Consider the following 230686-nt stretch of genomic DNA (forward strand, 5'->3'; position numbering starts at 1 on the left):
CCCGACACTCACCCACCGCCACGGTTCAGCAGGCGCGAGTCCCACCCGCGACCGCGCAGGTCCGTCCGGACCGAAGACCCCGCACCGCGCTCACTCCGGCCAGGGCGACATTTCGGCCGGCGACGAGACTTCGCCGGATCGAGGACGACCGGTCCCGAGCCTGCGGTTCACACCGTCTCGGGGACGTGCAGGTGCGCGATGGCGAGCTCGAATTCGCAGGTGTCGAGTATCTCCGCGCCCGCCTCGCGAGTCACTGCGGCCCGGATACCGTCGAGGCGTTCCCTGTGGGGTTCGATCGCCTCGGCGCTGTCGAACGTCACCGACGACACCCCGCGGCCGGATGCGCGGTCGATCATCAGGCTGGCGCTGCAGAACCCGTCGAGTTCCTCCAGCTCGGGCAGTGCGCCCATCTTCCACAGGTCGACGCCGCGGTCCATGTGCGCCGGATCGGTCTCGACCCACGTGACCCGGCACCAGGCCCCGCGATCCGAACGGTGGTCGCGATGCACGACGGCGATCTCCCACCGCGACACCTCCGTGGTGCCGTGGAAGATCCTGGCCGCGTCGTCACGGAGCATGCGCACCGGGTCCTCGCTGGCGCGCATCGAGTCCTCGTCCCGCCACGAACTGGTCGCGATGCACCGGCCCGTGCCGCGATCGATGAGCAGGGACATGCCGAGGCAGCCCTCGATGTCTGCCAGCGTGGGCATCACGGTGTCGCGTACGTGCCGGATCCCGGCGTCGATGTACGACGGATGCGCGTGAATTGTGGTCGAGCGTGCGAACACGATCGGCACCCTTCTCCTCAGGGCGGTGCCGACGCGGCGCCGCCGGTCGTTGTCGTCCCCCCGGGTTTCACCTTGCTCCCCCGATCCGCTGGAGGCAATAGGCGGGCGGCGGGCGCCGGCATTGCGCGGCGACCGGTTTCGCACGACCTTCGTCCGCCGCCGCTGCCGCCCTGCGAGCGCGGGCAGTGCCCCCCGTGCACGACCGTTCTCCGCCCTCGACGAGGCCGGGGGTGCCGCGACGCGTGCGGCACCCCCGGGTCCGTCGAGAAACCGACCGTCACCGCCTCACATCCGGTCGCCTCAGGGTTCGAGCGGCGACGAGGCCTGCGCCCAGAACCGCTTCGGGATGCGGCCCGCGTGCCGGGCCCGGAAGCCCGCCTCGACGGCGTGGTGCATCGCCGACGCCATGAGCGCCGGGTCCTTCGCCCGGGTCACCGCGGTCGCCAGCAGCACCGCGTCGCACCCGAGTTCCATCGCGAGCGCGGCGTCGGACGCGGTACCGATGCCCGCGTCGAGGATCACCGGCACCCCGGCGGCCTCGACGATCATCTCGATGTGGTGCGGGTTGGAGATGCCCAGCCCCGTGCCGATGGGCGAGCCGAGCGGCATCACGGCGGCACAGCCGACGTCCTCGAGCCGTCGCGCCAGCACCGGATCGTCGTTGGTGTAGGGCAGCACGACGAACCCGTCGTCGACGAGTTGTTCGGCGGCCGAGACGAGTTCGATCGCGTCGGGCAGCAGCGTGCGTTCGTCGGCGACGACCTCGAGCTTGACCCAGTCCGTCCCGAGCGCCTCGCGACCGAGTTGCGCGGTGAGCACCGCCTCGGCGGCGCCGCGGCAGCCGGCGGTGTTGGGCAGCGGCGCGATGTCGAGGCGGCGCAGCAGATCGAGCACGCCGGTCCCGGACGCCGCGTCCACCCGGCGCATCGCCACGGTGGTCAGTTCGGTGCCGGAGGCGACGAGGGCCTCCTCGAGCACGGCGAGATTCGCGGCCCCACCGGTGCCGGTGATCAGCCGCGAGGCGAAGCTGCGTCCGGCGATCGTCAGGGGCGGCAGGTCGTGGCCGGGGTCGGGGCCGAAGTCGCGCTCAGCCACCCTGCACCGCCGTCAGCACCTCGATCTGCCAGCCCTTCTCGACGCGCTCGGACCAGCGTCCCCGGGGGAAGACGGCACCGTCCACGGCGACGGCGACCCCCCTGTCGGGCAGCCCGAGCCCGCTCAGCAACTCGGCCATCGTCGGCGCCTCGGCGAACCAGCGCTCCTCCCCATTGACCGTGACTCCCACCGTCGGCGCACCGTTCATCACACTCACTCCTCGGTAAATCGTTGCGGATCAGCATATTTCGCCACAGCGAGCGGTTCGTCCGCGAGCTCCGCGACCACCGCGTCCGCCGTGACCGGGGTCAGCAGCACACCGTTGCGACCGTGCCCGGTCGCGGCGATCACCCGCTCGGACAGCCGGCCGATCAGCGGCAGGTTGTCCGGGCTCACGGGTCGCAGGCCCGCACTCGCCTCGTACAGCTCGTACTCGCCGATCGCCGGGAACAGCGTCTCGGCGTCGGCGATGAGATCCCGCACCCCCGCGACGGTGACCTGCGTGTCGTCGGCCTCGTACTGGGTTGCGCCGACGACGAACCCGTCCGCGCGCGGCACCAGGTACGCGGGCCGGCCGTGCACGCTGCCGCGGACCGTCCGGTGTGGGGCGGGAGCCGCGCCCGGACGGGTCCGCAACCGCAGGATCTCCCCCTTGACCGGCCGCACCGGCAAGGCCGGCCACAGCCGCGCCGAGGCGGCGCCGGCCGCGAGCACCACCCGGTCGGCGTCCAGGTCCGTGACGTCACGGACCGGCTCGTCGACGAAGGTGACCCCGGCCGCGGCGGCCGCCCGTCGCAGCGCGTCGACGAGAACCCGGTTGTCCACGGCCAGCTCGTCCGGGGCCAGCAGCCCGAGACGGATGCGCGGGCCGAGCGACGGCTCGAGTTCGCGCACCTCGGCGCGGCCGAGCACGCGCATCTCGTATCCCTGGGCCGACACCCACTCGGCGATCGTGCGCAGGTCGGCGGCGTCGGCCGCGTCCAGCGCGACGGTCAGCGATGCAGTGGAGGTGAACAGGTCGAGGCCGGTCTCCCCCAGCAGCTCGGCGCCGAACGCCGGCCAGCGGGCCAGCGACGCGGCGCCCAGCTCGAGGACGTGTTCCTCACCCGGCCATCCCTCCGACAAGGGCGCCAGCATCCCCCCGGCCACCCAGGACGCCCCGGCTCCCGGGGACGGGTCGTACACGGTCACGGTCCAGCCGGCCCGGGCCGCGCGCCAGGCGATCGACAGCCCGATCACGCCTCCGCCGACAACGGATACGGTTCCCAACAGTTCGTCCACCTCACTCCCTGCGCCGGCATGATCCGGTTCAGGTGCTGACGGTCGGGGCCGGCAGGCCCCCTCTCAGCCCCGCGATCCCCGGGACTCCCGTGTCGATTCGTTCAGAGCAGAGACTACCGTCTCCGCCGTGACTACCTACCGCGGCAACCATCCCGCCCCCCGGGAACGCCTCGCGCAGGCTCGGCTCTACCTGTGCACCGACGCCCGTCGCGACACCGGCGACCTGGCCCGATTCGTCGAGGAGGCCCTTGCGGGCGGTGTCGACATCGTCCAGCTCCGCGACAAGGGCTCGGCAGGCGAGAAGAAGTTCGGCCCGCTCGAGGCGCGCGAGGAACTCGAAGCACTCGAGGTGCTCGCCGCCGCCTGCCACCGGCACGGCGCCCTGCTGGCCGTCAACGACCGCGCCGACATCGCCCTGGCCGCCGGCGCCGACATCCTGCACCTCGGGCAGGGCGACCTGCCGGTGCGGTACGCCCGGCAGGTCCTCGGCGACGACGTGGTGATCGGCCGCTCGACCGCCAGCCGGGCCCAGGCCAGCCTCGCCGACATCGAGGACGGTGTCGACTATTTCGCCAACGGACCGGTGTGGGAGACCCCCACCAAGCCGGGTCGCACCGCAGCGGGACTCGAGGTGCTGCGGGAGGTGGTCCGGTCGCAGCCGCGGCGGCCGTGGTTCGCCATCGGCGGCATCGATGCCGAGCGGCTGCCCGAGGTGCTCGACGCCGGCGCCACCCGCATCGCGGTGGTCCGCGCCATCACCGCGGCACCGAATCCGCGGACCGCGGCGGCCGCGCTGAAGGCCGCGCTGCCCCGCTGACGGTCCGTCACAGCCGGTCGCGCACCCGCGGCGGCCGCACTGGCGGCGCCGCCCGCTGACGGTCCGTCACAGCCAGTCGAGCACCGTCGACGGCGCCAGGGTCGGCACATCCCCGGGCAGCCGGGCGCGCAGTCCCCGGTCGGCCGTCACCACCACGGTGAGCACCTGGTCCAGGACCGCCGACGTGCCCTTCGCCAGGACGGCCAGTTCGTCGTCTCCGCTGCCGGCGGCGGTGTGCACCAGGGTGCGGTCGTCGTCGATCACCGCCGCGCGGGCCTGCCCCTCGAGGACCGCCTCGATGCGGCTCACCCAGCCGAACGAGCCGCCGGGCAGCTCGACGGTGCGGGGCACCGACTCCGCCAGCTCCGCGAGCAGTCGTGCGGTGGCGCCCGGCCGGTCGCGCCACCAGCCGTTCGGCCGCGCGCCGAGGACGTTGGCCGTGTCGAGCAGCATCCGCACCGCCCGGGTCCGCAGGTCCGGCCAGGCGGCCGCGAACCCGGAGTGCAGGGGCATGGTCTCGACGTCCGCCTCCGGCACCCAGCGCAGTTCGGTGCTCTCCCCGTTGAGGGTCGTCTCCATCGGGCTCGGGGTGTCCGCGACGACCGTGGTGTACGTCCATCCTCCGTCGACGCCGGAGGTGACCCGCTCGGTGCGCACGCTCACGGCAGCCGGGTCGATCCCGGTCTCCTCCTCGGCTTCCCGTACAGCCGCGACGACGGGACTCTCGTCGCTGTCGCGGGCGCCGCCGGGCAGCGCCCACGTGCCGCCCTGGTGGCTCCACGCCGCGCGGTGCTGCAGCAACACGGCCGGGGTGCCGTCGGGCAGCGGTGCACGCAGCAGCAGCCCGGCCGCGCCGAATCTGCCCCACCGGCGACCACCGTCGGGTCCGACGGCCCAGCCGTCCCCGTCACCTCGCATCGCGTCCGCCTCCCTGCCGCCCGGTCGCAGGCCGCGAGCCGGGCGTCCACCGTCCTCGGACGGCAACAACATCCCAGTACTGCTTATATGCTCGCCACACACAGTGCCACATCGGAAGGGGTGCTCTCGTGGACGTGCGCGTGACCCCCACGCTCGGCGCGGTCGGGGGTCGCCTCCAGCGCGGCGACGTGTCCGGTCCCGTCGTCGACCACGACCGCCGCGCCGACGACTGGCGCGCCCTGCTCCGATCCACCCCCGTCGCACTCTTCACGCTCGGCGCCCTGCTGCTGATCCTCCTCATCGTCTCCGGCATCGTCGCAGGTCAGACCGTGACGAGCCGGCAGGCCACGCACAGTCGGCTGCTCACCTCCGTCGAACCCCTCGCCGACGCCGCCCAGAGTCTCTACAGTGCCCTGTCCGTCGCGGACGCGGCCGCCGCCACCGGCTTCATCGCGGGCGGTATCGAACCCGAGGAGGTGCGGGAACGCTACACCCAGGCCGTCGGCGAGGCGTCCACCCAGCTCGTCGCCGCGGCCGGCGGAATCGCCGCGGACGACAGGGTGGGCGCCCGGTTGGTGGCGGACATCGCCGGTCGGCTCACCGTCTACACCGGCCTGGTGGAGACGGCTCGTGCGAACAACCGCGTCGGAAACCCCGTGGGCGCCGCCTACCTGGGCGAGGCCTCGCACCTGATGCAGTCCGAACTGCTGCCGATGGCGCAGGAACTGTACGAACGCAGCTCGTCCGCCGTCACGTCCACCCAGCGTGCGGCCGTGCAGCCGCCGTGGACGTCGATCGGGATGCTGCTGGTGACGGTCGTCGCGCTGACCGGCGTGCACGTGATCGTCTCGCGGATCAGCCGCCGCACCCTGAACCTCGGTCTGCTCGCGGCCATCGCCTCGACGGGGATCCTGCTGTGCTGGCTCCTCGTTGCGGGACTGATCTCGTCGAGCGCCACCCGGAACGCCGTCGAGCGCGGCGGCGAACCGCTCGGGGTCTTCACCGACAGCCGGATCCTCGCCCAGCAGGCCCGGACCGCCGAGACGCTGCAGCTGGTCCGGCGGGACGTCACCGGCGAATACGACGCGATGTTCGACGGCAGCATGGACCGTCTCGACGAGTTGCTCACCGGCTCCGCGGCCGCCGACGTGGAGACCCAGGCCGAACCCGCCGGCCGCGCCGCCGAAGCGCGCACGGCCTGGCTGGCATCGCACGACCGCGTGCAGGCGGCGCTCGACCGGGGCGACTACCCGGCTGCCGCGATCCTCGCCACCGGCCCCGGGCCCGACGAGGCGGCGGCCCAGTTCCACGCCGTCGACCGCGCCCTCGAACGGGGCATCGACCTCGCGCGCGCCGAACTCCGCGGCAACGAAGTCCGCGCCGCGGACACGCTGTCCGCGCTCGCACCGGCCGCGTGGGTGCTGACCGTGCTCGCGGGGATCGGCGTCGTGGGAGGACTGGCGCCACGGATCCGGGAGTACCTGTGAACATCCGCAACGCCCTCCTCGCCGCCGTCGTCGCCGCGGCCGTCCTCACCGGTGGGTGCGCGACGTCGCAGCCGGAGATCGTCGTCGGCCCCGACGTGTCCTACACCGAGCCGCCGCTGCCGGAGCGCGCCGCACTCGCGCCTACCGACGTGCCGATCCCCCCGGAGCCGGACTGCGGCGACCCGACCGCCGGGCTGCGTCCCGACGGGGCGACGACCGGGCCCGCCCTCGATGCGATCCGGGCGCGCGGGCGCCTCGTCGTCGGGCTCGACACCGGCAGCAACCTGATGAGTTTCCGCGACCCCTCGACCGGCCGGATCGCCGGGTTCGACGTGGACATCGCCCGCGAGATCGCCCGGGATCTGCTCGGCAGCCCGGACCTGCTCGACTTCCGGATCCTGAACTCCGCGGACCGGGAGCAGGCCCTGCAGGATTCCACCGTCGACATCGTCGCGAAGACGATGACGATCACGTGCGCCCGACGTGAACGCGTCGACTTCTCCACGGTGTACTTCGTCGCCCAGCAGCGTGTCCTGGTGGTCCAGGGCTCCGACGTCCGGGACGTCGCCGATCTCGCCGGCCGGCGGGTGTGTGTCGTGCGCGGCACGACGTCGCTGATGCGTCTGCGGCAACTGCAGCCGTCCGCGGCGATCCTGACGGTCCCGTCGTGGGCGGACTGTCTCGTCGTGCTGCAGCAGCGCCAGGTCGACGCGGTCAGTACCGACGACACGATCCTCGCCGGGCTCGCCTCCCAGGACCCGTACCTGGAACTGGTGGGGGCGCCGATCGGAACCGAGCCCTACGGCATCGGGATCGCGCAGGGCCGTGAGGATCTGGTGCGGTTCGTCAACGGCACCCTGGAGCGGATCCGTCGGGACGGCACGTGGACGCAGATCTACAACCGCTGGCTCACCGTCCTGGGGCCCGCCCCGGCGCCGCCGCCCCCGACGTACGTGGACTAGAGAGAACCCATGTCCGACACCGACGACGACACCGGACCGGCGACAGCGTCCGCGGCACCCCCGGATTCCGGTCCGGCCACTGCACCGGCGGCCCCGCCGGAGTCCGGTCCGGCGACCGCACCGAGCGCCGGCCCGGGAACAGCACCGAGCATCGGTCCGGAAACACAGCGCAGCCGCCAGGCGAGCGTGCCGTCGCAGCGGTCGTCCTCGCGCCGCTCCCGGTCGCGGCTGCCGTCGCGGCGACGTCTCGCAGGTATGGTCGACATCCCCGTCCCGACCCCCGTCGATCCCGAGTCCGTCGTCCTGCGCGACCCGCATGTCGCCGAGGGCAAACGGTTCTGCTGGAAGTGCGGCAAGCCGGTCGGCCGCAGCACCCCCAACGGACCGGGCGCGACGTCGGGCCGATGCCCTTCGTGCGGAACCCCGTTCGAGTTCACTCCGATGCTCGCGGTCGGCGACGTCGTCGGCGGACAGTACGTCGTGCAGGGCTGTCTCGCCCATGGTGGTCTCGGCTGGATCTACCTGGCGATCGACCGGAACGTCAGCGATCGCTGGGTGGTCCTGAAGGGTCTGCTGCACTCGGGAGACGCCGAGGCGCAGGCCGTCGCGCTGGCCGAGAAGCAGTTCCTCGCCGAGGTGACGCATCCGAGCATCGTCAAGATCTTCAACTTCGTCGAACACCCTCGCCCCGACGGCAGCCCGATGGGCTACATCGTCATGGAATACGTCGGCGGGCACTCGCTGCGCGAGGTGCTCGACACCTGCCCCAAGCCCGCGCGGATGCCCGTCGAGCAGGCCGTCGCGTACGTCCTCGAGATCATGCCGGCGCTGAGCTATCTGCATTCGGTCGGGCTCGTCTACAACGACCTCAAGCCCGAGAACATCATGGTCACCGAGGAGCAACTCAAGCTCATCGATCTCGGTGCCGTCACCGGAATCGAGGACTACGGCTACCTGTACGGCACGCCGGGCTACCAGGCCCCGGAGATCGTGCGCACCGGCCCGACCGTGGCGTCCGACATCTACACCGTCGGCCGGACCCTCGCCGTGCTGACCCTCGACATGCCGTGGAAGCAGGGGCGTCCGGCCGACGGCCTCCCCACGCCGGCCGAGGCGCCGCTGCTGGCGGAGTACGAGTCCTACCACCGGCTGCTGCTGCGGGCCACCGATTCCGATCCGCAGCGGCGGTTCGAGTCGGCCGACGAGATGGCGAGCCAGCTGACCGGTGTCCTGCGCGAGATCCTGTCGCAGCAGACCGGCGAGGAGCATCCGGGGCTGTCGTCGGTGTTCAGCCGGCAGCGGACGACGTTCGGCACGGACGAGGCCGTCGGGCGCACGGATTCGATCGTCGACGGTGTCGAACGGGACGAGAACCTCGCGGCGCGTGATGTGGCGGCGGCGTTGCCCGTTCCGCTGCTCGACCCGCTCGATCCGAGCGCGGCACTGTTGGCGGCGGCGGTGCACAGCGAACCTCAGCAGACCCTCGACGCGCTGCGCCACGCGCGCGACAACGGCATCGAGCGCGTCGTCGGCACGGCCGACGTCTCGTTCTCCCGGGAGATCACCCTCGCCGAGGTCCGCGCCCATCTCGACCTCGGGCACGGCGTGCGCGCCACCGAGATCCTGGGTAAGCTCGAACGTGACCTGGGAGCGGACTGGCGCATCGACTGGTACGCCGGTCTCGCCGAGTTGATCAACGGCGAATACGAGTCCGCCTTCGGCAGATTCGAGAAGGTGCTCGCCGCGACGCCCGGCGAGGCCGCACCCAAGCTCGCCCTGGCGGCCACGGCCGAACTCATCCTGCAGCATTGGGAGAGCGACGATCCCGGTGCCTGGCGCGCGTTCTGCGAGAACTACTACCGCACCGTGTGGCGCACCGACCACAACGTGGTGAGTGCCGCGTTCGGTCTGGCGCGGCAACTCACCCTCCGCGGCGAGCGGGCAGCCGCGATCGCCGCTCTCGACCAGGTGCCGCCGAGTTCCCGGCACCACGCCGTCGCCCGGATGACGACCGTGCTGATCCTGCTGCACGACCGTCCGGTCGAGGAGATCGAGGAGGCCGACCTGCGCGAGGCCGCGCGGCGGGTGGCGACGTTGTCGCCCGAGGAGGGACGGCTTCTGCAGATGCGCACCCTGGTGCTCTCGATCGCTCTCGACTGGGTCCGCGCCGGGCACTCGGCACGGCGCGAATCGGACCCGATTCTCGACGTCCCGTTCGACGAGAGGGGTCTTCGCAGCGGTACCGAGACCGGTCTGCGGGACCTGGCCCGCAACGCGCCGACGCGCGCCCACCGCTTCACGCTCGTCGACCTGGCCAACGCCATCCGCCCCCGCAGCCTGCTGTGAGCGAGCGGGCGGATCTCGCGGCATCGGCCGAGTAGGCTCGACGACAACCTCCCGCTCGGCGCGGGGGTCGCCCGATCACCGTCCCTGTGGACAACTCCGAAGTTGTCCACAGTCCGGCGAGGTGGGTTCCGCAACGGCCGGACGCCCTGCATCGTGTGCGTCCGTGCATTCCTTCGACGCTCCCTTCCGGGGCACCGAGGCTATCGCGTCCGGTGCGCTGACCGCCTACGAGTTGCGGCACGGATTCGTCCGCCTGCACCGCGATGTTTACGTGCGGCGAGGTGTCGCGCCTACGGCACGCAACAGGGCCCGGGCGGCGTGGTTGTGGTCGGCGGGCAGGGGAACGCTCGCCGGACTGTCGGCCGCGGCGCTGCACGGGACGAAGTGGATCGACGGCTCCGCCCCGGCGGAGCTGCTTCGGGCCGGTCACGTGCGTGCGCCCTCCGGCATCGTCGTCCGGCAAGGCATCCCGGACGACGACGAATTGTGCCGCGTGGACGGAATGACGGTGACAAGTCCGGCGCGGACGGGGTTCGACCTCGGCCGCACTGCGAAAGGGGACCGTGCTGTCGAACTCCTCGACGCCTTGTGTCACGCCACCGGTGTGAAGCCTGCGGAGATCCGCGAGCTCGCCTGCCGGCACGCGGGAGCGCGTGGGGTGTCCGCATTGCGTCAGGTGCTCGAGTTCGTCGACGGCGGCGCCGAGTCCCCGCCCGAGACACGGACGCGCCTGCTGCTCGTGCGCGGCGGGCTTCCTGTTCCCGAGACCCAGATCCACGTCCGTGCCGCGGACGGACGACTGCTCGCCCGCGCCGACCTGGGGTGGCGATCCTGGCGGGTTCTCGTCGAGTACGACGGCGGACACCACTGGACGGACCCCGCCCAGCGCACCCGGGACATCGACCGGTACGCGCTGCTCGAGTCCGCGGGATGGCGGGTCGTCCGAGTCGACGCTCGACTGCTCGCCGAGCGCCCGGACGTCGTGCTCGAGCGAGTACGGGCGGCGTTGCGGGCGGCCGGCGCCCGGTGGTGAGGAAGCGAGCGGGAGGATCTCGCGGCATCGGCCGAGTGGCCTCGACGACAACCTCCCGCTCGGCGCAGAAACGTCCCTCTCGCCTACACCAGCGCCGCGGCCGCCCGCGCGATCGCGAGCTCCTCGTCGGTGGGGATCACGAGGACCTCCACCTGCGACGTGTCCGCCGAGATGCGTCGCTCGCCGCGCTCCGGCGCGACGTTGCGTGCGTCGTCGACGACGATGCCGAGGCGTTCGAGGCCGGCGAGGGCGTCGCGGCGGACGTCGACGTTGTTCTCGCCCACCCCGCCGGTGAACACGACGACGTCGACGCCGCCGAGTTCGACGAGATATGCGCCGAGGTACTTGCGCAGCCGGTGCACGTAGACGTCGTAGGCCAGCTTCGCGTCCTCGGAACCCTCGGCGACGAGCCGCAGCAGCGCCCGGAAGTCGTTGACACCCGACAGGCCCTTGAGCCCGGAGCGCCGGTTGAGCAGGCCGTCGATGGTGTCGACGTCCATCCCCGCGCTGCGATTCAGATGCAGCAGCACGCCGGGATCGATGTCACCGCACCGGGTTCCCATCACCAGACCTTCGAGAGGGGTCAGTCCCATGGACGTGTCGACGGGCCGGCCGCCGGCGATCGCGGAGGCCGACGCACCGTTGCCGAGATGCAGCACGATCTGGTTCAGCTCCGACAGCTCGCGTCCGAGGAACCGCGCCGCACGTTCGGACACGTACTGGTGCGACGTGCCGTGGAACCCGTACCGCCGGATTCCGTGTGCCCGGGCGACGTCCCGGTCGATCGCGTAGGTCGCGGCTGCGGCGGGCAGGGCGTGGAAGAACGCCGTGTCGAACACCCCGACGTGCGGAATGTCGGGCAGTTCCTCGCGCGCGACCTCCATGCCGATGACGTTCGCGGGATTGTGCAGCGGCGCAAGAACGGACAGTTCCTCGACGGTGCGCACCACGTCGTCGTCGACGAGGGTGGGCTCGTGGAACACCTCACCGCCGTGGACGAGCCGGTGGCCGACGGCGATGATGCCGGCCTCGCGCAGGGGCCGGCCCAGTCCCTCCACCCAGTCGAGGACGATCCGCAGTCCGGCCCGGTGGTCCTCGATCGGACCGACGTGTTCCTCGGTTCCGGTGGTGTGGTGGAACACGACCCGGCCCTCCGGCTCGCCGATCCGCTCGATGAGACCGTGCGCCACCGACTCCCCGGTCCCGGGGTGGACGAGCTGGAACTTGATCGACGACGAGCCCGAGTTGAGCACCAGCACGGTGCCTTCCGTCCGGGCGCTCATTCGTCGGCCTCCTGCGCCTGGATGGCGGTGATCGCCACCGTGTTCACGATGTCCTGGATCAGCGCCCCCCGCGACAGGTCGTTGACGGGCTTGCGCAGGCCCTGCAGTACCGGCCCGACGGCGACGGCTCCGGCGCTGCGCTGCACGGCCTTGTAGGTGTTGTTGCCGGTGTTGAGGTCCGGGAAGATGAACACGGTCGCCCGGCCGGCGACCTCCGAGCCGGGCAGTTTGGCGCTGGCGACGGACGGTTCGATCGCGGCGTCGTACTGGATCGGTCCTTCCACCGGCAGATCCGGCCGGCGTTCGCGCACCAGGGCGGTGGCGGCGCGGACCTTGTCGACGTCGGCGCCCGACCCGGATTCGCCGGTCGAGTAGGACAGCATCGCGATGCGCGGTTCGATGCCGAAACGGGCGGCGGTGGCGGCGGAGGAGATCGCGATGTCGGCGAGCTGTTCGGTGGTGGGGTCGGGGACCACCGCGCAGTCGCCGTAGGCGAGCACCCGGTCCGACAGGCACATGAGGAAGATGCTCGACACCGTGGACACGCCGGGTTCGGTCTTGACGATCTCGAAGGACGGCCGGATGGTGTGGGCGGTGGTGTGCGCGGCACCGGAGACCATGCCGTCGGCGATGCCGAGATGGACCATCATCGTGCCGAAATACGAGATGTCGCTCATGATTTCGCGGGCGCGTTCGATCGTCATTCCCTTGTGGGCACGCAGCCGGGCGTATTCCTCGGCGAACTGCTCGGCGAGGTCGGACGATCTGGGATCGAGCACCTCCGCGGCGCTCAGGTCGACGCCGAGTTCGGTGGCCCGGCGCCGCACCTGGGTCTCGTCGCCGAGGATCGTCAGGTCGGCGATCCGGCGTTGCAGGACACGGCCCGCCGCGCGCAGGATCCGATCGTCGTCGCCCTCGGGCAGCACGATGTGCCGGCGCCGGCGGCGTGCCCAGTCGATGAGCTGGTACTCGAACATCTGCGGGGTCGTGACGGACGGCCGGGGCACGTCGAGGCGGCTCAACAGCTGATCGGTGTCCACGTGCTGTTCCATCAGCGCGACGGCGGTGTCGATCTTGCGGTGCGCGCCGAGAGCCATGCGGCCACGCGTCCGGTCGGCCGCCGACGCGGTGTCGAAGGTTCCGAGGCTCGTCGTCAGGATCGGCAGGCTGGGCTTGAGCCCGGCGACGAGCTGCGCCACCGCCGGGTGCGGCAGGAGCCCGCCGTTCATGATGATCCCGGCCAGCGACGGAAACCCCTCGGCCGCATTGGCATTGACGAGGGCGAGGAGCACGTCGGAGCGGTCCGCGGGCGCGATGACCACGACGCTCTCGGTGAGGCGTTCGAGGATGTGCTCGGCGGTCATGCCGCCGACCATGACGCGCAGCGCTTCGCGGTGCAGCAGTTCCGGGTCACCGCTGTAGAGTTCGCCGTCGACCGCGGTGAGCAGTTCCCCCATGGTCGGCGCGACGAGGATCGGCACCTCCGGCAGCGTCCACAGCGGCACCCCCCGGTCGCCGACGGCCGCGGCGATCTCGTCGAGCCGGTCGGCGGGACAGCGGTTGACGACGATGCCGGTCAGGTGGGCGTGCTGGGCGGCGAGTTCGGCGGTGCACACGCCGGTCAGTTGCGCCACCTCGTCGGGGGTGCGCCGCGAGCCACGCAGGACGAGCAGGACGGGCGCGTCGAGATTCGCGGCGATGCGGGCGTTGTAGCCGAGTTCGCTGGGGTTGGCGATCTCCGTGTAGTCGCTGCCGACGATGACGACGGCGTCGCAGCGGTCCGCGACGGCGTGGTACTTGACGACGATCTCGCTGAGGGCGGCCTCGGGGTCGGCGTGCACGTCGTCGTAGGTGGCGCCGACACACTCGTCGTAGTCGAGGTCGACGGTGATGCGTTCGAGGAGCAGTTCGAGGATGTAGTCGCGGTCGCCGTCGGAGCGGGCGATGGGGCGGAAGACACCGACCCGCGCGGCGGAGGCGCACAGCGCCTGGAGCAGGCCGAGCGCGACGGTGGACTTGCCGGTGTCGCCCTCCGGGGCGGCGATGTAGATGCTCGACACGGACTCGGCGGCGGCGCTCATGGCTCACACGATAGGCGGCTCGCCGCCGGTGCGTCCTTTGGGCTGCGGGAGCAACCCGAAAGACACACCGGCGGCGGGGCGGTGTCAGTCGGCGAGCGGGTCGAGCGCGAAGTCGTACGTGGCGACCCTGCGCCCGGCGTCGTCGGCCTGGGGGTCGAGGACGAGTTCCGGCTTCGTCGCCGTCGCGACGTCGTCGTCGAGCCACTCACCGCCGGCGAAGTACAGCTGGGTGACGATCGGGTGCCGGCCGGGCGCGGTCACCCGCAGGTGCAGGTGGGCGGGGCGCCACGGGTGCCAGCCGGCCGCCTCGATGAACCGGCCGGTGGGCCCGTCCGTCGGGATCTGGTACGGGGCCGGTTCGATGGTGGTGATCGCGTAACGGCCCTCGGTGTCGGCGACGACGGTGCCACGCAGATTCCACTGCGGCAGGTGCGGGGCGAACTGCGAGTAGTAGCCCTCGTCGTCGGCGTGCCAGATCTCGATGCGTGCGCCGTCGAGGCCCCGGCCGTCGAGGTCGGTGACCTGCCCGCGCAGGACCAGCGGGGCATGGACGCGATCCTCGTCGCGCATCGGGAGGGTGCACTGTGCGGCTAGTTCGGGGGCGCCCGGAACGTAGTACGGCCCCTCGATGCTGCCTTTGGTGCCGCGGAATCGCCGGGAGTTGACGTCCTCGATCTCGTGCTCGACGAACACGTCGAGCAGCAGGGGCCACTCGCCGCCCTCGCCGACGTCGATGAGCCACTGCTTGAGCACGCGGTACTCGTCGTAGGTGACGGCATGCTTCTGGATCAGCGCGCTGAATCCCGCGAGGGCTTCGGTCGCGATGGCGGACAACCGCTCCGGTGAGGTGTCGGCGGTGAAGCGTTCGCCCTTGAACTTGTCGGTGGCGGCGTTGCCGGAGGCGACGGCGGTGGGGCTTTCGGTGATGGTCATGGTGTCTCCCGGGAAGTGGTCAGGCGCGGCGGAAGTGGGACACGTCGTCGTTGCCGACGAGGTCGGGCACGGTCCAGCCGTCGAGGTCGTACTCGCTCATGAACTGCTCGGCCAGGCCCTTCATCGAGGACACGTCCCCGCGGCCTTCCGCCGCGAAGAGCAGCTCGGCCTTGACGTTCTCGTGGTTGCCGGCGTAGTTGCGCTCGTAGAGCTCGTGTCGGCCGCCGAATTCGGAGCCGATCGAGTCCCACAGCGCCTTCATCACCTTGACCCGGTCCACCGCGGTGATGCCGTCCGAGCCGCGGACGTACTTGTCCAGGTAGGGCCGCACGTCCGGATTCTTGAAATCGGCCGCGGAGGAGGGCAGGTAGATCAGGCCCGACGCGACGTCCTGTTCGATGATCTCCTTGATGCGCGGGTAGCCCTGCATCGCGAACATCCGGTAGGTCAGGCCGTATTCGAGCTTCGGGATGACGGTGTCCCCGATCCACGGCTCCGGGTTGTTGACCATCGCGTCGGTGAGCGACCAGAACAGGTTGCGCCAGCCGATGACCTCGCCGACGCGGGTCTGCACGCCGCGGAACCCGCCGGCGCCGGTCGCGTCGAGGGCCTTCATCAGCAGGCCGGCGATGAAGTCGAGCTTGACCGCCAGACGGGTGCAGCCCTGGAAGGTGAACCGGGGCAGGAAGCCGGACTGCGGGAAGAACGCGTTGATCTTCTCCACGTCGCCGTACATGAAGACGTTCTCCCACGGCACCAGCACCTTGTCGAAGATGAAGATGGCGTCGTTCTCGTCCATGCGCGAGGAGAGCGGGTAGTCGAACGGCGAGCCGACGACGGCGGCGTTCTGGCTGTAGGAGGCCCGGGAGATGAGCTTGATGCCCGGCGCGTCCATCGGCACCGTGCAGATCAGGGCGAATTCCTTCTTCTTGATCGGCAGGCCGTAGTGGGCGATGAAGTTGTAGTTGGTGATCGCCGAGCCGGTGGCGACGACCTTGGCGCCGGAGACGATCAGGCCCGCGTCGGTCTCCTTCTCGACCTTCATGAACACGTCCCCGACCTGGTCGGGCGGGAGCTGACGGTCCACCGGGGGGTTGATGATGGCGTGGTTCCAGTACAGGACCTTCTCCTGCGATTCGCGGTACCAGCGCTCGGCGTTGTCCTGGAACGGGGCGTAGAGCTCGCTGTTGGCGTTGAGCGTGCCGAGGAAGGAGGCCTTGTAGTCGGGGGACCGGCCCATCCAGCCGTAGGTCATCCGCGCCCAGGTGGCGATGGCGTCGCGCTCTTTCAGCAGGTCGTCGGAGGTCTTCGGGGTGCGGAAGAACGGCATGGTCACCCCGCCGTTGCCGGTGTCGGTGGGGCAGGTGAGGGTGCCGACGTGCTCACCGGTGTGCAGCGCGTCGTACAGCCGGGCGGTCATGCGGATGGAGTTGCGGAACGCCGGGTGGTTGGTGAAGTCCTTGACGCGCTCGCCGTGCAGCCAGATCTCGCGGCCGTCCTTGATCGACTCAATGTACTCGTCGCCGGTCATGGGCCGGGCGGCGAAGTTCTGCTGCTGATTGGCCGGGTGGTCCGCGGCGACGTTCACCTTCGACCGGTCGACGGTGCCGGTGGCGGGGGCTGCTTCGGTGGTGGTCATGCTCTTCCCTTCGAGAGAGGCGGGCGTGGGATCAGGAGGCAGCGCGGGCGAGCTGCGCGGGCAGTGGGGTGAATGTGGCTGTGGCGTCGAACCATCCGCTGTGCGGATCGTCGAGGCACCCGTTCCATGCGGTCGAGCCGGATCGGTCCCCGAGGTCGTGGAAGGTGCTGCGGAAGAACAGGAGCGGGTCCTTCTCGGCGTCGACGGAGGCGTCGACGATCTCGCCGACGAAGATGACGTGGTCGCCGCCGTCGTACTCGGCCCACGGCCGGCAGATCAGGGTGGCGGCGTTACCGGGGAAGGCGGGTGCGATCCCGGTGTCGTCCCAGTCCGGTGCGACGGCCTGCGGCCTGCCGGCGAAATGCAGTGCGGTGGAGAGTTGGTCGGCCGCGAGGATGTTCACGGCGAACGGCGCGTCGGTGAGGTAGCCGCACGCCTTCGACGTCCGCGTCAGCGTCACCTGGCACAGCCTCGGCTCCAGCGAGACGGCCGTGAAGGCGGTGACCGTGGCCCCGTGCGGGGTGCCCTCGGCGCCGGCGCACGTGACCACCGTGACCCCACTGGCGAACTGGCCGAAGATGTTGCGAAGTGCTCGCTGGTCCATGGGGAGACCGCCTTCCTGCACGATGTGCGATTGCGGGTCGATCCGGAACGAGAACCAACGTATGACCCGGATCACACTCCGTCGATCCGCGTTGCGAAGGGGCGATCCGCATTGCGAAGCGGGCTCGGACCAGGCCGGATCGACCGGGCGACACGTGACCGTCGTCACAGTACGGTGCTAGCGTGGGGAGTTGCCCACACACCGGCACAGCACCAGTTGGGAGGGTTGGAAGGGCGAATGCGAGCACCGGAGAGCCGCGGCTTCACGGACTGGGACGAAGTGCACGACGTGGTGTCCCAGGCGTACTTCCCGCACCAGCTGACGCTTCTCGGCCGTGGGCCCGCAGCCCGCACGTCGCTGGAATCGACCCAGCTCGGCGCCTCGCGGCTGGCGCGGATCGGATTCGGGGTGGACGTGTTGATCCGTTCCGAGCACCCCGGCGCGTACGGCATCAACATTCCCCTGACCGGGCACCTCGTCACCGCCGTCGGCCGCGACGAGGTCGTGTCGGCTCCCGGGCTGGCGACGGTCTGCCCGCCCGACACCCCGACCGTCATCACCCGGTGGAGCAGTTCGTGCGAGATCATCGGGTTCAAGGTCGACCGCGACTACGTGCAGCGCGAGATGGACCGCCTGCTCCCCCGCCCCGGCAGGCGGCTGCCCGCGCAGTTGGATCTGCGGTCCGGCGCGGGGGCCGACTGGTTGCGTCTCGTGCGTGCGATCGCGGACGAGTCGCTGCGGGACAACGTCCTGCTCCGCAGCGACCAGGTGGCCGAGCAGCTGTGCCGCGCCGTCACGACAGCCCTCGTGCTCGCCGCCGCACCGGACGACGGCGACTGCCCGGCCGGAGCACGTCCGCGGACCGTCAAGAGGGTGATGGACGCGATCCAGCAGGATCCGGCGCGTCAGTGGACCGCCGCAGACATGGCCGAACTCGTCGGCGTCAGTGTCCGTCGCATTCAGCAGGGGTTCCGCGAGTGCGTCGGCATGACCCCGATGGAATACCTCGCCGACGTCCGGCTCGAGCGTGTCCATGCAGATCTGTCCGTGAGCGATTGCACCGCAACTGTTTCCGATGTCGCGCTCCGCTGGGGCATCATGCACACCGGACGGTTCGCGGCCGCGTACCGGCGCAAGTACGGCGTGAGCCCGTCCGAGACGCTGCGCGGCGTGACCGCCTGATCCCAGGCGGCTCCGCCGCCGGTGTGCCTTTTGGGCGGTCAGGGCAGCCCAAAAGGCACACCGGCGGCGTCAGCCGCGTCAGGCCAACGCACGCAGGCGCGGCGCCAGATCACGCTCGAACAACTCCAGAAACCGCCGCTGATCGTGCCCCGGCGCATGGAACACCAGATGATTGAGCCCGGCCTTCACATACGCCCCGACCTGCTCGACCGCCTCGTCCGGATCCGACGCCACGATCCACCGCTTGGCCACCTGCTCGATCGGCAACGCATCCGCCGCCGCCTCCATCTCGATCGGATCGTCGATCGAATGCTTCTGCTCCGGCGTGAGCGAGAGCGGCGCCCAGAACCGGCAGTTCTCCAACGCCCGCTCCGGATCGGTGTCGTAGGAAATCTTGATCTCGATCATCTTGTCGATCCCCGCCACGTCCCGGTCGGCCTTCGCGGCGCCCTCCGCCACCGCCGGCAACAGCTTCTCGGTGTAGAGCTCCATGCCCTTGCCCGAGGTGCAGATGAACCCGTCCCCCGCCCGGCCCGCATACCGCGCCACCACCGGACCGCCCGCCGCGATGTACACCGGAACCCCGCCCTCGGGCACGTCGTAGATCGACGCCCCCTTCGCGGCGTAGAACTCGCCCTCGAAATCGACCCGCTCCCCCGTCCACAACGCCCGCATCAGCCGCACCGACTCGCGCAACCGCGCGAAGCGTTCCTTGAACTCCGGCCACTGGCCTTCGTACCCGGTGGCGATCTCGTTGAGCGCCTCCCCCGTGCCCACCCCCAGCATGACCCGCCCCGGATACAGACACCCCATCGTCGCGAACGCCTGCGCGATCACCGCCGGGTTGTACCGGAACGTCGGCGTCAACACACTCGTGCCCAGCTGCAACCGCGACGTGCGCTCGCCCACCGCGGTCATCCACGCCAACGAGAACGGCGCATGCCCCCCGCTGTGCCGCCACGGCTGGAAATGATCCGACACCGTCGCCGAATCCATCCCCCGCTCCTCCGCCAGCACCGCCAGCTCCACCAGCTCCCGCGGCCCGAACTGCTCCGCCGACGCCTTGTACCCCAACTTCAGACCCTGCGACACCACGAACTCCTACCCGTCTACGTTTCTCAGCCGGTTCGAGTATGGCCCAGCCGACTGTGACAGGCGCGACGTCACGTCTCGAGTTCGGCCGGATGCAGATGCGGCTGCCAGTCGTAGACGACGCTGGTGCGCAGGAGGATGTCCTGCAGAGACCGACGGCGCCGGTCCACCGCCACCCACAACAACCCGAAGCCGAACATCACGCACAGCCAGGCTCGCACCGCGCAACGAATCCACCCGACGAGGTCGCCGTTGCGACTGACCACCCGTAGCCCCATCACCACCGCGCCGAGCGTTCGTCCCGTCGTCGCCCAGCACGCCGTCAGGTACACCACCGCGAGACCGACGAACACGGCGACGGACAGCAGGATCTGTGCGTCCGGGAGGGTGAATTCCTGCGGAGAGAACAGCAGCCGCGCGAACACCACGGCCAGGTAGACCCCTCCCATCATGGTGAGCACCACTCCGAGGTCGACGGCGGCTGCGATACCCCGCGTGACGATCCCGGCCGGCCGGTGCTGCTCCCCGCCGGTCACGCGGGTGCTTCCGGGGATTCCGGCACGCGTCCGAACAACCGCCCGACGAACCCGGACACCGCGTCGTCGGCGTGCATCCCTTGGTTCCGGACGCCGCGGACCGCCTCGGTGGACATGGACCCGGTCGACTCCCGGATGATGCTCGGCAGGTCGACCCCCTCGATCACCGAGTTCGCCAGGCCGACGAGGTCGACCCGCCCGATGATCGCGTCCACGTCGATCTTCGCCGCAAGTGCGTCCAGGTCCACGCGGTCGATGATCGCGTCCACGTCGATCTTCGCCGCGAGCGCGTCGAGATCCACCCGGTCGACGATCGCCGCCACGTCCACTCGTTCGGCGACCGCGTCGATGTCGACGCGGGCCAGGATCGGTGCGATCGCGACTCGTGCCGCGACGGCGTCGATGTCGACCCGATCGAGGATCCGTTCGATGTCGATCCCCTCGGCGAGCGTGTCGAGGTCCACGTGGTCCCGCACGACGGCGGTGATATCCACGACGTCCAGGGCCGCGTCCACGACCCTGCGCACCACGGTGTGCAGCACCCGGTCCGCGATCTCGTCCCCGGCGCGCAGGGTCTCGGCGCCGCGCGACTCGAGGGCGACGAGCGCCGGGTCCACACCCGGTAGCCGGCGTGCCGCGTCGACGCCGAACAGGAGCATGCGACGAATCCCGTCGCCCACGGTTGCCGCGGCACCCACCGCCACGCGCACCGGGTCGAGGGTGGACCTGCCGTTCATACCGATATCAAAGCCCTCCGGCGCCCGAAATGCACGTAGTTCACGATCGGCTGAGGGCCGCCGGCGTTCACGCGGATCGGTCCAGGCTCCGAGCGGTCCGGAGCGACGCCGGGGCGAATTCGACGGTGACGGACCGGGCGCCGGAGTACGCGAGGAGTGCCTGCACCGCCTCGGTGTACCGGCTCCGAGGGTCCGGGATCCGCCGGACGACATCCGGTACCGGAACAACGGGCGCCTCCGACACGGGCAACAGGATCTCCGCGTCGAGCCGGCTGCGGCTCCCCTCGATCAGCAACCCTTCGGCGACCACGCGGCGCACCGGCACATCGTGCCTCCGCCGGACGTCGCCCACCACCAGCGCCACGTACTCGTCGTCGTCCACGACGACGGTGATCAGACGCCCGCGCCGGGTCCCGACCGTCAGCGGCACGTCCGAGACGAACTCGGCGCCGCCCGCCGGCGTCCCGGGAACCGGGCATCTGTTGGTGTGCAGGATCATTCGTCTGCGGTTCCAGCTGAAGAACGGCTCGTCCACGACTCTCGTTCCTCCTTCGCGCTGTCGACGAGATGTGCTGTCTCCATCTTCGGCAGGAAGAGCGGTCGCGAACTGTCCCACATCCGGACAGGGGGTCGCACCGTGCGGCGGCAGGTTCGGTGACCCGCGGGGGCCTACTCGCCGGTGAAACCGAACAGGGTCAGTTTCCGGTACAGCGACGACCGGGAGATTCCCAGGGCGCGGGCGGCGTGCACCCGGTTGCCACCGGTTTCCCGCAGGACCTTGGCGATGAGATCCCGTTCGGCGGACTCGACCGCGTTGAGCTGGCGACGCGGACCGTGCCGGCACCATTCGGGTAGGTCCTCGACGGTGATGGCACCGGCAGGCCGGTGCGCGACGGCGCAGCGCAACGCCGCTTCGAGCTCGTGGATGTTACGCGGCCACGGATAGCGTGTCAGCACCCGCATGGCGTCGGGAGCGACGGTGCGGCTCTGCGATCCGGTGATCTTGCGGAGGACCTGGGCCGCGACTCCTGCGATGTCGTCGGTGCGGTGTCGCAGGGCGGGCACGTGCACCGTCCGGTCGAGGGCCGCGAGCAGCGGGGCGAGGGCCTCGGACGGCGGCTCCTCGGACTCCTCCATGGTGGCCACGACGAAGACGTGCTCGGCGACGGGTTCCGCCAGGGTCTCGGCCAGGGTGGCCGTGAGCGGGCCGGGCATCGCCTGGATGTTGCGCAGCACGTACAGGGTGGGGTTGGCGGAGGGCACCGTGAGTCCGGACAGATCGGTCTCGCTACCGTCCACGAGGATGCTCCGTCCCCCGGCGTACAGGGAATGGAAGATCTCGGACGCGAGAGAGGCCTTCCCCGTGCCCGGCTCGCCGGTGAGGAGTAGCTTCGCCCCGGCGGACAGGGCCTCCTCGATCTCGTCGCAGGCGCGCATCCACAGCGCGGAGGAACCGCTCGAGCGGAGACGATCCGTGCCGGCCGCGGCCAGACCGACCCGTCCGGAGTGCATGCGGTGCTCGCGAACGCGGTTCGGAACGGGCGGAAGCGGTGCCGCGGCCGCGGCCGCTTCGGAGACCTCGACGAGGTATCCGGCGGTGTCCTCGCCCGCCAGGATCCGGGTGGCCCGGACCCGGACGGACAGGCCGGTGCTCAGCTCGAGCAGTTCGTCGATTCGCGCGCGGTGCCCGATGACGTAGTCGACGTGCTCACCGACCCGGCGCTGGTCCTCCGGCGCGAGGAGGGTGTGGGCGAGCGGATTCGCGAGCGACATCGCGCTCCCGATCGCCATGAGGGCCGCGCCGCCGCGGGCGTCGGCGCGCACGAACGCGTCGAACAGCGCGTGCTGGCGGGCGCTGCGGTCGCGGAACAGATTCTGTTCGATCTCCGCTGCCGCGGTCCGCACGACGGTCGTCAGCAGCGGCGACGAATGCTCGGTGAGGCAGCTGATGTCGATGACGCCGGCGACCCGTCCGCTGAACGGGTCCCGGATCGGCGCGCCGGAGCAGGCGAACGGCTGGAACCGTTCGTGGAAGTGCTCGGCGCCCTCGATCTGCACGGCACGCCCGGATTCGAGCACCGTGCCGACACCGTTCGTGCCGATCTGGCCCTCGTTGTAGTCGAAGCCCGGTGCGAGCGAGACGTGGTCGAGCAGCCGTCCGATGGCCCGGGCACCGTCGAGTCGCATCAGCACCTGCGCCTTGGCGTCGGTCAGGGCGATGCTCACCGGGACGTCGACGGTCTCCTCCGCGAGCCGGTCCAGAACCGGCAGCGAGCACTGGACCAGGCGGGAGGTCCGGTCGACCTCACCCGCAAACCGGACCTCCCCACCGGACGGTCGCACGCCCGCCGCGGCGGAGCGTCGCCACGACGCCGACACGACGGAGGAGACCAGCGAATCGTCCGGTTCGCCGGAGTCGAGGAATCCGGCCCGGGCCACCGCCACCCGCAGCCGTCGGTCCGCGCTCTTCACCGGCCGCCCCGCCCCGGTGTGGTCGTGATGCATGTCACGCCTCCAGGGTAGCGTCCGCCCTCCGGCCGGTGCCGCTCCCTGCGGCACCGGCGTGCAGGTCGTCCACGATCAGGCACCGGGAACGTCGAGTGCGGCCAGCCGGGCGAGCACCGTCTCCGGGACCGCGTCCGCCGGCAGGTGCGCGAGCCGGAAAACGCCGTGCGCGTCCGGGACTGCGGCGTCCTCGGCGAGCCAGTAGTCGGAGCCGAGGACGTCACCCTCGTGCTCGCCGATCGAGACGGTGTCCTCGCCGCGCAGTCCGATCTCCCACCGGTAGTGCGCGGCCACGTTCGTCACGGGCACGTACGACTGCGGATCGACCGGCGGCAACGCGGCGGCGTCCGCCGCGATCCGCTCGTCGAGCAGGACCGCTGCGACCGGCACCTCGGCGAATCCGCGCAGCCAGTCCGCGACGTACATGGCCGCGGCCTCGACACGGTCCGCGTCCAGGTCCGCGACGTCTCCGGGGTGGGTCGCCGCCAGCCAGGCCCGCGGTGAGGGGATCTGCAGCACCAGCGGCAACCGGGTGGTGCCGGCCACCGTGGCGGCGAGCGTCGTCACGGCGCGGGTGGTCGCGGCGTCCGCGAGCAGCGCCCGCAACGCGTACCCGGTCCGGGACCGGGCGGCCATCGCCTCGCCCAGCCGCGGGTCGTCCGCCGCGAGGCGGTAGAACTCGCCGAGATCGAGCAGTGTGACGTCCGGCCGCAGCAGCCCGTGCGCCTGGTTGAGGAAGTTCGACAGCGCGGTGGGATCGGTCCACGGCACGGGGTTGCCGCGGAGCAGGACCCGGCGGCTGTAGTCGAGATGGTCGACGACGAGGGGGACCCGGCGCCCGGAGACCGGCGCGTCGAGAATGGCGGGAAACGAGATGGTCATGATCGTGACTCCAGGGAATGGGTGCCCGCACGGTGAGGGGAGCACACGTGCGGGCACCCGGTTCGGGGTGGATCCGGTGGCCGGAGCGGGCCGGACCGGCTTCAGGACTTGCGGTGGACGATCTCGCCGTGCTTCAACTCGAGTTCCTTCACCCGGGCCGCGAGTTCGGCGATCTTCAGCTCCCGGCGGTCGGGCATCATGATGATCGGCATCCGGTCGATCGTCGTGGTGACCCGCTCGGCCCCGTGGACGGTGAAGTGCGTGGCGGTCAGTTCCTCGGTGTCGCCCCAGGATCCGTAGTACAGCAGATCCGCCGGCGGTTCGGGCGTCACGAACTTCTCGACGAACTCGCCGTAGGGCACGCCGCGGGAGAGCCGGTCGCGCCGCATCGAGGCACGCAGCGCCTCCGTGGCGTCGACGTCCACGACGAAGGTGTCCGGCGCGTACACGACGCCGTAGATGTCGTGCGCCACCTTCGCGGAGATCCGGTCGATCTCGAGATCGGCGACCACGTCCTCCGGGGCGCGTTCGAGCGGATCTCCGTAGCCTCCGCCCGTGCCCTGCGAAATCATGTACAGCTCACCGTCCTTGGCGACGTCGAACTGCAGACCCATGTGGCTGGTGCTGTACTCGGCGCCCTCGAAGGGCTGTTCGTTCATCACCTTCTCGATGGACAGGTCGAACCGTTCCGGGTTGCGGCGCAGTTCGTCGTAGACGTTGACGCCCTTGACCGTCGCGAGCGGGTAGGTGTTGCAGCCGTACCCGCCGAACTGCCCGCTGACGGAGGAGAACTTCGCGCCGGAGGTCACCGTCATGAAGCCCCACAGCGGGGTGCCCTCGGCCGCGACGATCATCTCGTAGCCCATGCCGCCGCGGTACTTGCCGAATCCCTGGTTGTCGCGGACGATCCGCTTGCTCACCAGCTGCATGAAGGGCACCTCCTCCTCCATGACCTCCTGCTCGGCCGTGTCGGCCATCGCGCAGAAGAGCGGGGAGACCGCGTCCTCGCCGTCGCGGAACGCCTTGGCGCCGCCGCCCATTCCGTTCAGGTCGGCGCACAGGTTGCCGACCTGGTCGCCGTGCTGGGTGACCCCACCCCACAGGAAGGTGTTGATCTGGTTGAACCAGGGCGCGATGACGTTGGAGAACTTCTCCGGGTTGGAGAACTGCAACTTGGCCCAGGGGTTCTGGAGCGCCGAGAAGCCGCGGAAGGAGGCCTGCAGCGACTGCCCCATGGGGGCGTCGTAGCCGGCGTCGGACCACGTGTGCTCGTCGGAGATGATCTCGATGGGGCTCATCGCGGAGGTGCAGCGCGGCAGGTCCGGCCACCAGAACGCGAGGATGGCCTGCATCATCATCGACTTGACCGAGCACAGCGGCGAATTGATGGCCCGGTTCAGGATCTCCGGTCCGCTGCCGCGCAGGTCGATGGTCATCTTGTCGCCCTTCACCGTGATGGAGCAGGCGAGCTTGATGAGGATGTTCTCCTTGAGGGTGGAGTCCATGAACTGGTTGAACCGGACCGTGCCGTCGGGCAGTTCCCGGATGCGCCGGCGCACCTCGGCTTCGACGTCCTCGACGGTGATCCGCAGCGCCGCGACGAACGTCTCCACGCCGACCTCGTCGATGATCTTGTCGACGCGTTCCTGGATGCGCTGGACCGCACCGATCTTCACCTTCAGGTCCGCCAGCTGGAGCTTCGGGTCGCGGACCGAGTGCTGCAGGAAGGTGAGCAGGTCGCGGCGCAACTCGCCGCGCTCGACGATCTTGAACGGGCTCATCCGCAGCCCGTCGTCGAACGGGGTCTCCGAACCGGAGGGCATGCCGCCCGGTTCGCAGGCGCCGTTCTCGCCCTCGTGGATCGTGGCGGCCACCCAGGCGATGATGCGGTCGTCCCGGATGATCGGCATGATCATCGACTGGTCGGTGTTGTGGACGTTGCCGAAGCGGGCGTCGTTGTGGATGAACCCGTCGCCGGGGTGGATTCCGACGGTCGGCTCGTCCTTCCAGTACTTCATGATGTACCGGATCGGGTGGTGCAGGATCGCGGAGAACGCGATCACGCCGTGGCAGGACAGGTAGGTGACGTCCCCGGCCGCGGTGTAGATGGCCGTGGTGAGGTCGCCCCACTTGGCGCCCGGTGCCGCGCCCATCGCCTCGCACATCTCGAAGCCCTCGTCGAGGGCGCCGGCGAGGCGCTTGCGGATGCGGTCCACCTGCAGGGGGTCGACACCGTCGGCGAGGCATTGCTGTTCGAACTCGCTGCGGGAGGTGATGTGGTGCGAACGCATGATGTCGCGATCCGGGCCGAGGAACAGCGTCGTCTCGTCCATGAAGTCGTCGACCCACTGCTGTTCCTGCTCGTTCAGCGATGCCGTCAGGCGCTGCTCCGCAGCGGTTGCGAGGTCGTCGTGAAGTGCGGTCATGGCTGTGTCTCCTGTGCTTTCTGCGCTAGTCCTTGAGGAACCAGACGGCGCCCTGCGGTGAGGGTTCGAGGCGCCAGCCCGGCTCGACGAGGTAGGTCGTGTTCTCGGTGGTGACGATCGCCGGACCGGGAATCACGTGGTGGTGACTCAGCGCGTCGGCGTCGTAGATCGCGGTGGTGATCGCCCGGGGATGCGCGACGAAGTGGACGTCGCGGTGCCCGACCGGGGCCGGCAGTGTCCGTTTCCCGTCGTGGTGCAGGGAATCGAACTCGACGGTCTCACCGTTGACGTAGGACGCGACGCGAATGGTCTGGACGCGGATGCCGGCCTCGGGTGCGGCCGACCCCTCGCCGTAGCGCTTGGAGTAGATGTCGGAGAACGTGCGGATCAGGTGGAGCACGTCGCCGACCCCGTGGATCCGGTTGATGTCGAACGCCACCGCGGTCGTCACGAGCTGGTTGCCGTAGCGCAGGTCCATCTCGAGGCGGTGCTCGATCGCGCCGTCGCCGACGCCCTGACGGCGCAGGTCCTCCGCGCCCCGGGCCTCGAGCGCGGCGACGATCTCGTTGAACTCGTCGTAGCTGTCGTAGAGCCCGCGGGTGGTGGCGTTGTAGAGCACCACGTGGACGCCGCGTTCGTGGATGTGCAGTTGCTTCATGTTGCCGGCACCGCACGCGGAGAACACGGAGGAGAACGGCGGGGCGAGGATCTTGCGGATGCCGGCCTGGTCGGCGATCCCGCACGCGTGCAGCGGGCCGTTGCCGCCGTAGGCGAGCATCGTGAAGTCCTCCGGCAGGTAGCCGCGCACCCGCAGCTCCTTGGCGATGCCGATCGCCATCTGCTCGTCGACCGATCGCTTGATGACCTTGGCGACGTCGATGACGTCGAGGTCGAGCTCGTCGCACAGCTGTTCCTCGACGGCGAACACCGCGCGCTTGCGGTTGAGCTTGATGAAACCGTTGGCGTAGTTGTCCGGGTCCAGGTAGCCGAGCAGCAGGTCGGCGTCGGTCACCGTGGGGCGCAGCCCGCCGCGGTCGTAGCAGGCCGGACCGGGGTCCGAGCCGGCGGACTCGGGCCCGAGCCGGACCGAGTGGTGGATCCGGTCGTAGCTCGCGATGGATCCGCCTCCGGCACCGAGGGTTTCGAGGTGGATCATCGGGACCGAGACCAGCCAGCGGTCGATCGTGGGCTGGAAGTCGTAGTGCTTGACGCCGCCCGCCGGCACCAGGCCGATGTCGAAGGACGTGCCACCCATGTCGGTGGTGATGATGTTGCCGATCCCCGAGGACTCCGACAGATGCTCGGCGGCGCTGACACCCGCGACGGGACCCGAGTGGATGGTCTGCAGGGCATCGGTCGAGTTCATCTGGGCCATGCCACCGGAGTTGTGGATGATGAGCATCGGCTTGTCGTAGCCCGAGTCCCGCAGGTTGTTCGCGAGCTGGCTCATGGCGTGGAACATGATGCCGTGCAGGAAGCCGTCGACGATGGTGGACGTCGCGCGGACGTACTCGCCCTTGCGTCCGGAAACCTGGTGGCCGAGCAGGACCGGGATCGCGCCGAGCTGATGCTCCGGGTACTCCTCCTGGATGATCTCCATGATCCGCAGCTCGTGGGTGGGATTCTCGGTGGCGTTCACCAGCGACACCACGAGCGCCTGCGCGCCGGCGTCGACGAGCTCGCGCACCATCTCGCGCACGTTCCGCTCGACGAGCGGGACGACGATCTCGCCGGCCGAGTTGACCCGCTCCTGGACCGACCGGATCAGGCTGCGGTGGACCAGCGGGTCGGGGCGCTCCGCGGCCGGAAGGTTCTGCTGCATCGACGGATCGAGGCCCTCACCGTAGCCCCGTCCGCGGGAGAGCGGGATGGTGTCCTCGAAGCCGTGGGTGACGATGGCACCGACGCGCGGACCCTTGCGTTCGATGAGGGCGTTGGTGCCGAGTGTGGTGGCGTAGCGGACCGAATCCACCTGGGACAGCACGTCGTCCCGGTCCAGCTCGGCGCGACGGCAGGCGAGGTCGAGGGCCTCGTTGAAACCCTGGGCCAGGTTGTGGTGAGTGGTGAGGGCCTTGGCCTCGACGTACTTGTCGTCCCAGGCGAAGAAGCAGTCGGTGAAGGTGCCGCCGATGTCGACGGAGATTCGTTTCATGGTGACGGGGTTCCTTGCGGGTCGCGGTGACTAGTGGTGGTTGTGGCGCCGGCCTTCGAACTCGCCCTCGGCGTCCTGGCCGGGGCCGTACGTGACGACCTGTCCGGGATCGGTGCCGCGTTCGAGCCACTGGGCGCGCAAGGCGTCGACGTCCCATTCCATGTCGACGGTCGGGGGGTGTCCGGGCGGGATGTACTCGGTCTCGATCTGGGTGCCGCAGCCGGGGCAGTAGTACTCGAGGATGCGGCAGTAGTTCGGATCCGGCGAGAACGTGAACTCGTAGCGGTCGGGATCGATGATGGGCTGGTGGATCTCGCGCGGGTCGCGGTCGTAGACCAGGGTGCCTTCCTTGTAGTTCCCGCGGGCGCTGCCGAGTTCGTGCCGGCACACCCGGCACACCCACAGTTCGCTGTCGAGGTCGATGACCAGGTATTCGGTCATGGGGATCTGCATGTCGTGCGTCCTTCGAACGAGCCTGCGGTCGAACAGGCTTCGGGATCTGTCGGTCAGTGGGTGTCGGTGAGCAGCAGGTCGCCGCCGGCGGTGACCTCGAACTTCCAGCCCTCCTGCACCCGGGCGGTGAAGAAGGGGCCTTCGACGATGGCCGGGCCCTCGGCGGTGGCGCCGGGCTCCTGGTCGGCCAGCGTGAACACCGGCACCGGCTGCCGGCCGGCGGCTCCGAGCACGGTGCGCTCGCCGGCCGCGCGGGGGGCGCGGGCCTCGGCGAAGGAGCCGTGCGGGAGCTCGATCCGGTTCATCCGGCGGGTGGCGACCAGGGTCAGTGCGGTGGACGCGCCGGGCAGCAGCTCGACGCACTCCCCGGGCTCGTACGGCGTCTCGTCGACCGTGGCGCCGTGCGCATCCTCGGTGGTCAGCGTCCAGGACAGCTCGCAGTCGGTGAGGGCGTGCCCTTCCTGGAACATGTCCCGCTCGGCCTTGGCCAGGAGGTCGGTCACGGCCGCGGCGAGGGTCGTCTCGGTCGTGTCCGCGACGTCGGCCTCGTAGCTCTGCCCGATGTCGGAGAACCCGATGCCGAAGGCGGAGAACACCGCGGCGAGCTTGGGGACGAGCACGCTGCGCACGCCCGCGACCCGTGCCGCGCCGCAGGCACTCATCGGGCCGGCGCCGCCGAACGCGGCGATGGTGGTCTCGTCGGCGTCGGACACCGCGGGGGCGACGGCGTTGCCCATCGCGGTGAAGTACGCCTGTTCCATCGCCAGCAGGGCCTCGTCGAGGGTGAGTCCGAGCGGTTCGGCGACGGTGGCGGTGACGACGGCGCGGGCCCGGTCCGCGTCGAGCGTGAAGTCGCCGTCGAGGTAGGTGGCCGGATCGAGCACGCCGAGGAGGAGATTGACGTCGGTGATGGTCGCGGACGTGCCGCCGAAGCCGAAGCAGGCCGGTCCGGGTGCCGCACCGACGCTTTCCGGTCCGACGGTGATCGCCCCGTCGGTGACGGTGATGACGGAGCTGCCGCCGATGCCGGCCGACTCGACGTTCGACATCGGGAAGGAGGTCGGGATGCCGGCGATGGTGCCGCGGCGGTCGGTGAGGATCTCGCGTCCGGCGACCGTGCCGATGTCGGTCGTGGTGCCGCCGACGTCGATCATGAGAACGTGCTTGAGCCCGTAGATCTCGGCGAGCGCCCGGGTGCCCTCGAGTCCGCCGCGCGGGCCGGACGAGTACGTCTTGAGGGCCACGGACTTCGCGACGCGCGAGGAGGCGCCGTCGTTGCGGTAGATCAGCAGCGGGTTCTTCACGCGGTGGTCGCGCAGCCGGTGCTCGGCGTTGTAGAGGAACCGTTCCATGGTCGGGTGCAGGAACGTGTTGATCACGGCCGACCAGACCCGCCGGGCCGGCGTGCGGTCGGTGGTGAAGTCCCACGAGTACAGGAACGGAACCGACCCGAGCAGGTGGCGCGGGAACTTGCGGAGCAGGATGCCGCGCAGCGTCCGTTCACGTCCGTCGTCGGTGTTCCCGACGGCGACGACGATGCGGGCGGCGCCGTCGGTGGTCAGACGGTTGACCCGGGCGACCAGTTCGCCTTCGAGGTCCGCCGCGTCGGTGTCGACGACGGCGACGCGGGTGCCGACGAGGTCGTCGAACAGCGCCCGCTGCTCGGGGGTGCGGCGCAGTTCGTCGACGAGGGTGGCCGAGTCCGTGACGATGCCGATGCGGGGACCTTTGCGCTCGACGAGCGCGTTCGTCCCCTGCGTGGTCGAGTAGCGGATGTGCGCCGTGGAGTGCAGCAGGGTGGGCAGGTCCTCGGCGCCGTAGATCTCCTTCGACACCTTCGTCAGTCCGTCGAACAGGCACTGCGACAGATCGAACGGTGTGGTGAGGGTCTTGGTGAAGCTGAATTCGTGGCCGTCCCAGGCGCAGATGTCGGTGAGCGTGCCACCGTTGTCGATGTTGATGAGTCTGTCCATCGGGTGTCCCCCGTTCGGGTTGCGTGTTGCGGTTCGAATGGGGAAAGCCTGGGCCCGGCCGGCGGGTGTGAAGTGTGCCACTTCCGGACACCGGCTATGACGTGGCTCATCTTCCGGCTCGAGGCGGCCTCTACCTGCGGGTTCGGCGCGGCACGGCACCGGGACGTCCGGCCGCCCGGTTGCGGGACGGCTCCCGCCGACGAGCGGTGTCCCGAAATGGGACGGTGCGCAGCCGGGTAGAGGTTTCCGGCGCGGCGGTCGGCCGCTCCGCGTCGGCGGCTACGAAAGCTCCCTCCGGACACCGGATTCGGACAGGCGTGCCGAGCAGGGGTGGCGGCGACCGTTCACCTCGGCGGCTGACGTAAGGTCGGCTCGGTGACACCGCTGGAACTGTTCGTCGTCGCCCTGGCCGGGTTGGGCGCCGGCGCGATCAACGCGCTGGTCGGCTCCGGGACCCTCATCACCTTCCCGACCCTCGTCGCTTTCGGGCTGCCGCCGGTGACCGCCACGATGTCCAACGCCGTCGGGCTCGTCGCGGGTGGGGTGTCGGGCACGTGGGGGTACCGGCGCGAGCTGCGCGGGCAGTGGCCGCGGCTGCGATGGCAGATCCCCGCCTCCGTCTCCGGCGCGGTCCTCGGGTCGTGGCTGCTGCTGAACCTGCCCGAATCGGCCTTCGAGACGATCGTGCCCGTTCTGCTCGTGCTGGCGCTGCTCCTGGTCGTGTTCCAGCCGAAACTGCAGCAGTGGGTGCTGCGACGCTCCAGCGGCCCGGCCGAGCAGATCGGGCCGGCGCGCATGACGGCGCTGGTCGTCGGCACCTTCGCCGTGGGCGTGTACGGCGGCTACTTCACGGCGGCGCAGGGCATCCTGCTGATGGGTCTGTTCGGGGCGCTGCTGCACGACCACATCCAGCGGCAGAACGCCGCGAAGAACCTGCTCTCGCTGTTGGTCAACGTGGTGGCTGCCGTCGCCTACACTCTCGTTGCGTTCGACCGGATCGACTGGACGGCGGCGGCGCTGATCGCCGTGGGCTCGCTGATCGGCGGCGCCCTCGGCTCCCGGTACGGCCGCCGGCTCTCGCCCACGGCACTGCGGGCCGTCATCGTCGTGGTCGGCTCGATCGGGTTGTACCGGCTGCTGGCGTGAGCGGTCGGTGACACACTCGAACGGTGAACGACGAACCCGTACCCGCGCCGGTCTGGAACTACCTCATGGACATGGACGGCGTCCTGGTGCACGAGGAACACCTGATACCCGGCGCCGACGCGTTCCTGACCGAACTGCGGGAGAACGGCACACCGTTCATGGTGCTCACCAACAACTCGATCCGCACTCCGCGGGATCTGCGCGCCCGGCTGCTACGCACCGGCCTCGACATCCCGGAGAAGGCGATCTGGACGTCGGCGCTGGCGACCGCGACGTTCCTGGCGAATCAGCGACCCGGCGGCAGCGCGTACGTGGTGGGCGAATCGGGACTGACCACGGCTCTGCACGACATCGGCTACGTCCTGACCGACAACGACCCGGACTACGTCGTCCTCGGGGAGACCCGCACCTACTCGTTCGAGGCGATCACCACCGCGATCCGGCTCGTCGAGCGCGGCGCCCGGTTCATCGCCACCAATCCGGATCCGACCGGACCGTCGCGTGAGGGTTCGCTCCCCGCCACCGGGGCCGTCGCGGCGCTGATCACCCGCGCGACGGGCCGCGAACCGTACTTCGTGGGCAAACCGAATGCCCTGATGATGCGGTCCGCGCTGCGCGCGATCGGTGCGCACTCGGAGCACACGCTCATGATCGGCGACCGGATGGACACCGACATCGTCTGCGGCCTCGAGGCGGGTCTGCAGACGCTGCTGGTGCTGACCGGCATCTCGACCCGCGAGTCCGTGGAGATGTTCCCCTACCGGCCCACCCGCGTCATCGAATCCGTCGCGGAACTGGTGGGGCGCACGGCGAATCCGTTCTGACCGGAGCGAGCGGTTCCGGCGGCGAGAGGGAGGTTCCCGCGCATGCCACTCGGGCGATGCCGCGACAACCTCCCTCTCGCTGTTCACCCCACAGCGCCACTGCCCGGCCCCCACCGGACCGGGCAGCGACGACGCCCCGCCGACGAGAGGATGAGGTTCTCGTCGGCGGGGCTGCTCACCTCTGGAAGGCGCCTCGATCAGCCGATGCTGAAGGGCTGGCCCCAGAGGGTGACCTGCTGGACGCTGGTCGCGGTCTCGACGGTGGCCTTGACGTAGCTGCGGGCCTGGGCGTAGCCGGCGCAACCACCGATGGCGATCGTCGAATCCTGCCAGGTCACACTGCCCTGCGGGCCGGAGATCTGGTTGAACCCGTAGTGGGCTTCCTCGTCGAAGGCGTTGGCGAGAGTGCGGTCGATGATCTTGAAGTCCATCGCCTGGCCGGGGCCGAGGGTGACGGTCCCGTTGCCGTTCGCGGACGGGGTGATCGAACCGTTCTCACCGGCGTAGCTCGCCTTGACGCCGGCACCGACGCCGGCGGTGCCGCCGAGGTTGAGCTGGCAGGCGACGATGTAGCCGGGCTGCAGCTTGGTCTTGGCCGCGGCCGCCCCCGGCCCGTCGAGCTGCACGCTCGCCTGACCCGAGACCCACACGTTGCGGTGCAGCGCGGTGGCGCCCATCGACGGGGAGATGTTGGCGGTCTCCCGGTCGAGCCGGACGGTCACCGAGGTTCCGTCGGGGAGCGTCTGCGTCATGTTCCCGGCGGGCAGTTCGACGAAGGTGTCGGCGTTGGCCGCACCGGCGGAGGCGAATCCGATGGCGACGGCGACGGTGGCGCCGATGCCGGCCGCCTTGAGACCACGGCGCAGGCCGTTGGCGATGCTGGTCTTCATGTTCTCTCTCTCGAGGTTTCGATGCTCGCGTGAGCGAAGAGTCGGGTGGAGGGCGGCGACAGAATCAGCCGATGCTGAACGGCTGGCCGTACAGGGTGGTCTTCGAGTAGTTCGCACCCGTGATCTCCAGGACCGTGTACGAGCGTGCCTGCGCGAAGCCGCCGCAGCCCTGGACCTCGATCTGCGCGTCCTGGTACTGGATGGTGTACGTGCCGTTCGCCGGGATGGCCTTGCTGTCCAGCCGCGCGAACTTCACCTGACCGGCCGCGATCGGAACGCTGATGGATGCCGAGAGGCTGCCGCCGCCGGCCGAGGGACCGACGTCGATACCGCCGCCGAAGCTGCCCTTCAGGCCGGCGATGTCCATCTGGCAACCCACGATGTAACCGGTGGTCAGACGGGGTACACCGTCGGTGGAGGTGCCGCCCGTACCCTGCGTGCCGGTCAGATCGTTCATGTTGATGCCACCGTTGGTGGGCCCCTGCTTCGCGTCGGCCGGAACATTCTTCGCCTCGGCCGTCACCGTGCCGGACACCCAGGCCACGCGACCCGCCCCGTTCGCCGCGAGCGAGGGCGAGATCAGAGCGCTCTCGGCAACTCTCGTGATGCGGTTTCCGTCGGGAGCGACGATCTCGCCGTCGGGCAGCGGCACGAAGGTGTCGGCGTTCGCCGCACCCGCGGACAGGAAGCCCAGGGCGACGGCGGCCGCTGCTGCGACACCACCGATGCGTGCGCCGCGGCGGAGGCCGGACGTGTGCTTGTTGCTCAATTCATTCCCCTACTCAGGTGTGCGGTTACCCGGGCGCCCCCGGGCACGGCTGATCACGGCCGCGGGCAGCCGCCGCGGTCGATTCGGATGTGCATTCTGGCCAGGTCGGGGCGAGATACCGGTCGGTTTCTCGCACAAGCGGATTCAGGTGTCGTTGGTGTACTGCCCCGAGGGGCACTGTGGACCGACACCCCCGCTCGGACCCCAGTTCGTTTCGGAACGATAACACGCCCGGTGCAAAGGGTCACTAAACAGTTACGCCTGTGTTCCAGATCACATCTGAGCACAGCCGTGCGCGACAGAGGGGTTATCTGTGACTGGGAATCCTACTTGCGCAGAACGCAGTTCGATGATCTAGCGCAACCGCGTCGGGATGCCCGCGACGACCAACGTCACCGCCTGCGACTCGGCCGCGACCCGCGCGTTGAGCCGACCGAGCAGGTCCCGGAACAGCCGGCCGGACGCCGTCGGCGGGACCACGCCGCTGCCGACCTCGTTGCTGACCGCCACCGCCGGCACGGCACACGAACGCCACGCATCGAGCAGTTCCTCGACATCCGTCTCGACCGCGGCGAGGTCCCCACCCGACCACACGTCGTGACGGTCCAGGCGCGCGGTGAGCCAGGTCCCCAGGCAGTCGATCAGCAACGGCTCGTCCGCCTCGCGGAGCACGGCCGCCACGTCGTCGGTCTCGACCGTCGTCCACGACCGCGGCCGGCGGGCACGGTGCAGCGCGACGCGCTCGGCCCACTCCGCGTCGCCGTCGCGCGTGCCGCCCGTCGCCACGTACGTCACCGCCGGGAACGATTCGAGCAACTCCTCGGCGTGCCGCGACTTGCCGGAACGCACACCGCCGAGTACCAGAGTGCGCTGCGTCGCAGCGGCTTTGCCGGTCGTGCGTCCCACCGTCGTCACCTCACCGTCGTCGCCCGGTCGCGCCCCGCTGGCCGCCAGCCGGATCCGCAACTGCCCGACGGGCGGGTTGTGGTGGCCGAGATGCACGGCCACCACCTCCGTCCGCTCGGTCACCGCCCCGCACGCGCGCAGGGTGCGCACCGTCTCGCCGAACGCCGGCAGCGTGTGGTGCGCGGAGCCCAGATCCAGTCGGTCCCCGAACGTCTCCTCCAGGAACACCGCGTCGTAGTCCGCACCGGCGACCCGGTCGAACCACTCCATCGGCAGCGGCCCGGTGTCGCACGCCCACAACAACCGGTCACCGCCGGGGCCCTGCACGTCGTAGAGCACGGAGTCTCCCTCGCTCAGGACGCGGTGCGCGGCGGGCAGCACCCGCACCCGGTACTCCCCGACTGTCAGCACGTCCCCGGCCGCGACCGGCACGAACCGCACGGGGTCGGTGGGAGCGATCCAGTCCCGGCACTGGTCCAGCGCGTCGATTGGGCCGATCATCTCGATCTCGGAATCCGTTGCCGCCCAGGATCGGAACAGCAGCGCCTGCGGACCGAGGTGGTCGGGGTGGGAGTGGGTGAGCAGGACGTGCCGCACCCCGGCGAGCGTGCGGCCGTGGCGCAGGGCCGCGCGCGGCGCCTCGGGACCGCAGTCGAGCATGAGCACGTCGTCCACGAGTGCGGCCGTCTGCCCGCGTATCTCGCCGCGGGCGGCGGCATCCGAGCAGGACCGGCACAGGCAGAACGGATTCGGCCAGCCGTCGGCCGCACCCGTGCCCAGCAGCAGTACCTCCATCACGGATCCTCCGATTCGACTCGGCCCGAAGAACTTCCGCGCACCGGCACGACGGCCGGACCGGAACCGGGACGGTCCAGCACCTCGACGCGCGCGCCGTACACCTCGGCGATGCGCCGGGCCGTGAGCACCTGCCGGGGCGCACCGTCGGCGACCACGCGACCGTCGGTGAGCAGTACCAGCCGTCCGCCGTACAGCGCCGCCGAGGTCAGGTCGTGCATCGCCGCGAGGACCGTGATCCCGTTCTCCGCGCGCATCGACTCCACCAAGTCCAGCACATGCTGCTGGTGGCCGATGTCGAGGGCGCTGGTGGGTTCGTCCAGCAGCAGCACCTGCGGCTCCTGCGCGAGTGCGCGCCCGAGGACCACCCGTTGCAGCTCGCCGCCGGACAGTTCCGTCGCCGGACGGGCCGCCAGTCCGCGCAGGTCGAGCCGGTCGAGGACCGACTCGACCACGTCACGGTCGTGCGCCGACTCGGTCGCGAACCGCGGCAGGTGCGGGGTGCGGCCGAGCCGGATCAGGTCGGTGACCGTCATTCCCTCGGGCACGACGGGCCGCTGCGGCATGAGCGCCACCGTCCGCGCCATCGCCCGGCGCCCGGCGTGAGCGGGGTCCAGTCCGCCGACGCGGACCCGGCCGCTGGCGGGCACCAGTCCCGCCAGCGCGTGCAGGAGCGTGGTCTTCCCCCCACCGTTGGGCCCGACGAGGGCGATCCACTCCCCCTGCCCGACGGTCAGGTCCACCCCGTGCAGGACGGTCTTGCCGCCGCGGTCGACGCGCAGGCCCCGGCACTCGACGGCGTTCACGACACCCCTCGATGCCGGCGCAGCACCACCAGGAAGAACGGCGCGCCGACAGCCGCGGTCACCACGCCGATGGGCAGTTCGGCCGGGGACATCACGGTCCGGGCCAGCACGTCCGCCAGGACGAGGAAGGCGGCTCCCATCATCAGCGACAGCGGCAGCAGCAGCCGGTGCCCCGGTCCGACGATCAGCCGGATCGCGTGCGGCACCACGATTCCGACGAAGCCGATGAGCCCGCTGGCGCCGACCACGGCGGCGGTGCCGAGGGTCGCCACGCACACCAGGATCAGCCGGACCCGCGCCGGGTTCACCCCGAGGCTCGCGGCCTCCACGTCGCCCACCGCCATCACGTCGAGCATCCGGCGGTGCAGCAGGATGACCGCCGCGGACACCACGACGTACGGCAGGACCACGACCACGTCGGACCAGCCGTCGGTGCTGAGGCGGCCGAGCAGCCACGTGTACACCTGCCGCAGGGTGTCGTCGTAGAGCTGCTGGACGAACGTCTGCGCCGCGTTGGCGAAGGCCGCCACCGCGACGCCGGCCAGGATGATCACCACCTCCGAGCGCATCCCGCCGACACTGCGCCCGAGCGCGTACGTGGCGGCGACGGCGACGAGGCCGCCGGCGAACGCGGCGACCGGCACCCCGACGGACGCGAGCACTCCGCCGAGGGCGATCGCGAGCGTCGCGCCCAGGCCGGCGCCGCTCGACACCCCGAGCAGGTAGGGGTCGGCCAGCGGGTTGCGGAACACCCCCTGGTAGGTGGCGCCGGCGATGGCGAGCATCGCGCCGACCAGCGCACCGAGCGCCACCCGCGGCATGCGGATGTTCCACAGGATGGCCTGCTGCCGGGTCGTCAGCCCGGAGTCGACGTCGACGAAGGGCAGGGCGTCGATCAGTTCCAGGAACACGCCGCGCACGGTCAGTCCGGCGGGGCCGACGAGCACCCCGACGTGCAGCACGATCACCAGGACGAGGGCTGCCGCGCCGAGCACCAGGGCCGGATGGCGCGCGGCGCGGGTCACCGGGTGGGCTGGGCGGCGGGTTCGGCGGCAGCCACGATCGCCCCGAGGTTCCGCACGAGGTCCACGACCCGCGGTCCCCAGCGGCTGGCGACGTCCTCGTCGAGCACGTGGATCTGTCCGGACCGGACGGCCGTCAGCTCGCCCCAGCCGGCGCGGGCGGCCACGGTTTCCGGGGTGACGCCGCAGCACTGCCCGTCGGCGAGGAAGATCAGGTCGGGGTCGGCGTCGAGGACGTACTCGGCGGACAGCTGCGGGTAGGCGTCGGCACCGGCGGCGTCGCCGATGGAACGCAGGCCGAGCATTTCGTAGATGCCCCCGACGAAGGTGTCGCCGGTGACGCTGTAGTAGGTGTCGTCGAGCTCGTGGTAGTAGGTCAGCGGAGCCGGGCGCGGGGGCAACCCGGCGACGACCTCGTCGATGTCGCTGCGCATCGAGGCGACGAGTTCGCCCGCGTCACCGACGTGCCCGGTGGCGGCGCCGAGCTGCTCGATCTGCGTGTACGCCTCGTCGAGAGTGGTGGCGGCCGGCAACAGGAGCGTGGGGACGCCGGCGGCCTCGAGGCCGGAGACGAGGTCGCCCACGTCGTCCATGGCCACCACGAGATCCGGTTCGTAGCCGAGCACGGCCTCGACGTTCGGTGAGTATCCGGACAGGGCGGTGACGGGCACCCCGGCGGGAAAGTCGGACTGGTCGTCGACCGCGACGACCTGGTCGCCGGCGCCGACGGCGTAGAGCATCTCGGTGGCGGTGGGACTGAGGGAGACGATCGAATCCGGGGCCGCATCGAGGGTGATCGCTCCGTCGCCGGAGCTCACGGTGACGGGGAAGCTCCCGTCCCCGGAGGGCGCGGAGGCCGGTTCGGAGCCGCCGCTCGAGGCGCACGATGCGACGAACAGGGCGAACGCGGCGAGTCCGGCGGCGAACAGCCGGCGGGTCGGCACAGTGAGGACAGGCACAGTGGGGGCAGGCACAACCATCCTCCGTGAGGCGGAGGACGAAAACAGCACGGCTGCAACGATCACCGTTGCGGCACGACACCGTCCTTCGTCCGAGGACCAGTACGTGGCCGCCGCGCCGGCCGACCTGACTCGTCCGGCAGCGCGCGGCCGGCCTCACAGTTGCGGGACAGTGCCGGATTACACCGGACTTCACCGATACGCTGCGGCACCCCACCCGGAAGCGGGGTCACCGCAGCGTATCGCAGGGCTCCGGGCCCGGGGACGGCAGCCCGGGGTCCGTCAGTGCGCCGCCTCGCGCTTCTTCCGTTTCGGAATCAGGTGCGCGATCAGCACGATGATCGCGCCCACGACGAGCCCGACGAGCGCGGACACCACGGTCCCCGCGGTCCAGGACAGCACACCGCCGAAGCCGCCCTGCACGAGATCGCCGAACCAGTGTTCGAGATCGTGCAGGCGATCGGCCGGCCAGTGGAATCCGGCCTCGCCGACGTTGACGAGCAGGATGTGGCCACCGACCCACAGCATCGCGGCGATCCCGACCACGGTGAGCACCGTCATCACCTTCGGCATCGCGGCCACGAGTCCCCGGCCGACCCGTCGGCTGAACGACGACCGGCGGCCGGCGAGCGACAGGCCCACGTCGTCCATCTTCACGATCAGCGCGACCGCGCCGTACACCAGCGCGGTGATGAGGATCGCGACGACGACGAGCACCGCCAGCCGGGTGAGGAACGGTTCGTCCTCGACCGACGACAGGGAGATCACCATGATCTCGGCCGAGAGGATGAGGTCGGTGCGGATCGCGCCACCGACCATCGCCTTCTCGAACTCGGGGCCGCTCTGCGCCGCCGTCGTGTCGTCGTCGTGGTGACCGCCGGTGAGCGCTTCGTAGACCTTCTCGGCTCCCTCGAAGCACAGGAACAGGCCACCGGCGATCAACAGGTAGGGCAGCGCCTGCGGTAGGAACTGGCTCAGCAGCATCGCCACCGGCAGGATGATCAGGAGCTTGTTGCGGATCGACCCGATCGCGATCTTGCGGATGATCGGCAGTTCCCGGTCCGGGGTGAACCCGTGCACGTAGCGCGGGGTGACTGCGGTGTCGTCGACGACGACACCTGCCGCCTTGACCCCGGCCTTGCCGGCCGCGGCGCCGATGTCGTCGATGGACGCCGCTGCCGCTTTCGTCAGTGCCGCGACGTCGTCCAGCAGGGCGACGAGACCACCAGCCACGGGAACCTCCCACAGTTCGGCTGTGCAGAGCCGATCGAACGACACGCAGTTGCGGGTCGACTCTGTAACTTACCGAAGCGCGCACGAACTTACCGAAGCGCGCGCGACCGCGGGGTCGGGTCTCCGGCGCTGCCCGACCCGGCCGGTGTCATCGCCCCGGCAGTTCCGGGCGGTGGATCGGGGCCCCGCCACGTCGACGGGGCCTCGATGCGGCTGCGGCCCTCGACCTCGCCGCCGGCTACCGCAGCGCCTGCTCGAAGTCCTCGAGCAGATCCTCCGGATCCTCGAGCCCCACCGACAGCCGCACCACGCCGTCGGACAGGCCGATCGCCGCCCGGCCGTCCGGCCCCATCGCCCGGTGCGTCGTCGTCGCCGGATGGGTGATCAGCGACTTGGCGTCGCCGAGGTTGTTGGAGATGTCGACGATGCGCAGCCCGTCGAGCAGCTCGAACGCGCGCTTCTTGCCGGCGCCTTCCGGGGCGTCCAGTTCGAAGGTGACGACCGTTCCGCCGCCGCTCATCTGGGACCGGGCCAGGTCGTACTGGGGGTGCGACTCGAGGAACGGGTACTTGACCCACCGGATCGCGGCGTGGTCCTGGAGGAACCGGGCGATCCGCTCGGCCGACTCCACCGAGTGCCGGATCCGCACCGCCATCGTCTCGAGGCCCTTGAGCAGGGTGTGGGCGTTGAACGGGCTCAGCGCCGGGCCGGTGTGGCGGATGAGGTGCTGGACCGGGCCGTCGATGTAGTCCTGCGGGCCGAGGATCGCCCCGCCGAGCACGCGACCCTGACCGTCGATGTGCTTGGTGCCCGAATACACGACGATGTCGGCGCCGAGATCGAGGCTGCGCTGCAGCAGGGGCGTGGCGAAGACGTTGTCGAGCACCACCTTGGCGCCGGCGGCGTGGGCCATTTCGGAGACCCGGCGCACGTCGACGAGGGTCTGCATCGGGTTGGACGGAGTCTCGAAGAAGACCGCCGTCGTGGGCACGGACAGGGCCTGCTCCCACTGGTCGAGGTCTTCACCGTCGACGAACACGGTCTCGACGCCCCAGCGCGGCAGGATCTCGTTGCACACCACGAAGCAGGAGCCGAACAGGCTGCGGGCCGCGACCAGCCGGTCGCCCTTGCCGAGCAGCGCCGCGAGGGCGGTGAAGACCGCCGACATGCCCGAGGCGGTGGCGTAGCAGCCCTCGGCGCCTTCGAGCAGCCGCAACCGCTCCTCGAACATCTTCACCGTCGGGTTGCCGTACCGGGAGTAGACGAAGTGGTCCACCTCGCCGGTGAACGCCTGCTCCGCGGCCTCGGCCGATTCGTAGACGAAGCCGGAATTGAGGTAGATCGCCTCGGAGGTCTCCTCGAATCCGGACCGCATGGTGCCGCCGCGCACGCCGAGCGTGGCGGGACGCACCGATGCCGGCAGCGGCCGCTCGAACGCGCCGCCCCTGGGAATTGTGCTCACGACTGCCTCCACGGCAGGCCCGCGGCCCGCCAGCCCTCGGCGCCGCGATGCTTCTCGGCATCGAGGCCGCCTTCGAATCCTTCGAGGATGTTGTACGACGGGGCCAGGCCCGCGGCGGTGGCCGCCTCCGCGGCGGCGATGGAACGCTGTCCCGAGCGACACAGGAACACGATCGGCCCGCCGGTCACGCCGGCGTCCTTCAGCTGGTCGACGAAGTGCTCGTTGCGGGCGCCGTTCGGGTAGCGCACCCACTCGACGAAGAGGGCGCGACGCCCGATGGAGGACGTCTCGGGAACCCCCACGTATTTCCATTCGGCGTCGGTACGCACATCGACGAGCACGGCGTCCGGGTTCTCGCGCAGCAGCTCCCAGGCTTGCTGCGGCGTCATATCACCTGCGTAGCTCACCGCACCAGCTTTTCACAGCTCACGGCGAGCCGACCAGGCGGGCGGGTGGTGCCGGCCGCCGGTCAGAACGTGCAGATCCGCCAGACGTCGTCGATCCGGACGAACTGCCACGTGCTGGTCTGCTCGCCGCCGGCGGACCGGGCACGCACGTCAGCGGTGGCCCGGTCGTCGTCCGTCTCGACGTTCTCGACGGCCTCGAGCTGCACCTCGCCGTCGACGCCGGCCCAGGGGGCCCGGTCGGCCGCGAGCCGGTCGCAGCGCAGCCGGTCCTGCGCGGCGCGGTCGCCGGCGTTGTGGGCGCGGACGTAGTCGTCGACCGTCCGCACGACGAGTTCGGTGCCGGTGGCGCTGCGGTCCGACGGCGACACCAGCTGGGCGACGAACACCCCGACGACGAGCACCACGATGATCGCGAGTGCCGCGAGGAACGGCGTCGCGCTGCTGCGGTCCGTTTCGTCCGGGTCGGGCTCGGGTGCGCGTTCGGCTGCCATGGGGTGATCCTAGGCGGCACCGGCACGGCCCCACGCGGGCGCATTTGCCCCGATAAACCCTCTCGAGGTAGGAATTGGCCATGGCCTCTACGCACCTCGTTCGACGTCTCGCCGTCGACCTGTGTCGAGTGAGCGCCCACATGTGTTGTCGCTGAAGCGAATTCTCGTCACGCCCGGTTCGTCGCGCAGTTCTTGCCGCTCCCGCGTGCCCCCTGGCAGCCACCCCTGCCGACTCCCTTCCTCATTTAAGCTGAATCACGTCCGTCCGCACACCGAAGAGGTAGTTGACCCCTGATGACCGATCAGACTCGTCCCCTTCGCGTCGCGATCGTCGGTGCCGGCCCCGCCGGTATCTACGCCGCCGATGCGCTCATGAAGTCCGACACCGAGGTCAGCATCGACCTGTTCGAGCGGATGCCCGCCCCGTTCGGTCTCATCCGCTACGGCGTGGCGCCGGACCATCCCCGCATCAAGGGCATCATCACCGCCCTGCACAAGGTGCTCGACAAGCCCCAGGTCCGGCTGCTCGGCAACCTCGACTACGGCACCGACATCACCCTCGACGACCTGCGTCGCTTCTACGACGCGGTGATCTTCTCCACCGGCGCCAACGCCGACCGGGCCCTGAACATCCCGGGCATCGACCTCGACGGCAGCTACGGCGCCGCCGACTTCGTCTCCTGGTACGACGGCCACCCCGACGTGCCGCGCAGCTGGCCGCTCGAGGCCGAGAAGGTCGCCGTGCTCGGCGTCGGCAACGTCGCCCTCGACATCGCGCGCGTCCTCGCCAAGACCGGCGACGAGCTGCTGCCGACGGAGATCCCCGCCAACGTCTACGAGGGCCTGAAGAACAACAAGGCCGTCGAGGTGCACGTGTTCGGCCGCCGCGGTCCCGCTCAGGCCAAGTTCACGCCGCTCGAGCTGCGTGAACTCGATCACTCGCCCACCATCGAGGTCATCGTCGATCCCGAGGACATCGACTACGACGAGGGCTCGGAGGCCGCGCGCCGCAATTCCAAGCAGGTCGACATGGTCGCCAACACCCTGCAGGACTGGGCCATCCGCGACGTGGGAGACCGCCCGCACAAGCTGTTCCTGCACTTCTTCGAGTCCCCGGCCGAGATCCTCGGCGAGGACGGCAAGGTCGTGGGCCTGCGCACCGAGCGCACCGAGCTCGACGGCACCGGCAACGTCCGCGGCACCGGCCGCTTCCGCGACTGGGACGTCCAGGCCGTGTACCGGGCGGTGGGCTATCTGTCGCAGAACATCGCCAAGCTGCCGTTCGACGAGCAGGCCGGCACCGTGCCCAACGAGGCCGGACGCGTCGTCGCCGACGAGTCCGCCGAGGGTCCCGCGCGTTTCCTGCCCGCCACGTACGTCACCGGCTGGATCAAGCGCGGCCCCGTCGGACTGATCGGCCACACCAAGGGCGACGCGAACGAAACCGTCGCGAACCTGCTCGCCGACCGGGCCCACGGCCTGCTGAACACCCCCGAGGATCCGTCCGAGGACGCGATCGTCGCCTTCCTCGAGGACAAGCAGCTGCCCTACACCACCTGGCAGGGCTGGTACCGGCTCGACGCGCACGAGCGCAGCCTCGGCGAGGCCGAGGGCCGCGAGCGCGTCAAGGTCGTCGAGCGTGAGGACATGTTCCGCGCGTCCGAGCCGCACAAGGCCTGACACCCCGACCCCTGGTGGCCGAATGTCACATCGCGTCGATTCGATCGACCGGATGTGACATTCGGCCACAGTCGTACCGGGGCACGTCCGGTCAGGTGAACAGCACCGCGCCGAGCCACACGCCGGCGGCGACGAGGCCACCGAGCAGTTCGACGAGGATCGACAGCGCCACCGCCTTGGTCGCGTGCACGGTCGACACCCAGGCGTCACGGTGGGTGCGGTGCCGCTGCACCTCGGACAGGTAGGTGCCGAGCAGGAACCCGAGCAGCAGCCCGATCACGGGAACGACGAAGAACCCGACGATGCCGAGCAGGCCGCCGGCGACGATCGACCGCGTCGGCACCCCGGCCCGTCGCATCCGGCCGCCCGGCCAGGTGTACTTCACGATGCCGGTCACCAGCAAGGCCGTCGTCGCGACGGCGAACACCGTCCACGCGACGGTGCCGCCGGTGAGCCACGCCCACACCGCGATCGCCCCGAAGATCAACAGGGTGCCCGGCAGGATCGGCACGACGATGCCGACGAGGCCGACGAGGACGGCCAGACCGACGAGCACCTCCGCCCCGGCGGTCACGGTGCGACCGCCCGCACGCGAGCGGCCGCCTCGACCGCGCGGGCCCGCGCGGTCTCGACGTCGGGACCGGTGGACACCGCCACCCCCATGCGACGCCGGACGAACGACTCGGGCTTGCCGAACAGCCACAGGTCGGTGTCGGGCACCGACAGCGCGTCGGCGACGCCCTCGAAGACGACGCCGGCGGCCTCGAGGCCGCCGTAGATCACCGCGGACGCCCCGGGCGCGAGGAGTGCGGTGTCGACGGGCAGGCCCAGGATCGCGCGGGCGTGCAGCTCGAACTCGGAGTACCGCTGCGAGCGCAGCGTCACCAGGCCGGTGTCGTGCGGGCGGGGGCTCACCTCGGAGAAGTACACGTCGTCGCCCGCGACGAACAGTTCCACCCCGAAGACGCCGCGGCCGCCGAGCGCGCCGGTCACCGTCGCCGCGATCTCCCGGGACCGGGCCAGGGCCCGCTCGCTCATCGGCTGGGGCTGCCAGGACTCGACGTAGTCGCCGGCGCGCTGCAGGTGCCCGATCGGTTCGCAGAAGTACGTCTCGACCTGCCCCGACGGTCCGACGGCGCGGACGGTGAGCTGGGTGATCTCGTACTCGAAGTCGACGAATCCCTCGACGATGACCCGGCCGAGGTCGACGCGCCCGCCGGCGAGCGCGTAGTCCCAGGCGGCGGGGATCTCGTCGGGTGCGCGGACCGTGGACTGGCCCTTGCCGGACGAGGACATCACGGGCTTGATCACGCACGGGAACCCGACCTCGGCCGCGGCGGCGCGGACCTCGTCGAGGGATTCGGCGAAGCGGTACGGGGAGGTGGGCAACCCGAGTTCCTCCGCGGCGAGGCGCCGGATGCCCTCCCGGTTCATGGTCAGCCGGGTGGCCCGCGCGGTCGGGATGACCTCGGCGAGACCGCGTTCCTCGACGACGGCGAGCGCGTCGGTGGCGATCGCCTCGATCTCGGGCACGACCAGGTGGGGTTGCTCGGCCTCGACGAGTGCGAGCAGGGCCTGCGGGTCGCTCATGTCGACGGTGTGCGCGCGGTGCGCCACCTGGTGCCCGGGCGCGTTCGGGTACCGGTCCACCGCGATGACCTCGACACCGAGCCGCTGCAGCGCGATGACCACCTCCTTGCCCAGCTCACCCGCACCGAGGAGCATGACGCGCAGGGCGCCGGGAGTCAGCGGGGTACCGATTCGTGGTGAGACCATGGGGGGACTATATGTGCCCCTCAGGTCGCACCCGGAGGTCGCGATGGACGTCGCCGAACCGAATCTCGAGTCGGACACCGGACGGTTCTTCACCACGGCCGGGATCGATCCCGCCGACGAGATGGACTGGCAGCGGCGCGACGCCCGCATCGTCCACCACGGCACCGGCGCGGTGGTGTTCGAACAGCGCGACGTCGAGTTCCCCGCCGCCTGGTCGCAGAACGCGACCGACATCGTCGCGCAGAAGTACTTCCGCGGCGCTCCGGGCACCGCCGCCCGGGAACGGTCGCTGCGCGACGTCGTCGCGCGCATCGTGGACACGATCACCGCGTGGGGCGCGGCCGACGGCCACCTCGACGACCCGGAGGCGTTCGCCGCCGAGCTGACCTACCTGGTCCTGACGCAGCGGGCGTCGTTCAACAGCCCCGTGTGGTTCAACATCGGGGTGCCCGACACTCCGCAGCAGGCCAGCGCGTGCTTCATCCTGTCGGTCGAGGACAGCATCGATTCGATCCTCGAGTGGTACCGGCAGGAGGCGGTGATCTTCAAGGGCGGGTCGGGCGCGGGGGCGAATCTGTCGCGCATCCGGTCGTCGGCCGAGCCGCTGGCCGGTGGGGGCACCGCGTCGGGCCCGGTGAGTTTCATGCGCGGCGCCGACGCCTCGGCGGGCACCATCAAGTCCGGCGGCAAGACGCGCCGGGCCGCGAAGATGGTGATCCTCGACGTCGGCCATCCCGACGTCGAGGAGTTCGTCGACTGCAAGGCGATCGAGGAACGCAAGGCGCGGGTGCTCGCGAAGGCCGGGTTCGACATGGGGCTCGACGGTCGCGACATCCATTCGGTGCAGTACCAGAACGCCAACAACTCGGTGCGGGTGAGCGACGAGTTCATGCAGGCCGTCGCGGACGGCGCCGAGTGGCCGCTGCGCGCGGTCACCACCGGTGCGACGGTGCGCACGGTGCCCGCCCGCGACCTGTTCCACCGGATCGCCGCCGCCGCCTGGGAGTGTGCCGATCCGGGGTTGCAGTTCGACACCACCGTCAACCGCTGGCACACCGCGGCCGCGACGGGCCGGATCAACGGATCGAATCCGTGTTCGGAGTACATGCACCTGGACGACTCGGCGTGCAACCTGGCGAGCCTGAACCTGCTGGCGTTCCTGCGCGACGACGGCACGTTCGACGTCGCCGGGTTCCGGCACGCCGTCGCGGTGGTGCTGACCGGCCAGGAGATCCTCGTGAGCCGCGCCGACTACCCCACCGACCGCATCGCGGAGACGTCGCGGCGGTTCCGGCAGCTCGGCCTCGGCTACGCCAATCTCGGTGCGCTGCTGATGGCGCTGGGGCTGCCCTACGACAGTGACGCCGGCCGGGCCTACGCCGCGGCCCTGACGGCCCTGATGACCGGGCACGCGTACGCGGTCTCGGCGCGGATGGCTCGTCGGCTCGGGCCGTTCGAGGGATTCGCCGAGAACCGGGAGCACACCCTCGCGGTGCTGGCTCGTCATCGCGGCGCCGTCGACGACATCGACGAACAACTCGCGCCCGCCGGCATTCTCGCCGCGGCGCGGGAGGACTGGGACGCGGCGTGCGCGCTCGCCCAGGCACACGGGGTCCGCAACAGCCAGGTGACGGTCCTCGCGCCGACCGGCACGATCGGCCTCGCCATGGACTGCGACACCACCGGTATCGAACCCGATCTGGCGCTGGTGAAGACGAAGAAGCTGGTCGGCGGCGGGACGCTGTCCATCGTCAATCGCACGGTGCCGCGGGCCCTGTCCCGGCTCGGCTATCCCCCGGATCGGGTGGCCGAGCTGCTCACGCACATCGACACGCACCGCACGGTCGTCGGCGCGCCGCAGTTGCGGGCCGAGCATCTGCCGGTGTTCGCAACCTCCATGGGCGACAACGTGATCGAACCGCGCGGACACGTACTGATGATGGCCGCGGTGCAACCCTTCCTCTCGGGCGCGATCTCGAAGACCGTGAACCTGCCGGAGGCGGCGACCGTGGCCGACATCGAGGAGTTGTTCCTCGACGCGTGGCGGCTCGGACTCAAGGCGATCGCGGTGTATCGCGACAACTGCAAACTGGGACAACCACTGTCGGCCACGGCCGCGCCGCGCGCGACGACGGTGCCCCGGCCGCGGCGGGAACGGCTGCCCCGGTTGCGCCGGTCGCGCACCTTCGAGTTCCGCGTCGCGGACTGCAAGGGCTTCGTCACCGTGGGCCAGTACGACGACGGCCGTCCGGGCGAGATGTTCCTGCGGGTGGCAAAGCAGGGCTCGACCCTGGCCGGGATCATGGACGCGTTCTCGATGGCGGTGAGTTACGGCCTGCAGTACGGGGTTCCGTTGCGCACGTTCGTCAACGCGTTCACGAGCACCCGATTCGAGCCGGCGGGCATCACCGACGATCCGGACCTGCGGATCGCGACGTCGATCCTGGACTACATCTTCCGGCGCCTGGCGGTGGAGTACCTCGACGCGGACGAGCGGGCCGAACTCGGCATCCGCACCGGCGCCGAACGCAGCGAGCCCGCCGCCGAGGTCGTCGTGGACACGCGCCAGGGACGCGCCCGCGGCAGCGACGCGCCGTACTGCATGCAGTGCGGGGTGCAGATGCAGCGTTCCGGCTCCTGCCACGCGTGTCCGTCGTGCGGAAACACCAGCGGGTGCAGCTGACGAGGCGGCGACCCCGCCCGGGTGTGCCTAGCCGGCGACCTCCATCAGCGACAGGACGTTGCCGTGCGGGTCGCGGAACCATGCGACCCGCATGCCCTCGGGCGAGGTCCACGCGTCGTGGTCGTCCTGGTCCATTCCGTTGTAGCGGACGAACTCGACACCCTTGGCCCGCAGGGCGTCGACGGTCGCGTCCAGGTTCGGCACCCGCCACCCCAGCGCGGTGTAGCCGGTGTCGGAGCGGGACTGCACCAACGTCACCCGGACCGGTGCGCCACCGCCACCGTCGAGAATCAGCGTGAAATGGTCCCGGGACAGCTTCTCGAAACCGAGCGTGTCGACGTAGAACATCTCCGAGATGTCGAGGTCGGTACTGGGCAGGAAGCTCACGAGCTGACCGCTGATCGTCATGGGCTCCACTGTGCGCCTCGCCTCGCGGCCAGGCAAGGACGCGACAATCCGAGCGTGGCGGGCCCGGAGTACTAGCATCTGCGACATGAGCACCTCCGAGATCGCGACCGTCCTGGCCTGGCACGACGCCGTCAACTCCAACGACATCGAGACCCTGCTGGCGCTGTCGAGCGACGACATCGTGCTGCCCACCGGCGACGACGACGAGGACCAGGGCCTCGACGAGTTGCGCGAGTGGGCGACGACGGCGGGCGTGACGTTCCGGCCGGGCCGGATGTTCGTGCACGAGGGCATCGTCGTCGTCGAGGAGACCGCGACGTGGGCGGCCGATCCGGAGCACCCGCGTAGTGAAGCGATCGCGTTCCGCGTGGTGGGCGACCACGTGGTCTCGGTGTACCGGCACGACACGCTCGAGGAGGCGTTCGAGGCCACTCGCCTCAACGAGGGTGATCTGTACGAGGGATAGGGCACGCCGTGACCCTCGGCACACCCTAACGATCGCTAAGGTAGCCTCCTCGGGGAATGGTCCCAACGCACCCGAGTGAGGTTCGACGAGTGTCCGCTGAAGCTGTTGAGAAGAAGGGTCCGCTCGCGGGTATCCGCGTCGTCGAGTTCGCGGGTCTCGGTCCCGGCCCGCACGCCGCGACACTGCTCGCCGACCTCGGCGCCGACGTCGTCTGCGTGCAGCGTCCGGGTCTGATTCCGCCCGCCGGGCACCGCGACCAGATCCAGCGCGGCCGCCGCGTCGTCGAGGCCGACCTCAAGGATCCCGAGCAGGTCGAGAAGGTGCTCGGGCTGATCGAACGCGCCGACGTGCTCATCGAGGGCTTCCGCCCGGGGGTCACCGAGCGCATGGGCCTCGGCCCGGACGTCGCGCTGGCCCGCAATCCGCGCCTGGTGTACGGCCGGATGACCGGATGGGGGCAGGAGGGGCCGCTCGCCCACGCCGCCGGGCACGACATCAACTACATCTCGCTGACCGGTGTGCTGCACGCCGTCGGACGCAAGGGTGAGCGGCCGGTGCCCCCGCTGAACATGGTCGGTGACTTCGGCGGCGGCTCGATGTTCCTGATCTTCGGCATCCTCTCCGCCCTCGTCGAACGCCAGAGTTCCGGCAAGGGACAGGTCGTCGACGCCGCGATGGTCGACGGCGCGCTCGCGCTCTCGCACATGATGTGGGCGTTCCGCGGCCGCGGCGTGTGGTCGGACGAGCGCGGCGTGAACCTTCTCGACACCGGCGCCCCGTTCTACGACGTGTACGAGACCGCCGACGGCAGGTACATGGCGGTGGGCTCGATCGAGCCGCAGTTCTACGCGCTGCTGCTGCAGGGTCTCGAGCTCGACCCGGCCGAGCTGCCGCAGCAGCTCGACACGTCGGCGTGGCCGCAGATGAAGAAGCTGTTCACGGAGAAGTTCCTGTCCAAGACTCGCGACGAGTGGGCCGCGATCTTCGACGGCACCGACGCGTGCGTCTCCCCCGTGCTCACGTTCGGCGAGGCCCCGGCCAACCCGCACATCGCGGCCCGCGGCTCGCTGATCGAGCTCGACGGCGTCACCCAGCACGCCCCGGCGCCCCGCTTCTCCCGCACCCCGGCCGGCGCCCCCACCCCCCCGGCCGGCGAGGCCACCGACATCGACTCCGTCTGGCGCTAGGCAGCGAAGCTGCCGGTGTGTCCTTTGGGCGGCCAGGGCCGCCCAAAGGACACACCGGCGCCGCAGGCGCCTACAGAAGATGCACGGCGCCCGTGTCCACGGCCTCGTGCAGGAACGCCGGGGACACGTCCGGGCGGCCGGCGCGGCCCCTGCCTGCGGTGAGCTCGTCCGCGAGGCGGCGCGCGACGTCGAGTACGAGCGGGCCGCCGTCGGGCAGGAACCGGTGCAGGCCCGCTCGTTCGCATCGCGCGGCGACGGAGGCCAGCAGGGTCACCGCCTCCTCGTGCCGTCCGGCCGCGGCCAGGCACGCCACCTCGAGTCGCTCCGCGCGCAACAGCCTCCGCTCCCGGCGGCTGCCGCGCAGCAGCTGCACCCACTCGCCGGCCCACCGGCACGCCAGTTCGGTGTTCTCCGGTGTGGGGTCGGCCAGCAGCAACCGGATGGCCGTGGTCTCCTCGAACTGCGCTGTCCAGGCCGCCGTGCCGTGGTCCGGTCGCGGACGCGTGCCGTAGGACACCGGTGGCGGCGGCGCCACCCCCGGCAACGGCCCGAGCCCGAGCCGGACCCGTTCGTTCTCCACGACAGCCGCCAGCCGCTCCAGGTCCATGACGGCGGCCGCGCGGCCGCCGTCCGCCAGTCGCGACACCACCGCGTCGCGGTCGCCGCGCACGGCCTTGAGCCGCGCACCGACGACGTACCGCGAGATCTTGAAGTCCACGACCCCGCCCTCGGACCCGAGGGCGTAGCCGTCGTCGAGCAGCCGTTCGGCCTCGTCGAGTTCGCCTCGTTCGTAGAGCAGCTCGCCGAGGATCGACCCGGCCAGCATCGCCGCCGACGAGTGCCGGCCGGCGCCCCGGCGCGCCGCCCGCAGACCCGCCCGGAAGTGCTCCTCGGCGCCGGCGACGTCGAGCTGTTCGATCGCCGCGAGGCCCAGCAGGGCGCGGCCGTGCATGAGGTTGTAGGGCCCCTCGTTGAGGTCGTGATACGGCTGGGCCAGCTGTTGCAGCCGAACCACCTCGTCGTAGTCCGCGCGGTAGACCGCAGCGAACGTGGCGACGTTGAGCCCGGACGCGATCACCAGCGGCGGCAGCGTGTCGGCCCGGGCCAGGCAGTGCTCGACGAGATCGTCGGCGCGTTCCATGCGGTCGCACCGCAGGTCGACGACGCCGCGCACGACCTCCACCTCGACGGCGATGTCGGCCGCCTCCTCGGCGTCCGTGCCGGAGTCCGCGACCGCCGCCTCGACCACCTCCAGCGCGCGCAGCGCCGGTGCCGAGCGGTGCAGCAGGATGTTGGCCCACGCGATGGACAGTTGCAGGTGGATCCGGCCCGAGGCGGCCCGGCGCGGCAGCTTGGCGACGAGGCCGAGCAGGGTGGTCGCATGGCCGTGTTCGAGCAGCCGGCGCCCGTTCTCCTCGACGAGATCCGTCGCGCGGTCCTCGTCCCCCGCGGCGAGGGCATGGTCGACGGCCTCACCTACCATGGCATGGCTCTCGAACCATTCGGACGCGGTCCGGTGCAGGGCCGGGATGCGTTCGGGGTGTTCGCGTTCGAGCCGTTGCCGGAGGAATTCGGCGAACAGCGGCTGATACCGGAACCAGCGGCCGTCCTCGTCGATCCGGTGCAGGAACAGATCCCGCTCCTCGATGCTCTCGAGGAGCGCCTGGCCACGTTCGTGCCCGGTGAGGGCGGTGGCGAGGCTGCCGCAGATGCGTTCGGTGATCGAGGAGGCGAGCAGGAACTCGACGTCGGCCGGGGGCAGGGAGGCGAGCACGTTCTCGGCGAGGAACTCGCCGATCGCCCGGTGCCGGCCGGACAGATGTGAGATCAGCTCCTCCGGGTCGTCGCGCCCGCGCAGCGACATCGCCGCGAGCTGCAGGGCCGCCGCCCACCCGTCGGTCGCGGCGGTCAGGTCGGCGACCTCGTCGTCGTCGAGGTCGAGGCCGGCGAGGTCGACGAGGAACACGCGGGCCTCGTCCACGTCGAAACGCAGTTGCTCGTAGTCGATCTCGACGAGTTCGTCGCGCACCCGCATCCGGCTGGTGGGCAGGCCCGAGCGGGTGCGCCCGACGACGACGAGTTGCAGATGGTGGCAGGCGTTGTCCAGCAGGAACGCCATCGCGGCGACCGTCGCGGGATCCGTCACCCGATGCCAGTCGTCGATGATGACGACGAGTCGTTCACCGGCCTCGTGGATTTCGTCGACGAGCGAGGTGAGCACGTAGCGTTCCGCCTCGTCCCCGTGTTCGTCGAGCACCTGGCCGAGTTCGCGTGCGAGCGACGGCCGGACCTGCCGGATGGATTCGACGAGATGCGTCAGGAACCACACCACGTTGTTGTCGTCGTGGTCGACGTTGAGCCAGGCGACGGGCACGTCCTTCTCGGTGAGCACGTAGCGCCACTGCAGGGCCAGCATGGTCTTGCCGAATCCCGGTGGCGAGTGGATGGCGGTCAGTTTCCGTCGCTGGTCCGCGTCGAGGATCGACAGCAGGCGCCGGCGCGGCACCAGCCGGCGCGGCGTCGACGGCGGCCGGAACCGCGTGGCCGGAGCCGGCGGGGTGGTCGCGCGCACACCGGACCGGTAGGTGCCCCGTCGCTCCGCCACGGACGGCGACGGATGGTGACCGGACTCCGAACCCGGCTCGAGTTCCCCGGCTACGGGCAGTTCGTCGACCGGCAGCCCCTCGTCCGCCTGCACCTCGCGCAGCATCTCCCCGAACTCGGCGGCGCTCGCGGGCCGGGTCTGCGGGTCCACCGACATGGCGCGTTCGATCGCCGACGAGAGCGCATCCGGGATCCCCCGCTCCCGCAGGTCCGGAACGGGCTGGGTGGTCACCCGGACGAACTGCGCCACGACCCGCTCGCCGCTGCGCCGTTCGAACGCCGCGTGTCCGGTGAGCACGCAGAACAGCGTGGCGCCGAGACTGTAGACGTCCGAGGCCGGTGTGGGCGCACGTCCGCTGAGCACCTCGGGGGCGGTGAAGGCCGGCGACCCGGTCACCTCGCCCGTCGCCGTCTCGAAGCCGCCGCTCACGCGTGCGATGCCGAAATCCGTGAGCTGCGGCTCGCCGAACTCGGTGAGCAGGATGTTGCCCGGCTTGATGTCGCGGTGCAGGATGCCGGCGCGGTGGCCCGTTTCGAGGGCGCCGGCCAGCTTGATGCCGATGCGCAGCACCTCCGGCCACGGCACGGGGCCGGTACTGCGCAGTTGCGCGTCGAGCGAATCGCGCGAGTGGTACTGCATCACGAGGTACGGGCGTCCCGTTCGGGTGGTGCCGACCTGCATGACGTTGACGATGTTCGGGTGCCCGGACAGCCGGCCCATCGCGCGCTGCTCCCGCAGGAAGCGTTCGAGATTGTCGGGGTCCATGTGGGAGGTGAGGACCTTCACCGCGACCGGACGGTCGAGTGCGGTCTCGTAGCAGCGGTAGACGACCCCGAAACCGCCGCGCCCGATCTCACGCGCGTCGTCGAATCCGGCGTCGGCCAGCTCGGCGGCGAGGTCGACCCCGACGTCGCGTTGCGTCGCGTACGGATCGTGTTCGGCCACAGTAACTCTCGCATCCGTCCGATATGGCGACTCCCAGGCGGCCACCCGTTCGTACCCCTCGAGCATAACGCCGCGGACCCGTTCCCGGTCGGGGTCCGGCCACCCCCGAATCAGACCACGAGGTGTGGTTCGACGAGGTCCCGGCCGCGGGCCAGCGCGTCGTACGCCGAGGCCACGGACGCGACCGCCCGGCGCACCTCGTCGGCCTCGCGCGCATAGGGCAGCCGCAGGAACCGTTCGAAGGCGCCTTCCACCCCGAAGCGGGGTCCCGCGGCGAGGACCACACCGTGAGTGGGGGCGGTCGCCGCGAGCGCGGTCGACACCGGCGTGGGCATCCGCACCCACAGCGACATCCCGCCCGGTCCGACCGTGTACGTCCAGTCGGGCAGGAACTCGTCGAGCGCGCCGAGCATCGCCGCCCGCCGGCGGCGCAGCTGTCCGCGTCGCCGCTCGAGCAGGTCCTCGACGTCGCCGAGCAGGTGCGCCGCGGCGAGCTGCTCCATGACCGGCGTGCCGAGGTCGACGGCGGAGCGCGCCCCCACGAGCCGGGTGATCAGGGATCGGTCGGCGCGGATCCAGCCCACCCGGAGACCGCCCCAGAGGGACTTGCCGGTCGAGCCCACCGTCACGACGGAGCGGTCCGCGCCGTACGAGGCGACGGCGGGCGGCGGCGGGGTGTCCAGCCACAGGTCCACCATCGTCTCGTCCACGACGAGCGTCATGCGGGTCTCCTCCGCGATGCGGACGAGTTCGGCCCGGCCCGCCGCGCCCATGCACAGCCCGGTGGGACTGTGGAAGTCCGGGATCAGGAACGCCATTCGCGCCGCGGTCTGCCGGGCGGCGCTGCGCAGGCCCTCCAGGTCCCAGCCGTCGTCGGCGCCGCCCTCGGGCCGCACCGGCACGACGACCGGTCGCGCCCCGTGCCGTCGGATCGCCTCGAGCGCATTGGGATAGGTGGGATGGTCGACGATCACCCGGTCGCCGGCGTCGGTGAGCACGCCGAGCAGCAGGCGCAGCGCGTGCTGCGCGCCGGAGGTGACCATGATCTGGTCCGCCCCGGTCGGCAGCCCGCGGTCCCGGTAGCGCCGCGCGATCACCTCCCGCAGCAGGGCCAGGCCGATCGGTTCCATGCCGTGGGAGTCGAGGTAGGCGGGCACCGACCGCAGCGCGGCGGCGTAGGCCGACTCGATCTCGGCGGCGGGCGCCGGCATGGACGCGGAGCTGAGATCCACGGGCTCCGGCGCTTCCGCGGCGGCCGGGGCGGCGGAACGCGCCGGCGTGCCCCGTCGCCGCGGCGGCAGCGCGACGGTGCTGCGCGCACCCTGCCGGCTGCGCAGGTAGCCGGCCTCGCGCAGAGCCGTGTACGCGGACGTGATGGTGGTGCGGCTCAGCGCCAGGGCAGCGGCGAGCTCACGCTCGCTGGGCAGCGCCACGCCCAGGGGAACGCGACCGTCGTGCACCAGCAGCCGGATCCCGTCGGCGAGAGCCCGGTACGCGGGCCGCCGATCGGCGGTGTCCTGCCAGTTGCCGAGGTCGCGGGCCAGGGAACCGGCTCCGATCGCACGCGTGATCACCAGTCCAGTATCGCAGTCCAGTCGGCGAGGTGGTCACCTGTCCCCGGGCCAGTTCATACTGACGGCGTGACCACCCTCGGCTACACCCTGTTCGACACCGCCGTCGGCACGTGCGGGCTCGTGTGGTCCGCGGCCGGCGTCGTCGGCGTGCAACTGCCCGAGACCGCGCCCGAACCCACGCGCGACGCACTGCTCGGCCGGTTCCCGGCCGCGGTCGAGCGGCCCGTCCCGGCGGGGGTGCAGCCCGTGATCGACGCCGTCGCCGCGCATCTCGCGGGGGCGCCCGACGACCTGCGCCGGGTTCCGGTCGACTACCGGAACGTCTCCGAATTCGACACGGCGGTCTACGAGTTCGCCCGGACCGTCGACCCCGGCGCGGTCGCAACCTACGGCGAGGTGGCGCGCCGGGTCGGCCGGCCGGCCGGCGCCCAGGCCGTCGGACAGGCGTTGGGACGCAACCCCGTTCCGCTGATCGTGCCGTGCCACCGGATCCTCGCCGCGGGCGGCGGGATCGGCGGGTTCTCCGCGCCCGGAAGCACGGTCACGAAGCGGGAGCTGCTCGCCCTCGAGCACGCCCCCGGCTTCGGCGATCCGACCCTGTTCTGACGCGGGGCCGCAGCGGGTTTCAGCTCAGGATGTCGCGGCGCACGATCGTCTGGTCGCGGCCCGGGCCGACACCGATGCACGACATCCGCGCACCCGAGAGTTCCTCGAGCCGCAGCACGTAGTTCCGGGCGTTCTCCGGCAGGTCCTCGAAGGTGCGGGCCTCGGAGATGTCCTCCCACCAGCCGGGCATCTCCTCGTAGATCGGCGTGGCGTGGTGGATGTCGGTCTGCGTCATCGGCATTTCGTCGACGCGGACCCCGTCCACCTCGTAGCCGACGCAGATCGGCACGGTCTCGAGGCTCGACAGGACGTCGAGCTTGGTGAGGAAGTAGTCGGTGATGCCGTTGACGCGGGTCGCGTAGCGGGCGATCACGGCGTCGAACCAGCCGCAGCGCCGGGCCCGGCCGGTGGTGACACCCACCTCGCCGCCGGTCTTGGCCAGGTAGGCGCCGTGCTCGTCGAACAGTTCCGTCGGGAAGGGACCCGACCCCACCCGGGTGGTGTAGGCCTTGAGAATGCCGAGCACCGTGCCGATCCGGTTGGGACCGATGCCCGATCCGACGGCCGCGCCGCCGGCGGTGGGGTTCGACGACGTCACGTACGGGTAGGTGCCGTGGTCGACGTCGAGCAGCGTGCCCTGCGATCCCTCGAGCAGTACCGTCTCGCCGGCCTCGAGGGCCTTGTTCAGGCGCAGCCGGGTGTCGGCGATGCGGTGCCTGAACCCTTCCGCCTGGCCGAGCACCTCGTCGACGACCTGCTGCGGGTCGAGGGCCTTGCGGTTGTAGATCTTCGACAGCACCTGGTTCTTGAACTCCAGGGCGGCCTCCACCTTGTGGGTGAGGATCTTCTCGTCGAGGACGTCGGCGACGCGGACGCCGACGCGGGCGATCTTGTCCTGGTAGCACGGGCCGATGCCCCGGCCGGTGGTGCCGATCTTCTTGGCGCCGAGGAAGCGTTCGGTGACCTTGTCGATGGCCACGTGGTACGGCATGATCAGGTGCGCGTCGGCGCTGAGCAGCAGGTTCGTGGTGTCGACCCCGCGGTTCTCGAGACCGGCGAGCTCGTCGAGCAGCACGCCCGGGTCCACGACCACGCCGTTACCGATGACGTTGGTGACGCCGGGAGTGAGGATGCCGGAAGGGATCAGGTGCAGCGCGAAGTTCTCCCCGTTCGGGAGGACGACGGTGTGGCCGGCGTTGTTGCCCCCCTGGTAGCGCACCACCCACTGCACCCGGCCACCGAGCAGATCGGTGGCCTTGCCCTTGCCCTCGTCGCCCCACTGGGCGCCGATCAGGACGATTGCCGGCATTTCGCTGTCTCCTAGGGTGTCGACGTGCGGGCGCCCTCCGCCTGCAGGGTTCTGCCGTCACAGAACAGAAGCCGGGGGGACAGTCTAGCGGACCACACGTGCGGCACCGCCCCCGGCGTCCGCGGGCCGCCGTCCCGACTGTGACGGGTGCCGACGATCCACCCGACTCACCGTGCCGCGTTCGAGCGTCCGGCGGTGAGGCGAGTCGTGACTAGAGTGAGTGGAGCATCGTCGCCCGCGAGAGGAGTGCTCTTGACCCCCGTTGTGCTCAAGTGCGGTGATGCCCCACTGCCGTTGACACTGACATCCCTGACCACGTTGACCGCCCCGGCTCTGCCCGGCAAGGACGACTTCGAGGACGTGTTCGCGCATCTCGAGTCGGTCGAGGACCCCCGGCTCGTGGTGGTGGGCGGGGACGCCGCCTTCGCCGCGACGCTGACCCGGATGATGCGCACCGAGCGGCTCGGCATCGAACTGGCCTACGTGCCGGAGCGACGCACCCCGGCCGCCGAGGCGTACGGACTGCGGTTCGGATCGAAGGCCGCGACCGTCGCACTGCAGGGCACGGCACGGCCGGTGCCGCTCATCCGCGACGACGCCGGCATCGCCCTCGTCGGGCGTGCCCTCGTCGAGGGCGAGGTCGGTGAGCTGGTGGGCGAGGCGTACGTCGACGACACCCGGCTGTTCAGCGGGATGACCCCGGGTGTGCGGATCGAGCCGACCGTCGACATGCCGGGACTGCGGGCGGCGATCGATCGGCCGCGCTGGTTCGGCGGCTACCGCTGGGTGACCGGCCGTGCCGTGCAGCTCGGCTCACCCGGCGCCGTGCTCACCCGCGACGGGGTTGCCAATCCGCGGGCGGTCAAGCGCTCCACCTTCTACCGGCACGAGCACAAGTGGAAGCTGGTGCGCTGAGCGGGCTGCCGTCGCGGTACGAAAGCCGTTCCGGCTGAGCGCTTGTCGTGATTTCCTCCGCCCCCGCCGGACACCCGCACACCGGATTCCGCCGCGGGCGGGGTCCGCGGGCGCAGCCCTCACCGGCGTCACGCATTGCACCGGGCGAGGGCCTCGCCGGCGGCGCGCAGTGCGGCCCGCAACGACTCCGGGGCCACGACCTCGACCCCGCCGCCGAGGGCGAGAAGCTGGTCGAGCGCCACCTCCTCGGACTCGAGCAACAGGTCCACCCGCACCCACCCGTCCGCGTCCGGCGGTCCCGGTTCCACGTCGGCGGCGTCGGTGCCCACCACGCGGGGCAGGCGCCGCCACGCGGCCGGGCCGAGACGGAGTGTGCAGGCGAACCTGCGCAGCGCACGATCGAACTCCGCCGCGGACGCCGCCCAGTAGGCGGGCAGGTCGAATCCGTCGGGCCGTCGGGCCGGGGCGTCGAGGACGGCGGCGGACGCGATGCGCCCGACCCGGTAGGTCCGGACGTGACCGCGGTGCGCGGCGACGAGGTACCAGACCCCGGCCTTGGCGACGAGCCCGAGCGGGTCGAGGGTGCGCGCCACGGTCCGGTCGCCGCGCCGGTAGCGGATGTTCAGGCGGCGCTCGTCGAACACGGCGGACGCGACGGCCGGCAGGTGCGTGTTGTCCCCCGGTGCGGCGAACCAGCCGGGGACGTCGACGTGGACCCGGTCGCGCCAGGCCTGGGCGGCGCTGCGCAGGGCGACCGGCATGGACCCGAGCAGCTTGCCGCGGGCCGCATCGAGTTCCACCCCGAGGTCGGCGGCGAGGGTGGGCACCCCCAGCAGCATCAGCGCGGCACTCTCGTCGCTGGTGAGCCCGCTGAGCCGGGACTGCCACCCGTCGAGCAGGCGGATGCCGCCGCCCGGTCCGCTCTCCGTCCACACCGGGACCCCCGCGGCGGACAGGGCACCGACGTCGCGGTACACGGTGCGCACCGAGACGCCGAGATCGTCCGCGAGCCGCTGCGCGGTCAGGCCCGCGGTGCCCTGCAGACGCAGCATCATCGCGAGCAGGCGTGCCGATCGCATGACCGCAGCCTACGCAAAAATCACTGACACTCGATGTCAGTGATATCGGCGCATCCTGACCTCATGAGTCCATGGAAAGAGTTCTCCGAGCAGGCACCGGATCTGGCACAGGCGATCGCCGCACGACTACAGGCGCACAAGCATCACGTCCTGGCGACGCTGCGGCGGGACGGTTCACCGCGCGTCAGCGGGACGGAGGTGGAGATCGTCGACGGCCGACTGGTGCTCGGGTCGATGCCCGGCGCGAGGAAAGCCCGCGACCTGCAGCGCGATCCGCGCTACGCCCTGCATTCCAATCCCGGGCACCACTCGATGACGGGCGGCGACGCGAAGGTCCGCGGCCGGGCCCGGGAACTGCACGACGACGTGAAGGCGGCCGTGCTCGCCGCCTACCCGGAGGAGGTGCCGCCGGGGCCGATGCACCTGTTCGAACTCGACCTGGCCGAGGCCGTGCTCACCACGGTCGACGAGGAACACCTGTACGTGGATCTGTGGCGGCCCGGGGCCGCCGTCGAGCGTTTCGTCCGCTGACCGGGCCCGCCGCGCGGCCCGGCACGGAGAGGTTCGGCACGGAGAGTTCGGCGCCCCGGGCTGTCGAGTTCAACCCGGGGCGCCTTGGCCGGCCCGCATCCGGACTACGGAACAGCCCCGACCGTTGTGCCCCCTGCGGCGCGGTCGAAACCTCCGGACCCGAAATCGCTCCCCGCGACGCCCGAGCGGGCGAGGTGTGGACTCCCCGCCGAACGGGTAGCCGCCCCTCGGAGCCGGCCGCTCCGCGTGCGTGGCCGGTCGTTTGTCACGGGGAGGGTGAGACATGATCCGAGTGGCCTCGGTGCCCGCGTCGCACGTCTACGTCCGGCATCTGGCCGGACCGCACGGGGACGACGAGGTGGTGCGGCTTGCCGATCCGGTGCCCGCCGACGGACGCAAGGTACCGGGCGGATGGTGGCCGCCGCTGATGCTCGAGCCGGGATGGATCGCCGCCAACCACACCGAGTTCGACGTGTTCCACATCCACTTCGGCTTCGACGCGATCGAACCGGAGGCCCTGCAGGACGTGGTCGCGGAACTCGCCGACCACGACATCCCGCTCGTCTACACCGTGCACGACCTGCGCAACCCGCACCACCCCACGTCGGGCACCCACCACAAGCAGCTCGACGTCCTGATCCCCGCCGCCACCGAACTGATCACCCTCACCGAGGGCGCCGCCGGACGGATCGAGACGATGTGGGGCCGCACCCCCACCGTCCTGCCCCACCCACACGTCGTCGAACAGCCCTGGTTCGCGCGCGCGAACCGGTCCCCGGACGAGCCGTTCGTCGTCGGGGTGCACGCGAAGAGCCTGCGCGCCAACATGGACGTCTTCCCCGTCCTCGACGTCCTCTCCCACACCGTCCGTGACCTGCCGGGCGCGCAGTTGCGGATCAACGTCCACGACGAGATCTTCGATCCGGACAACCACTGGTACGCCCCCGAGGCCGGGGCGAAGATCCTCGCCTTCGGGGACCGGCCGGGCGTCGACGTGCGTGTGCACAAGTACTTCTCCGACGACGAGCTGTGGGAGTACCTGTCCTCGCTGTCTGTGTCCGTCCTGCCCTACCGGTTCGGCACCCATTCCGGCTGGCTCGAGGCCTGCCACGACCTCGGTACGGCGGTGATCGCCCCGAGTTGCGGGTTCTACCACCAGCAACGGCCCTGCCAGGTGTTCACATACGACGAGCAGACCTTCGACCCGGATTCCCTGGCCGATTCGGTGCGCGCGCTGTACCACAGCGGTCGGCGGCCCCACAGCGACTGGGCGCAGCGCATGTTCGAACGCCGCTTCCTGTCCCATGCGCACCACGCGATCTACGAACGGGCACTGTCGTGACGGGTCGCCCACTGCGTATCGCCCTCATCGCGTCCCACCGATTTCCCGTCGCGCAGCCCTTCGCCGGGGGACTCGAGGCACACGTGTGGCACCTGACCCGCGCGCTCGGCGCCGACGGACACCGGGTGACGCTGTTCGCCGCCGCGGGTTCCGACGTCACGCTGCCCGCCTCGTTCCTCGAGGTGCGCACCTTCACGCCCAGCCCCGCCGCCCGCAGCGACGTGTCGATGCCGCCGGAAGCGTTCCTCGACGCCCACCACGCCTACCTGTCGCTGCTGCTGGAACTGGCCGGCCCGCTCGCCGACTCGTTCGACGTGATCCACAACCACAGCGTCCACTACCTGCCGCCGGCGATGGCCGCGACGCTGCGGACCCCGATGCTGACCACCCTGCACACCCCGCCGACGCCGTGGCTCGAGTCGGCGCTCGCCGTCCCCGGCGGCGGCTCGGCGCACTACGCGGCCGTCAGCAGATACACCGCGGCGACCTGGGCGCATGCGGTCGCCTCGCAGATCACCGTCGTCCCGAACGGCGTCGACCTCGGGGCGTGGCCGCTCGGCCCGGGCGGGCCGTCGCTGATCTGGTTCGGACGACTGGTCCCCGAGAAGGGTGCCCACCTGGCGATCGAGGCGGCCCGGCGGGCGGGAACGTCCCTGCGGCTGGCCGGTCCGGTCAGCGACGAGGACTACTTCACCCGGCACATCGCCCCGCGTCTGGGCGACGGCGTCACGTATCTCGGTCATCTGCCGCAGCGGGAACTCGCGGCCGCGGTCGGCCGGTCGGCCGCGACCCTGGTGACGCCGCAGTGGAACGAGCCGTACGGCCTCGTCGTGGCCGAGTCCCTGGCATGCGGCACGCCCGTGGTCGCGTTCGCGCGCGGCGGCATCCCCGAGGTACTCGACCGGGGCAGCGGCTGCCTCGTCGCCCCCGACGACGTGGAGGCGCTGGCGGCCACCGTGCCTCGGGCCGTCCGATTGTCCCGGCTCGACGCCCGCCGCCGCGCCGAGACGTTCTGTTCCGAACGCACCATGGTGGACTCCTACCTCGCCCTGTACCGCCGCCTGTGTGCGGCCGGCTCCGTCGTCCGGCAGCGCCCGGCATGATCGGCTACTACATCCATCACCACGGACACGGGCACCGCACCCGGGCGGCCTCGATCTGCGCCCGCACGAGCGAACCCGTGACGGCCCTGTGCTCGGCGCCGTTGGGGCGCTTCGCCGACGTCTTCGCCGATGTCGTCGAACTGCCCCGCGACGACGAGTCCGTCGACACCGCGGAGGATCCCACCGCCGGCGGGTTGCTGCACTGGGTCCCCCGGCACGACCGCGGCCTACGCGAGCGGATGGCGGCGCTGGCGTCCTGGGTCGCCACGGCCCGGCCCCGGCTGCTGGTGGTCGACGTGTCGGTCGAGGTCGCGGTGTTCGCCCGGTTGCTGGGCGTCCCCGTCGTGGTCGTGGCCATGCCGGGCGAGCGCACCGACACCCCGCACGGGCTGGGTTACCGCGCGGCCGAGCACATCGTCGCGCCGTGGCCGCGGGAGGTGTACGAGCCGGCGTATCTACGTCCGTACGCGGACAAGACCACCTATGTCGGCGGCATCAGCCGGTTCGACGGCCGGCCCGTCGCCGGCCCCGCCCCCGGCGGCCGGCCCCGGGTCCTGGTCCTGAGCGGCAGCGGCGGCTCGTCCCTGTCGGCCGAGCGCCTGCACGAGCTGGCCGAGCGTCATCCCGGCTACGCGTGGGACGGTGTCGGCGTGCCGGGCGGTCCGTGGGTGGATGATCCGTGGTCCGACCTGAGCCGGGCCGACGTCGTCGTCGGTCACGCCGGGCAGAACTCCATCGCCGACATCGCCGCGGCACGGCGGCCGGCGATCGTCGTCGCCGAACCCCGGCCGTACGACGAGCAGTGCGCCACCGCCGACGCGCTGGGCCGAGCCGGCCTGGCGGTGACCCTGCCGGCCTGGCCGCATCCGGACGACTGGCCGAAACTGCTGCGCCGGGCCCTGCGGCTCGATCCCGCACAGTGGTCCCGGTGGCGCACCGAGGGGGCTGCCGGGCGCGCCGCCGCGGTGCTCGACGAGGTCGCCGCGAAGGTGGCACCACGATGAGAACGACCGTGATCACTCTCGTCGCCGGCCGGCACGCGCACCTGCGGCTGCAGCTGCGCGGCCTGACGCGCAGCGCACGGACTCCGGACGATCACGTGGTGGTGTCGATGGGCGACCCGGCCGTCGCACCGCTGATCGAAGCGGAGGGCTACCCGGCTCATACGGTGACCCTGCCGGCGGGCGGACCGTTGCCACCGTCCGCGGGCGGACCGTCGCCACCGTCCGCGGGCGGACCGTTGTCACTGTCCACCGCGCGCAATGTGGGCGCCGAGTGTGCCTTGGCGCGCGGCGCCGAGCTGCTGGTGTTCCTCGATGTCGACTGCATTCCCTCCGCGGGCCTCCTCGGGTTGTACGAGCGGGCCGCGAGCGATCCGCGGCACGGCAGCGCCCTGCTGTGCGGTCCGGTGACGTATCTGCCGCCGCCGGGGCCGCGCGGATACGACCTGGGCCGCCTCGAGCGGAGCGTGAACCCGCATCCGGCACGGCCGAACCCCCCGGCCGGCACGATCCGCACCGGCGACGAGTACGACCTGTTCTGGTCGCTGTCGTTCGCGGCGACCCGCGAGACGTGGACGGCCGTCGGGGGCTTCTGCACGGACTACGTCGGGTACGGCGGCGAGGACACCGACTTCGCCCAGCGCGCCGCGCACGCCGGGGTGGGGTTGCGCTGGGTCGGCGGCGCGCATGCCTTCCATCAGCACCACCCGGTCTCCGACCCGCCGGTCGAGCATCTGCACGAGATCCTCCACAACGCCGCTGTCTTCCACCGGCGCTGGGGGCGCTGGCCGATGACCGGGTGGCTGACCCGATTCGCCGAGGCGGGTCTGGCCCGGTACGACGCGGCCGCGGACCGGTGGGTCGCCACCGCGGCGCATGCGGGGCGCGGACGTGGCCGATGTTTGGACCGGGACGCGCGGGGCAACTCGGTCGGGACGTGAACGTCCCCTGTCTCGACCGAACGGAGCATCGCAGTGTTCGACAAGAATCCGCCGGTTCCCGGCTCGCCCGCCGGTTTCGAGGTTCCGGTCGAGGAACCCACGGCCCCGACGGACCCGCCTCCGGCCAAACCCGACCAGCGTGAGCCCGTCCCGGTCACTGCCACCGGCACACCCGAGGACCTGCCCGACGGTGCGCGCGGTCCCCAGGGCCGCTTCCTCACCACCGCCCAGGGTGCACGGCTGACCGACACCGACCATTCCCTCAAGGCGGGTCGCCGCGGTCCGACGCTCTTGCAGGACCACCACTTCCGCGAGAAGATCACCCATTTCGATCACGAGCGCATTCCCGAGCGGGCGGTGCACGCCCGGGGCGCCGCGGCGCACGGCGTCTTCCGGGCCAACGGCGCCGCCTCGAAGATCACCCGCGCCGGATTCCTGCAGAAGGGCAGCGAGACGCGCGTCTTCGTCCGCTTCTCGACGGTGCTCGGTTCGCGTGGTTCCGCCGACACCGTCCGCGACACCCGTGGTTTCGCGACGAAGTTCTACACCGACGAGGGAACGTTCGACTTGGTGGGGAACAACATTCCGGTGTTCTTCATCCAGGACGCGATCAAGTTCCCGGACATCGTCCATGCCGCCAAGCCGCACCCGGACCGCGAGATCCCGCAGGCCCAGAGCGCACACGACACGTTCTGGGACTTCGTCTCGCTGCACACCGAGGCCACCGCGCACACCCTGTGGAACATGTCGGACCGGGGCATTCCGCGCTCCTACCGGATGATGGAGGGCTTCGGCGTCCACACCTTCCGTCTCGTCAACGCCGATGGCGAGACGTCGCTGGTGAAGTTCCACTGGAAGCCGCGCCTGGGTGTGCACTCGCTGGTGTGGGAGGAGGCGCAGCTGCTCGGCGGCATCGACCCGGACTTCCACCGCCGCGACCTCGCCGACGCCATCGAATCCGGCGCCTACCCCGAATGGGATCTGGGCGTGCAGGTCTTCCCCGACACCCCGGAGCAGACCTTCGAGGGCATCGACCTTCTCGACCCCACCAAGATCGTCCCCGAGGAGCTCGCCCCGGTGCAGGTGATCGGGACGATGCAGCTCAACGCCAACCCGACGAACTTCTTCGCCGAGACCGAGCAGGTCGCCTTCCATCCCGGCCACCTCGTCCCCGGCATCGACGTCACCGACGATCCGCTGCTCCAGGGTCGGCTGTTCTCCTACCTCGACACCCAGCTCAGCCGGCTCGGCGGACCGAACTTCGGCCAGTTGCCGATCAACCGGCCGCACGCCCCCGTCAACGACATGCTGCGCGACGGCATGCACCAGACCGGCATCCATCCGGGCGCGGCTCCCTACCGGCCCAACTCGCTCGGAGCGGGATGCCCGTTCCTCGCGGGCGTCGAGGACGCCGCGTTCATCGACGTGCCGGCGCCGATCGCCGCGGGTGTCAAGGAACGCGAGGCGCCGAGCACGTTCGACGATCACTTCTCGCAGGCCCGGCTGTTCTACCGGAGCCTGTCGGAGATCGAGAAGAAGCACGTGGCGAACGCGTACACGTTCGAGCTCGGGAAGTGCTTCGAGCAGGCGATCAAGGAACGGCAGCTGCAGGTGCTCGCGAACATCGACGCGGAGCTGTGCGCCACCGTCGCGGCGGGTCTCGGCCTGCCGGCACCGGAGCCGACGGTGTCGACGGACGGTGAGCCGCTGCGCAGCGAGGCCCTGTCCCAGGTCGGTGCGACGTGGCCGGTCGAGGGGCGGATGATCGGCATCGTCGCGGACGACAGCGCCGACGTCGCCGAGGTCGCCAAGGCCGTGGCGGCGGTGGCCGCGGCGAAGGCCGTGCCGCTGGTGATCGGTCCGCACGGCGGCAAGCTCGACGGCGGCCGCAAGGAGGTGCCGATCTCGCGCACCTTCGACACGGCGCGGTCCGTCGAGTACGACGCCCTGCTGCTCGCGAGCGCCCCGGCCGATCCGCGGGTACGCATTCTGGTCGACGAGACGTTCCGGCACTGCAAGGCGATCGGCACGTGGGGCACGGGCACCGAAGCGCTCGAGCACGCAGCCGTCCATACCGAGGCCCCCGGAGTGGTCACCGCCGACGATCCGGAAGCGGTGGTGACCGGAATCGTCGAACTGCTCGGCGCCCACCGTGTGTGGGAGCGGTCCCAGGCCTGACCCGCCCCCTGCTGCTGCTGCTACGGCGGTGCGGCGGTGGTGCGGCGGTGGTGGTGGCCGAATGTCACATCGCGTCGATCGAATCGACCGAATGTGACATTCGGCCACCGGCACCACCCCCCGCGGGTCTGTCAGGAGAAGGGCTTGCCGCCGGTGACGGCGATGACCTCGCCGGTGATGTAGCTCGACTCCTGCGAGGCGAGGAAGACGTAAGCCGGGGCCAGTTCGGCCGGCTGCCCGGGCCGGCCGAGCGGGACGTCGTCACCGAAGGATTCGAACTTCTCCCGGGGCATCGTGGCCGGGATGAGCGGCGTCCAGATCGGTCCCGGGGCGACGGCATTGACCCGGATCCCCCGCTTCGCGACGTCCGACGCCAGACCCTTGGTGAAGTCGACGATGCCGGCCTTGGTCGTGGCGTAGTCGAGCAGTTCCGGCGACGGGCTCGTCCCCTGGATCGACGACGTGTTGATGATCGTCGAGCCCGGTTCCATCACGTCGATCGCGAACTTGCACAGCCAGAACAACGCGTACAGGTTCGTCTTCAGCACGCGGTCGAACTGCTCGGTGGTGATGTCGGCGATCCCGTTCATCTGCACCATCTGGAACGCCGCGTTGTTCACCAGGATGTCCAGGCCGCCGAGGTCACGCACGGCCGTGTCGATCAGGTGCCGGCAGTGTTCCTCGGAGCGGATGTCGCCCGGCACCGCGACGGCGCGCCGACCCGCCTCCTCGATCCACCGCACGGTTTCGCGGGCGTCGTCCTCCTCGGACTCGAGATAGCTGAGGACGACGTCGGCGCCCTCACGGGCGAACGCGATCGCCACGGCCCGTCCGATCCCCGAGTCGGCACCGGTGATCAGCGCCCGTCGGCCCTCGAGCCTGCCGCTGCCGCGATAGGTCTGCTCGCCGTGGTCGGGTGCCGACACCATGTCGGACGTCAGGCCCGGGTACTCGAGTTCGGGTTGCTGCTCACGATCCGGGGCCGGGTACTGCTCGACCGGATTCCGGGGCCGGTGCTGGTCGGTCATGGGTCCTCCCTCAGCGGTGTGCGGGCGGTTACGGAGCCGCCGTGTCCGCACGGTGCATACCCGGCGCCGGGAGCGGGTACACGAACGGCACCGGTCGGTGAATCCGAGCGCTGCAGCGCTCTCCCGACCCGACCTCTGGAAAGGATGGGGCTGTGACGGAACACGAGAGTGAGTTTCGGGGAAGCAGTGAATTTCGGAGAAGCGGTGAGTTTCGGCGAAGCAGTGAGTTTCGGCGAAGCGAGGAGACCCACGCGGGTGCCGATCCGGTGCACAGCAGGCAGGCCCACGACCGGGACCTGACGAACGACAGCGACTTCCCGGCCGACGACGCCCGCACGATGCGCAGCCACGCCGGTGAGGCCCTGACCGATTCCCGGGGCTGGCCGGGCTACTTCTTCCTGGGCCTCGGGCTGCTGCTGCTCGGTCTGACTCTGGTGGCTGCCGGCTACGGCTTCGAGGGCTGGGCCTGGATCGCCGGTCCCGCCTGCATCGTGTCCTTCGGGATCGGTGCCCTGCTGGTCCTGCTCGAGCGCAAGCGGGTCCGCAACGTCGAAGGAACGAGCCTGCGCGAACCGCGCGGTCACTGAGCGGTGCGCCCTTTGGGCGGTCAGGGCAGCCCAAAGGGCACACCGCTGTAGGCTCCTTCGCGTGAATCCACGCCCGCCGACGTCCACGCAGCTGCGTGGCGCGTTCGTGGGCTCGACCTCCGCCGCGGTCTCCGTCGCAGCCCACGGCCTCGCGGGCGGCGAGATTCCGTCTCAGGCGTCGGTGGTGCTGATGGTCGCCGCCTGCGCCGCGTTCGGTGCCGCGGTGTCCGCGCTCCGGTCGCACCGGCCGCTGACCGCACTGGTGCTCGTCCTGGCCGCGGGCCAGACGATCGGTCACACCGTCCTGACCCTCACCGCCGAGCACGCCCACGGCCTCGGGCTCTCGCCCGCGATGCTCGGCGCCCACGCCGCGGCCCTCGTCGTCTCCGCCGCCCTGATCCGGGCGGCCGAGCAGGGTTGCGTCGCGGCACTCGGCGTGTTGCGGCACATCGTCGCCGCGATACTGACCCTGCCCCCGGCGCATGCGCCGCTGTGGGTGGCCACACCCTCGCACCGGGCACGTCTCGTGCTGCGAGTGCTCGTTTCCGCACAGGCCGGCACCCGGGGTCCGCCCCGCACCGCCTGACCCGATCCTGTTCCGCCGCGTCCGTACCCCGCGGCGGCTTTCCCACGTGTGACGACGCTGCCGTCGTCACCGACGATCGAAACGAGCATTCGCATGTCCACGACCGACCTCGGGACGGATCGTTCCGTCCCGCCCCCGACCCGCCGATCCGGCACCTCCTCCCTGCGACCACTCGTGCTGCGGCTGCACTTCTACGCCGGCCTCCTCGTCGCCCCGTTCATCCTGATCGCCGCGGTCAGCGGCGGCCTCTACGCGCTCGCGCCGACGATCGAGCAACTCGTCTACCGCGATCAGCTGCACACCGATGCCACCGGTCCCGCCGTGCCGGTGGCCGAGCAGATCCGGGTGGCCACCGGCCAGCGGCCCGATCTCACCGTCACCGCGGTGCGGCCGGCCGCGGCGCCCGGCGAGACCACCCGGGTCCTGTTCGCCGACCCGAGCCTCGGCGAGTCGCAGCGGCTCGCGGTCTTCGTCGACCCGGTCACCGCGCGGCCGCTCGGTGAGCTGGCCGTCTACGGCAGCAGCAGCGCCCTGCCGGTGCGGACCTGGATCTCGCAGCTGCACCGCCACCTGCATCTCGGCGAACCGGGCCGCCTCTACAGCGAGCTGGCCGCGTCCTGGATGTGGGTGATCGCGCTCGGCGGCGTGTACCTGTGGGTGCGCCGGTACCGGACGTCCCGGACCCGCGACGCCGAGGCGCGCCTGCTCACCGTCGACCGCACCGCCACCGGCCGGGCCCGCACCCTCGGCTGGCACGGTGTGGTGGGTGTATGGATCGCGGTCGGCCTGGTGTTCCTGTCCGCGACCGGTCTGACCTGGTCCCGGTTCGCCGGCGACAACATCGCCGAGCTGCGGGCGGCACTGGACTGGAAGACGCCCGCCGTCGACGCGACCCTGACGGGGAGCAGCGCCGCACCCGCGACGGGCCACGAGGGGCACGGCGGCCACGGCGGGCACGCCGCCGACCCGGCGCTGCTCGACACGAACATCGCCCGCATCGACTCGGTGCTGGACGCGGCGGCCGCGGCGGGACTGACCGGGGTCGTCGAGGCCTCGATCCCCGCGAAGACCGGCACCGCCTTCACCGTCGCCGAGACCCGCCAGCCGTGGGTGTACGGCATCGACTCGGTCGCCGTCGACGGCGCGACCGGCGAGGTCGTCGACGTGCTGCGGTTCGCGGATTGGCCGCTCGCCGCGCAGCTGACGTGGTGGTCGATCACCCTGCACATGGGCATCATGTTCGGGCTGATCACGCAGGTCGCCCTGGCGCTGCTGGCGGTGGCGTTGATCACGGTCGTGGTGCGCGGGTACGTGCTGTGGTGGCGGCGACGGCCCACCCGTGGGTCGGCGTGGGCCGTCGGCCACGCTCCGTCCCGGGGCGCGCTCCGTCGCGTCGGCGCAGGTCCGGCGGTCGCGATCGGCGTCGCGGCCGCGGTGGTGGGGTGGTTCGCCCCGGTGCTCGGGCTCAGCCTGCTGGCGTTCCTCGTCGTCGACACCGCCGTCGGGTGGCGTAGCCGGGGACGCGCATAATGAACCCTCGTGTGCCTATCGACGAGGAGTGCCGGTGAGCGACGACCTGTCCGCATACCGTAAGGAGTTCGCCCGCATCGAGCGGAAGATCGCCGGGGAGTTCGACGCCGGCCGGCGACACCGCGTCCTCGTCGCCTGTGTCGCCGCGGTGGTGCTGGGTCTGCTTCTGCCGCAATCGGATACCGAATGGTCGTGGACGGTGCTCGGCACGTGGTTCGGGCACGAGGCCACGACGACCGTGCCGATGCGGGTCTTCGTGAGCCTCGCTGTGGTGTTCGGTGTGGTGTCGTCGACCGCGGCGCTGTGCACGCACCGCTGGCGGCTCGCGTCGGCGTCGATGCTCGGTTCCGGCCTGGCGTCCCTGTTCGGGCTGCTCGGCTACTGGTCGCAGAACGGCATGCCGGTGCAGACTCCGCACGCCCCCGGCGCGGGAATGGTGCTCGCCTGGCTCGGCATGGTGGCGCTGACCTCGCAGTGGCTGCCCGTCGTGCTCAGCCGCTCCCCCACCGACCGGCGGCCGCAGCCGGTGACCACGCCGGTGCTCTGACGCCGATGCCCGACCCGGGACATCCGCGCACCGCGCGGATGTCCCGGCGTTCCACTGCGCGACGGGCCGGGCGCGGCGTACATTTCGCCGGTGAAGCGGCCGGATGCGGCTGCCCCGCGAAGGGAGTTGCCGTGCCGACCGCCGTACTCGCCGTCGTCGCCCTCGTCGGCGCCTTCCTGCAGTCCCGCCACCGCCACGGCGCCGCCCGTATCGACACCTACCTCGTGTGGTGGCTCGTGGCGGTGGTCGGCGTCGCCTCGGTGATCGGGGCGGCGTTCCACGTCTTCGACGGTCCCGCGACCGCCGAGATGATCGGATTCACCCGCGGCGACGGAGGTTTCCAATTCGAGAACGCCATGGGCGATCTCGCGATCGGCGTGGCGGGAATCCTGTGCTACCGCTTCCGCGGCGGGTTCTGGCTCGCGACGATCGTCGTGACCACCGTCCAGTACTTCGGCGACGCCGCCGGTCACCTGTACTTCTGGCTCGCGAAGGACAACACCGAGCCGGGCAACGTCGGATTCCCGCTGTGGTTCGACATCGTCCTGCCGATCGTGGCGTGGGTCCTGTACGCGGCGTCGTACCGGCGGGGCGGCGACGCCGTTCCCCTCACCCGGTCAGGAGCCGGCGCCGACGCCGTCCGCGCGACGTAGCAGGTAGGTGTCCATCACCCAGCCGCGCGCCGCCTTCGCGCGGGCGCGGGCCCGCTCGATCTCCGGCAGCACCCGGTGCAGCGGGCCGGCGACGAGTTCCTCGTCGGACGTGCCGAGGTCGGCGCCCCACCAGATGTGCCAGTCGCCGTCGAGCCGGGCGCATTCGAGCGCGCCGTCGAGCATCACCACGAGGTTGTCGCCCCCGGCGGCGACCTCGTGCGCGAGGCACCGGCCCGTCGTGATCGTGATCGGGCCGCCGATCCGGTTGAGCACCAACCGGTGCCGCGCCGCGAGCAGCGACACGGCGCTCACCCCCGGGACCACGTCGTAGTCGACGTCGAGCACGCCCCGGTCGCGGATGCGTTCGACGACGCGAATGGTGCTGTCGTACAGGCTCGGATCGCCCCACACCAGGAATCCGGCGGTCTCGTCCGGCGCGACCTGCTCGCGCAGCACCGACTCGTAGACGGCGGCGCGGGCCGCGTGCCAGTCCCGCACCTCGGCGCCGTAGGCGGACGGGGCGCGGTCGCGCGGCGGGTCCGGCACCGTGATCACCCGGTAGTCGCCGGTGACGTGCCGGCGGCAGATCTCCTCCCGCACGGCGACGAGATCGTCGACGCCGCGCTGCTTGTCGGCGACGAGGAACACGTCCACCTCGTTCAGCGCCCGGACCGCGGCCACGGTGAGGTCGTCGGGACCACCCGGCCCGATCCCGATCAGCCGCAGCCGCCTTCTCATCCGCGGTCCTCGAGGTCGCCCTCCACGTCGAGGTAGGCCTGCTGCAGTTCCGCGAGCGTCGCCGGATCCGGCTCGGCCCACAGCCCGCGGTCGGCGGCCTCGGAGAGCCGTTCGACGATGCCGCGCAGCGCCCACGGGTTGGCCTCGCGCAGGAACTGCTGGTTCTCCGGGTCGAGCGCGTAGGTGCGGGCGAGGGTTTCGTACATCCAGTCGGCGACGACGCCGGCGGTGGCGTCGTAGCCGAACAGGTAGTCGACGGTCGCGGCGAGCTCGAACGCCCCCTTGTAGCCGTGCCGGCGCATCGCGGCGAGCCAGCGCGGATTGACCACCCGGGCCCGGAACACGCGGGCGGTCTCCTCCGCCAGCGAGCGGGTGCGGACCTGGTCGGGGGTGGTCGAGTCGCCGATGTACGCCTTCGGGTCCGCGCCGGTGAGCGCGCGGACGGTGGCGACCATGCCGCCGTGGTACTGGAAGTAGTCGTCCGAGTCGGCGATGTCGTGCTCGCGGGTGTCGGTGTTCTTCGCCGCCACCGCGATCCGCCGGTAGTTGGCGCGCATGTCGTCCGCGGCCGCGACACCGTGCAGGTGCCGCCCGTACGCGAAGCCGCCCCACGCGGTGTACACCTCGGCGAGATCGGCGTCGCTGCGCCAGTTCCCGGAGTCGATGAGCGGCAGGATGCCGGCGCCGTAGGAGCCGGGCCGGGAACCGAAGATGCGCCGGACCGCGCGCTCGGGGTCGCCGTGCTCGGCCTCGTCGCGGCGGGCGTGCGCGCGCACGAAGTTCAGGTCGTCGGGCTCGTCGAGGGCGGCGACGGTGCGGATCGCGTCGTCGAGCATCGCGACGACGTGCGGGAAGGCGTCGCGGAAGAACCCGGAGATGCGGACGGTGACGTCGATGCGGGGCCGGCCGAGTTCGTCGAGGGGGATCACGGTCAGTTCGCGCACCCGCCGGGACTCGGCGTCCCATTCGGGGCGCACGCCGATCAGGGCGAGCACCTCGGCGATGTCGTCGCCGGAGGTGCGCATCGCGGAGGTGCCCCACACCGACAGGCCCACCGACGGCGGGTAGTCGCCGGTGTCCGCGCGGTACCGGTCGAGCAGGTTGTTCGCCAGGGCCACGCCGGTGTCGTAGGCGAGCCGGCTCGGCACCGCCTTCGGGTCGACGGTGTAGAAGTTGCGGCCGGTGGGCAGCACGTTGACCAGGCCGCGCAGCGGCGACCCGGACGGACCGGCGGGGACGTAGCCGCCGTCGAGGGCGTGCAGCACCGCGTCGAGTTCGTCGGTGGTGCGGGCCAGACGCGGCACGACCTGCTCGGCGGCGAAGGCGAGCACCCGCTCGACCTCCGGATCCGGCTGTCCCAGCACCTGTTCGACGACGGTGCCGGCGCGCTCGACCCGCCAGCCGGCGTCCTCCATGCCCTGCACCAGGGCCCGGGCCTGGGACTCGACCGCGTCGGTCTCGGCGAGCGGCGCATCCGGCTTCAGCCCGAGCGCGGTGCGCAGCCCGGGCACCGCGTGCGCCCTGCCGCCCCACACCTGCGCAGCCCGCAGCACCGACAGCACCAGGTTCACGCGGGCCTCCCCGACGGGCGCGGTGCCGAGCACATGCAGACCGTCGCGGATCTGCGCGTCCTTGACCTCGCACAGCCAGCCGTCGACGTGCAGCAGGAAGTCGTCGAATTCGGCGTCGTGCGGGCGGTCGTGGAGACCGAGGTCGTGGTCGAGCTTCGCGGCCTGGATCAGCGTCCAGATCTGGGCGCGGATCGCGGGCAGCTTGGCCGGGTCCATCGAGGCGATGTTGGAGTACTCGTCGAGCAGCTGCTCGAGCCGGGCGATGTCGCCGTACGACTCGGCCCGCGCCATCGGCGGGATCAGGTGGTCGACGATGGTCGCGTGGGCGCGGCGTTTCGCCTGGGCGCCCTCCCCCGGATCGTTGACCAGGAACGGGTAGATCAGCGGGAGGTTGCCGACGGCGGCGTCGGTCGCGCAGGCCGCCGACAGCCCGGCGTTCTTGCCGGGCAGCCATTCCATCGAGCCGTGCTTGCCCAGGTGGACGACGGCGTCGGCGCCGAAGCCGTTCTCCACCCACCGGTACGCCGCGAGGTAGTGGTGCGACGGCGCCATGTCCGGATCGTGGTAGATCGCCACCGGGTTCTCGCCGAACCCGCGGGGCGGCTGGATCATCAGCACCACGTTGCCGGCCTGCAGGGTGGCGAGCACGATCTCGCCGTCCGGGTCGGCGCTGCGGTCGACGAACAGTTCGCCCGGGGCCTCGCCCCACGCCTCGGTCATCGCGCCGGTCAGCTCGGACGGCAGGTCCGCCGTCCACTCGCGGTAGCGCGCCGCGCTCACCCGCACCGGGTTGCCCGCCATCTGCTCGGCGCTGAGCCACTCCTCGTCCTGGCCACCCGCGGCGATCAGGGCGTGGATCAGCGCGTTGCCTGCCTCGGCGTCGTCGTCGGTGTCGAGGCCGGGAAAGCCGTCGCCGAGGTCGTAGCCGTGCTCGCGCAGCGCGCGCAGCAGCCGGATCGCGGAGACGGGCGTGTCCAGGCCGACGGCGTTGCCGACGCGGGAGTGTTTCGTCGGATACGCCGAGAGCATGATCGCCAGGCGCCGCCGTGCGGGTGGGATGCGCCGCAGACGGGCGTGCGCGACGGCGATACCGGCGACGCGACGGCACCGTTCGGGGTCGGTGACGTAGCGCGGCAGGCCGTCGGCGCCGAATTCCTTGAACGAGAACGGCACCGTGATGATGCGGCCGTCGAATTCGGGGACGGCGATCTGCGTCGCGGAATCGAGCGGGGAAACTCCCTCGTCGGATTCGGCCCACGCGTCGCGTCCCCAGGTCAGGCACAACGCCTGCAGGATCGGAACGTCGAGCGCGGCAAGCGCTGCGACGTCCCAGGCATCGTCGTCGCCGCCGGCGGAGACGGTGGCCGGGCGGGTACCACCGGCGGCCAGGACCGTGACGATCAGGGCGTCGAGGGTGCCGAGTTCGGCGAGCAGGTCCGCGGGGGCCCCGCGCAGGGTGGAGCAGAAGATCGGCACGGCCACGGCGCGGCCGGTGGCGTCGACCGCCCGCGCGAGATCACGGACGAAGCGGGTGTTTCCGCTGGTCTCGTGGGCGCGGTAGTACAGGATGCCCACCCTCGGCAGGTCGGGATCGGCCGCGGCGGGCGCGTGGCTGCCCCACTCGGGCAGCGCGGCCGGCGGATCGAAGCCCTCGCCGGTGAGCAGGACGGTGTCGGACAGGAAGGCGTGCAGCTGGGCGAGGTTCGCGGGCCCGCCCTGCGCGAGGTAGGCGTGCGCCTCGGTGGCGATGCCGACGGGGACGGTGGAGTGGCTCATCAGCTCGGCGTCGGGCAGCTGCTCGCCGCCGAGCACGACGACGGGTGCGCCGTGCGCCAGGACCGCGTCGATGCCGTTCTGCCAGGACCGCACCGACCCGAGGATGCGGACGATCACCAGGTCGGCGCCGTCGAGCAGGCGCGGCAGCTCGGTGCCGACGTCGAGGCGCGACGGATTGCCCAGCGCGTATTCGGCGTCGGAGCTCAGCGCCGACAGCAGGTCGGTGTCGGACGTGGACAGCAGCGCGAGCCGCGTCACGGCCGGGTCCTGCGCAGTTCGATTCCGCGCAGCACGAATTCGGTCATGTTCAGTCTCCAAACCCTCGTGGACTTCCCGTGCCGTGGCCGGTCTCCTGGCTGACGGATCGTCGCTGCTGCGCCGACCTTCCCGGACGTGCGTCCAGTGGTCTCCGGACCGGCGGACCGGTTCGGACGAGGGCGAGCAACTACCCGCTCACAGTGGCGAGGGCCGCGCCGGTCTCACACCGGCTTCCCGAGCACCACGGCAGGTGGAGCTTAGCGCACGTGTGCAACCATGTGCCCCCATGGTCGACCTTCCCCCGGCGCCGGCCCAGGCGGCATCCCCCGTCGCTGCGCTCACCCAGGATCGGTGCCCCGGTCTGCTGCGCCCCCACCTCGCCGCCGACGGCGCGCTGGTGCGGCTGCGCGCGCCCGGCGGCCGGCTCCCGGACGGCGGCCTGCAGGCGCTGTCGGAGGCGTCGGTCGCCTTCGCGGACGGCGACGTGCACCTCACCTCACGCGGAAACCTGCAGATCAGGGGCGTCGCGTTGGACGAGTGCGGCGGGGTGCCCGCCGGCCTGGTCGAGGCGGTGACGGCGGCCGGGTTCCTGCCGGCGCCGGCGCACGAACGGGTCCGCAACGTCGTCGCCTCGCCGCTGTCCGGGATCACCGGCGGCCGCGCCGACATCCGCCCGCTGATCGGCGCGCTCGACGCCGCCCTGTGCGCCGAGCCCGCCCTGGCGCAGCTGCCGGGGCGTTTCCTCTTCGGGCTCGACGACGGCCGCGGCGACGTCACCACCCTGCGCTGCGACCTCGCCGCGGTGGCCGTCGAACCCGGACTGTTCCGCGTCACGATCGGCCGGCGCTCCGGCCCGGTGGTGCCGGCCGAGCGGGCCGTCGGGACCCTGGTCGACCTGGCGCAACGGTTCGCGGCGATCCGCGGCACCAGCTGGCACGTGCACCGACTGCCCGAGGCCGGCGCCGAACTCGGCGGTGGTGCGCCGCTGCCGCCGCCCACCCGGTACACCGCGCCGTACGGCCCCCTGCCCGGAGCCGTCTCGGTCCTGGTCCCGCTGGGCATCCTCTCGCCCGCGATGGTGGCGGCGCTGCCCGTGCCGGACGTGATCGTCACCCCGTGGCGCGGCCTGGTCCTGCCCGGCGAGCACGATCCGCAGCCGCTGCGCGACGCCGGGTTCGTCCTCGACGGCGCGTCGCCGTGGACCCGCACCACCGCATGCACCGGCGCGCCGCGGTGTAGCCTCGCCGGGGGCGACACCCGTGCCACGGCCCGGCGCGTCGTCGCCGATGCGCCGCCACCCGGCCACCTGCACGTCGTGGGATGCGAACGATCCTGCGGCGCACCGAATTTCCCCCACACGCTCCTGCTCGCGAGGAACCCGGCATGACCCTGTCCCCCCCACCCCGGCGCTACGACTACGTCACCGACGGCGCCGACATCTACGTCCGGTCGTTCGCGACGATCCGCGCCGAAACCGACCTGTCCGCGATTCCGGCCGACGCCGAGAAGGTCGCGGTGCGCATGGTGCACGCCTGCGGGCAGACCGACCTGACCCGCGACCTCGCGATCCACCCGGGCCTGGTGTCCGCGGCGCGCACGGCGCTGCGTTCCGGCGCGCCGATCCTCACCGACGCGCACATGGTCGCGTCCGGGGTGACCCGCACCCGGCTGCCGGCGGACAACGAGGTGCTGTGCTTCCTGCGGGACCCGCGGGTACCCGAGCTCGCGTCGGCGTGGGGCACCACCCGCTCGGCCGCGGCGGTGTCGCTGTGGGAGGACCGCCTCGACGGCGCCGTCGTCGCGATCGGCAACGCACCCACCGCGCTGTTCCACCTGCTCGAGCTCATCGACGCCGGCGGCCCCCGGCCGGCCGCGATCGTGGGGGTGCCGGTCGGGTTCATCGGCGCCGCCGAATCCAAGGAGGCGCTCGCCGCGCATCCGCTGCAGCTGCCCTACCTGGTGGTACGGGGACGTCGCGGCGGCTCGGCGATGGCGTCGTCCGCGATCAATGCCCTGGCCCAGGAGGCGGAGTGAACGACACCGGACGGTTCTACGGCGTGGGCCTCGGCCCCGGTGATCCCGAGCTGATCACCCGCAAGGCGGCCCGGCTGATCGAGCAGGCCGACGTGATCGCCTACCACTCGGGCACCCACGGCCGGTCCATCGCGAGGGGCATCGCGGCCGGGCTGATCCGGGAGGGGGTGCTCGAGGAGGCGCTGGTCTACCCGGTCACCACCGGCACCACCGACCATCCCGGCGGCTACGACGGGGCCATCGCCGACTTCTACGACGAGTGCGCGGCGCGCCTGGCCGCGCACCTCGACGCCGGCCGCACCGTCGTCGTGCTGTGCGAGGGCGACCCGCTGTTCTACGGCTCCTACATGTACCTGCACGACCGGCTCGCGAACCGCTATGCGACCGAGGTGGTTCCGGGCGTGACGTCGGTGTCCGCGGCCGCGGCCGCCGCGGCGGAACCGCTGGTGCGGCGCACCGACGTGCTCACCGTGCTGCCCGGCACGCTGCCCGAGCCGGAACTGGCGCGCCGTCTCGCCGACACCGACGGCGCCGCGATCATGAAGCTGGGCCGCACCTTCCCCGCGGTCCGCGCCGCGCTCGCCCAGGCGGGCCGGCTCGACGACGCGGTGTACGTCGAGCGCGCGTCGATGGGCGGGCAGCGCATCGTCCCCGTCGCCGACGTCGACGCCGATGCGGTGCCGTACTTCTCGGTGATCCTCACCCCCGGCGACCGCGCGCCGCGCAACCGGGACATCACCGACCGGTCCCGGCCCGTCGTCGCCGAGGTTCCCGACGCGGTCGCTGCCCGTGAGCTGCTCGTCGTCGGTCTCGGCCCCGCCGACGAGAAGTGGCTCACCCCCGAGGCCGCCGCCGCGCTGGCGGCCGCCGACCACGTCGTCGGGTACGGGCCCTACGTCGACCGGGTGCCGGTCCGGCCGGGGCAGCGACGGCACGCGTCCGGCAACACCGTCGAGGTGGACCGCGCCCGCGTCGCGCTCGAGCTGGCCCTGTCCGGCGAACGGGTGGCGGTCGTCTCGGGTGGCGACGCCGGAGTGTTCGGGATGGCCTCGGCGGTGTTCGAGGCCGCGCAGGATCCGCGGTTCGCGGAGATCCCGGTGCGGGTGCTGCCCGGCGTGTCGGCGGTCCAGGCCGTCGCCGCGCGGGCGGGCGCCCCGATCGGCGGCGACTTCGCGGTGATGAGCCTGTCGGACCGGCTCAAGCCGTGGGAGGTGATCGAGCAGCGGCTCACCGCCGTCGCACAGGCCGACCTGGTGCTGGGCATCTACAACCCGGCGTCGCGGTCGCGGACCACGCAGGTCGCGCAGGCGCGGGCCGTGCTGCTGCGGCACCGCCCCGCCGACACCGTCGTGGTGGTCGGTCGCGACGTCGGCCGCCCCGGCGAGTCGCTCGAGGTGACCACCCTCGAGAAGCTCGACCCGGACGCGATCGACATGAAGTGCCTGATCCTCGTGGGCTCGTCCGGCACCGCGGTCACCGCGACCGGCGCGGTGTGGACGTCGCGCTCGGTGCGTCCCTGAACATTCGCCCGGAACACCGGGATCCGCGCCCGTCACGGCGCGCGCGGATTCCGGTTCACCGTGTGAAGCCGCTGCGGTCCCGCGCCGGGTCGTAGAGGTGCGAGCACGCGACGTCCGCCGACCGCACGCCCAGGGCACGGCCGACGACGATCACCGCGGTGTGCTTCAGTCCCGCCGCCTCGACCTTGTCGGCGAGGTCGGCGAGCGTGCCGCGCAGCACCAGCTCGTTCGGGCGGGACGCGAACGCCACCACCGCGGCCGGACAGTCGGCGCCGTACTCGACGCTCAGCTCCTCGGCGAGGACGCGGATGCGGGTGATCGCCAGGTGCAGCACGAGGCTCGCGCGCAGGCCCGCGACGCGGGCGAGGGCCTCGGTGTCGGGCATGGTCGTCGAGCGGGCCTGCGTGCGGGTCAGCACGACGGTCTGCACCAGCTCGGGCACGGTCAGCTCCGCCCCGAGGGTCGCCGCGGCGGCCGCGTAGGCCGGCACACCGGGCGTGACGTCCCACGGCACTGCCGCGGCATCGAGCCGGCGCGTCTGCTCGGTCAGGGCCGAATACAGCGACGGGTCACCGGAACACAAGCGGACGACGTCGAGGCCGCGGCGGTGGGCGTCGACGAGGTGCGCGGTGATCTCGTCCAGGTCCAGGCGCTGGGTGTCGACGAGCTCCGCGTCGTCCCGGCAGTGCGCGAGCACCTCGTCGTCGAGATAGGTGCCGGCGTAGAGCACCACCGGCGCCTCGCTCAGCAGGCGCGCGGCCCGCAGCGTCAGCAGGTCGGCCGCACCGGGCCCGGATCCCACGAAGTGAACTGTCATCTCACGCCTTTCGTCACCTGCCACTGCACCACCGGGCGCAGCGCCTGCCAGCCGCTGAACCCGCCGAGTGGTGCGGCCTGTTCCACGGTCGTCCGGGTCAGCTCCCCGCCGTGGGTCTTCCACCACTGCACCAACGTCGACTCGGTTTCGAGGGTCACCGCGTGCGCGACCAGACGGCCACCCGGACGCAGTGCCGCCCAGCAGGCTTCGAGCACTCCGGGAATCGACCCGCCGCCGCCGACGAAGACGGCATCGGGGGTGTCGAGACCGGCGAGCGCGTCGGGGGCGGCGCCGCGCACCACCACGACCGACGGGACGCCGAGCCGCGCGGCGTTGCGGCCGATCCGGTCGGCGCGCGTCTCGTCGCGTTCGATCGCCACCGTGCGGCAGCGCGGATCGGTGCGGGCCCACTCGATGCCCACCGACCCGGCGCCGGCCCCGACGTCCCACAGCAGTTGCCCCGGCCGCGGCGCGAGCGCGCACACCGCGGCGAGCCGGATCGGGCGTTTGGAAATCTGACCGTCGTGCTCGAACGCGTCGTCGGCCAGGCCGGGCGTCGCGGGATACCCCTCGGCTCCGGAGCATTCGATGCAGACGACGTTGAGCGCGGGCGCGTCGCCGGACCAGTCGTCGGCGGCGGCGGTGCGCCGCGCCTCCTCGGGCGCGCCGAGGTCCGACAGCACGGTCAGGGTGCTCGCGCCGAACCCGTCTCGGCGCAGCAGGTCGGCGACCCGCGCCGGGGTGGAGCCGTCGGAGGAGAGCACGATCAGCCGCCGCCCCCACCCGAATGCGCGGCGGACGGCGTGCACGTCCCGGCCCACCAGCGTCACCACGTCCACCGACTCGGCGCTCCACCCCATGCGGGCGCGGGCCAGCGCCACCGACGACACGGCGGGCAGCACCGTCACCGCGTCGGCGCCGAGCCGGTCGATCAGGGTGGTCCCGATGCCGGAGACGAGCGGATCGCCCGACGCGACCGCCACGATCGTGCGGCCGCGGTGCCGCGCGAGCAGCGCGTCGAGTCCGTCGCGCAGCGGGGACGGCCACGGCTCGCGGACGGCGCCGGTCTCGGGCAGCAGCGCCAGATGGCGCCGCCCACCGAGCAGGACCTGCGCGCCGAGCACCGCGTCGCGGGCGGGGGGCGGCAGGCCGTCCCAGCCGTCGGCACCCATGCCGACGACGGTGATGTGTGAGCCCATGGCGTCGAACCCTAGCCGGTGCGGTTAGACTCGGCGCCGGCAAGACAATCGAGGTGCCCCTCACGGGGATAATCGGGAAGCCGGTGTGAATCCGGCACAGGCCCGCTGCGGTGACCCGGGAGTCGTCGATCATGCGCATCACGCGCAGCCACTGGACCGCCCGGTCCGGGAAGGCGATCGCACGGCGTCCGACCGGGAAGTCCGAATACCGGCCTCGATTCCGTTTGCCGAGAAGACATCCCAGCGGGAGCCTGTGGAGGTTGAAAGTGCACGTGTATCCGTTCAGTGCCGTCGTCGGCTCCGACGACCTCGCGCTGGCCCTGTCCCTGTGCGCGGTGTCGCCGTCGATCGGCGGGGTGCTCGTGCGCGGGGAGAAGGGCACCGCCAAGTCGACCACGGTGCGCGCCCAGGCCGCGCTGTTGCCGCAGGTCACGGAGGTCGCCGGCTGCCGGTTCGCGTGCGACCCCGCCGCCCCCGACCCGTCCTGTCCCGACGGCCCGCATCCGCACGGTGCGGCGGCGCAGACCCGGCCGGCGCGGCTGGTGGAACTGCCCGTCGGCGCCACCGAGGACCGGGTCACCGGCTCCCTGCACCTGCAGAAGGCACTGTCGGGGGGCACCGCCGAGTACGAGCCGGGCCTGCTCGCCCGGGCGCACCGCGGGGTGCTCTACGTCGACGAGGTCAACCTGCTGCACGACCATCTCGTGGACCTGCTGCTCGACGCCGCGGCGATGGGCCGGTGCTCCGTCGAGCGCGACGGGGTGTCGGTCTCGCATGCCGCCCGGTTCGTACTGGTCGGAACGATGAACCCGGAGGAGGGGGAGCTGCGTCCGCAGCTGCTCGACCGCTTCGGGCTGACCGTGGAGGTGGCCGCGCCGCGCGATCCGCAGGTGCGGGCGGAGATCGTGCGGCGGCGCCTGGCGTTCGACGCCGACCCGGTGTCGTTCGTCGCGGGCTGGGCCGACGCCGAGGCCGAGCTGGCGCGGCGGCTCGCCGCGGCCCGCGAGCGGCTGCCGCACGTGCGGCTCGGCGACGACGCGCTCGTCGCGATCGCGGAGGTGTGCGCGGCGTTCGATGTCGACGGGATGCGCGCCGACCTGGTCACCGCGAAGACCGCCGTCGCGCACGCGGCCTGGGCGGGTCGCGACGAGGTCACGCGGGAGGACATCGCGGTCGCGGCGCGGCTCGCGTTGCCGCACCGTCGTCGCCGCAACCCCTTCGACGAGCCCGGCATGGACGAGACGCTGCTCGACGAACTCCTGGGCGACCGGGCCCCCGAGCCGGACCCGGACGATCCCGGCCCCGGCCCCGGCGGTGCCGGTCCCGACGGTCCCGGAGGCGGCGAAGCGACGCCGGACCGGGACGACCGTGCGGCGGGCGCCGGCGCGGCGACGTCCGTCGCGACCCCGGCCGAGCCCTACCGGACACGCCTGTTCACCGCCGACCGCACGGGCCGCGGCACCGCGGGCCGGCGCTCCCGGGCGCGCACGACGGTCGGCCGCACGGTCGGCGAGCGTCGCGCCGACACCGGCCCCATCCACCTGCCCGCCACCATCCGCGCCACCGCCGCCCACCCGTGCGCGTTTCCGGTAGCGGGAACTACCGGAAACGCGCACGGGTGGCAGGTGCGGCGGAAGGTCGTCGAGGGGCGTGAGGCCAACCTGGTGCTGCTGTGCGTCGACGCCTCCGGCTCCATGGCGGCGCGGCAGCGGATGACCCAGGTCAAGACGGCGATCCTGTCGCTGCTGCTCGACGCCTACCGGCGCCGCGACACCGTCGGCCTGGTGACCTTCCGCGGCGATCGCGCCGTGCTCGCCCTGCCGCCGACCAATTCGGTGGACGTGGCCGCGGCCCGGCTGCGGGAGCTGCCGGCGGGCGGGCGCACCCCGCTCGCCGAGGGACTGCTCGAGGCGGCCGAGACGATCCGGCGGCACCGGCTGCGCGAACCCGACCGGCGGGCGTTGCTCGTCGTGGTCACCGACGGTCGCGCCACCGCAGGTGCGGACGCGGTGGCCCGATCCCTCGCGGCCGCCGACCGCATCGCCACCGCCGGGATCGACGCGGTCGTCGTGGATTCCGAGACCGGCCGGTTCCGCATGGGTCTCGCGGCCCGGCTCGCCGAACGGCTCGGCGCCGAACACGTTCCCGTCGGCGAGGTCCACGCCGACGCGCTCACCACCGTCGTCCGAGGAAGGGCCGCGTAGATGCCGAAGGGACAACCGGCCACCGTGCCGGACGACGGTCTCACCACCCGTCAGCGCCGCAACCGGCCGCTGCTGATGGTCCACACCGGCGACGGCAAGGGCAAGTCGACCGCCGCGTTCGGGCTGGCACTGCGCGGCTGGAACCAGGGCTGGTCGGTCGCGGTGTTCCAATTCGTCAAGTCCGCCAAGTGGCGTCTCGGTGAGCAGACCGCCTTCGAGACCCTCGGCGACCTGCACACCGAGCGCGGCACGGGCGGCCCGATCGAGTGGCACAAGATGGGCTCCGGGTGGTCGTGGTCCCGCAAGGACGGCACCGAGGAGGACCACGCCGCCGCGGCACTCGCCGGGTGGCGGGAGATCCAGCGCCGGCTCGCCGCCGAGCAGCACGGGCTGTACGTGCTCGACGAATTCACCTACCCGATCGGCTGGGGCTGGATCGACGCCGACGAGGTGGTGCGGACGCTCGCCGCGCGTCCCGGCCACCAGCACGTCGTGATCACCGGCCGCCGGGCGCATCCGGCGTTGATCGAGGCCGCGGATCTCGTGACCGAGATGACGAAGATCAAGCACCCGATGGACGCGGGCCAGAAGGGCCAGAAGGGCATCGAGTGGTGACACTCGGGTGTGGCCGCGTGGTGACACTCGGCAGCGTGGTGACACTCGGGGTGGCAGCGTGGTGACGCTGCCGCGGCTGGTGATCGCCGCGCCGGCGTCCGGGCACGGGAAGACCACGGTCGCAACGGGTCTCATGGCCGCACTGCGGTCGGCCGGGCACACCGTGTCGGGGCACAAGGTCGGCCCGGACTACATCGACCCCGGCTACCACGCCCTCGCGACGGGCCGGCCGGGACGTAACCTCGACGCGCACCTCGTCGGCACCGACCTGCTCGCACCGCTGCTCACGCACGGCGCCCGCGGCGCGGACGTCGCGATCGTCGAGGGCGTGATGGGCCTGTACGACGGGATGCTCGGCGCCGACGGTTTCGCGTCCACCGCCCACACCGCCACGGTGCTCGGCGCCCCGGTGGTCCTCGTCGTCGACGTCTCGCACGCCTCCCGTTCCATCGCGGCGGTGGTGCACGGCATGGCCACGTTCGACCGCGGTGTCCGCATCGCCGGGGTGATCCTGAACAAGGCCGGTTCGGTGCGGCATTCCGACGAGGTGGTCGAGGCCCTGGCCGCGACGGGCGTTCCGGTGCTCGGGGTGCTGCAGCGCGACGACGGGATCTCGGCGCCGTCGCGGCACCTGGGGCTGGTGCCGGCGCAGGAGCGGGCCGGGGCGGCCGCCCAGCTCGACCGGCTGGCCGCGCAGATCGCCGCGCGCGTCGATCTCGCCGAGGTGATGCGGATCGCCCGCAGCGCACCGGCTCTCGTCACCGAACCGTGGGAGCCGGGCGAGTCGGCCGAGGACGGACCGGTCGTCGCGATCGCCGGGGGTCGCGCCTTCACGTTCCGCTACGCCGAGACCGAGGAGATGCTGCGCGCCGCCGGGTGCCGCACCGTCGTCTTCGACCCGCTGCGCGACGAACGCCTGCCGGACGGCACCGCCGGAATCTACCTCGGCGGCGGGTTCCCGGAGGTACACGCCGCCGACCTGGCTGCGAACACGCCGCTGCGCGAGCATCTGCGGGCCGCGATCGCGGCCGGCACGCCCACCGTCGCCGAGTGCGCGGGCCTGCTGTACCTGTGCCGCGACGTGGACGGCGCTCCGATGGTCGGCGCGGTCGACGCGTCCGCGCGGATGACCCCGCGGCTCACCCTCGGCTACCGCACCGCCGTCGCGCCCCGCGACACGCTGCTCGCCCCGGCGGGCGCTCGGGTGACCGGGCACGAATTCCACCGCACCACCGTCGATTCCACCGGCGAGCCGGCGTGGCTGCTGGGCGGTAGGCCCGACGGGTTCGCCTCCGCCACCGTGCACGCGTCCTATCTGCACACCCACTGGGCCGGGCATCCGGTCCTTGCCCGGCGGTTCGCCGAGGCGGTGCGGGCCGCGACGCCGGTCCCCCCGCCGCCACGCACGACCCGTACCGCCGCACCGGACCTGCAGCACCACGGTGACCGGGAGGCGACCCCCGGCCTGGTGGATCTGGCCGTCAACGTCGCGCGCCGGCCGCGTCCGGACTGGCTGGAGGCGGCACTGACGGGCTCGCTGGCCGAACTGGACCGGTATCCGGATCCGCGGCCGTGCCGCGCGGCCCTGGCCGCGCGGCACGGCCGCGATCCGCACGAGGTGCTTCCCACCGCCGGCGGCGCGGAGGCGTTCACCCTCGTCGCCCGCGCCCGCCGCTGGGCGCGACCGGTGGTGATCCACCCGCAGTTCACCGAGCCGGAGGCGGCGCTGCGCGTCGCCGGGCACGAGGTGACCCGGGTGCTGTTGCGGGCCGAGGACGGGTTCGTCCTCGACGCGGCGCCGGTGCCCGACGACGCCGACCTCGTGGTCGTCGGCAACCCGACGAACCCGACCGGGGTGCTGCACCCGGCTGCCGCGCTGCGGGCCCTGGCGCGCCCCGGGCGGGTGCTCGTGGTGGACGAGGCGTTCATGGATGCGGTACCGGGAGAGACCGAATCGCTTGCCGGGGAGTCGATTCCGGGTGTCGTGGTGATCCGCTCGCTCACCAAGACGTGGGCGATTCCCGGGATCCGCGCCGGATACGTGCTCGGTGACGAGTCGATCGTCGCCGAACTGGCCGCGCACCAGCCACCGTGGTCTGTGTCCACACCGGCGGCGGCGGCGATGATCGCGTGCGCGTCGGCGGCGGCCACGGTCGAGGCCGAGCGGGCCGCCGTGCAGATCGCGGCCGACCGCGCCGTCCTCGTGGACGGCCTGACCGCCCTCGGCGTCGCGGTGGCCGGACCGTCCGCGGCGCCGTTCGTGCTGGCACACGTCCCGGCCGGCACGCGGGAGCGCCTGCGGGGCCGGGGGTTCGCGGTGCGCCGCGGCGACACGTTCCCCGGCCTCGGCGCGGACTGGGTGCGCATCGCGGTGCGCGACCCGCAGACGACCGCGGCGCTGCTCGAGGCGTGGCCGACGTGAATGCCCGCGCCGCCGGCCTCGTCCTGGGCTATGCCGCCGACCGGGCGTTCGGCGATCCCCGCCGGTTCCATCCGGTGAGCGGCTTCGGCCGGATCGCGCGCGCGACCGAACGGGCGCTGTACGCGGATCACCGGGCGGCCGGGGCACTGTTCACCGTGGTGCTGGTCGGCGGCGCCACGGGGCTCGGCTACGGCGCGGACCGCCTCACCCGGCGGCGCCCGCTGCTGCGGACGGCGGTGACGGCGGCCGCGACGTGGACCGTGCTCGGCGGCCGCTCGCTGGCGCGGGAGGCCACGACGATCGACGGCCAGCTGCGCCGTGGGGATCTGCCCGCCGCGCGACGGCAGGTCACCCACCTCGTCGGCCGCGACCCGTCGCAGCTCGACGCCGCCGGCGTCGCCCGCGCCACGCTCGAGTCGCTCGCGGAGAACACGTCCGATGCGGTGGTCGCGCCGCTGCTCTGGGGTGCGGTGGCCGGGCCGGCGGGTCTGCTCGGCTACCGGGCCGCGAACACCCTCGACGCCCGCGTGGGCCACCGCACGCCCCGTCACGAGCGGTTCGGCTGGGCGTCGGCCCGGTTCGACGACGTGCTCAATCTGGCTCCGGCGCGGCTGTCGGCGCTGCTCGCGGTCGGCCTGGGCGGCCGGCCGGGTGCGGCGCTGCGGGCCTGGCGCCGGGACGCCCACCGGCACCCGAGCCCGAATGCGGGTCCGGTGGAGGCCGCGTTCGCCGGGGCGCTGGGGGTCACGCTGGGCGGGGTGAACGTCTATCACGGTGTCGTCGAGGACCGCGGCACTCTCGGTGACGGTCCGCCGCCGCAGCCGGCGGACCTGGGGCGTGCGGTGCGGCTCGCCGCGCGGGTCGGCGTGGGAGCGCTGGCGGTGTGCACTGTCCTCACGGTCGCGACCAGGGATGTGGCGCGCATCACGTAAGAGGTGTAACACTGTAATCAGTGAAACACCCTTCGTCCCGAGGAGGACGACATGCGACACACCCCCCACATGCACGGACCCCGCTTCGGACGCCCCGGCGGCTGGCAGCAGGCCGACGTCCCCGATGCGAGCGACGCCACCGAGTGGTTCTCCGGACGACTGCCCGACGACTGGTTCACCGGCCCCGCCACCATCGAGGTCGACCGCGAGGAGATCGTCGTCGTCGGGGAACTCCCCCCGCCCGAGGACGCCGGCGCCGCGGCCGTCGACGGGCGCATCGCCCGCTTCCGGGAGAGCACCCGCCCGGACCGCATGCGCATCGCCGACGAGGCCGAGGCCCGCTACGGCCGGAAGGTCGCCTGGGGCGTCACCCTCGGCGATCGCCGGGTGTTGTTCACCCACTTGGCCGTTCCGGTGATGACCCGGCTGCGCCAGCCCGAGCGCAAGGTCCTCGACACCCTCGTCGACGCCGGCGTCGCCCGGTCGCGCTCCGACGCGCTCGCCTGGTGCATCAAGCTCGTCGGCACGCACAGCGAGCAGTGGCTCGCCGAGCTCCGGGAGGCGATGCGCAAGGTCGACGACCTGCGCGCCGAGGGCCCGCAGGTCTGACGCCGCAGATCCCCGTGGCCGCGCGCGCGAAATCCGGCGCGCCGGTGTCTATTTCGTCATCGGCTCGGAGGCCCAGGCGACGGCCTCGGCGACCGTCGTCACCGTCGGCACCCCCGGCGGCGACGGCGGTCGGCGCACGACGACGACCCGCACGCCGAGTTCGGCCGCGGCGTCGAGCTTGGCGCGGGTCAGGTCCCCGCCGGAGTCCTTCGTGACGAGCACGTCGACGCCGTGGCCGGCGAGCAGCGCCCGCTCGCCGTCGAGCGTGTAGGGGCCCCGGGCGAGCAGCACCGTCCACGAGTCCGGCACGTCGAGGTCCAACGGTTCGACCACCCGCACGAGGACACGGTGCCGCGCGAGGGGGCCGAGGAAGCGGTCGAGGGTCTGACGTCCCGTGCTCAGGAACACGCTCGTGCCCCCGGCCGCTGCCACGGCCGCGGCGTCGTGGTCGTCGACCCACGTCCAGTCGGCGGTGCCGGTCCAGCCCGGCCGCGCGAGGCGCAGCAGCGGCACCCCGGCCGCCGCGCACGCGGTCGCGGCGTTGCCGCTGATCCGCGCGGCGAACGGGTGCGTCGCATCGACGACCCGGTCGATCCCGTTGCCGCGCAGGTACTGTTGCAGTCCCTCGACGCCCCCGAAACCGCCGATCCGTACCTCGCCCACCGGCAGCCGCGGGTTGCGTACCCGTCCCGCGAGCGACGACAGGTACGCCACCCCCGCGGTCTCCAGACGAGCGGCGAGCGCCCGGGCCTCTCCGGTGCCACCGAGAACGAGCACCGTCATGCCAGGCCGCCGGTCAGGGTGGGCAGCGCGGGCCGGTCCCCCAGCATCCCGAGCAGGGTGTCGACGTCGAGGTGCTCCTCGATCATGTCGGCGAGCACCTCGAGGCGGGCCTCGCGTGCGTCGTGGAAGCCGACGGTGCCGGTGGCGACGTCGCGGCCGGTGAGTGCGGCGACCTCGCGGAGCCAGGCGGTGCGCAGGGCGTCGGCCTCGAGGCTGCCGTGCCACATGGTGCCGAACACCGTTCCCGCCCGGGCGCCGCCGAGGAACTCCTCGTCGCCGCCGCGGGAGATGCGGCCGTGGTGGATCTCGTAACCCGAGGCGGGGACGCCGAGCGCCGTCCCGGTCGGCAGCCGCAGCACCTTCTCGGGTTCGAAACGGGTGTGCACGTCCAGCAATCCGAGCCCGTCCACGCACGCATCGCGCGTGCCTTCGACGCCGTGCGGATCGGCGATCCGCCGGCCGAGCATCTGGAATCCGCCGCAGATGCCGAGCACCACGCCCCCGCGACGGGCGTGGTCGGCGACGGCGGTGTCGAGGCCGCGACCGCGCAGCCACGCGAGGTCGGCGAGGGTGGCGCGGGTACCGGGCAGGATCACCACGTCGGCACCGGCGACGGCGCGGGGGTCGTCGACGAACCGCACCCGCACGTCCGGCTCGAGGCACAGGGCGTCGACGTCGGTGAAGTTGCTGATCCGGGGCAGCGTCACCACCGCGACGGTGAGCGCGCCGGCGCCGTCGTGGGCGGGTCGCGACGACAGGGCCAGCGAGTCCTCCGAGTCCAGCCAGAGGTCGCGCTGCCACGGCAGGACACCGAGAACCGGCCTGCCGGTGAGCTTTTCGAGCGTGTCGAGGCCGGGTCGCAACAGCCCGACGTCGCCGCGGAACTTGTTGATCACGAATCCGCGGACGAGGGCCTGGTCGGGCGCGTCGAGCAGGGCGAGGGTGCCGTACATGGCGGCGAACACCCCGCCGCGGTCGATGTCGCCGACGAGCACCGTCGGCAGGTCGCCGTGCCGGGCCAGACCCATGTTGACGTAGTCATGGGCCCGCAGGTTGATCTCGGCGGCGCTGCCGGCGCCCTCGCAGACCACGACGTCGAAGCGGGCGCGCAGGTCGTCGAATGCGGCGAACGCGGCGTCGGCGAGATGCCGTCGCCCGCCCGCGAACTCGCCGGCCTCGAGGTGCCCCGCGGGGCGGCCGAGCACGACGACGTGGCTGCGACGGTCGCTGCCGGGTTTGAGCAGCACCGGATTCATCGCGGCCTCGGGCGTCGCGCGGGCCGCCACCGCCTGGATCCACTGCGCGCGGCCGATTTCCACGCCCGCACCGGTGTCCGGGTCGAGGGCCACCATCGAGTTGTTGGACATGTTCTGCGCCTTGAACGGCGCGACCGACAATCCGCGTCGGGCCAGGGCCCGGCAGATCCCGGTGGTCACCACGGTTTTCCCGGCGTCGGAGGTGGTTCCGGCGACGAGCAGGCCCTGTCCCACGCCGGCTACGCCACGCGGACGGGTGCGCGCCGATCGGCGCGTTCGGTGAGGAACGCGAACGCCACCCCCAGGGCGAACCACAATGTGGTCTGGATGACCACGGACGCAACGCGGAAGTCCCACAGCAGCGTCGCCGGGAATCCGGCACCGACCTCGTCGATCGTCGGCAGCACCGCATATCCGAGGCCCACCACGACGAGGAAGGCCAGGACCGGGCCTGCGAGCCGGACGGTGCGCATCTCCTGGCGGGCGAGGGCCTTCGCGACGGCGACCGCCACCGCGAGCGCGACGAGGCCGAGCACGACCGTCGCGACCCACAGGAGCGTGCGCTGGTCGATGGTGTCCGGGTCGCCCACCGCGGGCGGATTGGCCGGGTACTTCAGGAACGGCACCGCCGCGACCGCGAGCCAGCCGGCTCCGGCGCCGAGCAGTCCGAGCACCGGACCCGACAGCGTGGTGTGGCGGCGCGCGAAGTGCAGCACCGAGGCGTACAGCGCACCGAGCGCCAGCCCGCCGAGGGTGGTGGCGAGGATCAGGCCCGCCTTCTGCCCGGTGCGGCCGACGAGGGCGTCCTCGCCGTGGCTGTGACCGGCGGATCCGGCCTCGTGCGTGTGGGTGTGTGCGCCGGTGGCGGCGTGTTCGGCGGCGGATTCCTCGAGCGCGATCGCGGCCTCGATGTGCGGCTCGCCGATCACGAACGCGACGGCGCCGGCGAGCAGGCCCGCGAGGAGACCGGCGAGCAGGCCGCGCAGCAGGATCCGGGTGTAGGGACCGGCCAGTGGGACGCTGTCCGAGACGGCGGCATCCGGGTGCGGTGACACGGCCCCCGCGCTCAGTGACACGGCAGGCCGAGCAGGTGCCGGCCGTCGTGCATCAGTTCGTGCATGAACATGCCGGTGCGCGACACGGCACCCTGGTCGAACCCGACCAGGTAGAGGGTGACGAAGGCGAGCAGCACGACGGCGGTGATCGCGGCAGCCAGCGCTGCCGAACCCATCGTGGACTCGGGGGTGTGGACAGTAGCCAAAGTATCCTCCTGGGATAACGCGTCCCGTCGAAAGTTCTTGCACCGAGGGAGTTTTCTGACTCCCGGACGTCACGTCCGGTCACAGTGGCGCGACCGCTCCGGACTTGCACCGGATTGCCTGCACCTCGGCACGGGTAACGAAGGAACATTCGCACCCCCGCCTTCCCCTGTCAAGGCGAACGCGCGGGGTGTGGTTCGATGACGCCGTGGTTCGTCTCACCCTCCTGGCCCACGCCTCGACGGAGGCGCAACGCGCCGTCCGGTTCCCCGCCGACGAGCCGCTGTCGCAGCGCGGCAGACGCGAACTCGGGCGCGCGGTGGCGCCGGTGGCCGACCGCGTCGTCGTGGCACCGGAGCGCCGCACCACCGAGACCGCGGCCGCGCTGGGTGCGACGGCCGCCGTCGATCCCGCGCTGCGGGACCTGGACTACGGCGACTGGGCGGGGCTGGCCATGGACGAGGTGCCGGCCGCGGGACTGCACGAGTGGCTGACCGATCCGCATGCGGCACCGCACGGCGGTGAGTCCGTCGCGGCGCTGGGCGACCGGGTGGCCGGATGGCTCGACGGCCTGGCGCCGGGACGGGTCGTCGCGGTGACCCACCCGGCGGTGATCCGCGCCGCGACCGGGTACGCACTGGGCGCGGAACCGCGGGCGTTCTGGCGGATCGACGTGCGCCCGCTCGCCCGGGTCCGGCTGCACGGACGCGCGGGCCGGTGGTCGCTGCGGCTGGACTGAGCCGCGCTACCAGGTGACGTTCTCCTCGCAGCGCCGCCCGTTGACCGTCGTCTCGACCTGCACGGTGGCGTGTTCGAGGCCGTGCGAGGTGAGGACGGCGCGGGCCGATTCGAGCACCCACTGCGAGTCGTGGTCGCTGATCAGGTGCACGGTGGCGACGTCCATGCCGGTCGTCAGGGTCCACACGTGCAGGTCGTGGACGCCGGTGACGCCGGGCAGGGCGGACAGGTCGGCGCGGACCCCGTCGACGTCGAGGTGTGCGGGCGACGCCTGGGTGAGGATGCGCAGCGACGCCGCGGCCAGCCGCACCGCCCGCGGCACCACCCACAGCGAGATGAGGACGCCGACGACGATGTCGGCGAGGGTCCAGTCGAACAGCAGGACCAGGGCGCCGGCGACGAGGACGCCGACGCTTCCGACCGCGTCGGCGAGGACCTCGAGGTAGGCACCGCGGACCGCGAGACTGTCCTTGGCATCGGCGCGCAGGAGCAGCATCACGACGAGGTTGGCGGCCAGACCGGCCGTCGCGGTGAGCACGAGGGCCGTGCCGGGGATGTCGGGGGCGTCGCCGATGCGGTGGATCGCTTCGTAGAACACCCAGACCGCCACGGCGAGCAGGAGTGCGGCGTTCGCCATCGCGGCGAGCACCTCGGCACGGTGCCAGCCGAAGGTGCGGGCGGCGGCGGTGCTCCCGCGCCGCGCGAGGATCAGGGCGGCCATCCCCATGGACATGCCCACCACGTCGGTGAGCATGTGGCCGGCGTCGGCGAGCAGGGCGAGCGAGTCGATCCACAGGGCGACGCCGGCTTCGAGGAGCAGGAACGCCACCAGGATCGCGAGGGCGATCGCCATCCGCCGCAGCCGCCCCCGCGACGGCCCCGCCTCGCCGGGCGCACCGGCTCCGGCGTGACCGTGCGAATGACCGTGTCCGACCCCCATGATCCTCCCTCCGAAGTTTCGGCCATCATATGCAGACATACGCATATGTTCAACGGAGGGGTGGGGGTCAGGACTCGGGCGGATACGCCGGATGCTCCACGGTCGGGGGCAGGGTCGCGATCGCCGAGATCCGTTTCAGCCCCGCCACCTGGAGCAGGTCCACGATCAGCGAGCGGATCTGCGCGAACACCACCGTGGCCGACAGACCCGCACCCTGCACCTGGTCCGGCTTCATCTCCCGGGCCACACTCCGCAGCACCCGGGCCGCCTCCGCCTGGTCCGGCTTCTCCCCCGGCTCGGCGAGGACCATCGCCCTCAGCACGTCCACCGCGTCGGCCAGTTCGTCGATGCGCCGCACCAGCCGCGGATCGAGGATCTCGTCGTCGCGCACGAGCGAGAGCGACCGGCGCGCCAGCACGCGCGTGTTGCGCATGGCGTTGTCGATCGGGTCCGCCGCGGCCGTGAGCCGTTCGAGCCGCGGCCGGCTGTTCCAGTACAGCGGCGAGATGCGGCTGATCTCCTTGCCGCCGGAGATGTTGGTGCGCATCGCGTCGATCGCCGACTGCGTGGCCCGGGCCTCGCGCAGGGCCGCCTCGATCGGCTTCGGGTTGTTCTCGACCAGGCCGGTCTCGACCTTGCGCAGCACGTCCGCCGCCGTGGCCAGCACGTTCGCCGCCTCCCGGCGCGCCCGGCGAACCGGATGCGTGGGAATCACGGCGACGACGGCGATGCCGACCAGGCCGCCGACGAGGGTGTCGACCATGCGGTCGACGCCCCCGGACCCGCCGGGCGGGATCAGGGTCGCCACGAGCACCGCCGAGTTCCCGGCCTGCATGGAGAAGATCGGACCGCTGTTCAGGGCCACCGCCGTGCCCATCGCCATCGCGACGACGAGTGCGATCTGCCACGGACCGCTGCCGATGAACGAGATGATCAGGTCGCCGATGCCGATGCCCACGGTGACCCCGCAGACGAGTTCGACCGACCGGCGCATCCGCGCCCCCAGCGACAGCCCCAGCGACACGACCGCCGCGATGGGCGCGAAGAACGGCTGCTCGTGTCCGACCGGTCCCGTCGCCACCCACCAGGCGATGCCCGCCGCGAGCGCGCACTGCAGGATGGGCAGCGCCGAGGACCGCAGCCGGCGCCCCGACGCACGCAGCCGCCGGCGGACGCCGTCCCTGGTGGGCAGCCGGGGACTAATCGACGCCAAGCGCTTCGGCGGCGCGGGGATCGCAGTCCTCGAGCAGGTCGAGGCAGCGGGCGTGCTCGTCGGCCTCGCCGATCTCCTTCGCGGCGCGGGCCAGCGTGGCGACGCACCGCAGGAAACCCCGGTTGGGTTCGTGCTCGTACGGCACGGGACCGAAGCCCTTCCAGCCGTTGCGGCGCAGCTGGTCGAGACCGCGGTGGTAGCCGGTGCGGGCGTAGGCGTAGGCCGCGATCGTCTCGCCGCGCTCGAGGGCGGCTTCGGCCAGGTAGGCCCACGCGATCGACGCGGTGGGGTGGTCGGCTGCCACCTTCGCCGGATCCTCGCGGTTCAGCAGCGCCGATTCCGCCTCGTCGTCGCCGGGCAGCAGGGTGGGTTGGGGTCCGAGAAGATCACCGAAAGACGTCATGGCCACCATTGTGCCCACCGCGGGACGACGGTCGTTAGGCTGCCCGGGAGAACAGCCGTCCGCTCAGCAAGGGGGATCGCGTGCCGGATCCGAAGAACGAAGACACCACCACGTCCCCCGATCCGGCGACGGGCGCACCCGATTCCTCCGCAGCGCCCGGCGACGCCGAGGGCCCGGCACCGCACGCAGGCCCGCAAGGCGGCACACCGGCCACGGACAACCCCCGTTCCTCCACAGCGCCCGGCGACGCCGAGGGCCCGGCACCGCACGCAGGCCCGCAAGGCGGCACACCGGCCACGGGTCCCGCCGACCGCGCCGCGGACGAGCCGGCCTCGGCGAGCGAGGCGGAGACCGTGGCCATCCCGGCCGCGCGGCGCGCCGAACCGGCCCCCTCCCCCGCCGACGCGCCCACCGCCCGCATCGCCGTCACCACGCACACCCCCAAGCAGGCGCCGCAGCGGATCGTTCCCCAACGCGCCGAACCGCAGCGGGTCCCGCCGGCGGGGCCGGAACCGCACCGTGCCGAGGCCCGGCGGGTGGAGCCCCAGCGCATCGAACCCCGGCGCACCGAACCACAGCGCGTCCAACCCCAGCGCGCCCAGCCGGTCCCGGGGCCGCAGCGCATCGACCCCGTCGCACCCGGCAGGCGGGGCCGGCGAGGCTGGGTGATCGCCGCGCTCGTCGCGGGACTGCTCGTCGTCGCCGCAGTGGCGGCCGCGGCCGTGAAGGTCTACCTGGACGACCGGGCGGCGAACTCGCCGGAGGCCCGGATCCGCGCCACCGTCGAGACCTTCGTCGGTGCGCTCGCCGCCGGCGACCTGACGACGCTGCGCACCACGACGTGCGGCGGACTGCAGGAGTTCTACGCCTCGGTACCGCCCGAGCAGTTCGCGGACATCCACCGCACCGCCGTCGACCAGGGCACCGTGCCCGTCGTCACCGGCGTCGACAAGGTGCAGATCACCGACGGCCAGGCCATCGCACAGGTCACGGCGCACCCCGCCGGGACGCCGACCGACGTCACCCAGCGCACCTTCGACCTGGCCCGCGAGGGGGAGGACTGGAAGGTCTGCGGCGAATGATCCGCGACGAACGGTAGAGGGCGAACGGTAGAGGCAGAACGAAACGACGCGAGCGGTGCCGCGGGCCGGGCCCGCGTCACCGCTCGCGTCGGACGACTGCGCGGGATCGATCAGCCGGCGGACACCGAGCGGCCCGCGGACTTGAGGTCGTTGCAGGCCTCGACGACCCGAGCGGTCATCGACGCCTCGGCCTTCTTCAGGTAGCTGCGCGGATCGTAGGTCTTCTTGTTGCCGACCTCGCCGTCGATCTTCAGGACACCGTCGTAGTTGGCGAACATGTGCCCGGCGATCGGACGGGTGAACGCGTACTGGGTGTCGGTGTCGACGTTCATCTTCACCACGCCGTAGCTGAGCGCCTCGTCGATCTCGGACTTCAGCGAGCCGGAACCGCCGTGGAAGACCAGGTCGAACGGCTTCGAGCCGGCCGCCAGGCCCAGCTTCTTCGACGCGGCGGCCTGGCCGTCGGCCAGCACGGACGGCTTGAGCTTGACGTTGCCCGGCTTGTAGACGCCGTGGACGTTGCCGAACGTCGCGGCGAGCAGGTACTTGCCCTTCTCGCCGGCGCCGAGCGCGTCGACCGTCTTCTCGAAGTCCTCGATCGAGGTGTACAGCTTCTCGTTGATGGCGTTCTCCACGCCGTCCTCTTCACCGCCGACGACGCCGATCTCGACCTCGAGGATGATGTTCGCGTCCTTGGACAGCGCGAGCAGTTCCTGGGCGATCTGCAGGTTCTCGTCGATCGGGATGGCCGACCCGTCCCACATGTGCGACTGGAACAGCGGGTTCTCGCCGTTCTTCACCCGCTCCTGCGAGATGGCGAGCAGCGGGCGCACGAACCCGTCCAGCTTGTCCTTCGGGCAGTGGTCGGTGTGCAGCGCGATGGTGACGTCGTACTTCGCGGCGATGACGTGTGCGAATTCGGCGAGCGCGACGGCGCCGGTCACCATGTCCTTGACACCGAGGCCGGAGCCGAACTCGGCGCCACCCGTCGAGAACTGGATGATGCCGTCGCTGCCGGCGTCCGCGAAGCCCTTGATCGCGGCGTTGATGGTTTCGGACGAGGTGCAGTTGATGGCCGGGAACGCGAAGGAGTGGTCCTTGGCGCGGGCGATCATCTCGGCATAGACCTCGGGAGTCGCGATTGGCACGGCGGCTGTCCTCCAGATGAGAGTCGATGGGTGCCTTCCCGGGGGTGCGGGAGGGCTCCAGGGTTGTCCCTGCAGTATGTCAACTGTCGGCGCGGGGACACAGTCGGGTGCCCGCCATGATTCGGGTCACCGGCCTCCCACCGGTACTCTGGTGGCCGTGAGTGTGCTCGGAGGACTGGAGTCCGTGACCGTCGTCCCGGAGACCGTGACGAATCTGGCGTTACTGCCGGGATTCCTGGACCCGGTGAATCTGCTCAACTCCTTCGGCACCTGGGTGCTCATCGGCCTGCTGCTCGTGGTGTTCATCGAGTCGGGTCTGCTGTTCCCGTTGCTGCCGGGCGACTCGCTGCTCTTCACCGCCGGTCTGATCGCCGCCTCGAAGTCCGAGGAGATCCCGCCGTTCGCACCGCTGTGGGTGCTGATGGTGACGATCCCGATCGCGGCGATCCTGGGCGACCAGGTGGGCTACTGGATCGGTGCCAAGGGCGGTACGCGCCTGTTCAAGAGCTACGACTCGAAGATCTTCAACAAGGGCTACATCGACCAGTCCGAGGACTTCTTCCAGCGGCACGGTCCGATCACGATCGTCCTCGCCCGGTTCGTGCCCATCGTGCGCACCTTCGCGCCGGTGGTCGCGGGCGCGTCCCGCATGAAGTACCCGGTGTTCCTCACCTACAACATCGTGGGCGGCATCCTGTGGGGCGCCGGCGTGACGCTGCTGGGCTACCTGCTCGGTCAGATCACCTTCATCCGCGACAACATCGACATCATCTTCCTGCTGATCGTGTTCGCCTCCGTCGTCCCGATCATCCTCGAGGTCGGCAAGCACCTGATCGCCAAGCGCAGGGCCGCCGCCGTCGTCGAGGCCGACGCCACTGCCGACGAGGCCGACGCCACTGCCGACGAGGCCGACGCCACTGCCGACACGGTGCCGGTGCCGACGACGCGTCGCGACACCACGCCCTGAGCACGCGCGCGAACGCGTCCTCCATGATTCTCGCCGCGGAGACCTTCGGTCCGCTCGAAACCGCCGGGCCCGCCCTGGTGTGGCTCGTCGTCGTGACGTTCGTGTTCGTGGAATGCGCCATCATCCTCGGCCTGTTCCTGCCCGGGGACTCCATGCTGCTGACCGCCGGCGTCGTGCTGGCCGCCCACCATTCCGGTGCGGCGCAGGTGTGGGCCCTGTCGGTCGGGGCGATGGTGGCCGCGATCGCCGGGAACCAGGTGGGATACGTGATCGGCCACCGGCGTGGTCACCACCTCATCGCCCGCCGCAACGGCCGATACCTCAACGCGGCCAACCTGCGGAAGGTCAATGTCCTCCTCGACCGTTACGGGTTCTGGGCGGTGCTGATCGCCCGCTGGATTCCGTGGGTGCGGACGCTGTCTCCGCTGGTGGCCGGGGCCGCGCGGATGAACCACACCCGCTACACGATCGCGTCCACGATCGGCGCGATCCTGTGGGCACCGGTGCTGCTGCTCGTCGGGTTCTACTTCGGCGAGTACCTCGAGCGGGTCTCGTGGCTGCTGCCGACGGTCCTCGCCGTGATGGCCGCCGTCCTCGTCGTGGGCACGGTGCTCGGCGTCCGGCAGTACCGGATCGAGATGGCGCGGCCGGCGGTGGACGTGGAGATCGCGGACGTCGACCCCGACTGAGCGGCCGGCTGCCCCGGTCGACACGGCCTGCACGCCCGCGGCCATCGCCTGAGGCCATCGACTGAGGCCATCGACTGAGGCCATCGACTGAGGCCATCGACTGAGCCCGCTGTCGATGTCCGGGAGGGGTGGGGATGCGCGTTCAGACAAGGGCGGGGTCCAGGATGCGGCGCGGAGTGTCCGGATCCAGGCGCACGCCGATGAAGACGATTTCCTGCCCCGGCGTCTCGCCGGTCCGGGACCACGGCTGGGCCGGTTCGAGCACCAGGTCGGGGCCGGCCTGCGACCAGATCGCCGCGGTGTCCGGGTCGTCGGCGAACCAGCAGAAGCCCTTGCTGCGCAGCACCCCGTGCAGATTCTCCACGGCCGCCTCGAGCCGGGCGCGGTCGAAGGGGCGATCGGCGCGGTAGACGACGCTGCGGATGCCGTACTCCTCGGTCTCCGGGGTGTGGCCGCCGGCGAGTTCCTCGGCCCAGCCCGGGGCGAGTGCCGCCGCCTCCGGGTCGTAGCGTCCGGTGCCGACGACCTCGCCGATCGGGACGGCGCCGTGGACGGTGCGCAGGAGCCGCGCCGTCGGGTTGAGCCGGCGCAGGGTGGCCTCGACGGCCCCGGCGACGGCGTCGCTCACCAGGTCCGTCTTGTTGAGCAGCAGCACGTCGGCGAATTCGACCTGGTCGACGAGCAGGTCGGAGATGCTGCGCTCGTCGCCCTCGCCGGCCTCGAGATCGCGCTCGTCGAGTCGGTCGCCGCGCGCGAGCTCGGCGAGGAACGTGGTGGCGTCGACGACGGTGACCATCGTGTCGAGGCGCGCGAGCTGCCCGAGGCGGAAGCCGTCGTCGAACTCCCAGTCGAACGTCGCGGCGACGGGCATCGGCTCGGAGATGCCGGTCGACTCGATCACGAGGTGGTCGAACCGGTTCTCCCGGGCGAGCCGCGCGACCGTCTCGATCAGGTCCTCGCGGAGCGTGCAGCAGATGCAGCCGTTGGTGAGCTCGACGAGCTTCTCGGTGGTGCGGTCGAGGCTGCCGTCGACGAGCGCGGCGTCGATGTTGATCTCGCTCATGTCGTTGACGACGACCGCGACGCGGGCACCGTCGCGGTTGGCGAGGATGTGGTTGAGCAGCGTGGTCTTGCCCGCGCCGAGGAAGCCGGAGAGCACGGTGACGGGCAGTGGGGTCGCGGCGGTCATGCCGTCGACGATAACCGTTATCGATAACCGTTTTCAAAATGGGTGCCGTCGGGTCGCGCAGAACTCGGTCCCGGCGCCCGCTCGGTGGCGACGGCGTACGCCGATTCCATCAGCATCCACCCGCTCAGCTGCACCGACAGGTCCCGCTCCGCCACGCCCGAGCTGCGCACCGTGCCGCCGGAGAAACGCGCGATCCCGGGTGCTGTGCCGGGCAGCCGGGCCTGCACGGACCAGTCCCGCCCGAACAACGGCAGCCCCTCGATCTGCAGGCGGTTCGCCCACGCGGCCTGCGCGGACGCGAGCACGATCCGCGCGGCGAGCCGGCGCGCGCGTTCGTCCTCCACGTCGACCACCGGCAGCGTCGTCGCGACCATCGCCAGATACCGGACGAGGATGCCGTTGAACAGTCCCCCGTCCCCACCGCCCCCGCCGGTGATCACCCCACGGTCCGCCAACTGGGTGTCCACGGCCTCGACGAGGGCGTGCACCCGCTCCCGGTGCCGCGGCTCGCCCATCCGCACCGCCAGCTCGGTCTCCAGCCCGAGCACGACGCCCTGGCAGTACGTGTAGACCGCGCGCTCGACCCGGCCACCGCGGATCCCGTCGAAGATCAGGCCGGTCTCCGGATCACGCAGCGTCTCGTGGATCCAGTCCGCCATCTCCTGGGCCCGCAGCAGCTTGCCGGTGCGGGCGAGCAGCAGTCCCGCCGGGCCGTTGGCCGGGGTGTTGTAGAAGTCGTCGCGGCGCCGCCAGGGGATGCCCCCGCCCCGCTCGGGGGCCCACGCCTCGAACAGCTCGTTCTCGAGGACGGCGATGGCGTCGCGGCGGTCGACGTAGAGGTGCCGCTGCGCGCGCTCGAGAGCGAGGCCGAGCCAGGCCATGTCGTCGAAGTAGTTGTTGGTCCAGCCGAGAAGGTTGCGAATCCGGTGCGAGCGCGTCAGCCGCACCACCCGGCGCCGGCGCCGCGGCGTCGCCTCCCGCTCGGCGGCGTCGACCGCGAGATCGATCAGGTGCGCCTGCCACCAGTAGTGCCAGGTGAGGAAGAGTCGTTCGCGGCGCACCGCCGGCCATCCGACGACTCCGAGCGCGGTGCCGGGCAACGCCCACAACCGCCGCACGTGCCGCGACGTGACTGCAGCCTCCGCGAGATCCGCCCGCTCGGCCCACAAATCCGACATGTCGTCGCCAACCTCGTCTCACCGTCGCTACCGCTACCAGCTTTCCCCTATCGGCCGCACCTCGTCGAACGTTTCCTCACCAGGCGCGGTCGAGGTCGGCGTGCTGCCGGATCCAGGCGTGCATCGCGATCCCGGCGGCGACGCCGGCGTTGATGCTGCGGGTCGAGCCGAACTGGGCGATGGACACCGTCGTCGCGGCGACCTCCCGCGCCCGCGCCGTCACACCGGGGCCCTCCTGGCCGAACAGCAGCAGGCACGCGCGGGGCAGCCGTGCGGTTTCGAGTGGCACCGATCCGGGGGTGTTGTCCACCGCGACGATCGTCAGGCCCTGTCCGGCCGCCCAGTCGAGGAGGGAGTCGACGTCCGGGTGGTGCACGAGATGCTGGTACCGGTCGGTCACCATCGCGCCGCGACGGTTCCAGCGCCGGCGGCCGACGATGTGCACGGCGGCCGCCGCGAACGCGTTCGCCGTGCGCACCACGGTGCCGATGTTCGCGTCGTGCCCGAAATTCTCGATCGCCACGTGCAGCGGATGGCGGCGGGTGTCGATGTCGGCGACGATCGCCTCGCGCGTCCAGTAGCGGTACGCGTCGACGACGTTGCGCCGGTCACCGTGGGCGAGCAGCTCCGGGTCGTAGCGCGGATCCCGCGGGGGCTCGGTGCCGTACTCCTCGACCCACGGACCGTACCCGTGCGGGTGCTCGCCCCACTCGGTGGGACCGGCAACGTCGTCGAGATGCACGGTCAGAACGTCGTGTTCGAGGCGGCAGCGATCGTGAAGCCGTGCCCGGTGGCGTCGTTGACGCAGGAGACGTCGGCGGCGGTGGTCTCGCACGTGTAGCCGAGCTTGCTCAACGTCGATCCGCTCGGCAGGACCGGGTCGTCGCCGCCGGAGGTGTAGACCGACCCACCCGAACACATGAACTCCGCGGGCCCCGCGTCCTGCACGCGAATACCGTTGCCCCAGTTGACCATGCAGTTCTCGGGCCGAGGCGGCACCGGATCCGTGACGCCCTCGCAGCCCGCCTCGGTGCGGGAGGGGAGTTTGACGATCCCGCACCGGAACCCGCCGTCGGGGCTGGTGAAGTAGTACGACTCGTTGCGCTCGTACTGCACGTCGGCCGGCGCCGCCGCAGCGCTCTCGGGCCCTGCCGGGGCGCTCTCGGGGACCGGGGTGGTCGAGGTGGGCTCGGTGGTCGTCGGGGCGGGTGCCACCGTGGTGGTGGTCGTGACGGCCGCGCTCGACGACGACGCGGCAGCCGGCTGCTCCACCCCCTCCGACGAACCTCCGCACCCGGCCAGTGCCAGCACCGCCACCGCGGCCGCACCGATCGACGACATCCGACGCACGTTCACCCGACTCCCTTCCGTCGCTGATCCGTCCGCCACTCTAGCGAGACCGCGTCAGCTGCCGGTCACCCACCGGTTGACCAGGCGATTGAGCCGGGCGGGCGTGACCTGGGCGAAGGCGGCGAACGCCTTCGCCTGCCAGCCCACGGTGTGGTGGACACCGGCCGCCCGCCGGCCCGGACGGGTCAGGTCGTACAGCGCCCGCGCGACGTCGTCGGCGTCGAGCCGGATCCCCAGCCGCCGCGACGCACCGATGTTCATGTCCCGGGTCATCGCCGTCTCGACGAACAGCGGCCACATCGCGACCACCCGGATGTCGTGCGGAGCCCATTCCAGATCGAGGGCCTCGGTCAGCCCGCGCACGGCGAACTTGGTGGCGCTGTAGGTGGCGAGCTCCGGCTGCCCGTACAGCGCCGACGCCGAGCACAGGTTGACCACCTGGGCGCCGGGCGTGCGGCGCAGGTACTCGAACGCGCTGTGGCAGCCGGTGATCGTCCCGGCGACGTTGACGTCGACCATCTGCCGGTGCCGCGCGAGCGGGGTCGTCTCGAACGGACCCGAGGCCAGGACACCCGCGTTGTTGACGAGCAGGTCCAGCGTGCCGTCGGCGCAGAACGCCTTCAGTGTGCGTTCCCAGCCCGCCGCGTCGGTGACGTCGAGGACCGCGGTGACGATGCCGGGTTGCTCCGCGGCGAGCGCCTCGAGGCCCGCGGCATCGACGTCGACGGCGGCGACCCGGTAGCCACGGCGGGCGAGGAGCAGGGCGGTGGCGCGGCCGATCCCCGCGGCGGCACCGGTGACGAAGGCAGTGGGCGAATTCATGAGTGCAGCGTAGCGACGCCGAACGTGGCGCAGGTCACGGACTATCCTGGCATCGGAGGAGCAATGAGCCACGTTCGAGTCGTTCGTGCCGTCGCGTTCGTCACCGCCGGATATCTCGTCGTCCTGGCCCTGTGGCTGGGGCTGTTCGTCGGCAGCTCTCCCGAGGGCACCGTCCCCTACCAGATCATGTTCCTGCTGGCCGCGTACGGCTCGGCGCTGGGCATCGCCATGATCCTCGCCGGGCGGCCGTCGCGCGCCGACCGCCGTCTCGCCCGCCGCGGCCTCGAGGGCTGGGCGACCATCATCTCGGCTCGGCACCTCGGGCACACCGTGGACAACGGCGAGCTCACCGAGCTGGATCTCGATCTGACGGTGCCGGGTTCCGAGCCGTACCACGGACGGGTGCTCTACGAGGTCGCCCGCGAGGATCTCGACCGGTTCGAGCCGGGCCGGGTCGTGGGCATCCGCGTCGACCCGCGCGACCGGGACCGCATCGTCCTCTGCCCGTAGGCGACCGGTGTGTCCGTCGCCTACGCGGACAGCCGGGGCGCGACGGCGCCCTCCCGCCCGAGCGCGAGCTTGCCTTCGACGAGGAGCAGCTGGGCCAGCGCGTAGGTCGCGAGCACGAACCCCTCCGCCGCGGCGCGCGCCCCCTCCGAGCGCAACAGCACCCGCCGCGCGACGATGGTGCCGTCGGAGAGCGTGAACACCAGGCCGCCGAGCCCCAGCCAGCTGCGCCGGTCCCGGCCCGGGATCGGCAGGTCGGCCAGCCGGCGGGCGCCGGGGGCGAGCGACGGGTCCGCGGCGAGTGTCGCGGTGGTCCCGAGCAGCGCACCGTAGCCCGTCAACGGGGCCGCCACCCGGGGCGCCTTCACGCCGAGCAGGCCGGCGGCTCCGAGCGCCGCGACGGCCCGCGGCACCGCCGCCGACCGGGCCGGACGGGCCCCGCGACGGGCCAGCAGCGCCGAGTAGCAGACCTGCATCACGGCGAACGAGGACGCACCGCGCAGCAGCCGCGCGTCGTCGTCCGGGTCGATCATGAACACGTCGCCGACGGTCGCGCCGGTCAAGGCGAGCAGCAGCAGGGCGGTGTCCGACCGGTCGGTGTGCGGGGCGTGCCGCAGCACCCGGACCGCCAGCGACGGCCCGATCAGCGGCTTGGCGACCCGCTGCAGCCGCTCGTTCCCGAGCACGCCGCCCACGACCGTCGCCGTCGCGGCCGCGGCGAACACCGCGTGCTCGGCGTTCCACCTGTCCCGGCTGAACCATCCCATGCCCGGCAGCGTACCGATCCGCGCGGCGTCACCCGGCCGGCTTTCCTCAGGCGCAGCGGCGGGCGCCCGCCGACGCCGTCGCCCGCAGGAACTTCGGGCGCGGCAGGTCCCGCTCGCGGGCGGCCACCGTGACGGCCTCCGCCACCGCGTCGACGTCCGTCGCCCGGCACAATGCGATCGCCGAGCCGCCGAATCCGCCACCCACCATCCGCGCACCCAGCGCACCGGTGGCGCGCGCGGCGTCGACGGCGGTGTCGAGTTCGACGGAGCTGACCTCGAAGTCGTCGCGCAGCGACCGGTGGGCGGCGTCGAGCAGCGGTCCGAGCCGTCGCGGGGCGTCGTCGCGCAGGGCCGCGACGGCGGCGCGGACCCGGGCGATCTCCGTGACGACGTGCCCGGCCCGGCGCCGCAGCACCGGGTCGGTCAGCGCGCCGAGCGCGGCGACGGTGCCGACGTCGCGCAGGCTCCCGAGCCGGCGCGTGGCCTCCTCGACGTCGCGCCGCCGCTGCCCGTACTGCCCGTCGACGAGGCGGTGCGGGGCGTCGGTGTCGACGACGAGCAGTGCCAGGCCGTGCGATTCGAGGTCGATCGGGAGGTGCTCGACCTCGCCCGTCGCACAGTCCAGCAGGAGGGCGTGCCCGGCGCGGCCGCGCAGCGCGATCTGCTGATCCATCCCGCCGGTGGGGGCGCCGACGTAGTCGTTCTCGGCCCGCGTGCAGGCGGCGGCGAGGACGGCCCGGCCCGGATCGTCGACCGGCAGCCCGGACAGCTCGGCCAGGGCGAGAGCCACGGCCGCCTCGAGCGCCGCCGAACTCGACAGGCCCGCGCCGACCGGCACGTCGGAGGCGATCGCGATGTCGGCGCCCGCGAATCCCGGCGGGTCGAGCGCGCCGATCACCCCGACGACGTAGGCGGCCCAGCCGCCGGTGTGTCCTTTGGGCTGCCCCAGCCGCCCAAAGGACACACCGGCGAAGCCTTCACTCACCAGCCGGACCGCGCCGTCGTCGCGTCGCCGGACCGCGGCGGCCGTGACCTGCGGCAGCGCCAGCGGCAGGCACAGCCCGCCCGCGTAGTCGACGTGCTCACCGATCAGGTTGACCCGGCCCGGCGCGCACCACACCCCCTCCGGGGCCCCACCGAACGCCTCGGCGAACCCGGCTGCGGCGGCCGCGGCCACGCTCATCCGGCAAGTTCCCGCAGCCGCACCGCGATGCGTTCGGGGGAGGTGTCGCTGATCCATACGCCCATCGCGGACTCCGATCCGGCCAGGTACTTGAGCTTGTCGGCAGCGCGTCGCAGCGAGAAGATCTGGCAGAACAGACGACCGTACGGTCGCTCGTCGCCGACCGGCGCCTGGTGCCAGGCCGCGATGTACGGGACGCGCTCCACGCCGTCGAAGAACAGGTCGACGCGACGGAGCAACTCCCGGTAGAGGACCGCCAGTTCGTCGCGCTCGGCGTCGTCGAGGGCGACGAGGTCCGGCACGTCGCGATGCGGGGCGAGGTGCACCTCGACGGGCCAGCGCGCCGCGGCCGGTACATAGGCGGTCCACCGTCGTCCGGCCCACACGACGCGGGTGCCCGCCCGGCGTTCCGCGTCGAGCACGTCGCGTTGCAGCAACCGGCCCGTCGCCGCGTGGTGCGCGCGGGCACGCTGCAGCAGCACCTGCGAGCGTGGCGGCAGGAACGGGTAGGCGTAGATCTGACCGTGCGGATGCTGCAGTGTCACACCGATTTCCGCGCCGCGGTTCTCGAAGCAGAACACCTGCCGCACCTCGGGGGCGGCCGAGTGCTCGGCGGTGCGGTCGGCCAGTGCGTCGAACACCGTGCGGACCCGTTCGACGCTCAGGTCGGCGAAGCGGGCGTCGTGGTCGGCGGTGAACGCGACCACCTCGCAGCGTCCCGTCGCGGGCCGTCGCGGCCACAGCGGGTCGCCGTCCACCGGACCGGCGTCGGCGCCACCGGATCCGAGGGCTGAGAAACGGTTCTCGAACACCACCACGTCGTAGTCGTCGGCGGGGATCTCGGTGGCGGCCCGGCCCGGCCGGGTGGGGCACAGCGGGCAGTCGGCGGGGTCCGGCAGGAAGGTGCGGTCCATGCGGTGCGACGCGGAGACCACCCACTCCCCCGTGAGCGGGTCGAAGCGCAGTTCGGACGCAGCCCCGGCCGGCGGCAGCCGCCGGGTGTCGTGCCGTTCCCGCACCGCACCGCCCCCGGCGTACGGCTCGGTGTCGTCGAAGTAGAACAGCTCCCGGCCGTCCGCGAGGCGGGCCGCGGTCCGTCGCACCCGGACTCCTAGGCGTCCTGCAGTCCCAGGTCCTGCAGGCCCAGCAGGTAGCGGTACTCCACGCCCTCCGCGGCGATCACCTCGCCGGCGCCGGTGGCCCGGTCGACGACGGTGGCGACACCCACGACGGTCGCGCCGGCGTCGCGCAGGGCCTTGACGGCGGTGAGCGGAGAGTTGCCCGTGGTGGTCGTGTCCTCGACCACCAGGACCCGCTTGCCGAGCACGTCGGGGCCCTCGATCTGCCGCTGCATGCCGTGCGCCTTGGCGGCCTTGCGGACGACGAACGCGTCGATCGGACGGCCCGGTGCGTGCATGACCGCGAGCGCGACCGGGTCGGCACCCATGGTGAGTCCGCCGACGGCGTCGAAGTCCCAGTCGGCGACCAGTTCCCGGATGAGCTTGCCGATCAGGGGCCCGGCCCGGTGGTGCAGGGTGGCGCGGCGAAGATCCACGTAGTAGTCGGCCTCCTTGCCGGACGACAAGGTCACCTTGCCGTGCACCACCGCCAGTTCTCGAACCAGCGCAGCCAACTCCTCGCGATCGGTCATCGCAACCCCTTACCGTTACTCGTTCCACGCCGCGCCCGTGGGCGCCGGCGACGACGAGCCTAGCCGGGGTCCGGCGGTCAGGCGGCGACGGTGTCCGATCCGCCGGTCGGCGCGTCTGCGGAGGCGGCGGCCGGCTCCGGCGCGACCGGCACCGGCGGGACGACGGCGGCGGGGGCGAGCGGGGCGACGACCTCGAACAGCGGGACGGGTCCGACCGCGGCGATGCGCGCGAACACCGAGGTCGGGAAGGTGGTGGCGGCGGTGTTGATGGTGCGGCCGAGATCGTTGTGGACGCGGGCGGCCCCGGCGATGCGCTGCTCGCGGGTCCGCAACTCGCGGGCGACGCGGATGAACGGCCAGTGGTTGACGCCGTCGAGGACGCCGATCAGCTCGTGCAGGGCCGCCGACAGGGTGTTCTCGGCCGCGGCCCGCTCCCCCAGCGGCAGCCGCTGGTCGCGCATGGCGATCGCCAGGGATCGCGCCCCGACGACGGGGCTGAGCCGGCTGCGATCCAGACCCGCACCGGCGGACGCCGCGATGAGTGCGGGTACCTGGTCGTAGCGGTCGTCGAGTTCGTTGGTCAGCAGGCGCAGGCTGTCGCGGTGGCGCATCTTCAGCACCCGGAGGCGGCGGACGGCGGCACGCGTCCACAGCAACACGATCACCACGACCGCAACGACAATCACAAGGGCCACAGACGTCACAGGGCGGAATCTACCGCGCAGCGGACGCGACACCCGGAGCGCGACGCGCCGTGTCGTGGCGCCGTGTCCGGACCGTTATCCGGTGCGGCCTACGTCCGGTCCCGGCCCCGGCCGACCAGGTTGGTCGCCCGGCGCACCAGGTTCTTCGGGACGAGCCGGCCCACCGTCGTGAGCACCTTGTACTGCAGGCCGGGGATGCTGATCACCTTGCCCGCCTCGAGGTCGGCGAGGGAGGTGCGCACCACGGTGTCCACGTCGAGCCACATCAGTTCCGGAATCGAGCTCATCTCGATCCCGGCCCGCTCGTGGAACTCGGTGTGCACGAAGCCGGGGCACAGTGCCTGCACCTTCACCCCGGTGCCGGCGAGGCCGCCGGACAGTCCCTCGGTGAACGAGACGACGTAGGCCTTGCTGGCCGAGTACGTCGACCCCCGCCCGGAGAGCAGACCGGCGACGCTGGCGACGTTGACGATGCTGCCTTTGCCGGCGGCGATCATCGGCGGCAGCGCGGCCCGGGTCAGCTGCATCACGGCGGTGACGTTGACGTCGAGCTGAGCCTGCAGCACGGCCGGGTCGGCCGTCCAGAACTCGCCGGACGTGCCGAAGCCGGCATTGTTGACGAGCATCTCCACGCCCTCGGCGAGGCGGCGGGCGACGGCCGCGCGGCCGTCCTCGGTGGCCAGGTCGGCGGCGAGGATCGCGGAGGTGGTGCCGAAACGGGAAGCCAGTTCGTCGGCAAGGGACCGCAGGCTCTCCTCACGGCGAGCGACGAGCACGAGGTCGTACCCCTTGCCGGCGAGCGCGCGCGCGAAGCCTGCGCCGATGCCCGAGGTGGGTCCGGTGACCAGGGCGACGGGCCGGGTGGCAGCGGAAGTCATGGGGTAAAGCTAGCGCAGCGCGCCGGCCGCGTCGGGTGACGCGGGCTCAGCGCCGCGCGGAGGGCCGGCCGGGATCGTGCGCGACCCGGTCGAGTTCCTGCGGCTCCACGATCGGCGGCAGCACGTGCAGGATTCCGGAGAGGCGGGCGACGGTCTCGATGGCCGCGTCCCATTCGCGGCCGGTGCTGCCCACCGGGATCGAGCCGAGGGTCCATTCGCCCTCGCTCCACAGCATCTGCACGTGCGGGGGGATCGACTCCGTGTACGCGACCATGCGCTGGTCACAGATGCGGCGGGCGATCTCGAGGTCGGTGGCGAACACGATGCGCGGCCCGATGGCGCCGAGCAGGTTCATGTCCGGGTCCTTCGGCGGCGGCGTCGACTTCAGGCGCAGGTCGATGTCGACGTCGGAGCCGACCTTGCGGCGCACCGCGACGATCGTCGCGGTCTCCTCGATGTCGAAGAGGATGAATTCCTCGCCGCGGCGGATGCCGTGGACGACGTCCACCGCGCCGAGATACTCCTGCTTGGCGAGGGCCGCCCGGTGCCAGTGCCCGGGCAGGGAGTCGTCGGCGGCGCTGTACTTGTAGCCCTGGGCGCGCGCCCAGATCTCACGCACGCGACCGGACTGCTCACGCCGCGTGCGGTCGACGTAGAGCAACGCCAACGCACCCGCGAGTGCGATCGCCGCCAGTCCGAACCACATCACCGTCATCGAGCGCCAGCCTATCGCGTTCTAGTTGCCCGGACCGCCGAAGGACGGCAGGGACGCGCTGACCACCGTGTCGGCGATCATCTCCCCGTTCCGCAGCGGCGAGCCCTGCGCGACGACCGAGTCGCCGACCCGCAGCGACGACGGATCGGAGCCCGCGAGCGACATGATCTGCGTCTCGGGGGTGAGCCGCACCGTGACGATCGAGCCGCCCATGCCGCTGAGCGTGAGGGACGTGCCGTCGTTGGCGGTGATCGTGCCGACGACGGTGCCGGCGGAGCCGATGACGTCGCCGAGCCCGCCGGGCAGCTGCTCGAACGGCAGGCCGGGCGCGGCCGGATCGGTGGTGGGCGCGGGCGTCGTGGGCGCGGGCCGGGGCACCGTGGTCGTGGTGGTCGGGGCCGCGGCGCTGCGCTGCTGCGGATCGTCGCCGCTGCCGCCGCTGAGCAGGTAGCCGCCGAGGCCGGCCAGCACGATCAATGCCGCCGCGGCGAGCAGGATCAGACCCCAGCGGCGACGTCGGGGCGGCTGCGCGTCGAGCGGCGGGTACTCACCGGTGTGCGGCGGGGTCGGTGGCGCCGACCCGTACTCCTGGCCGTAGGGGTACTGCTGCGCCCCTGTGTACTGCTGAGTGGGGGCGTACTGCTGCGTGGGGGCGTACTGCTGGGTCGGGGCGTACTGCTGGGTCGGGGCGTACTGCTGCGTGGGGGCGTACTGCTGGGTCGGGGCGTACTGGGGTTGCGGACCGTAGGGGCCGGGCTGCTCGAACGCCTGGGTCGGGTTCGGGGGCGCCGCCGTCGGATCGAACCGCGGGTCGTACGACGGGTAGACCAACGTGGGGTCGACGGGCCGGCCGTACGCCTCGGTCGGGTCGGCGGTGTGCAGTACCCGGGTGTCGTCGGCGTCCGGGCCGGCGCCCGTGTCGTCGTCGCGCCCCTCGTCGAGCGAGTAGGCGCGCTCCTGGGGGGTGCGCGGATCGTGCGGGTCAGTCATGGTCCCTCCAGGGTAGGCGCCACGCGCCGGTGCGTCCTTTGGGCTGCTGGAGCCGCCCAAAGGACGCACCGGGCGCTACGCGCCCAACACGAGGTGGTCGCCGTCGTCGCTGACGCCCACCGAGACGGTGTCACCGTCCTTGATGTCCCCGGCCAGCAGCTTCTTGGCGAGCTGGTCGCCGATCGACTGCTGGATGAGCCGGCGCAGCGGACGCGCACCGTACTGCGGGTCGTAGCCCCGCACAGCGAGCCAGAACCGGGCCGAGCTCGACACGTCGAGCGTGAGCCGGCGGGCCGCCAGGCGCCCGGCCAGCTGCTCGAGCTGGATGTCGACGATCTGCTCGAGCTGGTCCTCCGTGAGCGAGTGGAAGACCACCACGTCGTCGAGCCGGTTGATGAACTCCGGCTTGAACGCCGCGCGCACCGCCGCCATGATGTGCTCCCGGTCGCCACCCGCACCCAGGTTCGAGGTGAGGATGAGGATGGTGTTGCGGAAGTCGACGGTACGGCCCTGCCCGTCGGTGAGCCGGCCGTCGTCGAGCACCTGCAGCAGCGTGTCGAACACGTCCGGGTGTGCCTTCTCGACCTCGTCGAACAGCACCACCGAGTAGGGGCGGCGACGCACCGCCTCGGTGAGCTGACCACCCGACTCGTAGCCGACGTAGCCCGGAGGGGCACCGACGAGCCGTGCGACGGAGTGCTTCTCGCTGTACTCGGACATGTCGATCCGCACCATCGCGCGCTCGTCGTCGAACAGGAAGTCCGCGAGCGCCTTCGCCAGCTCGGTCTTGCCGACGCCGGTGGGGCCGAGGAACAGGAACGAGCCGGTGGGCCGGTTCGGGTCGGCGACGCCCGCCCGGGAGCGGCGCACCGCGTCCGACACGGCCTGCACGGCCTCGTCCTGGCCGACGACGCGCTTGCCGAGCTCGGACTCCATGCGCAGCAGCTTGGCGGTCTCGCCCTCCATCATGCGGCCGGCGGGGATGCCGGTCCACGCGGCGACGACGTCGGCGACGTCGTCCGGGCCGACCTCCTCCTTGAGCATGACGTCGCCGTCGGCGGCGGCTCCGGACGCGGCGGCGGCCTTCTCCAGTTCCTTCTCCAGCTGCGGGATGCGGCCGTAGCGCAGCTCCGCGGCCTTGCCGAGATCTCCGTCGCGCTCGGCGCGTTCCTCCTCGCCGCGCAGCGCCTCGAGCTGCTCCTTGATGCCCCGCACCGAATCGATGGCGGTCTTCTCGTTCTGCCAGCGGGTGGTGAGCTGGTTCAGCTTCTCGCGTTCGTCGGCGAGTTCGGCGCGCAGCTTCTCGAGCCGCTCCTTGGATGCCTCGTCGGTCTCCTTCTGCAGTGCCATCTCCTCGATCTCGAGGCGACGGACGATGCGCTCGACCGAGTCGATCTCCTCGGGACGCGAGTCGATCTCCATGCGCAGCCGGGACGCGGCCTCGTCGACGAGGTCGATGGCCTTGTCCGGCAGGAACCGGGACGTGATGTACCGGTCGGAGAGGGTAGCGGCGGCGACGAGCGCGGAGTCGGTGATGCGCACGCCGTGGTGCACCTCGTACCGCTCCTTGAGGCCGCGCAGGATGCCGACGGTGTCCTCGACGCTCGGCTCGCCGACGAGCACCTGCTGGAAACGGCGTTCGAGGGCGGCGTCCTTCTCGATGTACTTGCGGTACTCGTCGAGGGTGGTCGCGCCGACGAGGCGCAGCTCGCCGCGGGCGAGCATCGGCTTGATCATGTTGCCGGCGTCCATCGCCGATTCGCCGGTCGCGCCGGCACCGACGATGGTGTGCAGCTCGTCGATGAAGGTGATGACCTGACCGGCCGATTCCTTGATCTCGTCGAGCACCGCCTTGAGGCGTTCCTCGAACTCGCCGCGGTACTTCGCGCCGGCCACCATCGAGCCCAGGTCGAGCGCGATGACGGTCTTGCCGCGCAACGACTCGGGGACGTCGCCGGCGACGATGCGCTGCGCGAGGCCCTCGACGATCGCGGTCTTGCCGACGCCGGGCTCGCCGATGAGCACGGGGTTGTTCTTGGTGCGCCGGCTCAGCACCTGCACGACGCGGCGGATCTCGTTGTCGCGGCCGATGACCGGGTCGAGCTTGCCCTCGCGGGCGCGGGCGGTGAGGTCGGTCGAGTACTTCTCGAGCGCCTGGTAGGTGCCCTCGGGGTCCGGGCTGGTCACGCGGGCGCTGCCGCGGACGGTGGTGAACGCGTCGCGCAGCGCGGCCGGGGTGGCGCCGTGCCCGACGAGGAGCTTGGCGACGTCGGAATCGCCGCCGGCCAGGCCGACGAGCACGTGCTCGGTCGAGACGTACTCGTCGTCGAGTTCGGTGGCGAGGTGCTGGGCGGCGGTCAGGGCGGCGACCGCTTCGCGGCCGAGTTGCGGCGTCTGGGTGGCGCCGGTGGCACGCGGCAGCCGCTCGACGAGCGTCTGCGCCTCCCGGTGCACGACGGTCGGATCCACGCCGACCGCCTTGAGGAGCGGCGCGGCGATGCCGTCGGTCTGGTCGAGCAGCGCGACGAGCAGGTGGGCCGGACGGATCTCCGGGTTGCCCGCAGCGGACGCGGACTGCATGGCGGCCGTCATCGCCGCCTGGGTCTTGGTGGTGGGATTGAACGAGTCCACTGCGAACCCCTTCCCTTCATTGAGCGAGCCGGTATCAATTCTGCACCCGCAAGCCTCCCGTCGCGGGCATTCGCAAGCTTCAACGGCCCCAAACTTGAGTTTGTTCCGCTCAACTTTATCCGGTTATGTGATGTGCGACACATTCCGGGCGGGCCGGGCCGCCCGCCGTCGATTGTGGCCGAAACACCGCCACGGGACTACAGTGGCGGCCGACCAGCAGAGACGGCGAGCAGGAGGGTGCGTGGAGGCCTTCGCCGTCGCCCGCGTCCAGCTCAGCTTCGCGTCGATCGTCGCGACCCCCGGCGGCGCCGAGCGCTTCGCCACCGCCTTCTACACCGCCCTGTGGAGCGACACCGTCGGGATCCGTGAGCTGTTCCCCGCGGGTATGGAGACGATGCGCCAGCGGTTCGCGACCGCGGTCGGCTGGGCCGTCAACCGCCTCGGCGACCCCGACGCCGTCACCGCATTCCTCACCCAGCTCGGGCGCGACCACCGCAAGTACGGGGTCCGGCCCGAGCACTTCCGGTCCGCGGGCCGGGCGCTGCACACCGCCGTGCGCGAGTGCACCCCGCCGATCCTGTGGACCGACGCCCTCGACCGCACCTGGGCCCGGGTGATCGACCTGCTCGTCGGGACCATGGCGGACGCCGTCGCCGACGACGAGCTGCCCGCCGTGTGGGGCGCCACCGTCGTCGGCCACGAGCGAGTCCTGCCCGACCTGGCGATCATCCGGCTCGAGACGGACTCGCCGATCCCGTATCACGCCGGGCAGTACATGAGCGTGCAGATCCCGCAGCGCCCGCACATGTGGCGGTACCTGTCGGCGGCGATTCCTCCGAATCCCTACGGGCAGATCGAGTTCCACGTCCGTCGCGTGTCCGGCGGCTGGGTCAGTCCCGCGCTCGTCGGCGAGACCGCCGTCGGCGACCGCTGGGTCATCGGACCCCCGCTCGGGGGACTGCACGTCGACCGGGACAGCGGCGAGGACGTGCTGATGATCGCCTCCGGCACGGGCCTCGCGCCGCTGCGGGCGCAACTGATGGAAATGGGCATGCGGGGCGACAATCCGCGCGTGCACCTGTTCTTCGGCGGCAAGTATCCGTGCGACCTGTACGACCTGCAGACCCTGTGGCAGCTGGCCACCACCAATCCGTGGCTCACCGTCGTCCCGGTCGTCGAGGAGACCGAGAACCCGTGGTGGCACCCGGTTCCCGTCGAGGATCCACCACCGGGCCTGCACCGGCCCCTGCACGGCAAGCTCGGCAAGGTGGTGTCGCAGTTCGGCTCCTGGGCCGATCGGCAGATCCAGATCGCGGGCTCCCCGTCGATGATCCGCACCACCCTGTACTCGCTGTCCGCCGGCGGCACTCCCCGGCAGAACATCAGCTTCGACCCGCTGTAGGCGGCTGACGCCGCCGGTGCGCCCTTTGGGCTGCCCTGACCGCCCAAAGGGCACACCGCCGAGTTATCCCCAGCCGCCCGGTTTCTCCACAGATTGCGGCGATCGGCCGGGCTACCGGTTCCCGAGGGGCGTTCCCCGCCGAATCATGTCTGCATGCGGTTTCTCCCGGACGTCCCCGAACTCGATCGCATCGTCACGTTCCAGCACGGGATCGTCACCCGCGCCCAACTCGAACACCACGGACGTACGTGGCCGTGGATCCGGCACCGTCTCGAGCGCGGGCGGTGGCAGCAGGTGCTCCGAGGGGTGTACTCGGTGACGACCGGTCCGCTGTCCCGGCCCGCGGTGCTGGCCGCGGCCGTTGCGTTCTCCGGTGAGGCCGCCGTCCTCAGTCACTGCACGGCCGCCGAGGAATGGGGGATGCTGTCCCACGATCCACTCGAACCGGTCCATGTCACCGTGCCGGTGGGATCGTCGACGAGAGGACAGACCGCGACCTTCGCCACGGCGAAGCCGCGCGGCATTCGGCTGCCGCATCTCGGAGACATGCTTCATCCGGGCGTGATCGTCCACCGCAGCAGGGCCCACGCACACATCGGGGTGCCGACGATGCCCCCGCGCACCGGCCGCGCCGACACGGCGCTCGACCTGGCAACAGCCGCCCCCACCCCGCACGACGGCTACCTCCGGTTGATCCGGGTCGTCTCCGACAGTCGCATTCCTCTGTCGGAGATCCGACGCCGGATGCAGGAGCGAACCCCGTACCGCTACCGGAAGGCGCTCGACGATGCGGTCCGGCTGCTCGCCGACGGCGTCCAGTCGATGCTCGAACTCCGCTACGCGACCGAGGTGGAGCAACGGCACGGTCTTCCCCCGGCACATCGGCAGACCCCGACGGTCGTGGACGGGCGAACGCTGTACGAGGACTGCACCTACGACGTTCACGGCGCCGCGCTGACCGTCCGGCTCGACGGACGCAGGTTCCACTCGATGGCGGAGGTCGCCTTCCGGGACCGTCGCCGCGACAATGCCGCCGAGCTCGCCGGCCGCTCCCGCCTGGTGTACGGGTACGACGAGGTCAGCCGGGACCCGTGCGGTGTGGCCGCAGAGGTCGAAGCCGTCCTCACCCGTCTCGGGTGGCGACGCACCACCGACAACGGGTGCAGCTGCGCTGCCGGTGTGTCCTTTGGGTTGCCCTGACCGCCCAAAGGGCACACCGGCGGCGAAGCCGCCTACCGGTAGGAGGCGCGCAGGGTCTTCTTGTCCAGCTTGCCCAGCGGGGTGAGCGGCAGCGTGTCGAGGAAGTCCACCGACTTGGGAGCGTGGACCGAACCCTTTGCAGCACGGACCTTCTCGATCAGTTCCTCCGCCGGAACGGACTGGTTCTCCCGCAGCACGACGCACGCCTTGACGGCCTCGCCCCACTTGGCGTCGGGCACGCCGACGACCGCGACGGACGCGACGGCCGGGTGCGACGAGAGGACGTCCTCGATCTCGCGGGGAAAGACGTTGAAGCCGCCCGTGACGATCATGTCCTTCTTGCGGTCGACGATCGTCAGGAAGCCGTTCTTGTCGGCCCGCGCGACGTCACCGGTGTGCAGCCAGCCGCCGCGCAGTGCCTCGGCCGTCTCGTCGGGCTTGTTCAGGTATCCCTTCATCACGAGCGGTCCGCGCACGCAGATCTCGCCGAGTTCGCCGCGGGGCACCTCGTTCAGGTCGTCGTCGAGCAGCCGCACGTCGAGCCACGGCACAGGCCGGCCGCACGTGGCCAGGCGCTCGGGGTCGTCGGCGAGGTGATCCTCTTTGCGCAGCACGGAGATCGTCATGCCGCATTCGCTCTGCCCGTAGAACTGGAAGAACACCGGGCCGAGCCGCTCGATGCCCTCGCGCAGCCGCGCCGGCGACATCGCCGACGCACCGTAGAACAGCGTCTCGAGGCTCGACAGGTCGCGGGTGTCGAAGTCGGGGTGGTCGAGCAGCAGGTAGATCATGGTCGGCACGAGCATCGTGGCGTTGATGCGGTGCTTCTCGATCGTCTCGAGCACCAGACCGGGTTCGAAATACGGCAGCACGTAGAGGGATCCGCCGCGCAGCAGCGTGGGGACGAAGAACGCGGCCCCGGCGTGCGAAAGGGGCGTGCAGATCAGGAAGCGCGGCTCGTGGGGCCATTCCCACTCGGCCATCTGGATCTGGGTGAGGGTCGCGCCCGAGCGGAACGACCCCATGACGCCCTTGGGTTTTCCGGTGGTGCCACCGGTGTAGACGACGGACGAGGTGTCCTCCGCCGCCACAGGCGCGGCGACGAGCCGCTGCGGCGTGAACTGTGCCGCGAGCGCGAGGATGTCGGTGCCGACCTGCGAGGGGCCGAGGGAGAAGACGTTCTTCAGCGTCGGCACCTGCGCCTGCAGTTCGGCGGCGCGTTCCTCGAAGTGGTTCGGATCGAAGATCAGCGTCTCGATCGCGGCGTCGCCGACGATGTACAGGTGGTCCGGCAGCGAGCCCATGGGGTTGAGCGCGCTGTTGCGGCACCCGGCGACCATCGTCGCACCCATCGAGATGAGCACCTCGGGACGGTTCTTCGACAGCATCGCCACCGACGAGCCCTGCCCGACCCCCACCGACGCGAGCGCCTGGCCGAACCGGCTGATCTCGTCACGCATCTCCCCGCCGGTGAGCACCACGTCGCCGAGGTACAGGGCCGGCTTGTCCGCGCTGCGTTCGAGGGCGGTGATGAGCAGGTCCGCGGTGAACACGGGGCGATGCAGGTCGGCGTACTCGTCGGTCATGGTCGTCCTTCCGGTCGATGGGGCGGCGTGGTGACGGCGCGACGTGGCAGGGATCACCCGCCGCCACCATAACCACATCGACGGCAAAATTGGAACATGTTTCATTCCGGGGATCGGCGCCGGACTCCCCTAGAGTGGGGCCACCCTTCACGCTCGAGCCCCGGGAGTCACACCATGCAGCCGGCCGGACAGTCCCTGCACGCCCGCGACACCACGGCGACCGTCGTCGAACACCACCGCCTGCGCCACGACGTCGCCGTGGTGCGTCTCGAAGCCGACACGATGGTGCCGTTCGCCCCCGGGCAGTACGTCGACGTGACGGTGCCGCAGCACCCGCGGTTGCCGCGCCGCCTCTCCCCCGCGCTGCCGCCGTCGCTCGACGGCAAGCTCGAATTCCACGTCCGCACCGTGCCGGGCGGCTGGGTCAGCGGCACGATCGTCGCCGGCACCCGCCCCGGCGACGTGTGGACGATCGGCGCGCCGCAGGGCGGCACCCTGCACGTCGACGACTCCGGCCGCATCGTGATCATGGTGGCCGGCGGCACCGGCCTGGCGCCGCTGCGCGCGCTGATCCTCGACGTCGCGCGCCGGCCGGACCCGCCGCAGACCTTCCTGTTCGTCGGCGGCCGCTCCCCGCGCGACCTGTACGCCGCCGACATGCTGATCCTGCTCGCCGAGGCGCTGCCGTGGCTGACGGTGGTGCCGGTCGTCGAGTCGGTCGAGGACCCGGAGTTCGGCGACGAGTGGTACGAACGCATCGTCGCCCACGTCGGCGACGCCGGGTTCCACCCCGACGACCTGCTCGAGGGCAGCCTCGACGAGGTGGTCACCTCCTACGGGGCGTTCGGCGACCACCAGGTGCTCGTGTGCGGGTCGGCGGCGATGGTCCGCGCGACCCTGCACGAGCTCACCGGGACCGGGACGCCGGCCGGGAACATCCGGTTCGACCCGTACTGACTCAGCGGGACTTCGCGGCGTCCTGTGCGGCGATGTAGCCGTACACCAGTCCCTGACCGATCGTCGCGCCCGCACCCGGGTACGTGTTGCCGAAGGCGTTGGCGGCGGTGTTGCCGATCGCGTACAGGCCGTCGACGACGCTGCCGTCCTCACGCAGCACCCGTGCCCGCTCGTCGGCCTTCACGCCGCCGCACGTGCCGAGGTCGCTCAGCGTCATCTTCACCGCGTAGAAGGGTCCGTCCGTCAGCGGGCGCAGGTTGGGATTGGGCTCGACGGTGGGGTCACCGTAGTACCGGTCGTAGGCGCTCGCACCGCGGCGGAAGTCGGCGTCCGTGCCGGCGGCCGCGGCATCGTTGAACCGGCGGAAGGTCTCGGTGAACGCCCCCTCCGGCAGGCCGGCCGCGCGGGCCAGCGCCGCCGGATCGTCCGCCCGGTGCGCGATGCCCGCCCGGATCCACGCCTCCGGGACGGGCTGCCGCGGGAACAGCCCGCCGCCGAAGATGTAGCTGTTGCGGTAGCGCTGATCGAACACGATCCACATCGATTCGACCGGGTCGCCGGCGCGTTCCCGGTCGAGCACGAGCTGGCCGAACGACATGTAGTCGGTCGCCTCGTTGACGAACCGGCGGCCGGTGTGGTCGACGATGAAGGACCCGGGCAGTGCCCGCTCGGCGAGCATCACCATCGGCGGGCGCCCCTTCATGGCGGCGACGGCGGGGAACCACCACGCCTGGTCCATCAGGTCGGTCGCGGCACCCACGTCGAGCGCGGCGCGGATGCCGTCGCCCGTGTTGCCCTCGGCGCCGAGGCTCTCGTGCTCGCCGAGCCGCTCGGACTGGTACTTGTGCCGCAGCGCCATGTCGTGGTCGAAGCCGCCCGCCGCGAGGACGACACCGCGCCGCGCGGTCACGGTCACCTCCTGCCCGTCGCACGCGACGACGGCACCGGTGACCCGATCCCCCTCGGTGAGCAGCCGCACGAGCGTGGTCTCGGTCCACACCGGGATCCCGGCCCGGACCACGCCGGCGAAAAGGCCGGCCGCGAGCGCCTGGCCCCCGGCGACGTACTCCCGCTTGAGGGCGAGCCCGGCGACACCCTGCGCGAGGCGACGGAAGATGCGCGGGAACGCCTTCGACGGCTTCCGCGCCATGAGGTTCATCCACTTGTAGTCGGCGCCGGTCACCGGCATCGGCAGGCCGGCCTTCATCAGTCCCGGCCGCAACCGCTCGCGTTCGAGTCCGAGGACGGACACGTCGAAGGGCCGGCACTCGCACGTGCGGCCGACGGCGGACCCGCCGGGCAGCTCCGGATGGTAGTCGGAATAGCCCTTGGCCCAGAACAACCGCATGGGGGTGGTGCGCTGCAGCATCTCGACGGTGGCGGAGCCATGATCGAGGAAGGCCGCACCCCGCTCCGCCGGTGCGGACTCACCGACCACGGACCGGATGTAGGTGCCGGCCCGGTCGAGCGTGTCACCGGAGCCGGCCTTGCGCAGCACGGGATTCGCCGGCACCCAGAAGGCCCCGCCGGAGCGCGCCGTGGAGCCGCCGACGTACTCCGTCTTCTCCACGATCAGGGTGGACAACCCCAGCTCGTGCGCGGTGAGCGCGGCGGCCATGCCGGTGCCCGACCCGATCACGAGCAGGTCCACGGTGGTGTCGTGGGTGGGGCTCACCGGTACGGGATTGGTCGCCATCGATCTGCTCCTTCACGTCGTTGCCGCTGGGACGAAAGGTCGTCGACGCCGGACGGCGGTGCGGACCTCGGAGCGAGGCTAGGTCACGTCGGCACCGCCCACCGGGAGGTGTCCCGCCCACCGGGACGCCCCCGGACGAACGGTCCGCCCAGCGGGAGAACCCCTTCTGTGCCGCTCACGCCGCCGCCCAGCATGACCTCGATGCCTGTTTCGGGCGCAGCACTCACCCGCTTCGGAGGACACGATGACGCAGAGCGCACCCCCCACCACACCCCACGATGAAGTCCGCACCATCGAAGCCGACGCGGCACCGACCCGCTTCGCACGCGGCTGGCACTGCCTCGGACTGGCCCGCACCTACCGGGACGGCAAGCCCCACCAGGTCGACGCGTTCGGCACCAGCCTCGTCGTCTTCGCCGACAGCACAGGCGAACTGCAGGTCCTCGACGCCTACTGCCGGCACATGGGCGGCAATCTCGCGCAGGGCGAGATCAAGGGCGACTCGGTGGCGTGCCCGTTCCACGACTGGCGCTGGGGCGGCAACGGCAGGTGCACCGGCATTCCGTATGCGCGCCGCGTCCCCCCGCTCGCGCGGACGCGGTCGTGGACCACCCTGGAACGCAACCAGCAACTGTTCGTCTGGCACGACCCCGAAGGCAATCCGCCGCCGGCGGACGTCACCATCCCCGCGATCGAGGGCGCCGGCACCGACGAGTGGTCCGACTGGACGTGGAACTCGGTGCTCATCGAGGGCTCGCACTGCCGCGAGATCGTCGACAACGTCGTGGACATGGCGCACTTCTTCTACGTCCACTACAGCGTCCCGCGGTCGTTCGAGAACATCTTCGACGGTCACGTCGCCACACAGATCATGTCGTTCAACCAGCGCACCGACGTCGAGTTGGACATCGACTTCGGTGCGGACAACTTCTCGCGCTCCGAGGCGTCGTACCACGGCCCCTCCTACATGATCGACAAGCTGTGGACGGAGACCGGCGAGGCCACCATCGAGACGGTCCTCGTCAACTGCCACTACCCCGTCACGCCCACCTCGTTCGTGCTGCAGTACGGCGTGATCGTCAAGCGCCTGCCGGGCATGTCCGCCGAGGAGGCGAATGCGATGGCCGCCCACTTCGGCGGGGGCACCGAGAAGACGTTCGAGCAGGACATCGAGATCTGGAAGAACAAGGCCAAGATCGACAACCCGCTGCTGTGCGACGAGGACGGCCCGGTCTACCAGCTGCGCCGCTGGTACCAGCAGTTCTATGTCGACGTCGCCGACATCACCCCGGACATGACCAACCGCTACGAGTTCGCGATCGACACCACGAAGCCGGCCGCGCGGTGGGAGCAGCAGATCGCCGAGAATCTCGCGGCCCGTGCGGAATCCGCCCCCGAGCCGGTCGCCTGAGCGTCCGCCGTCAGAGTCGAGGAGACACCATGAGTTACGAAGTCCTCAAGCACATCGACGCGATGGCGGACGATCTGTTCGCCGAAGGTGTGGAAGCCGAGCGGCTCGGCCGCCTCGCGGACGAGACCGCCGAGAAGATGAAGGAGGCCGGCTCGATCCGCATGTTCCAGCCCCGGGAGTTCGGCGGCTTCGAGTCGCACCCGAGGGAATTCGCGGAGACCGTCATGCGCACGGCCGCGCTGAACCCCTCCGCGGGCTGGGTGCACGGCATCGTGGGAGTGCATCCGTGGCAGCTCGCCTACGCGGATCCTCGCGTGCAGCAGGAGATCTGGGGAGAGGATCCGGACACCTGGATGGCGTCGCCCTACATGCCGGGTGGCATCGTCACCCCCGTCGACGGCGGCTTCCGGTTCTCGGGTAGCTGGCAGTTCTCCTCCGGCACAGACCATTGCGACTGGGCCTTCCTCGGCGCGTTCGTCGGGAACCCGGACGGTTCGGTGGCCCAGCCCCCGAAGATGGCGCACGTCATCATCCCGCGGACCGACTACCGGATCGTCGAGGACTCGTGGGATGTGGTGGGCCTGCGGGGTACCGGGTCGAAGGACGTGGTGGTCGAGGACGCGTTCGTCCCCGAGTACCGCGTCATGTACTACGACGACCTGATCGACGGCAGCGCGGTGGCCCGCTACGGCCGCACCGAGACTCTCTACAAGCTGCCCTGGTCGACAGCCTTCCCGCTGGGCATCACCGCCGCCACGATCGGGATCTGCGAGGGACTGGTGCTGCACGCGGACGTCTACCAGGCCGACCGGATCAACGCGCAGGGCACCGCCGTCAAGGACGACCCCTACACGATGTACGTGTTCGGTGAGGCGGTCGCCGATCTGCGGGCCGCGCGCGACTCGCTGCTGTCGAACGTCGACCGGATCTGGGATCTCGTCGACTCGGGGCGGACCCCGACGTTCGAGCAGCGCGCCGCGAGCCGGCAGACCCAGGTCCAGGCGGCGTGGCGGGCGGTGAATGCGATCGACCGCATCTACCCGCGCTGCGGCGGGAACGCGCTGCGGATGGACAAGCCCCTGCAGCGGTTCTGGCGCGACGCCCACGCCGGCCTGCACCACGCGATCCACCAGCCGGGCACGGTGCTGCACGCCGCGACCCTCAGCCGCCTCGGCGCCGAACCGCAGGGCCCCCTGCGGGCGATGATCTGACCGATTCGACTCGAACTGGGAGACACAGTGTCCGACATCAAGGGTTTGGGCTACATCAGGATTCAGACGAACGACATGGACCGGTGGCGGACCTTCGCGTTCGACGTCCTCGGGTTCGCCGAGGGGTCGGGACCGGAACCCGACGCCCTGTACCTGCGCATGGACGAGCGCCCGGGCCGTCTCGTGGTCGTGCCGGGAGACAGCGACCGGGTGGTCGACGTGGCATGGGAGGTGCGCGATCACGCGGCCCTGACGCGGGTGCGGCGCGCCGTGGAGGCCGCCGGCGTCGCCGTGAAAGCCCTCTCGGTCGACGAGGCGGACGCCCGGCGCGTCGAGGAGGTGATCGCCTTCCAGGACCCCTCCGGCACCTCCGTCGAGGTGTTCCACGGCCCCGCCCTCGACCACAGTCCGGTGGTCACGCCGCACGGTGCTCGGTTCGTCACGGGCGCACAGGGTCTCGGGCACGTCGTACTTCCGGTCACCGATCCGGACGCCACGTTCGGGTTCTACACCGAGGTGCTCGGGTTCCTGCCCCGCGGCGCCTTCCGCCTGCCGGCTCCTCCCGAGGCCGGTCCGATGCGCATCCGGTTCCTCGGGGTGAACCAGCGGCACCACAGCCTTGCACTCATGCCCGTCCCCGCCGGCAAGGACCCCGGCCTGATCCACATCATGGTGGAGGTCGACACCCTCGACGCCGTCGGCCGGGCTCTCGACCGGGTGACGCGGGAGGGGTATTCCGTCTCGTCGACGCTGGGACGGCACACCAACGACAAGATGGTGTCCTTCTACGTCCGTGCCCCCGGCGGCTGGGACATCGAGTACGGCACCGACGGGACGGCGGTCGACGAGCGGTACTACACCGCGGAGGAGATCACCGCCGACAGCTACTGGGGTCACGACTGGTCCGGAAGCGAACCGCTCGGGGTGATGTCCTGATCGCCGCGACGGCCGGGTGATCCGTCACCCCCGGGACGTCGACCGCGGGGCCCCGCACGGTGACCGTGCGGGGCCCCGCCACGCCCGGATCGGTGACGCACTTCACAACGAGGCCGCGATGTGACACTATTTCGAATCGAAATAGCCAGCTCATCAGCCGCAAATGAGTGAGGAGCTCCCGTGCCGACTCCCGCCGCCCCCGCCACCCCCAGTGCTGTCATCGACCGTGTGGGCCTCGTCCTCGACGCCTTCGACGAGACCGGGCGGCTGACGCTCGCCCAGATCGTCCGTCGCACCGGCCTCCCCCGCTCGTCGGCGCACCGCATCCTCGAGCGCCTGGTCGACCTGCGATGGTTGCGACGCGACGGCCGCGAGTACGCACTCGGGCTGCGGCTGATGGAACTCGGTTCCCTCGCCGTGCACCAGGACGGCCTGTGCGCCGCCGCGCGTCCCCACCTGCACGAGCTGCACCGAGCCACCGGACTCGTCGTCCACCTCGCAGTCCTCGACGGCACCGACGTCGTCTACCTCGACAAGCTCGGGGGACGTCTGGACAGCGCCGTCCCGACCCGCATCGGTGGGCGCCGGCCGGCACCGCATGCCGCCCTGGGCAAGGCGCTGCTCGCCTACGCCGGGGCCCAGGGCACCGAGTTCGAACGCATCCGGGAGACAGGGGTGGCCTACGAACGCGGACAGGCCGTGCCGGGGCTGGGGTGCATCGCCGTGCCCGTCGGTCCGGTCGGCGCGGCTCCCGCAGCGGTCTCCGTGTGCGGGCCGTTGCAGCACATGCCGTTCGATCACCGGCTCAGTGGGCGCGTCCGCTTGGCAGCGACCGCGACCTGGCGCGGATACGACCGGCAGCGCTTCCCCGCCACGTCCCGAAGCCCCCGGCTGCGCTCTGCGTGACCGCCATCGGCGCCTGATCCCTTTCGGCGCCCGACCCCTATCCGGCGGGTCCCGATCCGTCGTCGTCCTCGTCGTGGGCGCTCAGCATCTGTTCCACTGTGCGCCAGCCACCCCGCCGCCGCGGATGGGGAACACCGTTCTCGTCGATGTCGCTGCGCGCGAATCGCGCTGCCGCTTCGTCGATCTCGTCGAGCAGCTCCTCGAACAGACCGATCTCCGCACGAAAGTACCGCTCGGACCAGCGCAGGCTCAGCAACGGGAACGCCCAGCTCGGTTCCACGTCCGAATGGTCCGCGTAGTCCCGGACGCGCCCGAGGTTCTCCTCGAGGTTGGCGATGTGATCCCGCACGATCGACTTCAACTTCTCGGGTTCGTTGAGGTGACCCAGGTACATGCGCAACATCACCCCGTGCTTGAGCACCGGGGCCTCGACCGGGGCCTCCCGCGACCATGCCCGGACCGCCCCCACCCCGGTCGGCGTGATCGAGTAGACGCGCCGGCTGCGGGCCCCCGGCTCGGAGATCGATCGCGACCGCACGAAGCCCAGCTTCTCGAGCTTCTTCAGCTCCCCGTACACCTGGCTGACCGACGGACTCCAGTAGAAGAAGCTCAGGCTCCAATCCGCCCACTTCTTCACGTCGTTGCCCGTCACCTCCTCCCCCAGCGCCAGAACCCCCAGCACCGCCCAACTCGTCGCGGGTAGACCGGGATACGCGGCAGGAGCGGAATCGGACACCCCGCGAGCCTAACAACCCCACGACCCGCGACCACCTGCGCCGATCTCCCGCTCCGCGGGCTGCGCCGATCTCCCGCTCCGCGGGCTGCGCCGATCTCCCGCTCCGCGGGCTGCGCCGATCTCCCGCTCCGCGGGACACGAGCCCCCACTGCGGCGGCCGCGCCGATAGCGTCCGGAAGAGAAGCAGCGAGAACCCACAGGAGCGTCCACGATGACCGACCTCGCCACCCGAACGGACCGCATCCGCGCCACCGTCACGGCCTACCTCTCCGCCGTCGCGAACGGCACCGCCGACGAGATCACCGCCCTCTACGCGCCCGACGCCACCGTCGAGGATCCCGCCGGCAGCGAACCGAAGGTGGGCCACGAGGCCATCCGGGCGTTCTACCGCGCGGTGGAGAACACGCGGAACGAAACGGAGCTGCTGACGCTCCGCATCACCGACGCCGGCGCCGCCTTCCACTTCCGGGTGGTCACGGAAACCGACGGGCAGCGCTACGAGATCGAACCCATCGATGTCATGACGTTCGACGAGAACGGCCTCATCACGAGCATGCGGGCCTTCTGGGCGCCGGCCGACATGCGACAGAACTGAGGAGGTCCGTCGTGCACCCCGTCACCTGCCGCACCTGCGGTAACCGCGTGCTCGCCGAGAAGTACAGTCCCGTCCACACGAGCATCCAGTGGCTCACCGACGCCGCCCGGTCGTGCGCGCGCTTCCGCGCCGACGCCGAGCACGGTCGTCCCGCCCTCCACAGCTGCGCCGATCTGCGCGAGACCGTCGACGACCTCGCCGACCGCGGCGAACTGCCGATCACCGCTCGCAGCCGCCCCACGCCCGGTCGGCTCGACTGACCGCGTCCTCCGAACCCGATCGCCCGGGGGTCACCGCTCTCGCGCTCCCGCCGAACGGGAGCACTTGTCACCGCGCGCACGGCATGACGGACACTGGACACAGACCTACCCGAGAGGAGCCTCGATGGCCGCGGAACACACGGTGCTCGATCCCCGGACCATGCGCGACGTGCTGGGCAACTTCTGCACCGGCGTCACCGTCGTGACCGGCCACGACGGCCGTGAACCGCTGGGATTCGCGTGCCAGTCGTTCGCGTCGGTGTCGCTGGATCCACCGCTCGTGTCGTTCTGCCCCGCCCGCACGTCGCAGACCTGGCCGAGGATCCGGGAGATCGGCACCCTCGCGATCAACGTCCTGGCCCACGACCAGCGCGATACGTGCATGGCGTTCGCCGTCAGCGGCGGCGACAAGTTCACCGGCGTGGACTGGACGCGCGGGGACAACGGCGCACCCGCGCTCACCGGCGCCCTGGCCCGCATCGAAGCGGTGGTCGAGGCCGAGCACGACGCCGGGGACCACACCATCGTCGTCGCCCGCGTCACCGGGCTCACCGCGCTGCACGACGACGGCCCGCTGCTGTTCTACCGCGGCGGCTTCGGGCGGTACACGACCGAGACGATCCTCGACGAGGAGACCGCCACCGACGTGAACCCGCTGCGGTGAACGGCGACGAGGCGCACGTCACGGAATAGCGGACCGTCCGGGATGGTTGGACCGATCGTGTGCCCGGATCCCGACACCGGGCCCCGGACACGCGAAGGATCCCGGTGACCACACCACTATCGATTCTCGACCTGGCTCACATCGGCCGTGACGAAACCGCGCGCGACAGCTTCGCCGCGAGCGTGGACATGGCTCAGCGCGCCGAGCAGTGGGGCTACCGCCGCATCTGGTACGCCGAACACCACAACATGCCGACCATCGCGTCGTCGGCCACCAGCGTGCTGATCGCGCACGTCGCCGCGCACACCTCCACGATCCGGCTCGGCGCCGGGGGCATCATGCTGCCCAACCATTCGCCGCTGACCATCGCCGAGCAGTTCGGCACCCTCGAGACGCTGCACCCGGGCCGCATCGACCTCGGCCTCGGCCGCGCCCCCGGCAGCGACCAGAACACGCTGCGGGCACTGCGCCGCGACCCGTCGTCGGCCGACAGCTTCCCGCAGGACGTGCTCGAGCTGCAGGCCTACCTGCGCGGGCAGTCCCGCATCCCGGGTGTCGACGCCGTCCCCGGCAAGGGCACGGACGTGCCGCTGTACATCCTCGGCTCGTCGCTGTTCGGGGCGAAACTCGCCGCGCTGCTCGGTCTTCCGTACGCGTTCGCGTCGCACTTCGCGCCGCAGGCGCTCGAGGACGCCGTCGCGCTGTACCGGCGCGAGTTCCAGCCGTCCGAGCAGCTGTCCGAGCCGTACGTCGTCGCGGGCGTCGGCGTGATCGCCGCGGACACCACGGACGAGGCGGACGCCCTGTTCGAGGCCACCAAGCGGCAGCGCATCCGGCAGATGCTCGGCCGGGGCCGCACGTTCACCGACGAGGAGGTCGAGATGCTGCTCGACGCCCCCGCCGGGCAGCAGGTGCTGCAGATGCTGCGCTACACCGCCGTCGGTACCCCGGGCGAGGTGCGCGACTATCTCGACCGCTTCACCGAGCGCGCACAGGCCGACGAGCTGATCGTCGTGTCGTCGGCGCCGGGTCGCAAGGCATGGCTGCGCTCGCTCGAACTGCTGGCCCAGGTCAGCGGGCTCGTCCCGGCCTGAAGGCCGAATGGCCGAATGTCACATCGCGTCGATCGAATCGACGCGATGTGACATTCGGCCACGCGCGATGTGACATTCGGCCACAACGGTATTGGGTGACCGAGGCGCAGGGGGCCGCGCGTCTACCGGTCGCGCTGGTGCTTCGGCTTCCAGACCACCAGCGCGTTGCTGCGTGGTATCGGCACCAGCGCCCGGCGCGACGCGTGCAGCTGCGCGATCTCGGTTGCCATCTCGGACACCCGCTGCTGCAGGGCCTCGACCTGGTTGGTCAGCTCGATGATCCGCTTGATGCCCGCGAGGTTCACGCCCTCGTCCTGCGACAGGCGCTGCACCTCACGCAGCAGCGCCACGTCGCGGGGCGAGTAGCGGCGTCCACCACCGCGGGTGCGGTGCGGGGTGACCAGGCCGAGCCGGTCGTAGTTGCGCAGTGTCTGCGCGTGCATGCCGGCAAGTTCCGCCGCCACCGAGATCACGTAGACCCGGGCGTCTGGGTCCATCGGGGAATCGTTCCGGTTGCGGTTCTCGCTCATCATGCACCTGCCCAGCCCGCCCGTGGATCGAAGCCGTTCGCCTGCTCCGCGTGCATGTACGCCCGCAGCGCTTCGATCGCCTGATCGTCAAGATTCTGGGGCACGGCCACCTTGACCGTCACCAGCAGATCACCGGCGCCGCCCCCGCGCTTGGGGACGCCGCGCCCGCGCACCCGCAGCACCCGCCCGTCGGCGGTGCCGGCCGGGATCTTCAGGCCGACCCGTCCCTCCAGGGTGGGAACCGAGACGGTGGTGCCGAGCACCAGTTCGCCGTAGCTGACCGGCAGGACCAGCGTCAGGTCGTCGCCGTCGCGGCCGAACACCTTGTCGGCACGGACGTGCACGGTGACGAACAGGTCGCCGGACGGGGCGCCGCGCAGGCCGGCCTCGCCCTGACCGGGCAGCCGGATGCGCTGGCCGTCGCGGACCCCGGGTGGGATCCGGACCGTGATGGTGCGGGTGCGGTTCTGGATACCGGACCCGCGGCAGTCGGTGCAGGGCTCGTCGATGATCGAACCGGTGCCGCGACAGTCGTCGCACGGTTCGGAGAATCCGAACGCGCCCTGGTTGCGCGAGACGATGCCACTTCCGTTGCAGCGCGGGCACACCCGCGGGCTCGTGCCGGGACGGGCACCGCTGCCGTGGCAGGTGGTGCACGGCGCCGGGTTGGTCAGCCGCAGCGGGACGGTCACCCCGAGCGCTGCGTCGCGGAAGTCCAGCGTCGTCTCGGCGTCCACGTCCGATCCGCGCCGGGGCCGCGACGTGGTACGCGCGCCCCCGCCACCGGAGCGGTTGAACAGACCGCCGAACAGATCGCCGAGACCGGCGTCGCCGGCGCCGCCACCCCCGCCACCGAACAGGTCGCCGAGATCGAAGGTGGTGGTTCCGCCGGAGAACCCGCCGCTACCGGCACCGGGACGGAATCCGCCGCCGAAGCCGCCGGAGGCGAACATCTGCCGAGTCTCGTCGTACTCCTTGCGCCGGGCCGGATCGGACAGCACGGCGTACGCCTCGCTGACCGCCTTGAAGCGCTCCTCCGTCTTGGTGTCCCCGGGGTTGGCGTCGGGATGCAGGTCCCGTGCCAGCTTGCGGTAGGCCTTCTTGATGTCGTCGGCCGTCGCGTCGGAGGAGACACCCAGCTCCTTGTAGAAGTCCTTCTCGATCCACTCCCTCTGGCTCACCGGGTGTCTCCTCCTCTCGCTGCTTCTCTGTACTTACTCGTCGTCCGCACCGGAATCCGGCTTTTCGGCCGGTGCGTCGCCCGACGGGACCGTGTCCGTCACGGTCACCATCGCGTGCCGCAGGATCCGCTCACCGAGCCTGTATCCCTTGCGCAGCACCGTGTCGAGCACCGGGTTGGCGCCGTCGCCCTCCATGTGCACGGCCTCGTGGATCTCCGGGTCGAAGGCGTCGCCCGGGTCACCGAAGGGCTGGAGCCCCAGGCCCGACAGGACGCCGGTCAGCTTGTCCGCCACCGACTTCAGCGGCCCCTGCTCGAGGTCGCCGTGCGCGCGGGCCCGGTCGAGGTCGTCCACGACGTCGAGCAGCTGGGTGACCACCGAGGCCTTGGCCGCCTCGGTCGTGACCACCCGCTCGCGCTCCACCCGACGCCGGTAGTTGGCGTACTCGGCGGTGAGGCGCTGCAGATCCGCGGTGCGCTCGGCCAGCTGAGCCGATTCGGGCGACGGCTCGGCCGCGAGCGCGGCCTCCTCGTGTTCTCCCGCAGCCGGAGCTTCGGTGTCCGTCTCCTCCACAGGCTGCGACCCGGCGTCCGGGTCGCGAACCTCGAAGGTGTCGGGGTCGATCCGACGCTTGTCGGTGACGGTCACCGGCTCCTGCTCGGGCTGCCCCGCCGTCACTTCTTCTCCGAGTCGGTCGGCTCGTCGACGACCTCGGCGTCGACGACGTCGTCCGAGCCCGCAGCCGCGCCGTCACCGGCGGCAGCACCCGCGTCGGCGGCCTGCGACTCGTACAGGGACTGACCGAGGGCCTGCGACTCCGTCGCGAGCTTCTCGACGGCGGTCTTCACCGCGGCGATGTCCGTGCCGGCGAGCGCGTCCTTGGTCTCCTTGATCGCGGACTCGACCTTGCCCTTGGCGTCGGCAGCGACCTTGTCCTCGTTCTCCTGGAGGAACTTCTCGGTCTGGTGCACGAGCGACTCGGCCTGGTTGCGGACCTCGGCCTCCTCGCGACGCTTGCGGTCCTCCTCGGCGTGCGCCTCGGCGTCCTTGATCATCCGGTCGATCTCCTCCTTGGAGAGGCCGGAGCCCTCCTGGATCTTGATCGTGTTCTCCTTGCCGGTGCCCTTGTCCTTCGCGGTGACGTGCACGATGCCGTTGGCGTCGATGTCGAAGGTCACCTCGATCTGCGGGACGCCGCGCGGAGCCGGGGCGATGCCACCGAGTTCGAACGAGCCGAGCAGCTTGTTGTGCGCCGCGATCTCGCGCTCACCCTGGAAGACCTGGATCTGCACCGACGGCTGGTTGTCGTCGGCCGTGGTGAAGGTCTCCGACCGCTTGGTCGGGATGGTGGTGTTGCGCTCGATGAGCTTGGTCATCACGCCGCCCTTGGTCTCGATGCCGAGGGACAGCGGGGTGACGTCGAGCAGCAGCACGTCCTTGACCTCGCCCTTGAGGACGCCGGCCTGCAGGGCGGCGCCGACGGCGACGACCTCGTCCGGGTTCACGCCCTTGTTGGGCTCACGGCCACCGGTCAGCTCACGCACCAGGTCGGTGACGGCAGGCATACGGGTCGAGCCGCCGACCAGGACGACGTGGTCGATGTCCTTGACGGAGATGCCGGCGTCCTTGATGACCTGCTGGAACGGCGCGCGGGTGCGGTCGAGGAGATCGGAGGTGATCTTCTGGAACTCGCTGCGCGAGAGCTGCTCGTCGAGGAACAGCGGGTTCTTGTCCGCGTCGACCGTGATGTACGGGAGGTTGATGGACGTCGACTGCGAGCTCGACAGCTCGATCTTCGCCTTCTCCGCGGCCTCACGCAGACGCTGCAGGGCCATCTTGTCCTTGGTCAGGTCGACGCCGTGCTGCGCCTTGAACTTCTCGACCAGCCAGTCGACGACGCGCTGATCCCAGTCGTCACCGCCGAGGTGGTTGTCGCCGGAGGTCGCGCGGACCTCGACGACGCCGTCGCCGATCTCGAGCAGGGACACGTCGAAGGTGCCGCCGCCGAGGTCGAAGACCAGGATGGTCTGTTCCTTCTCACCCTTGTCCAGGCCGTAGGCGAGGGCAGCGGCCGTGGGCTCGTTGACGATGCGCAGGACGTTCAGGCCGGCGATCTGCCCGGCTTCCTTGGTGGCCTGCCGCTGCGCGTCCTCGAAGTAGGCGGGGACGGTGATGACGGCGTCGGTGATCTCCTCACCGAGGTAGGCCTCGGCGTCGCGCTTGAGCTTCATGAGCGTGCGCGCGCTGATCTCCTGGGAGGTGTACTTCTTGCCGTCGATCTCCACGGTCCAGTCGGTGCCGATGTGGCGCTTGACCGAGCGGATGGTGCGATCGACGTTCGTGACCGCCTGGTTCTTGGCGGGCTGGCCGACCAGCACCTCGCCGTTCTTGGCGAACGCGACGACCGATGGGGTGGTGCGCGATCCCTCGGAGTTGGCGACCACTACGGGCTCGCCGCCCTCCAGCACGGAAACGACGGAGTTGGTGGTTCCGAGGTCGATACCGACCGCACGAGCCATAGTGCTTCTCCATTCTTCGCTGCGACACATCCGTGCCACATGGGTGTTCATGCACAACCTGAGCCGATCCGACTCAGCTGAGCGCAGTCGACTCAAGCTTGCACCCGTCCGGAAGCCCCAGTCAAGTCAAAGTTGAGTCGCTGTCACTCAAGTTGTCTGCCTTCTCCAACGGCACACCACCGCGGGTTGTTCCCTTCGTGACTCGGATCACACGAAATGCCGAAGGCTACGATCCCGGAGTGAGCACACGCCCGCAGCCGCCTCGCCCCGAGTTCTCGGTCACCCCGCTCCGCACCGCCGACACCCCCGGCCCCCGCGTCGGCGCCACAGTCTCGGCCTGGGGCCTGTCGTTCGTCGTCTTCGCCGGACTCCTCGGCGCCGTCTACCTCGACCGTGAATCCGTCCGGGACGCCCTCGAGCAGTCGCTGCGGAGCGCCAACCCCGGCACCACCGCCGCGAGCATCGCCGACACCGTCGCCCTCACCCTCGCCGGCTTCGCCGCCGCCGGCCTGCTCCTCGTCGCGGTCGCCGCCGTCTTCCTCGAGCTCCTGCGCCGCGGCCGACCCTGGGCCGGCCCCGCACTCGCCGTCGTCTCCGTCGCCACCGTCGTCACGGCCGTCGCCGCCCGCAGCGTCCTCGCCGACGCCGGCGACGCCACCGCCGGCGTCCTGCTGTGGGCTCCCCTGCTGTGGGCCGGGCTCACCGTCGTCGGCGCGGTCGCGACCTGGCGTCGCTGACCCCACTGCTCGTCGCGCGCGAAAGTTCCTCATGCGCGCGTTCTCACCCGCGCATGAGGCAGCGACGCGCGCAAGGAGTTGTCCACAACCGGCGGCTTCATCCACAGATCCGGCCCGCACGCCGCCGAGCGCGCGCGACCGACGGATGTCCACCCCACTCTGGTCGGCATGAACGACCCGACTCCACTACGACGTGCGGACCTGCTCGCGTCCGGACACACACCCACCGAACTACGCAACGCGCTGCGCACGGGACGCCTGCGCAGGATCGCTCCCGGCATCTATCTTCGGCGGCACGAGACCGACGGCCTCGACGACGTCGACCGGCACCGGCTGCGCGTGCAGGCCCTGGCCCCCGCGCTGGACGCCGACGCGGTCTTCAGCCACGTCTCGGCCGCCGTCCTCCACGGCTTCGACCTGTGGAACGTGGATCTCTCCCGCGTGCACGTCACCCGCGGGCGCACGTCGGGCGGTCGCCGGACCCCCCACCTGCACGTCCACGTCGGCGGGTACGGGGCCGACGAGATCGCCACGTGCGACGGACTACCGGTCACCTCCGCCGCCCGCACCGTCGTCGATCTGGCCCGCACCCTGCCCACGGACCACGCCACGGTGATCGGCGATTCGGCACTGCGGTTGCGTCGCGTCGACCCCGGCGCGCTGTCCGTCGCCCTGGCAGCTGCGGGGACGAAGGCCGGAATCGCCTCCGCACGGCGGGTGGTGCCCTTCCTGGACGGACGCAGCGAAAGTCCCGGTGAATCGCTGAGCAGGCTGCGGGTGCGCGACGCCGGAATGCCCCGGCCGCAGTTGCAGCACGAGCTGCGGACCGGCGACGGCCGGTTCGTCGCGCGCACCGACTTCTACTGGGAGGGAATCGCCGGCGAGTTCGACGGCATGGGGAAGTACGGTGCCGACGAGCCCGGTGCGACCGCCGAGATCGTCCGCCGGGAGAAGCTGAGGGAGGACGCCATCCGGCAGCTCGGTCTGGAGGTGATCCGGTGGACGTGGCCGGATCTGTTCCGTTTCCATGTCGTGCAGGCGCGGTTCGAACAGGCGGCACAGCGGGCGCGACGCTGAAGCCCCCAAGCCTTGCGCGCGAAAGTGCCTCTTGCGCTTGTTCTTACGCGCGCATGAGGCACCGACGCGCGCATCAGCCCGCGACGTCGGCGAGGATGCCCTCGCCGCTGCGGGCCGCCACGCTGCACGCGTTCGCGGTGAACCGGTCGAGCAGGGGGTGCTCGGCCCGGGCGCGCCAGGTGCGGACGGCGGCGACGCCCGCGGCGTGGATCTCGGCGACGGTCGCATCCGGCGCGAGACCCAGGCGCTGGGCCGGTCCGATACCGAAACCGCCGATCAGGCGCTGCAGTTCGAGCACGTCGTCCTCGCTCAGGGTGACCCGGGTCGAGCGCAGGCGGCCGAGCAGGCGCAGCTCGGTGAAACCGTGGACGTCGGCGAGCAGCCGCTGCACGGAGGCGAGCAGGGGGCCGTCGTGGTGGGCGCGCAGGACCCGTTCGAGCGACATCAGCGCCGAATGGGCCTTGAGCTGATCGGCGCGCTGGCCGAACTGCACGTCGATCACCTGGCGCAGCTCGTCGAGCCCGCTGCGCGCCACCAGCTCCGCGGCCAGCGTCGGCGAGTCCCGCACCCCGAGACCGATCAGCGTGACGGCCATGCGGATCCCGAACAGGCCGAACCGGTCGACGAGGTGCGCCCGGGTGCCCGGATCGACGGGCAGCGCGATGTCGGGGCGGGCGAACCGATCCGCCGACAGCATCGCCACCTGAAGGTCCTGCGACGGCACCTGCGCGAGCGCCTCGAACGCGGCGAACTCGCTCTGCCGCAACGTCCGCGCGCCCAGCGCGAGCAGCCCCGCGACCGGCACGACGGCCTGGCACAGTCCGGTGCGCTCGAGCTCACCCGCGAACCGGGCCGCAACCTCCTTCGCCGACATCATCGCGTCCATGCGGCCCGCGCCGACCTCGTCGGCGCGGGAGACCACACCGATCACGCCGAGCGGCCCGGATTCGCCGCCCACGTGCTGGCCGATCCGGCCGAGGAACTGCACATCGGCGGCCCCGAGGGTGCGCATCAGGTAGACGACGGCGTCGGCGCCGGAGGCGTCGTCGTCGGGGGTCAGCAGTTCGAACGTCCGGGCCGAGACGTCCTGGGAGAGCGACGACGTGCCCGGCGTGTCGATGATCGTGGTCTGGGACAGCGCACTGGCCGGCCATTCGACGTCGATCCGGTCCACCCGGTCCGCGGTCAGCTCTCCGAGATCGAAGGTGAGTCGGCCGTCGCGGCGCTGCACCGGCACCGGCAGGATCCGGTCGCCGTCGTAGTGGGCGGTGACCGAGGGGGTCGAGCCGCTGCGGTACCACGTGACGACGCGCGTGCACTCGGTGGCATCGGTGGGGGCGATGTCCTGCCCGACGAGGGCGTTGAGCAGCGTCGACTTGCCGGCCTTGAGGGATCCGGCGAGCGCGACGCGCAGCGGCTGTTCGAGCCGCGCCGCGCACAGCGCGAGCTGCTCGGCAGCGCGCGGGTCGCTGCCGTACCGGGCACGCGCGGCCGCGACGAGCTCGCGGGCCTGCTCGACACTCACGCGTCGGCCCCGGCCAGCTGTGCGGCCCGTTCGCGCAGCGCGGTCAGCGCACGCACGTGCGTCTCGAGTTCGGCGACGCGGCGCTGCCGCTGCGCTTCCTCGACCGTCGCGGCCTCCTGCGCGGCGCGCAGCGACTCGGACAGCGACCGCAACGTCTGCTCGGCCAGCTCGGTGAAGTGGTCGCGCAGCTGGCGCTGGATCAGCCGGAGCCGGTCCTTCGACTCCTTGCCCACCTGGAAGCCGACGTCGTCGGTGAACTTGCGGACGGCGACCTTGGCGTCGGCGCGGCGCTTGGCGATGCGCGCCTGCTTGTCGTCGCGATAGGCCTTGGTGCCGAGCACAACTCCCGCCCCGACGGAGATCGGGTTGACCAGGGCCATACCCATGAGGGTGGTGATCAGCCCGAACATGAGCACGCCGCCGTAGGAGCCCTTCATTCCCACGAGCATCTTCTGGCCGACACCGATGCGGCCCGATTCGAGGTCCGAGAGCCGGGAGACGGGCTCTAGCAGCCCCTCGAGGTCGCCGAGGTGCAGGTCCGGCAGGTCCACGGCACCGCTGTCGGCGAAGTGCCCGGCGACGACCTCGGCGAGCCACACCGAACGCTCGTGGGCCCACACGAAGTTGTCGCCGACGGATTCGGCGACCTGCTCACCGAGCCATTCCCCGATCCGCGGCCATTCCTCGCCCGGGTCGCATTCGTCGACAGTGGCTTCGGCCTCGCGGGTGACGCGGCGCAGCCGGTCCCGCAGGTCGTGGTCGATGTCGGCGGCGAGGTCCGCGATCCCGTCGGCCAGGGTCTGCTGCCACTGGGCGGCCCGCGTGCGCAGCGCCTCCGCGGCGGCCTTGGCCCGCTGCAGCTCCGCGACGGCCGCCGCACCGGTCTCGGGATCGCGCAGCGCCGCCAGCTCGCTGCCCAGGCTCAGGGCGACGTGCTCGACGACCGACTTCACATCCAGCGCGACGGAACGCCTGGCGACGTCGGCGCCGCGCGCGACGACCCGCTCGCGGAGGAACCCGTAGACCGATTCGAAGCCCGACTCCTCGTGCAGCGACGCGTCGTCGAGGCGCAGGGCGTGACTGCGCAGCAGCGACGAGACGGGCAGCAGGGGCACGTCGAGGCCCGCGCGCTGCAGGTGCCCACGGTCCGCGGCGACGATCTCGCGCCAGTGCGGGTACAGGTCCGTCTTGGTGATCAGCACCGCCGCGGCGGGGCACAGCTGCAGCACCTGCCGCAGGAAGCTCAGTTCCGGCTCGGTGAACTCCTGGCTGGCGTCGGAGACGACGAACACGGCGTCTGCGGCCGGAAGCAGGCCCAATGTTGCTGCGGCGTGCGGGTTTCCGTGCCCGCCGACGCCGGGTGTGTCGACGAGGACGAGGCCGTCGGCCAGCAGTGGGCTCGGCACGTTCACCTCGAGGCGGAGCACCTCGCGCCCGCCCGCGCGTGGCGTGGCGGGCGTGACGCGCTGCAGCTCGTCGACGGGCAGGTCCACCCGGACGGGGTCGCGGCCGGGCTCGGCGAGCACGAGTTCGGCGAAGGTGCGGTCCGCGTTCTGCACGACGGTGGGGACGGCGGTGGTCTCGTCGTCGCCGACCGAGCACACCTCGAGGTTGAGGAGCGAGTTCACGAACTGGCTCTTGCCCTGTTTGAGCTGGCCGACGACGACGACCCGCAGGCGCGGGTCGACGACGCGGGTGCGCGCCGCCTCGAGCCTCGTGGCGAGGTCTCCGCGCTCGGCGGCGCGGATATGTTCGGCGGCCGCGTCGATCAGTTCGACGAGGGCCGCGCGGCGAGCGGCGGCATCTGCGGAGGACGTGTGCATGGTGATCGCTTCGACTCGCCTTCTGTCGGAGTGCGGGCTGCACCGAGATTATGTCCTCTGCAAAGAACGCCGGCCCCGCGTGGTGCACGCGGGGCCGGCGTCGGGGTTCGTGCAGAGTAGGTCAGCCGAGGAAGGTGTCGAAGTCCGGGTCGGTGTCCGCGCCGGCACCGGCGTCGATCCCGCCGTGCAGGTCGGCGCCGGTTTCGGCGGAACCGAACAGGCCGCCGGTGCCGCCGGCGCTGCCGAAGACGTCGCCGGCGTCGATGGACGACCAGGCACCGGCCGCGCCGTCGGCCGCGCCCGAGAGCTGGCCGCCGAGCTGCGCGGTGCTCTCGGCCGTACCGCCGAGGCCGGCACCGAGCGAGCCGCCGGCGTCGGTGGCTCCCTCGACACCGCCGGTGACGGCGCCCTCGACACCGCCGGTGACGGCGCCCCCGACCTGCGACGCGCCGCCCGCGGCGCCGTCGAGGCCGGCGCCGAGGCTGCCGCCCAGGTCGGTCGCACCGGCCAGGCCACCGGCCAGCTCGCCGCCCAGGTCGGGCGCTCCGCCGAGACCACCGGTCAGACCCCCACCGAGACCCGCACCCAGATCCACCGCACCGCCGAGACCACCGGCCAGACCCCCACCGAGACCCGCACCCAGATCCACCGCACCGCCGAGACCACCGGCCAGACCACCGGCCAGCTCGCTACCCAGATCGGCCGCCCCGCCGAGACCACCGGCCAGACCCCCACCCAGATCCACCGCACCGCCGAGACCACCGGCCAGACCCCCACCGAGGCCCGCACCCAGATCCGCCGCACCGTCGAGCCCACCCGTCAGACCACCGGTGAGATCACCTGCCGCTTCGCCGCCGCCGGCGAGCTGCCCGCCGAGGTCGAGCGCACCGTCGAGGGCGTAGCCGAGCTGGCCGGTCAGGTCGGCGTCGACGCCGAGCCCACCGCCGATGGTGGTGGCCAGCTGCGAGCCGAGGTCCACGGTGGAGTCGACGGTGCCACCGAGGCCCGCCTCGAGCACGCCACCGATGCCCGCCTCGAGCGCGCCACCGAGCGCGGAACCGAGGTTCGCGCCGGCCTCCCCACCGACGGAGAACGCGGAGGCGAGCACCGCGGACAGGGTGCCGTCGGCGCTCGATTCGACGGATGCGGACAGGTCGAGCGCGACGTCGAGGGCGTTGCCGAGTTCGAGGGTGGCGGAGTTCTCGAGGCCGAGCGCGCCGCCGAGCAACCCGCCGACCGCGGTGCCGAGGTCCAGGTCGCCGGCGGCGTCGCCGCCGAGGAGGGCGCCGAGGTCGATGCCCCCGACGAGCCCCCCGTCGGCGCCGGCCTCGAGCACGGCGCCGAGCGTGCCGCCGAGATCACCGGCGACGGAGCCGCCGGCCTCGAGCAGAGCCGACAGGGAGGCACCGAGTCCGGCGGTCATGCCGGTGACGGCGTCGAGACCGCCGTCGAGGTCCAGACCGCCGGCGAGGCCGGTTCCGAGTTCGAGGACGGAGTCGAGGGCGCCGCCGAGCTGCGCGGTGAGTTCGGTGCCCAGCCCGAGCGTGCCGCCGAGGGTCGCGCCGACGGCCGTCGCGAGGTCCGCGCCTCCGGCGAGGGCCGCCTCGACGGCGGCGGAGAAGTCGCCGCCCGCGGCGAGTGCCGTGTCGAGCAGCCCGCCCAGCGCACCGCCGAGCTGGCCACCGAGCTCGCCACCGACCCCGAAGGCGGCCTCGAGTGCACCGGACAGGTCGAGCGCCGTCCCGGCCGTGGCGCCGAGCGCCGCATCGAGCGCTACGCCCAGGTCCGCGACGACTCCGGTTGCGGCATCGAGTCCGAGACCGCCGGCGAGTGCCCCGGAGAGCACCGCGCCCAGGTCCAGGTCGCCCGCCAGGTTCACGGCACCGGAACCGATGCCGCCGAGGGCACCGCCCGCGCCGAGGGCCGCGCCGAACGCCGCGCCGAGGGCGGCACCGAGATCACCGCCGAGTTCCAGGGCCGCGCCCAGTGTGCCGGTGAGGCCGGCGGCCAGCTCGGCCGCGAAGTCGGTGTCGATACCGAGGCCGCCGCCGAGGCCACTGCCGACGGCACCCGCGAGGCCGAGCCCCGCACCGCCGGCGAGACCGAGACCCGCACCGCCGGCCAGACCCCCGGCGAGACCACCGGCCGCACCGGCCCCGATGGCACCGGCCGCACCGGCTCCGATGGCGCCGGCCGCGCCCGCCGCCCCGCCGAGCGCCGCGGTCAGCTCGGCGGCCGTGCCCGCGAACAGTCCGCTGTCGGCGACGAGGGGCGCGACGGCGACGATGTCGGCGTGGCACACGTCGGCCAGCCCGGCCTGGGCCAGGGCGGCGTCGGGGTTCGCGCAGTAGCGGGCGAGGGCCTCGTCGTCGCGCAGCAGGCTGAGGATGAAGTCGAGCACAGCGTTGGTGGACATCGCATCTCCTGGGGTCGGTGTTCTGCGATTCACGCTACGAACGGCCGGTCCCCCGCCCAAGGGGGCCGAGACCCCCCTCGGTCCGGGGCCCGTACGGGGGTGCGCATTAGGGGATCGGGGCGGACAGGGGGATCGCCCCCGCACCAGGGTCGAAGGTCTCGTATCGGGCTAACGACATCGTGTCCGATTACGACATTCAACGCGACACGGCGGATACGTCCGCCCCGAACAGGGAGCGAAACGACATGGCAGCAGGGCTCGGAGTCACGATCGGTTCGGCGGATTCGGTGGCGGCCACCGCGTTCGATCGCGCCGACACGTACCGTCCGGTCGTCCTGTCCCGTGCCAGCGAACTGCACCTTCCCCCCGACGACGCGCCGCACCTCGGTCACCGGCCGGCCGCCCCGGGGGCGCTGGTGTTCACCGACTTCGTGAGCCGCGTCGGGGATCCCGTCGGTGTGCTCGCCGACAACGGAGCGTCGTACTCCGGGGCGGACCTGACCGCGACGGCGATCGGCTGCCTGGTGCACGAGGCCTCGCTCGACCTGCCGGAGGCCCCCGCGATCACGGTGGCGCACCCGGCGACCTGGGCCGGTTACACCGTCGACGCGCTGCGCGAGGCCCTGTCGCGGGCCGGGCTCGCGGACGTGACGCTGATGCCCGAGCCGATCGCCGCGGTGCGCTGGCTCGAGGCCACCCGGGGTCCCCTCGGCGACGGGGTGGTCGTCGTCTACGACCTGGGCGCCCGCACGCTCGACGTCTCGGTGGTACGCACCGGCGCCGAACCGGTTCTTCTCGGCCGTCCGATCGCGAGCGAGGACGTGTGCGGCGGTCACCTCGACCATCTGGTCACCACCCATCTGCTGGACACCGTGCGCGACGACGTCCCCGACTTCGATCCGTTCGCCGCGCCGATGACGGCGGCGCTGGCGGAGCTGCGTACCCGGTCGAGAGCCGCGAAGGAGCAGCTGTCGACCGACACCGAGACGGTCGTCGCGATCGATCTGCCCGGGGTGCGGCGGGACGTGCGTCTCGTACGCGACGAGTTCGAGGAACTGGCCCGCGGCCCGCTGCAGGCGTCGACGGCGCTGGTGCACGAGGCGCTGCGCGGGGCCGGGGTCGAGCCGTCGGATGTGGGGCGGGTGTTGCTCACCGGTGGCGGCGGCGCGATCCCTCTCGTCGCCGAGCTGCTCTCGGCGGAGCTGGGCGTCGCGGTGGTGGCCGGGCCGCATCCGGCCCACACGGCGGCCCTCGGGGCGGCCCAGCCACGGGCGGGAACCGCGGTCGCCGCCCCGGTGGACGACGATGTGCCCACCACCGTGCTGCCGGTGACGACCGCCCGGCCGACCGAGGCGATCTCGCCGGTCCGCCCGGCCGTCGTCCCCGCCCCGGCTCCGGCCGCCGCGGCGGCTGCGGCTCCCTTCCGGTCGCGGCGCTACGTGCTCGCGGGCGCCGCGGCCGCTGCGCTCGTTCTGCTCGGTGCGGGTGGTCTCGCGGTGGGGACGCTCGGCACGTCCGACGCCTCGGAGGCCGGCGTCGGCGCCGCCACTTCCGCGACCGTCCCGGGCGCGACCCCCGCCTCGGCCGGGGGGCCGGCGACGACCGCGACCACCGGCTCCGGCACGAGCAGTGCCGTGCCCGCGACGACACCGGGCACGCGGGCCGCGGCCACGGCGGCGACGCCCGGGGCGCCCGGGACCGTCGCCCCTGCCGGGTCCGTTCCCGCGGGCACCACCGCGCCCGGTGCGGCGCCGGGCGCACCGGCCCCCGGCGCCGTCGCCCCGGGCACCGTCGCCCCGGGCACCGTCGCCCCCGTCCCCACGACGACCCCTCCCCCGGCTCCCGCCCCCGCCCCGGCACCGGCTCCCGCGCCGGCGCCCGCCCCGAACTACGGTTCCCAGGTCGGTGATGCCCTCGGCGGTGCCGGTGAGGGTGCCGGTGCGGTCGTCGGCGGCGCCGGCAACGCGGTCGGCGGTGTCGTCGAAGGGGTCGGCGGCGCCGTCGGTGGCGTCGTCGACGGCGTCGGCGGACTTCTCGGCAACTGACCGATGCCGCAACCCGTTTCCCTGCCGCGCGACGTCGCGCACGCCGTCGCCGCGAGTCCTCCCCGGCTGCTGCTCGCCGGTCCCGCCGGCAGCGGCAAGTCCGCGTTGCTGTCCTCGGTGCGGCAGACGCTCGCCGATCGGGGCCTCACCGTCGGCACCGATCCGGATTCGCCCGCGACGTCGGCGCTGGTGGTCGACGACGCACACACCCTGCCCGCCGAGTCCGTCCTCGCGCTCGCCGAGCAGGTGCGGCGCGGCGAGCGGGCGGTGGTCGTCGCGACGGAACCGCGGCCTCACCGCGGCGATCTGCGCGCGCTACTGTCCGCGTTCGGCACGCACTCGGCGCTCGTCGAACTGCGCCCCCTCAGCCCACGCGAAATCGCCGGTCGGGCAGCGACTCTCGGACTCACGCCGCGTCCGGAACCGATCCGCGCGGTGCACCGCCTGACCGGCGGGACCCGCGACGTCGTGGACGCGGCCCTCGTGGCACTGCGCGACGGCACCGATCCCCGACGGGCCGCCGCGGCCCGCGTCCGGGACCGGCTCGCCGGTGGCGACCCGGACCTGCCCCGGGTGCTGGTCCTCGCCGCCCTCGGCGGCACCCTCGATCCGCTCGAGGTCGCCTCCGTCCTCGGCGTCGAGGCGGACCGCGCGCGGGAGCTCGTCGACGCCGCGCGAGCCAGTGGCCTGCTCACCGTCGACGGCGACGTCCCGATCCCCGCGGCCGCCGCGGTGCCCGCCACCGTCCTCGGATCCCACGGCGTCCGCACGCTCGCGCACCGGCTGGCGGCGCTGCGTCTCGACGCGGGGCTGCTGTCCGCCGACACCGCCCGCGCCCTCGCCGACGCGGGCGTGGCCGACGCCCGTCTCGCGGACCGTCTCGTGACGCTCGCCGCCGAGGCCGCGCCCGCGCAGGCCCTCCCGCTGTACGACGCCGCGATCCGCGCCGGTGCCGACGCCGACGCGCTCGATGTGCGCCGCGCCGAGACCGCCGGGCTCGCCGGTGATCTCGCCACCGCCGCACAGCTCACCGATCGGCTGCTCGACCGGGCCGCAACCCTGCCCGGCGACGAGCTGACCGCCGCGACCCGCATCGCCGCGACCGTCGCCGCGCGCCGCGGCATGCTCGGTCGCAGCGCGGATCTGTACGAGTGGCTCGGACCCGAACGCGCGGGTGCCGATGCGCCCGTCGCCGCGACGGTGCTGCTCGCCGCGGGCCGTCCCGGCGCCGCTGCCCGGTTCGGCACGGCTGCGCCGGCACCGACGTCGTCCGCGGCGGCGGCGCAGCTGCTGGCCGCCGGCCTGCGCGAGTCCGTCGGTGGCGACGGGCGCGTCGCGATGAACAGCCTCACGCGGGCCCTGTCCGTGCACGGCACCGGCGACCGGACGCGGCTGCTGCCGGACACCCCGGAGGCGGTCACGGCACTGCTGTGCCTGCATTCCGGCGAACTCGCCCATGCCGCCGCCGCGCTCGGCCGCCCCAGCACCGTGCCGTCCGTGCGGCACCGCCTGCTCGCGGCGTGGACGGCGCTGATCGGCGGGGACCTGCCGGTGGCCACGGCCGCCGCCGACGAGCTCGCCCCCTCGGCGACCGAGCAGCGGGACCAGCTGTTCCTGCACGGGCTGCGGGTGGGCCTGGCCCGCCGCGGCGGCGACGTCGGCGCGCTGACCGCCGCCTGGACCGCGGCGCAGGGCGTGGTGGCCGCATACTCGGTGGACCTGCTGAGCCTGCTGCCCCTCGGCGAGTTGTGGCTCGCAGCGGTCCGGCTCGGCGAGGCCGACCGCATCGCCCATCTGGTCGCTCAGGCGCAGGAGCTCCTGTCGACCCTCGGTGAACCGCCGCTGTGGGGCGCGACGCTGCACTGGTACGGGGTGCAGGCGGCCATCGCCGCGGACCGGCCCGCGGAGCTGTTGCCGCACGCCCGCGCGCTCGGGTCGGCGGCGGAGTCCACCGCCTACGCGGCCGCCCTGGCGCGGGCCGGGCAGGCGTGGCTGCGGGTGCTGCAGGGCGACGCCGATCCGGCGCGGGTGCAGGCGGCGGCGGAGTCACTCGCCGCGATCGGCCTGCCCTGGGACGGGGCACGACTGGCCGGCGAGGCCGCGTTGCGGGTGGGCGACACCGCGACGGCGACGGCCTTGCTGCAGGTCGCACGGGCGGTGCGGCACCCGTCGGCCGCGCCGCGCTCCCCCGCGCCGGCGCCCGCTGCCGCCGCGCCGACGGCCCCGAGTCCCCTGTCGGATCGGGAGGCGGAGGTCGCCGACCTCGTCGTCGCCGGACTGACCTACCGCGAAGTAGGGTCCCGCCTGTACATTTCCGCGAAGACTGTCGAGCATCACGTCGCGCGCATCCGGCGGCGGCTCGGCGCCGGCTCGCGATCGGAGCTCATCTCGATGCTCCGCGCGCTCGGGCACGGTGCCGAGGCTCGGCAACCGGCAACCAGTGGGAACGGGGGGACTTCCGCATGTCCGTAGGCGTGGGCCTGAAAGTCGGCACCACCGTGTCCGCCGTGGCCGTCACCTCCGCCGAGGGCATCCGTCCCGACCCCGAACCGGTCGAACGCCTCACCCACTTGCACCTGCACTCCGACGGCACGGCCACACTCGGCGTCCGCGACCCCGGTGCCGGCGAGTGCAGCTCCTTCTCCGGCTTCGTCGACCGTGTGGGCGACCCGACCGGGGTGCGCGCCGAGGACGGTGCGCTCTCCCGCGCCGAGGACCTCGTGGCGACCGCGATGGAATGCCTCCTCGCCGACGCCGCGCCCCTGGTCGGCGACGCCCCGGCGACGGTGGCCGCCGCGCATCCCACCGAATGGTCCCCGGCCACCGTCGCGGTGCTGCGCAACGCCCTCGACTACGTCGGGTTGCGGCACGTCGCCCTCATCTCCGACGCCGAGGCCGTCGCGGCGTGGTTCGAGGCGCGGGTCGCGCAGCAGAGCGGCCGGCTCGTCGCCGTCTATCACCTCGACGCCGGCGGATCGACGGTGACGCTCGTGCGTTCCGGTGTCGCCGCGGGCCGCGCGTTCCGCTATCCGGAGGGCGACGCCCCGTCGGTGCCCGCGCAGCTGTCGGCCGCGCTCGGCGCGTTCGGCTGGCTCGTCAGCAACCTCGATGCCGTCGTGATCAGCACCGAGGACCCCGTGGACCCGTCGGCGGCACAGCTCGTCGCGCAGGCCGTGAAGGCCGGGATGGGCGTGCGGTGCGTGCTGCCGCCGCAGCCGCAGCACACGGTGGTGCGGGGCGCGGCGCTCGCGGCCGCGGCCGGATCGGCGGACATGGTCGGCGCCACCCGGATCATCCCGGCGGTCCGCTCGGCCGCCGCCGCACGCACACCGCTCGAGCCCCCTGCCGCCCCCGAACCCCGTGTCGCCCCCGAACCCCGTGTCGCCCCCGAACCCCGTGCCGACGCCGGCCCCGCCGTCGCGGCGACCGTCACCGACCGGGGATCCGCCGAGCCGGACCGCGTCCCACCCAACCGGCTCGTCGTCAGCGGCGCCGTCGCGGCAGCCGTCGCGCTGCTCGTGGGAATGGGTGCCCTGGTGTTCTCGCTGCGGGACACCCCGGCGGAGACCCCCGTGCGGGAAGCGGGCGCCGCCTACGAGTCGCTGTCGAGCGCCGTGCAGGTGCCGTCGACCACCGGGACACCGACCGGTACCACCGCCGCCCCGGCGACCACCCCCGACGCGGCGCCGGTCGCCGTCGACTCGGGGCCCGTCGACTCGTGGCCCGTCGTCACCGAGCCGCTGCCCGCGGCCGCGGTCGCCCCGTCGACCCGGTCCACCACATCCCGCCCGGCACCCACCACCACCACGCGTTCGACCACGGCCGAACCCACCACGAGCGCGGCCACCCGGGAACGGGACCGGCCCACCCGGACGACGACCCCCACCGCCACCACGACCGTCGCGCCGACCACGACGGTCACGTCCACGCCCACCGGAACCACGGAACCGGACCCAACGGACACCACCGGTTCCGAGGCACCGGAGTGAGACCAACCGTCCCGTACGCTGTCACACGGTCGTGCTCGCTCCCGCGGCACGATCACGCACGAAACCCGTCAACACATTCTCGAAGGGCCCCCATGCGTTACTCGTCGGCGTCGCGCGCCGCTGCTCGTACCACCGTCCGCCGTGTCGTCGTCGCTGCGGCGTCGGCGCTGCTGCTGGCCGGGCCGCTCGCCGCGACCGCCCACGCGGCCCCGGCCGACCAGCTGCCGGTGGATCAGCTGCCCGCCGAACTCGTCGAGGCCATCAGCCGGGACCTGAAGATCAGCGCCGACGAGTACCTCGAGCGGTCCGAACGCGCCCAGGAACTCGCGGACTACGCGCGCACCTTCCGCGCCGAACGGCCGGACGACTTCGCCGGGGCATGGCTGGGCACCGACGGTAAGCCCGTCGTCGCGGTCACCAACCCCGACGCTGCCCGGCAGGCCGAGAACGACGGCTACCACGTCACCGTCGCGCCGGTGTCCGCGGACGGGCTCGAGCGGTCCCTCGCCGAGCTGAACCGCTGGGTCGCCGCGCTGCCCCGCGAACTGGCCTCCCAGGTGAACTCGACGTCGATCGACGTGTTCAACAACCGGCTGATCGTCGACATCGCCAACAGCCCCGCCGGCCGTGCCCTGAACCTGCCGACGCTCATCGCCAACGTCCAGGTCATGCTCACTCCCGGCCAGCCGCCGAACGAGCCGGGCCCGCTCGGGGGCGACACCTACATCACCGCCGACGGCGACGTCCGCTCGACGCCGCTCGACCGCATCGGCGTGTGCTCGTTCGGCTTCAACGCCGTCGACGCCGACGGGTCGGCCGTCAACATCACCGCCGGCCACTGCGACGCGGTCGCCCGCGAGGACGGCGGCTCCACCGTCTACCTGCCCAACCGGGAGAACATCGACGAGAGCGTGAAGATCGGCGCGTTCACCCGCTCGACCGTCGGCGAGGGCAGCACCCTGGACTACGGCATCATCGGCCTGGACCAGGCGGGCGTGGACGTCGGCCTGAACCGGCCCGTGATCCGCGGCGGCAACGGCTCGACGCTCACCGTCACCGGCACCGCGGCGCCCGTCGCCGGCGCCCCGGTGTGCAAGTCCGGGCAGTCGTCGTACTTCACGTGCGGCATCGTCGCCGCCGACCGGATCGAGACCCAGCTGGTCCGCGCCGACGGCACGAGCACCACGATCCGGGGCTTCGCGACCACCGCCTGCACCCTCTCCGGCGACAGCGGCGGCGCCATCGTCACCGGCACCCTCGCACTCGGGGTGATCAGCGGCTCCAACAGCTCCGGCGCACCGGACTGCGTGGAAGCCAACCTCGTCCTCGCCCCGCAGGGCGGCACGTCCAGCCTGGGCATCGCGATCCAGGACATCGAGGCCGAGACCGGCGCGCGGGTGCGCACCGGCGCGGCGGCCTGACCGGTTCGCGCGGCTGGGTGTACACGCCGCCGAGCCCCTATGATCGTCCCGTCCAGCACCGGCCCGCCCGGGGCCGGCATCTCCGCGCACCGTCGCGGAGATCAACGAGGAAGGCATCCATGCGACGCTCCTTCGCCCGTCGAGCAGCGGTCTACGGTTCGGCAGCGCTCATGCTGTTCGGCCCCGCCGCCGCCATCGCCCAGGCCGAACCGGCCCCGATCGAGGCGACGGCGCTGCCGAACGAACTCGTGGAGGCGCTGGCCCGGGACCTGCAGATGAGCCCCGAGCGGTACCTGACGGACGCTGCCCGCAGCCAGGAGCTGGCCCGCTTCGCCGAGACGGCGCGGGAGCAGTTCGCTGCCGTGTTCTCCGGTGTGTGGCTCGAGCAGGACGGCACGCCGAAGGTGGGGCTGACCGAGGGTGAGGGCTACGACGCCGCCCGCGAGGCCGCCGAGGACGCCGGATTCACCGTCGAGGACACCGACCGCACCGAGACGCAGCTGCGCGACGAACTGAAGGCGCTGAACGACTGGCTGGCCACCCAGCCGCCCGCCGTCGCCGACCTGGTGCGCGGCGTCGCCATCGACGTCGTGCACAACGACGTCGTGCTGCGCACCGAGAACGTCGCCGGGATCGAGCTGCCCGACTTCCTGCAGGGCGCCCGGGTGCTGTTCGCGCCCGCACCGCTCGTCCCGGAGCCGGCCGCAGGAGACCTGCAGCCCGTCGCCGATCTCGCCGCCCCCACGGCCCTGTTCGGCGGGGACGCCTACGCCGCCCTCGGCGCCGGCGATGGTCTGCGCTGCTCGCTCGGCTTCAACGCCGTCGACGGCTCGGACCGGCCGGTCAACATCACCGCCGGGCACTGCGACCCGAACCGGCCGTCCGCCGGCACCGAGTACGCGTCGAAGGTGTACCACCTGATCGGCGAGGAACTCGGCCAGCAGCTCGGCACCTTCGAGAAGACCAGCCTGGACGGCCACGACTACGCCCTGATCCGGCCCACCGCCGAGGCACAGGGCCGGTTCGAGAACAACGGGGTGCGGGTGCCGCTCGCGGCGCCGCTGCCGATCACCGGTATCGCCGAGCCCGTCGTCGGTGCGCCCGCGTGCAAGTCCGGCGTCCGCTCGGGCTACAGCTGCGGTGTCGTGACCGCGGCGGGTCAGACCGTCGAGGTCGGCCACCGGGTGCTGAGGGACGGCTTTTCCACCAACCTGTGCGCCCTGCAGGGCGACAGCGGCGGCACGATCGTCACCGGCACCCTCGCCCTGGGCATCTCCAGCGCCTCGAACGTCGGCCAGTACGGCATGTGCGAGATCGCCGGCGTGGTCAGCGGTCTGCTCGGCGAGTCGCCGGAGCTGTTTGCGACGCCGATCTCCGCGGTCCTCGCCGAGAACCCCGGGTTGCGCGTGCGCACCTGGTGATCGTCGCTCTGTGAGAGCGTCACTGTGAGTGGTCCCCGAGGGCCCGCCTCCGACCGGAGGCGGGCCCTCGTGCTGTGCGGCGTGTCGCACCGGGCGCGACGATCGGAAACCAGCCGACCGGTTTAGGATCCTGAGCGTCCCGAAGTCCGGCTGCGGAGTGTTCCGCGGCCGGACTGTTGCATATCCCGGCGTCCGCTGACGGCCGGTTCGACAGAAGGTGAGTGGCCGGTGTCAACAGATCTGTTGCTGGTCGGGGTCGATATCGTGGGCTACGCCGTCGAGATAGCGGTGCATCTCTTCCGGTTGATCACGCTCAACTCCTGAGCTCCGAAGACAACTGCGGCCCCCCGCCATGGCGGGGGGCCGCAGTTGGATTGCTTGGGACTACTCAGCCCACTGAGTGGTGCCCGGAGGGGCCATCAGGGTCTGGATCAGGCCGATTCCGGCGACGATCAGCGTCGGGCCGCCGGCAGCGATGGTACCGACGACACTGCCGATGCCGAAACCTGCGGCACACCCGGGAAGTGCAGCGATGAGGGCGGTCGGAATACCGCCGGCCACCGCACCGATGACACACCCGATGATGCCGCCGGTCAAACCACCGACTGCAGAGGCGATCGCGAGCTGCGAGCTGAAGTTCTGCTGAGCCTTGAGGTTCTCCTCAGGCGACGCGACATCCTTCAGCGCCAGGCTGACGGGGTTCAGGCTCGGAGCCGTCTTGTCCTCCGGAGCGACCGGAGTCGCCTGGGACATGTCGGTGACCGGGGTGAGGGTGAGGGTCTTGCCGTCCTCGCTGATCTCCCGCTCGAAAGGCAGCTGCAGATCCCCGAGCTGGAAAGCCAGGGGAAGGCTGACGACCGCGTTGCCGTCGCCGTCCTGCAGTTCGACATTCTTGCCGTCCCCGGAAACCTGGAAGGTACCGGCGTCGATGACGGTGACGACGGACTCGCCGTCGACCTTGGACTCGTAGTTGATCTTCTCCGGTGCCGTGACCGCCGGAGCGGCGTAGGACGTGCCGGCGGTGAGGCCGACGGCAGCGATGGTCATCGCCGCCACGGCGGCGAGCTTCCTGAACTTCATTCGATTCCGTTCTGTGACTTCGGCGCACGCCCCCGACGGACGCCCCCCAAGTTCTGACACCAATGCGCCCCTGCGCACCGTAGGCCCTGATCGCGGGTGCGCGAAGCACATCTCGCGCAGCATCATAACCGACATCACAGGGATCGTCGCGTCCGGAATGTGCCGAATCCGTTGCCGGTCTGTTGCCCGACTCGACGGTAGGGATGCCGAAGCGTGACCGGTTACCGCACGTTAGGTATGCCTGACTCAATGAGTCGAAAGGTTTAACGCTTACCGTGGGCGGACACTCACGCTACGGCGCGATGCGGCAATTCGGCCGCCCCCCCACGCGGTCGACCTCCACCAGGCACCGCGCCGCAGCACCGCGAGACTAGACTACTGGCCGGTAACTTCCTATAGCTACCGGCTGGTAACTTAGTTCGGGTTACGATGCGTGGGCTTATACCAGGCGGCCGCGGCCGCCCCCGACACGAAAGGCCACCTATGAATGCCCTGACGATCACGTTGGGCACGATCGGCGTGCTGCTCAGTCTGGTGTGCTGGTACTCGTTCATCGGTGGCGCGATGAAGATGGTCAACGTCGTCCGGATCGGCCAGCCGGCTCCGGATCGATGGCAGCCGTTCTTCCCGCGCTTCAAGCAGATGCTCGTCGAGTTCGTCGCACACACCCGGATGAGCAAGTTCCGCACCGTGGGCTGGGCCCACTGGCTGGTGATGGTCGGCTTCATGCTCGGCGCGATCGTCTGGTTCGAGGCCTACGGCCAGACCTTCGACCCGGCGTTCCACTGGCCGCTGATCGGCAACACCGCCGTCTACCACCTGATCGACGAACTGCTCGGCCTCGGAACCGTGATCGGCATCACCGCCCTGATCATCATCCGGCAGCTGAACCACCCGCGGAAGCCCGAGCGGCTCTCGCGTTTCGCCGGCTCCGACTTCCGGGCGGCGTACTTCGTCGAGACCGTCGTCCTCATCGAGGGCCTCGGCATGATCTTCGTCAAGGCCGGCAAGATCGCGACCTACGGCCACGCCAACCCGTGGACCGACTTCTTCACGATGAACCTCGCCAAGCTGCTGCCGGCGAGCGCCGTGATGGTGTCGATCTTCGCGTTCGTGAAGCTGATGTCCGGCATGATCTGGCTGTACGTCGTCGGCCGCAACATCACGTGGGGTGTCGCCTGGCACCGCTTCGCCGCGTTCTTCAACATCTACTTCAAGCGTGAAGACGACGGTGGCGTCGCCCTCGGTGCCGCGAAGCCGATGACGTCGAAGGGCAAGGCCATCGACATGGAGACGGCCGATCCGGACACCGACACCTTCGGTGCCGGGAAGATCGAGGACTTCTCCTGGAAGGGCTGGCTCGACTTCACCACGTGCACCGAGTGCGGCCGCTGCCAGTCGCAGTGCCCGGCCTGGAACACCGGCAAGCCGCTGTCGCCCAAGCTGCTCATCACCTCGCTGCGCGACCACGGCTACGCCAAGGCGCCCTACCTGCTCGCCGGTGGCCGCAAGGACCTCGGCGGCGACGAGATCGGGCTGGTCGACGCCGAGGGCAACCCGGACGAAGCCAAGCTCGGAAAGATCCCGGCCGCAGCGCTGGCCGAGACCGACCGCAGGCTCGTCGGCGAGACCGTCGAGGGCGAGCTCGCGCCCGTCATCGACACGGAAACGCTGTGGAGCTGCACCAACTGCGGTGCCTGCGTCGAGCAGTGCCCGGTGGACATCGAGCACGTCGACCACATCATCGACATGCGCCGCTACCAGGTGCTCATCGAGTCCGACTTCCCGTCCGAGCTCGCGGGTCTGTTCAAGAACCTCGAGAACAAGGGCAACCCGTGGGGCCAGAACGCCAAGGACCGGCTCAACTGGATCTCCGAACTCGACTTCGACGTTCCGGTGTTCGGTCAGGACGCGGACACCTTCGCCGACTACGAGTACCTGTTCTGGGTCGGCTGCGCCGGTGCCTACGAGGACCGGGCCAAGAAGACCACCAAGGCCGTCGCCGAGTTGCTCGCGACCGCCGGCGTGAAGTTCATGGTGCTCGGCGCCGAGGAGACCTGCACCGGCGACTCGGCACGTCGCGCGGGCAACGAATTCCTGTTCCAGCAGCTCGCGATGCAGAACATCGAGACGCTGAACTCGGTGTTCGAAGGCGTCGAGGACTCCAAGCGCAAGATCGTCGTCACCTGTGCGCACTGCTTCAACGCGCTCAACAACGAGTACCCGCAGGTCGGCGGTAACTACGAGGTCGTCCACCACACCCAGCTGCTCAACCGCCTCGTGCGGCAGAAGAAGCTGGTGCCGGTGGCGTCGGTGAGCCAGGACGTGACCTACCACGATCCCTGCTTCCTCGGCCGCCACAACAAGGTGTACGACGCGCCGCGCGAGCTCATGGCAGCGTCCGGTGCGAAGCTCACCGAGATGCCGCGGCACGGCGAGCGATCCATGTGCTGTGGTGCCGGTGGTGCCCGCATGTGGATGGAAGAGAAGATCGGCAAGCGGATCAACATCGACCGCGTCGACGAAGCGCTGTCGACGAGTCCGTCGAAGATCGCCACCGGCTGCCCGTTCTGCCGCGTCATGCTCAACGACGGTGTCACCGCTCGCCAGGAGAAGGGCGAGGGTGAGGGCGTCGAGGTCGTCGACGTCGCGCAGCTCATGCTCGACTCGATCACGCGTCTCGAACCGGCGCAGCTCGGCGAGAACCTCAAGGTGATCCCGAGTGAGCGGCCCGCTCCCGCCCCGGCCGCGGACTCGAAGGGCGCCGCCGTGGCGTCCGAGGCCGTCGCCGAGACCGAGGAGAAGGAACGCGTCGAGGAGATCGAGGAGGCGGCCGCGACGCCGGCAGCCCCCAAGACGGCCCCGGCCGGTGGTCTTCAGATGAAGGGCGCCGCCAAGGCTCCCGGCGCGAAGCCGGGCGGACTGCAGATGAAGGGCGGTTTGAAGGCTCCCGGCGCGAAGGCTTCCGGTGACGGCGCCGCAGCCGAAGCTCCCGCTGCACCCGCCGCCAAGCCGGGCGGACTGCAGATGAAGGGCGGGCTCAAGGCCCCGGGCGCCAAGAAGGCCGCCCCGGCGGCTCCGGCCGCCGAATCCGCTCCTGCCGAGGCACCGGCTGCGCCGAAGGCGAAGCCGGGCGGGCTGCAGATGAAGGGCGGGCTCAAGGCCCCGGGCGCCAAGAAGGCCGCCCCGGCAGCTCCGGCCGCCGAGGCTCCCGCCGCGGAGGCGCCGGCTGCCGAGGCACCGGCCGCACCGTCGGTCCCGAAGGCCAAGCCGGGCGGGCTGCAGATGAAGGGCGGGCTCAAGGCCCCGGGCGCCAAGAAGGCCGCCCCGGCGGCTCCGGCCGCCAAGGCTCCCGCCACCGAGGCTCCCGCCTCCGCGGAAGCACCCGCTGCGGAAGCACCGGCTGCGGAAGCACCCGCTGCCGAGACTTCGACGGCTCCCGAGCCGCCGAAGGCGAAGCCGGGCGGCCTGGCCTTCAAGGGTGGAGCAAAGGCTCCCGGCGCCCGCAAGGCCGCCGCGCCGACAGCTCCAGCCGAGAAGTCCGAGCCGGCTGGAAAGCCCGAGCCGGCTGAGAAGCCCGCGGCCCCCGAAAAGGCACCGGAACCGGCGCACGCACCCCCGGGTGAGGCACCCGATCCGGACGCCCCGCCGGAGAAGGCACCGGAGCCCGAGACGCAGTCGACCAACGGCGCGGAGGCAACGCCGACCAATGGCGCCGAGGCCTCGCCGACCAATGGCGCCGAGTCCCCGGCTCCCCCGCAGGCCAAGCCCGGCGCGCTGGGCTTCCGGTCCGGCGCCAAGGCCCCCGGCCGGCGCTCGTAACACCAGCGACGCCCCCCACCTCGTGTGGGGGGCGTCGTCGTCTTCCCGAGCAGACACCCTTTCTACCGTCCTTGCACCCCTTGCGTACGCCCACAGCGGGGGCAAGCACGCGACGACGGGTGCAAGCTCGACCTCAGACCCTGAACGTCCCGGTGGGCCGCGGGCCCCGCGCGGCCCGCGTGATCGCCTCCCGGATGCGGTCGGCGACCACCAGGGGTGCGGCCAGCTCGTCCCACACCCAGCGCACCACGGTCCAGCCGGCGTCGCGCAGACGATCCTCACGCTGCTTCTCCCGCCACACCGTCTCCTCCGGCGCGACGTCGTCGCCCCGGTACTTCACGCGTCCGTCGAACTCACCGATCACGCCGTGGTCCGGGAGCAGGAAATCGACCCGGGCCAGCCACCGTCCCCGGGCGTCGTGGACCGTCGCCTGGGTCAGTGGTATCGGAAGTCCGGCGCGGACGAACAGCACGCGGCTGCGGGACTCGCCGACGCTCTCGCTCCGTCCGTCCATGAACTGCGCCGCGCGCAGGCCCTTCGCATGACCGGGGTGGCGGACGTTGCGCGCCAGCGCGTCGGTCACGTCGGCGACGGAGATCCCGCACGTGTGCAGGGCGTGGTCCCCCGCGACGACGGCCTGCTCGAACGGAAGGGTGCGGGCGAGGTCGGCGACGGTGCGCGCGACGGTCAGCACGCGCGCTCCGTCGATCTCGGTGACCTCGTCGGGAGCGAACGGCGACGCGTGCAGGTTCCGTCCCGGCGTGCGTTTCGCTCCCCCGGCGCGGTTGCGGGTCAGGTGGACGTCGTCCAGCGGGGTGTGCCACAGGGCGAGGCCGTGCAGGACGGCGGCCGAGACGTGGCTGAGCGCGGCGTCGGAACGGATCGCCCCGGCCACCGCGACGGCCCGGCGATGGTGGCGGCCGTATTCGTCGAGCTGCGAATAACTCTCGGCCGGCAGGTAGGCGCCGCGGTGGACGCGGTGCCAGTGCCCGCGCCCGCACAGTCGCCGGATCTCGCGATCGCTGACGCCCCGCTCGAGGGCCGCAGCGCGCCGGATGATGTCGTGTTCGTCGCCCATGCGGTCACAGTGCCGTATCAGGCCGGGCGCACACTGCGACGACGGCGGGACCGACTCGATCTGTGGATGGATCTCCCGGTTGTGGACAGCCGAGCTTGCGCCGGATATCGCGTCCTTGCACCCGAATTCGACGGCCGCATCGGGTGCAAGCATGCGGATACGGGTGTCAGCTGTGCCGGGCGATGAGCTCCTCGCGACGTACGGGATCGAGGTTCACGCGCGAGACGTCACCGTCGTAGTGGTCGAGCAGTCGCGGGTCCATCACCTTGCGCCACAGCGGCGGAACGAACGACAGCAGGATCATGACGGCGTAGCCGGCGGGCAGCTGCGGCGCCTCCTCCATCGTGCGCAGCGTCTGGTAGCGCCGCAGCGGATTGGCGTGGTGGTCGCTGTGCCGCTGCAGGTGGTAGAGGAACAGGTTGCTGCAGCTGTGGTCGCTGTTCCAGCTGTGCCGGGGCGCCACCCGCACGTAGGAACCGTCGGGTCGCTGCTCGCGCAGCAGGCCGTAGTGCTCGAGGTAGTTGGCGGCCTCGAGGAACATCACCGCCAGGACCGCCTGCACGATCAGCCACGGCGCGACGGACCACCCGAACACCGCGATCAGTCCGGCGTACAGCACGACGGTCAGCGCCCAGGCGTTCAGGACGTTGTTGCGGGGGCTCCACCAGGGCAGCCCGCGACGGGCCAGGCGGTCGCGCTCGTACCGCCAGCCCGACCGGACGCCACCGAACACCGAGCGCGGCAGGAACTTCCAGTACGTCTCGCCGAACCGGGCCGTCGCGGCGTCCTCTGGGGTGGCGACGCGCAGATGGTGACCGTGGTTGTGTTCGACGAAGAAATGCCCGTACCCGGACTGGGCGAGGGCGATCTTGGCGAGCCGGCGTTCGAGGTCGGTGCGCTTGTGCCCGAGCTCGTGCGCGGCGTTGATGCCGACGCCGCCGACCACGCCGACGGTGGCGGCCATCGCGAACCGCTCGGGCCAGCCCATCGGCGCGACGGTCCAGACCCAGCAGGCGAAGACGAGACCGGCGTACTGCAGCGGCAGGTACAGGTAGGTGCACCAGCGGTAGTACCGGTCCTCCTCGAGCTCACGCACGAGTTCTTCCGGCGGGTTGGCCTTGTCGACGCCGGTGAATCGATCGACGAGCGGGACGATCACCGCGATCAGCAGCGCGCCGAACGCCCAGAAGAGTCCCAGGCGCAGGTACTCGACGAGCACCCACGCGACGAACGGGCTCAGCGGGACGGCGAGCCCGCACAGCCACAGGTATCGCTTGCGGTCCCGCCACTGCGCCACAGCGGCACCGTCCCCCACCATCTACACCAACCCCCTGGTTGTCTCGCCCATCCCCCGAACATCACGGTTCCCACACGCGTATGCCCGCGACGCGCCGGAATGTTACCGAATGGTAGGACAAAAGAGACGAACTGTCCAATGGGTTGTGACCTGCACCGAAAGCAGCAGCGGCGCCGCACCGAAGGTGCAGCGCCGCCGAAATGTCGGGACGAACCCGCTCAGATGGGACGAACCCCCTGGGCCTGCGGACCCTTCTGTCCCTGTCCGATCTCGAACTCGACCCGGGCTCCCTCGTCCAGCGACTTGAAACCGGAACCCTGGATCTCCGAGTAGTGAACGAACACGTCGGGTCCACCGCCGTCCTGCTCGATGAAGCCGAAACCCTTTTCGGCGTTGAACCACTTCACAGTTCCCTGTGCCATACCGTACGACTCCTCAATCCACCCGCGCGTCACCCCGACGCCACGGTCACAAGTCGTCATGATTGCACTTTTCGAGCCGAACGTCGCGGTGGACGCGGCGACGCGCCCCAAATCCGGCTGAAACCCGGTTGCGGACGGGTGGCACCATGGACGCCGTGAGTACAGGAGAACAGGGCCACCTTCACCACCGCATCAGCCGGAAACTCGAGCAGTCCGCGAAGCTGCAGAACGTGCTGTACGAGATCCGCGGGCCGGTGCACGCGCACGCCGCGCGGCTCGAGGCGGAGGGGCACCGCATCCTCAAGCTCAACATCGGCAACCCGGCGCCGTTCGGGTTCGAGGCGCCGGAGACGATCGTGCAGGACATGATCGCCGCGCTGCCCCACGCCCAGGGTTACTCGGAGTCGAAGGGCATCGCGTCGGCGCGCCGGGCCATCGTCACCCGCTACGAACTCGTGCCGGGCTTCCCGAAGCTCGACATCAACGACGTCTACCTCGGCAACGGCGTCTCCGAGCTGATCACGATGACGATGCAGGCCCTGCTCGACGACGGCGACGAGGTGCTGATCCCGGCGCCGGACTACCCGCTGTGGACGGCGATGACGTCCCTGGCCGGGGGCACGCCGGTGCACTACCTGTGCGACGAGTCCAACGAGTGGAATCCCGACATCGAGGACATCGAGTCGAAGATCACGGACAAGACCAAGGCCCTGCTGGTCATCAACCCGAACAACCCGACGGGCGCCGTGTACTCGCTCGAGGTACTCGAACAGCTGGTGCAGCTGGCCCGCCGGCACCAGCTGCTGCTCCTGGCCGACGAGATCTACGACAAGATCCTCTACGACGACGCCAAGCACATCTCCCTGGCCACCCTCGCCCCCGACCTGCTGTGCCTGACCTACAACGGCCTCTCGAAGGCCTACCGGGTGGCCGGATACCGGTCGGGGTGGATGACGATCACCGGCCCGAAGGAGCACGCGGCCGGCTTCCTCGAGGGCATCGACCTGCTCGCCTCGACCCGCCTGTGCCCCAACGTGCCGGCTCAGCACGCAATCCAGGTCGCGCTCGGCGGGCATCAGAGCATCGAGGACCTGATCCTGCCCGGCGGCCGGCTGCTCGAGCAGCGCGACGTCGCGTGGGAGCGTCTGAACTCGATCCCCGGGGTGAGCTGCGTCAAGCCCCGCGGCGCCCTGTACGCCTTCCCGCGCCTCGATCCGGACGTGTACGAGATCCACGACGACGAGAAGCTGGTCCAGGACCTGCTGCTGCAGGAGAAGATCCTGATGGTGCAGGGCACCGGCTTCAACTGGCCGGACCCGGACCATCTGCGGATCGTGACGCTGCCCTGGGCTCGCGACCTCGCGGTGGCCATCGAACGGTTCGGCAACTTCCTGTCCAGCTACAAGCAGTGATCTCCACGAGAATCGACCGCCGTCACGACACGCCCGGGATGCGCGACACGCCGAACGTTGTCGAATGTATATGTACCCCCATGCGAACTGCATCGCCGCAGGCCGGGACGTCGACCACGAACCGGGAACGAGCGTTCGGCCGGGTTCCGGTGAGGACCGACACACCGTAGGTACTACCCGTCGGACCGACAGAAGCAGTACGTTTGTCTACGGCACCTCAGCGTGCTGGGCTCCCTGATCATCGCCACCCCCCCTGTGCGAGATCAGGTCGACGGTGGCGGGGACACCCCCCCTGCTCCCCGCCACCACCAGCCCATCTCCCCCGCGAGTGACCGCGGACTCCGCGATGCGACCTCACCGAGACCACGTCGTTACCCTGTGTCGGTGACACGAGCAGAGCCCACCGGCCCCAGCCACGGACACGGACACGGGCACGGACACGGCCACTTCTCCGGACCCGTCCCCGTCGGACCCACCGCCGCGAAGGTCGTCGTCGGACTCCTCGTCGTGATCGGCATCGCCGTGCTGGCGGGCGCCGTCGCCCTGTGGCCGAGCCGCGAGGCCGTCGACATCCCGGCCCCGCTCCAGACCACCGGCGGCGGAGCCGTCGTCACCGAGGCCGGCACCGTCGTCGAACAGGACATCGGCGCGTGCGGCAGCAGTTCGGCCGGCCGCCCCTTCACCGGCGACCCCGTCCCGCCTCCCACCGAGGCCTACCAGTGCCAGCGCAGCATCGTCACGATCGATTCGGGCCCCAACGAGGGCACCCGCACCCTGCTCGAGATCGGGCCGGGCCCGGGGCAGCCCGACCTGCGCGTCGGCGAGGAGATCCGGCTCGTGCGGCAGGTCGACCCGTCCGGCGCCACCCAGTACTCGTTCTACGACTACGCCCGCGGGCTCCCGATCGCGCTCATCGTCACCGCCTTCGCGGTGGTCATCGTCGCCGTCGCCCGCTGGCGTGGCCTGCGCGCCCTGATCGGCCTGCTGATCGCGTTCGGTGTGCTCGTGGTGTTCATGCTCCCCGCGTTGCTCGACGGCAAACCCGCTGTGCCCGTCGCGCTGGTCGGCGGCGCGGTCATTCTCTATGCCGTGCTGTATCTCGCGCACGGGGTCAACCTGCGCACCAGCTCGGCCCTGCTCGGCACCCTCGCGTCGATGCTGCTCGCCGCCGTGCTCTCGTACGTCACGATCCGGATGACCCACCTGACCGGGCTGTCCGAGGAACAGAACACCGACGTGCAGCTGTACCTCGAACAGGTCAGCATCACCGGTCTGCTGCTCGCCGGCTTCATCATCGGCTCCCTCGGCGTCCTCAACGACGTGACCATCACCCAGGCGGCGTCCGCGTTCGAACTGGCGGCCCTCGATCCCACCGCCTCGCGCCGGAAGGTGTTCTCCTCCGCGATGCGGGTCGGCCGCGACCACATCGCCAGCACGGTCTACACCCTCGTGCTGGCGTACGCCGGTGGCGCCCTGCCGCTGTTGCTGCTGTTCAGCGTCGCCGGCCGGTCCATGTCGGACGTGCTCACCGGCGACGCCGTCGCCATCGAGGTGGTGCGGGCGTGTGTGGGCGGTATCGCACTGGCGCTGTCCGTTCCGCTGACCACGGGCATTGCCGCGCTGCTGGCCCGGCCCGGCGCCCCGGAGCCCGCAGCCCGCAAGGGCCGCCATGCCCGGTGACCGGTTCGACGGCCGCGGGCGTCGGTGAACGTGCGAACGATAGGTATTCTTCCCCTGTTGTCGTCCGGTGCGAGGGACCGGAGTCACGACACACGAGATCGAAGGGCAGGGGCCATGTTCTCCGAGCAGCACAGGCCTGCCGGCGCACCACCAGGAATAGGCACCACAACTTCGCCGGTCGCTCTGGACACCGACTGGGCCCAGGAGGAGCCGTCGGTCCTCCTGATCGAGGACGACGCCGGCGATGCGCTCATCGTCGAGGAGCTGGTGGCGGACAGCGCGCAGGGCATGCGCCTGGAATGGGTCCAGACGATGGCCGCGGCCCGCGCCGAACTGGCCGCCGGTCTGCCCGACTGCATCCTGCTGGATCTGCATCTGCCCGACGCCCAGGGCATGGACGCCCTCGCGCGAGTGCAGCAGTACGCCGCCGGCGTCCCGGTCGTGGTGCTCACCGGCCTCGCCGAGGAGCAGACGGGCCTGGCGGCGGTCGCTGCCGGCGCCCAGGACTATCTCGTCAAGGGCCGCGTGGAGCCGGACCTGTTCGGCCGGACCGTGCGCTACGCCATCCAGCGCAAGCAGGCCGAGCACGCCGCCGTCGCGTTGCAGGCCAGCCGGCTGCAGGCGCAGGAGAACACCCGCCTCGAACGCGGGCTGCTGCCGTCGCCGATGCTGCGCCACGCCGGCGACGTGGACATCGTGGCGCGCTACCGGCCCGGAAGTGACCAGTCGCTGCTCGGCGGGGATTTCTACGACGTCGTGCAGACCGAGGACGGCGCCGTGCACGTGCTCATCGGCGACGTCAGCGGGCACGGTCCCGACGAGGCCGCCCTCGGGGTGAGCTTGCGGATCGCCTGGCGCACCCTCGTGATCACCGGCGTGACCGGTGTCGCCCAGTTGCAGAAGCTCGAACGGATCATGGTCGCCGAGCGGGCGAACGAACGGCACTTCGCCACCCTCACCAGTCTCGTCATGTCGCCGGACCGGCGCCGGGTGCAGGTGATGCGCGCCGGGCATCCGGGCCTGCTGCTGCACAGCCCCCGGGCGGTCGACTGGGTCGAGGCGCCCGGCGGACCCGCACTCGGGTTGCTGCCCGGTGTCTCGACGTGGCCCGTGCACGAGTTGGAGCTGCCGGAGGGCGGCGGCATCATGATGTTCACCGACGGGCTGTTCGAAGGCCGGGTCGGCGACGGCGGGGAACGCCTCGGCGAGGAGGGGCTGCTGCGGCTGGCCCGCGAGGAGGGTCACCTGGCGCCCGAGGCCTTCGTCGACACCCTGATAGACCGGGCCGAGGCCCTGGCCGAAAGTCACGGAGGACTCGGCGACGACGTGGCCGTGGTGCACGTGCGATGGAGCGAGAAGGCAACGGAGCAGACATGAGAGACCCGTCGATGCCCGAACCCAAGGTCGAGCGGGTGCGCTCGCGGCTGACGGTCCAGAGCTGGTTCCAGGTCGCCTTCGCGGTCCTTGCCGTGTTCGTCGTGCTCGGCACCATCGTGGGCGGGTACTTCATCCAGCGCACGGTCCAGATCACCGACGAACTGGTCGACCAGATCCAGCCGGCCCGCGCCGAGGCGTACCGGCTGCAGGCGGCGCTGCTGGACCAGGAGACCGGCGCCCGCGGCTACGCCGCCACCGCCGACGTCGAGTTCCTCGCGCCGTACCTGACGGGCCAGCAGGTCGAGCAGGAGGCCGCTGACCGGATGCGGGAATACACCGCCGGCCACCCGGAATTGCGCGCCGACGTCGACGAGATCGAGGCAGCGGCCGAGGCCTGGCGCGCCGACTACGCAGAGCCCCTCGTGGCGAGCGTCGTCCCCGGCGTCCCCGCCCCGGTGGATCCCGCGGCCACCGAGCGGGGACGGACCACGTTCGACGCCATGCGCACCCTGTTCGAGGAGCAGAACGCGGCACTCGTCCAGGCCCGCGCGGACGGCTACGACGACCTCCTGCACGCCCGGACCATCCGCAACTCGGTGCTGGTGGCGATGGTGGCGGGCTTCCTGCTCACCGGCCTGCTCATGGTGATCCTGGTACACAACCTTGTCGCCCTGCCCCTGGTCAGCCTGCGCGCGGCGACGCGGCGGGTCGTCGCGGACGGCAACTTCGACCAGCACATCCACCCTCAGGGCCCGAAGGACATCCGGATCCTGGCCCGGGACGTCGAAGCGATGCGCGGGCGCATCGTGTTCGCGCTGGCCGCAGCACACACCCAGCACGAGCAACTCGCCCAGCAGAAGGCGGACCTCGACACCCAGGCCGAGGAACTGCGCCGTTCGAACGCCGAACTTGAGCAGTTCGCCTACGTCGCGTCCCACGACCTGCAGGAGCCGTTGCGCAAGGTCGCGTCGTTCTGTCAGCTGCTCGAGAAGCGCTACGGCGACAAGCTCGACGAGCGCGGTGCCCAGTACATCGCGTTCGCCGTCGACGGCGCCAAGCGCATGCAGGTCCTCATCAACGACCTGCTGACCTTCTCCCGCGTCGGCCGGGTCAGCGACGACCACGTGCGCGTCGACCTGGATCAGCCGCTGGACAAGGCCGTGGCCAATCTCGCCGCCGCGATCGACGAGTCCGGCGTGCGCATCGAACGCCCCGAGAATCTTCCCGAGATCACGGGCGATCCGACCCTGCTGACGATGCTCTGGCAGAATCTGGTGGGCAACGCGATCAAGTTCCGCCACCCCGACCGCACTCCCACCGTGCAGATCACCTGCGACCGGGACGAGGGGGATCAGGACGGGCCCGGAACCTGGACGTTGTGCGTCACGGACAACGGCATCGGCATCGACGCCGAGTTCGCCGAGAAGGTGTTCGTCATCTTCCAGCGTCTCCACGGCCGCGACGTCTACACCGGCACCGGCATCGGGCTGGCGGTGTGCAAGAAGATCGTCGAGTACCACGGTGGCAGGATCTGGATCGACACCGAGCACACCGAGGGCACCCGGTTCTGCTTCACGGTCCCCGCCCTGCCCGACGAAGAACCCGAAGCGCCCGCCCCGGCCGACGCCGACCTCGAAGGAGCCCCCGCATGACCCCCGCCGAGCCCATCGACGTCCTGCTGGTCGAAGACGACCCGGGCGACGAACTGATGACCCGCGAGGCCTTCGAGGACAACAAGATCGGCAACGAGCTGCACGTGGTCCGCGACGGCGAGGAGGCCCTGGACTTCCTGTACCAGCGCGGCGCGTACACCGAGGCGCCGCGTCCCGACCTGATCCTGCTCGACCTCAACCTGCCCAAGTACGACGGGCGGCAGGTCCTCGAGAAGATCAAGTCCGACCCGGATCTGTCCGACATCCCGGTCGTGGTGCTCACCACCTCGGCCGCCGAGGAGGACATCCTGCGCAGCTACCGGCTGCACGCCAACGCGTACGTCACCAAGCCGGTCGACCTCGACCAGTTCATCGGGGCGGTCCGGCAGATCGACGAGTTCTTCGTCCAGGTGGTGCGGCTGCCCCGCCGTCGCCAGTAGTCCCGGGCGGCCGGACCGGCGTCAGATGCTCCAGCGCATGGTGACGACGGTCCCGCTGTCGGCCGGGGCCACGGTCGCCGTGTCCGCCAAGGAGTTGATCAGGGTGAGGCCGTGCCCGCGCGAGCTCGTGCTCGGGTCGGTGTCGTTTGCGCGCCAGCTGCCCCGGTCGATGATGGCGACCTCGACCTGGCGGTCGGCCGGGATCAGCGTCGCCTCGAGGTCGAGCGTGCCCGACGCACCGTCGCGGTAGGCGTGCTCGACGGCGTTGGCGAGGGCCTCGTAGCTGGCCAGCAGCACGTCGCGGGCCAGCTCGGGGCTCACGTGCACCGCGTCGAGCCAGCGTTCCAGGGCTCGCCGCAGCACGGTCAGCTGACCGGGCTCGGCGCGCACGCGCCGATAGGCAAGCGTGACCGAGTCGCACAGCGGGGTGTTCTGCGGCGAAAACATCGTTTGTACTCTAGCCTGTCGCGCTGGGCGCCATCAGGTTCGCGGGTCCCCGGCAGCGGACGGGGCCCGTCAGATGGGTAACCGCAGCTCCGGCGGCACTTCGATCGTCGGCAGCGGCGGTAGCGGCGGCAGCGTCGGCACCGGGATGTTCAGGCCGGGGATCAACGGCGGCGGTGCCGTGGCGGGGGGCGGCGGAGGCGGCACCACGCGCGCGGTCGTGGGGTCCTCGACCGGCGGGACGGTCGTGGTCGTCGTCGGTGCCGGTGCCGGCGCAACGGCGGGCGCCGGCTGCGGGGTCGGCGACGGCGTCGTCACGATCACCTCGGTCTGCCGGATATCCGACTCGTCGTCGCCGGCGAGGGTGTTCTGGGCGCCGAGCGCCAAGCCGATCATGGCAACCACGCCCAGGGCGGTGCCGGCCAGCCCGGCCCCGCTGATCTGCCGTTTGGACACGTGCGGTTCGTGAGCGGTCGCCGCCCGCTTCCGCCTCGGTGTCCTGGTCTCGCCGGACGGTGCGGGCGTGGCGGGGCGCGGCAGCCGCTCGGTGCGGTGCGGCGCCGTGCCGCCCGGCGGGACGATGCGTTCGGTCGCGGCCGGGGCGGCGAGTTGTTCGGTGACCGCGGTGTCCGCGGCGACGGCGCGCAGGGCGCCACCCTTGGCCAGGACGAGCTCGGGTTCGTGCGGAACCACGACGGGCAGCTTCGTCCACGTCTCGAGCACCCGGCGCACCAGGCGGACGTGGGCGCCACCGCCGAGCAGCACGATCGTCTCGGGCCGGGCGCCGGACCGCTGCACGACGTCGCGCACGAACCGCGCCGAGGCCTCGACGAGCGGGGTGATCAGCGGTTCGAACGTCTCCAGGGACATCAGGATCACGCCGGCGGTGCCCGGCACGGCGACGGCGTCGCTGCCGGACAGCTGTTCCTTCGCCGCGCGGCACTGGGCGACGAACTCCTCGTCCTGCGGGTCGTCGGGCCGCCACACGCCGTCCGAGCCGAGCAGGTGCAGGCGCACCGCGTCGTCGAACAGGCGCCCGGCGACGGCCCCGGTGCGTTCGGTGTGCACGGCGCCGGTGCTGCGGTCGGCGACGGTGACGGTGAGCCCGGACGCGCCGAGGTCGTAGAGGACCGCGACGTCGGCGGTGAGCTCGCCGGTGGCCCGCAGGTACGTCAGTGCGGCTTCGGACTCGCCGACGAGCCGGTAGCGGTCGAGTCCCTGCTCGGCCATCGCGGCGCGGAGCCGTTCGGCCTCGGCGGCGTCGCGGTACACCAGGCCCGCGCGCTCGACGCTCTCCCCCGCGATGCCGGCCTGCACGAGCACGCCCACGGTCTGCGCCGCGAGGCGTGCCGGGTCGTCCCGTCTGGTCTCGACCACCTGGAACTGGTAGCCCGCGGAGGGTGCGTCCGGATCGATCGGACGAACGATCCGGACGGCACTCGTCCCTGCGGTCACCCCGAGAACCGAACTCATCAGCCGCCTTCTGATCGTGTTTTGCGCCGCACAGCCTCCCCCGGCGCATCCCGACCGCCCGATGCTACCGAACGGTCCGGACAGACCCCCGGCCGAATCGGACATGCGGCCCGGGAACCGGACGAACGACCCTTCGGCTGCCTACGATCGAGCGATGCGGGTTCTGTACGTCTGTACCGGAAACATCTGCCGATCGCCCACCGCCGAGCTGTTGACCACCGCCTTCGCGAAGGAGGCGGGCCGGGGTGAGCTGTCCGCCCACAGTGCCGGCACCCGCGGCATGGTGGGCCGGCCCATGGAGCCGACGGCGGCGCTGGTGCTGCGTCAGCTCGGCGGCGAACCCGACGGCTTCGTCGCCCGGCGTCTGTCGCCGCGCATCGCGCAGGACGCCGACCTGGTGATCACGATGGCCGAGTCGCATCGCGGGGCCGTGCTGCAGTCGGCGCCCCGGATGCTCAAGCGGACGTTCACGCTGCGTGAGGCGGCGCGGCTGCAGCAGCTCAGCGGCGCCGAGACCGTCACCGAACTGGCCGCGGCCCGGGCGCAGTTTCCCGCGCCCGGGCCGGAGGATGTGACCGATCCGATCGGCCGCGACGAGGACACGTTCGTCGCGGTCGGGACCGAGATCGCCGATCTGCTGCTACCGCTGCTCGCCCGGATCCACGACTGATCCGTTGCGCGGGCCCGGCAGGGGCGAGGGCGCGACGGGCCGCGATACCGCCGTCGGCACCGACTGCTGGTGGGCGGGCTCGGCGGAGTACGCCTGCGGGGTCCGGTAGTGCTGCCCGGCCTGCGCGTCGCCGGGACCCTGCTGTTCCGGCCGGTACGGTTCCGGCCGGCTGGGCTCGCCCCGGTGGCGACGGCCGCCGGTGGGTTGCGCGGCGGGCTGGGCGGGCGCGTCCGCGGCGGCCTTCTTCACCGCCGGGTCGGACTCGTAGTAGTAGCGGTACTCGTAGGCGCCGCGTCCCTTGTTCGGCGTCATCGTGATGATCGTGCCGAGCAGGTGCGCGCCGGCGCTGCCGAGGTTGCCGACGGCGCGGCTGAGCTGCTCTCGGGTGGTCTTGCCGTGGCGCGCGATGAGCAGTGCGCCGTCGGTGGCCGCGGCGAGCACGACGGAGTCGGTGACGGGCAGGACCGGCGAGCCGTCGATGATGACGTACTCGAAGCGCGCCCGCAGGTCGTCGAGGACGTGCTTGGCGGTGTCGGAGCCGAGCAGCTCGCTGGGGTTGGGGGGCAGCGCCCCGGAGGCCAGCACCCACAGGCCCTGGTACTGGCTGGGCTGCAGCACGTCCTCGAGGCCCGCCTGGCCCGAGAGCACGGTGCTGAAGCCGACGTCGCCGACGACCCCGAGGTACTTCGACACCCGCGGCCGGCGCAGGTCCCCCTCGACGAGCACGACGGAGTGACCGGCCTCCGCGAGCACCAGGGCGGTGTTGATGGCGGTGGTGGTCTTGCCCTCGGCGGGCAGGGCGCTGGTGACGACGATGACGCGCGGCGGGTTGTCGACGTCGAGGAACTTGAGGTTGGTGCGCATCTCCCGGTACGCCTCGGCGCTGCCGGAGTTCGACTCCTGGAAGGCGATCGCCGCGTGCTCCTGCCGTTCCTTGTCGAGCGGGACGGTGCCGACGAGGCCGGTTCCGGAGAGTTCCTCGACCGTCTTGCGGTCCTTGACGGTGTTGTCGAGCCGGTCGCGCAGCACCGCGAGCGCGATGCCGAGGAGCAGGCCGACGGCGAAGCCGAGCGCGAGGTTGCGCTTCGTCTTCGGCGAGACCGGGGTCGCCGGGGTGTCGGCGTGCTGCTCGACGACGACCCGCGCGGTGGGCTCACCGCCGTTCTCGGGGGTCTCGAGCTCGCGGGCCATCACGACGAACTCGTCGGAGAGGGCGTTGGCGAGGTCCCGGGCCCGTTCGGGCGACGCGTCGTCGACCTTGACGTCGACGAGCACGGTGTCGGGCGCGGACGAGGCGGTGACCTTCTCCGCCAGCTGCGACGACGTCAGGTCGGACAGGCCCAGCCGGTCGAGGGTGCGCTGCGCCAGCGTGGTGCCGGTGAGCAGCTTCGTGTAGGAGGCGACGCGCTGCTGCGAGAACAGGTTGCCCTGGTAGATCTCGTTGACCGAGGCCCCCGACGAGGTGGAGACGAACAGCCGGGTGCTCGCCTGGTAGATCGGGGTGGTGAGCAGGGAGGCTCCGAGCGCACCGAGTACCGCCACCACGGTCGTCACGGCGACGATCTTCCATCGCGCCTGCAGGATGCGTAGGTAGTCGTGTACTTCCATTACGGTGTCTCCCTCGTTGCTGTGACACTGTCGGTGCACCCTACGGGCGCGGAAATCTGTCGTGCGGTCAGGTGCCGGGCGAGCGTGGGGCCGATCACGGCCAGCGCGCCCGGGGTGGTCAGGTCGGAGTGCGGGTAGGGCACGTCGTGCTCGGTGACGCGGCCGCGGACGTGCCGTCGCCAGCTCGCCGCGAGGTCGGGTCCGGCCGGTCCGGCGGGCCGGGCGCGGAACAGCAGCGCGTCGCCGTCGAGGACGCGGGGGGTGTGCGCGGTGACGGCCTCCTCGAGGGCGGCGCCCGCGGCGAGCGCCCGCTCCCGGATCTCGGCGACGAACGTCGACGGCAGGCCGGGCACCTCGAGTTCGACGACGGGTTCGTCCGGCAGGGCCGCGACGTCGGGGAGGGTGTCGGGGGTGAGCGTGTCGAGCAGGATCAGCGACGCCACCTGCTGCCCCGCCTCGTGCAGCTGCACGGCCATCTCGTGGGCGATGGTTCCGCCGAGCGACCAGCCCAGCAGGTGGTAGGGGCCGTCGGGCTGGACGGTGCGGATCCGGTCGACGTAGCGGGCGGCGAACTCGGCGACGGTGCGCGGCAGCGGCTCGAGCCGGGTGGCCTGCAGCCCGTACAGCGCGACTCCGGGCAGGTGCGGCGCGAGTCCCGTGTAGCACCACGACATTCCGCTGATCGGGTGGACGCAGAACAGCGGGGTGCCGTCGGGGCGTCCCGCGAGCGGCACCAGGGTGGCGAGCGGGTCGGTGTCGTCGCCGCCGTGGTCGATCCGGTCGGCGAGGTCGGCGACGGTCGGCGCGGTGAGCAGCCAGTCGAGCGGGACGTCGCGGTCGAGCGCGGCCCGCAGGTCGGCGGCGACGGCGACGGCGCCGAGCGACGTGCCGCCGAGATCGAAGAACCCCAGGTCGGCGGACACGGGCCGGTCGAGGTGCCGGGCGAACACCTCGGCGACCACTTCGGTCGTCGGGCCGGCGGGCGGCACGAAACCGTGTGCGGGGACGCCGAAGTCGGGTCGGGGCAGCGCGGCGCGGTCGACCTTGCCGGACGGCAGCAGCGGCAGCGCGTCGACGACGGTGATCGCGGCGGGCCGCAGCGGCCGCGGCAGCTGCGCGGCCGCGTGGGACCGCAGCGCGGCGGCGTCGGCCCCGCCCTGCACGTAGGAGACGAGGACGGTCTCGCCCGTGGGGCCGGGCACGGCGACGGTGACGGCGGCGTCGACGTCGTCGGCGGCGGTGAGCACGGCGTCGATCTCGGCGGGTTCGACGCGGATGCCGTGCAGCTGGATCTGCTCGTCGACGCGGCCGACGACGTCGAGTTCGCCGGCGGCGGTGACGCGGGCGAGGTCGCCGGTGCGGTACAGCCGCCCGCCCGGCGCGCCGTACGGGTCGGTGACGAATCGTGTTGCGGTGAGCCCGCTTCGGCGGTGGTAGCCGCGGGCCAGGCTCGGCCCGGTCACGTACAGCTCCCCGATCACCCCGGCCGGGACGGGGTGCAGGCGCGCGTCGAGGACGTGGGCGGTGGCGCCGGCGACGACGGTCCCGGCGGTGGGCCGGGCGCCGGGGGCGAACGGGCCGCCGAACGACACGGCGATCGTGAACTCGGTGGGCCCGTACCCGTTGAGCAGCCGGTGCCGCTGCCAGCGTTCGACGACGGGCGCGGTGAGCGCCTCGCCCTCGGACAGCACGGTGACCGGGCGCGGCAGCGCGTCCGGGTCGAGGGTGGCCAGCACGGAGGGGGTGGCGACGACGTGGGTGACGTGCTCGGCGGCGATCAGCTCCTGCAGCGCCCCACCGGCATACACGTGGTCGGGGGCGACGACGAGGGTCGCGCCGTGCGCGTGGGCGGTGAGCAGTTCGAACACCGCCGCGTCGAAGGTGTGCGACGCGGCCTGCAGCACCCGGCTGCCGGGCGTGATGCCGAGGACGTGCGCGTCGGCGACGGCGGTGAGGCCGCGGTGCGGCACGGCGACGCCCTTGGGGGCGCCGGTGCTGCCGGAGGTGTAGATCAGGTACGCGGTGTCGTCGGGGTGCGGCTCGGCGGCGACATCCGGGGCATCGTCTTCGGACTCGCCGGCGGTCAGGTCCAGCCAGTCGATGCCCTCCCCCGCCGGGGCCACGCCCGGCACGGTCAGGCCGACGGTGGCGCCGCTGTCGCGCAGCACGGTCGCGACGCGGGCGGGCGGCTGCGCCGGGTCGACGGACACCCACGCCGCACCGGCCTTCGCGACGGCCCACACCGCGAGCGGCCAGTACTCCCCGCGCGGCACGGCCACCGCGACCACGCCGGTCACGCCGCGGGCGCGCAGCCGTGCGGCGACGGAGGCGGCGCGGGCGTCGAGCCCGGCGTAGGTCCAGGCGACGGTTCCGGCGCGCACGGCGATGGCGCCGGGGTGGGCGCGGACGGTGGCGGCGAGGATCTGCGGCAGCGTCCGCGGCGGCGCGGCGGGCGCGGTCAGCGGTGCGGGGGCGGGGACGGCGAGATCGCCGACGGCGACGGCGGGGTCGTCGAGCGCGGCGCCGAGCAGCGCGAGGTACTCGTCCAGCAGCGCCTCGGCGGTGCCGGCGTCGAACAGGTCGGTGGCGTACACGAGACGCACGTCGACGCCGTCGTCGCCGCGGTCGGTGACGTCGACGGTGAGGTCGAACTGGGCGGCCGGGGCGCCGGCGTCGAATTCGCGCACGCGCAGCCCGGGCAGCTGCGGCAGGTCCTCGCCTGCGGGCACGGTGCGGTGGGCGAGCAGCACCTGGAACAGCGGGTGGTGGGTGCCGCGGGCCGGCGCGACCCGCGCGACGACCTGATCGAACGGGACGTCCGCGTGGGCGAGGGCGTCGAGGTCGGTGGTGCGGACGCGGCGCAGCAGGTCCGCGAACGGCTCGGTGCCGTCGACGGTGGTGCGCAGGGTGAGGGTGCCGACGAACATGCCGACGAGGGCGTGCAGGCGCGGGTCGGCGCGTCCGGCGACGGCGGTGCCGACGGCGATGTCGGCGCGGCCGCTGCGGCGGGCGAGCAGCGCGGCGAGCACGGCGTGCAGCACCATGAACCCGGTGGCGTCGTGGGCGCGCGCGACGTCGCGCACGCGGCGGTGGGTGGCGGCGTCGAGGTGGGCGGTGACGGCGCCGCCGACGTGGCTGGGCCGCGCGGGCCGGGGCCGGTCGGTGGGCAGCGGCAGCGGCGTGTCGGGCAGGCCCGCGAGAGTCGTTGCCCAGTGGTCGAGTTGGCGGGCGGCGAGGCTGTCCGGGTCGGCGGGGTCGCCGAGCAGGTCGTGGTGCCAGCGGGCGTAGTCGCGGTAGCGGACGGGCAGCGGCCACCAGATCGGGGCGGCGCCGGCGACGCGGGCCGCGTAGGCGTGCTGCAGGTCGGTCAGCAGCGACGCGACCGAGCCGCCGTCGAACGCGATGTGGTGCACGGCCGCGGCGAGCACCCGTTCGCCGGCGCCGAGGTCGATCAGCCGGATCCGCAGCGGCGCCTCGGCGGTGAGGTCGAACGGCGCGGTGAACACCTCCGTCACGGCGGCGGTCACGTCGGTGCCCGGAACCGTCTCGAGCACAGGCGGATCCACCACGGTGGCGACGCCGTCGGGGTAGGCGGTGCGCAGCACCTCGTGCCGGTCGGCGACGTCGGCGACCGCGGCGGCCAGCGCGGCGGTGTCGAGGTCGCCGCTCAGGTGCAGCGCGACGGGCACGGTGTACGCGGCGCTGCGCGGTTCGGCGCGGCCGAGCAGCCACAGCCGTTGCTGCGCGGGGGCGAGCGGGGTGGGGGTGTCGTCGTCGTAGCGGCGCAACGGGATCCGGGTGGTGTCGCCGTCGCGCAGGTGCGCGGCGAGTGCCGCGAGCGTGGGGGCCTGCAGCACCGCGCGGGCGGGCACGTCGACGCCGAAGGCGTCGGCGAGGCGGGCGGCGAGGACGACGGCGGACAGCGAGTCGCCGCCGGCGGCGAGGAACCCGGCGTGGATGTCGGGCCGGGCACCGAGCACGCTCTCGGCGACGGTGACGACGAGGTCCTCGACATCGGTGAGGGGCCGGTCGTCGGCGGCGTCGTCGCGGGCGGTGTCGAGTTCGTGCAGGGCGGCGACGTCGAGTTTGCCGTTGACGGTGGTCGGCAGCTGCGGCAGCAGCCGCAGCCGGGCCGGCATGCGCTGCGGGGGAACGGTTTCGGCGAGACCGGCCCGCACGCGGGTGTCGTCGACGTCCGGGTCGGCGGCGGCGAAGGCGACGAGCGCGCCACCGGAGGCCAGCACGACGGCGTGCCGGATGCCGGGCTGCGCGAGCAGGGCGGCCTCGAGTTCGCCGGGTTCGATGCGCACGCCGCGGACCTTGAGCTGCCGGTCGGTGCGGCCCCGGAAGGCGAGGGTGCCGTCGGGGCGGCGGTGCACGAGGTCGCCGGTGCGGTACCGGCGGGTGCCGCCGGGCGCGGCGACGAACCGCTGCGCGGTGAGGCCGGGGGCGCCGAGGTAGCCGAGCGCGACGGACGTCCCGGCCAGGTACAGCTCGCCGACGGCGTCGTCGGGCACCGGGCGCAGCCGCGCGTCGAGGACGTGCGCGACGGTGCCGGGGACGGGCCGGCCGATGCCGCCGCGGCCGTCGACGTCGGCGAGGGTCGCGACGATGGTGGCCTCGGTGGGACCGTACGCGTCGAGCATGTGCCGGGCCGCCGCACCCGAGCCCTGGGTCCAGCGGGCGGCGAGCGCGGGCGGCAGGGTTTCGCCGCCGGAGGCGACGACCCGCAGGTCGGGCAGCTGCTGCGGGTCGAGGGTGCCGAGCACCGCGGGGGTGGACAGGTAGTGGGTGATGCGCTGGGTGCGCAGCAGGTGCTGCAGGTCCGCGCCCGCGTACACCTCCGGCGGGGCGACGACGAGGGTCGCGCCGGTGGTGTGGGCGAGCAGGAGCTCGAGCAGGGCCGCGTCGAACGCCGGGTGGTAGCCCTGCAGCACGCGGTCGCCGGGTCCGACGCGGTAGCGGCGGGCGGCCTCGGCGGCGAGCGGCGCGAGACCGGTGTGGGTGACGGCGACGCGTTTGGGAGCGCCGGTCGAACCGGACGTCGACACGACGTACGCGACGTTCGCCGGGGCGGGCTCGTCGGCGGCACTGAAGGCGGCACTGGTGGAGGCGGCGCTGGTGAAGGCGGCGCCGGTCTTGGTGATCGCCCACAGCCGCAGCACGTGGTCGAGGCCGCGGGGCCGATCGATCGGGATCACGGTGCCGGGGCCGGCGCCGGCGGCGCGCAGCTCGTCGGCGAGCGCGTCGGAGCGGGCGTCGAGTTCGCGGTAGGTCAGCGCGGTCTCGCCCTCGCGCAGCGCTTCCCGGTCGGGGTGCGCGGCGGCGGTGGCGCGCAGCAGCTCGGGCAGCGTGCGGGCGGGGACGGGGTCGGCTCCGGTCAGCGGGGCGGCGGGCCGGGCGACGGGCAGGTCGCCGACGAGCGCGTCGGGTGCGGCGACGACGTGCCGCAGGACGGCGACGAATCGGTCGGCGAGCCGGCGCGCGGTGGGTCCGGCGAACCGGGACGCGTCGTGCACGAGGGTGCCGGTGTAGCCGTCCGCGGCGGGCGCGAGCGCGAACTGCAGGTCGAACTTCGGCGCGCCGGCGAGGACTTCCTGCGCCTCGACGGTGAGGTCCCCGATCCGGACGGGGTCGAGGGTGAAGTCCTGCAGGGCGAGCGCGACCTGCGGGGCGCGGCCGGACAGGCCGGCGAGGATCTGCTCGTAGGGCACCCCGGCGTGGTCGAGGGCGGCGACGTCGAAGTCGCGGACCTGCGCGAGCAGCCCGGCGAACGGCATGTCGGGTTCCACGCGGGCGCGCAGCACGAGAGTGTCGAGGAACGGGCCGACGAGCTGTTCGACCTGCGCCCAGCGGCGGGCGGAGACGACGGCGGCGACGGCGACGTCGTGGCCGGCGCCGACGCGGGCGAGCAGCACCGACAGCGCGGCGTGCAGCACCATGAACTCGGTGGCGCCGTGGGCGCGGGCGAGCGCGGCGATCCCGGCGCGCACGTCGGCGGGCACCTCGAACGCGACGGTCTCCGCCACTGCCTCGGAAGTGGTTGTTTCCGTAGGTAGTTCGACGGGGTCGAGGCCGTCGAGGGCGCGTCGCCAGTGCGCGACGTCCGGCTCGGGGATCCCGCGGGTCTGTTCCCACAGCGCGTAGTCGGCGTACTGCAGCGGCAGCGGCTCCCACCGCGGCGGCTGCCCGGCCGCGCGGGCGGCGTAGGCGACGGCGAGGTCGCGCAGCAGCGGCGCGAGCGACGCCCCGTCCGCCGCGGCATGGTCGACCGCGAGCCGCAGCCGCCGGGCGCTGCCGGCCTCCTCGAGGTCCCAGTGGACACCGCGGTCCGCGAGGACCTGGTGCGGGCCCTGCTCGTCGACGACGATGCGGGTGCGCAGGATCTCGTGCCGCGCCACGACGTCGTCGAGCGCGGCCTCGAGGGCGGGCACGTCGAGGGGTCCGGTCAGGTGCACGTCGGCGCGCAGCCGGTAGGCGTCGGGGTCGAGGCGGCTCAGTCCCCACAGGCGGTGTTGCGCCCGGCTCAGCGGGATCCGGTCGGGGCGGGGGTGGACGGGCACCGGCCCGGTGTCGGCGTCGAGTCCGCCGGCGTCGAGCGCGGCGGCGAGGGACTCGACGGTGGGGTGCTCGAAGATCAGCCGCAGCGGCACCGCGGTGCCGGTCTCTTCGCGCAGCCGGCCGACGAGGACGGTGGCGAGCAGCGAGTTGCCGCCGACGGCGAAGAAGTCGTCGCCGCGGCCGGGGCCGGTCCCGGTGAGTTCGCCGAAGATCCGCGCGACGAGGGCCTCGGTCTCGGTGCCGGGTTCGTCGCGGCCGCCGAGGTCGGGTGCGGGCAGCCGCGCGACGTCGAGTTTGCCGTGCGCGGTGCGCGGGACCGCATCGAGCGGCACGACCGCGACGGGCACGAGGTGGGCGGGCAGGATGCGGCGCAACTGCCGTCGCGCGTCGTCGGCGTCGACGGCGTCGACGGTGGCGGGCACGACGTAGGACACGAGCGCCCCGTCGCGCACGACGGTCGCCGCCTGCCGCACCCCGGCCACGCCGCGCAGCGCGGCGTCGACCTCCCCCGGCTCGATCCGCACCCCGCGGAGCTTGACCTGATCGTCGCTGCGCCCGACGAACCGCAAGGCGACTCCGTCGCCGGTGTGTCCTTTGGGCTGCCCTGGCCGCCCAAAGGACACACCGGCCCAGCGGGTCAGGTCGCCCGTGCGGTACCGGCGACGACCGCCGGCCGCGGCGACGAACCGGGTCGCGGTGCGGCCGGGATCGCCGCGGTAGCCGTCGGCGAGCCGCTCCCCCGCCAGGTACAGCTCCCCCGCGACGCCGGGGGGCACGGGCCGCAGCCGCTCGTCGAGCACGACGGCCTCGACCCCGCGCACGGGAGTGCCGATCACGACGTCCGCTCCGGGCGTCAGCGGCGACGAACAGGTCGCGAAGACGGTCGCCTCGGCGGGGCCGTACCCGTTGTAGAGGCGACGGCCCGCGCCCCACCGCGCGACGAGCTCGTCGCGCACGGCCTCGCCGCCGAGCATGAGCACCCGCAGGTCCGGCAGCGCGCGTGACGGCACCGTCGCCAGCGCCGACGGGGTCAGGCAGGCGTGGGTGATGCGCTCACGCGCGAGCAGGTCGGCGAGGGCGTCGCCACCGTAGGCGTCGGCCCCGGCGACGACGAGGGTCGCGCCGGACGCCCCGGCGACGAGCAGCTCGAGCATCGCCGCGTCGAAGCTCGGCGACGCGACGTGCAGCACGCGGTCGCCGGGCGCGGCGGCGAACAGTTCCGCCAGGTCCTCGACGAGGGCACTGACGCCGCGGTGGGTGATGCTGACGCCCTTGGGGTTTCCGCTGGTACCGGAGGTGAACACCAGGTACGCGGGCGCGCCCGGATCCGGGTCGGCCACCGCGACGGCGCCGTCGCAGCTGTCGGCGACGTCGAGCCAGGTCACGGCGGCGGGCAGCGACCCGAGGTGCGCGGCGCCGGTGACGCCGACCCTCGTGTCGGCGAGCATTCCGGCGAGCCGCGCGGCGGGCTGGACCGGGTCGACGAGCATCGGCGCGGCCCCGAGCCGCGCGATCCCCCACACGGCGACGACGGCGTCGAGCGAGCGGGGCAGGGCGCACGCGACGGCCGCGCCGGGCCGGACACCGGCGGCGTGCAGCCTCGCGGCGAGCGCCTCGGCGCGCGAGAGGAGTTGCGGATACGTCAGGTCCGTGTCGCCGTCGCGCACGGCGACACCGCCGCCGCCGCGGGAGGCGCCGTCGGCGAGCCACTGCCACAGCGTGCGCGCCGGGGCGGGCTCGGGCCCGGCGGCGGGGACGAGCGCGGCCCGCTCCGGCTCGGTGAGCAGGTCGATGTCGCCGATCCGCACGGCCGGGTCGGCGACGACGGCACGCAGGATCGCGACGTACCGGTCGGCGAACGCGGCGACGGTGCCGGCGTCGTACAGGTCGGTGGCGTAGACAAATTCGAGGTCGACGTCGGTGCCGGTCTCGGTGACGACGAGCTGGAGGTCGAAGTTGGCGTGTTCGTCGGCCACCGGCAGCACCCGCGCGGTCAGGCCGGGCAGCTCGAACGCGTCGACGGTGGGGCGCCGCAGCGACAGCGCGACCTGGAACAGCGGGTGCCGGGCGGGGTTGCGGGCCGGGTTGAGGCGCTCGACGAGGGTCTCGAACGGCGCGTCGGGGTGGGTGTAGGCGGCCAGGTCCCGGGCGTGGACGTCATTGAGCAGGTCGGCGAAGCCGGCGTCCGGGTCGACGGGCGTGCGCAGCACGAGGGTGCCGGCGAACATGCCGACGAGGTCGTCGAGCTGCGGGTCGCCGCGCCCCGCGACAACGGTGCCGACGGCGATGTCGCCCCCGGCGCCGTGCCGGGCCAGCAGCACCGCCAGCGCCGCGTGCAGCACCATGAACGTCGTCGCGCGGCCCTCCCGCGCGAGCCGCGAGACCCCCTCGGCGACGACGGGATCGACCGTCGTGCGGTGGGTGGCGCCGCGCCCGGTGGGGCGCGCGGGCCGGGGCCGGTCCCCGGGCAGGGTCACCTCGTCGGGCAGGCCGGCGAGCACACTCGTCCAGTGTTCGAGCTGCGCGTCGACGCCGGCGCGCTGCCAGCGGCTGAAGTCGGTGTACTGCACGGGCAGCGGCGCCCACCGCGGTTCGTGCCCGGCGAGGCGGGCGGTGTAGGCGTCGACGATGTCGCGCAGCAGCGGGGTGAGCGACCATTCGTCGGCGGCGATGTGGTGCACCACCACCGCGAGCACGTGCCGCCGCGGCGCGAGCCGGTACAGCCGCATCCGCACGGGCGGCTCGTCGGTGAGGTCGAATCCGGGGGCGGCGAACTCGCGGACGAACTCGGCGAGTCCGTCGGCGGGCACGGCGACGGGTTCGAGGGCCGGTCGCGCGGCGGGCCGCACCACCTGCGCGGTGGGGTCGGGGTAGACGGTGCGCAGGGTGCGATGCCGGCCGAGGACGTCGGCGACGGCGGTGGTGAGCGCGGCGACGTCGAGCCGGCCGTCGAGACGCACCGCGAACGGCAGGTTGTAGCTGCCGGATTCGGGGTCGAGCCGGTTGACGAACCACAGCCGCTGCTGCGCCGGGGACAGCGGCACGGGGGTGTCGTCGCCGGCCGCGACGAGCGGGGCGCGGCGGCGGGGTGTGCCGGCGCGGGCGGCGAGCAGGGCGGCGAGGTCGGTGACGGTGGGGGCGGCGAACACGTCGCGGACGGTGACGTCGACGTCGGCGATGTCGGCGAGGCGCCCGGCGAGGCGGGTCGCGAGCAGCGAGTTGCCGCCGAGGTCGAAGAAGTCGTCGTCGGCGCCGACGGGTCCGGCGGCGAGCAGTTCCCGGTACACCTCGGCGACGAGGTCCTCGAGCGGCCCGTGCGGGGCGAGGCCACCACCGGGTGCGACGGTGGGTGCGGGCAGCGCGGCCCGGTCGAGTTTGCCGTTGGCGGTGCGGGGCAGCGCGTCCAGCGCGACGGCGGCGGCGGGCACGAGGTAGTCGGGCAGGGTGCGGCGCAGCTCGCGCAGCGCCGCGGTGGGAGTGCCGCCGACGAGGTAGGCGACGAGCCGGTCGTCGCGCAGCACCACCACGGCCTGGGTGACGCCGTCGCAACGCAGCAGCGCGGCCTCGATCTCGCCGGGTTCGATGCGGTAGCCGCGCAGTTCGAGCTGGTCGTCGGCGCGGCCCCGGTGGTGCAGCACGCCGTCGCGGCCGCGGCGGCCGAGGTCGCCGGTCCGGTAGCGGCGGGTGCCGCCGGGCGCGGCGACGAACCGCGCGGCGGTGAGGGCGGGGTGGTCGCGGTAGCCGCGGGCGAGTTGCGTTCCGGCGACGTAGAGTTCGCCGACGGTGCCGGGCGGGGTGCGGCGCAGCGACCGGTCGAGGATCTGCACGTCGAGCCCGGGCAGGGGCCGGCCCACGCCGGGCCGGTCGGCGGGTCCGCGGGTGACGTGCACGGTGGTCTCGGTGATGCCGAACATGTTCACCGCGCGCACGTGGGGCCGGTCCGCGAGCCACGGCCGGACCTGCTCGGGGTCGAGGGCCTCGCCGCCGAAGATCAACAGCCGCACCGTGTTCAGCGGGGTGTCGACGGTGGCGAGCTGGTGGAACGCGGTGGGGGTCTGGTTGAGGACGGTGACACCCTCGCCGTCGAGCAGCGCGGCGAAGGCGCCGGGGTCGCGGGCGGTGTAGTGGTCGACGACGACGAGCCGGCCGCCGGTGGTGAGCGCGCCCCACATCTCCCACACGGAGAAGTCGAAGGCCGGGGAGTGGAACAGCGTCCACACGTCGCGCGGCCCGAACCCGAACTCGGCGGTGGCGGCGAACACCGCGGCGGCCGCCTCGTGGCTCACGAGCACGCCCTTGGGGGTGCCGGTGGAGCCGGAGGTGTAGATCAGGTACGCGCCCGCCCCGGCCGGGACGGTCGCGTCGTATCCCCCGCCGCCATCCAGGCGTTCCCACAGATCTGGCGAATCCATGTGCAGCACAGACGCTTCCGTGTCGACCGCGAAGCTCGTGTCGCACAGCACCGCGGCGGGGGCGGCGTCGTCGAGCAGGGCCCGCAGCCGCGCCGGCGGGTGGGTGACGTCCAGCGGCAGGTACACGGCGCCGGCGCGGGCGACGGCGAGGATCGCCACCACCAGGTCGAGCGAGCGGGGCAGCGCGACGGCGACGACGTCCTCGATGCCGAGTCCGCGCTCGGCGAGCAACGCCGCGAGCGCCCCGGAGCGGGCGTGCAACTGCCCGTACGTCAGGGTGTCGTCGCCGTGGGTGAGCGCGATCGCCTCGGGCCGGCGCCGCGCCTGGTCGGCGACGAGCGCGGGCAGCGTGGCCGTCGCCGGGTCCGTCCGGGGTGCGGAGGTGTCGCCGTCGGGGCCGAGCAAGTCGATGTCGCCGATCGCGGCGGCCGGGTCGGCGGTGACGACGTCGAGGATGCGCAGCAGGAACGGCGCCCACCCCGCGACGGTGTCGTGGTCGAACAGGCCGCGGTCGTAGGTCAGCACCCCGTCGAGGCCGGTGGGGGTGCCCGCGTCGGAGCGGTTCTCGCGGACGGTCACCTCGAGGTCGAATCGGGCCGTGCCGGTGGACAGCTCGCGCACACCGGTGACGTCGGGCAGGTCGAGCCCGTCCAGCGCGAAGCTCTCGTAGGCGAGCATCACCTGGAAGATCGGATGGTGGCCGGCGGTGGAGGCACCGAGCGCGTCGACGACCCGGTCGAACGGCACGTCGGCGTGGGCGAACGCGTCGAGGTCCACGCGGCGGGCGTCGGCGAGCAGTTCCGCGAACGTCGCGCGGGCCGGCACGGGCAGCCGCAGCGCGACGGTGCCGACGAACATCCCGACGACGTCGTCGAGCATCGGGTCGATGCGCCCGGAGACGGCGGTGCCGACGGTGACATCCTCGGTGGCGGCGAGCGTCGCGAGCAGCACGGACAGCGCGGCGTGCACGACCATGAACGTCGTCGCGTCGTGGGCGCGGGCCAGCTTGTCGACGGCGGCGTGCAGTTCGGCAGGCACCGCGAAGCGCACGCGCCCGGCGGTGGAGTCGCCGTCGCCGCGGGGCCGGTCGGTGGGCAGGGCGAGCAGCGGCGGGGCGCCGGCGAGGGTGCGGGTCCAGTGCGCGAGCTGCCGGGCGGCGAGGCTATCGGGGTCGGCGGGGTCGCCGAGCAGGGTGTGCTGCCAGCGGGCGAAGTCGCGGTAGGTGACCGGCAGCGGCGGCCACGCGGGGCTGCGTCCGTCGCGCCGGGCGGCGTAGGCGACGGCGAGGTCGCGGCCGAGCGGCAGCAGCGACAGGCCGTCGACGGCGACGTGGTGCAGCACCACCGCGAGGGTGTAGCCGGCGGCGGTGCGGTACAGGCGGGTGCGCAGCGGCGGGTCGACGGTGAGATCGAAACCGGCGCGGGCGAAGTCGGCGACGTCGAGGTCGGTGGCGTCGAGATCGGTGGGCGCCGCGTGCGGCTCGAGGTCGAGGTCGATGCGGGGCAGCACCTGCTGCGCCGGGCCGTCCGGGCCGTCGGGGTGCACGGTGCGCAGCACGGCGTGCCGGGCGAGCACGTCCGCGGCGGCGTCCGCGAGGGCGTCGAGGTCGGTGCCGGCGTCGAGGTCGACGACGAACGCGATGTGGTCGCCGGGGGCGGCGTCGGCGACGTCGAACCGGTTGGCGAGCCACATCCGCTGCTGGGCGGGGGCGAGCGGCACCGGCCCGGTGTCGCCGGTCGGCAGCAGCGGCAGGCGTTCGCCGCTGAGCGGATCGGCGACGGCGGCGGCGAGACCGGCGACGGTGGGGTGCTCGAAGATCTCCCGCACGCCGACGCGGTGGCCGGCGACGGTGCCGAGCCGCGCGGCGAGCTGGGTGGCGAGCAGCGAGTTGCCGCCGAGCGCGAAGAAGTCGTCGTCCGCGGCGACGGCGGGCAGGCCGAGCAGGTCGGCGACGACACCGGCGACGAGTTCCTCTGCGGCGCTGCGGTATCCGGCCGGGGTGCCGGGCGCGACGACGGGCGCGGGCAGCGCGGCGCGGTCGATCTTGCCGGTGCTCGTCAGCGGCAGCGCGTCGAGGACGGTGACGGTGGCGGGCACCATGTGCCGCGGCAGCCGCGCGGCCGCGAACTCCCGCAGCTCGGCCGGGTCGAGGCGGGCGGTGTCGGGTCCGTGCACGTACGCGGCGAGCGCGTCCCCCCGCACGACGGTGACCGCGGCGGCGACCGCCGGGTGCCCGGTGAGGGTGGCGTCGATCTCGCCGAGCTCGATCCGGAACCCGCGCAGCTTGACCTGATGGTCCACCCGCCCGACGAACTCCAGGGCGGCTCCGCCGCCGGTGTGTCCTTTGGGCTGCCCTGGCAACCCAAAGGGCGCACCGCTCCAGCGCACCAGGTCGCCCGTGCGGTACATGCGACCACCGCCGAACGGCGACGCGACGAACCGGCTCGCGGTCTGCCCGGGCATGCCGAGGTAGCCGCGCGCGACGCCCGGCCCGAGCAGGTACAGCTCCCCGACCACGCCGACGGGTACGGGCCGCAGCCGCGGGCCGAGGACGAGGGCGGTGACGCCGTCGAGGGGGCTGCCGATGGTCAGCCGCTCCCCCGGCACCAGCGGCGCGCTGGCGGTGGCGAGGACGGTGGTCTCGGTGGGCCCGTACACGTTGAGCATGGTGCGACCGGGCGCCCAGCGGGCGGCGGTCTCGGCCGGCCACGCCTCCCCACCGACGGCGAGCACCCGCAGCGCGTCCAGCCCCGCCGGGTCCAGCAGGGCCGGCACCGCGGGGGTGGAGAACCAGTGCGTGATGCGTTCGGCGCGCAGCAGTTCCAGCAGTTCGTCGCCGCCGTACACGTCGGCCGGCGCGACGACGAGGGTGCCGCCGGCCGCGGCAGCCAGGAGGTATTCGAGCACCGACGCGTCGAACGCGGGCGACGCGAAGTGCAGCACCCGCGCCTGCGGGTCGAGGTCCATGCGACGACGCAGCGCCGCGCCGAGCGGCGCGAGCCCCCGATGGGTGACGACGACGCCCTTCGGCGCGCCGGTCGAGCCGGAGGTGTAGACGACGTACGCGGCGTGGTCGGGCCGCAGCGGACGCACCCGGTCGGCGTCGGTGATCGCCCCCGACCGCGCGGCTCCGGCGTCCGGGTCGATCCGGGCGACGCCGTCGGGCAGCGACGTGCCGGGCCGGGCGACGGCGTGCCGCACCTCGGCGTCGGCGAGCAGGCGAGCGATGCGCGCGGCGGGCTGGGCGGGGTCGACGGGCACGAACGCCGCCCCGGTCAGCGCGACGGCCGCCACCGCGCGCACCGACTCCACCGACCGCGGCAGCAGGATCGCGACGCGGTCCTCCGGCCCGAGCCCGCGCTCGAGCAGGTGCCACGCCAACGGTGTTGCGGCCGGGATCAACTCGATCGGCGCACCGCCCGGCGCGACGACGTGCACCGGGTGCGCGGCGAGCAGTTCCGGCAGCGTCGCGACCGGCCCGGCCGGGGCCACGACGATCTCGGGGGCCCCGACGTCGAGATCGCCGACGGGTGCGTGCGGCGCGGCGACGGCCGCGTCGAGCACCGCGTGCAGCCGGGCCACCGCGGCGGCGACCGTCGCGCGTTCGAACAGCCCGCCGTCGTAGATCACCCGACCGGCGAGCGAGCCGTCGGGCAGCTCCCGCACCGCGAGCTCGACGTCGAATCGGGCGCGGCCGGACGGGATCTCCTCGACGCGCACCCGCAGGCCGGGCAGGTCGAGGTCGGGCACGGCGACGTTGTCGTAGGCGAGCATCACCTGGAACGGGGCGAAGCCGAGCGTGTCGACGACGCGGTCGAACGGCACCGTCGCGTGCGCGTACGCGTCGAGGTCGGTGCGACAGGCGGCGGCGAGCAGGTCGGTGAACGACGTGGCCGGGTCCACGTCGAGCCGCAGCGCGACGGTTCCGACGAACATGCCGACGAGGGCGTCGAGGTCGGGGTGCTCGCGGCCGGCGGTGCCGGAGCCGACGGCGACGTCGCGCCCGCCGGTCCACGTCGACAGCCACACGGCGACGGCGGCGTGCACGGCCATGAACGCGGTGGCGTCGTGCGCGGCGGCCAGGCGGCGCAGCGCCTCGAACCGCGCGGCGGGGACGGCGAATTCGAGGGACTCGGCCGGTTCGGGGCTGCCGGTGCGGGGACGGTCGGTGGGCAGGGTGGGGGCCTCGCCGAGCCCGGCGAGCGCGGTGGTCCAGTGCGCGAGTTCGCGGGCGGCGAGGCTGTCGGGGTCGTCCTCGTCGCCGAGCAGGGCGCGGTGCCAGCGGGCGTAGTCGGCGTACTGCAGCGGCAGCGGCTCCCACCGCGGCCCGTGCCCGGCGGCGCGGGCGGTGTAGGCGGCGGCGACGTCGAGGGTCAGCGGCACGAACGACGCGCCGTCCATGGCGATGTGGTGGGCGACGACGGCGAGCACGTGCCGGTCCGGTCCCACCCGCAGCAGGCGCGCCCGCAGCGGGATGTCGGTGGTGAGGTCGAACGGCGCGGCGGCCCACTCGGCGATCAGGGCGTCCACGTCGGCGGGGTCGACGGGTTCGGCGTCGAGGTCGGGCAGCACCTCGGCGACGGGCCGGACGTGTTGGCGGGGGCCGGGTTCGGTGAACACCGTCCGCAGGATCTCGTGCCGGCCGAGGACGTCGCCGAGCGCGGCGCGCAGCGCGGCCGTGTCGAGGGTGCCGTCGAGGTGCAGCGCGAACGGCAGGTGATAGGCGGCGGTGTCGCCGTGCGCGAGCAGCCACAGCCGGCGCTGCGCGGGGGCGAGCGGGGCGGGCGTGTCGTCGGCCGAGCGCGACGGGGCCGGCACGGTCGCCGCCGGTCCGGCGTCGACGGCGGCGGCGAGCGCGGCGACGGTGGGATGGTCGAACACGTCGCGCAGGTGCACGTCGCGGCCGAGGGCGGCGCCGAGCCGCGCGGCGAGCTGGGCCGCGCCGAGCGAATGTCCGCCGAGGGCGAAGAAGTTCGCGTCGGCGCCGACCGTCTCGACGCCGACGATCTCGCACATCAGCCGCGCGACGAGGGTCTCGGTGGGCCCGGCGGGCGCCCGCGAGCCGGCGGCCGTGTCGACGGCGGGGGCGGGCAGGGCGCGACGGTCGATCTTGCCGCCCGGGGTGAGCGGCAGCGCGTCGAGCACGGTGATCGTCGCGGGCCGCAGGTAGGCGGGCAGGCGTTCGGCGAGGCGGGCGTGCACGTCGTCGGGCAGTACGTCGCCGACGACGTAGGCCGCGAGGGTGTCGCCGTGGACGACGACGGCCGCGCTCGCGACCCCGTCGAGCCCGGTGAGCGCCGCCTCGACCTCGCCGGGTTCGATGCGGTAGCCGCGGATCTTGACCTGCCGGTCGGCGCGCCTGACGAACTCCAGCGCACCCCCGCCGCCCGTGCGCGTTTCTGGTAGCTCCGACGACCAGAAACGCCCACGGCTCCAGCGCACCAGGTCCCCCGTGCGGTACACGCGGCCGAACGGCGACGCGACGAACCGGGCCGCGGTCAGCGCCGGGTCTCCGAGGTAGCCGCGCGCGACGGCCGGCCCGCCCAGATACAGCTCGCCGACCGCGCCGACGGGCACGGGCCGCAGCCGCGCGTCGAGCACGAGCGCCGTCACGCCGTGGACGGGTGCACCGATGGGCACGCCCCCACCCGGGCGCAGCGGGTCGCTGAGCGTGGCGAGGACGGTGGTCTCGGTGGGCCCGTACGCGTTGAGCATGGTGCGCCCGCGCGACCACCGGTCGGCGACGTCGACCGGCAGCGCCTCCCCGCCCGCGTCGAGCATCCGCAACGCCGGCAGGTCGTTCTCGGGCGTGACGGCCAGGACGGCGGGCGCGGTGATGGCGTGGGTGACGGCCTGCTCACGCAGCAGCGCGGCCAGGTCCGGTCCGCCGACGACGTCGGGCGGGCAGATCACCAGGGTGGCGCCGGCGTCGAAGGCCAGCAGCAGTTCCTGCAGCGACGCGTCGAAACTCGGTGCGGCCAGGTGCAGCACGCGCGAGTCGGCGTCGGCCGCATACCGCGCGCGCAGCGTCGCGACGAGTCCGGCGAGTCCGCGGTGGCTGACGGCGACGGCCTTGGGGGTGCCGGTGGAGCCCGACGTGTGGATCACCCACGCGAGGTGCTCGGGGTGCAGCGGACGCACCCGCTCCCCCACCTCGAACGGCGCCGACGACGTCTCGCCGTCGCCCGGATCGACGCGGGTGACGCCGTCGGGCAGGGCGACGTCGTCGCCGCACACCGCGACGGGCACGTCACGCAGCAGCTCGGCGAGCCGCAGCGCCGGGGTGCCCCGGTCGATCGGGGTGTAGGCGGCGCCGGCCTTGGCGACGGCCCACAGCGCGATCACCGAGGCGGCCGAGCGCGGCAGCAGCACCGCGACCCGGTCGTCGGGTCCGGCGCCGGTGGCAATGAGCTTGCGCGCGAGCACAGTTGAACGCTCGTCCAGTTCCCGGTAGGTGAGCGCGACGGTGCCGTCGCGCACGGCGACGCGGTCCGAGCCGGCGTGCGCGGTGAGCACGTCGGCCAGCAGGCACCCGCCCTCGGCCTGCGGGCCGCGCGCGGGCACGAGGCCGGCGAGTTCGTCGGGCGTCGCGAGCGGCAGATCCCCGACGGCGTGCTCGGCCGACCGCGCGAACGCGCCGAGGAAGTCCAGGAAGCGGCGGTGGTGCCGGGTGAGCGTCTCGTCGCCGTACAGCCGCGGGTTGGCCTCGAAGTCCACCCGCACGCTGCGCCCGGCGATCCCGGCGTACACGTTCACCGACAGGTCGTCGACCGGGCCGGTGGAAAGCAGGTTGTACTCGCCGGAGATGTCGCCGTACGCGTACTCCGGGTTGAACATCATCAGGTTCACCACGGGCCCGAACGCGCTGCGCGTCTCCCGGTGATCACCGACGGCGTGCAGGTCGCGCAGCATGTCCTCGTACCGGTACCGCTGGTGCCGCAACGCCCCGGTCAGCTCCACCTGCACGCGCCGCACCAGGTCGGCGACGGTGACGTCCGGTTCTACGCGCACTCGCAGCGGCACGATGTTCGAGATCGAGCCGGCCGAGCGGCGCAGCGGCGCGGTGGTGCGGGCCGAGACCGGCAGGCTCAGCGCGACGTCCGTGGCGGCGTTCATGCGGGCCAGGTACGCCGCGAAGGCGGCGACGACGATCGGCACGTCGGTGGAGTTGGCGCTGCCGGCCAGGGCGGCCACGGCGGCGGTCACCTCGGCGGTGAGTTCCGCGCCGACGTGCCGGCACGGCATCGTGGGCGCGGCGGATCCGGGGGCGAGCGTGACGGGCGGCGGCAGGTCCACCAGACGCTGCGCCCAGTGCTCGCGGTCGGCGGCCTGCCGCGTGCTGCCGACGTAGGCGCGCTCGTGCTCGGCGATCTGCTCGAGGCTCAGCGCCCGGATCGGCGGCGGTTCCTCCCCGCGCGCCCACGCCGTGTACAGCTCGGCGCTGCGGCCGAGCATCACCATGCCGCCGTGCCCGTCGAGGGCGAGGTGGTGGATGTAGGTGAACAGGTAGAAGTGCTCGTCGGCCAGCTGGATCAGGGTGGTGGCGATGAGCCGGTCGCGCAGTGGGTCGAGCGGACGGGTGTACGTCTCGTCCATCCACCGTCGCGCTTCGGCCTCGGGATTGTCGTGGCCGCGCAGGTCCAGGTAGCCGGGGTAGTCGTCGACGTCGGGAATCACCCGCTGGCGGGGCTCGCCGTCGACCAGCTCGAGGAACAGGGTTCCGGATTCGACCTCGCGGGCGGCCTGGTTGCAGGCGGCGCGGATCAGGTCGGCGTCGAGCGGGCCGTGCAGGTCCAGGTACTGGGCGATGGTGAACGGGACGTCCGGGGTGAGCTGCTGAGCGAACCACAGTCCACGCTGACTCGTGGACATGGCAAATGACGGCACCGCACCCCCTCGTGTTTCCCTCGAGATCGACGGGCGTGCAGTGGGGACCCCTCGATCGACAACGACGTGGACGCCTCCCTGCATCCATCACCGTCGAATACATCGACCCTAACGATCCCCGGCGTTACTCACCACTCGAACCGACCAGCTGACCCGTTTCTCGGTTATGGTCACCCCGGAGGAATCGAAGGGGGCAGGACCGCGTGAACGATGTTACCGACGAGTCACTTTCGCCGGAACCACGCCGACGCAAGGTGCGTCGGCGCAAGACCGACGAGCAGATCGCACAGGAGCGCCGCAAGCGCCGGAACATCGCGATCGGTTGCACCGCAGGAGCGGTCGTCGTCGTCGGGATGGGCGTATGGTTGGCTCACGAAGGGCTGCAGGCCAAGTCGAGCCTCGAGCAGGCCCGGGAGTACGCGACGAGCTCGAAAAATGCCCTGCTGGCCGGTGATACCGAGACGGCGCTGCGCACCGCCGGCGACGCCGACAAGTACGCGAAGCAGGCGCAGGACTCCACCCACTCGCTGCCGTGGAACATCGCCGCGGCGATCCCGTGGCTCGGCAGCCCGTTCGCCTCGAGCCAGCAGATGAGCGATATTGTGACGGGTCTCACATCCGACGTTCTGGTGCCCGCCGTGGACGCCGGCTCGGCCGTCTCCCCCGATCAGCTGATTCTCGACGGCGCCCGCATCAACCTCGCTGCCCTGCGTGACGCCGCACCGGTCCTCGAGACCACCGCGGCCGCGGCCGCGGAGCTGGACGCCCGGGCGCAGGACATCGACGGCACCTACCTGGGCCTGATCGACGACGCACGCACCCAATTGCGGGACCAGACAGGCGAATTGTCCGGTTTGCTCCACAACACTTCCCTCGCGGCGCAGATCGCGCCGGCCATGCTGGGCGCCGACGGGCCGCGCAGCTACTTCATCGGCTTCCAGACCAACGCCGAGGCGCGAGGCACGGGCGGTCTGCTCGGCGGGTTCGGCATCGTGCGCGCGGCCGACGGCGCGGTGCGGGTCGACGACCTGGCGAGCAACCGGGAACTGCGCACCAACTACCAGCCCCTCGATCTCGGGCCGGACTTCGCCCGCACCTACGGGCACAGCCGGCCGACGGTGGACTTCCGCAACAGCAACGTCAGCTCGCACTTCCCGTACGCGGCACAGATCTGGCAGTCGATCTGGCGGCAGGAGTCGGGCGAACGCGTCGACGGGGCCGTCGCGACGGATCCGGTGGCGCTCAGCTACGTCCTCGAGGTGGTCGGCCCGGTGACGTTGCCGGGCGGCGAGAAGATCACGGCCGACAACGTCGTTGAGCTGACTGAATCGACCGCCTACTCGCGATTTGCAGACAACAACGCCGCGCGCAAGCAGTACCTGCAAGACGTAGCGGCGGCAGTGGTCCAGAGAATGACAGGAAGCATCAGCCGGCCCCACGCCCTGCTCAAAGCCCTCGGACGTGCGGCGAGCGAGGGGCGCCTCGCCGTGTGGAGCGCCAACCCGGACGAGCAGGCCGTTCTTGCGGGAACACCGCTCGGCCACACCGTTCCCGAGGATTCCGCCCCGTATGCGGGCGTGGTCGTCAACAACCTGGGCGGCAACAAGCTGGACTACTACCTGCGACGCGAGATCGAGTACACAGCAGGCTCGTGCGACGGCGACACCCGGAGCTCGACGGTCACGGTGCGGCTGAGCAACGACCTGCCCGCGGGTGAGTACACCAACTACGTGGCCGGCATGTTCGACAACCCGGTGGGGGCGCCGTTCGGCGCCAACCTGACTGATCTGTCACTGGTCGCCACCCAGGGCGCACGACTCGACAAGGTGACCGTGAACGGCACCCCGGCCATGAACTTCACTGGCAAGGAACTGGGGCACCCCGTCTACAGTGTGCAATTGCCAGTTCCAATGGGCAGTAGCGTCGAGATCAAATATGACCTCATCGAACCAACGAACCCCGGAAAAGCGCAAGTCCCAGTGCAACCTCTCGTCGATCAGCCGGACGTCGAACTCGACGTTCCTGAATGCAGTTGACCTCGGGCACCGAGGCACTCACGGCGATGGGCACCAGTGCAGATCGCCAGCGTCCGACAAACCCTACGGTCTCCTCAAGCCCCAAAGGCATACGCATGAATGTGAATCGCCGAACAGTTCTCCTCTCCTCGTTGGGTGGTGCGACCGCAGGAATCATCTCGGCGGTGGTCGGGAACTCCCTTATTGATTCTCTGACTACCTCTCCACGAAAGACCCCATGGCACTACCATGTCGATGAGTCGACCAGTACCGACGACATTAACGCGTGGTTGAGGGACCGCACAGACACTGGGACGAAGGTTCTTTCCGGCGTCCATACCACGAGCACTCAACTCGTCGTACCATCAGACACCAGACTCGATCTGTCGGGATGCACCCTGATCCGAGGCCACAGCGCCGGTGGCAACGGAGGCGCCACTATCGTGAACTCCGACCAGGAAAAGGGGAACCACAACATCACGATCATCGGCGGAATACTGCTGGTTGCCCCCCACCATGTCGGCAAACATTTCGGATTCGTAAATGTATCCGAGCTCCGCATCTCCGATAACATAATCAAAGGAGCAGCTGGGGACTTTATGGCTGTTCTAAAGAACTGCAATAATGTATCCATCACCCGCCTGCAGTGGTCCGGCAGCAGCCACCACGGCGAAGACGGTCTTCACCTATACGGCGGGAGCAACTACAACATCTCCGACTGTCACATCCGATCTGGAGACGACGCCTTGGCCTTGACCGTCGAAGCGCCGGACAATACCGTACTCGAGAATGTCAACGTAACCAATTGCAGCCTCAGCTCCACAATGGCCTCCGCCATCAAGATACATGCGAAGCCCAAGGCACGGGATGCCGCAGTTCGTTCCGTTCACATCACCAACGTGAGCATTGTCCAACCGGCACTAAACACTGGACATGATGCGATTCGGATGCTCGACGAATCCAGCGATGATGACAAAGTCCACGGCATCACACTGAATAGCATCAATATCGACAATTCGGGTGGACCCGGAACGGGCATCAGGGCGTCGGGGATCGATCAGCTCACGCTCGACAACATCTCCATTCAAAATATCCAGGGCCAATCGGTGTGGGCATCCGGAAAATCCCGGGACCACAAGGATCTGATACTGGAGAACATCCTGATCACCGACCAGAAGGCTGGAAGCGGGCCTGGCATCACAGTCTCCGAGGCGGACAGGTTCACCATATCCACATGCGTAATTGATAACCCTGCAGCTCATGGGATTCTTGTCCGAAACTCCAACTACGGGATCATTCGCGGGAACACCATTTCGGGAAGTCCGCAATCTGCAATCCGCATCGAGCACTCCTCTGACCTCACCTTGACGGCTAACCTGCTACCAATGAACGAAAGCACGGTTACCGAAGTCGGAGACTCAAGCGGAAACTCGTACGACTCCAGAGTTGCGGGAAGCTCAGCCCGAAGGCCGGCAAGACCTGAACCGGCTGGGGGAGGCTGAATGCGCTGCGGATGCCTACTGCCTGATCTGGTCGCTTTGGCCTGAGCAACCGGGCAGGGTGGGTCACGCTCTGCCCCTAGGCAATCCGAAGGTCCGGATGGCGCCGACAGGAAGTTTCCCCGAGTAGGGTGTCAATCCCTGCTCGTCGGCATACCCGAACAGAATCAGCATGACGACGCGCTCGTGCGGCTCCATTCCGAGGAGCGATGCCATCTTCTGCTCGCGCGTGGCGATGTCGGGCCAGTTCACACAGCAGGACGAAACTCCCTGCGCCTGCAAGGCAAGGATGAATGACATAGCTGCGAGTGATCCGTCGATATAGATCAGGTGCCGGTCTCGCTCATTCGAATAAGCCCCCAGATTGCCTACCAGCACCGCGACATTAGACACCTGCTCCGAGTACCCCGCGGTTCCCATCGCCACTCCGGCGACGAGCCGTGCGTTCTCGGGGTCGTCCATGATCCGCATCGTCCATGGCACGCGGTTACAGGCCGAAGGCGACTCAAGCGCAACCATCAACGCCCTGTCGATTACGCCCCTGTCCACGGGTTTCGAATGGTATGACCGGACAGAAGTGCGGCTAATGGCGAGCGCTTCGAGCGCCTCGATCGACACGACATCCGGGAGGGTCCCGACCCTATACGGTGCACTCGTTTGAATGGGCACATCGGGCCTCGCTAGACCCAGGAACTCGTCGCGGGCCCTCTTGATCCGCCCATTCGGCGAGGTCGATGTAGCGTCGAAGTACGCAGAAAGAACGTCGAAGCACCACTTGAGTTCGATGTCGCTGAGCTCGCTTCCAGCCATACATTTTCCGAGGTCGCCAACCGTCGTCTCGATGTAGTCGACCGCGAACGTCTCGCGTCGAGGTCTCATGCAGAGGCCCTTTTCGAGCATGTGCACGTGTCGGCGCAACGCGAACCGCTGACCCCGATTGCGGTCCGCCCGATAGAACTCCGCCGCGCCTGCGAACACGGCGTTCATCTCTCGGTTGTGGGACGTGCCGAAGACCCGGTATATCGCTCGACCGAGGCGACCGCCGCGACGGAAGAAGGTGCTCCTTACCGCTTCCCTGGCACTTACGAGAACGACCTTGACATCCTGTCTATCCACCAATTCCTCCCAACACCGTACCGGTCTGACTGCGCCAACCCAGGTCCGATGCGATTTCGCTCCACATCGCGAGGTTACGTGCCTTCAACTTGTCGGTCGCGATCACTATGCGTTCGCGAGGGGATTCACTATCCACTGCGCGGGCGATCAAATCGCCGACGATTTCGCCAGGAGAGTACGGATCGGCGACAAACTCCTTGCAATCGAAATCTTCAGCCAACCAGCGATACTTGTGACTCCAACCATGAAGGATCGAGGGAACTCCTTGGGACAGCGCACTTACAAGCGCGTGGTACCGACCGGACACCACCACGGACGCCGCACCGAGAACCCCCTTGAGTTCCTGCCCGTTCAGTCCGTCGAGCACCTCCATGGCGGGCACCTGAGAACGGATCTTGTCTAGGATCTCACGGTCGCGCCGGCCTTCATGACAAAGCCCCACCACACTGAGTCCATGCTGCTGCATCACCAACGACGCTTCTACGAGCCAATTGAGATATCCACTCGCGTGAGCAACGCTGGCGGCTCGCTTCATAATGTTCCAGTTCGGCACGATCACACCGAATCCGCTGTCGTGGCTAGGGACGGCGTTCAGCGTCCCTTCTACACCGATGGTGAAGTCCGGAGAGGTGCCAATCTTAACCCCCTCAGCCTCGCCGACGAGATTTCGCACGTGTTCGTACGAATCCACATCTCGGGCATACACGATTCGACTCGACTGCACGGCGCGTTTGGCCGGTTTCGCGGTGAGTTCGAAAGGGCCGAATGCCTGAGGAAGCATATAGATGGGGATACCCCTACTTGCCCACATTTCGTAATTTCGCGCCCTCCTCATCAGAGGTGCATCGGCCCATTGGTCTCCGAACGCGAATCCCGTGATATCGAACACCGCGTCCACTTCGGAGGCAGTCACGAAGGGAAGGCGATCCCGCCAGCTGCCCTCAACTGCCCGACCCAATCGCGGAAAAAATCCGACGCGCTCCTCGGCCAGCAGCGTATCGTAGCCGATCCACGCCTTCTGTCGCTGTGTGCCGAACCGGACCGGGATGACCGGCTGCGCGCCAAGGTGCTGGCGAATCCCGACGCCCGCTGCGACCAACATGAGATATGCACCTTGGTTGAGAAAGTTTCCCCCAGTGACCAGTACCTTCATTGTCATAGTGAACCTCTCAAATTCTGTTCCCCCGCATGCGTAGGAACCTCGGGCTTTCGGTGCCTTCCCATGTATCCCTGCTTACTTGCGCGACGACGCATACCTGTGCGAGTCATTGCCATGACCGCTTCCCTCAGTTCCCGATTCAACAGAACGTTCATACACCACACCGCGGCGACGCAGACACTAGCGGCAAGGGCGCTGGAAGTGCCGTTCGGAATGAGTGCAGATGCGGCGAAGATCGTAGCCAGCGTAGGGGAAAGGACCAGCAGACCCCGCAGCAATGATAGAACAACGCCAGCGAGCAGCGCGGCGGTAAGCGCCCCAAAGACAGCGCCGATCGAGACCGCTTTACCGAGGCCCGCCGCGCCGTAGGTGTCGACCAAGAATGGCCGCGCCACGATCGTAACTACGGCGGCAACCCCCACTGACAAGATCGCCTGGATGTTTGCCCCGCGCGCGTTGAGCGCCTTTGTCAGAACGTAACTGAGGAGGAGTGCCCCGATGCCCACACTCAGTCCACGCACAATCGAACTCGTGATGGCGACCGACGATTCGCCGAACTCTCCACGGCCAAACAACAGTTGCACTAATGGCCCGGCAAGCAGATAAAGCAGCGAGCCGCATAGGACGGCAAGAGCCAGCAGTGGCCTCGTCAATGCTGCGAGCCGTGCCCGAAACTCCGCCTCCGCGAGTATTGCAAATGTCGGCAGACTCGCGAGACCGATCGGCACCGCGAGTAGGAGGATCCCCGTGTCCGAAATAATGCGTGCGTAGTCGACCGCGGCAACAGCATCCACTCCTACGTCAGACGCTTCGATCTTTTCAGTAATAATGACGCTCTGAGAAAAGAGCGGCATCCAGATCAGTACCGATGCGCTCTTCAGGAAGGGCTTCGCAGTTGCGAGGGCGTCTCGTGTAGAGAGCGACCCTGTAACAACGTCCGACGAGAGGTAACCACGCCTCCGTATCCGCGCGACCGCCCAGGCCGCCATAAGCGCATACGCCGCGGTAAAGCCCCATGCAAGCATGGAAGGCCGTCCGAGGCTGTAGCCGGCCACGATGCCGATGATAAGTCCGACGCTCTGACCAGACGCGCGCACACCGCTGATCCGATAGTCGGCGTTCGCCATCGCGAAATATCCGGCAATATTGTAATAGAGGTAGAACGGCGCACCGACAGCCATCGCGACGACCATAGACACCGTCAGATCGACAAAACTCGCGTCGAGCTCCGGTGCAAGAATTCCGACGAACTGCTGGCCTAGCAGGATTGATCCGGAGGCGAACACCAAACCAATACATATTAGTCCGACGCGCACGACTCGATACAGCGCGAGTGCTCGCGCGTGATCGTCCTTCCGCAGACGGGCCTCGTGAGGCAGGAACGCTCCGCTCAAGGCGTCCGTCGTGACGAGATTGAGCGGGGACAAGACCGCGGTTTGGGCCATACGGTTGGCTGCCGCAACCTCCGAGGTCCCGTACAGGTAGGCAAGTAACCCCTCCCGGAAGACCCCGAGGAGCTTTCCCATGAGCCCGCCAGCGAAAAGACTAATTGCGCCGCGTAACATCAGTACTCAATCGATTGGGTCATGAGTAAGTCCGCTCGGGCTTCCCATCGAGGAAGATCGTTCGGTACAGCGCGAGGTAGCGCTCCCTTTCCGTGTCGGCACTGTACTTTTCTCGAACCAGCTTTGCGGCGGCGGCGCCAGTCGTCGGGTTTCGAATTGCACGAATGACGGCATTGGCGATTTCCTCGCTTGTGGGCTTGGAAGCCAAGTAACCCGTCACTCCTTCCAAGATTTTGTTGGGTATTCCGCCGACGGCGCACGCGACGATTACTCGACCATGCGACATCGCCTCCAGCGTGGTAAGGCTGCTTCCCTCGAATCGAGACGGCTGTACAAATAGATCGGCACCTGCAAGGCTATTTCGGACCTCATCGTCAGAGCGCCCTCGCAGGATGCTCAGCGTCACGATCGGTTGGACCGCAGCCTTCGTCACTAATTCATCTGCTGCTGGCCCATCCCCAAAATGGGTCCATTCCCAACCCGCCGGCATGGCGTCGCGAACCGCAGGATCCTTCAACGCGTCCAGAAGAAGATCATATCCCTTGTTTCTGACGAGTCTGCCCACAGTCACGATCTTGAAGGTTCTCCGATCGCGGTTCGGCATCGGGCCGACGCTCGACAACGGCAGGAGGTCCACTGCGTTAACGACGCATTCGATGCGGGAAGCGCAGCAGCCGATGTGCCGCGCGATAACTGGAGCAAGAAGTTCGTCGGTGGCAATGAGCTTGTCAGCGAACCGCCCTTTTCGTGCAAGGCGTCGGAGAAACAGCCGGTTTGGTACGCGCTTCAAAGAGAAGCTCCCGAATGCCTCCAACCCATGCGGATTGACGACAGTACGGGCAGTGGCAAACCGGCCAGACTGATTGAGGACGCCTGCAGCCGCGCCGTGCAGATGCAGAATCTCTCGGTACCTATCCGACAGTGCGATCGTTTCTCGCAGTCGCTGAACCCAGAGCCAATATGCAAGTCCGAAGGTCGGTCCACCCCCAGTGGAGAGGCCTGAGGGCCATGGCACATCGACCACGTCCACACCGTCTGGGACGATTCCCTGCATGGTTTCCGACGCGGTGTAGAGCCGCACAGTGAGTCCTGCTGCCAGCATTCCCTCTATATGACGAACGGCGGCGCGTTCCATACCCCCAACACCGTCGCCGAATGCGATCTTTCTTATGCAGATATTCACGCGTAAGGGCTCGTTACTCATCGATCCACCACCCCGTTCTTCCACTCAACAGCGCGATCGCGTGTCTGGTACACGATGTATCCGATAACGACGACCGAACCCATGAAGATGACCTGCGCACCGAGCGGTCCACGCAAGAAGCCGAACATGCAAACAGCGACTAGGACGCACATGTGCGCAGACGTCGACATGGGACGCAGGTAGTACGCCAGATCAAGCCTGCCGGAAATGAAGCCGAAGGCGATCAGACCAGCTATGACCCCTACTATCCCGAAATCGATATAGAATTCGGACCAGATTGGTAGTGACAGATTCTGGAAGGAGTACCCCCGCGCGTCGGCGACGTCGATGCTCGCCGGGTTGGCTTTGCCCGCCCAGAGTGCGCGCGGAATGAAGAAGAGGCCCGCGGAAAGAACGTACTTGCCGAAAGTATGTCCGCTCTCGTCAACAAAGTAAATAGAGTTGATCAACTGCTGGTAACCGTCGTAATCAACAGTGAAGAACATGTCTGGGAACCCTCGAAAGGGGCTCGACTGGACTGATTCTCTCTTGAACCAAGTAGCGAGGGGATACACGAACAACAGCCCCACTACGCACACAAACGCAAACATCAAACGTCGCTTCGCGCTGTCGATGCGTACAGCCGCCAAGAGGACTGCCGCGATGGCACCGAAGGCGATGTAGCGCGAACTCGAGAATGGATTCGCCAACAGCAGAACGAGGGAAATCCCCAAAACTAGGGTGACTAATGGCCCACCCCGACCCCGGCCAGTTTGACGTGCGTACTGGAAGAAATAGTGCGATGCCGCATATGCGGCAACTAGCGCGGCCGCCGCCGGAAGTCTGTTAAGCAAGAAGAGCTGGATGGTGTCACCGTCCGCCGCAGAAATACCGTTCTCCGCGAACGCGCTTCCAACGTCGTCACGCGTTGCGAAGCGGCCAGCAACTCCCCCCGTGATCGCAAGCACCGGCAGCGCCAGAACGAGGGCCATAGCAAACGGAATCCACATTCGACCGTATCCGGCCTCTCCAGGTCCGGATTCCACCCGCGGCTCATACCCCTCCCCGTCGGATGTGATCTGCGCCGCCGTACGGCGAGCGATCAGCTTGCCTGCTACGAACGAGAGCAACGCGACGGTGGTGATCAGCTGGGCCTCGACGTAGAACTCGTCCATGAGCGAGTCGGGCCACGGCAACCGCCCCGCATCGAGTTGTGCCAGTGGGGCCACACACAGCCAGACCAGCGAGAATGACCAGAATGTGAGGGTGATCGGCCCGCTGTCGCGACTTCGAATGCCCCTCGCGATTTGAAGCAGACAAATGAACGCGTTAACCAAGCCAACAACGTTGGCCACTCTTAGATCTTGGACAAGGTTGTACCAAAGAAATAGCACACCTCCAAACGGCAGTAGGATGCTGAATGTTCCGCCGGCCGCATGGAAGGGACGCGGCGACGCTGAGGACCCGGGGGATGAGGTAACAACTCGCGCACTTCTGTAATGAGGTTCAGTGCTCATCAGGACGACCCGACACCGATTAGCAGACCACGTGCTTGCTCGATTCTTCCCGCCCACGAGTGGCTTTCCGCGAGTCTTGACGAGATCGCGGACTGCTCGACTGTCCAGTTCTGAAGTACGTCTGCGACCTCAGCCGCAAAGTTGTCGCTCTCAGCGATAACCACTCCTTCGGGCCTAGCGGCGACGACGCTCTTAATCGGCGTGCAGACCACGGCCATTCCTGCCGCCATGTACTCGTACACTTTCAATGGGAAGACGCCGCTCGTGTACTCGTTTAGGTGGTACGGGATTACTCCGACCTTTGCCCGGCCGCAGACAGCGGCAAGTTGGTCGAGTGAGAGCTTGCCCAGATACTCGACGTTCGGATGCGAAAGCAGTTTCTGCAACTCGTTTTCTCCCGATACGCCGTCGATGCTCACCGGCCCGGCCAACCGCACTCTGATTCCGCGTTCGACAAGGTCCTCCACAAGGTGAAAATTGACCTTGGTCGGTGTGAGGTTCCCTGCGAACACGACACTGTCGTCACGCTCAAGCGATGCGGCGGACGAGAACTTTTCCACGTCTGCGACGTTCTCCCAGACCTGAGGACGACCGCCCAGCTCCGTGAGATGATTTGCAACACCGGCGCTGCTCGCGATCACATGGTCTGCTCGCGCAATCAGTCGCTCCTCCGCTGCAAGCAGCGCATCTCTGGGTACTCCAGGTAGGGTGTGCAAGAGGTCGACCGAGTGGTACACCACCCTTGAGTGGAGGTCCTCAAGGCCGTAGGTAAGGGGTGAGAAGGTCCACAAGACAGAGCCCGGCGTCGGCTCCAGTTTGCGCGCCAGGGTGGCGCTGACGAGACGCCTATTGATCGCTCGTACTACACCCGCGCCATGGTACGGAATCACTTTCGGCGAGATGATCCGCACGTTCGGCACAGAGGTCTCCCTACCGGAGCGGCGCAGACCCTTCCCGAACCGCGACGCGAGACGCGCAAAGTCTGCTTTGGATACGGTCGGCGCACGCAATCCCATCGATTCGATATACGAGACCTTCGTGTGCTCGGCCAGGCCAACAGCCATGTACTGCTTGTTCGTCCACACCGAACTGTGAAAGTCCGCTGTGGAGAGCACGGTCACGTCAGGAATCAAGATCCACCGCCCATGTTGGACGAATGAGCCGATCGATCCCGAATCCTCTCGGATCCGAGCCATTCAACGATATTGCTGTTGAACCTGTGTGTACCGAATCGCCTCGCCTGCTCGACGCTAGTCTCAGGATCGCAGGACGCGGCGACGACAGTCGCATCACGCAACTCGGTGGCGTCGTCGGGATCGCACAATGCACCGGTCACCCCGTCGACGACAGTCTCCGACACCCCGCCGATTCGATTCCCTACCACCCGCGCTCCGGCAGCCATTGCCTCCACAGGCATGATTCCGAAATCCTCGACTGCTGTGAACACATAGACCGTACAACGCTGATACAGCGCGTACAGCAGCTCGTCATTGACTCGCCCGAGAAAATAGACTGGGACAGAGGATGTTTCAGCGATTGCCTCGAGACGTCCCCGGTCCGGCCCATCGCCTGCAACGACAACTGGGGTGTCTGTCAGCCTACCTGCGTCGATCGCCGCCTCGATCTTCTTGTACCGAACAAGCCTCGACGCTGCGAGGACGAACTCGCGCGGCAAGGCATCAAGCGTCGCCCTATCCCTTGGACCCAGTACGCCGGCCCAATCGGCCACGGATTGGATCCGCTCGACGTTCACAGGAGGGTAAATTACCCGCGCGTCAACTCGCCAGCACTGCCGAATCCGCTCGGCGACGAACCGACTGTTCGCCGCCAGTTCGGCGCCCTCCTGAGCGCGTGCTCGGTCGAGCGAACGGAACAGTGGCGCAACGGCACGCACTAGTCCCGACGAACCCCGCTCGTCCAACTCCGGAACCCACAAGTAGCGAGCGGGCGTATGGACATACACGAAGCGATCAATGTTAGGAGCATTGGCGAACCGCACGTGGTGTGCAAAGAGATGACTGCTCACCAATGCCCATTCGACATCGGAGCATCGCCTCGTACGCCAGATCGCTGGCATGATCGGCAGTGACAGGGCTTTGCTCCGGCGCAGGGGTGTCCGAGCCAGTGCGCTCTCACGGATTCGCTCGGCGCCGAATCGCCCCGGTGCGTCATCCCACAAGCAGATGACCGGCGCCGACGGAATCAACTCTGCGAATGCCTCGACAACATTCTCCGCGCCTCCGGTGCGTTCGATCCATTCGTGGACTATCACACCGCCACTCATATCCTCACATCCCTGTCATCTCTCACGGACTGTGGATCACACTCGACCGAGAGCACGGAAGGCCCATCCTGCGTCTCTCCAGACCTGCGCGTCGAGGCAGTTCCGTCCATCGATGATGCTGGGCCGGCGAACCGCCATCCGCAGGACCTGCGGATCGAGCGCGAGAAATTCGCTCCACTCCGTTAGTACGAGGACGAGGTCGGCGTTCACACACGCCTCGATCGCAGACGTCGCGTAATTCAGGGTGGGGAAGACAGCACGCGAGTTTTCCATCGCCTTTGGGTCGAACACGTTGACCGAGGCTCCCTGAAGTTGAATCTGCCCCGCGATGCTGAGTGCCGGGGAATCACGGACATCGTCCGAGTCTGGCTTAAATGCAGCACCGAGTACGGCAACGCTCGTCCCTAGGAGAGTGCCGCCGACGGCTTCACGGGCCAACTCGACCATCCGGGTGCGCCGCCGCATGTTGATGTTGTCCACCTCACGCAAGAACGTCAGCGCTTCATCGGCACCGATCTCACCCGCTCGCGCCATGAAAGCGCGAATGTCCTTGGGCAGGCAGCCGCCCCCGAAGCCGATTCCGGCGTTCAGAAAGCGGCGTCCGATCCGAACGTCATAGCCGATGGCGTCGGCAAGCACAGAGACGTCTGCACCGGCCATCTCGCAGACTTCAGCCATTGCGTTGATGAACGAGATCTTGGTCGCCAAGAAGGCATTTGCTGCGGTCTTTACCAGTTCTGCTGTCGCCAGGTCTGTCACGAGGAACGGTATGTCCTCACTCAGCAGGCGCGCGTAGACTTCTCGCGCAACTTCTTCAGCCCGACCTGGTCGGTTGCGGTCTACTCCTAAGACAAGACGGTCGGGATGGAGAGTGTCGCGGACAGCGTAGCCCTCGCGCAAGAACTCCGGGTTCCAAGCTACGTCGACCTCCACACCGTCGGGCGCCAGCTGTCGTACCCGGCGCCCAATGCGTTCGGCGGTCCCGACTGGGACCGTCGACTTGCCGAAAATGACGCTCGGTCGATCGAGGAGCGGTGCCAGCGTATCGACGACTGCATCGACGTAGGTGAGATCGGCGGCGTACTCGCCCCGCTTCTGCGGCGTCCCTACACCGATGAAATGGACGTCGGCGAAGGCCGCGGCTTCCTCGTACGAGGCGGTGAACCGCAAGCGTCCGTTCTCGATATTCTGCTTGAGGATCGCTTCTAAGCCAGGCTCATAAAACGGCACTTCGCCTGATCCGAGCTTGGCAAGTTTGGAGGTGTCGACATCAACACCCAATACCTCATGCCCGAGCTCGGCCATGCAGGCAGCGTGTGTCGCTCCCAAATATCCGGTGCCGAAGACAGCAATGCGACAACTCATGGAGGAAACTCCGACTTTCTCTGGAGAAGGACTTCGGTATCAGTACGCGCCATCGCTCGCGGCGACGGCCTTAATGGTCTTGCCGATGATCAACACATCCGAAACCATCGACCAGTTCTCCACATACGACAGGTCCAGGCGAATAGACTCGTCCCACGACAGGTCCGAACGTCCACTCACCTGCCAGAGTCCTGTGACGCCCGGTCTGACCAGCAGCCGGCGACGGATCATGCCGTCGTAGTTCTCGACCTCGCGGCGCAGCGGCGGACGCGGTCCGACGACGCTCATCTCGCGACGGACGACGTTGATGAACTGCGGGAGTTCGTCGATGCTGTATCGACGAATGAAACTGCCGACACGGGTGATCCGCGGGTCGTCACGCATCTTGAACAAGAGCCCGGCTCCCTCGTTTCGATCGAGGAGCGCATTGACCTGCTTGTCGGCGTCGGTCACCATCGACCGGAACTTGATCATGCCGAAGGGTTCGCCGTCGAGACCGATGCGTTCGGAGCGGTAGAACACCGGGCCCTTGCTGTCCAGCTTGATGGCGAGCGCCACGAGAGCGAACACGGGAGCCAAGAGCAAGAGAGCCGTGAGCGAGAAGGCCAAGTCGAACGCGCGCTTTCCGCTTCGCTTGGCGCCGTGGTAGCTGGGCTTCTCCACATGGATGAGCGGCAGGCCGGCAACGGGTCGCATCTCCATGCGCGGACCCGCAACGTCCACGACGCCGGTGGCGACGACGAGGTCCGCCTCGTACGGTTCGAGTTCCCAGACCAAGTCGCGGATGCCCTCGTGGCCGAGGGTTTCGGTGGCCGTCACTACAACTGTGTCCGCGCCCGACTCGGCCAGGGCGTCGACGACCGATCGTTCGTCGCCGTAGATGGCGATCCGGCTTCCGTCCACCTCGATGGACTCACCGCGCGCGCCGGCATAGCGCGGAACGCAGACACCGACGACTCGGTAGCCGTCGGAAGCTTCGCGCTGGAATGTCCGCGTCATGAGGCGTACCGCGTGCTCTCCACCGACGACGAGGACCGAGGTTTGGAACTCGCCGCGGCTTCGCTTTCGTGCCACGACGCGCCGCCACATCCATCGACTGAAGATGAGCATCATGAGTCCGGCGGGCAGTGCAATGGCGAGGTAGCCGCGGGCCAAGTCGAGCTTGAAGACCAGCGAGACGATCGCGATGGCACCGAAAAGCCGCAGCGTTCCGGAGATTACGCGCTGGTACTCCTCGTACCCGCTGCCGATGACGCGGCGCGACCGGGTGCGGAAGAGTGCGAGAGTCCCGATCCACGCCGCAGCCAGGCACACCGACACGACGGCGTAGTTCAACTCGCTGAACGAGGTCGCCGCGAGCAGATCGGCGTGCCCGAAGCGCACGACGTGTGCCAGGACGACTGCCAAGACGACGATGACGTTGTCGGTCCAGAAGAGTCGGCGGACGTACGCGCTCTGCCACGACCACCGGGTGTTGCCGGAGCGGTCTCCGACCAGGTAGGGAGTGCGCCTGGCCGGCGCTTCCCTTGCGGCGCCGGCCGTGGTGGTCTGCACCCGGTCCGACTGGTCCACTGCTGATTTCATTCCGTTCCCTCCCCGAGCCCCACACGGGCGAGGTGCCCGTACTGGTGCGATCACCTCGGGCGGAACACACATTCGGCATCGATGGCGTGCGAGTACCTCCCCGTACCGCACGCATCGCAAACCTGTATCGCCCTCGGTATGGAACATCTTGGGGCATTCGGCAGCGGCGTGCATCTCGATCAGGACACGAGTGGGACCAGTGTTGTCGACCGTTGACCTGCGAGAACCTGCTACTTCTCAGTAACTTCTCAGCAAATACCAGGTCAGACGGTATGTTCTCTGCCGAGGCGGGTCGGCCGTTCGACCGCAACCAATTCTTCGTTACAGTGTGAAATATCACACACAGCTATTCCGCACCGCCGGGCGGGCGACGAGTTGGACGCACGACCAATTCGCAAGAACGTACAGACGGTAGGGTCAAAATCTGATACAGAACTGGTACTGGTCGTGCAGGATTTCGGATCTTTCAGCGGATGGTCCTGGCCCATTCCCGGGCACGGCCGCGCGAGGCGACTTCGCGAACGCCGGCTGGCACGTCCGACTTGCCTTGACCCGGAGCAGCCTTCGACGGAGCGCGGGCGTCAGTCCTGACGTCCCCCTGAGTCGTACGAGCGAAGTCGCGAATTTCGCCCGATGGGTTAAACTTCGCACAATCGCGCATTCCTGCGGTGACTCCCCCGCCCCGCAACGGCTCGGTGCGTGCCTATTCCGAGCGATATTCGTTATGACATGAGTACCTCCCACCGACGGATATCCGATTTGTCCCATTCGAGAGACGAGGTGTCGCCATGGGCGAATTGATCGCCGAGAATCCGTGCGTATTCAAGACCGCGGTGGTGCCGGCTGCCGGTATGGGCACGCGGTTCCTGCCCGCCACCAAGACGGTCCCCAAGGAACTCCTGCCGGTCGTGGACACTCCCGGTATCGAACTGGTCGCGTCGGAGGCCGCGGAGTCTGGTGCGGGCCGCCTGGTGATCGTCACCGCGCCGGGCAAGGCCGGCGTGGTCGCGCACTTCGTCGAAGACCTGGTCCTCGAGAATCACCTGGAGGCGAAGGGCAAGCACCACCTGCTCGAAAAGGTGCGCAAGGCACCGAGGTTGCTCGACGTCGAATCCGTCGTGCAGGCCGAGCCACTCGGACTCGGGCACGCCGTCGGGTGCGCCGAACAGGCCCTCGACGACGACGAGGACGCCATCGCAGTCCTCCTTCCCGACGACCTCGTCCAGCCCTGCGGCGTCCTCGAGGTGATGGCCCGGGTGCGCGCCAAGCGCGGCGGTACCGTCCTCTGCGCCATCGACGTGCCGAAGTCCCAGGTCAGCTCGTACGGCATCTTCGAAGTCCAGGAGGTTCCCGGTGTCGCGAACCCCGACGTGATGAAGGTGCTCGGCATGGTCGAGAAGCCGAAACTGGAGGACGCGCCCTCCACCCTCGCAGCGGCCGGCCGCTACCTTCTCGATCGCGCGATCTTCGATGCGCTGCGCCGCGTGAAGCCCGGGGTGGGCGGCGAGCTTCAGCTCACCGATGCCATCTCACTGCTGATCGACGAGGGCCACCCCGTCCACGTCGTCGTCCACCGTGGTTCGCGGCACGACCTCGGCAATCCCGGCGGCTATCTACGTGCCTGTGTCGACTCCGCCCTTGCCAGCCCGGAGTACGGCCCGATGCTGCGGTCATGGCTGACGGACCGGCTCAAGCAGATCGATCCCGACGCCGCGCCCGACGCCCTGCAGTAAGGGTCGGCCACCCGCGGACCTGTCGGTCCCTTCTACCGGCCCATGCCGTGGTAGCGCCAGCCGTGGGAGCGCCAGCGCTGGGCGTCGAGGCAGTTGCGCCCGTCCAGCACGGTGCGTGCTCGAACGACTGTGCCGATCTCCTCCGGATCCAGGTCCTTGAAGGCCTGCCATTCGGTGAGCACCAGCACCGCATCGGCACCCTTGCACGCTTCGGGGATGTCGGCCGCATAGGCGAGAGTGGGGAACAGCCGTCGAGAGTTCTCCATTGCCTTCGGATCGAAGACCGTCACGGCTGCGCCCTGCAACTGGAGCTGGCCGGCCACGTTGAGCGCCGGGGAATCCCGGACGTCGTCGGAGTCGGGTTTGAAGGCCGCGCCCAGAACTGCGATCCGGGTGCCCAGGAGGGATCCGCCGCACGCTTCCCTCGTCATCTCCACCATGGTGCTGCGGCGCCCCATGTTGATGCCGTCCACCTCCCGGAGCAGGTGGAGAACGTTGTTGGCGCCGAGCTCGCCGGCCCGAGCCATGAACGCCCGAATGTCCTTCGGTAGGCACCCACCTCCGAATCCGAGTCCCGCATTGAGGAATCGCCGTCCGATCCGGGCGTCGTAGCCGAGCGCATCGGCCAGCTCGACCACATCCGCGCCACTCGCGTCGCACACCTCGGCGACGGCGTTGATGAAGGAGATCTTCGTGGCCAGGAACGCGTTCGCGGCGGCCTTCACGAGTTCGGCGGTGGCGATGTTCGTGACCAGGAAGGGCACGCCGTCGGCGATCTGGCACGCGTAGAAGTCGCGCAGCGTCGCTTCGGCTTGCCCTCCGCGACTGCGGTCGACCCCGACGACCAACCGGTCCGGGGTGAGGGTGTCGCGCACGGCGTACCCCTCGCGCAGGAACTCGGGGTTCCACGCCACCTCGACGTCGTCGCCGGCCGGCGCGGCGCTCCGGGCACGCTCCGCCAGTTGCTCGGCCGTGCCGACCGGCACGGTCGACTTCCCGACGATCAACGACGGACGGGTCAAAAGCGGGGCAAGCGCGTCGACGACCGCATGCAGCTGAGACAGATCCGCGGCGAACTCGCCGCTCTTCTGCGGGGTGCCGACGCCGATGAAGTGCAGGTCCGCAAAGTCGGCGGCTTCGGCGTAGGACGTCGTGAAACGCAACCGTCCGCTCTCGAGGCTGCGCCGCAGCACCTCGTCGAGTCCGGGCTCGAAGAAGGGCACCTCCCCCGCCGTCAGCTTCGCGATCTTCCCGGCGTCGATGTCGACGCCCAGGACGTCATGCCCCAGTTCTGCCATACAGGCGGCATGAGTGGCGCCCAGGTATCCCGTGCCGAAGACTGTGCAGCGCATGCTCCCAGAGGTACCCAGTACGGGTGTTCAGCACACCGATGCACGCTGAGGGCTGAACCAACAGTGCATGAAGAGTTGGCGCTGTCGGCCGGTTCAGACCGACCAGGTCCGAGCCGGCGGAGTCGCCACGAACACCGTCGCGTCAGAACTCGCGGCCTGCACGACGAGTTCGGGGTCCGAGGCCGCAACCCATGCCGCTTCCCCCCGCTGGAGGTTCAGCACCCGGTGGCCGCACCGCAGCTGTACTGTTCCCTGCACGCACAGCAGGATCCGCGGGGTCGAACCACCGATCCGGGTGGTGGCGGGTCCCGACGTTCCCGCCTCGTCCAGCGCCACCCGCCACAACTCGAACTCGCGCACGGGCGGTGCGTACAGGCGTTCGTGTCCGTCGCGGCGGGCGCGCACCCACGGCACACCGACCGAGTCGAAGTCGAGCACGCGCAGCAGTTCCGGTATGTCCACGTGTTTGGACGTGAGCCCGCCGCGGAGCACGTTGTCCGAGCTCGCCATGATCTCCACAGCGGTGCCCCGCAGGTACGCGTGCAGGTTGCCCGCGGGGAGGAACAGGGCGTCGCCCGGTTCCATGCTGACCCGGTTGAGCAGGAGGGAGGCGAGGACGCCCGGGTCCTCCGGATAGGCGAGACCGAGCTCGAGGGCGGTCCGCGCCGCGGCGGTGAACTCGTCCTCCGACCCGGACCGGGCCTCGAGGTAGCGCCCACAGCCCGTGAGGACGGCGTCCGTCAGGCCCACGAGCGATTTGGTCGGCAGTGTCATCCATGCGGTGAACAGGGCGCGCAGTCCTGTCGCATCAAGGTTGTCCCCGAGTTCGGAGGCGTACGGCGTCACCTCCGACACCCCGAGGTCGCGGAGGAACTCGACCGTCTCGGCCGGTGGCCGGAAGCCGGCCAGCGCCTCGAATCGGCTCAGCGCGACGACCATCTCGGGTTTGTGGTTGTCGTCGCGGTAGTTGCGGTGCGGGGCGTCGAGCGGAATTCCTGCCGCGTTCTCGCGCGCGAACCCCTCCCGGGCCTGAGCCCGGCTCGGGTGCGCCTGCAACGAGAGCGGCTGCTCGGCGGCGAGGACCTTCAGCAGGAACGGCATCCGGCCGTCGAACTGCCGAGCACAGTCCGGCCCGAGCTGACCTTCGGGGTCGCGCGCGATGAGATCACACAGCGGCACCGTGGCATCCCCGGCGTCCACCGTCGCCGGGGCCACCGGATGGGCGCCGAGCCACAGCTCGGCCTCCGGCTCCTGGGTCGGCGCGGGCCGGCCGGTCAGCTCGGCCAGCGCGGTGTGCGAACCCCACGAATAGTGTCGAACGGTCCCGCGAAGCGGATACATCGAACTCCTCCCCGGAACCGGATCAGCTTGTCCTGCACGTCACTACACGTCGGTGGAGAACCGGACGCCGCCGTCCGGCAGCACGACTCCCGGCCATACCCGGGCCCCGCGCAGCAGCTCGCAGCGGGCACCGACCTCGGCGCCGTCGCCGATCACCGCGTCGCGGACGAGTGCGCGCGGCCCGATGCGGGTCCCGAACCCCACGATCGAGCGCTCCACCACCGCCCCGGCGTCGATGCGCGCGCCGTCGAACACCGCGACACCGTCCAGGCGGGCACCGCCGCCGACCACGACGTCGCGGCCGATCACGGTCCCACCGATCAGCATCGCGCCGGGCGCGACCCGAGCGGTGGGGTGCACGCGGGACTCGCCGCACTCCCCCGCGAGCGCCGGCGACGGCGCGATGCCGCGCACCAGGTCGGACGAGCCCTGCACGAAGTCACCGGGTGTGCCCATATCCCGCCAGTAGCCGGTGTCGACGTGGCCGAACACGCGTGCGCCGTCCACGAGCAGCGACGGGAACACCTCGCGCTCCACCGAGACGGGACGTCCGGCCGGGATCTTCTCGATCCATTCGCGGCGGAACACGTAGCAGCCCGCATTGATCTGATCGGTCGGCGGATCCTGCGTCTTCTCCAGGAACGCCGTGACCCGTCCTTCCGAATCGGTGGGCACGCACCCGAAGGCGCGCGGATCGGCGACGCGCACCAGGTGCAGCGTCACGTCGGCGTCGTTGGTCTCGTGGGTGTGCAGGATCTCGCGCAGGTCGCTGCCGCCGAGCACGTCGCCGTTGAACACCATGACGTTGTCGGCGCGCAGCTGCGGGAGCACGTTCCGGATTCCGCCGCCGGTGCCGAGCGGTTCGGTCTCGGTGACGTACTCGATCTCGAGGCCCAGGCTCGTGCCGTCACCGAAGTGCTCCTCGAAGACCTCGGCCCTGAACGAGGTGCTGAGCACCACGTGAGTGATGCCGGCCGCCCTGATCCGAGCCAGCAGGTGGGTCAGGAACGGCACGCCGGCGGTGGGCAGCATGGGCTTGGGAGCCGACAGGGTGAGGGGATGCAGTCGTGTTCCCTTGCCTCCGACCAGGATCACCGCATCCGGTGCGTGTTCTGCATTCATGATTCCCCCGGTGCGACGCACGAGCGAGGCGTGCGCGCACGAAGTCGTCGTCCCGGAAGCACGCCGTGGCGACATCCCGTCGGGGATGCCGCCAGCGGGCGCTCGGGATCAGCTCTGCGAGAGGTCCGGCAGTCCGCCGAAGAGATCGATCACGAGACCGATCAACTCCTCGGGGGTGTCGATGATGTCGTCGGTGCTCGGCCCGTCCTCGGTCTCGGCCTGCGGCACGGTGCCCTCCGACTTGGTCGGCGCGGACTGGGCGGCCGGGGCCGCGGGTGCCGGCGCAGCGCCGTCGCCGGCGATGTTCACGACGATCGGATCCTGGAACGGCGCTCCGGAGCGGAGGCCGACGTTGTCCCACTGGGTGCCGGCGGCGTCCTGGCAACCCCAGTACACGTAGTAGGTGCCGGCGGCGATGGGCTGCGGGCCCTGCGAGACGGGCTGCCCGTCCTGCACGAAGGTGATCGCGGAGGTGCTGGTGTTCTCGATGGAGAACTTCGAGCCCGGGGCCTGCGCGTCCGCGCGGCCCGACGGGTCGGCGGCGTCGAGGCCGCTCTGCTTGGTCGACACGTACGACACGCAGGTGACGCCGGCGGACACGTCGACCCCGGCGAAGTCGAAGTCGACGGTGATCGAGCCCGGCGTGCCCGAGGCCGAGACGTTCGGATTGCCTGCGGCGGACGCGGTCCCCGGCACGCACAGCGCCAGTGCTCCCACCCCGGCCACGGTCACGGCAGTCTTCTTCAGAACGGATTGCATCAAAGCTCCCTCGAGTACGGCGTCTCCGCGAGAAGTCGCGGCGTCCACTTCGACCCCCCGGTCGGAATGTTCTGGGACACCGTAACCCGAGGCGGCCTCACATGCGAGTCGGTCGGTCTGTTTCCGGCGGCGCCCCGCGCGCCCGCACGCCCGCCTCCAATCTGCACTCTCGGTGTCGTTTCAGCGGACTATTCCAGCCCGCGCCCGTCGCCGCGGACGAAACGATGGACTCAACTGGCATCGTTTAGGGTTCGACGCATGGACATCGTCTTGTGCCTGTTGGTTCTGTGGGCAGCGCTGTCGGTGCTGGTCGCGGTCGTGGCCGGTGACGCCGTCCGGCTCCGGGAGGAACGGTCCCGCCCGACGCGCGCCGCGGAAGCGCCCGCCGCGCCGACCAAGCCCGAAACGATCGTCCGGGCCCCGGTCAGGGTCTGAGCACGTCCGCGGCAGCTGCGTCTGGTCCTATTCCGCCACGGCGAGGGGCGCCGGGTCGGCAGCGCCGATCACGCCGCCCGGCGCGGGAAGCGGAACCAGCGCGCACTGGCTGGACCCGGACGTGAGAGAGCAGATCACGGCGGGAAGGATGTAGGGAAGCAGATCGGTACTTCCGGTGGCCGCACTTGCGGTGGCCGGCACGGCGACGGTGATGGCGGCACAGCCCAGGATGCCGGCGAGAAGACGCTTCACGAAGACCTCGATTCGAAGAGGAAAAGACCTGACGGTCGGTTGAATCGGGCAAATCCCCGAAACGTTACATCGGCGAAGAAGAAGCCGCGCAGAGTTCCCAGGGCACGGCAGCACCTTCGGCCTCGGATCCACCCGCCCGAAACCACAAGAGCGGTAACGGGAATCAAGGATCTCGGGTGACCGTTTGTTACGCTCCGCTCCCCCGGTCCGCGTGCCCGAGATCCCGCCCGGGATCGACGACGTCGCGCACCCGCTGCTTGAGCGTGACGATGTCGGGGAAGCCGCCGTCGGTCTTGCGGTCCCACACCGTCCGGTCGCCGGCGGTGACGACGAAGATCCCGCCGGTGCCGGGCACGAGCGCGACCTCGCCGAGATCGGTACCGAAGGTGTTGAGCAGTTCCTGCGCCATCCACCCGGCGCGCAGCAGCCAGTTGCACTGCGTGCAGTAGGTGATGGTGATGCGGGGGGCGGTGCGCGGCTCGGTCACCGCCCGAGCGTATCGGCCGGCCGCTCGAAGAAGGTGAGGCCCCGCCGACCGTGGTGGCGAATCGGCGGGGCCTCGACGCGAGCCGGTGATGGGGGGTAACCGGCTCGCGAGTTGTCGCCTTCGCAGGGGGGACAGGAAGGCGACACAGAGACACTAGTCCGATAGATAGTTACTCGCGAGTACAAATGATCTTGTGCCGGTCGGGGCCGTTCCGCGGGTCAGGACTGGGCGCTGTGACGGTCGCGTTCGCGCTCGGCGCGCTGGATCTCGACGAGGGATTCCTCGGTGTCGGCCACGCGCAGCACCTTGCCCAGCACCAGGCCGATCGCCACCGAGACGATCAGCCAGGCGACGAGGATCGCCGCAACCCACCACCACATACACCCAGTGTGTACGAAGTTCGTCGCCGATGGGTAACGCGGACGCAAGTGTGACCGATATTGCGTCGCCTAAGGCGAGGTGGTGAAGTATGCCCGCACGACCCCGACCACGTTCGGTGCGGGGAAAACCTCGTCGGGGTTGCCTAGTCCCCCTACCTTGACGGTCCACTGCCGGGTTCCGGTGTCGACCGCGGGGCCATCTGCGGCGAGGACGTAATAATCCGCGCCTTCGCAGTGATACGCGCCGACCATACCGTCGGCTCGCCCGCCCCACGCGCCGCCGTGTCTGCGGAAGCAGTGGGTGCCGTCGTCGAGTTCGATCCACTCGGGCGCCACATCTGTCGCGGCAGGCACTGGGCCGAGGGGCTCTTCGAGCCGGTACTGTAAGAACTCCTGCTTCCATACGTCGATCCCGCAGGTCAGAGATCTGCGGTCTGGATGGATCCAGCAGGTGTGTGCGCTGTCTGCAGTGGAACCGCAGGACACGATATCGGCGCCGCGCGAGGATACCGACGGATAGGGGTACTGGCAGTCGATGACCGTCCGTCGCGGGTTGCGCGCGCTCCACCCGGGCAGTGGGGTACCGGTGCGGTCGACGGCAACGACATCGATGACCTCCGTGTCTGCCACCGGACGGCTCACGATGATTTGGTAGCCGTTGTGATCTATGCCTTCCACCGCGCCGACAATGCCATCGATGACGGTGCGCACCCCGTCCACCACCCACAGGACCGGGGCTACGATGGTCGACAGGATCGGGCCCAGATCCGCTTCCTCGAGTGCAAGTTCGGCACAGTCCAGCGCCATGTTCAATGCGGTGGCGAAGAACTGCGTCAGCTCGCCCGCACCGGCGGGATCCGAGGCCGCCAGTTTGCTGAACGAGCTCAAGCAGGTAGCGCCCTTCATCGCCTCGAGGAACTTCTCGGCGCCGGCGCGCCCGCCCACCCGCTCGATCGCCATCGCGTAGGTGCCGACGCCGAAGTCGAGCGCAGTCAGCAGGTAGCTCGCCGGGTCCGGCTTGATCATCACCCCGTCGGATGCCCGGCGCCCGACGAGGTCGAACTCGATCTCACTGCCCGCGGGTAGCAGCTCGACGCGATTGCCCAATCGGCTCGGTGCGGGACGTAGCAAGTCGGCGGCGTGCCCGATCCAGTCCTTACGGTCCGTGCCGGTGAACTCCAGGCCGGGAGTGTATTCCACCGAGACGCCGTAACCGCGCGCATTCACCGCCTTCAACAGCGGCGACTCCTTGTCCTGGCCGAGACACCAGTACACGCGCTTGCCCTGATCGCTGGTCACATCGAAGCCTGCCTTACGGACCTCGTTCTCGCCGGGGCATGTGGGCGGTGACCCGTATCCGAGGCTCGCGATGTCGTCGAATCGTCCGCGCAGCCACGTAGCCGCCGACGCGCGCACGTCGTTCCAGCGGTCGACCAGCCAGAACGAGAAATGATCGGTCGTGACGATGATTTCGCCGTTTTCATAGCGCACGGCGGTAGCCACGGTCGGTTCGGACTCCGGGCTCTCGGCATAGGTGACCGTCGGAACCGGTTCACCTGGTTCGAGTTCGCCCACCGGAAAACGCAGGGTAGCGTCACCGGTCAGCTCGGCCCCGTCGAGTTCGATCGACCAACCGCTGCGGCCGTCCGGCGTGGTGGCCGCGTCGATGCGCAGCTCGCCGTCCGAGTCGACCGAGGAGCCTGGAATTTCGACCGTCACGCCGCCATCGACAGAACGCCACGTCGTCTGCTGTTCCGGCGAGACCTCGATCTTCTCGACCTCGGGTTTGCCCGAGCAACCGGAGATCACGAGAAACGAACACAGCGCGGCGCCCAATACTGCCCGGAAACCGGTTCGACCCCACTTCATTTCGGTGAGACTAGCCGAAATGTTGCCACCCAGTCTCAAATGAGACGGTCAAGAGTTCTCACCGCGTCGATTCCGACGAGTTCTACCGACTCCTCGGGGGTGAGGTCATCTATGACGCGAACCTGGTCGCCGAGCGCCTCCAACAGTGTGGGGCCACTACAACTACGATCGAGTCCACCGTGCCCTGGCCGGTCGAGCACCTTACGAATGCCTCCGCAAGAAGACACGAGACCTGCTGTCGTAGGTCTCCGTCAGAAACACGCCCAAGCGCGATGTTGCTCCACTTGTCCCACATTTCGTACCGATCAACCGTAAAGTCCCCGACGTGCCGACCCAGACAATTCGCCGTGCCGGACACGCACTCCTCGTTCCCGCCCTCGCCGCGCTGACCGTGCTGGCCGCAGCTCCTGCCGCCGCGCAGGACCCCGTCGACCCGCCGGGCGACGTCGTCTTCGGCACGCAGACCCTGGGATTCGGCGACACCGTCGCCTTCCGCGGCCACAGCGACACCGCGACCCTCACCGTCCCGGTGCCGGACGGGCTGCGGCCCGCCGCGTTCGACACGACGGTGCAGATGCCCGCCAACGTCTCCCGCGGCTGGATCGACGTCCAGTCGCAGGGCCTGCTGCTCGCCCGCATCGACCTGCCCGCCGCCGGAACCCTGGTGCCGGTCTCGCTGCCCCTGGAGGCGGCACCGGTCATGGACCGGGCCGTCACCGTCACCCTCACCGTCCATCTGCTGCCGTTCGACGGCATCTGCCCCGAGGACTGGACGGATCGGTCGGTGGTGCTGCGCGACGGGCGCGTCCGCTACACCGGGGCCCCGACCCCGCCGGCCGTGGTCGCCGACTTCCTGCCGCCGATCCTCGAGTCGCTGGAACTGTCGCTGCCCGCCGACCCCACCCCTGCCGAGTCGGCCACCGCACTCGATCTCACCGCGGCCGTCACCGCCCAGTACACGGGTCGGCCGCTGCGGGTGACGGTGCAGCCCCTGCCCGGCGACGACGCGGTGCCGCCCGCCCCGGCCGGGCCGTTCACCCGGCAGATCGCGATCGTCGAAACCGACGGCGCCGGTGCCGCCGCCCTCGTCGACGTGCCCGGCGGCGTCCCGGCCCTGGCGGTGACGGGCAACGCCGACGCGCTGCGCAACCAGGCCCGCCTCGTCACGAGCGACATCTCGTCGGTCGCGGTGGCCTCGGCCGCCACCGTCGGCACGCTGGGTCTGCCGCCGCGGCTGTCCCCCGACGCGACGACCCTCGGCGAACTGGGTCTCGGGGCCCTCACCGACACCGGCGTCGGCGTGGTGGAGGTGCCGCTCGGCATCGACCAGACCCGTCTGGGACGGCCGTCCCACAATCTGCGGATCAACCTGCAGGGCTCCTACACCCCGCTGCCCACGACCGAGGGCGGCCTGGTGTCGGTGACGGTCGGCGACTCGGTCGTCGACTCGTGGCCCGCCGACGCGACGGGCCGGCTGGATCGGTGGATCACCGTGCCGGACACCGTGCTCGGCCGGGTCACCGACGTGGTGGTGTCGTTGCGCTCCACCGGCGGCACCCACCAGTGCGGCCTGCAGCAGCCGATGACGCTGACCGTCGACGCCGGCAGCCGCGTCACCACCGAACCCGCCGATCCGCCGCAGCCCGGCGGGTTCCGGTCGCTGCCGCAGGCGCTGCTGCCGAAGGTGAACGTCGCCGCCACCGAGGCCGGGATCGCCGACACCGCCCGGGCCGTCGCGCTCGTGGCCGGGCTGCAGGGTCTGACGTCGGTGCCGCTCGACCCCGAGTGGGTGAGCCTCGACGAGGCCGCCACCGGCAGCACCCCCGCGATCGTCGTCGCCGCGGACGGCCGCGTCCCCGAGCAGCTCGAACTGCCGCTGACCGGCACGCAGGGCCGCACCCTCGACCTCGTCGACCCGGCCACCGGCGACGCCACCACCGTCACCTTCCCGACCGACGTCGAGTTCGCGTCGCTGCAGGTGGCGCGCGACGGCGAGCGCGCCGTCCTCGTCGCCGCCGCCACCGACGTGCCCGCCGAACTCGACCGCACCCTCGGCTGGCTCGCCGCGCAGCCGCAACGCTGGGCCGAGCTCGACGGCGACGTGCTGTTCACCACCGCGGACCGCGACCCCGTCGAACTCGCGCTCACCGACCCCGCCACCGAGTCCACCTCGCAGCAGTCCCTCGCCGCGTCGACGACGTGGGTGCTCGTCGGGGGCGGCATCGTCCTTGCCGCCGGCCTCGCCGCGGCTGTGATCGGCGCGCTGCGATGGCGTCGCGGCCGGCCGCGCCCGCACTGATCGGACCCGCCATGAGCACCGTGACGACCACCGAGCGCGCCGCACTGTTCGCGCACACCAGCGCCCGCTGGGCGATCATCGTCGCCGCGACCCTGATCGGCTACCGGACCACGTGGCTGGCGCTGTCCGAGGAGGTCGCCCGCGGCACCGGCGGCGGCTACGTGGCGCTGGTGCCGCCGTTCGCGGTGCTGGCCGCCGAGGGCGTCACCCGGCGCCGGCGCGGCGAGCTGCCGATCCACGACCGGCAGACCGACCGGATCGTCGGCGGTGCCGTCCTGCTCATCGCGATCGCCGTCAAGTGGCTGCTGCTGCCGCGGTACGGGCCGAACTACCAGATGATGCACCTGGACGTGCTGTCCGCGTGGCTGTTCGTGATCGGCATGTGTGTGCTGCTGTTCGGGCTGCGGGTGACCTCCCGCTACTGGCCGGTGTGGCTGCTGCTGCTGGGCACCTCGCCGCTGGCCTACCGGGCGATGCTCGTGCAGCTCGGGGGCAGCAAGTTCGCCGCCGGGTTCCTGATGGTGCTGCTGGGTTCGGTCGCGATCGCCGTCGCGGTCGGCCGCACCCGGCGCCGCGCGCTGATCGGTTTCGGCGCGACGATGCTGCTCGGCCTGGCGCTGCTGGTCGTGGTGACCACCCGCTACCCGGATGCGCGGGTCGCCGTCGCGCAGATCGTGCCGTCGGCGGTGGCCGCGCTCGTCGTCGGCGCCGCGTTCTACCTGTACCGGTACCGGGGCCTGGCGCCGCGGACCCTGCCGCCGAACCCGGTGTCGCCGCGGGAGGCGGCCCGCGCGCTGCTGCTCATCGTGCCCGCGACCGTCGTGCTGGCCGCTGCGCCGCTGCCCGATCAGCAGCTCACGCCCGTGTCGGTGGGTCCGCCGCCGAGCGGCACCGTCAGCCAGGTCGTCCCCGTCGGCTGGTATCAGATCGGGTCCGTCGACTACGACTGGCCGCGACGGTATTTCGGGTCGACGGCGCAGCTGCGCCGGCAGATGATCCGCGCCGTCGAGCCGCGCGCCGACTGGGACCGGCTCTCGCGCCCGCGGACCGTCGCGGTGCAGACCCTGCAGGTGCGGCGGGTGGGGGTGTTCGAGGTGTATCCGGTCCACACCATGTACGACCTCGGGCAGGCGCGGGTGAGCCCGAAGATCCGGGTGGACCTCGGCCGGGGTGTGCAGGCCGACTTCTTCACCGTCGTGGACGACGACCTACTGCTGACGTGGAGCCTGATGAGTTTCGTGTGGACGCGCGGCGACGTCCTCGCGCAGCGGGTGAGCCTGATGACCGTCGACAATCACGAGCTCGACGCCCCGTTCCCCCAGCCCACCCCGAACATGGCGTCGAACGCGAGCGCGCTGCTGTCGGTGTTCCTGCGCGGCCGGGCGTCGGTGGAGGATTCCGACCCCGAGTACAAGGACCTGGACATGCTCACCGAGGTGGGCCGTGAACTGGTGGAGGCGCAGTGGCGCGGCATCTAGTCGACGAGGAGTTCAAGGCCGCGGCGCTGCACGACGCGGTGTACGGGCTGCGGGAGAAGCGGCCGCTGTCGTCGGCGTCGGTGGCGTTCGTGCCGTGGCAGAAGTGGCTGACGCTGGGCCTGGTCGCGGTGGTGATCCTGGCGCTGGTGTTCGCGACGATCCCGACGCTGACCGTGCTCACGGCGGTGTGCACGGCCGGGTACATCGCCACGCTCGCCGACCGGCTGCTGCTGTTCTCCCGCGGCCTGGCGCGCGACGCGATCTTCACCGTCGACGACGACGAGGCCCGGGCCGTGCCCGAGCAGGACCTGCCGACGTACACGGTGCTGGTGCCGGCCTACAACGAGCCGGAGGTGGTGGGCGATCTGATCGCGGCGATGACCGCGATCGACTATCCGGCCGGGAAGCTGCAGGTGCTGCTGCTGCTCGAGGAGGACGACGCCGTCACCATCGCCGCGGCGCGGGAGGCGGGCCTCGGCGAGATCGTGGAGATCCTGCTGGTGCCGGCGGCGGATCCCCGGACCAAGCCGAAGGCGTGCAACTACGGGCTGCACTTCGCCACCGGCGACGTCGTCACCATCTTCGACGCCGAGGATCTGCCCGATCCGTTGCAGTTGCGGCGGGTGGCGGTGGCGTTCGACCGGCTCGGCGACGACGTCGCGTGCGTGCAGGCGAAGCTGGCGTTCCACAACGGCACCCAGAACATGCTCACCGGGTGGTTCACCGCCGACTACGCGCTGTGGTTCAACTTCGTGCTGCCCGGGCTCATGCGCTCGAATTCGCCGATTCCGCTGGGCGGTACGTCGAACCACATCCGGTGCAGCGTGTTCGACGAGATCGGCGCGTGGGATCCGTACAACGTCACCGAGGACGCCGACCTGGGGGTGCGCATCGCCGAGTCGGGCTACCGTACGGCCGTATTGGACTCGACGACGCTCGAGGAGGCCAACAGCGATCCGATCAACTGGATCCGGCAGCGTTCCCGCTGGTACAAGGGCTATCTGCAGACGTGGCTGGTGCACGTGCGCCGGCCCGTACAACTGTGGCGGGGCATCGGCACCGTGGGGATGCTCCGGTTCACGACCCTGCTCGCCGGGACGCCGATCATCGCGTGCCTGAACATGGTGTTCTGGCTGATCACCATCTCGTGGCTGCTGGGCCAGCCGTTCCTGGTCGAGGAGATCTTCCCCTGGTACGTGTACTTCCCCGCGCTGATCTCCCTGGTGTTCGGTAACTCCGCGGTGCTGTACATGAACCTGGTCGCGTGCCGGGAGACCGGCAACTCGGCGCTGTGGCTCGCGTGCCTGACGGTGCCGCTGTACTGGCTGATGATGTCGGTCGCCGCGATCAAGGGCACCTACCAGCTGATCCGCAATCCCTCGTACTGGGAGAAGACCTTCCACGGGCTGTCCTCATGAGGAGCAGCGCCGCCCGGGTGTTCTGGCTGTCCTGCCTGCTGTACGCGGCGGCGGGCCTGTACCTCGCGCTGGATGTGGCCTATTTCCAAGGCGATTCGCTCAGCCGCGTGGCGGCCGCGCGCAGCGCCCTGCACAGCCGCGACCCGCACCTGGCGGCGATCGGGTTCGTGTTCACTCCCCTGACGGCGCTGCTGCAGCTGCCGCTGGTGGCGCTGTCGGACTGGTGGCCCCCGCTGACCCGGTGGGGCATCACGGCGGTGGCGCTGTCGGCGCCGTTCATGGCCGGGGCGGTCACCCAGGTGCACCTGTTCGCCCGCGACCGCGGCGCGTCGCCGTGGCTGGTGTGGACGGTGACGGCGCTGTTCGCGCTGAACCCGATGATCGTGTACTACGGCGCCAACGGCATGAGCGAGGCGCCGTTCCTGATGCTGCTGTGCTGGGCGACGCGCCGGCTGGTGCGCTGGATCAGCACCGACGACGTGCACGACCTCGCCGTCGCCGGGATCGCCGTGGGCCTGGCGTATCTGGCGCGGTACGACGCGCTCGCCGTCGGCGCGGCCGTCACCGTCCTCGTCGTCGCGGTGACGCGGTGGCGCACGGGCGGGTGGCGTCCGGCGCTGCTCGACGCGATCCTCGTCGCGTCGCCGGTGGCGTTGTCGTTCCTGGTGTGGGCGGCGACGAGCTGGCTGATCACCGGCGAAGCGCTGCAGCAGTTCTCGTCGTCGTATGGCAACGCGGCGATCCTCGAGCAGAGCGGCGGCGGTTCGGCCGGGGGTCTGGCGGCGCTGGCGTTCTCCGTCGCCGAGATCCTGGTGCTGGGGCCGGCGCTGCCGCTGCTCGCGCCGGTCGTCGCGGTGCTGGCGTGGCGCCGCCGGGACTTCGAGCCGGTCGTGCCGTTCGTGGTGCTGGGGGCGGTGCTGGCGTTCGCGGCCCTGTCGTACTTCCGGGGCATGACGTTCCCGTTCCTGCGGTTCTACCTGGCCGCGGTGCCGCTGGCGGCGATGTGGGTGGTGCAGCTCGCGCCCCGTCGCGGGCAGCTGCGGGCGCGGCGGCTCGGCGCCCACGCGACGGTGCGCCCGCAGGACCGCGGCTCCCTCGCGCCGGTCGGGGCGCTCGCGCTCGCGGTGTCGGTGCCGGTCACGTTCGTCGCGATGGGCGATGCGAACCTCTCGCAGGAGCAGCATGCGCTGCGCACCGTGCTGTTTCCCGACCCGGACGACACGTCGGAGCTGCGGGACCAGGAGAACCGGATCATCGCCTCGTTCGGCACGGAACGCCGCGTCGCCGACTATCTCGACGACCTCGACCTGCCCGACGGCTCGGTGGTGATGGACACCGTGTACGGGTTCGCGGTGCTCACCGCCACCGACCGGCCCGAGCAGTTCGTCGTCCCCTCCGACGCCGACTTCACCCGCATCCTCAACGACCCCGCCGCGAACGGCGTGCGCTATCTGCTGACCGTGCCGAACGAGGGCCGTGGCGTCTCGGATGCGGTGAACCGCCGCTACCCCACCGTTTTCGAGAACGGCGCCGACATCGCGACCCTCGATCTGGAGATCCCCAACGACGGCGACAACCAGCCGACCTGGCGTCTGTACCGGATCGGTTGACGCGCGGCGGGCAGCGTGCCACCATCGCTGCACCGACCCCGAAAACGGGGCGACCCCGGCCGGTGCGCCAACACCGAACCGGGGTCTGGGCACACGACAGATGGAGCTGTCATGCACCGTGAGGTGGATTGTATCCACACGCCGATTCCCGGCGCGTATCCCCGCAAGTGGCCGCGTGCCACACGCCCCGACGTGGCGTCGTCCGCTGCGCTGACCTGCGCGAGCCCGCCGACGACCTGATCTGCACCCCGCCCCGCACCCGACCGCCGGGTCCGGGGCCATCGGTGTTTCCCTGCGTGCGTGCGAGGGCCGTTCCGGTGACCGAGGCGCACGCGGTCACGTCGTTTTCCGTGCGGGTCCGACGCTAACCAACCGCATCCGGCAATCCTTCGTCCCGGTGAACGGCACCGGGCACCCGATCGAGCACGGGTCGACACGTCCGACCGGGTCCAGCTCAGCCGCTTGCCTTTTCGGCAGGCGGCCACACGTGCTGGCCGAGACGCGGTATCGGGGCATGGTCCGTGGGTTTGCTTGGGGAAGGGGCCGACGAGTCAGGGACCCGAAGGGTCTCCGTCTGCTTTGCCGTCCCGAAATCTTCTCTGCCGCGCCCGAACACGTGTACTCGATCCGGCGACGCGCACCGGCACGGATCCCCAGTGCCGGGTCTACAGCACCGGGATCAGCGCGGGCTCGGCGGCAGCTCGTGCAATGCGCGCACCAACGGCGCCAGCTCCGGGATCTCGCACGCCTCGCCGAGGGCGGCTTCGAGGGTGGCATCGTGCGTCGGACGCGCACTGTCCAGCAGCTCGCGCCCGGAGGCGGTCAGTTCGGTGTAGATGCCGCGGCGATCGTCCTCGCACAGGATCCGCGTGAGCAATCCGCGCTTCTCGAGACGATTGACGAGCCGGGTCGTCGCGCTGCTGCTCAGCGCGGCCGCACGGGCGAGCTGCGCCATCCGCATGTGCCAGCCGTCCTGCCGGCTCAGCGCGTCGAGCACGGTGTACTCGACCACCGAGAGCTGGTGCTGCTGCTGGAGGGCGCGTTCGAGCTCGGTGTCGAGCGCCCCGTGCAGCGCGGCCAGCGTGCGCCAACCTTGCGCGCGGATCTCCACCGCATCGTCCGCAATGCCCACGTCGCCTCCTCGCTTCCTGCCCTCGCCGATACTACCCGCTTGCGCATGCATAGAGCGCGTGCAACTATTTATGAGGCGTCTGCAACTACTGCACACGCGCTCTATGCGCTGACGCGCAGACCTTCGAAAGGAACTCGACGTGCCTTCAGGCCTCATCGCCCTCGCCATGGGCGGATTCGGGATCGGCCTCACCGAATTCGTGATCATGGGATTACTACCGGAGGTCGCTGCGGACTTCGCCGTAAGCGAGTCCGTCGCCGGCTACCTCATCTCCGGGTACGCGCTCTCGGTCGCCCTCGGCGCGATCCTGCTCACCGCCGCCCTCACCCGCTTCGACCGGAAACGGGCCCTGCTGTCCCTGATGGTGCTGTTCATCGTCGGCAACCTGCTGTCGGCCCTCGCTCCGTCGTACGAGGTCATAATGGGCGGACGCATCGTCGCGGCCCTGTGCCACGGCGCGTTCTTCGGCATCGGATCGGTCGTGGCTGCGGACATGGTCGCACCCTCCAAGCGCGCCGGCGCCATCGCCATCATGTTCGCCGGCCTCACCATCGCCAACGTCCTCGGAGTTCCGTTCGGCACCCTGCTCGGTCAGCAACTGGGGTGGCGCTCGACCTTCTGGGCGATCACCGCAATCGGCGTGGCGGCGCTCGTCGGCATCACCGCCCTGGTGCCGGCCACTCCCCCTGCCGCCACGCACGGCGGCCTGCGCGGCGAACTCCACGCGTTCCGCAACAAGCAGGTCTGGTTCTCGATCGCGCTGACCGTCCTCGGCTACGGCGGCATGTTCGGCGCCTTCACCTACATCGCCTTCACCCTGACCGAGGTCAGCGGCTTCGCGACATCCAGCGTGCCGTGGCTGCTCATCGTCTTCGGCTCCGGCCTGTTCGTCGGAAACTACCTGGGCGGCAAGGCAGCCGATCGGGCCCTCACCCCGGCGCTGACCTGGATTCTCGCGCTGGTGACCGCCGTCCTGATCGTCTTCGCCGCGACCGCCGACAACCGGGCCATGACGATCCTCTCGCTGTTCCTCATGGGCGCCTTCGGTTTTGCGACAGTCCCCGGCCTGCAGATGCGAATCATGAACTACGCCTCCGCCGCCCCCACCATGGCCTCCGGCGCCAACATCGCCGCCTTCAACGTGGGCAACGCCCTCGGTGCCTGGCTCGGCGGACTGACCATCGCAGCCGGCCTGGGCTTCACCTCCCCGATCTGGACGGGTGCAGTCGTCACAGCCGCTGGCCTCGTCGTGCTGCGGATCGCCACGGCGATGGATCGGCCGAGTGCCGAGGCGCCGGCGGACTCGACGCTCGTGAACATCTGACCCTCGCCCGCTGACCTCGCGTCCACCGGCCCGCCGAGGCTCGCCGATCGGACTGGCGTAGCGGTCTTTCAGGCTCTGGAAGAACGACTTCGCCAGAGCGTTCTCGTAACTCCGCGCGGCCGCCGTCCAGCAGCAGTAATTGCGGGCCGCTCGAGTCGTGTATCGCGTAGTGCATCCGCACCTCGCCTGGCGGTGTATGGCCGATCAGTCGTATTTCGCCTCGTAGCGCAGCAGGACCGCGCCACCCGGGAAGGTGCGGTTCTCCAACAGTCGCAGCGAGATCCATGACGGCAGTGTCGGGAAGAACGGGGTGCCGCCGCCCACGGCGATGGGGGCGACCACGAGCCGGTATTCGTCTACCAGTCCCGCCTGCACGATCGGTGCGGCCAGCGTCGCGCCGGCCACCTCCAGCGTCCCGTCGGTTTCGGCTTTCAGCTTCGTCACCACCTCGACCGGGTCACCGCGTTCCAGGCGGGAGTTCCACTCGACGGACTCCAGGGTGCGCGAGAACACGACCTTGGGCATGTCGCGCCAGATGCGGGCGAAGTCGACGATCAGAGGGGTGGCGTCCGGGGCCTTGTCGGCAGTCGGCCAGTAGGCAGCCATCAGTTCGTAGAGCCGCCGCCCGTAGAACGACAGGGCGGTCTCCCGCTCGAAGTCGTTCCAGTACTGGTGCAGTTCTTCGCTCGGATCGCTCCAGTCGATGTTCCCTTGCGCATCGGCGATGTACCCGTCCACCGACACGTTGAAGCCATAGATGAGTTTGCCCATGCAGATCAGACTGCCCCGGAGGGCGAAACTCATCGCGACGCCGCACAAGTTATTGCCGAATCGTTGTGGACGAACGAGCGTCAGGCGACCTCCTCCCACGTGCAGGCCGGAAGCGCCGCCTCCGGTCCATCGCCGACCGATGCCGGAGTGGGCACCGGCGGCAGCGCCGGCTGACCGGACTCGACGAGATCGTGCTCTCCTTCGGTGTCAGAGGACTGGGGCGACCGGCTGTCGGAGTATGGTGCGCAGTCGGTCGGGCGCGGTCCTGCGGAAGTCGGTGAGATAGATCTCGTGATGCTTTCCGGTCAGGCGCAATTCGTTGTCCGGGACGAACTCTTCGTGAAGTTGCGCGAGTACGGCAGCTTCGTCGTCGAAGGGGCCGACGTGCAGTGTCTGCACGCATCGGCCTTCGTGAAGCGTCTCGAGGCGGACGTCGTCGAGGCCCTGGGGGCGATTCCCGGCCCCGGCGCGTTCGACGGCCGCGGCGAACATCGCGTGGTCGATCCAGTCCGGCGTCATTATCATCATGGTCCAGTCCCATCGTGATTTGTCCCGCGCCGCGGTAAACGAATCCATGTCGTCCGCCCACCACAATCCCTCGAGTGGCGGAACGACGTAGTCCTGGTCCAGATCGCGCTTGCTGGCGAACTTCAGCTTGTACGCCACGGGGTACAGAGCGCGGACTGCCCGGTCGAAGTCGGGAGAGGTATTGGGGTCGCCACGGCCATCGATCATGAGGTATTGCATCGTCGGTACGTCGACCAGGCGGAACTTGCCCCGTCGTGCCTGATAGGCGTCGAGGGTCCTCTTGAAATCAGTCTTCTCCGTCATCGGGTACCCGGACTCGCGCTGCGAGCCACATCCTTTCCGCCTCGAGCAGGCTGAGTGAGTGCGAGAACACCTCGCGCGCGGGCGGCGGAAGATGCGGATCCGCTCTCTGGACCGCGGGCAGCGCGGCGATTCGAGCGTCGATCTGGGCTGGTCGAGCGGTCTGAGAGTTGCGGCGTCAGGTGGAGAGGGTCAAGGGGGCGTGCTGCAACTGTTCCGCCGTGATGACGGTCAGGAGAATTTGCGTCGGTAGATCATGACCGCTGCGGTGTACGAGGCGACCAGGATGCCGGCACACCAGGCGAGGGCCACCCACAGGTCGCCGGCCACTGGCTGGCCTGTGAGCAGGTCGCGGACCGCGTTCACGATCGACGTCACGGGCTGGTTGTCGGCGAATGCCCGCACCGGGCCCGGCATCGACTCGGTGGGCACGAAGGCGGAGCTGACGAACGGCAGGAAGATGAGCGGGTAGGCAAATGCCCCCGCGCCGTCGACGGTGCTCGCCGACAGGCCGGCGATGACCGCGAGCCAGGTCAGCGCCAGCGTGAACAGGATGAGGATTACAGCGACCGTGAGCCATTCGAGGATGTTTGCCCCGGAACGGAACCCCATGAGGACGGCGAACCCGACGACGATGGCCAGTGCGGTCAGGTTGGCGACCAGGGAGGTCAGGACGTGTGACCACAACACCGAGGACCGGGAGATCGGCATCGACTGGAAACGTTCCACGATGCCGCCCTGCAGGTCGTTGAACAGTCGCACCGAGGTGTACGCGACGCCCGAGGCGACGGTGATGAGCAGGATGCCGGGCAGCAGGTAGCTCACGTACGCGGCTGTGCCCGTTCCGGCGCCGGTGTCGATGGCGCCGCCGAGGACGAACACGAACAGCAACATGATGGCCACCGGCGTGACCGCGGTCGTGATGATGGTGTCGGGGCTGCGGGTGATGTGGCGCAGGGATCGTCCGGTGAGGGCCGCGGTGTCGGCGACGACATGGGTGGTCATTTCGGTTCCTTTCCATCTGTGGCCCTGGAATTTTCGGCGCCGGCGCCGCCACCGACGATGCTGAGGAAGACCTCTTCGAGGGTGGGCTGCTTCTCGACGTATTCCACCTTCGAGGGGGGAAGCAGGCGCTTGAGTTCGGGGAGGGTGCCGTCGACGATGATCCGGCCCTCGTGCAGGATCGCGATCCGGTCGGCGAGCTGCTCGGCCTCCTCCAGGTACTGCGTGGTCAGGAGGACGGTCGTGCCCCTTGCGGTGAGGTCTCGAACGACCTGCCACACCTCCATGCGCGCTTGCGGATCGAGCCCGGTGGTGGGTTCGTCGAGGAACACGATCGGCGGGTTGCCGATGAGGCTCATCGCGATGTCGAGGCGCCGGCGCATGCCCCCCGAGTACGTCGAGACCTTTCGGTCCCCGGCTGCTGTCAGTGAGAAGCGCTCGAGCAGCTGGTCGGCCACCACCTTCGGATCGGGTAGATGGCGCAGTTTGGCGATCAGCACGAGGTTCTCCCGGCCGCTGAGAATCTCGTCCACGGCGGCGAACTGGCCGGTGAGGCTGATCGATTCGCGTACGTCGGCGGCGTCCTCGACCACGTCGAAGCCGGCGACGGCGGCTTGCCCGGCGTCCGGTTTCAGCAGCGTGGCGAGGATCTTTACGAGCGTGGTCTTGCCGGTGCCGTTCGAGCCGAGCAACGCGAAGATGCGGCCTGCCTCGACCTCGAAGTCGACACCGCGCAACACGTGCAACTGCTCGTACGACTTCTCGACGCCCTTGACGCTGATGGCGGTGGTCATCGCTGCTCCTTGCGTTCGGCGTCCTCGATCGTCTTGGTGAGGCGAGCACGCTCCTTGTCGATCCACTGCGCGCCGGTGTAGGCCTCCGCGAACGTCTCGGCGAACTCGACGGGGTCTTCGCCGACGATCTTCCGGAGCGGAGTTCCGTCGGCCGCGGCGCGCTCCCACAAGTCGGCGGAGTCGCCGAGCATCGTCACGAGGGTGCCGCCGTCGGTGATGCCACCGTAGTAGGTGAGGTACCGCTGGAAGGCCTTCGCGGTGCTCGAGTAGGGTTCCGGGAGCTTTTCGATCCGGGCCTTGTACCGCTTGAACTGCTTCTTCTGCTCGAGTGATCCGGTGAGGAATTCGATCCATTTGGCGGCCATGATCACTTCTCTCCTTCGTGCAGCTGTTCGATACGTTCTGCGAGGAAGCTCCAGTTCCTCCAGAATTCGCTGAGTCGGTCTCGCCCCCGCGCGTTGAGGGTGTACACCTTGCGCGGCGGGCCCTTCTCGGATGGAACCTTTTCCACGTCGACGAGGTCACGCTGCTCGACCCGGACGAGTAGGGCGTAGACGGTGCCCTCCGCGATGTCCGTGAAGCCCTGCTCGCGTAGCTGTGTGGTGATCTCGTACCCGTAGGCGGGCCGTGTCGCGAGGATCGCGAGCACGATGCCCTCGAGGACTCCCTTGAGCATCTCGGTCGCCTGCTTGCCCATCACTCTCTCCCAGTACCTGGTGTCGCTGACTACCGGTAGAAAGTATCACTGGGTACCGGTAGGTGGCAACACTTAGTAGTGGGAGATTTTTCGACCCTGCCGGACACGGGGAACCTGCCAGTGGAGCCGAGGTCGAGGAGGTGAACTGTTGCGGCTCAGGACGATCGAGTGGATACAGGTCTCGCGCAGCCGGCCTGTGGCCCTGACGGGCACGTTCTTCGTCGGGAACGATCCGCGACGATTGGTCGACCTGCGAGGACGACAGGCACCGATCCGGCCGGATCTGACAGCCGGTGAGGTCGAGAGTGTTCCGATCAGGGGATCTGCGGGCGGAACTGCCGGGCCGTGGATATGGGTCGTGCATCCCGGGGGTGACTCGAGTGTCGAACCGAACCCCCTCAGCGATTGGTATTGCCTGCTGTCGGTGCTCGACCCGGTCACCTTTGCATCGAAGTGCCGTCTGGCTGTCTTCTCGCCGTACCCGGAGGTGTCGTACGACGGCGAAGGACGAATGTGGATCGTCGCAGGTGGGATGTGGCTGGTCGATCCATCATTACGGCATCCGGTTCAACGAGTACACCTCGATCAGCTCATCCAGCGGTAGCTGCCCGCCGATGACCGGGCTGACGATGGCCGCCAGACCACCCAGGACGGTGAGTCGCCCGTAATACCGCAGCAGTCGGGCACCGGAGTACAGATCACGGTCGGCGACCTGGGCGATGACGATGCCGACCGTGCCGGTCACCCCCTGCACCAGGCGCGCCGCGACGAGCGTCTCGATGCTCGGGCTCACCGCACACCACGCGGACGCCACCATGTAGGCGGCGACGCCGAGCAGCAGCGGGCGACGGCGGCCGAATCGGTCCGACAGCGGACCTGAGACGACCTGCCCGAGCGCGAGCCCGAGCAGGCACGCGGTGACGGTCAGCTGCGCCGCCGACGTGCTCGCCCCGAGGTCGGCGGTGAGCGCGGGCAGGACCGGCAGGTACAGGTCCATCGAGATCGGGCCGAAGACGGTGAGCAGGCTGAGCACGATCCCCAGCGCCCGGCCTGGGGGCGGGATTCGAGGCGCGGGCGACCGGAGGTCAGGGGCGGAGCAGCACCTTGATCGCGCGCCGCTCGTCCATGGCCTTGTACCCGTCGGCGGCCTGCCCGAGCGGCAGCTCGAGGTCGAACACCTTGCCCGGGTTGATCTTTCGGTTCCAGATCAGGTCGATCAGCTCGGGCAGGTACTGCCGGACCGGGGCCGGACCACCGTGCAGGTGCACGTGGGAGAAGAACAGCTCGTCACCGGGCAGCTGCACGTCGTGGGCGACACCGACGTACCCGACGTGTCCGCCGGGCCGAGTGGACCGGATGGCCTGCATCATCGACTCCTGGGTGCCGACGGCCTCGATCACCGAGTGCGCCCCCAGCCCGCCGGTGAGCTCCTTGATCCGGGCGACGCCCGCGTCGCCGCGCTCGGCGACGATGTCGGTGGCACCGAACTCGCGGGCCAGCCGCTGGCGCGGTTCGTGGCGGCTCATCGCGATGATCCGTTCGGCGCCGAGTTGCCTGGCCGCGAGCACCGCGAGCAGGCCGACGGCTCCGTCGCCGACGACCGCGACGGTCTTGCCCGGTCCGGCTTCGGCAGCGACCGCACCGAACCATCCGGTGCCGAGGACGTCCGAGGCAGCCAGCAGGGACGGGATCAGCTCCGGATCGGGCATCCCGGGTGTGGGCACAAGCGTGCCGTCCGCGAGCGGAACCCGCAGGAACTCGGCCTGGGAACCGAGGCTGCCCATGATCACCCGGTGGATGCACGAGCTCTGGTAGCCGGCGCGGCAGATCTCGCAGGTGTTGTCGGACGCGAAGAACGACCCGACGACGAAGTCGCCGACCTTGATGTCGGCGACGTCCTCGCCGATCTCCTCGACGATGCCGACGTACTCGTGGCCCATGGGGATCGGGCCGTCGTAGGTCTCGACCCCGCGGTAGGGCCACAGGTCCGAGCCACACACACAGCTCGCGGACAGTCGGATGATCGCGTCGGTGGGTTCGACGAGGGACGGACGGGCGCGTTCCTCGACACGGACGTCGCCGGGGGCGTGCAGGACTGCTCCTCGCATGACGGTGCTCCTTGATGTTCGAACTCGAGGTCCGGCATGTCTCCGGCCCGGTTCCCATGGAACCCCGCTCACCGCCCGCGCGGGAGGTCGCGTTCATGGGGGGTACAACTGCAACCTCCCTCGGCGACACACCGGACCCGAGTCGCACCAGGTCGACCGATTCTCGGGACCGATCTGGCGTTCGCTCCGGTGACAGCGGTGCGGGTTCGGGAAATGACACACTTGCTGTATGACTACGACTCGTCGTGCCCGAACACGACAGCACAACGACCCTGCCGTCTCCCGGCTCAGTTCTGCATGAGGATCTGCTGTTCTTTGACCAGCGGGTATGCCGCGAGGGCGCTTCCGTCGAGATCTTCTCTGTGCATATCCACGCCGGTGACCTGACTGTTCTCGTAGGTCCGGTAGTAGTAGACGCCCTTGCTCGTATTGCAGCACGACGAGTAGATGGTGATCTCGTACTTGCCGTCGAGCCGAACACATCCCCGCTGTTGCTCCACGGAGCCGAGAATATGGAAGAACTGACTGATCGCCTCGGATTCCGACTCGCCCGATACCGAATTCACTTTGGTGAAGGCAGCTTTGACGAAACGCGACATCGAGGACAGGTCTCCGGGCAATCCCACAGCACCAAGTCCGCGACTGTAGGTGTCGAAGGGTATCTCTTTCGAGAATCGCGGTTCCGGCGGATCGACGGACAGACTCATGTAGTTGTTGATGTTGAACAACTGGATATCGAATGTCGGGTTGTTGGTGAGGACCTGGATCGGATTGTCGTGGACTTCCAGGCCCTCTCGGACCGACTCGACAGAGATGGATTCGTTCCGGTCGGAGATGATCCAGTGCAGCGGGGAAGGTGGGAACTCTTCGCTGAACGCGAGGTCGACGATGCGCACGTCTGCCAGTGCGTCTCGCACCTGAGCCACGGTCTCAAACTGTCCCAGGACCCAGGGAATGAACTCGAACGACGCGATATTGATCCCGTCCTCCGAGACTGGCTTGTAGTCGGCATTATCGGGGAAATTCAGCCCCGCCATGCTCAAGCCCTTCTCGTTGGTCGCGTCGTAGTAGAGCGGGTAACCATCGGCCACGGTCGCCATACCGATCATGGCGTGATGCGTCCTCTGCGCAGGCACCCTGCGGAACTCGAACGGAAAGTTACGCGGCGTGACCGTCACCGATTCCCTGTACGAATACTCGAGGTCGAGGTTCCGGCCGAAGTAGTGGTCCTTGGCGGTGTAGTTGGCGGCTGTGCACATACGGCTCCTCCGGACGATCTCGACCCACGGTATCGGCATCTGCGCGCAAGTTCAGGATGTCTGATTCTGCGAGTTTCTTCCAGTATGTCAGCGCGGCGCTGCCAGGAAGTCACAATCGCCGGGCACGAACACACCGCCGTCGATCCGCTCACCGACGACGCCGTGAGCATCCTCGATTCCCTCGAGATCCCGAATCCCAGATCGGGGTCGGCACACTGAACTGCTGCAACTCGAGCGCGCACCGCCCGCACGGGAGGTCGCGTTCATGGGGGAACAACTGCAACCTCCCTCGGCGACACACCGGACGTACCGTGGACGGCGTGGACAATCGCGCCGACATCCGGAACTTCCTCGCCACCCGGCGGGCCCGGCTGACCCCGCAGCAGGTCGGGCTACCCGCCGGCGGCGGCCGCCGGCGGGTCCCCGGGCTGCGACGCGAGGAGGTTGCCGTGCTGGCCGGGGTGAGCACCGAGTGGTACACCCGCCTGGAGAAGGGGCACATCGGCGGCGTCTCCGAAGACGTCCTCGAGGCGGTTGCCCGGGCACTGCAACTCGACGAGGCCGAACGCACCTACCTGTTCGACCTCGCCCGCGCCGCCCGGCCCACCCACCGCGCACCCCGCGCCCGCAAACAGGCTCAGGTGCGGCCGAGGGTGCAGTGGATGCTCGATTCGATGACCGCCTCCGCCGCGTTCGTCCGCAACGGACGCATGGACATCCTCGCCACCAACGCGCTCGGCCGCGCGCTGTATTCGCCGCTGTTCACCGACGACCGCAGACCCGCCAACATCGCCCGGTTCCAGTTCCTCGACCCCGGCGCCCAGGACTACTTCCCGGACTGGGACGGCGCCGCCAACGTCACCGTCGCACTGCTGCGTGCCGAAGCCGGCCGCGACCCCCACAACAAGGACCTGCGCCACCTCGTCGGCGAACTGTCCACGCTCAGCGAGGAATTCCGCACCCGGTGGGCGGCCCACGATGTCCGCATCCACCACGCCGGGAGCAAGCAGTTCAACCATCCCGTGGTCGGGCCGCTCGACCTCGTCTACCACTCCCTCGACCTGGCCGCGGACGACCACTGGGTCCTGGACCTGACCATCTACACCGCCGAACCCGCAACCGCATCCGAGGACCGGCTCAAGGTTCTCGCCAGCTGGGCCGCCACGCACCTCCCGGCCCACCCGGCGACCGAAGCATCCAGCTGACCCGAGCCGTCGCGTCGAGTGCGTCGCCTTGTCTCACCGCTCGACGGTGAACGTCGACTCCGCGCTCAGACCGGTGACGACATCCTGCAGCCGCAGCGTGTACTGGCCCGGGGTGGTTACCCGAAACTTCGTCAGTCCACCGAACGACGACGCGTACCCGTCGGAGCAGCGGGCAGACTTGTGGTCCTCGTGACGCTCCCCCTCCGGCCCGGTGAGGGTGACGGTGATCTGGCAGTGCTCCCCGCCGTACCGTTCGTCGCCGGTACGGGCCGACCACCCGTACGACACTTCGACGGCCGGGTCCGCACCGGTCGACAGTTGATACAGGTACGGTCCGATCTTGCGGCCCGCGCGGACCGGTTCGGTCATCTGGTTGTCGAGTTCGAAGCGGTCGATGGCGTACACCTCCTCGGGCACGTCCGACATGTCCACCGCATCGCCGCCGCGGGCGCGGAGGACGACCGTCGCCGAGTTGCGGCCGGTGAATTCGCCGCCCAGCCCCTCCACCATGGACCCCAGCAAGCCGGCGCTCTTCGGCAGCGAACCGATCCCGGTGACGAAGCTGCCCAACGCCTCCCGCGCGGTGCCGGCCGGCGAGAAGCTGGGTGATTTGACGGCCCACCCACCGGCGGTGGTGGTGCACTCGATCGCCTTGCGGCTCAGGTCCCCTGCCTCCCGGTCGCTCGCCGACACGATGCCTTCCATCGTGATCGGATCGCCCATGCAGTCCAAGGTGGCGACGATGTCGCCGGGGTTGGTCATGTCGAGCAGTGTGTTCCCGCCCCACACCATCGACAGGCCGTGCGCGGCGGCGTCGACCAGCGACATCGCGGCGTGCACGCGCAGGTCGATCGTCCGTGGCACGTCGGAAGTGTCGTACACCAGATCGGTGACGCCCCGCGGGTGCAGCAGAGCACCGTCGCCGACGTCGGACGCGAGGATCGATCCGTAGACGATCGAGTTGCCGGCTGCGCCCACCGACAGTTCGGTGGTCTCCGCCCGCTCCGTGGGCGGCGGCGTCGACCGGGCGATCCAGCCGAGGGAAGAGTTCGAGTGCAGCGACACCACGAGCTTGCCGTCCTCCTCGGCCAGGCAGGGGTAGACGACTTTCTCACCTGGGGTGATCGCATCGTAGGTGACGTCGCCGATCGTCACCGGTTCACCGTGGCACGCTGGTT

Annotated in this window: 183 protein-coding genes and 4 riboswitches (1 of these 187 only partly in view); of the genes, 73 read left to right on the forward strand and 110 right to left on the reverse strand. The window is 70.8% G+C overall.

Translation table 11 applies throughout. The features are described 5' to 3' along the window. Window positions 1–167: 167 nt before the first annotated feature. The 4 genes from QNA09_RS17710 to thiO form a co-directional block, all read right to left on the reverse strand. Window positions 168–797 carry an antibiotic biosynthesis monooxygenase gene (locus QNA09_RS17710; protein WP_017681282.1) on the reverse strand — a complete coding sequence of 210 codons (630 nt, stop codon included), beginning with the start codon at window positions 795–797 and terminating at the stop codon, window positions 168–170. A 291-nt stretch (window positions 798–1088) separates the two neighbouring features. Further along, a complete protein-coding gene (locus tag QNA09_RS17715) occupies window positions 1089–1883 on the reverse strand; it encodes a thiazole synthase (protein WP_119699962.1) in 795 nt (264 codons plus the stop codon). Beyond that, window positions 1876–2091 carry a sulfur carrier protein ThiS gene (gene thiS / locus QNA09_RS17720; protein ID WP_162919330.1) on the reverse strand — a complete coding sequence of 72 codons (216 nt, stop codon included), beginning with the start codon at window positions 2089–2091 and terminating at the stop codon, window positions 1876–1878. Before thiS ends, QNA09_RS17715 begins: the two co-directional genes overlap by 8 nt. A 5-nt stretch (window positions 2092–2096) precedes the next feature. After that, a complete protein-coding gene (gene thiO, locus QNA09_RS17725) occupies window positions 2097–3164 on the reverse strand; it encodes a glycine oxidase ThiO (protein WP_119700325.1) in 1068 nt (355 codons plus the stop codon). Beyond that, a riboswitch (TPP riboswitch) is annotated at window positions 3153–3265 on the reverse strand. It overlaps the preceding gene by 12 nt. Before the next feature lie 26 nt (window positions 3266–3291). Between thiO and thiE the strand changes: the two genes are divergently transcribed. Then, the gene (thiE, locus tag QNA09_RS17730) at window positions 3292–3981 is read left to right on the forward strand and encodes a thiamine phosphate synthase (protein WP_119699964.1); all 690 of its coding nucleotides are present in this window, start codon (window positions 3292–3294) and stop codon (window positions 3979–3981) included. 66 nt (window positions 3982–4047) lie between these two features. Here thiE and QNA09_RS17735 read toward each other — a convergent pair whose 3' ends face one another. After that, window positions 4048–4899, reverse strand: a complete 852-nt coding sequence (locus tag QNA09_RS17735; protein ID WP_010592243.1) for an NUDIX hydrolase — start codon at window positions 4897–4899, stop codon at window positions 4048–4050. 128 nt (window positions 4900–5027) lie between these two features. On the opposite strand from QNA09_RS17735, the gene QNA09_RS17740 reads away from it, so the two are divergent. The 4 genes from QNA09_RS17740 to QNA09_RS17755 all read left to right on the forward strand — a co-directional run bounded on the left by QNA09_RS17740 (window position 5028) and on the right by QNA09_RS17755 (window position 10727). After that, window positions 5028–6386, forward strand: coding sequence for a hypothetical protein (locus QNA09_RS17740; RefSeq protein ID WP_010592244.1), 1359 nt, complete (start codon window positions 5028–5030; stop codon window positions 6384–6386). Continuing rightward, complete coding sequence (locus QNA09_RS17745; protein ID WP_010592245.1) at window positions 6383–7348, forward strand: glutamate ABC transporter substrate-binding protein; 966 nt, start codon at window positions 6383–6385, stop codon at window positions 7346–7348. Before QNA09_RS17740 ends, QNA09_RS17745 begins: the two co-directional genes overlap by 4 nt. Before the next feature lie 9 nt (window positions 7349–7357). Continuing rightward, window positions 7358–9694, forward strand: a complete 2337-nt coding sequence (locus QNA09_RS17750) for a serine/threonine-protein kinase (RefSeq protein ID WP_082170364.1) — start codon at window positions 7358–7360, stop codon at window positions 9692–9694. A gap of 163 nt (window positions 9695–9857) precedes the next feature. Beyond that, window positions 9858–10727, forward strand: coding sequence for an endonuclease domain-containing protein (locus QNA09_RS17755; RefSeq protein WP_102031403.1), 870 nt, complete (start codon window positions 9858–9860; stop codon window positions 10725–10727). Between the two features lie 83 nt (window positions 10728–10810). Here the strand turns inward: QNA09_RS17755 and QNA09_RS17760 are convergent, their stop codons facing one another. The 5 genes from QNA09_RS17760 to QNA09_RS17780 form a co-directional block, all read right to left on the reverse strand. Beyond that, the gene (locus QNA09_RS17760) at window positions 10811–12010 is read right to left on the reverse strand and encodes an acetate kinase (protein WP_010592249.1); all 1200 of its coding nucleotides are present in this window, start codon (window positions 12008–12010) and stop codon (window positions 10811–10813) included. Then, window positions 12007–14091 carry a phosphate acetyltransferase gene (gene pta / locus QNA09_RS17765; protein ID WP_017681275.1) on the reverse strand — a complete coding sequence of 695 codons (2085 nt, stop codon included), beginning with the start codon at window positions 14089–14091 and terminating at the stop codon, window positions 12007–12009. The genes QNA09_RS17760 and pta overlap by 4 nt, the downstream gene beginning before the upstream one ends. Before the next feature lie 84 nt (window positions 14092–14175). Further along, complete coding sequence (catA, locus tag QNA09_RS17770) at window positions 14176–15024, reverse strand: catechol 1,2-dioxygenase (protein ID WP_048772169.1); 849 nt, start codon at window positions 15022–15024, stop codon at window positions 14176–14178. A 19-nt stretch (window positions 15025–15043) separates the two neighbouring features. After that, window positions 15044–16663 carry a 4-hydroxyphenylacetate 3-hydroxylase N-terminal domain-containing protein gene (locus QNA09_RS17775; RefSeq protein WP_308071983.1) on the reverse strand — a complete coding sequence of 540 codons (1620 nt, stop codon included), beginning with the start codon at window positions 16661–16663 and terminating at the stop codon, window positions 15044–15046. A 31-nt stretch (window positions 16664–16694) separates the two neighbouring features. Next, a complete protein-coding gene (locus QNA09_RS17780) occupies window positions 16695–17267 on the reverse strand; it encodes a flavin reductase family protein (RefSeq protein WP_026137888.1) in 573 nt (190 codons plus the stop codon). A 237-nt stretch (window positions 17268–17504) separates the two neighbouring features. Here QNA09_RS17780 and QNA09_RS17785 point away from each other — a divergent pair, with 237 nt between their 5' ends. Then, window positions 17505–18449, forward strand: a complete 945-nt coding sequence (locus QNA09_RS17785) for an AraC family transcriptional regulator (RefSeq protein ID WP_308071984.1) — start codon at window positions 17505–17507, stop codon at window positions 18447–18449. A gap of 78 nt (window positions 18450–18527) precedes the next feature. Here QNA09_RS17785 and fgd read toward each other — a convergent pair whose 3' ends face one another. The 10 genes from fgd to QNA09_RS17835 all read right to left on the reverse strand — a co-directional run bounded on the left by fgd (window position 18528) and on the right by QNA09_RS17835 (window position 31205). Further along, window positions 18528–19541: a glucose-6-phosphate dehydrogenase (coenzyme-F420) gene (gene fgd / locus QNA09_RS17790; RefSeq protein WP_248957367.1), complete on the reverse strand. Its 1014-nt coding sequence runs from the start codon at window positions 19539–19541 to the stop codon at window positions 18528–18530. 71 nt (window positions 19542–19612) lie between these two features. After that, window positions 19613–20077, reverse strand: a complete 465-nt coding sequence (locus tag QNA09_RS17795; RefSeq protein WP_268965943.1) for an RDD family protein — start codon at window positions 20075–20077, stop codon at window positions 19613–19615. Then, on the reverse strand, window positions 20074–20814 hold the full coding sequence (locus tag QNA09_RS17800) for a hypothetical protein (RefSeq protein ID WP_308071985.1): 741 nt from the start codon (window positions 20812–20814) through the stop codon (window positions 20074–20076). Before QNA09_RS17800 ends, QNA09_RS17795 begins: the two co-directional genes overlap by 4 nt. Before the next feature lie 67 nt (window positions 20815–20881). Next, window positions 20882–21349, reverse strand: coding sequence for a hypothetical protein (locus QNA09_RS17805; RefSeq protein ID WP_308071986.1), 468 nt, complete (start codon window positions 21347–21349; stop codon window positions 20882–20884). Window positions 21350–21483: 134 nt separating this feature from the next. After that, entirely contained in the window at window positions 21484–23319 is a 1836-nt protein-coding gene (locus QNA09_RS17810) for a helix-turn-helix domain-containing protein (RefSeq protein ID WP_308071987.1), read from the reverse strand. 75 nt (window positions 23320–23394) lie between these two features. After that, entirely contained in the window at window positions 23395–24201 is an 807-nt protein-coding gene (locus QNA09_RS17815; RefSeq protein WP_308071988.1) for a hypothetical protein, read from the reverse strand. 101 nt (window positions 24202–24302) lie between these two features. Further along, the gene (locus QNA09_RS17820; protein WP_308071989.1) at window positions 24303–26627 is read right to left on the reverse strand and encodes a hydantoinase B/oxoprolinase family protein; all 2325 of its coding nucleotides are present in this window, start codon (window positions 26625–26627) and stop codon (window positions 24303–24305) included. Window positions 26628–26652: 25 nt separating this feature from the next. After that, window positions 26653–28779 (reverse strand): hydantoinase/oxoprolinase family protein, encoded by a 2127-nt coding sequence (locus QNA09_RS17825; protein WP_059174701.1) that lies wholly within the window; start codon window positions 28777–28779, stop codon window positions 26653–26655. 30 nt (window positions 28780–28809) lie between these two features. Beyond that, complete coding sequence (locus QNA09_RS17830) at window positions 28810–29232, reverse strand: acetone carboxylase subunit gamma (RefSeq protein WP_017681267.1); 423 nt, start codon at window positions 29230–29232, stop codon at window positions 28810–28812. Between the two features lie 53 nt (window positions 29233–29285). After that, window positions 29286–31205, reverse strand: a complete 1920-nt coding sequence (locus tag QNA09_RS17835; protein ID WP_017681266.1) for a hydantoinase/oxoprolinase family protein — start codon at window positions 31203–31205, stop codon at window positions 29286–29288. A 375-nt stretch (window positions 31206–31580) separates the two neighbouring features. Between QNA09_RS17835 and QNA09_RS17840 the strand changes: the two genes are divergently transcribed. Further along, on the forward strand, window positions 31581–32351 hold the full coding sequence (locus tag QNA09_RS17840; protein ID WP_119699974.1) for a sulfite exporter TauE/SafE family protein: 771 nt from the start codon (window positions 31581–31583) through the stop codon (window positions 32349–32351). Window positions 32352–32416: 65 nt separating this feature from the next. Then, the gene (locus tag QNA09_RS17845; protein ID WP_051009369.1) at window positions 32417–33175 is read left to right on the forward strand and encodes an HAD-IIA family hydrolase; all 759 of its coding nucleotides are present in this window, start codon (window positions 32417–32419) and stop codon (window positions 33173–33175) included. 197 nt (window positions 33176–33372) lie between these two features. On the opposite strand, the gene QNA09_RS17850 is transcribed toward QNA09_RS17845, so the two are convergent. The 10 genes from QNA09_RS17850 to QNA09_RS17895 all read right to left on the reverse strand — a co-directional run bounded on the left by QNA09_RS17850 (window position 33373) and on the right by QNA09_RS17895 (window position 42915). After that, window positions 33373–34065, reverse strand: coding sequence for an MspA family porin (locus QNA09_RS17850; RefSeq protein WP_064065809.1), 693 nt, complete (start codon window positions 34063–34065; stop codon window positions 33373–33375). Window positions 34066–34129: 64 nt separating this feature from the next. Continuing rightward, window positions 34130–34834: an MspA family porin gene (locus QNA09_RS17855; protein WP_064065808.1), complete on the reverse strand. Its 705-nt coding sequence runs from the start codon at window positions 34832–34834 to the stop codon at window positions 34130–34132. Window positions 34835–35188: 354 nt separating this feature from the next. Next, on the reverse strand, window positions 35189–36535 hold the full coding sequence (locus QNA09_RS17860; protein ID WP_119699975.1) for a bifunctional adenosylcobinamide kinase/adenosylcobinamide-phosphate guanylyltransferase: 1347 nt from the start codon (window positions 36533–36535) through the stop codon (window positions 35189–35191). Next, entirely contained in the window at window positions 36535–37341 is an 807-nt protein-coding gene (locus QNA09_RS17865) for an ABC transporter ATP-binding protein (protein WP_017680700.1), read from the reverse strand. The genes QNA09_RS17860 and QNA09_RS17865 overlap by 1 nt, the downstream gene beginning before the upstream one ends. Then, window positions 37338–38366 carry an iron ABC transporter permease gene (locus QNA09_RS17870; protein WP_017680701.1) on the reverse strand — a complete coding sequence of 343 codons (1029 nt, stop codon included), beginning with the start codon at window positions 38364–38366 and terminating at the stop codon, window positions 37338–37340. Before QNA09_RS17870 ends, QNA09_RS17865 begins: the two co-directional genes overlap by 4 nt. Continuing rightward, window positions 38363–39307 carry an ABC transporter substrate-binding protein gene (locus QNA09_RS17875; protein WP_119699976.1) on the reverse strand — a complete coding sequence of 315 codons (945 nt, stop codon included), beginning with the start codon at window positions 39305–39307 and terminating at the stop codon, window positions 38363–38365. The genes QNA09_RS17870 and QNA09_RS17875 overlap by 4 nt, the downstream gene beginning before the upstream one ends. Before the next feature lie 297 nt (window positions 39308–39604). After that, window positions 39605–40555 (reverse strand): DUF808 domain-containing protein, encoded by a 951-nt coding sequence (locus QNA09_RS17880; protein ID WP_026137749.1) that lies wholly within the window; start codon window positions 40553–40555, stop codon window positions 39605–39607. Window positions 40556–40793: 238 nt separating this feature from the next. Then, a complete protein-coding gene (locus tag QNA09_RS17885) occupies window positions 40794–42017 on the reverse strand; it encodes an O-succinylhomoserine sulfhydrylase (RefSeq protein ID WP_010593167.1) in 1224 nt (407 codons plus the stop codon). Then, window positions 42014–42424 carry a rhodanese-like domain-containing protein gene (locus QNA09_RS17890; protein ID WP_119699977.1) on the reverse strand — a complete coding sequence of 137 codons (411 nt, stop codon included), beginning with the start codon at window positions 42422–42424 and terminating at the stop codon, window positions 42014–42016. Before QNA09_RS17890 ends, QNA09_RS17885 begins: the two co-directional genes overlap by 4 nt. A 62-nt stretch (window positions 42425–42486) precedes the next feature. Beyond that, a complete protein-coding gene (locus QNA09_RS17895) occupies window positions 42487–42915 on the reverse strand; it encodes a hypothetical protein (protein ID WP_102031415.1) in 429 nt (142 codons plus the stop codon). 294 nt (window positions 42916–43209) lie between these two features. Between QNA09_RS17895 and QNA09_RS17900 the strand changes: the two genes are divergently transcribed. Then, window positions 43210–44595, forward strand: a complete 1386-nt coding sequence (locus tag QNA09_RS17900) for an FAD-dependent oxidoreductase (RefSeq protein ID WP_010593170.1) — start codon at window positions 43210–43212, stop codon at window positions 44593–44595. Window positions 44596–44686: 91 nt separating this feature from the next. Here QNA09_RS17900 and QNA09_RS17905 read toward each other — a convergent pair whose 3' ends face one another. Next, entirely contained in the window at window positions 44687–45169 is a 483-nt protein-coding gene (locus QNA09_RS17905; protein ID WP_010593171.1) for a DUF456 domain-containing protein, read from the reverse strand. Beyond that, window positions 45166–46371, reverse strand: a complete 1206-nt coding sequence (gene purT, locus QNA09_RS17910) for a formate-dependent phosphoribosylglycinamide formyltransferase (protein WP_119699978.1) — start codon at window positions 46369–46371, stop codon at window positions 45166–45168. Before purT ends, QNA09_RS17905 begins: the two co-directional genes overlap by 4 nt. A gap of 43 nt (window positions 46372–46414) precedes the next feature. On the opposite strand from purT, the gene QNA09_RS17915 reads away from it, so the two are divergent. Further along, complete coding sequence (locus QNA09_RS17915; protein WP_048772142.1) at window positions 46415–49054, forward strand: vitamin B12-dependent ribonucleotide reductase; 2640 nt, start codon at window positions 46415–46417, stop codon at window positions 49052–49054. 27 nt (window positions 49055–49081) lie between these two features. On the opposite strand, the gene QNA09_RS17920 is transcribed toward QNA09_RS17915, so the two are convergent. Continuing rightward, on the reverse strand, window positions 49082–49462 hold the full coding sequence (locus QNA09_RS17920) for a VOC family protein (protein ID WP_010593174.1): 381 nt from the start codon (window positions 49460–49462) through the stop codon (window positions 49082–49084). An 85-nt stretch (window positions 49463–49547) separates the two neighbouring features. On the opposite strand from QNA09_RS17920, the gene QNA09_RS17925 reads away from it, so the two are divergent. Beyond that, window positions 49548–49928, forward strand: coding sequence for a nuclear transport factor 2 family protein (locus QNA09_RS17925; protein ID WP_006945477.1), 381 nt, complete (start codon window positions 49548–49550; stop codon window positions 49926–49928). A gap of 89 nt (window positions 49929–50017) precedes the next feature. Next, window positions 50018–51115: a CaiB/BaiF CoA-transferase family protein gene (locus QNA09_RS17930; RefSeq protein ID WP_010593175.1), complete on the forward strand. Its 1098-nt coding sequence runs from the start codon at window positions 50018–50020 to the stop codon at window positions 51113–51115. A gap of 70 nt (window positions 51116–51185) precedes the next feature. Here the strand turns inward: QNA09_RS17930 and QNA09_RS17935 are convergent, their stop codons facing one another. Both QNA09_RS17935 and QNA09_RS17940 read right to left on the reverse strand, forming a co-directional pair. Continuing rightward, window positions 51186–54665, reverse strand: a complete 3480-nt coding sequence (locus QNA09_RS17935) for a serine/threonine-protein kinase (RefSeq protein WP_017680710.1) — start codon at window positions 54663–54665, stop codon at window positions 51186–51188. Window positions 54666–54775: 110 nt separating this feature from the next. Beyond that, a complete protein-coding gene (locus QNA09_RS17940) occupies window positions 54776–56239 on the reverse strand; it encodes a PLP-dependent aminotransferase family protein (protein ID WP_017680711.1) in 1464 nt (487 codons plus the stop codon). 66 nt (window positions 56240–56305) lie between these two features. On the opposite strand from QNA09_RS17940, the gene QNA09_RS17945 reads away from it, so the two are divergent. Further along, window positions 56306–56845: a methylated-DNA--[protein]-cysteine S-methyltransferase gene (locus QNA09_RS17945; protein ID WP_064066223.1), complete on the forward strand. Its 540-nt coding sequence runs from the start codon at window positions 56306–56308 to the stop codon at window positions 56843–56845. 19 nt (window positions 56846–56864) lie between these two features. Here the strand turns inward: QNA09_RS17945 and QNA09_RS17950 are convergent, their stop codons facing one another. After that, window positions 56865–58154, reverse strand: coding sequence for an adenylosuccinate synthase (locus QNA09_RS17950; RefSeq protein WP_010593181.1), 1290 nt, complete (start codon window positions 58152–58154; stop codon window positions 56865–56867). Window positions 58155–58418: 264 nt separating this feature from the next. Between QNA09_RS17950 and QNA09_RS17955 the strand changes: the two genes are divergently transcribed. Next, window positions 58419–59069, forward strand: a complete 651-nt coding sequence (locus QNA09_RS17955; protein WP_010593182.1) for a hypothetical protein — start codon at window positions 58419–58421, stop codon at window positions 59067–59069. Between the two features lie 128 nt (window positions 59070–59197). Here the strand turns inward: QNA09_RS17955 and QNA09_RS17960 are convergent, their stop codons facing one another. Beyond that, window positions 59198–60148, reverse strand: a complete 951-nt coding sequence (locus QNA09_RS17960; protein ID WP_017680713.1) for a YafY family protein — start codon at window positions 60146–60148, stop codon at window positions 59198–59200. Between the two features lie 63 nt (window positions 60149–60211). Between QNA09_RS17960 and QNA09_RS17965 the strand changes: the two genes are divergently transcribed. From QNA09_RS17965 to QNA09_RS17990, 6 genes are all read left to right on the forward strand, one after another. Then, complete coding sequence (locus QNA09_RS17965) at window positions 60212–60679, forward strand: pyridoxamine 5'-phosphate oxidase family protein (RefSeq protein WP_010593184.1); 468 nt, start codon at window positions 60212–60214, stop codon at window positions 60677–60679. 283 nt (window positions 60680–60962) lie between these two features. Further along, the gene (locus QNA09_RS17970; protein ID WP_010593185.1) at window positions 60963–62021 is read left to right on the forward strand and encodes a hypothetical protein; all 1059 of its coding nucleotides are present in this window, start codon (window positions 60963–60965) and stop codon (window positions 62019–62021) included. After that, entirely contained in the window at window positions 62018–63124 is a 1107-nt protein-coding gene (locus QNA09_RS17975; protein WP_010593186.1) for a glycosyltransferase family 4 protein, read from the forward strand. The genes QNA09_RS17970 and QNA09_RS17975 overlap by 4 nt, the downstream gene beginning before the upstream one ends. After that, a complete protein-coding gene (locus QNA09_RS17980; protein WP_029539929.1) occupies window positions 63121–64128 on the forward strand; it encodes a glycosyltransferase in 1008 nt (335 codons plus the stop codon). The genes QNA09_RS17975 and QNA09_RS17980 overlap by 4 nt, the downstream gene beginning before the upstream one ends. Then, window positions 64125–65066, forward strand: a complete 942-nt coding sequence (locus QNA09_RS17985) for a glycosyltransferase family 2 protein (RefSeq protein ID WP_119699979.1) — start codon at window positions 64125–64127, stop codon at window positions 65064–65066. Before QNA09_RS17980 ends, QNA09_RS17985 begins: the two co-directional genes overlap by 4 nt. A gap of 33 nt (window positions 65067–65099) precedes the next feature. Then, entirely contained in the window at window positions 65100–67244 is a 2145-nt protein-coding gene (locus tag QNA09_RS17990; RefSeq protein ID WP_040270664.1) for a catalase, read from the forward strand. Between the two features lie 131 nt (window positions 67245–67375). Here QNA09_RS17990 and QNA09_RS17995 read toward each other — a convergent pair whose 3' ends face one another. Beyond that, window positions 67376–68272: a glucose 1-dehydrogenase gene (locus QNA09_RS17995; protein WP_010593190.1), complete on the reverse strand. Its 897-nt coding sequence runs from the start codon at window positions 68270–68272 to the stop codon at window positions 67376–67378. A 266-nt stretch (window positions 68273–68538) separates the two neighbouring features. Here QNA09_RS17995 and QNA09_RS18000 point away from each other — a divergent pair, with 266 nt between their 5' ends. The 5 genes from QNA09_RS18000 to QNA09_RS18020 all read left to right on the forward strand — a co-directional run bounded on the left by QNA09_RS18000 (window position 68539) and on the right by QNA09_RS18020 (window position 72175). Then, complete coding sequence (locus tag QNA09_RS18000; protein ID WP_010593191.1) at window positions 68539–68859, forward strand: hypothetical protein; 321 nt, start codon at window positions 68539–68541, stop codon at window positions 68857–68859. 61 nt (window positions 68860–68920) lie between these two features. Then, complete coding sequence (locus QNA09_RS18005) at window positions 68921–69445, forward strand: hypothetical protein (RefSeq protein ID WP_010593192.1); 525 nt, start codon at window positions 68921–68923, stop codon at window positions 69443–69445. A 93-nt stretch (window positions 69446–69538) separates the two neighbouring features. Beyond that, window positions 69539–70975, forward strand: a complete 1437-nt coding sequence (locus tag QNA09_RS18010; protein ID WP_203011010.1) for a PepSY domain-containing protein — start codon at window positions 69539–69541, stop codon at window positions 70973–70975. 34 nt (window positions 70976–71009) lie between these two features. After that, on the forward strand, window positions 71010–71522 hold the full coding sequence (locus QNA09_RS18015; protein ID WP_010593194.1) for a hypothetical protein: 513 nt from the start codon (window positions 71010–71012) through the stop codon (window positions 71520–71522). A gap of 131 nt (window positions 71523–71653) precedes the next feature. Next, window positions 71654–72175: a DUF6790 family protein gene (locus QNA09_RS18020; protein WP_010593195.1), complete on the forward strand. Its 522-nt coding sequence runs from the start codon at window positions 71654–71656 to the stop codon at window positions 72173–72175. Here QNA09_RS18020 and cobF read toward each other — a convergent pair. After that, window positions 72140–72913, reverse strand: a complete 774-nt coding sequence (gene cobF / locus QNA09_RS18025) for a precorrin-6A synthase (deacetylating) (protein ID WP_010593196.1) — start codon at window positions 72911–72913, stop codon at window positions 72140–72142. The two genes, QNA09_RS18020 and cobF, sit on opposite strands and share 36 nt — an antisense overlap. Further along, on the reverse strand, window positions 72910–76518 hold the full coding sequence (gene cobN, locus QNA09_RS18030; protein ID WP_040270659.1) for a cobaltochelatase subunit CobN: 3609 nt from the start codon (window positions 76516–76518) through the stop codon (window positions 72910–72912). Before cobN ends, cobF begins: the two co-directional genes overlap by 4 nt. Window positions 76519–76584: 66 nt before the next feature. After that, a riboswitch (cobalamin riboswitch) is annotated at window positions 76585–76812 on the reverse strand. On the opposite strand from cobN, the gene QNA09_RS18035 reads away from it, so the two are divergent. From QNA09_RS18035 to QNA09_RS18045, 3 genes are all read left to right on the forward strand, one after another. After that, window positions 76805–77905, forward strand: a complete 1101-nt coding sequence (locus QNA09_RS18035) for a cobalamin biosynthesis protein CobG (RefSeq protein WP_010593198.1) — start codon at window positions 76805–76807, stop codon at window positions 77903–77905. Its footprint overlaps the riboswitch before it by 8 nt. Beyond that, entirely contained in the window at window positions 77902–78552 is a 651-nt protein-coding gene (locus QNA09_RS18040) for a precorrin-8X methylmutase (protein WP_010593199.1), read from the forward strand. The genes QNA09_RS18035 and QNA09_RS18040 overlap by 4 nt, the downstream gene beginning before the upstream one ends. Continuing rightward, the gene (locus QNA09_RS18045) at window positions 78549–80072 is read left to right on the forward strand and encodes a precorrin-2 C(20)-methyltransferase (RefSeq protein ID WP_010593200.1); all 1524 of its coding nucleotides are present in this window, start codon (window positions 78549–78551) and stop codon (window positions 80070–80072) included. The genes QNA09_RS18040 and QNA09_RS18045 overlap by 4 nt, the downstream gene beginning before the upstream one ends. A 55-nt stretch (window positions 80073–80127) precedes the next feature. On the opposite strand, the gene QNA09_RS18050 is transcribed toward QNA09_RS18045, so the two are convergent. Next, on the reverse strand, window positions 80128–80889 hold the full coding sequence (locus QNA09_RS18050; protein WP_010593201.1) for a cobalt-precorrin-4/precorrin-4 C(11)-methyltransferase: 762 nt from the start codon (window positions 80887–80889) through the stop codon (window positions 80128–80130). After that, the gene (gene cbiE, locus QNA09_RS18055) at window positions 80886–82088 is read right to left on the reverse strand and encodes a precorrin-6y C5,15-methyltransferase (decarboxylating) subunit CbiE (protein WP_203011013.1); all 1203 of its coding nucleotides are present in this window, start codon (window positions 82086–82088) and stop codon (window positions 80886–80888) included. The genes QNA09_RS18050 and cbiE overlap by 4 nt, the downstream gene beginning before the upstream one ends. A gap of 34 nt (window positions 82089–82122) precedes the next feature. Beyond that, window positions 82123–82320: riboswitch (cobalamin riboswitch) on the forward strand. Between the two features lie 34 nt (window positions 82321–82354). Between cbiE and QNA09_RS18060 the strand changes: the two genes are divergently transcribed. The 5 genes from QNA09_RS18060 to QNA09_RS18080 all read left to right on the forward strand — a co-directional run bounded on the left by QNA09_RS18060 (window position 82355) and on the right by QNA09_RS18080 (window position 88870). Next, the gene (locus tag QNA09_RS18060; protein ID WP_248957575.1) at window positions 82355–84292 is read left to right on the forward strand and encodes a VWA domain-containing protein; all 1938 of its coding nucleotides are present in this window, start codon (window positions 82355–82357) and stop codon (window positions 84290–84292) included. Continuing rightward, on the forward strand, window positions 84293–84907 hold the full coding sequence (cobO, locus tag QNA09_RS18065) for a cob(I)yrinic acid a,c-diamide adenosyltransferase (RefSeq protein WP_010593205.1): 615 nt from the start codon (window positions 84293–84295) through the stop codon (window positions 84905–84907). A gap of 61 nt (window positions 84908–84968) precedes the next feature. Next, window positions 84969–87329: a cobyrinate a,c-diamide synthase gene (locus QNA09_RS18070; RefSeq protein WP_119699985.1), complete on the forward strand. Its 2361-nt coding sequence runs from the start codon at window positions 84969–84971 to the stop codon at window positions 87327–87329. Further along, a complete protein-coding gene (locus QNA09_RS18075; protein WP_017680726.1) occupies window positions 87317–88261 on the forward strand; it encodes a cobalamin biosynthesis protein in 945 nt (314 codons plus the stop codon). The genes QNA09_RS18070 and QNA09_RS18075 overlap by 13 nt, the downstream gene beginning before the upstream one ends. Before the next feature lie 51 nt (window positions 88262–88312). Then, window positions 88313–88870: a hypothetical protein gene (locus QNA09_RS18080; RefSeq protein ID WP_010593209.1), complete on the forward strand. Its 558-nt coding sequence runs from the start codon at window positions 88313–88315 to the stop codon at window positions 88868–88870. Window positions 88871–88918: 48 nt separating this feature from the next. Here QNA09_RS18080 and QNA09_RS18085 read toward each other — a convergent pair whose 3' ends face one another. The 4 genes from QNA09_RS18085 to QNA09_RS18100 are packed head-to-tail and all read right to left on the reverse strand — an operon-like array spanning window position 88919 to window position 92140. Continuing rightward, window positions 88919–89653, reverse strand: coding sequence for a cobalt-precorrin-6A reductase (locus QNA09_RS18085; RefSeq protein ID WP_064066614.1), 735 nt, complete (start codon window positions 89651–89653; stop codon window positions 88919–88921). Then, window positions 89650–91143 carry a cobyric acid synthase gene (locus QNA09_RS18090; RefSeq protein WP_119699986.1) on the reverse strand — a complete coding sequence of 498 codons (1494 nt, stop codon included), beginning with the start codon at window positions 91141–91143 and terminating at the stop codon, window positions 89650–89652. The genes QNA09_RS18085 and QNA09_RS18090 overlap by 4 nt, the downstream gene beginning before the upstream one ends. A 5-nt stretch (window positions 91144–91148) precedes the next feature. Continuing rightward, entirely contained in the window at window positions 91149–91964 is an 816-nt protein-coding gene (locus tag QNA09_RS18095; RefSeq protein WP_010593212.1) for a CbtA family protein, read from the reverse strand. An 11-nt stretch (window positions 91965–91975) separates the two neighbouring features. Continuing rightward, window positions 91976–92140: a CbtB domain-containing protein gene (locus QNA09_RS18100; protein ID WP_003938359.1), complete on the reverse strand. Its 165-nt coding sequence runs from the start codon at window positions 92138–92140 to the stop codon at window positions 91976–91978. A 58-nt stretch (window positions 92141–92198) separates the two neighbouring features. Then, window positions 92199–92345: riboswitch (cobalamin riboswitch) on the reverse strand. A gap of 31 nt (window positions 92346–92376) precedes the next feature. Between QNA09_RS18100 and QNA09_RS18105 the strand changes: the two genes are divergently transcribed. Then, complete coding sequence (locus QNA09_RS18105) at window positions 92377–92907, forward strand: histidine phosphatase family protein (protein WP_235157533.1); 531 nt, start codon at window positions 92377–92379, stop codon at window positions 92905–92907. Window positions 92908–92913: 6 nt separating this feature from the next. Here the strand turns inward: QNA09_RS18105 and QNA09_RS18110 are convergent, their stop codons facing one another. The 3 genes from QNA09_RS18110 to QNA09_RS18120 form a co-directional block, all read right to left on the reverse strand. Then, complete coding sequence (locus QNA09_RS18110) at window positions 92914–93846, reverse strand: cation diffusion facilitator family transporter (RefSeq protein WP_248957331.1); 933 nt, start codon at window positions 93844–93846, stop codon at window positions 92914–92916. Between the two features lie 67 nt (window positions 93847–93913). Continuing rightward, the gene (locus QNA09_RS18115; RefSeq protein ID WP_248957332.1) at window positions 93914–95059 is read right to left on the reverse strand and encodes an aromatic acid exporter family protein; all 1146 of its coding nucleotides are present in this window, start codon (window positions 95057–95059) and stop codon (window positions 93914–93916) included. Then, window positions 95046–95462: a DUF3151 domain-containing protein gene (locus QNA09_RS18120; RefSeq protein WP_003938363.1), complete on the reverse strand. Its 417-nt coding sequence runs from the start codon at window positions 95460–95462 to the stop codon at window positions 95046–95048. Before QNA09_RS18120 ends, QNA09_RS18115 begins: the two co-directional genes overlap by 14 nt. An 80-nt stretch (window positions 95463–95542) precedes the next feature. Between QNA09_RS18120 and QNA09_RS18125 the strand changes: the two genes are divergently transcribed. Further along, on the forward strand, window positions 95543–96544 hold the full coding sequence (locus tag QNA09_RS18125) for a hypothetical protein (RefSeq protein WP_048772115.1): 1002 nt from the start codon (window positions 95543–95545) through the stop codon (window positions 96542–96544). Window positions 96545–96654: 110 nt separating this feature from the next. Here QNA09_RS18125 and fbaA read toward each other — a convergent pair whose 3' ends face one another. Next, the gene (gene fbaA / locus QNA09_RS18130) at window positions 96655–97692 is read right to left on the reverse strand and encodes a class II fructose-bisphosphate aldolase (protein WP_003938365.1); all 1038 of its coding nucleotides are present in this window, start codon (window positions 97690–97692) and stop codon (window positions 96655–96657) included. Window positions 97693–97843: 151 nt separating this feature from the next. Here fbaA and QNA09_RS18135 point away from each other — a divergent pair, with 151 nt between their 5' ends. Beyond that, window positions 97844–98659 (forward strand): VTT domain-containing protein, encoded by an 816-nt coding sequence (locus QNA09_RS18135; protein WP_017680735.1) that lies wholly within the window; start codon window positions 97844–97846, stop codon window positions 98657–98659. A gap of 23 nt (window positions 98660–98682) precedes the next feature. Further along, complete coding sequence (locus tag QNA09_RS18140; protein ID WP_010593218.1) at window positions 98683–99348, forward strand: DedA family protein; 666 nt, start codon at window positions 98683–98685, stop codon at window positions 99346–99348. A 142-nt stretch (window positions 99349–99490) separates the two neighbouring features. Here QNA09_RS18140 and QNA09_RS18145 read toward each other — a convergent pair whose 3' ends face one another. The 5 genes from QNA09_RS18145 to QNA09_RS18165 form a co-directional block, all read right to left on the reverse strand. Then, complete coding sequence (locus QNA09_RS18145) at window positions 99491–100537, reverse strand: GTP-binding protein (RefSeq protein WP_017680736.1); 1047 nt, start codon at window positions 100535–100537, stop codon at window positions 99491–99493. A gap of 17 nt (window positions 100538–100554) precedes the next feature. Beyond that, a complete protein-coding gene (locus tag QNA09_RS18150) occupies window positions 100555–101715 on the reverse strand; it encodes a glycoside hydrolase family 76 protein (protein ID WP_010593220.1) in 1161 nt (386 codons plus the stop codon). Window positions 101716–101791: 76 nt separating this feature from the next. Then, the gene (locus QNA09_RS18155) at window positions 101792–102457 is read right to left on the reverse strand and encodes a TrmH family RNA methyltransferase (protein ID WP_017680738.1); all 666 of its coding nucleotides are present in this window, start codon (window positions 102455–102457) and stop codon (window positions 101792–101794) included. A gap of 2 nt (window positions 102458–102459) precedes the next feature. Then, window positions 102460–103071: a hypothetical protein gene (locus QNA09_RS18160; RefSeq protein ID WP_017680739.1), complete on the reverse strand. Its 612-nt coding sequence runs from the start codon at window positions 103069–103071 to the stop codon at window positions 102460–102462. Window positions 103072–103119: 48 nt separating this feature from the next. Further along, on the reverse strand, window positions 103120–103887 hold the full coding sequence (locus tag QNA09_RS18165) for an SDR family oxidoreductase (protein WP_010593224.1): 768 nt from the start codon (window positions 103885–103887) through the stop codon (window positions 103120–103122). Window positions 103888–103950: 63 nt separating this feature from the next. Here QNA09_RS18165 and QNA09_RS18170 point away from each other — a divergent pair, with 63 nt between their 5' ends. Continuing rightward, window positions 103951–104397, forward strand: coding sequence for a hypothetical protein (locus QNA09_RS18170; RefSeq protein WP_010593225.1), 447 nt, complete (start codon window positions 103951–103953; stop codon window positions 104395–104397). 20 nt (window positions 104398–104417) lie between these two features. Here the strand turns inward: QNA09_RS18170 and QNA09_RS18175 are convergent, their stop codons facing one another. The 9 genes from QNA09_RS18175 to clpB all read right to left on the reverse strand — a co-directional run bounded on the left by QNA09_RS18175 (window position 104418) and on the right by clpB (window position 113913). Then, complete coding sequence (locus QNA09_RS18175; protein WP_248957333.1) at window positions 104418–105161, reverse strand: lysoplasmalogenase family protein; 744 nt, start codon at window positions 105159–105161, stop codon at window positions 104418–104420. A 46-nt stretch (window positions 105162–105207) separates the two neighbouring features. After that, entirely contained in the window at window positions 105208–106344 is a 1137-nt protein-coding gene (galK, locus tag QNA09_RS18180) for a galactokinase (protein WP_119699988.1), read from the reverse strand. Next, window positions 106341–107447, reverse strand: a complete 1107-nt coding sequence (galT, locus tag QNA09_RS18185) for a galactose-1-phosphate uridylyltransferase (RefSeq protein ID WP_010593228.1) — start codon at window positions 107445–107447, stop codon at window positions 106341–106343. The genes galK and galT overlap by 4 nt, the downstream gene beginning before the upstream one ends. An 8-nt stretch (window positions 107448–107455) precedes the next feature. Next, window positions 107456–107995 (reverse strand): orotate phosphoribosyltransferase, encoded by a 540-nt coding sequence (gene pyrE, locus QNA09_RS18190; RefSeq protein WP_048772104.1) that lies wholly within the window; start codon window positions 107993–107995, stop codon window positions 107456–107458. A gap of 77 nt (window positions 107996–108072) precedes the next feature. Further along, window positions 108073–108681, reverse strand: a complete 609-nt coding sequence (locus QNA09_RS18195) for a LemA family protein (RefSeq protein ID WP_119699989.1) — start codon at window positions 108679–108681, stop codon at window positions 108073–108075. Window positions 108682–108788: 107 nt separating this feature from the next. Then, window positions 108789–109577, reverse strand: a complete 789-nt coding sequence (locus QNA09_RS18200) for an SDR family oxidoreductase (RefSeq protein WP_010593231.1) — start codon at window positions 109575–109577, stop codon at window positions 108789–108791. A gap of 46 nt (window positions 109578–109623) precedes the next feature. Beyond that, window positions 109624–110283, reverse strand: a complete 660-nt coding sequence (locus QNA09_RS18205; RefSeq protein WP_017680746.1) for a hypothetical protein — start codon at window positions 110281–110283, stop codon at window positions 109624–109626. 30 nt (window positions 110284–110313) lie between these two features. After that, window positions 110314–111282: a DUF5666 domain-containing protein gene (locus tag QNA09_RS18210; RefSeq protein WP_048772100.1), complete on the reverse strand. Its 969-nt coding sequence runs from the start codon at window positions 111280–111282 to the stop codon at window positions 110314–110316. Between the two features lie 75 nt (window positions 111283–111357). Continuing rightward, window positions 111358–113913, reverse strand: coding sequence for an ATP-dependent chaperone ClpB (gene clpB / locus QNA09_RS18215; protein ID WP_010593235.1), 2556 nt, complete (start codon window positions 113911–113913; stop codon window positions 111358–111360). Between the two features lie 241 nt (window positions 113914–114154). On the opposite strand from clpB, the gene QNA09_RS18220 reads away from it, so the two are divergent. Both QNA09_RS18220 and QNA09_RS18225 read left to right on the forward strand, forming a co-directional pair. After that, complete coding sequence (locus QNA09_RS18220; RefSeq protein WP_248957335.1) at window positions 114155–115315, forward strand: FAD-binding oxidoreductase; 1161 nt, start codon at window positions 114155–114157, stop codon at window positions 115313–115315. 153 nt (window positions 115316–115468) lie between these two features. After that, window positions 115469–116515, forward strand: coding sequence for a type IV toxin-antitoxin system AbiEi family antitoxin domain-containing protein (locus QNA09_RS18225; RefSeq protein ID WP_040270630.1), 1047 nt, complete (start codon window positions 115469–115471; stop codon window positions 116513–116515). A gap of 32 nt (window positions 116516–116547) precedes the next feature. On the opposite strand, the gene QNA09_RS18230 is transcribed toward QNA09_RS18225, so the two are convergent. Continuing rightward, window positions 116548–118101 (reverse strand): AMP-binding protein, encoded by a 1554-nt coding sequence (locus tag QNA09_RS18230; protein WP_248957336.1) that lies wholly within the window; start codon window positions 118099–118101, stop codon window positions 116548–116550. Window positions 118102–118275: 174 nt separating this feature from the next. On the opposite strand from QNA09_RS18230, the gene QNA09_RS18235 reads away from it, so the two are divergent. Continuing rightward, window positions 118276–119058 carry an FAD-binding oxidoreductase gene (locus QNA09_RS18235; RefSeq protein WP_017680750.1) on the forward strand — a complete coding sequence of 261 codons (783 nt, stop codon included), beginning with the start codon at window positions 118276–118278 and terminating at the stop codon, window positions 119056–119058. Between the two features lies 1 nt (window position 119059). Here QNA09_RS18235 and QNA09_RS18240 read toward each other — a convergent pair whose 3' ends face one another. Beyond that, window positions 119060–120754, reverse strand: coding sequence for a 3-ketosteroid-delta-1-dehydrogenase (locus QNA09_RS18240; RefSeq protein ID WP_040270625.1), 1695 nt, complete (start codon window positions 120752–120754; stop codon window positions 119060–119062). Window positions 120755–120998: 244 nt separating this feature from the next. Between QNA09_RS18240 and QNA09_RS18245 the strand changes: the two genes are divergently transcribed. From QNA09_RS18245 to QNA09_RS18260, 4 genes are all read left to right on the forward strand, one after another. Continuing rightward, entirely contained in the window at window positions 120999–122165 is a 1167-nt protein-coding gene (locus QNA09_RS18245; protein ID WP_017680752.1) for a Rieske 2Fe-2S domain-containing protein, read from the forward strand. A gap of 29 nt (window positions 122166–122194) precedes the next feature. After that, complete coding sequence (locus QNA09_RS18250; RefSeq protein WP_040270623.1) at window positions 122195–123376, forward strand: hydroxylase; 1182 nt, start codon at window positions 122195–122197, stop codon at window positions 123374–123376. 27 nt (window positions 123377–123403) lie between these two features. Continuing rightward, window positions 123404–124312 (forward strand): biphenyl-2,3-diol 1,2-dioxygenase, encoded by a 909-nt coding sequence (bphC, locus tag QNA09_RS18255; protein WP_040270619.1) that lies wholly within the window; start codon window positions 123404–123406, stop codon window positions 124310–124312. A 180-nt stretch (window positions 124313–124492) separates the two neighbouring features. After that, on the forward strand, window positions 124493–125218 hold the full coding sequence (locus QNA09_RS18260) for an IclR family transcriptional regulator (protein ID WP_010593245.1): 726 nt from the start codon (window positions 124493–124495) through the stop codon (window positions 125216–125218). A 37-nt stretch (window positions 125219–125255) separates the two neighbouring features. On the opposite strand, the gene QNA09_RS18265 is transcribed toward QNA09_RS18260, so the two are convergent. Further along, entirely contained in the window at window positions 125256–125900 is a 645-nt protein-coding gene (locus QNA09_RS18265) for a PadR family transcriptional regulator (RefSeq protein WP_248957577.1), read from the reverse strand. A 265-nt stretch (window positions 125901–126165) separates the two neighbouring features. Between QNA09_RS18265 and QNA09_RS18270 the strand changes: the two genes are divergently transcribed. The 4 genes from QNA09_RS18270 (at window position 126166) to QNA09_RS18285 (ending at window position 128567) form a co-directional block, all read left to right on the forward strand. Continuing rightward, the gene (locus QNA09_RS18270; RefSeq protein ID WP_017680755.1) at window positions 126166–126549 is read left to right on the forward strand and encodes a nuclear transport factor 2 family protein; all 384 of its coding nucleotides are present in this window, start codon (window positions 126166–126168) and stop codon (window positions 126547–126549) included. 11 nt (window positions 126550–126560) lie between these two features. Beyond that, window positions 126561–126809 (forward strand): hypothetical protein, encoded by a 249-nt coding sequence (locus QNA09_RS18275; protein WP_040270616.1) that lies wholly within the window; start codon window positions 126561–126563, stop codon window positions 126807–126809. A gap of 124 nt (window positions 126810–126933) precedes the next feature. Beyond that, on the forward strand, window positions 126934–127473 hold the full coding sequence (locus QNA09_RS18280) for a flavin reductase family protein (protein WP_010593249.1): 540 nt from the start codon (window positions 126934–126936) through the stop codon (window positions 127471–127473). Between the two features lie 104 nt (window positions 127474–127577). Beyond that, window positions 127578–128567, forward strand: a complete 990-nt coding sequence (locus tag QNA09_RS18285) for an LLM class flavin-dependent oxidoreductase (RefSeq protein ID WP_040270615.1) — start codon at window positions 127578–127580, stop codon at window positions 128565–128567. A gap of 122 nt (window positions 128568–128689) precedes the next feature. Here the strand turns inward: QNA09_RS18285 and QNA09_RS18290 are convergent, their stop codons facing one another. From QNA09_RS18290 to dnaK, 4 genes are read right to left on the reverse strand one after another with little or no spacing between them, the layout of a single operon-like run. Next, complete coding sequence (locus tag QNA09_RS18290) at window positions 128690–129097, reverse strand: heat shock protein transcriptional repressor HspR (protein ID WP_010593254.1); 408 nt, start codon at window positions 129095–129097, stop codon at window positions 128690–128692. Further along, window positions 129097–130278: a molecular chaperone DnaJ gene (gene dnaJ / locus QNA09_RS18295; protein WP_040270612.1), complete on the reverse strand. Its 1182-nt coding sequence runs from the start codon at window positions 130276–130278 to the stop codon at window positions 129097–129099. Before dnaJ ends, QNA09_RS18290 begins: the two co-directional genes overlap by 1 nt. A gap of 33 nt (window positions 130279–130311) precedes the next feature. Beyond that, on the reverse strand, window positions 130312–130956 hold the full coding sequence (grpE, locus tag QNA09_RS18300) for a nucleotide exchange factor GrpE (RefSeq protein ID WP_010593256.1): 645 nt from the start codon (window positions 130954–130956) through the stop codon (window positions 130312–130314). Beyond that, window positions 130953–132797: a molecular chaperone DnaK gene (dnaK, locus tag QNA09_RS18305; RefSeq protein WP_010593257.1), complete on the reverse strand. Its 1845-nt coding sequence runs from the start codon at window positions 132795–132797 to the stop codon at window positions 130953–130955. Before dnaK ends, grpE begins: the two co-directional genes overlap by 4 nt. Window positions 132798–133036: 239 nt before the next feature. On the opposite strand from dnaK, the gene QNA09_RS18310 reads away from it, so the two are divergent. Both QNA09_RS18310 and QNA09_RS18315 read left to right on the forward strand, forming a co-directional pair. Further along, on the forward strand, window positions 133037–133534 hold the full coding sequence (locus QNA09_RS18310; RefSeq protein WP_040270607.1) for a hypothetical protein: 498 nt from the start codon (window positions 133037–133039) through the stop codon (window positions 133532–133534). Window positions 133535–133702: 168 nt separating this feature from the next. Continuing rightward, window positions 133703–134611, forward strand: coding sequence for a type IV toxin-antitoxin system AbiEi family antitoxin domain-containing protein (locus QNA09_RS18315; RefSeq protein ID WP_040270606.1), 909 nt, complete (start codon window positions 133703–133705; stop codon window positions 134609–134611). A 73-nt stretch (window positions 134612–134684) separates the two neighbouring features. Here the strand turns inward: QNA09_RS18315 and QNA09_RS18320 are convergent, their stop codons facing one another. The 3 genes from QNA09_RS18320 to QNA09_RS18330 all read right to left on the reverse strand — a co-directional run bounded on the left by QNA09_RS18320 (window position 134685) and on the right by QNA09_RS18330 (window position 140375). Beyond that, window positions 134685–136136, reverse strand: coding sequence for a dynamin family protein (locus QNA09_RS18320; protein ID WP_040270605.1), 1452 nt, complete (start codon window positions 136134–136136; stop codon window positions 134685–134687). Further along, the gene (locus QNA09_RS18325; protein WP_040270602.1) at window positions 136133–137959 is read right to left on the reverse strand and encodes a dynamin family protein; all 1827 of its coding nucleotides are present in this window, start codon (window positions 137957–137959) and stop codon (window positions 136133–136135) included. Before QNA09_RS18325 ends, QNA09_RS18320 begins: the two co-directional genes overlap by 4 nt. 121 nt (window positions 137960–138080) lie before the next feature. Continuing rightward, window positions 138081–140375 carry an IniB N-terminal domain-containing protein gene (locus QNA09_RS18330; RefSeq protein ID WP_040270600.1) on the reverse strand — a complete coding sequence of 765 codons (2295 nt, stop codon included), beginning with the start codon at window positions 140373–140375 and terminating at the stop codon, window positions 138081–138083. A 245-nt stretch (window positions 140376–140620) separates the two neighbouring features. On the opposite strand from QNA09_RS18330, the gene QNA09_RS18335 reads away from it, so the two are divergent. The 5 genes from QNA09_RS18335 to QNA09_RS18355 all read left to right on the forward strand — a co-directional run bounded on the left by QNA09_RS18335 (window position 140621) and on the right by QNA09_RS18355 (window position 149251). Further along, entirely contained in the window at window positions 140621–142420 is a 1800-nt protein-coding gene (locus QNA09_RS18335) for an Hsp70 family protein (RefSeq protein ID WP_040270597.1), read from the forward strand. 3 nt (window positions 142421–142423) lie between these two features. Next, entirely contained in the window at window positions 142424–144892 is a 2469-nt protein-coding gene (locus QNA09_RS18340; RefSeq protein WP_040270595.1) for a LuxR C-terminal-related transcriptional regulator, read from the forward strand. After that, window positions 144883–146409, forward strand: a complete 1527-nt coding sequence (locus tag QNA09_RS18345; protein ID WP_040270592.1) for a hypothetical protein — start codon at window positions 144883–144885, stop codon at window positions 146407–146409. Before QNA09_RS18340 ends, QNA09_RS18345 begins: the two co-directional genes overlap by 10 nt. Window positions 146410–146501: 92 nt before the next feature. Then, window positions 146502–147830, forward strand: coding sequence for a S1 family peptidase (locus QNA09_RS18350; protein WP_040270590.1), 1329 nt, complete (start codon window positions 146502–146504; stop codon window positions 147828–147830). 119 nt (window positions 147831–147949) lie between these two features. Beyond that, complete coding sequence (locus tag QNA09_RS18355; protein ID WP_040270589.1) at window positions 147950–149251, forward strand: S1 family peptidase; 1302 nt, start codon at window positions 147950–147952, stop codon at window positions 149249–149251. 384 nt (window positions 149252–149635) lie between these two features. Here QNA09_RS18355 and QNA09_RS18360 read toward each other — a convergent pair whose 3' ends face one another. Further along, window positions 149636–150331: a hypothetical protein gene (locus tag QNA09_RS18360; protein ID WP_010593270.1), complete on the reverse strand. Its 696-nt coding sequence runs from the start codon at window positions 150329–150331 to the stop codon at window positions 149636–149638. A gap of 483 nt (window positions 150332–150814) precedes the next feature. On the opposite strand from QNA09_RS18360, the gene QNA09_RS18365 reads away from it, so the two are divergent. After that, complete coding sequence (locus QNA09_RS18365) at window positions 150815–154153, forward strand: (Fe-S)-binding protein (RefSeq protein ID WP_040270587.1); 3339 nt, start codon at window positions 150815–150817, stop codon at window positions 154151–154153. A gap of 133 nt (window positions 154154–154286) precedes the next feature. Here the strand turns inward: QNA09_RS18365 and QNA09_RS18370 are convergent, their stop codons facing one another. The 3 genes from QNA09_RS18370 to QNA09_RS18380 all read right to left on the reverse strand — a co-directional run bounded on the left by QNA09_RS18370 (window position 154287) and on the right by QNA09_RS18380 (window position 156950). Next, the gene (locus QNA09_RS18370; RefSeq protein ID WP_010593272.1) at window positions 154287–155231 is read right to left on the reverse strand and encodes a type IV toxin-antitoxin system AbiEi family antitoxin domain-containing protein; all 945 of its coding nucleotides are present in this window, start codon (window positions 155229–155231) and stop codon (window positions 154287–154289) included. Between the two features lie 166 nt (window positions 155232–155397). Continuing rightward, window positions 155398–156549 (reverse strand): alkane 1-monooxygenase, encoded by a 1152-nt coding sequence (locus QNA09_RS18375; RefSeq protein WP_026138113.1) that lies wholly within the window; start codon window positions 156547–156549, stop codon window positions 155398–155400. A 197-nt stretch (window positions 156550–156746) separates the two neighbouring features. Continuing rightward, window positions 156747–156950: a cold-shock protein gene (locus tag QNA09_RS18380; RefSeq protein ID WP_003938894.1), complete on the reverse strand. Its 204-nt coding sequence runs from the start codon at window positions 156948–156950 to the stop codon at window positions 156747–156749. Between the two features lie 146 nt (window positions 156951–157096). Here QNA09_RS18380 and QNA09_RS18385 point away from each other — a divergent pair, with 146 nt between their 5' ends. From QNA09_RS18385 to QNA09_RS18405, 5 genes are all read left to right on the forward strand, one after another. After that, on the forward strand, window positions 157097–158362 hold the full coding sequence (locus QNA09_RS18385; RefSeq protein WP_017682223.1) for a pyridoxal phosphate-dependent aminotransferase: 1266 nt from the start codon (window positions 157097–157099) through the stop codon (window positions 158360–158362). 378 nt (window positions 158363–158740) lie between these two features. Next, window positions 158741–160042 (forward strand): YibE/F family protein, encoded by a 1302-nt coding sequence (locus tag QNA09_RS18390; RefSeq protein WP_119699995.1) that lies wholly within the window; start codon window positions 158741–158743, stop codon window positions 160040–160042. A 114-nt stretch (window positions 160043–160156) separates the two neighbouring features. Then, window positions 160157–161419: a PP2C family protein-serine/threonine phosphatase gene (locus QNA09_RS18395; protein WP_010593276.1), complete on the forward strand. Its 1263-nt coding sequence runs from the start codon at window positions 160157–160159 to the stop codon at window positions 161417–161419. A gap of 11 nt (window positions 161420–161430) precedes the next feature. Continuing rightward, window positions 161431–163071, forward strand: coding sequence for a CHASE3 domain-containing protein (locus QNA09_RS18400; protein ID WP_010593277.1), 1641 nt, complete (start codon window positions 161431–161433; stop codon window positions 163069–163071). Next, window positions 163068–163511 carry a response regulator gene (locus QNA09_RS18405; protein ID WP_003938889.1) on the forward strand — a complete coding sequence of 148 codons (444 nt, stop codon included), beginning with the start codon at window positions 163068–163070 and terminating at the stop codon, window positions 163509–163511. The genes QNA09_RS18400 and QNA09_RS18405 overlap by 4 nt, the downstream gene beginning before the upstream one ends. 21 nt (window positions 163512–163532) lie before the next feature. Here the strand turns inward: QNA09_RS18405 and QNA09_RS18410 are convergent, their stop codons facing one another. Further along, a complete protein-coding gene (locus QNA09_RS18410) occupies window positions 163533–163958 on the reverse strand; it encodes an ATP-binding protein (RefSeq protein ID WP_010593278.1) in 426 nt (141 codons plus the stop codon). A gap of 69 nt (window positions 163959–164027) precedes the next feature. Further along, window positions 164028–165428 (reverse strand): Hsp70 family protein, encoded by a 1401-nt coding sequence (locus tag QNA09_RS18415; protein ID WP_099528036.1) that lies wholly within the window; start codon window positions 165426–165428, stop codon window positions 164028–164030. Window positions 165429–165582: 154 nt separating this feature from the next. Between QNA09_RS18415 and QNA09_RS18420 the strand changes: the two genes are divergently transcribed. After that, window positions 165583–166098, forward strand: a complete 516-nt coding sequence (locus QNA09_RS18420; protein WP_010593280.1) for a protein-tyrosine-phosphatase — start codon at window positions 165583–165585, stop codon at window positions 166096–166098. On the opposite strand, the gene QNA09_RS18425 is transcribed toward QNA09_RS18420, so the two are convergent. Next, complete coding sequence (locus tag QNA09_RS18425; RefSeq protein WP_010593281.1) at window positions 166069–167706, reverse strand: polysaccharide biosynthesis tyrosine autokinase; 1638 nt, start codon at window positions 167704–167706, stop codon at window positions 166069–166071. The two genes, QNA09_RS18420 and QNA09_RS18425, sit on opposite strands and share 30 nt — an antisense overlap. Then, on the reverse strand, window positions 167706–186551 hold the full coding sequence (locus QNA09_RS18430; protein ID WP_308071990.1) for a non-ribosomal peptide synthetase: 18846 nt from the start codon (window positions 186549–186551) through the stop codon (window positions 167706–167708). The genes QNA09_RS18425 and QNA09_RS18430 overlap by 1 nt, the downstream gene beginning before the upstream one ends. Window positions 186552–186820: 269 nt before the next feature. On the opposite strand from QNA09_RS18430, the gene QNA09_RS18435 reads away from it, so the two are divergent. Together QNA09_RS18435 and QNA09_RS18440 are read left to right on the forward strand one after the other, a co-directional pair. Continuing rightward, window positions 186821–188602, forward strand: coding sequence for a DUF4012 domain-containing protein (locus tag QNA09_RS18435; protein WP_119699997.1), 1782 nt, complete (start codon window positions 186821–186823; stop codon window positions 188600–188602). Between the two features lie 95 nt (window positions 188603–188697). Beyond that, entirely contained in the window at window positions 188698–190083 is a 1386-nt protein-coding gene (locus QNA09_RS18440) for a right-handed parallel beta-helix repeat-containing protein (protein WP_162919333.1), read from the forward strand. Window positions 190084–190146: 63 nt separating this feature from the next. Here QNA09_RS18440 and QNA09_RS18445 read toward each other — a convergent pair whose 3' ends face one another. The 9 genes from QNA09_RS18445 to QNA09_RS18485 all read right to left on the reverse strand — a co-directional run bounded on the left by QNA09_RS18445 (window position 190147) and on the right by QNA09_RS18485 (window position 201853). Further along, on the reverse strand, window positions 190147–191196 hold the full coding sequence (locus QNA09_RS18445; protein ID WP_155621898.1) for a nitroreductase family protein: 1050 nt from the start codon (window positions 191194–191196) through the stop codon (window positions 190147–190149). Further along, on the reverse strand, window positions 191189–192298 hold the full coding sequence (locus QNA09_RS18450) for a polysaccharide pyruvyl transferase family protein (protein ID WP_308071991.1): 1110 nt from the start codon (window positions 192296–192298) through the stop codon (window positions 191189–191191). The genes QNA09_RS18445 and QNA09_RS18450 overlap by 8 nt, the downstream gene beginning before the upstream one ends. Window positions 192299–192351: 53 nt before the next feature. Then, complete coding sequence (locus QNA09_RS18455; RefSeq protein WP_162919335.1) at window positions 192352–193881, reverse strand: lipid II flippase MurJ; 1530 nt, start codon at window positions 193879–193881, stop codon at window positions 192352–192354. A gap of 58 nt (window positions 193882–193939) precedes the next feature. Then, a complete protein-coding gene (locus tag QNA09_RS18460) occupies window positions 193940–195124 on the reverse strand; it encodes a glycosyltransferase family 4 protein (RefSeq protein ID WP_082335551.1) in 1185 nt (394 codons plus the stop codon). Next, window positions 195121–196458, reverse strand: a complete 1338-nt coding sequence (locus QNA09_RS18465) for an O-antigen polymerase (RefSeq protein WP_162919336.1) — start codon at window positions 196456–196458, stop codon at window positions 195121–195123. The genes QNA09_RS18460 and QNA09_RS18465 overlap by 4 nt, the downstream gene beginning before the upstream one ends. A gap of 161 nt (window positions 196459–196619) precedes the next feature. Then, on the reverse strand, window positions 196620–197741 hold the full coding sequence (locus tag QNA09_RS18470) for a glycosyltransferase (protein WP_059174989.1): 1122 nt from the start codon (window positions 197739–197741) through the stop codon (window positions 196620–196622). Between the two features lie 8 nt (window positions 197742–197749). Further along, window positions 197750–198904: a glycosyltransferase gene (locus QNA09_RS18475; protein ID WP_082335548.1), complete on the reverse strand. Its 1155-nt coding sequence runs from the start codon at window positions 198902–198904 to the stop codon at window positions 197750–197752. 36 nt (window positions 198905–198940) lie between these two features. Further along, window positions 198941–200269: a UDP-glucose/GDP-mannose dehydrogenase family protein gene (locus QNA09_RS18480; protein WP_059174988.1), complete on the reverse strand. Its 1329-nt coding sequence runs from the start codon at window positions 200267–200269 to the stop codon at window positions 198941–198943. A 39-nt stretch (window positions 200270–200308) separates the two neighbouring features. Next, entirely contained in the window at window positions 200309–201853 is a 1545-nt protein-coding gene (locus QNA09_RS18485) for a sugar transferase (protein ID WP_244213173.1), read from the reverse strand. 788 nt (window positions 201854–202641) lie between these two features. Between QNA09_RS18485 and QNA09_RS18490 the strand changes: the two genes are divergently transcribed. Beyond that, entirely contained in the window at window positions 202642–203586 is a 945-nt protein-coding gene (locus QNA09_RS18490; protein WP_119699999.1) for a UTP--glucose-1-phosphate uridylyltransferase, read from the forward strand. A 32-nt stretch (window positions 203587–203618) separates the two neighbouring features. Here the strand turns inward: QNA09_RS18490 and QNA09_RS18495 are convergent, their stop codons facing one another. The 4 genes from QNA09_RS18495 to QNA09_RS18510 all read right to left on the reverse strand — a co-directional run bounded on the left by QNA09_RS18495 (window position 203619) and on the right by QNA09_RS18510 (window position 208160). Next, on the reverse strand, window positions 203619–204938 hold the full coding sequence (locus tag QNA09_RS18495; protein ID WP_119700000.1) for a UDP-glucose/GDP-mannose dehydrogenase family protein: 1320 nt from the start codon (window positions 204936–204938) through the stop codon (window positions 203619–203621). 93 nt (window positions 204939–205031) lie between these two features. Further along, complete coding sequence (gene manA, locus QNA09_RS18500; protein WP_119700001.1) at window positions 205032–206279, reverse strand: mannose-6-phosphate isomerase, class I; 1248 nt, start codon at window positions 206277–206279, stop codon at window positions 205032–205034. 42 nt (window positions 206280–206321) lie between these two features. Then, window positions 206322–207401, reverse strand: a complete 1080-nt coding sequence (locus QNA09_RS18505; RefSeq protein WP_059174986.1) for a sugar phosphate nucleotidyltransferase — start codon at window positions 207399–207401, stop codon at window positions 206322–206324. Window positions 207402–207509: 108 nt separating this feature from the next. Continuing rightward, the gene (locus QNA09_RS18510; protein WP_017681459.1) at window positions 207510–208160 is read right to left on the reverse strand and encodes a hypothetical protein; all 651 of its coding nucleotides are present in this window, start codon (window positions 208158–208160) and stop codon (window positions 207510–207512) included. Between the two features lie 258 nt (window positions 208161–208418). Between QNA09_RS18510 and QNA09_RS18515 the strand changes: the two genes are divergently transcribed. Next, window positions 208419–208595: a hypothetical protein gene (locus tag QNA09_RS18515; protein ID WP_017681460.1), complete on the forward strand. Its 177-nt coding sequence runs from the start codon at window positions 208419–208421 to the stop codon at window positions 208593–208595. 27 nt (window positions 208596–208622) lie between these two features. Here the strand turns inward: QNA09_RS18515 and QNA09_RS18520 are convergent, their stop codons facing one another. From QNA09_RS18520 to QNA09_RS18535, 4 genes are all read right to left on the reverse strand, one after another. Then, window positions 208623–208847: a hypothetical protein gene (locus QNA09_RS18520; protein ID WP_017681461.1), complete on the reverse strand. Its 225-nt coding sequence runs from the start codon at window positions 208845–208847 to the stop codon at window positions 208623–208625. 187 nt (window positions 208848–209034) lie between these two features. Further along, the gene (locus QNA09_RS18525) at window positions 209035–209334 is read right to left on the reverse strand and encodes a SelT/SelW/SelH family protein (protein ID WP_010593303.1); all 300 of its coding nucleotides are present in this window, start codon (window positions 209332–209334) and stop codon (window positions 209035–209037) included. A 218-nt stretch (window positions 209335–209552) separates the two neighbouring features. Further along, window positions 209553–209714: a hypothetical protein gene (locus QNA09_RS18530; RefSeq protein ID WP_017681462.1), complete on the reverse strand. Its 162-nt coding sequence runs from the start codon at window positions 209712–209714 to the stop codon at window positions 209553–209555. Between the two features lie 69 nt (window positions 209715–209783). Next, entirely contained in the window at window positions 209784–211583 is a 1800-nt protein-coding gene (locus QNA09_RS18535; RefSeq protein ID WP_234420107.1) for a hypothetical protein, read from the reverse strand. Window positions 211584–211908: 325 nt separating this feature from the next. Between QNA09_RS18535 and QNA09_RS18540 the strand changes: the two genes are divergently transcribed. The 4 genes from QNA09_RS18540 to QNA09_RS18555 are packed head-to-tail and all read left to right on the forward strand — an operon-like array spanning window position 211909 to window position 218388. Then, complete coding sequence (locus QNA09_RS18540; RefSeq protein ID WP_119700002.1) at window positions 211909–213882, forward strand: hypothetical protein; 1974 nt, start codon at window positions 211909–211911, stop codon at window positions 213880–213882. Further along, window positions 213852–215360: a hypothetical protein gene (locus QNA09_RS18545; RefSeq protein WP_119700003.1), complete on the forward strand. Its 1509-nt coding sequence runs from the start codon at window positions 213852–213854 to the stop codon at window positions 215358–215360. Before QNA09_RS18540 ends, QNA09_RS18545 begins: the two co-directional genes overlap by 31 nt. Next, the gene (locus tag QNA09_RS18550; protein ID WP_119700004.1) at window positions 215345–216778 is read left to right on the forward strand and encodes a glycosyltransferase; all 1434 of its coding nucleotides are present in this window, start codon (window positions 215345–215347) and stop codon (window positions 216776–216778) included. Before QNA09_RS18545 ends, QNA09_RS18550 begins: the two co-directional genes overlap by 16 nt. Continuing rightward, window positions 216775–218388 carry a glycosyltransferase family 39 protein gene (locus QNA09_RS18555; RefSeq protein WP_208643852.1) on the forward strand — a complete coding sequence of 538 codons (1614 nt, stop codon included), beginning with the start codon at window positions 216775–216777 and terminating at the stop codon, window positions 218386–218388. Before QNA09_RS18550 ends, QNA09_RS18555 begins: the two co-directional genes overlap by 4 nt. A 679-nt stretch (window positions 218389–219067) precedes the next feature. Here the strand turns inward: QNA09_RS18555 and QNA09_RS18560 are convergent. Further along, on the reverse strand, window positions 219068–219520 hold the full coding sequence (locus tag QNA09_RS18560; protein WP_119700006.1) for a MarR family winged helix-turn-helix transcriptional regulator: 453 nt from the start codon (window positions 219518–219520) through the stop codon (window positions 219068–219070). 139 nt (window positions 219521–219659) lie between these two features. Here QNA09_RS18560 and QNA09_RS18565 point away from each other — a divergent pair, with 139 nt between their 5' ends. Then, on the forward strand, window positions 219660–220844 hold the full coding sequence (locus QNA09_RS18565; protein WP_119700007.1) for an MFS transporter: 1185 nt from the start codon (window positions 219660–219662) through the stop codon (window positions 220842–220844). 204 nt (window positions 220845–221048) lie between these two features. Here the strand turns inward: QNA09_RS18565 and QNA09_RS18570 are convergent, their stop codons facing one another. The 9 genes from QNA09_RS18570 to bsh all read right to left on the reverse strand — a co-directional run bounded on the left by QNA09_RS18570 (window position 221049) and on the right by bsh (window position 228303). Then, window positions 221049–221615 carry a dihydrofolate reductase family protein gene (locus tag QNA09_RS18570; protein WP_119700329.1) on the reverse strand — a complete coding sequence of 189 codons (567 nt, stop codon included), beginning with the start codon at window positions 221613–221615 and terminating at the stop codon, window positions 221049–221051. A gap of 207 nt (window positions 221616–221822) precedes the next feature. Then, entirely contained in the window at window positions 221823–222446 is a 624-nt protein-coding gene (locus QNA09_RS18575) for a GyrI-like domain-containing protein (protein ID WP_119700008.1), read from the reverse strand. A 228-nt stretch (window positions 222447–222674) separates the two neighbouring features. Then, complete coding sequence (locus QNA09_RS18580) at window positions 222675–223448, reverse strand: ABC transporter permease (protein ID WP_119700009.1); 774 nt, start codon at window positions 223446–223448, stop codon at window positions 222675–222677. Beyond that, complete coding sequence (locus QNA09_RS18585) at window positions 223445–224239, reverse strand: ABC transporter ATP-binding protein (RefSeq protein ID WP_119700010.1); 795 nt, start codon at window positions 224237–224239, stop codon at window positions 223445–223447. Before QNA09_RS18585 ends, QNA09_RS18580 begins: the two co-directional genes overlap by 4 nt. Next, entirely contained in the window at window positions 224236–224604 is a 369-nt protein-coding gene (locus tag QNA09_RS18590) for a DUF1048 domain-containing protein (protein ID WP_119700011.1), read from the reverse strand. Before QNA09_RS18590 ends, QNA09_RS18585 begins: the two co-directional genes overlap by 4 nt. 2 nt (window positions 224605–224606) lie before the next feature. After that, entirely contained in the window at window positions 224607–224936 is a 330-nt protein-coding gene (locus tag QNA09_RS18595; RefSeq protein WP_119700012.1) for a PadR family transcriptional regulator, read from the reverse strand. A gap of 553 nt (window positions 224937–225489) precedes the next feature. Then, on the reverse strand, window positions 225490–225969 hold the full coding sequence (locus QNA09_RS18600; RefSeq protein ID WP_244213175.1) for an MFS transporter: 480 nt from the start codon (window positions 225967–225969) through the stop codon (window positions 225490–225492). 52 nt (window positions 225970–226021) lie between these two features. Further along, window positions 226022–227044, reverse strand: a complete 1023-nt coding sequence (locus tag QNA09_RS18605; protein ID WP_119700013.1) for a zinc-dependent alcohol dehydrogenase family protein — start codon at window positions 227042–227044, stop codon at window positions 226022–226024. A 287-nt stretch (window positions 227045–227331) separates the two neighbouring features. Beyond that, window positions 227332–228303: a choloylglycine hydrolase gene (gene bsh / locus QNA09_RS18610; protein WP_119700014.1), complete on the reverse strand. Its 972-nt coding sequence runs from the start codon at window positions 228301–228303 to the stop codon at window positions 227332–227334. A gap of 311 nt (window positions 228304–228614) precedes the next feature. Between bsh and QNA09_RS18615 the strand changes: the two genes are divergently transcribed. Beyond that, complete coding sequence (locus tag QNA09_RS18615; protein ID WP_119700015.1) at window positions 228615–229508, forward strand: helix-turn-helix transcriptional regulator; 894 nt, start codon at window positions 228615–228617, stop codon at window positions 229506–229508. Between the two features lie 33 nt (window positions 229509–229541). Here QNA09_RS18615 and QNA09_RS18620 read toward each other — a convergent pair whose 3' ends face one another. After that, on the reverse strand, window positions 229542–230686 hold the 3' portion of the coding sequence (locus QNA09_RS18620) for a hypothetical protein (RefSeq protein ID WP_157179996.1). It continues 598 nt past the right edge of the window; 1145 of the gene's 1743 nt are visible here — the last part of the coding sequence; the start codon falls outside the window, past its right edge; the stop codon is at window positions 229542–229544.

Source organism: Rhodococcus sp. AH-ZY2, assembly GCF_030916465.1.
Classification (GTDB): domain Bacteria; phylum Actinomycetota; class Actinomycetes; order Mycobacteriales; family Mycobacteriaceae; genus Rhodococcus; species Rhodococcus ruber.

Bases quoted from the DNA above. Each gene is read 5' to 3' on its own strand.
- QNA09_RS18480 (WP_059174988.1), bottom strand. From the start codon at position 200,269: ATGAGTTGTCGCATTGCTGTCTTCGGCACCGGATATTTGGGAGCGACA.
- QNA09_RS18490 (WP_119699999.1), top strand. From the start codon at position 202,642: ATGGGCGAATTGATCGCCGAGAATCCGTGCGTATTCAAGACCGCGGTG.
- QNA09_RS18380 (WP_003938894.1), bottom strand. From the start codon at position 156,950: ATGGCACAGGGAACTGTGAAGTGGTTCAACGCCGAAAAGGGTTTCGGC.
- QNA09_RS18545 (WP_119700003.1), top strand. From the start codon at position 213,852: ATGGCGTCGCGGCCGGCCGCGCCCGCACTGATCGGACCCGCCATGAGC.
- bsh (WP_119700014.1), bottom strand. From the start codon at position 228,303: ATGTGCACAGCCGCCAACTACACCGCCAAGGACCACTACTTCGGCCGG.
- QNA09_RS18510 (WP_017681459.1), bottom strand. From the start codon at position 208,160: ATGCAATCCGTTCTGAAGAAGACTGCCGTGACCGTGGCCGGGGTGGGA.
- QNA09_RS18455 (WP_162919335.1), bottom strand. From the start codon at position 193,881: ATGGGAAAGCTCCTCGGGGTCTTCCGGGAGGGGTTACTTGCCTACCTG.
- QNA09_RS17895 (WP_102031415.1), bottom strand. From the start codon at position 42,915: ATGGCAGCCGAACGCGCACCCGAGCCCGACCCGGACGAAACGGACCGC.
- QNA09_RS18230 (WP_248957336.1), bottom strand. From the start codon at position 118,101: ATGACCGACGAGTACGCCGACCTGCATCGCCCCGTGTTCACCGCGGAC.
- QNA09_RS18050 (WP_010593201.1), bottom strand. From the start codon at position 80,889: ATGACAGTTCACTTCGTGGGATCCGGGCCCGGTGCGGCCGACCTGCTG.
- QNA09_RS18475 (WP_082335548.1), bottom strand. From the start codon at position 198,904: ATGAGTGGCGGTGTGATAGTCCACGAATGGATCGAACGCACCGGAGGC.
- QNA09_RS17800 (WP_308071985.1), bottom strand. From the start codon at position 20,814: ATGAACGGCAGGTCCACCCTCGACCCGGTGCGCGTGGCGGTGGGTGCC.
- QNA09_RS17980 (WP_029539929.1), top strand. From the start codon at position 63,121: ATGATCGGCTACTACATCCATCACCACGGACACGGGCACCGCACCCGG.
- pyrE (WP_048772104.1), bottom strand. From the start codon at position 107,995: ATGACCGATCGCGAGGAGTTGGCTGCGCTGGTTCGAGAACTGGCGGTG.
- QNA09_RS18040 (WP_010593199.1), top strand. From the start codon at position 77,902: ATGACCCTGTCCCCCCCACCCCGGCGCTACGACTACGTCACCGACGGC.
- QNA09_RS18330 (WP_040270600.1), bottom strand. From the start codon at position 140,375: ATGTCCACCAACGCTGTGCTCGACTTCATCCTCAGCCTGCTGCGCGAC.
- QNA09_RS17950 (WP_010593181.1), bottom strand. From the start codon at position 58,154: ATGCCGGCAATCGTCCTGATCGGCGCCCAGTGGGGCGACGAGGGCAAG.
- purT (WP_119699978.1), bottom strand. From the start codon at position 46,371: ATGGTCTCACCACGAATCGGTACCCCGCTGACTCCCGGCGCCCTGCGC.
- QNA09_RS17760 (WP_010592249.1), bottom strand. From the start codon at position 12,010: ATGAGCGCCCGGACGGAAGGCACCGTGCTGGTGCTCAACTCGGGCTCG.
- QNA09_RS18415 (WP_099528036.1), bottom strand. From the start codon at position 165,428: ATGAGTTCGGTTCTCGGGGTGACCGCAGGGACGAGTGCCGTCCGGATC.
- QNA09_RS18450 (WP_308071991.1), bottom strand. From the start codon at position 192,298: ATGTTGGTCGCAGCGGGCGTCGGGATTCGCCAGCACCTTGGCGCGCAG.
- QNA09_RS18325 (WP_040270602.1), bottom strand. From the start codon at position 137,959: ATGCACACGTCCTCCGCAGATGCCGCCGCTCGCCGCGCGGCCCTCGTC.
- QNA09_RS17920 (WP_010593174.1), bottom strand. From the start codon at position 49,462: ATGACGATCAGCGGTCAGCTCGTGAGCTTCCTGCCCAGTACCGACCTC.
- QNA09_RS18580 (WP_119700009.1), bottom strand. From the start codon at position 223,448: ATGACCACCCATGTCGTCGCCGACACCGCGGCCCTCACCGGACGATCC.
- QNA09_RS17735 (WP_010592243.1), bottom strand. From the start codon at position 4,899: ATGCGAGGTGACGGGGACGGCTGGGCCGTCGGACCCGACGGTGGTCGC.
- QNA09_RS18085 (WP_064066614.1), bottom strand. From the start codon at position 89,653: ATGACGGTGCTCGTTCTCGGTGGCACCGGAGAGGCCCGGGCGCTCGCC.
- QNA09_RS18515 (WP_017681460.1), top strand. From the start codon at position 208,419: ATGGACATCGTCTTGTGCCTGTTGGTTCTGTGGGCAGCGCTGTCGGTG.
- QNA09_RS18425 (WP_010593281.1), bottom strand. From the start codon at position 167,706: ATGGAAGTACACGACTACCTACGCATCCTGCAGGCGCGATGGAAGATC.
- QNA09_RS18555 (WP_208643852.1), top strand. From the start codon at position 216,775: ATGAGGAGCAGCGCCGCCCGGGTGTTCTGGCTGTCCTGCCTGCTGTAC.
- QNA09_RS17970 (WP_010593185.1), top strand. From the start codon at position 60,963: ATGATCCGAGTGGCCTCGGTGCCCGCGTCGCACGTCTACGTCCGGCAT.
- QNA09_RS18460 (WP_082335551.1), bottom strand. From the start codon at position 195,124: ATGAGTAACGAGCCCTTACGCGTGAATATCTGCATAAGAAAGATCGCA.
- QNA09_RS18270 (WP_017680755.1), top strand. From the start codon at position 126,166: ATGACCGACCTCGCCACCCGAACGGACCGCATCCGCGCCACCGTCACG.
- cobF (WP_010593196.1), bottom strand. From the start codon at position 72,913: ATGAGAAGGCGGCTGCGGCTGATCGGGATCGGGCCGGGTGGTCCCGAC.
- catA (WP_048772169.1), bottom strand. From the start codon at position 15,024: ATGACCATCACCGAAAGCCCCACCGCCGTCGCCTCCGGCAACGCCGCC.
- QNA09_RS17750 (WP_082170364.1), top strand. From the start codon at position 7,358: ATGTCCGACACCGACGACGACACCGGACCGGCGACAGCGTCCGCGGCA.
- cobO (WP_010593205.1), top strand. From the start codon at position 84,293: ATGCCGAAGGGACAACCGGCCACCGTGCCGGACGACGGTCTCACCACC.
- QNA09_RS17780 (WP_026137888.1), bottom strand. From the start codon at position 17,267: ATGGACCAGCGAGCACTTCGCAACATCTTCGGCCAGTTCGCCAGTGGG.
- QNA09_RS18315 (WP_040270606.1), top strand. From the start codon at position 133,703: ATGAACGACCCGACTCCACTACGACGTGCGGACCTGCTCGCGTCCGGA.
- pta (WP_017681275.1), bottom strand. From the start codon at position 14,091: ATGAGCGCCGCCGCCGAGTCCGTGTCGAGCATCTACATCGCCGCCCCG.
- QNA09_RS18350 (WP_040270590.1), top strand. From the start codon at position 146,502: ATGCGTTACTCGTCGGCGTCGCGCGCCGCTGCTCGTACCACCGTCCGC.
- QNA09_RS17785 (WP_308071984.1), top strand. From the start codon at position 17,505: ATGCGAGCACCGGAGAGCCGCGGCTTCACGGACTGGGACGAAGTGCAC.
- QNA09_RS18495 (WP_119700000.1), bottom strand. From the start codon at position 204,938: ATGCGCTGCACAGTCTTCGGCACGGGATACCTGGGCGCCACTCATGCC.
- QNA09_RS18225 (WP_040270630.1), top strand. From the start codon at position 115,469: ATGCGGTTTCTCCCGGACGTCCCCGAACTCGATCGCATCGTCACGTTC.
- QNA09_RS17985 (WP_119699979.1), top strand. From the start codon at position 64,125: ATGAGAACGACCGTGATCACTCTCGTCGCCGGCCGGCACGCGCACCTG.
- QNA09_RS18240 (WP_040270625.1), bottom strand. From the start codon at position 120,754: ATGGCGACCAATCCCGTACCGGTGAGCCCCACCCACGACACCACCGTG.
- QNA09_RS17900 (WP_010593170.1), top strand. From the start codon at position 43,210: ATGACCGATCAGACTCGTCCCCTTCGCGTCGCGATCGTCGGTGCCGGC.
- QNA09_RS18355 (WP_040270589.1), top strand. From the start codon at position 147,950: ATGCGACGCTCCTTCGCCCGTCGAGCAGCGGTCTACGGTTCGGCAGCG.
- QNA09_RS18590 (WP_119700011.1), bottom strand. From the start codon at position 224,604: ATGGCCGCCAAATGGATCGAATTCCTCACCGGATCACTCGAGCAGAAG.
- QNA09_RS17845 (WP_051009369.1), top strand. From the start codon at position 32,417: ATGGACATGGACGGCGTCCTGGTGCACGAGGAACACCTGATACCCGGC.
- QNA09_RS18200 (WP_010593231.1), bottom strand. From the start codon at position 109,577: ATGACTTCCGCTGCCACCCGGCCCGTCGCCCTGGTCACCGGACCCACC.
- galK (WP_119699988.1), bottom strand. From the start codon at position 106,344: ATGAGCGTGGCCGCGGCCGCCGCAGCCGGGTTCGCCGAGGCGTTCGGT.
- QNA09_RS17775 (WP_308071983.1), bottom strand. From the start codon at position 16,663: ATGACCACCACCGAAGCAGCCCCCGCCACCGGCACCGTCGACCGGTCG.
- QNA09_RS18595 (WP_119700012.1), bottom strand. From the start codon at position 224,936: ATGGGCAAGCAGGCGACCGAGATGCTCAAGGGAGTCCTCGAGGGCATC.
- QNA09_RS17860 (WP_119699975.1), bottom strand. From the start codon at position 36,535: ATGGAGGTACTGCTGCTGGGCACGGGTGCGGCCGACGGCTGGCCGAAT.
- QNA09_RS18120 (WP_003938363.1), bottom strand. From the start codon at position 95,462: ATGACGTCTTTCGGTGATCTTCTCGGACCCCAACCCACCCTGCTGCCC.
- manA (WP_119700001.1), bottom strand. From the start codon at position 206,279: ATGTATCCGCTTCGCGGGACCGTTCGACACTATTCGTGGGGTTCGCAC.
- QNA09_RS18385 (WP_017682223.1), top strand. From the start codon at position 157,097: ATGGACGCCGTGAGTACAGGAGAACAGGGCCACCTTCACCACCGCATC.
- QNA09_RS18210 (WP_048772100.1), bottom strand. From the start codon at position 111,282: ATGACTGACCCGCACGATCCGCGCACCCCCCAGGAGCGCGCCTACTCG.
- QNA09_RS17965 (WP_010593184.1), top strand. From the start codon at position 60,212: ATGAGTCCATGGAAAGAGTTCTCCGAGCAGGCACCGGATCTGGCACAG.
- QNA09_RS18145 (WP_017680736.1), bottom strand. From the start codon at position 100,537: ATGACCGCCGCGACCCCACTGCCCGTCACCGTGCTCTCCGGCTTCCTC.
- QNA09_RS18405 (WP_003938889.1), top strand. From the start codon at position 163,068: ATGACCCCCGCCGAGCCCATCGACGTCCTGCTGGTCGAAGACGACCCG.
- QNA09_RS18150 (WP_010593220.1), bottom strand. From the start codon at position 101,715: ATGTCGGATTTGTGGGCCGAGCGGGCGGATCTCGCGGAGGCTGCAGTC.
- QNA09_RS18505 (WP_059174986.1), bottom strand. From the start codon at position 207,401: ATGAATGCAGAACACGCACCGGATGCGGTGATCCTGGTCGGAGGCAAG.
- QNA09_RS17820 (WP_308071989.1), bottom strand. From the start codon at position 26,627: ATGACCGCACTTCACGACGACCTCGCAACCGCTGCGGAGCAGCGCCTG.
- QNA09_RS17830 (WP_017681267.1), bottom strand. From the start codon at position 29,232: ATGCAGATCCCCATGACCGAATACCTGGTCATCGACCTCGACAGCGAA.
- QNA09_RS18535 (WP_234420107.1), bottom strand. From the start codon at position 211,583: ATGAAGTGGGGTCGAACCGGTTTCCGGGCAGTATTGGGCGCCGCGCTG.
- QNA09_RS18100 (WP_003938359.1), bottom strand. From the start codon at position 92,140: ATGGGTTCGGCAGCGCTGGCTGCCGCGATCACCGCCGTCGTGCTGCTC.
- QNA09_RS18340 (WP_040270595.1), top strand. From the start codon at position 142,424: ATGCCGCAACCCGTTTCCCTGCCGCGCGACGTCGCGCACGCCGTCGCC.
- QNA09_RS18175 (WP_248957333.1), bottom strand. From the start codon at position 105,161: ATGGGATGGTTCAGCCGGGACAGGTGGAACGCCGAGCACGCGGTGTTC.
- QNA09_RS18280 (WP_010593249.1), top strand. From the start codon at position 126,934: ATGGCCGCGGAACACACGGTGCTCGATCCCCGGACCATGCGCGACGTG.
- QNA09_RS18360 (WP_010593270.1), bottom strand. From the start codon at position 150,331: ATGAAGTTCAGGAAGCTCGCCGCCGTGGCGGCGATGACCATCGCTGCC.
- QNA09_RS18370 (WP_010593272.1), bottom strand. From the start codon at position 155,231: ATGGGCGACGAACACGACATCATCCGGCGCGCTGCGGCCCTCGAGCGG.
- dnaK (WP_010593257.1), bottom strand. From the start codon at position 132,797: ATGGCTCGTGCGGTCGGTATCGACCTCGGAACCACCAACTCCGTCGTT.
- QNA09_RS18530 (WP_017681462.1), bottom strand. From the start codon at position 209,714: ATGTGGTGGTGGGTTGCGGCGATCCTCGTCGCCTGGCTGATCGTCTCG.
- QNA09_RS18375 (WP_026138113.1), bottom strand. From the start codon at position 156,549: ATGGTGGGGGACGGTGCCGCTGTGGCGCAGTGGCGGGACCGCAAGCGA.
- QNA09_RS18235 (WP_017680750.1), top strand. From the start codon at position 118,276: ATGCAGCCGGCCGGACAGTCCCTGCACGCCCGCGACACCACGGCGACC.
- QNA09_RS18395 (WP_010593276.1), top strand. From the start codon at position 160,157: ATGTTCTCCGAGCAGCACAGGCCTGCCGGCGCACCACCAGGAATAGGC.
- QNA09_RS18250 (WP_040270623.1), top strand. From the start codon at position 122,195: ATGAGTTACGAAGTCCTCAAGCACATCGACGCGATGGCGGACGATCTG.
- QNA09_RS17835 (WP_017681266.1), bottom strand. From the start codon at position 31,205: ATGGACAGACTCATCAACATCGACAACGGTGGCACGCTCACCGACATC.
- QNA09_RS18440 (WP_162919333.1), top strand. From the start codon at position 188,698: ATGAATGTGAATCGCCGAACAGTTCTCCTCTCCTCGTTGGGTGGTGCG.
- QNA09_RS18570 (WP_119700329.1), bottom strand. From the start codon at position 221,615: ATGGGCAAACTCATCTATGGCTTCAACGTGTCGGTGGACGGGTACATC.
- QNA09_RS18430 (WP_308071990.1), bottom strand. From the start codon at position 186,551: ATGTCCACGAGTCAGCGTGGACTGTGGTTCGCTCAGCAGCTCACCCCG.
- QNA09_RS18335 (WP_040270597.1), top strand. From the start codon at position 140,621: ATGGCAGCAGGGCTCGGAGTCACGATCGGTTCGGCGGATTCGGTGGCG.
- QNA09_RS18410 (WP_010593278.1), bottom strand. From the start codon at position 163,958: ATGTTTTCGCCGCAGAACACCCCGCTGTGCGACTCGGTCACGCTTGCC.
- cbiE (WP_203011013.1), bottom strand. From the start codon at position 82,088: ATGGGCTCACACATCACCGTCGTCGGCATGGGTGCCGACGGCTGGGAC.
- QNA09_RS17960 (WP_017680713.1), bottom strand. From the start codon at position 60,148: ATGCGATCGGCACGCCTGCTCGCGATGATGCTGCGTCTGCAGGGCACC.
- QNA09_RS18110 (WP_248957331.1), bottom strand. From the start codon at position 93,846: ATGGGGGTCGGACACGGTCATTCGCACGGTCACGCCGGAGCCGGTGCG.
- QNA09_RS18080 (WP_010593209.1), top strand. From the start codon at position 88,313: ATGCGACACACCCCCCACATGCACGGACCCCGCTTCGGACGCCCCGGC.
- QNA09_RS17815 (WP_308071988.1), bottom strand. From the start codon at position 24,201: ATGACCATCTCGTTTCCCGCCATTCTCGACGCGCCGGTCTCCGGGCGC.
- QNA09_RS18575 (WP_119700008.1), bottom strand. From the start codon at position 222,446: ATGACGGAGAAGACTGATTTCAAGAGGACCCTCGACGCCTATCAGGCA.
- QNA09_RS17810 (WP_308071987.1), bottom strand. From the start codon at position 23,319: ATGCATCACGACCACACCGGGGCGGGGCGGCCGGTGAAGAGCGCGGAC.
- QNA09_RS18035 (WP_010593198.1), top strand. From the start codon at position 76,805: ATGGTCGACCTTCCCCCGGCGCCGGCCCAGGCGGCATCCCCCGTCGCT.
- QNA09_RS17850 (WP_064065809.1), bottom strand. From the start codon at position 34,065: ATGAAGACCAGCATCGCCAACGGCCTGCGCCGTGGTCTCAAGGCGGCC.
- QNA09_RS17915 (WP_048772142.1), top strand. From the start codon at position 46,415: ATGGACGTCGCCGAACCGAATCTCGAGTCGGACACCGGACGGTTCTTC.
- QNA09_RS18485 (WP_244213173.1), bottom strand. From the start codon at position 201,853: ATGAAATCAGCAGTGGACCAGTCGGACCGGGTGCAGACCACCACGGCC.
- QNA09_RS17995 (WP_010593190.1), bottom strand. From the start codon at position 68,272: ATGACCGACCAGCACCGGCCCCGGAATCCGGTCGAGCAGTACCCGGCC.
- thiS (WP_162919330.1), bottom strand. From the start codon at position 2,091: ATGAACGGTGCGCCGACGGTGGGAGTCACGGTCAATGGGGAGGAGCGC.
- QNA09_RS18400 (WP_010593277.1), top strand. From the start codon at position 161,431: ATGCCCGAACCCAAGGTCGAGCGGGTGCGCTCGCGGCTGACGGTCCAG.
- QNA09_RS18245 (WP_017680752.1), top strand. From the start codon at position 120,999: ATGACGCAGAGCGCACCCCCCACCACACCCCACGATGAAGTCCGCACC.
- QNA09_RS18605 (WP_119700013.1), bottom strand. From the start codon at position 227,044: ATGCGAGGAGCAGTCCTGCACGCCCCCGGCGACGTCCGTGTCGAGGAA.
- QNA09_RS18585 (WP_119700010.1), bottom strand. From the start codon at position 224,239: ATGACCACCGCCATCAGCGTCAAGGGCGTCGAGAAGTCGTACGAGCAG.
- QNA09_RS18345 (WP_040270592.1), top strand. From the start codon at position 144,883: ATGTCCGTAGGCGTGGGCCTGAAAGTCGGCACCACCGTGTCCGCCGTG.
- QNA09_RS18420 (WP_010593280.1), top strand. From the start codon at position 165,583: ATGCGGGTTCTGTACGTCTGTACCGGAAACATCTGCCGATCGCCCACC.
- QNA09_RS18140 (WP_010593218.1), top strand. From the start codon at position 98,683: ATGATTCTCGCCGCGGAGACCTTCGGTCCGCTCGAAACCGCCGGGCCC.
- QNA09_RS18010 (WP_203011010.1), top strand. From the start codon at position 69,539: ATGTCCACGACCGACCTCGGGACGGATCGTTCCGTCCCGCCCCCGACC.
- QNA09_RS18290 (WP_010593254.1), bottom strand. From the start codon at position 129,097: ATGAGCGAGAACCGCAACCGGAACGATTCCCCGATGGACCCAGACGCC.
- QNA09_RS18205 (WP_017680746.1), bottom strand. From the start codon at position 110,283: ATGTGGTTCGGACTGGCGGCGATCGCACTCGCGGGTGCGTTGGCGTTG.
- QNA09_RS17825 (WP_059174701.1), bottom strand. From the start codon at position 28,779: ATGAAACGAATCTCCGTCGACATCGGCGGCACCTTCACCGACTGCTTC.
- QNA09_RS17925 (WP_006945477.1), top strand. From the start codon at position 49,548: ATGAGCACCTCCGAGATCGCGACCGTCCTGGCCTGGCACGACGCCGTC.
- QNA09_RS18365 (WP_040270587.1), top strand. From the start codon at position 150,815: ATGAATGCCCTGACGATCACGTTGGGCACGATCGGCGTGCTGCTCAGT.
- QNA09_RS18170 (WP_010593225.1), top strand. From the start codon at position 103,951: ATGAGCCACGTTCGAGTCGTTCGTGCCGTCGCGTTCGTCACCGCCGGA.
- QNA09_RS18165 (WP_010593224.1), bottom strand. From the start codon at position 103,887: ATGAATTCGCCCACTGCCTTCGTCACCGGTGCCGCCGCGGGGATCGGC.